Here is a 230686-nt window from a genome sequence, read left to right as displayed (position 1 = left end):
ATCGTAGGCGCGGCTTCGCACCTTCAGCGGATCGCTTTCCAAAAAATCCATATCCTCTTCCAGCGGCGATGTGAAGGGGTGATGCACCGCCACGTAACGTTTCTCGTCCGGATTCCATTCCAGAAGCGGAAAATGGGTAATCCAGCAAAAGCGATATTGCCCTTTGGGAATCAGGTCCAACTGCTGAGCCAAGCGGGTGCGCACATTGCCCAGGGTTTCGTGGACAACCGTGGGGTGATCGGCCATGAAAAACAAAATATCCCCGGGGCGGCCCTGCATCCTGTCTACAATGGCATCTCGGAGTGACGGGTCCAGGAACTTGGCGATGGGCGATTGCCATCCATCCGGCTGCAGCTTGGCCCAGGCCATGCCCTTGGCGCCGAATTCCTGGGCGTAGTGCACCAGGTCATCCAGGTCTTTTCGCGAAAGGCGCGCGCCATCGGCAAGGCGAAGGCTCTTGACCAGGCCTCCCCGCTCCACCGCCTCTCGAAACACGCGGAAGTCGCAACCTTTGACGAGATCCGTCAGGTCTGTCAGCTCAAGTCCGAAACGCAGATCCGGCCGGTCTGTACCGTAACGGTTCAGGGCGTCGCGATAGGAAAGCCGCAAAAACGGGGTGGAAAGTTCCAGCCCCAAAAGATCCTTGAACAAGATGCTTAGCCAGCCCTCGATGAGCTCATAGATGTCTTCCTCCTCGATGAAACTCATCTCCAGATCCAACTGCGTAAATTCCGGCTGCCGATCGGCGCGAAGGTCTTCATCCCGAAAGCACTTCACGATTTGCATGTAGCGCTCCAATCCGGCCACCATGAGCAACTGTTTGAAAAGCTGGGGGGACTGGGGCAGAGCGTAAAACTTGCCGGGATTGACTCGAGACGGCACCAAGTAGTCTCGAGCCCCTTCCGGTGTGCTCTTGGTCAGCACCGGGGTTTCCACTTCGATGAACCCACGTTCGGCAAAATAGTTTCGGGTCAGAAAAGCAGCCCGATGCCTCAGGCGCAGATGGGCCTGCATGACCGGGCGGCGTAAATCCAGATAGCGGTATTTCAGCCGAACACTTTCACTGACTTCCGTGTCGTCTTCGATGAGAAAAGGTGGTGTCTTGGCTACATTGAGAATCTTTAGAGCATACACCAGAACTTCGATGTCTCCCGTTTTCAGTTTGGGATTGGCCATGCCCTCGGGGCGCTGACGCACGGTGCCTTGAACCGCAATGACATATTCGCTACGCAAGGCGTGCGCCGCTTCGTGCGCCGCGGCATCAGCTTGAGGGTCAAATACGATCTGGGTTATCCCTTCACGGTCCCGAAGATCCACAAAAATCAAGCCGCCATGGTCGCGGCGCCGCTGCACCCATCCCATCAAGACGACGTTTTGGCCGGAGTGATCGAGCCGCAGGCTGCCGCAGTCGTGACTGCGGCGCCACCCACTCGGGAATGTCAATTCCACGCTTTGTACTTCCAATGATTTTGCTTGCTGATCCACGGCGCGCTCCTGTTCCTTTTTCATCACAACACCCCTAAAGGGCGAAATTCATAGGGATTCGATTGTGCTCTTCCCCGCAAGAAACGCCGCGACGTCTTCCAAGGGAACTTGCCTTTGCTCTTTACTCACCATGTGCCGCACGACCACAGCACCTTTGGCCAGTTCCTCCTCGCCAACGATCACCACGTGGGCTGCGCCCATTTTGTTCGCACGTCGCATCTGGCTCTTGAGGCTGCCGCCGCCATGGCCCAGCTCCGCGGCCACGCCCTGCGTGCGCAGGTCTTGAGCCAACCGAAAGGCCTGGCCCACGGCCTCGTCGCCAACAACGGCAATGAAAACGTCAGGCTTTTTGGAATCCCATGTTTTTTCTTGCTGCAACAGCAAAATGAGGCGCTCCATGCCGATGGCAAAGCCGATCCCCGGAAGATCCGGGCCTCCAAGGTCGCGCATCAACCCGTCGTAACGCCCTCCACCACCCACGGCGTTTTGCGCTCCCAACCGGTCCGTAATGACCTCAAAGGTAGTGCGCATGTAATAGTCCAACCCTCGCACCATGCGAGAATCCACGTCATACGCCACATGAAGGTGTGAGAGGTATTCCAGAACCTTATCAAAATGCCGCCGGCATGCCTCGCACAAATACTGCCCAAGCTCCGGCGCGTCGTTGAGCGCGTCGCGGCATCGGTCCACCTTGCAATCGAATACCCGCAAAGGATTCACATGACGGCGGCGATCACAATCGGGACAAAGCTGGGAGGCTCGATCCTGAAGAAACGCCTTCAGGTCCTCGCGAAACCGAGGCCGACACGCGGGGCACCCCAAGGAATTGACGTGAAGCCCGGTGTCCCTCAGGCCAAGGCGTTGCAGAAAATCACACAGCGTGACCATGACTTCGGCATCCATCAAAGGATCGTCAATGCCAAATACCTCGGCGTCAATCTGATGAAACTGCCGATACCTTCCCTTTTGAGGCCGCTCATGGCGAAACATGGGCCCGATGGTGTAGAACTTTCGTGCCAGAGGATCCGCATGGAGATTGTGCTCGATAAAGGCACGAACCATCGAAGCGGTGGCTTCCGGCCGCAGGGCCAGCCACTGGCCCTTGCTGTCCGCAAAGGCGTACATTTCCTTTTCCACGATGTCCGTGCTTTCGCCGATGCTTCGCGCGAAAAGTTCCAATTTTTCCACCAGGGGTGTCCGAATTTCCCGGTACCCATAAAGCTCAAGCACTTGCCGCGCCGTTGCTTCTACTTTTTGCCACCAATGCACGGCATCTGGCAAAATGTCGTTCATTCCGCGAACCGCTTGCACCCGTTCCACACCTTACCCCTTCACTTCGTGCTCGGGTTCCCGCGAAATACCTCGAACCCTCGTCCACTGGGCGCCCTTCTTTTTGGGCTGCCGCCGCACGCCACAAAAAGTTTCTTGTACCTAAACTGAACGATTTAAAAGCAGAAAAATCCCACCAATTGGGCTCCTTACGTGGTAAAGTGAGGTCATCACATACCGCGCACCGGCAACCCAAAAGGTGGGAAGATCCCTATGGGATGTACCACAACTGCGACAAAAAAGCAAAGCAACGATTGACGGCATTGACGCGACCAACGATACGCTCACGGGCCGCGGCGGTTTGAGTTTGTTTATGCGCAATCTTCGCACCATCCAGATTTGCTCGCACATCGAGACCTTTTTCGGCTCCAGGCGTCGACGCCGCAAGGGGCAGCCGATCCCCCCAGAGATCACACAGCTCCTGTGTTTTTTCTTCGACGGCACCGACCGGCACCGCGCCACCTTCGACACCCTGTCCATGGACGCCGGCTAAGGCGCCGTCACCGAGACTGAGCCCGAAAGCATGCTGTGCTCCCTCCCCGTCAAACGCTTCTTCTGCTCTTTGTGGTCGTCGCGCATAAAGCTTTTCCGCCACCTTGTGCCGCGGCTGTTTTTGTCGCGCCCTGAAAAGTGATGGCGACAACCTTTGAGGCCCTGCGTTTCGAAAGGATTTGGCAAAAAAAAGCGGGGCGCCGCCCAGATCTTGTTGATCGTGAGAGACGTGCCGCGCCGAAGAGAGAACCTCCAGATGGCGAGGTGCTTCCAAAATCGCTTAAATTTAAAGTTACACGAAACATCTGGGCTCATTCACCGAAAAAATGCACCGTCATCCATAAGAAAATGCCCATCGGCGTGCCAAAACCCTCATCTTCGATGGTTAAGGAAACACTCGGCGGCTTTCTCTTGCACGGCTATCGCTCAAATGAGGAAATAAACCGGACGGCGGTGAAAGCCGAAGAAGGCGAAATTGCCTTAGAAATCAAGGTCAACGACACCGATATGTGGGTCAATCAGGTGGAGAGCTCTTGGGGATTGCAACTCCATGAGGTTGTTCACAGGGATCCCTATCCGACTAAGCCAAGGCAGGTCATGAAGGCTTGCGTGGGGCCGACGGCATTCGTCCTATTTTCCAGCCAAAGGGGGAGATCTAGGGCTCTCTGTTTGAAGCTGTCATAAGAGTGCGCATACGCCCATTCACGCAAGGCGGTTTGTACAAAGCGCTCGATCATGCCATTGGAGCAGGGGCTGTATGGCTTGGTGAACCGGTGTTTCAGGCCTAAGCGTTGGCCCAGAGGTTCAAAGCGTCTCGATCAGTTGCCCGCTCCGTTGTCGGTCGTTACGGGCTTGAAACGATTACCCTGCCAAGCGTGGTAGCGGACTGCGTGGAATATAGAGTACGGAAGGCGCTGCGTGCGAGTATCATTGGGCTGAATGGTCGTAAAGCCGATCCGGGACTGGTCATCAATGGCAACGCCCATGTTGCCAGCCTGCGCCTCATCCATTTTGTTACCGGTTCTCGGTGACTCGATGCCCTGGGCGCTCCAACGACTCTTTTTTCGATATCTTGATGCAGTGGGTTACTCGGGCTTTATGTTCGTAGCGATTGTCCGGTCTAGGCGGCTATAGCGCTGATAGGCGTTCAAGCCCTCCCGCCCAAGAAGGTGAGCGAGAGCGATCTCGCCAATACTGACTCCGTGGGCGATCTGCCTATAGGTTTGCCGTTGACGCCGCCTGGTAAGAATTTCGTCAATCACAGGCTTATACATTGCCGGCGGGCTGAGGTGGGGTTGGGTTGAGCGGGGTTCCAAGCGACTCACTCTTTCTTGGGGTCACGACGTAGCCATTTGTACACGGTTCTCATTCGATACCCATCGCCTGGGCGACTACGGCTGCTCCAAGTCCTTCCTCAAGCACCCTGCGCACGAGCAGGACACGACCATGGACCGTTAGACCCGCATACTTATCGTTGTTTGGAATATTCGATGAAAAGTGATCCATGAGCGGTATGATCTGGCACCTGGCGGAAGAGGCATAGCCCCAGGAAGGTTCTTTAATCTACGTCAGTCGAAGCTCCCACTTGTGGGACGTGGTTCCATGGTAATGACAGCCTTTTTTCGAGAAAACGATCCACGTCCCCGCCTAAACTGCTGAGGCATTCAAAAAAACGTTGGGGGAAAAACGGACTGAATACCTTGATATGATCACCTATTCGTGGCGCAGGTCAGTCCTTAGACCCATATTGTTGATCCTTTCAAAACGCTCTGCTAAAATAAATCTTACTTGTTGCTTATGCCCTTTGCCCGAGCTGGAGGCCGTAATGAGGCAGGTTATTTCCGGTAGAGGAATGGCCCACGATTAAGACCTTCAAACCCCATGCGGAAAGTAAATCCGGATGGACGGAATCCTTTTGTTCTGCCCCGGCACTTCTACACTGACTGTCCCCCTCTGCTCTTCACCAAGGGGTGTCGCGATGGCAACACGCTTTTTGGTATGCAGTCCAAAGGCTATGTGCAACCGGTTAAAAACTAAAACCAAAGGAGGTCAGTCATGATTAGAGCAATGGGGAGAGCATTTGACCAGATGGCACGCAAATGGATGCCGGATCCGATGCTGTTCGCGATCCTACTGACATTCATCACTTACCTGCTTGGAGTGTTTCTCACCAAGTCCGGGCCGTTTCAAATGATTCAACACTGGTATAAGGGGTTTTGGGAGCTCCTGTCCTTTGCGATGCAGATGTGCTTGATTCTTGTCACCGGCCATGCGCTGGCCACCTCGCCGCTGGTCAGGAGAGTCATCCAATACCTTGCCGAAATTCCCAAAAAACAGGCTGGTGCGATCTTTTTGGTAGGCCTAACTGCCGCCATCGCCTCGTGGATCAACTGGGGATTGGGAATTATCGTTGGCGCCCTCATGGCCCGGGAAGTGGGGCGCAGCGCCGAACTTCGTGGTATTCCTGTCCACTATCCGCTGCTTGGCGCAGCCGGGTACGCCGGATTTTTGACCTGGCACGGTGGGCTTTCCGCTTCGGCCCCCCTGCTGGTCGCCACTGAAAATCACTTCCTGGTTAACGAGATCGGGATTATTCCCTCCAGCCAAACGCTCTTCAGCCCCATGAACATCATTATTTCCATCGTGCTGATCCTGCTTGTTCCGCTGATCTGCATACTCATGGCCCCCCGCAATGAAAGTGAAGTGGAACGGATCACGGACATCAGCCCCGATCTCGTTGAAATGAAAATCAGCGAGACCGTGGCCACGGACCAAATGGTCCTGGCCGATAAGATTGAAAACAGCAAGATCATCTCCGGCATAATAGGTCTGGGGGGCATGATTTACGTGGTTTGGTATTTCTTCACGCAAGGATTCAAGCTCGACTTGAATATCGTCAATTTTACCTTTCTTTTTTTGGGGATCCTGTTCCAGCGCACCCCTATTAACTATATCCGTGCCACCAGTGAAGGTGCCAGGGCATGCGCCGGAATCATCGTTCAATTTCCCTTTTACGCCGGAATCATGGGGATGATGAAGTACTCCGGATTGGTAACAATTATCTCCGGCTGGTTCGTGGCCATCTCCAACGAAGTGACTTATCCGGTGTTCGCCTTCCTTAGCGCCGGATTAGTCAACCTTTTCGTGCCTTCCGGTGGTGGACAATGGGCAATACAGGGTCCCATCATGGTGGATGCAGCCAAGGCCATGAACTTCGACATAAACAAAGCCATCATGGCCGTGGCGTATGGCGATGAATGGACCAACATGCTGCAGCCGTTTTGGGCCTTGGCGCTTCTGGGTATTACCAAATTGAAAGCCCGAGAAATCGTGGGTTACACCATGGTGGTCATGGTGGTCAGCGCGGTGGTTTTCATCCTTGGGCTTATCCTTCTGCCCACATAAGGCGAACCCCGAAACTTTTGGATCGGAGTGTTTCCCCCGACCCCACCTTTCAAGGTGAGATCGGGGGAAGCGGTTGCAACGCGGGCGGTTCCATTGGAATTGGGCGTTTCGGACCGGAGGATGAGGATCCTTTCACCGTCACAAAATCGGGAGGTGTCTTTTCAGCTCCCGCTTCAAAATTTTCCCATAGGGCTTTTGATAAATTCTTTTACCACGACGTATTCTTTGGGTACCTTGTAGCCCGAAAGTCAGGCTTTTTTAGAGACTTTGATCGCAACCCCATTGATCATCTTCCCCGGTTTAGGGCCAATTAGCATCGCCACCCTATCCGCCATTCGGGGTTCGGAAGACCGATGACGGCACATGCCTGAACCTCCGGCCGCTGAAAAGTCGCTCTTCAAACTCTTAGTGAAAAACGTTAACCGCGACAAAAAGCAAAGCAACGATTGACGGCGTTGACGTGACCAACGATACACTCACGGGCCGCGGCGGTTTGAGTCTGTTTGTGCGCAATCTTCGCACCATCCAGATTTGCTCGCACATCGATATCTTTTTCGGCTTCATGCGTCGACGCCGCAAGGGGCAGCCGATCCCCCCAGAGATCACACAGCTCCTGTGCTTTTTCTTCGACGGCACCGACCGGCACCGCGCCACCTTCAACACCCTGTCCATGGACGCCGGCTAAGGCGCCGTCACCGAGACTGAGCCCGAAAGCATGCTGTGCTCCCTCCCCGTCAAACGCTTCTTCTGCTCTTTGTGGTCGTCGCGCATAAAGCTTTTCCGCCACCTTGTGCCGCGGCTGTTTTTGTCGCGCCCTGAAAAGTGACGGCGACAACCTTTGAGGCCCTGCGTTTCGAAAGGATTTGGCAAAAAAAAGCGGGGCCCCACCCAGATATTGTTGATCGTAAGAGACGTGCCGCGCCGAACAAATAACCTGCCACCGGCGAGGTGTTTCCAAAACTGCTTAAATCAGATGATACACGAAACATCTGGGTTCATTTGCCGAAAAGATGCACCGAGGGCCGTTAGAAAACGGTCATCGGCGCGCCAAAGTCGACTCTTCGATGGTCAAGGAAACGGTCAGCGGCTCTCTCTTGCGCGGGAATCGCTGAAATGAGGAAATAAAATCCTTTTTGCTTATCTTCTCCTGCCTTTTAACATCACTGCTCTACCAGCTCCACCCTCCTGTTCTTAGCACGGCCATCATCACTCTTGTTGGAGGCAACAGGTGCAAGTGAGCCCACTCCAAAAGCTTTGAGCCTTTGAGCTGAAACCTTGTATTTCGTCACAAGTTCTTTCATCACGGCATCTGCCCTTGCTTTAGAGAGTTTCATATTATATTCAATGTTTCCCACATTGTCTGTATGTCCTACCACATAAAGCTTAAGTTCTGTATTTTCCTGAAGAAGCTTTGCGATTTCTTTGATGGCTGGTTCTGACTCTGGTTTGATCTCAGCCTTATCAAAATCAAAATAGATTCCATAGACTGAGGCACTCCCTTTTGCCTGGATATAACTCATCATGCTCTTCGCATCCGCTACGACTTCCTGCACCATCGCCTCTTTCTCCACGATAGTAATTCCATAGGTTTCACCCTTTCCCCCGCCGTGCCAGGAATCTACATAAACCCAGAAGGTTTTTCCATTTTTATCCAGTTTCAACCATATTTCATAGGACTCTTCCTGATATATCTTGATCCCGCCAATATTCTCGATGGCAGCCTCATAGTTTTTTATGACCTGTAATGAAGATGGTGGGGTAAAGCCTTCCTTTATATTATAATCAAGTCTGTATACTTTTCCCTCGACCCTAATGGTGTTTCCCTCTTCATCCCGGAAATCAACCTCGTCAAATTCTCTCTTCTCGCAGTGATCGATATAGAAATTCTGCATTCGTGTAAGCATAGGATGGTCATGACAGCCTTCTTTATCCTTCTGGGCAAAGGCCGTACCGCTGAATGCAAGGAAAATACCGACGACCAACCAGATTATTTGTCTGCCCCTACTCATAACCTGTCCCTCCTTATTTAATTGAGCCTAAAGCTGCGGATCACGCGGGGCTGTCAGACGCCGCGTCGATCCGCATTTTTGACTCTCTATCTGTACTTCAGGCAGAACGCCTCGGTCACTGACCACAGGTCTGGCGTCAGCAATTCCTTAACCTTGGCTCGGATATGGTGCGGTACGCCACCGTAGAACGCCTCTGCAATCCCACCTGTGACACACCCAAGTGTGTCACTATCGCCCCCGAGCGATATAGCGTTTCGGACAGCATCTTCATAGGACGTGGAATCCAAGAACGCAATGATGGCTTCAGGCACCGTGCCTTGGCAGGAGACATCGAAGGAGTACGTCGGGCGAATGTCTTCCACGGTCCGGTCTAGATCATATTCGAATAGGCTGGCAATCCTTGACCGAATGGATTCTTTGCTGCTCCCCGTTCTGGCAAGGAAGACTGCCAGCGCGGTGGCTTGCGCTCCCTTCACGCCCTCGGGGTGGTTGTGTGTCATCTCGGCCGTCGCTTTCGCCTCAGTGAGGACCTCGTGCTCGGTTGTGAACGCGAAACCCACGGGACTAACGCGCATGGCAGATCCATTGCCCCAGCTAGAGTATGGACCGGCGTCTGGGGAGTTGAGCCAGCGCATGAAGGATCCACCGTAACCGGCGTGGGGGTACTTTCTGGCAATCCGACGCACCGAATCAACGTAGGGCTCCCTCGAAAGTATCGCATTGGCTATCGCCACGGTCAGTACGGTGTCGTCCGTAAAGTGACATCGCGGATCGAACAACGGGAAGTCCTTGGTCTTGATTCGCCGATGCTCGTATACCGAGCCGATGATGTCGCCGGCGATGGCGCCGATCATTCTGTCGTCCTCGTCAGTCCAACCATCAACTAAAGGGGCGCGACGTTTGATGCCGCGTCCCTCATGAGCGTCTTGTGACAGGTCCTTTTCTTCTCTAATATTTGTTTGGTACTTTTCCCACCAGCTTGCTATGTTTCCTAGCTTCCGTCGGTCGGAGATTCCATAAGATCTTGCCGATGCATTATAACCGCTTTTGACTCCAACCTTCTTGACTCACTTTGGATTGTGGACATCAACAATTCCTTCGCGCCACGTAATTTCGGCTACATCGTGGCCCTCAGCTGGACCGAACCAGTCCACAAGCGTTGGATTTGGTCCGCACACGGGGCCATGTGGTGGACACAACACCGGCTCATTTGGTTGGTAGGCAAAGATGGACGGCCAATCGTCAAAGGGAGATCGGGCGGGAGATTCTCAAAGGCCACAAAACCATTGTGGCTATGGCACGCAAGCACGATGTCAACTGGACACCCCCGAAAGCTGCTCTAATGACCGCTAAAATCCACTGGCGACCACCTTGGAACCCGACGATTCATGGAGGATCTGAATAAATGCACCGTCGAAGGGCCGAATGTCCTGGCCATCGGGATGGAGGCCTCGCGTCGGGGCAGGCCCCCGTGCCTGCCCCGATGGGCCGCATGACGGCTCTCATAAAGGGCAGCCACGAGGGCTGCCCCTACATGATCCGGACAGACAAGCCAAGAGCAGCGCCGTCACAATAACCCACATTTTGGTCTTGATTCCTAGGGGTTATTACAGACGCCCTAAAAAATTATTGACAGTTCTGCGCACCTGTGGTGGAGATTATTCGCCAGTTCGAGCTCCGGTTTTCACAAGGAGGCGCCACGACGGCGCGGTGCGCACGCCGGAACTCGGCAGAAGTTAACCGTTTCTGTACACAGCGGATCTAGGCCACGAAGGTCTTTTTCGGATGATCCCGAAAAACTTCGTGGCTTTTTTTGTCCTTTCGAACAGGCCGCGAAGACGGTTCGGTAAGGACGTCCCTGTGCCCTAACCCGAATGGCACGCAATGGGGAGGGTCCCCGTGGTTCCAAAAGAGCCGCAGCCCAGCGGCGAGAAAAAGTACGGGGGAGAGATGGAGCTGCGCATTATTCAAAACAATAGGAAGCAAAGGAGAACAACAAAGAAAAAGGAGCCCACTTTTCCTTTTGGTGGCTTCAAGGGCTCTGCTTTCCGGCGGCACAGTCATGACCCCTGATGAGTGGGTTCTGCCCACCCAGTTCCAGCCGGAAGTGCCGGCTGGCTTCTTTTTGACTTCACCGCCGGGCACAAGGGGGGGAGCTGCCTACCATGTCGAAGAAAATGAAGGCCGAGGACTCTCAGAACCGCCTTGCCATAACAAAAACCAACCGGTCAGAAAGGAGGTCTTGTTAAAACCTGAACCTAGTTACCCGTTCAGCTTCACTCACCCGCCGGGACATATGGACGCGAAGGGTATCGCAAAAGATGCCACGAAGGCACGGCCGCAGTGCTTTTCCCAAATCTTTAAACCAAGCCGCGAAGGCGTTTCCGTCATGAAGGCTTTTCGTTTGCGGGGCTTTTTGCGCACTCAATGGTCCATTAAATGCGGAGGAGGAAAGGCATGAAAAAGTGTGTGGTTTTGTGCGCGGCGTTTTTTGTACTGGCCTTCGCGGGCCTCGGCAGAGCCGATGACGCAGAGCTCAAGAGGGAACTGCAGATGCTTAAGCAGCGGGTGCAGGAACTGGAAGCTAAGTTGAAAGCGCAAGAAGCTATCCAGAGATCCACCGCAGCGGCGCCGGGGGATACTCAAATGGGTGGCGAGGAGCCGACGTCAATCCAGGACATGATCATGGAAAAATTCGGAACGCTCTCCATCCACGGCGGCGTGCTCACGTACTACCAAGGGCGGAACGGGCCTAACATCGACGACATGGACTACTCGGGGACCAGCGGCGCCGGTTACGTGGCTGATCTTGAGCTCTCATTTGAGCCCACCCCCAACGGCGAATTCTTCATGCGCATCCACGCCGGGGAAGGCCAAGGCGCCGACAAGGACCTGGATGACGAAGGGGCACTGTTTGCCAACCTCAATACAATCGCCGATGACAACCCGGAAAATGAAGGCGTAAGCGTGCTGGAAGCCTTTTACACGCATAAATTTTTTGAAGAGCGATTGTTTGTATCCGTAGGTAAATCCGAGCAGGTGGCGTTCATCGATGACAACGAGTTTGCCAATGACGAAGCCACCCAGTTTGTGGGCAAGCCCTTCGTTGTCAGTCCGATGCTTGACAGTGAGGACGAATACGCGCCGATGCTCGCGGTCGGCTTCAGCCCCGTCGACAATCTAGAAATGGTCGTGCTCTACGAGTCCACGTCGCGCCCGTTGCTCAGTGACGAAGACCAGAAAAGTGTGTGGGATGACATTTTCGACAACCCTTTTGTCGCCGCTCAGATGACCTTTTCCCCCGAATTTAACGGTTTGCAGGGCAACTACAGAGTGTACGGCTGGGGAGCCACCTACAAGCACCCGAAAATTGTCGGCGAGGGCACAGATCGCGGCTGGGGCATCGGTTTGAGTCTGGATCAGATGGTTCATGACAAAGTTGGTTTGTTTGCCCGACTCGCGTACAGCAATGACAACGTTTATGAAGTTCCCTGGTTCTGGTCGTTCGGCGCGAATCTAAAGGGCATGATTCCAAACAGGGACGACGATGAAATCGGGCTCGGCGTGGCCGGGCTCAAGGCCAACGACGATCTGGACAATGATGGCACCGAATACCACCTGGAAGCCTATTACCGGATTGTGCTGTCGGAGCACCTGGCCATATCCCCGGACATCCAGTTTGTGATCAACCCGCTCGGCGACACCAACAACGACAATGTGGTGGCTTTCATGATCAGGGGTGAGTTCAATTTTTAACCAAAGCGCCTTGGAAGGGGCATTAAAATGAAGGCTGCATGCTGAGCGGCTGCGACCGACGAATTCCAGCACTCAGCACGCGGCCCATGTGCCCATTGAACGGATCGATGCCGTCACCTTGTCCACATTCCCGACAACAAAGGGGACCCGACAATGATCAGAGCACACAGGTATAAGCCAAAGAAGGAGGAAAGAGACATAAAAGTCCTGACTAGGTAGCTTTATCCTTAGGTTCTGAAGGACAGCGCTCCCAATGGCCGAAAAGATTCATCGAGGGTTTTCGAGTTGCCCCGGTCTGTGCACCGAGTGCTTGAAAAGGGAGCGACCGGCCCGATCCTTGGCGGCAAAGAGCTGGATGTGAACGATTTCATCGGGCACTTTCGCCTAATGTTTGACGTCGACATGACGATAACCCGGCTCGTCACAGGGTTAGGCCTGCCTGACGCCACAATGCTGCGCGAGCTTTCGGCCCTCAGGCCTGTCAACAGGAATGAGGGCCGTCCTATTTGCCGACACGGCCCACTCTCTGACGGGTGGCAAGGCGTCACAGAAGGTAGGTGCGGCCAGCAAGATGAATGTGAGCCAAAGGACCATTTTCATAAGGATTGAGCCTTTTGCTGCGGCAGTTTTTGTGCGGCCGTGAGCGGTAAGGGCTCGATCTGATTGTTTTGCCATCGACACCGTGGTTGTGGACAACGACAAGGCCCGGGTGCGCCACGGTGTCAAGCCCATTTCCATGCATGGAAAGGGATTTGCGCCGCCTCCATCAGAGCTGATCTGCCAAAAAATGCACGATCAGAAGTTGGAAAATGCCCATCCATGTGCCACAATCAAATGACTATTGGTCAGGAAGCCGCTCGCCGCTCTCTTTTGCGCCCAAATGGCTCGAATATCGCTAAATGAGGTATTAAACAAGCCTAGTGGTTGGAGTTTGGTGTGCAGGCGATAGTCGTGACGAAGGGCTTCCCCTCAGCCGCTTCGGGACCCGGCCCATTCAAAGCATTGGCCGGGCAACTCTTAAGAAACAAATGAGCATCGAATGGGATCAACATTGGGATGCAGATCAGGTGCTGAGGCAGAGCTATGAGGGCAGTGCGTTCCCAGACGATATCCCAAAACGAGGAGATCGAGCTGGAGGTTGGCATATGAGTCAATCCGAGTTTCAATCCAATGGGAATGCCGGCGCCATGGTTTTCCTCCTGGCATTATGGATATCGCCGATCCTGCTCTTTGTGGGATGCGCGGGAACCACGCCGTCCGACCCGAACCACCAGCCCGTGCCCATGGTGGATCTGGAACGCTACCAAGGAAAATGGTACGAAATCGCTTCCCTGCCCGCCTGGTTTCAAAAGGGTTGTTTCTGCACCACGGCGGAATACATACTTGAAAAAAACTACGTGCGGGTCATTAACCGGTGCCGTAAAGGCACTCCAGATGGGAAATGGAATGAGGCTGTCGGCAAAGCTCGGCCTGTGGAAGGCAGCAACAATGCACGGCTCAAGGTCAGATTTTTCTGGCCGTTCGACGGCGATTACTGGGTGATTGCTCTAGATCCGCATTATCAGTGGGCCGTGGTCGGGCATCCTAAAAAGCAATATTTATGGATACTCAGCCGCACGCCGAGGATGGACACAGACCTTCTGCAAGATCTTGTGGCCCGCGCCCGGTCCATGGGCTATCCCGTGGATCATTTGAAAAGGACCGACCAGTCGTGCAATGAGGATTTCGGGTTTGGTTTGAAATTTCCTATTGTTTTTTGTATTGATTGATGCATGAAAAACAAGGGCAGCAAACATTATGAAGTGTTCGATCAAATTGACGGCTTGTCGTCGAAGCTCTTCGTTATCCGACCTTCCAGCGAGGCCCATGGCATACTTATTCAGTTAACGTGAACGTGCGGTCATAACCAATGCACGTTCTGCGTTAACTCATCACGGGGCCGCCCACCTCAGGCAGGCTGAACAGATCCATTCCTCCAGGTCTGGTTGCTGTTCTTTGAAATAGCTGTACATGGCGTCCACGATAACATGCATGGACGATCTGCCGTGCAGGCGACAAGTCTGCCGAAGGAAGACGATCCGTGTACGCCTGCAAAAAGAAGGTCACCACCACAGCAGTCACCACAATGTCAATCAACGTAGATCAACGGACGCTTGAACTGAGCGCGAGGATTTTCAGGCCGGCTGATCTTTTCCACTTCCGCCAGCTTGTTGGGACCGACTTCGATGAGTCGCCTTCCGCAGCCTGCGTCAAGCCCTGTTCCGAGGTCTGCAGTTGCGCCAATGCCTGTTTCCCGTCCAGGGCACATGATACGCGGCCCAAGACAGGGTGAATTCACCTTGTTCGGCCCGTTGGATCCGTTTTTCAACCCCTGAATCGAGGTGTTGAGGGAATGGACGTTGATTTCGCTGTCATCGAACAGACCGATGCCCCTTTTTCCGACATCGGGCAGTTTTTTGAATGATGCGGTCGTGTGTCTCCTCTTCTTTGGACAAACCGGCCCAGAAATCCTTGTACTCCGAGAATTGACTGGAAAAAAAGCATAGGGCCGTAAAATCAGCCTTTCCTGAAACATCCATCTGCAATGAGTTCTTCCTGCCTGCAGTCCAAAGCCATCGAATTCTCTCGTCCCCTGGGGTATGCATGTCAGAGAGCATTGTTTTTGAGAAAGCCACCGAGGTAAAGATCTTCCTTTGTGGTGTGATTGGCCAGCCGGTCAACAATAAAAGTGGTGATCCGGAAAAGCAAACAGACCCGGTTTCCGCAGGCTTCCAGGGTCTCCTTTTTGAGCCTGGCGACATCGAAGACGAAATTCGAAAGGTTCCTTATGATGGTCACGGGCGTGATCACCCTCCGCGACGTGATCCCGTTACCGCGCACGCCGCGCAACCTGGCCTTTTAATGCAATTGGGGGCCATATGGCCCCCGCCTGGTTTTGCTTCAGGTCACCGTGATCAGCCCTTTGATTCCGACGCGCCGGTGGCCACGGGGAGTTCGGGCCGCGCGGCCCATTCCGTCCATGAAGCGTCGTACCAGCGGACGTTGGTGTATCCTAACAATCTCTTGAGCACGAACCAGGTCTGGCTGGCCTGATGTCCGGTGCGGCAATGGACGATAACCGGCGTATTCTTGTCGGGAATCAGAGCTTCATAAGCTTTGGCCAGATCAGGCAACGGTTTGAAAAACACCTCCTCACCGTTTTTGACCAAGTCCTCGGTAAATGGCCGGTTCACCGCGCCGGGGATATGCCCGGCGCGGGCTTCGTCGGATTTCGCGCCCGTGTAATAATCCACCGGCCGCACGTCGAGAATCACGGTCCGGCCTTTGTTAAGCTCGGCCAGGATGGTTTGATATTCCACAGTAAATGTATCCGCGTCCGGGTCCACAGGATATTCGGACGGCGTTACCGTCGGAAGTGCCTGATCCCAGGGTCTGCCGTCGCTGTGCCATTTGGCCACGGATGTTTCCATAAGGGCATACCGGGTATGGCCCATACGCTCCAGGGCCATCCCCACCAGCGTGGCGTCTCGAGGCTTGCCGTCCGTGGCCAGCACCACCACGTCATCGGGCTGGAGTCCCATTAGGGAAAATTTCGCCGCCAGTATCTGGACGGGCATGAGTCGGGACGGAACCCCGCCGACCACGCCGCGAAGGCTTTCCAAATCCAGACGCATGGACCCGGGGATATGGCCCCGGTTGTATTCCTCCTGGCCACGCAGGTCAATCACCACCAATCCGGGTCGGCCAAGGTTTTGCTGAACCCAGTCCGCCGACACGATTCCGGGAAGGTTGGTTTCCGGGCTTTCTACCGGTTCAGGAACTGAAGCCGCTACAACGGATGGCCCAAATTGGAAATAATTTCGCCACGCATTGATCTGGGCCACCTTCGCCGCATCCAATGGTTCGGTCCGCAGGGATGCGGGTTTGAGGCACCGCTCCATGAAACCGGTCAGCCCCTCGGACAAAATATACACATTTCGAAAGCCCTGCCGATACAGGGAATCACGAGCCTGGGCCGGGTGGGTCATGCCGTTGGAATACAGCACGATCAGCCCTCGGTTCCGGTACGGAGCCAGTTGGTCGGCCAGTTCGGCCATGCCGATATTCACGGCACCTCGAATGTGGAACGCCTGGTACTCCACCGCAGGACGCACGTCCACCACCAGCAAACCCCTTTCGTTGCCCATGATTCGGTTGGCAAGCTCTTCGGGTTCGATGTGATCGGCGGCCGCTTCGATGGAGGCCATCAGCGCTTTTTCGAATTCGGTCGATACGGCGACCGGCTGTGAGGAATCCGCGGATGTGGCCGAGGAGGGCGGTGTGGAGGGTGTAATGAACAGGCCCACGGCCAGAATGATCAGGGCTGTGCAGAACGAACGGAAAAACCTGGTGTTTTTCAGCACGCCCGGCCTGTGGCCCTTTTCTTCAACTGTTTCGGCCACCCAAAAAGCCATGACCGCCAGAATGCTCAGGACCAAGACGGCCGCGGCCAGGCTGATACCGGCGGATTCGTATATCAGGCGTACTCCGGCGGATCCCCAGTTGTAAAGGAATTCCACGGATGGGTAGAGTTCGTTAAATACGATGCTGCCGAGTATCGCTCCGACAAAGAACACAACGGCGTCCAGCTTGCCGGAGGCCGCACCCACCAGCGACGTTCCGGGGCACCAGCCGCTCAAGGCGAATCCCACGCCGAATATCAGCCCGCCCACGATCTGGGCTCCATACACGGTGGGCATCACATACAGGTTTTCCGGGCCGACCAGGCCCAGAAAGGATGCGTAGGCCAGGCCGATAGCTGCGGTGACCAGAGCCGTGAACATTACTTTGATCACGGCCATATCCGTCAAATAAAACACGCCGGCTATTCGGCGGGAACTGCCGAACCCCGCCCGTTCCAAAACCAGCCCAAAGAGCAGTCCCACGATGAAAGCAGCCAGAAATCCGGGGCCGCTGTGAAGCAAATCCGTCGAAAACAGTGTTTCAATCATGCCACTGCCTCCTTACCAGCCAGGCCGTAAAATAACCGCTCGAAAAGAGGCTGATCAAAAACAGCCAGCTTCCATTGAGGAACAAGGCTCCGCCGGTCATACCCTGTCCAGAAGTGCAGCCTCGAGCCAGGCGGCTGGCAAACCCCACCAACAATCCGCCGACCAGGGCCAGCAGCAGGCGTTTGTTACGAGAAAAGGCTTCGCCCTTTTCCACGGTCCAACCCATCCGCCCGGCCGCCATGGCGGAAAAAAGACCGCCCAGAAACGTGCCGACCATCATGAAGACCAGATAGTAATGAAGCGGCTTGTCGCCCCACGACCCGAAATAGGCGCTGTGGCGCGTATGTTCCGGAGCCACCCATGAGGATATGGCCGCGCCAAGGCGAGCGACTCCGCCCGACGCCCCCAGACCGGTTCCCAGCACTAAGTACGACGCCAGAAGGACCAATCCCAGGAGCACTCCAGCCAGGTAGGGATTCATATATTTGGGTTCGTTCATGTCAGCACCCCGCCGGTTTCTTTTTGGGCTTCTGAGGCGCGGGAGCCGGCGCTGACGGCGCCGGTTCCGGAGCGGGAGCGGCCTTGGGCGCCGGTACGCTCATTGAACCGCCCGGCGACATGCGCATGGTCACGGCGGGCCTGAGTTCCATGTCCCGCCAATAGGCTTCCAACCCGCCATAAAGCACCTTGATGGGCCGCTTGGTTTTTTGCGCAAGAACGCCTCCCACGGCCATAGCCAGAGAGCCGTCCCGGTCCACGAGAATCAAAGGGCCCGATCCAACCAAGTACGCCGGGTTGAACATCACGTCGGCGATATCGGCGTTTACCGACCCGGGCAGGCTGTAATCGGCAAAGGCCGACGCCGGCCGAATATCGACCAAATCAAAGGTTCCGGGCAGATCGACCATCAGGCGTTGGAGCGCTTCCGGCGACATGCGCTCCGGCAGCGGCACGTGCCGCTTGGGCACGGCCGAGGTTGATGCAGCTTTTGCTGCCGAACCATACGTCGGCAAACCGGCATCGATCCAGGCCTGGCTGCCGCCGTCCAGGCTGGCCACTTTGGTGAAGCCTTGCCGTTCCAGCACGCCCACGGCCATGCTGGACCGATACGCGGAATTACACACCACCACGACTTCCTGATCCTTAGCCAGCTTGGAGGATTCCTGAGCCAGATTGTTCAAAGGCAGATTCAATACGGTGCCGATGCGAAGCCCCATCCATTCCGAGGGCAGACGCACGTCCACCACCATCGGCGCGGACCCGCTTTGCATGCGGGCATACAAATCCCTGGGCTTGATCAGAGCGTTGACGTTTGTTTTAAGACCGGCCGTTTTCCACACATTCCACTCCAGGGTCTTGGGGGAATACCCCACGCGAGTCAGCCGCTTTACGGCCTCCTTGAGTTCTTGTTCCGAACCCACCAGCACCAAGTTCGCATCCCAAGGCACCATGATCCCCACCCAGGTTTCAAAACGGCCACGAAGCCCAATGTTCACCGAGTTAGGAACGTGAGCGGCCGCGTAGTCTTTCGCGTCCCGAACGTCCACCACGTAATAGGTGTCCGGCTGGGTCAGGGCCATGGATACCGAATCGAGTGCGGGCAAAGGAGCATCCCAGGCCACGGGATCGGGTCCCTTTTTGTTCATGGCCGCGTTGTGTTTGAAATACTGCGGCGCCTCAGGTAGGCCTTCCAGAATGGCGGCGATAAATTCGCCTCGGGATTTGTGCTGCAAATACACGTTGGACCTTCGTTCCGCACCGATGGTGGAAGTGGGTTCGTCGCTCAAATGCGCCCCGCACAGCGATCCCGCGCCGTGAGCCGGGAACACCACCACCTCGTCGGGCAGTTTGGACAGCTTTTGGGTCCAGGTATCGAACATCATGGAAGCCAAAGTCGCCGCGGCCATCTGGCCGCCCATGAGGTCCGGCCGGCCTACACTGCCCACGAAGAGCGCGTCCCCAGTAAGAATGGCCAATGGTGTGTTGGGGTTTTGTTTGGAATAGATCACGCCGCTGGTGCTTTCCGGAGTATGGCCGGGCGTTTCCAGGATGTGTATTTCGGCGTCGCCCACAGTGATAACCGAGCCTTCACGCAACGGCTCATGAGGAAAGCTTGCACCGCTATGGCTGCCAATATAGATCGGGCAGCCGATCATTTTGGCCACTTCGATGTGCCCGGCCACAAAGTCGGCGTTGTTGTGGGTCAGAAACACGCCCATGATTTTCAAATTGTTTTTTTGAGCGTAATCCAGATACGCAAACACGTCCCGCACAGGGTCCACCAAAAGGGCCTGGCCGTCGCTGACCACCATATACGAATAATGAGACAGCACGGCCAGATGGAACTGGACGACCTCCAAGCCGGGAAATTTATACGCATCCACGACTTGATATTCCGATGCCTCGAAGCCATGGGAAGCGGATTCCGCGTCCTTGATCCCGCCTTCGGCAGCACCGGCGTTCACGGGGACCGACACAAGCGACATGAATAAAAAAAATAAAACCATCGCGCGAATCTTCATTCCAGAACCTCCTTGAAAAGGTATATCATTAAACTTAGAGCTGTAAAATACGTCTTTAATAGATATATGCGGCTCTTCTGAACCTTTTTCCAGGTGCGAGGGATCACAGGGATTCAATTGTTCGCCGGCGTCGTAAGCCGGCACTTTTCACGGCCTTGCCATCATTATGTGAAAAGCAGTCTAACCAACCCGTGGCCGTTGTGTCAATTCCAGCGATCTGGCCCAAATCCGTCAGGTCATCTTCGATCATTGGGATCAGGGCCGGCCGGTTCTCCGCCTTCGGAGCTTTGACAATCGAGATCGTCCGGCGCAGACCGGACAAAGGGTTGTGGGACTTTCCGATCGACCGCCATCTTGATCTGATCCCACCCTGGATCGTCGGTTCCTATCACAAAAACCTGGCCTATCTTGACGATTCGTTGGCGGCCTCCCTGGGCTGGGGCTACGCCGCCTGGAAAGTGGCGGCCCGCGACCAGGTGATCGGCTGGACTCACGAACAGCGAGAGCGGTGCTTCTTTGACCGATCACGAGGGATTTCCTGAAGGAGCTTCACGGCTGACCAGGGACTCAGCACTTCGGATTTTCAACTCAGCGATGCTGACCTGGAGATGCTGCCACCGTCGGCGCTGCGCCGGATTATCAGGTAACTGCCGGCCCATTCGGCCCGGCGCGATCCTTGGAGTGAATGATCCTCCAACAACTCTCCAGGTCCTCGGCGACTTTTTCACAACGGACCTGATGGCCCCGAGCCTCAAGCTCCGTTTTCACCGCCAAGACCAGCTCTCTTCCTCGCTGAAAATAGCTTCGGCCTTTCTAAAACATCGATCTGCAGACCCTGTTCACCGATCTTTTCACGGTGCCGCCTCAGCTCCTGCTGGTGGACCGTTTCCACAGATTTCGAGTATACCTTGAGCGCCTGGGTTCCGAAGGTCATATACCTATGGATCTATTGCTGGATCTCGCCCCGTTTGACATTGTGCTGGCGCGGCACATCCACGATGGTTGGCATTGAGAATCCCCAGCACGAGCTCCCTTTTAGGATTGCCTGCCTACCTTTGCCGTCGAGCTGGTTTAAACGCTCTTTCCCCACCCAAACAGCCCCTTTTGTGGACCGAATCTGCTGCCTCTTGCTGGTCTAGTCCAGTTCGGGGTCAGTAACACGAGCTTGAAGACCCTAACGGCCCTGCTGACGCGAATCCCGCAGGGGGCGCGAGGCAAAAGGAAAATCCTAGTCCATCTGCCGGCTTGTCATTCCCGCATGCTTTTGGCGGCAGTGCAATCCTGCACTGTGTTCGCCGGATTCCCGCCTCCGCGGGAATGACGATCCAGGAATAGGCTTTGATGATTCCTCATTGCCCGACACCTCATGGAAAGCACCGCCCAAATCTGCTAGAAGGCCATTTTAATCATTGCCGAGCTAGTCCCGGAGCAGCCCACGGCGATCACAATGAAGCCCCACACCAACACCCGTGAAAGACAGCCATAGGATCTTTCCCGTTTTCTGAGAATTTTTTCTTTTTTATTTGCTTTCGAACTGCTCCTCCAGACCCGGGCGGGCCCGCCGGCCAAGTTTGCAAGGCATTACCGCCCAAGTGATGACGCTTGCACACTCGAGCGGAAAATCATTGCACACTTTCTGCCAGGGCATGATCCCAGAGCCTCGTCACGGAGACCATAACCTTTCAAATTATCATCATAATTCCGATCGACTTTGGAATTACGAAAAGATGGCATGCATCTTTCTAAGATAGAAAAATATCCGCCTGTTGTTGCCGATGATTTGTCTGGATATCGGGTCGGCTTAGGTAGAGGTAAATCATCAAAAGGGCGGCGAGATTGAGATTATCCCTTTATCAAGAGGAGTCGTTATGCGCGGAAGGATCCTTTTCGTTATAATTGCTATATGGGGGTGTTGGGTAGCGCCGGCCCTGGCGGTACCGACCCTGCAGGTGGGCGTGTCGGACGGGAACGGCGGATATGTGGACTACACGACCATGGGCCCAGACGAGGAGACCGCCTTCACCACGGGAACATCGATTGTGGTGGGCGGGGTCCTGGCGAACAATGAAAATAAGGACTCGTCGCTGTGGCTTGGTGGGAAATACGAAAAAGGACCTGATTGGACAGATATAAATGAACAACTTCCTAATGCTTTTGACTCGCATGGAGCGATCCTGATAGCTTCGGTGCCGGATTCCTCCTACAACTTAGAATTAATTAAAGAAAATTTCACGATCTACATTTACATTGATAACAGCACAAAATCTACCACCGCCTTCCACTACTCAGAGAACAGTTATTTCCCCAACGTTCATTACCCGGTTAAGGACGACGTCGCCGATTTTCTCTATTTTGACATCGGCAATTTCTCGGCGAAGGAGCCAGTCCCCGATTTCACCAAACCCGAGGAGGGGAACGCCTTGGGCGAGATCAAGCACATCACCTTCACCTTCGGAACCCTCAAGTTCGCTTGGGTCCACTTCGACGTGATGGCCATTCAAACCGACGAAAGGGGGAACTCCCAAATCGTCTCCACAATCGCCTCCACACTTATGAACAATCCCGGCTCCCACGACGTGACCTACCACGTTCCCGAACCGGGAACGCTGCTGCTCTTGGGTTCCGGTCTGATCGGTTCCGGCCTCGCCGGCCGGGTGCTGGGGCGCCGGCGTAAGGTCTGATTTGAACTACCTTTTCTTCACGAGGAAAGCCGCAGCGGGGTCTCCATCGTGACCCCTTAATTTAGTTCAACTTGCCGGAAGCAGTGCCGGCGCTTTCGAGCCAACGTTCGAGTTCAAACCCAACGGCCGACTTTTGGCTCTCCTGTCGGTGCCGGGGCCCGGGTTCACCCCCTGAATCTGGGTGCAGCCCTTATGGCGGGCGGCGAGGTTCATGACACCGTCCGAATAATCACCGCTATCGACGCTGAACTGGAGGCGACTTTTCCCCCAACTCGCGTTTTGGCCCTGACCCTCAAGCTCCGTTTTCACTCCCAAGACGAGCTCTCTTCCTCCCTAAGAAGAGCTTCGGCTTTTTTTGAACATCTTTCGATGATCTGCCGAGGATTGAAAAAGACCCGAGCCGTCGGCGGCATTCATGGCGTTGTGCCTTAGGCAGATGTGTTGCCCTACTTGGCTGGTGACCTATTGAGGGATTTCCATATCATGCTGCTATTAAATAGCGCGTTAAATCCAGCCGCGCCGCTTAAAAAATCTCAGCATAAGCAAGGCGACGATCAGCATGAGCCCCAGCATGGCAAAATAGCCGTACTTGAAATGCAGCTCGGGAATATTATCGAAATTGGTGCCGTACACCCCGGCAATAAAGGTCAACGGTATGAATATGGTTGAAAAAATAGTCAGGACCTTCATAATCTCATTCATGCGGTTGCTGATACCCGATAGATAGGTGTCATGCATGCCGCCTACAAGATCTCGAAACGTCTCAGTTATATCGATAACCTGAATAGTGTGGTCATAAAGATCCCGAAGGAACAGTCTGGTTTCCGGGTGGATAAGATGCGATGCGCTTTTTTCGAGAGATCCGATTTCTTCGCGCAGGGGCCATACCGCCTTACGCAAGATCAAAATATTTTTTTTGAGCCGGTGAATTTCCTGAATATCTTCCTGCTTGGGTTCGGCGACGATCCGGTCATCAACCTCCTCAATCCAGTCGCCCATCCGTTCCACGGCCACAAAATAATGATCAACCACCGCATCCATCAAGGCATAGGCGAGGTAATCTGATTTCAGTTTTCGAATTCGGCCTTTTGACGAGCGAAGGCGTTGGCGCACCGGTTCGAACACGTCGCCCTCCTCTTCCTGAAACGATATGACGAAGTTGTCGCCGAGGATCAGGCTGACATGCTCCATTTCGAGATTATTCGTCTCATCATTGTAGGTGCTCATCTTGAGGACGATGAATAAATAGTCAGGGAACTCTTCCATTTTGGGACGCTGGTTTGTGTTCACAATATCCTCTATCGTTAAGGGGTGAAGATTGAAGATACTTCCTATGCCTTCTATGATTCCCGGATCGTGAATACCGATGACGTTGATCCAGGTAACGGTTTGGCCTTTTGCCAGCCGCTCGCATTCCTTTAGATCGGCATCCCGGCATTCTTTTATGCTGTTTTCATTGTAATCGATAATATCAATTCGGATTTTCTCCACTCTTTTTTCGCCAATGAAAACCGGAGATCCAGGAGGAAGCGTCGTTTTGACACTTTGAGACGGTCTGTTTCTTCTCTTTAAGCCGATTGATTTTCTCATTATGAAAGGCTCCTTTCATCTCACATAGTGCTAACATTAGGAAGCGTTCCTGAAACTTCTGGGTTCGCGATATCTTTCCAATCTGTCGCCCCGGGCCAAAATATCCATGCTGGTTTTCGAAGGATTCCTTTCTATCATATCGTCTATTCCAAAACCGAAACAACCTGGCTGTCTTGCGCAAAAGGCTTGCATGCTTGACCTGCAACGGTTCCTCGGCGAATCCTTGGCAAATGTGGTCGCAAGGCCATCATAGGTGACCAGGCACCGAGGTGCTGTGAGTTCATAACCAGGGGGCGAATCATGATCCCCAACCGGGTTGGCGTCCGCATACTTCAGTGGATGACCATGGAGGGGGAGCGACTCTGCCCCATCAGGGGCCTGTTGGACGAAGAGGCCTTCGATCTGGGTCGTTTTGGACAAAGGAAGCCACACTCAAATGGTGCCTTTGAAAGCCGATAAGTGGCAGACTTATGCATTCGATGCCGCTTCAAACCCTGGCGAAAGAGAACGGCTTCTCCATGGCCTGCCTTTTTTCAACAAACTTATGATCGCCTAACTCTCCATTGATGGCCGACTCGCCTTTCGGGCCTAAAGGCCGGGATCACCGGCGGCGTTGACCGTCCGGTGGATGTCTTGATGCGATCATAATTTATTCTAGAGGCCATTTTTCTTTAAAAAAGCGTGAACGTGCATATCCTTATGTCTTTGAGCAACATGGCACCGATTTGTTTTTCAAAGTGCAGAGCACGCCTTTTCGGCAGGCCGATTAGGGTCCGGCCCATTCTGATGACCCAGCTCACGACGGTCCTAGTGCTGATTCCCGTGGCGGTCAACCTGGGTGAAGGCGACGACATGCTCAGGCCCATGGCCATCGCCGAGATTGGCAGGCTGTTTTACTCCCTGACGCTGACCTGCTTTTTTCTGACGACAGCCTATGGGTTGAGCTTCGGCGGCGGAACCTGTCCATCCCCACGGCCCAGATCCTCGGCGGATTGATTTTTCTTGTTCACCGGCGATGACAAGCTGCTTCCTTTCCGTGGGTTTTCGCCCGAGTGATGGCCAGCGACCAGGTGCTGCCGGACAATCTGGTCCATATCATGGCGATCCTGTCGCCCTTATTTTTTTATTGGCTCGAGGCCTTTCAGGTCATAAAAACTTCTCCGGCAGCGTCGCCGCAGTTTGCCTCGACCGGACCGTGCGGCTTCTGTCGTTCACAGAGAAAAGGGAAAGCCCATGAGGAGAATGAAATTTGATCAAAAGCTATGTGTTCTATGTTCTGGCAGCTTTCGCTGAAATCGGCGGCTGCTTTTCGTTCTGGGCCTGGCTTAGACTGCATAAGCCGGCATGGGTGATTTTACCAGGCCTCTTGTCTTTGACCGCCTTCGCCTACTTTTTGACCAAGGTGGAGTCTGATTTCGCCGGACGTGCCTATGCGGCGTATGGAAGCATCTACATTGCCGCTTCACTTGTCTGGCTGTGGCTTGTTGAAAACAAGTTGCCCGATAGATGGGATTCCATAGGGGTGGGAATCTGCCTTTTGGGAGGACTTGTGATCCTCTTCGGCCCCAGGTAACCCCGGTGAGAAAACAAGGGGCAGGACACCACCTAGGAAATTGACATCAGCCGGCAAAGACTTCAGATGTCTGCGCAAGCAAAACCTTTCGGCGATCGCCGGTGGAGTGTCCGTAGAGCGCATTCGGGCTTAGAATCCGTAAGCAACAGATAAGAAAGGGGGCTGAAATCGCAATCGATGGCCGCATTAAAGCGCATCTCATTTATCCCACCGTGATCAAGAAGACGACGGATGAGATGATCGGCGGGCGTGAACAAGTCTTCGACCCGATTGCTTTCACATCCAGCTTTGAAAGCAGAGAAGAGGCCAAGCGCGACCTGCAGGCCCGTGAAATCCACATCACCATGCCGAGGAAGGACACCACATGGGGATTCAGCTGACAACGGCACTCACCATTCGGCAGATAGCCACCGACCATCCCCTGGACAGGGTGGCTGTCGTGCTCCACGTCACTCATTGGACACTATCGCTTTGGGCTGAACTGTTTGGATGGGACCACAGGAGGACATGAACACATGGAGGCAGGCCAAGAAAAAGCCATTTTTGAGGGTGCATGGTATGCCTATCCGCCTGTGCGCAACGCCTTGTTAGCCGGGCTGCTTACCGGTTTTTCCTTTGCCCTCGCCCATGGGGGCTGGCTACCTCGGTCGGCTGAAATCGCCGCGTACCTGGTGGCCATGATTCTTGGCGGCTACCACTGGTCACGGGAAGGCTTTGAGGAACTCTTCCAAGAAAGAGTCATTGGCATTGAAATCCTTATGATGGCCGCTGCCGTCGGCTCAGCTATTTTAGGTATGTGGGATGAGGCGGCCTTCTTGGTCTTCCTTTATGGCACCGCGGAAGGTCTGGAAGAACTCACTTACGCCCGGACCCGTGCGGCCATACGGAAACTCTTTGATTTGGCCCCCCACACCGCCCAGGTTCTGAGGGACGGTCAAGAAGCCACTGTTCCCGCCCAGGACCTGAAGGTGGGCGACCTATTTCTGGTGCGACCAGGCGAGAACATCGCCACTGACGGCATCATTGTGGAAGGCCGCTCCAGCGTCAACGAAGCACCGGTCACGGGGGAATCCATGCCCGTGGCAAAAAAAGAGGGCATGCGGGTTTTTGCAGGAACGTTCAACCAGGAAGGCACGCTCACAGTTCAGGTAACAGCCACCTTTGAAGATAACACCCTCGCCAAGATGATTCACTTGGTCGAGGAAGCGCAAGAGCAAAAGGGAAAGGCGCAGCTTTTTATTGAAAAGTTCGGCAGGATGTATGCGCCTTTTGTGCTGGCCGGCGCGGTGCTCTTGGTAGTTCTTCCGGGCACGCTCGGGCTGCCCCTTAGGGACTGGATGACGAAGGCGGTTGTATTCCTGGTGGCTGCCGCGCCGTGCGCCCTTGTCATGTCCACGCCGGTGGCCATTGCCGCAGGGATCAGCAAAGCTGGTCGCAGCGGCGTGCTCATCAAAGGAGGCGTGCATTTGGAGAACTTGGGGAAAATCAAGGTAGTCGCCTTTGATAAAACGGGTACTCTCACCAGAGGGGAACCCACGGTGACGGATGTTGTGCCCATCCGTGGGGATGCCGCGAGGGTTCTGAGCCTGGCGTACAGCGTGGAAAGGTTTTCTGAACACCCCTTGGCCAAAGCCATTGTCAAAAAGGCCGAAGAGATGGAAGTGCGCCCGGTTGATGTGACGGACTTCAGTTCCCTGGTGGGCTATGGAGCACGAGCGACGGTGGCAGGCCGCACGGTGTATGTGGGCAAGGAGACCTTGTTGGCAAAACTCTCACAGCAAGCGCCGGTGGCGGCCGCCATTGAGGCCCTCAAAAAGGAGGGCAAGACGGTGATCCTTGTGGGTACGGAAGATGCCCTCGAAGGCCTGGTTGCCATCAGGGATGAGCCTCGGCCCGAGGCAAAATCGGCCATTGAGGCGCTTCATCGTCAAGGGTTCAAAGTGGTTATGTTGACCGGCGATACCCAGCTCTCTGCCCGTGCCCTTGCCAAGGAACTGGGCATTGACGAGGTGCGAGCCGACCTCAAGCCGGAAGATAAGGTCTTGGCCGTAAAGGAGCTGGAAAAAACCGACGGGGCAGTGGCCATGGTAGGCGATGGCATCAACGATGCCCCCGCTTTGGCGCAGGCCACGGTGGGGGTTGCCATGGGAACGGCAGGAAGCGATACGGCTATACACGCTGCCGATGTGGCACTCATGGCCGACGATCTCGAGAAGCTCGCCTACGCCACCCAGCTGGGAAGAACCGCTCGGAAGATCGCTCGGCAAAATATCGCTTTTTCCCTTGCGATCTTAGCTGTGCTTATCCCGGCGGCGCTTGCAGGGACCATGAGCGTGGCCCTTGCCGTGTTTGTCCATGAAAGCTCCGAATTGGCGGCGGTGGCAAACGGCCTGCGCGTGGCAAGATCGTAGCGGCGGCAGGAGCGTCGGCCCCGCCGGTGGGGGCGGCCTGTTCGAGCGTGGATTCGGTCAAAAGCGCCAAGGTTCGTCCCGTGGAAGCAATGAATGCATCCCCCAGGCGAAGTGATAACGTTCCAATGCCCATGGCCATGGATTGTTCACAACATCTTCACGTGTGTGAAGCGAGAAGACATCGTTACGGATCGTGTGTTGGTCACAGTTGCGTTGCCATACAGAAACGCCGGGGGTGTTTCGAATGTGGTTCATGTGCCGCACGGAAAACATTTAGAATTGATGCACCATTTCCGGCTACCCGTGTCATTTTTTTGGGTAGGGGCGGGTTCCTAACCCGCCCCTCATCGAGGCCCCGAAATCCCACGGTCACCTTGGCCTGGCGCCAACCCGTGTGGTAGGTCTACCGACCGTAGATGGACGTATCGGCGCGGCGCCACGCGAACCAGGAACACCGCTGCCGGTGGTGTTTGCGTGGAAGCACGCCAGCGACGGCACGAACATGTCTCCGGAATCGCAGCAAAGGCCGTCGACGCGTCCTGGGCTCGGGCGCCTCGGCTAACAGCACAGGGTAAACCACGCCCCAATAATGGCAATCTTTGGGGCCGCGTTCATGCAATTGTTAGGCATCACCTTGTATGCTGATGAAGAAGAACCCTTATGTGGCAGATTCAAAGTCATGCATGACCTTTGGTGAAATATGAGACATCTTCTTCCCAACGAGTGCGTAATAAAACAGGGGACGTCCATCGATAGAAATGCGATGCCTATACCTCTCCAAATGATGAACCTCCAGTGTGTCACTCATCAGAAGGTATTTCGTGAGGCGCGAGAAACCAGTCTCGTCGCTTTCCTGTAAAAACGTCTCCTTGATGTTAAAGGCGATCCAGCCACCAACTTCCACGAAATTGAACGCTGTCATGAACGCGCTGACGGGAATATCTCCAAAACCAAGTGCCGCCACACAGGTTAAACAGTCAATTTGCCAATCCTTCAATTCCTCCTCTATGCTGGCATCCAGGTTAGACATATCAGCGACATAATACGCATCATACACTCCGGGGCGATCACGTTCGCAGGCGAGATACGCCTCCTCAATAATATCAACCCCAATGACGCGCGCCACTTGAAGGAGTTCGCCGACCATTCCATTTCCGGCTCCAAGGTCAAGCACTCGCAACTCGGCCATTTCCACGCCATTCTCTTTCAGGACTTTGCTCAATATCTCAACAACTTTTTGCGGCGATCGGCAGCGGAGGCGTTGATAAAAAAGTTGCTCATACAAGCCAGGGCGTTTGTAAAGCTCGGCATAATCATGAAATCGTAATGTGATTTCTTGATCATTTTCATAGAGATAAAAAAATGACTGATCTTGTTCCAACTGATGAGGTTTTGTCGGTGGAAACTTAATTTGGTATCTTTGACGCTTCATTTAAACCTCCATTTAATGATGCCTAACAATGTGCATAGGGTCTTTTGTTAAAAGTCCCATATCACAATGGTTCTTCGCTAGCCCGTGGCCCTTCGTGCGCATATTCCCCGTCTGTAAATAGACATGCTGTTTTCTGGCAGGGGTGCGGCGAAAGGCAACCCTTTAAATAGATAACGCCTTCTCTCCCTCACAAATCGTCTACAGGATTCCGGACTCCCTTACTGCCCCAGCTGAGGCCATGGCTGCACATCATCGTGGTCTCCACCTCCTTGTGACCAAGAAGTTCCCGCACCACCCTGCTGTCGTTGACAGTTTCCAGCGGCCACGTGACGAACGCATGTGGAAAGGCCTGGCCTATGGGTATCCCGGACGCGCAGGGACCGACATTCTATCTGTCGTCGTCTTGGGCGGCCATGAGCCATTTATCGCCCGTCAAGTTCGCCAGATTGTCTTTCACTTCGTCGCGTGTGTGACGACGGCTAGGCGATAGGGTTTGCAGCCGATCGATCCATCGTGCTATGGCGCCGGTTCAACGACTGTAGGCCGCGTGGTTACCATCCAAATTGTTTCAGGAACGTCGACTCCTGTGTTGACGTACATGAGCACATGTACGCAGATGCCGCCGTCTTGTCAAGTTGCCATGTCGGTTTTTCAGGCCAAATCTCCTGAGCCCATTCGAAGCTTTCCTAAGGGTTGCCGTAGATGTGTCGGAAGGAAGCCTGTCCATTCATCCTGCGGGTTTTTGGGTTTCAATCGGCGGGCGAAAAATGCAACGCGACGCCACCAAACGAATTGTGGCGAAGAAACCTACGAACCGAATGGCACTCTTAAGTCTCGTAACATCCTGAACTGATTTCACAAAAAGTTGAGGTCTTTTTTGTTGCCCGTTTTTCAGTGCCGGAATCTGGGTGATATATTGGATATGTTTCTGTGTGATATCGTAATGATAGGGCCTGCCGCACTGATTCAAAGCTTCTCGTCGTTAAGCTGAGGGAGGAAACCTGGTTTGCCACAAGACCTCTTTGATTCGGCCGTTGAATCATTCCATCGGGTTGGACATCACCCAGAGCCACTTCAGCTGGCCGCGGTTTTTCCAAGTGGTTTTGTCAACAGGGTTCACTTTCATGCTACGGGCTTTGTCTCGAATCGGCCTGTTTGACATCATGCTCGCGAGCCACAACTACGATGGTTTTTTGGCCATTGACAATCTCTGGCACGCTCCAGCTTTGACGACTGGCCGTCCATCTTCCCTTTCGAACTATCAAGACCGCCCTTATTTCATCACACACACCCTTTTCCCTGACCAAACCCAGCCCTTGTAGGTGATCCAATCCCTTTGAGGGCCATTTTAAACTTTGTCATCTTTTTCAGGGCTTCCGGCATGGCGATCCCGCTGGTCGCGGTAGAGGACATCGTCGCCGCCAAAAACAACGATTCGATCGTGGACGCAGGGGCACAAGCGCGCGTGGCGGCCCGCATGTTCAATACCAAGCCACCCCCTCAGGCTCCATGAGCATGAAAATCTCTGGGCCTGGATTACCCAGGGCGGTAGGTCCCGCTGGACCTGCACGCCGTAATTCGATTTCATTCGGTCCACGGTGGAAAATAACGCGATAAACTGGATGACGATAAACCTCAAATTGTTATATTGTCCTGCTGTTTGTTCTCGTTTATTAGTCCGTTAACTTCCAAGAGTGGGACCGTAGGATACCGAACAGCCAAGGGAAAGAGTCGGTTTCAGGCATTCGATGGGGCCGAATGTGACCAGAATGGAATGGTGGTAGACGGATGGCTGCCGACAGGTAAGATGGCTCATCATCTCGTTATTGGCGGCGACATGGTTTAGTGATGGTTGAGTTAACGGCAACTGCCAGGCCACAAGGTCGGCCGGCTTTCCAAGTTCGAGAAGAAAGAAGTGGACGAGTGGGTAAGGCTGGCGGCGCTGGCCTCAAGGCGCATGGATCGAAGGAGGTCGCTCATGGCAGAATCACTCGCCGATCAAATCATAGAAAAAATTGGCCAGGCCGCGGAACTGTATTACAGGCTCGTTTTATTGGTCGCGCCTGCCGGTTCGGGAAAAACTGCCGTGCTGCGAGATGTTCATGAGCGCACGGGGTCACCCCTCATCAACGTCAATCTTGAACTTTCCCGGCGCATGCTCAATCTCACCGAGCGCCAGCGGGTTTTGCAGCTGCCCGGCCTCCTCGCGCAGATCGTGGCCGCATCTGAAGCCGACGTGGTTGCGCCGGAAAGGGAAGCGACGTGCCAGGCAGGCGTGGTTTTGCTGGACAACATTGAGCTGCTCTTTGACGTTTCGCTCAAGCAGGATCCGTTACGACTCCTTCAGGGATTGTCCCGGAACAAAACGGTGGTTGCGGCCTGGAGTGGCGAAATCAGAAACGAGCGACGAGGACTGAGGTCTGAGCTGGGAACACCCGACAACTCATCACGCATCACTCAGTCCTCATCACTCTACTTGGTCTATGCGACGCCGGACCACCCCGAATACCAAAGATATCCCCTACGAGATTTACTGGTCGTGAATCCGAAGGCCGATGCATAAAGGCAAGGAATGAAAGCGCAGGAGGGCCGTCGCAATGAAATACGGAGACCTGATCCAATTTGAGCCTATCGAGTCCGTGGTCCAGCTGCGGGACGCTGACGAGGCCGCTGCTGCCCGAAAGCTAGTCGAGACCTACGTCATCTCCTCAGAGATGGCCGAGAAGTTGGTCAGCTTGGTCTTTCCCCAGCTTCAGTTCGACCAGCCTACGGACAACAAGGGGCTGCTGGTCGTAGGCAACTACGGTACCGGAAAATCGCATCTCATGTCTGTGATCTCCGCCTTGGCCGAAGACACCGATCTAGCGAGGTATCTGAACGACGAAAGCGTGGCCAGCGCCGCGAGGAAAATCAGCGGACGGTTCAAGGTCGTCCGAAGCGAAATCGGTGCTACCCGCATGTCTTTGCGCGACATTATCGTGGCCGAACTGGAGGATCACCTGGCCGCAATGGGGGTGGCCTATTCCTTCCCACCTGCGGATAAGGTGACCAACAACAAGCTGTCCTTTGAAGAGATGATGACCGCCTTCCACCAGAAATATCCCGACCACGGGCTGCTTCTCGTGGTGGACGAACTGCTCGATTACCTCCGCACCCGCAAGGACCAAGATCTCATTCTCGATCTCAACTTCCTGCGCGAAATCGGCGAGGTCTGTAAGGATCTGCGCTTCCGCTTCATCGCCGGGGTCCAGGAAGCCATTTTTGACAGCCCACGTTTCTCCTTCGTTGCTGACAGCATTCGGCGGGTAAAAGACCGCTTCGAGCAAATCCTTATTGCCCGCAAGGATGTAAAGTTCGTGGTGGCCGAACGTCTACTTAAAAAGACCGCCGACCAGCAGGTGAAAATCCGGGAATACCTAACACCTTTCGCCAAGTTCTATGGCCGCATGAACGAGCGCATGGACGAATTCGTGCGGCTTTTTCCCGTGCATCCGGACTACATCGACGTTTTTGAGCAAATTCGAGCTGTCGAGAAACGAGAAGTTCTTAAGACCATCAGCCGAGAAATCAAGAAAATCCTTGAGTTGGAACTTCCAACCATCGACTCAGCATCTAGCGATCAGGCGTCATCATTTCATCCTCCAGGTCTTATTGCTTATGACAGCTACTGGACCACCCTGCGCGATAACGCATCTTTCCGCGCCGTTCCCGACATCAAGGCGGTTATTGATTGCAGCACGGTGCTGGAATCGCGCATTCAGCAGGCCTTTACCCGCCCGACATACAAGCCCATGGCGCTACGCATCATTCATGCGCTATCCGTCCATCGGCTCACGACGGGCAATATTGATGCCCCCCTGGGTGCGACGGCGGAGGAATTACGCGACGGCTTGTGCCTCTTCCAGCCGGGCATTGAGGAACTGGGCGGCGATCCGGCCGATGACCTCCTTTCCCAGGTGGAAACCGTCCTGCGGGAAATCCACAAGACGGTCAGCGGGCAGTTCATCTCGTCCAACCCGAACAACCGCCAGTATTACCTGGACCTCAAGAAGACCGACGATTTCGACGCGCTGATCGAGAAGCGGGCAGAAAGTCTCGACCCCTCACAGCTCGACCGTTACTATTACGAAGCCCTGAAGCGGGTCATGGAGTGCACCGACCAGACCTACGTCAGCGGCTACAAGATCTGGCAGCATGAACTGGAATGGCTGGAACGCAAGGCCGCACGCCAGGGATACCTTTTCTTCGGGGCGCCCAATGAACGCTCCACAGCGGTGCCGCCGCGGGATTTCTACCTCTATTTCATTCAACCCTTTGATGTACCGCATTTCAAGGATGAGAAAAAGGCGGATGAAGTGTTCTTTCGAATCAAGAGTCTTGACGATGAGTTCCGCACCGCGCTTCAAGGCTACGCCGCTGCCATGGAACTTGCATCCGTCGCTTCAGGTCACGCCAAGTCCACCTACGAGTCCAAGGCATCCAGCTTCCTTCGCGAGCTTGTGCAATGGCTCCAGAAGAACATGGCCACGGCCTTCGAGGTGACCTACCAGGGACGCACCAAGTCCCTCACAGAGTGGGCCAAGGGCAAGTCCATCCGGGAGCTTTCCGGCATCGGCCCCCACGAGCGCATCAACTTCCGAGACCTCGTGAACACCATCGCCGGGATTTGTCTCGGTCCGCACTTTGCAAATCAGGCTCCTGACTATCCCGTCTTCTCCATTTTGATCACCAGTGCAAATCGAAAGCAAGCTGCCCAAGATGCCCTCCGAGCCATTGCCAACATCAGCTCCCGCTCTCTCAGTCCTCAGTCCTCATCCGTCATCACGAAACAAGCCACCGCTGTGCTGGATGCCCTGGAGCTTCTCGACGGCGAGCGGCTCGATCCCTACCGGTCCAAGTACGCCAAGTACATTCTCGGTGTCGCCAAGAAAAAGGGCCACGGCCAGGTGGTCAACCGCTCCGAGCTGATCCAGGACGTTTTCGGCGTGGAATACCTCGCGCCGCAATCGCTCCGCCTCGAACTCGAATGGGCCGTGGTGGTGCTGGCCGCGCTGGTCTATGCCGGTGAGGTGGTCCTTTCCATCCCGGGAGAGAAGTTCGATGCCACGGGTCTAGCGCAACTGGCCGAAACCGCCATCGCCAACTTGATCCAGTTCAAACACATCGAGCGGCCCAAGGACTGGAATCTTCCGGCCCTCAAGGCGCTTTTCGAGCTACTTGGGCTTACGCCGGGAATGGCGCAACTGGTCACCCAGGGCAAACACGAGCCGGTTCAGCAGCTGCAGAAGAAAGTTGCCGAGTATGTCGGGGAGATCGTTCGAACGCAGCAGGCATTGAAAGACGGCCTGCCCTTCTGGGGACAGCGGCTTTTCAGTGACTCAGTCCTCAATACTCATCACTCATCGCTGCAAGGCTTGAAGGCGTTTCTTGAAAGCGTTCAAGCGTTCAATTCGCCCGGTAAGCTTAAGAACTTTCCCTATGATGCCTCGAAAGTGACCGCTCAGCGGAGTGGCCTCGAATCCCTTACCGAGATCAAGTCGCTCAAGGAACTGGTGGCGGACCTCGGGTCCACGGCCTTGTACCTATCCACCGCCGAGGCGGTCCTACCCTCCGACCACCAATGGATCCACGACATGAAAAAGGCACGGGACGAGATCCTCGCCCAGATCGGCGACCCGGCCAAACGGAGTGCGCCGGCATTCCGCCAGGAGACCCAGCGTAAGCTTACCGACCTCAAGAAGGCCTACCTGCAGGCTTACCTCTCCATGCACGCCAAAGCGCGTCTCGGCGTCAACGAGGACAAGCGCAAGGCTCAGCTCATGGGCGACAAGCGGCTCAAGGTGCTGCAGAAGCTTGCCACCATCGAGTTGCTGCCCCGCCAGGACCTCTCGGACTTCCAGAATCGGCTGGCCGGTTTGAAGAGCTGCTTCGCACTCACCGAGCAGGAACTGGAGGCATTGCCGGTCTGCCCGCACTGCCACTTCAAGCCGAGTTCGGAACCGTCCACGGCTCCCGCGGCAACGATCCTGGACACCCTGGACGGCGAGCTCGACAAGCTGGTCGACAGCTGGACCCAAACGCTGCTCACCAATCTCGACGACCCAACGACGAGGGAGCGCGTCAAGAGGGTGCTATCGCCTGACCGCAAGAAAATTGTCGAGGACTTTCTCAAGGCACGCTCGTTGCCTGAAGAAATTGATCACGGTTTTCTCGATGCCATCAAAGAAGCTCTTACTGATTTGGTCTTGGTTTCCGTTAAGACGGATGACTTGCGTGCAACCCTCGTCGCCGGGGGCTCACCAGTGACACTTGCGGTACTCAAGAAACGTTTCGAGGCGTTTCTTGAAAACCTGACCAAAGGCAAGGAGCCCGGCAAGGTGCGGATTATGCTGCAATAGGAAAACCCAATGGGTGCAACTGAACTTGAGATGAAAGCTCTTTTGGCCAAAGGAGAAACGATCACGGTCGAATTCAAGAGCGATCTCAAGGTCTTGCCGGATCGGGATCTCCTGGCCGCTGTCGTCGCCATGGCGAACACCAAAGGTGGTAGGGTTCTGCTGGGGGTCGAGGATGACGGCACCGTCACTGGAGTTCACCCGAACCATCAGAATACAGTCGGGCTGGCCGCGTTGATTGCGAATCGGACGAACCCTTCCGTGGCTGTCAAAGGGGAACTCATCGATTGGGGCGACAAGAAGATCCTCTCTATTCATGTGCCTAAATCCCGTTCCATCGTCTCCACGAGCGATGGGCTGGTGTTGCGCCGTCGTCTTCTGGCGTCCGGCAGGCCTGAAGCCGTACCCTTCTATCCCCACGAATTCATTCGACGCCAATCTGCTCTAGGACTCATAGATCCATCCGCCATCGCGCTGGTGGCACTCAGTGCTGAAGATTTGAACCCACTGGAGCGGCAGCGTTTACGCGAGGCTTTACGCCGTTACGGCGGCGATAGGACGCTGCTGCCATTGGCCGATGAGGAACTGGACGCTGCTCTTGGTCTTACAACCACCGTTGACGGGGTGCGACGGCCAACGGTGGCCGGTCTCTTACTCATGGGACGCGAAGAGCTGATCCGACAGCATCTTCCTGCACATGAAGTTGCTTTTCAGGTTCTGGAAGGCACGGACGTCCGTGTCAACGAGTTATTCCGCAAGCCATTCCTGCAAACCTTTAAAGAAGTCGAGGTGCTCTTCAAGGCCAGGGTGGTCGAAGAAGAGATTCAGGTAGGTCTCTTTCGTGTGCCCATTCCCAATTTCGACCGGCGCGCATTCCGGGAGGGATTCATCAACGCGTTGGTCCATTGCGATTATGCTTCCTTGGGAGCCGTACATGTCCGGTTGGATGATGATGGCCTGACTATGATCAATCCGGGTGGATTTGTGGAAGGTGTGACGATCCAGAACCTCTCAACTGTTCCACCCCGTTCTCGGAATCCCCTGCTGGCCGACATTTTCAAGCGAATCGGACTGGCCGAGCGTACCGGCCGCGGCATTGACCGGATTTATGAAGGCATGCTCCGCTACGGCCGACCGGCCCCTGACTACACCCAGTCGACCGCTTCATTGGTGGTGCTGCTATTGAGCCGGGCGGACGCGGACACCGCCTTTCTCAAAATGATTCTTTCCTACGAACAGCGAACCGGCGCTCCCATGCCCATTAACAGCCTGATTGTCCTTTCCCGGCTCCGTCAAGAACCGCGTCTGACGACCACCGACCTGGTCCAATACACCCAAAAATCTGAAATATCGACCCGGGCAACGCTGGAAAAACTGGTGGAGGCAGGGCTCGTGGACGCACAAGGAAGCAGCCGCGGGCGATCTTACATCTTGATCGTCAAAGTGTACAAGAAATCAGGCCAGAAGGCCTCCTATGTCCGCCAGGTGGAGTTCGACCCGATCCAGCAGGAACAGATGGTTCTGACCTACATTGATAAACACGGTTCCATCAAAAGGGCTGATGTCATGGAGTTGTGCAGGCTTTCCGGTCCACAAGCATATCACTTGCTTAACCGGCTGCGAAAACAAGGGAAAATCCTTAAGCACGGGGAAAAACGCCATGCTTTCTATACACGAAAATCGTGAGGCTATGCACATGTGCTATAAACGCTATACACGCGTGCATGCATCATAGGGACTGTGTCTGCGCGTTGGTCGCAAAGACGTGCGTGCTGGCATTTTGCGGGCGGAAAAAGGAGCGGCATGCACTGAGGTGAAGGACTGAGGAGCGAATAGGTCTGTGCCCCTCTCATATTGGGTGCATGATGCATTGGGAAGAGAAGTCAAAGATGCGAAGACAACGAATTCTTTTAACCCTGCACAACATGGTAAGATCTTGGAATTCCTGACAATGAGAAAATCAAAAGACATCGGCACGCAGCAGGAGTTGTTCACGACGGAGCTTATCCCCGGTAAGCCCGGTTCCGAAAACCTTTTTGAAGGGAAGTCCATGGGGGATGAGGGGCCCGTCGAATGCCTCGGCATAACGTTTCCAAACGATGAGGAGCGCCGGAAGCATTTCCTCGGCCTTCTGCGCGAGGCTTTACAGGAACTACGGGAAAAACTGTCTGTTCCCTTCACCGGTGTAGATGATACCTACAAGCGTTTAAAATCCCTTCACCATTGGCCGTTGGGTAACGATGAACAAATCCGAGGGCTTGCCCAGCGCATAGCCCGCGCCGCATCCGAAACCCGAGACTCGGAATCCGCAACCCGCGACCTTCTGGGCCTCTACAAGGACGAAGTCGGATTCCCCATCGGCTCGGACGAGGACATCCTGGCGCTTTCCGACCCGCCGTACTACACCGCGTGCCCGAACCCGTTCATTGCCGATTTCATCAAGCATTACGGCAAGCCCTATGACCCGAGCCAGCCTTACAGCCGCGAACCGTTCGCCGCGGATGTGAGCGAGGGCAAGAACGACCCGATCTACAACGCCCATGCCTACCACACCAAGGTGCCGCACAAGGCCATCATGCGATACATCCTCCATTACACGGAACCGGGGGATGTTGTCTTCGATGGATTCTGCGGAACAGGCATGACCGGCGTAGCGGCCCAGATGTGCGGCGACAGGGCGGCGGTCCAATCCCTCGGCTATAGGGTGGATAATGACGGCACCATCTACCAGCAGGAAACCGATGAAAAAGGCAAGCGTGTCTGGAAGCCCTTTTCCAAGCTCGGTGCCCGCCGCGCAATCCTCAATGACCTATCGCCTGCCGCCACCTTCATCGCCTACAACTACAACACCCCGGTGGATGTGAAGGCCTTTGAGAGAGAAGCCAAACGCATTCTCAAAGAGGTCGAGGACGAATGCGGCTGGATGTATCGGACGATCAGGACCGAGGTTGAAGCAGTGAGGACTGAGTCGCCGGAAACGTGGGCACAGAAAATCCAGGCATGTAGTACCATCGACGAGATCCGTTCCCTGCTCACTCCGCAGTCCTCAGCACGCAGCCCTATTCACTTTGCCCTAGGCAAAATCAACTACACCGTCTGGTCCGATGTCTTTGTCTGCCCCGAATGCATTAAAGAGGTCATCTTCTGGGAGGCGGCGGTGGACAAAAAGGCAGGCAAGGTCCACGATACGTTTTTCTGTCCCCACTGTCACGCCAGCCTCTCAAAGCGCACCATGGACCGCGCTTGGGTGACGAGATACGACAAAGCCATCGGCCAGACCGTTCGACAAGCCAAGCAGGTGCCGGTGCTCATCAACTACAGCGTAGGCAAGCAGCGGTTCCAGAAACTCCCCGACGCCTTTGACCTTGCACTCATCCAGAAGATCGAAGAACTGGACATCCCCTATTGGTTTCCCACAGACCGGATGCCGGATGGCGATGAATCACGTCGAAATGACAGTATCGGCATCACCCATGTGCACCATTTTTATACGAAGCGCAATTTGTGGGTGCTCGATGTTTTCTCACAACATTGTCTTAAAAGGTTATTACATGCCTTATGGGTTGTAACTGCATGCACGGAGGGCTCATCGTTGCTGAATCGTGAGCGCCCATTCGGACTTCCGAGTAAACTATCGGGTACTTTGTATGTAAGCTCTTTGGTAAGAGAAATTAATTCGTTGGCATTTCTGAAACGTAAAATCAAGAAATATACAACCCGCGGTTTAGTTTCGTATGTTGCGATAGCTTCAAGGTCATCGTCCTTTCTTGATGAGTCCGATTCATCTTTTGACTACATATTTACCGACCCCCCTTTCGGTGGGAACCTGATGTATTCGGAGCTTAACTTCATTTGGGAATCTTGGCTCAGGGTCTTTACCAACAACAAGCCCGAAGCTGTGGAGAACAAGGTTCAGGGTAAGGGTTTGGCCGAATACCAGCGCCTGATGACCGAATGCTTTAAGGAATTCTACCGGGTGCTGAAGCCGGGCCGCTGGATGACCGTAGAATTCCACAATTCAAAAAATGCCGTCTGGAACGCCATTCAAGAGGCGCTGCAAACGGCAGGGTTTGTCATTGCGGACGTCCGCACTTTGGATAAACAGCAGGGATCTTTTAAGCAGGTGACTTCGGCATCCGCCGTCAAGCAGGATCTAATCATCTCCTGCTACAAGCCCAACGGAGGGCTTGAGGAGCGGTTTAAACTCAAAGCGGGAACGGAGGAAGGCGTCTGGGACTTCATCCGTAATCATCTCAAGCAGCTCCCGGTGTTCGTCTCCAAGGATGGCAAGGCCGAAGTGGTTGCCGAGCGCCAGAACTATCTGCTTTTCGACCGCATGGTGGCCTTCCACGTTCAGCGCGGCGTCACCGTGCCTATGTCCGCAGCGGAGTTTTATGCCGGGCTTGCCCAGCGCTTTCCGGAACGGGACGGCATGTACTTCCTTCCTGAACAGGTGGCCGAATACGACAAAAAGCGCATGACGGTCCGCGAGGTTTTACAGCTCCAGCTTTTTGTCACGGATGAGTCGTCGGCCATCCAGTGGCTCAAGCAGCAGCTCACCAAGAAGCCCCAAACCTTCCAAGAAATTCACCCGAAGTTCCTAAAGGAAATCGGCGGCTGGCAGAAGCACGAGAAAACGCTGGAGCTTTCGGAACTGTTGCAGCAAAACTTCCTTCGCTATGATGGCAAGGGACCGATCCCCGCCCAGATCCTCTCGTGGATGAAACAGAGTGAGGAGATGCGCAAGCTCATCCAGCAGGAACTTGCAACTGGACGGGCGATGGAGGAAAAGGGCTCACTCAGCACTCAGTCCTCAGTCCTCATCACTCGCGCCAAGGACCGCTGGTACGTGCCCGATCCGAACAAGGCCGGCGACCTGGAGAAACTGCGCGAGCGCTCGTTGATCAAGGAATTTGAGGACTATCGGACGTCCAGCCAGAAGCGCCTAAAGGTGCTCCGTCTCGAGGCGGTTCGGGCTGGATTCAAAAAGGCCTGGCAGGAGCGCGACTACACGACAATTATCGCCGTGGCCCGCAAGATTCCCGACAAAATCCTCCAGGAAGACCCCAAGCTCCTCATGTGGTACGACCAAGCGTTAACCCGCTTGGGGGAGGAGGAGAGCCACAAATGAACACTGATAAACACAGATTAGAACCTGCATACGATTTTTCCAGTGGAGAATCGAGTGTGCTGCTTTATCAAGGCCAAGCAGAAATGCGCATCGAGGGGAATAACTATGCTGGTGATGGAGAGGTTCGTCTAGCCCTCCTGCCACGAGCAAATATCAATATATACGGATATTTCTCTGGTGTCTCTGGTGTGGGGGCAGTAGGTACCATTTTTAACGTAAAGGAAATATCAACATTTTCAATAAACGGCCGCCAGATAGAAGGATTTAGGATAGATAGCGGATTCAAAGTGGCTGAGCAGCAGTATAGAGTCAAATGGAGTCCTAAATTCGAACCGATAACGGGTGTTGGAGACGATTCAACATCAATAACTCGTGTTGTATTTCACCTGTTCAATTTCGTTGATCTGCTTGGAACTCGTAAGTCGACGCAACAGAGTAAAACGGCGATGCATACCATTTACCACGTAGATTTGGATTGCGATGACTGGAATGTTGAACTGAAATCTTTGCTTTCCACTCGCGAGAATTTCAAGAAGCTCAAGCAAGAAGGCGGATACCAACTCACGCATATTGGTGAAATCCAGAAAGCTGATCAAACTCCATTCACCGGTAGAGATGCGGATGGATGTCTGCACGCGTTACGTTTTTTTCTTTCCTTTGCCAAAGGTGGTTGGTGTGAACCAATCTGTGCCGTTGGATTCGATGCCTTTGGAAACCGAGTCTGGGAATCATGGTCGTCGCCGAGACACCCTTGGCAAAATTTTCTGTCATGGTTTAATCCACATCAAGGTTCGCAGTTATCCACGTTGTTTCCTGGTTTTATGAAACGATGGGCAAATGATGACTGGCGTGAAGCCTTACGCGAAGTCATTTATTGGTATTTAAATGCAAATGATTCCTCACGAGGGATAGATGCCGGGATTATTTTGACTCAAGCGGCAATTGAAAGGCTTTCTTATGAATATTCGGTAAAAGAAAAAAAGCTTCTCACCTCGAAGGGGTTCAAAGACCTTTGGGCTTCTGATAAATTTCGTTTGTTGTTCTCTTCCCTGAGAATCCCTCTTGACATACCTCCAGAGACTCCACGTCTGCAGAGCTTGGCTTCTGCGGGCCAAATGAATTGGTTAGATGCGCCTCATGCTCTGACAGAAATTCGAAATTCTCTCGTTCACCCTGAGCATAAGCGCCGATGTCAGCTTGAAACCGTTTACTATGAAGCTTGGAATTTGGGTTTGTGGTATTTAGAGATGAGTATCTTGGCTATTTGTGGTTACTCCGGGACTTATTGGAATAGGCTAAAACAACGCTGGGTCGGACAAACTGAGGTTGTTCCATGGAAGGAATGAATGCGGGGTGGTACTACAGCCCGGACCACGGGCAGGTTTGTCAGGTCATCGAAACCCAGACGCTCTGGGGCGAGACAACCTGCCGCGTCTGGCTGCCCGGCCGCGACTCCGTGGTCCGCATTTCGGCTTCAAGGCTTAAGCCCTTGGAAAACGCAGTCACCGGGTCGCCGAACGATATCGCCTACATCGCTGCTGCCGCACGGGTGGCCGATGTCCTGACCCAGGAGCTGTCTGCGTGCGGCGCACGGGCAGGCGTCTTGCTCGCGCCCATTGAGTCTGCCGTCATCCCGCTGCCGCACCAGATCCGGGCCCTGTCCCGAGCCATGAGCGGCGACCGGGTGCGCTATCTCCTGGCGGACGAGGTCGGCCTGGGTAAGACCATCGAGGCCGGCCTCATTCTGCGGGAACTCAAACTTCGCGGGCTGGTCAAGCGGACGCTGGTCATCGCCCCAAAAGGATTGGTCACCCAGTGGATTGCCGAGATGGCCACTCACTTTGGAGAACAGTTTTACGCCGTTCTTTCTGATGATTATCGGACCCTAAAGCAAATTTCGGCCATCCACCGGACTGAGGGACAAGGACTGAGGACTGACAATGAACGGGGCAACTCAGTTCTCAGCACTCCGTCCATAGCACTTCACCGCGACACAGGAAATCCTTTCCAGATGCTGGACCAAGTCGTGGTTTCCATGGATTCCGTCAAACCGACCACAAGAAGCGGCGGCGCAGCGGCACGCGAACGGTTCGAGGACCTGATCTCCGCCGGCTGGGACTTGGTCATTGTGGACGAAGCACACCGTCTTGGCGGTAGCACCGATCAAGTGGCCCGATTCAAGTTGGGTCAGGGCCTCTCCGAGGCGGCGCCATATTTGTTGCTGCTTTCGGCCACTCCGCACCAGGGTAAAACCGACGCCTTTCATCGGTTGGTTTCCTTGCTCGACGCCCAGGAGTTTCCGGACGTGGCCAGCGTGACACGGGACCGAGTTCAACCCTATGTGATCCGGACTGAAAAACGCCGCGCCATCGATGCCGAAGGAAAGCCTTTGTTCAAACCGAGGCGCACTCAGCTTGCACCGGTCTCCTGGAAAGAGCGGCATCGCTATCAGCAGCTTCTCTACGAAGCGGTCACCGAGTATGTTCGGGAAGGTTACAACCAGGCCATTCGAGAGAAGCGTAGCTACATCGGCTTTCTGATGATCCTGATGCAGCGCCTGGTGGTCTCCAGCACAAGCGCAATCAAGACGGCGCTGGAGCGCCGCCTCGCTGTTCTAAGCAATAAAGACGCAGGACTGAGCCAAAGGTCATGGTTTAACGACGACTCTTTCGGTCAGTCCTCAGCCCTCAGTCCTGAAGACTTCTACGACTTGGACGGCCAGGAGCAAGTCGACGTGCTGCTCCGCACACGCCTGAAGGCGCTCAAGAACGAGCGCGCCGAGGTCAAGCTGCTCTTGGATGCCGCGGCCTTTTGTGAGCAGTGTGGCCCGGATGCCAAAGCCGAGGCGCTGCTCGAGTGGCTCTACCGCCTCCAGTCCGAAGAGAGCGATCCGGAGCTTAAGGTGCTGGTGTTTACCGAGTTTGTTCCCACCCAGGAAATGCTGCGTCAGTTCCTGATCGATCGCGGATTTTCGGTTGTCTGCCTAAACGGATCCATGGACATGGAAGCGCGGAAGCGAGTCCAGGATGCATTCGCCAAGGATGCCCGCATTCTCATCTCCACCGACGCCGGCGGGGAAGGTTTAAACCTCCAGTTCTGTCACGTGGTGATCAACTACGACATTCCCTGGAACCCGATGCGCCTCGAACAGCGGATTGGCCGGGTGGATCGTATTGGCCAGACTCATGAGGTGCGCGCGGTGAACTTCGTCTTCGAGAATTCAGTTGAGCACCGGATCCTTGAGGTACTGGAAGAAAAGCTTGCTGTAATTTTCGAGGAGTTCGGCATTGATAAGACCGGCGACGTCCTCGACTCGGCCCAGGCGGGCCACATGTTCGACGAGATGTACCTAGAGGCGATTCTCAACCCCGAAAAGGTGGAGGAATCTGTGGAGAGCGTGGTTGCCCACTTACAGGAGCAGGCTCGCCAGGCGCGCACGGCCGCATCCATCCTTGGCGCGACCGAGGATTTGCAGCCTGGAGAAGCTCAGCGACTGCTGAGCCACCCCTTGCCCTACTGGATCGAAACCATGACAGTGTCATGGCTTCGATCCAGGGGTGATGCGTTACGAGGCCTGAGGACTGAGTCGGGAAAAGCAAAAACAGGAGCGGAGGTCATCGCAAGAGATGGCAAACACACTATTTGGCGCCTTACCTGGCCTGATGGTCACGTCGCAGAGGGTGCTTTCACTCATCCCTCATCACTCAGTCGTCATGCCTCCATTCTAGGTCTCGATGACCCACGCATTCGCGCTTTGACCATGCGGCTCCCGCGTTTTACGCCGGGGCAGCCCATCCCCGTCGTCTCAATCCCCGGGATTCCTTCAGAAATCACCGGCTACTGGTCGCTCTGGCAGATTTCCATCCTTTATGATTCAGCGCTCCGTTCTCAACACTCAGCACTCACGCGCGAAAGGCGCATGCTGCCTCTCTTCCTGGCCGATAACGGCAGGGTCTACATGCCGACGGCCAGACACATCTGGGATCAACTTTTGGCGGAAAACATAAAGATACGGTCTTTTCTTGACCCTGAGGTATCCCACTCCACTTTCAAAAAACTGCAAAACGCTGCGGAAGAGCACGGGAAGCCCGTTTACGAAGCGCTTGTGCAAGAGTACCTGGGCCGCATTGCACGCGAGCGCGAGAGGGCTGACTATGCCTTTGCCGCGCGCCGCAGGACCGCCCAGCGGATTGGTCTGCCCCAGGTCCGTAATTATCGCTTGAACCTCCTCGCGCAAGAGGAGCGGAGTTTCCACGAGCAGCTCGATCAAAAGGCCCATGCCTTGCCCGAGCTTTCGCCGCTCATTGTCATTCGCGTTGAAAGCTCGGGCTCATATGAGTGATGAAGACTGAGGAATAAGGACTGAGGGATGAGTAACAGAATTGATGAGTCTGGGGATTTGATTGTTTGGGAGAAGGCTAAGGAATTGAGCGGGCCATCTATGAGGCAACGCGGTAGGGTTCGTTTGCCAAAGATTTCGGATTGAGTGGGCAGATGCAACGCGCAGCCGTGTCTATCGTGTCGAACATTTCAAAAGGATTTGAACGAGGTCATCCAAGAGAGCTTCACCATTCGCTTTCTATCGCCAAGGCATCATGCGCAGAAGTGCCATTGCAACGCCGTGTTGCCGTGGATGCTGGATATCTTGACGAAGCCAACTTTCAATCGCTCATGCGGTCGGCCAAGAAAATCGGAAAAATCATTGGCGGTCTGCGGGTGTCCGTCGAACGGAGGCGGAAGGCACCATGAGCTCCGACATCACTCCGTCCTCATCGCCTGCCGCAGAATCATGGCGAAGCCATATTTTACGGGAGTTTACCCCGAAGGTCGCCCGACTCACCCTGGTGGCCGACCCAGACGAATTGTTAACTGAAGAGACAATGTTCGTAACTCTTCGTGAAAGAGGATTCGATCTGATTCGGTTTGAGGATCCCATCGAATTTCGATATGCGTACGAATCACGTTACCGTTCAAAATGGGACCGTTTTTTAGATAGTAGAGATCTTGTTGTCATCCTTAGCACGCAGTCCTCATCACTCATCACTCTTCCTTACGATCTTCTGCAAGCCGGTCGAAAACTCTCCTTTAACCTAGGCGACATCTTCCCTAACCTCAGTTACCCTGTTGTGGCCGTTCTGGACCGAGGGGACCTCGATGTCCTATATGAAGCGCAGAAAAAACATGCCCCTGGCCAGTTGGGCGACAACGCGACCAAGGATTTCGTCCTTCGCCACGTCTTTGAAATCGCGCCCGAGTTGGTCAAACAACCATCGGACCTCTTGCGGGTCCTGCTGCGCCTTCACTACCGCGGACAGAGGATCCCGGCTGGCCTTGTCAAACGATTCATCCAGCTACTGCGACAGAACAATGCCTTCGGCGATTGGCCTCTTGACACGCTCGTTGCAGACCGGGAGGCATTCTTCGCGTTCCTTCAGGAACGCTGGCCGATCTTCCTTGACCGTGTAGCAGCCAAAGAGACATCCGGCCTGCCTTTGAATGCCTCGGCGCAGGGAGGCGTTTGTGAGGACGGCATGCCCTACGGTTTGTCCATTAAGGGCCCCATCGAACTTCCCTTCGACCACCATGACATTCGAGTCTACATAGACAACCTGTTCGTCGAGGGACTTCTGCACTGCGTTCCACACGATCATGCAGACGCCCTTTCCAAAACCTGGGTGGGAATCGGCGTTCGAACTGCCCCAATCCAGGACAGATCTCGTCGCCTGAGCAAGCTCATCGACAGCCTAGAGGCATCTATTCCGGCCGAGGATGCTAAGCACACGGAGTGGTTCCACTTTGCCCGCGGATGGGCAGAACTTAAGGTGATGAGTAGTGACGAGGACTGGGGGCTGAGTGAAGCAGGATTACCAAAGATAAAGGAACTTACCCAAAAGGTCGATGAGCGCTTCATGGCCTGGACTCAAAGACGTTATGCAGGACTCATCCAGTTGCCACCGAACCCACCGGTCATGCTCCACCATGTCCCGCGCTTTCTGGCCAACTCAATATCCAGTCCCCATCACTCATCGCCCGAACCAAAGCTCGCTTTGGTCGTGATCGACGGCCTTGCCATGGACCAATGGCTGGTGGTCCGGGAAGCACTTGCCTCCAAACAGCCCGGACTGCGATTCCGGGAGCAGGCGGTCTTTGCCTGGATTCCTTCGCTCACCTCCGTTTCGCGCCAAGCAACCTTTGCCGGCAAGGCTCCCATCTTTTTCCCGAACAGTATCCACACCACGGACAAGGAACCCGCTCTCTGGGCGCAGTTCTGGGCGGACCAGGGACTTACGGCCAACGAGGTCGTGTATCTCAAGGGCTTGGGCGACGGCAGTTTAGAAGTCGTTTCTGAGGCACTTTCACATCCCAAGGCAAGGGTCGCCGGGCTGGTTGTGGACAAGGTCGACAAAATCCTGCACGGGATGCAAATGGGCACCGCCGGCATGCACAACCAGGTGTCCCAGTGGGCCAAACAGCCGTACCTGAACACACTGCTCAATCTGCTCTTGGATCGAGGCTTCCGTATCTTTCTGACTTCTGATCATGGAAACGTGGAGGCGGAAGGTTGCGGCCGTCCATCTGAAGGGGCTGCGGCGGACCTGCGCGGCGAACGAGTCCGCGTCTATACTGACGCCGCCCTTCGTGGAGAAGTGAAACAAAAATTTCCGGATGCGATGGAATGGAACCCCGTTGGTCTACCGGAGGACTACCTCGCCCTACTGGCTCCTGCTCGAAAAGCGTTCGTTCAAGAAATGCAGCGGACTGTGTGTCACGGCGGCATTTCGGTGGAGGAATTGATCGTGCCTTTGGTTGAGATCGAGAGGAGGACTGAGTGTTGAACGGTGAGGACTCACGGGTGAGAGATAGTGCATGATAGACAGAAGAGAGGTGATCGGATTCAGTCAGCGGGTGCGACTTGAATGGTTTGAGCAGACGGCCAATCTCGTCTTTGCGGGTCATGACAAGGCTGCGATCAACGAAGCCTTGCAAGAGCTGCTGAAGGACAAGGTGTCTGTTGGGGGCAATGCAAAAGGATGCAATCGAAATAAGGTTATCAGTATTTTGCGCAGGGTTTGGGTATCGCCTCCAGATGAAATCATTCCCTTACGTGACGATGGCCTTGCATTTCTATCCACTCAGTGCTCATCGCTTAGCCCTCATCAGCTAAGCGTCGCGCTCCACTGGGGGCTCGTCATGGCCGTCTATCCGTTCTGGTCGAGTGTAGCCACCCAGACCGGCCGTCTCCTGAGACTGCAGGGTTTTGCTGCGGCGGCACAGGTCCAGCGCCGGGTCCGCGAACAATACGGCGAGCGGGAGACCGTTTTCCGAGCAACCCGCCGTGTGCTCCGTTCGTACCTAGACTGGGGCGTGCTTCAGAAGACTGGGACAAAAGGGGTCTACGCCGCCGGGACGACTATTGCCATTGATGATTTTCGACTGGTTGCCTGGCTGGCCGAAGCATCCCTTCACGCCCGACCCAATGGCGCGGCCCCATTGCGAGAATTGATCGACAGCCCGAGCCTCTTCCCGTTTCGGATTAAGCCGGTACAAGCTGAAATCATAGAAGCCGCTTCCACCCGGCTCGACATTTTCCGCCACGGGCTGGATGACGACCTTGTCATGCTGCGGTAACAGACGAGAACTTACGTGCGCCATGACGACAGAAAAAGGTTTTACCGGTGAAAACCGGATGTCCTATTAATGTGTCGTCTGAACCTTCATATAAAGATGCCTAAGTACGCATGCATGGCATTTTCTTCAAAGTCCCATATCCCGGCCATCGCCCACCTCTGGCACTTCGTGCATTTTCCACTTCTGTCAGTTATACTTTTTCTGCCAAGGGCGCGGCGCAATGTAACCTTTTGTCATGACCCTAGGAATCAAGACCAAAATTTGCGCTATGGTGTGCGCGGTGTTCACGGCTTGTCTGTCCGGATCAAGAGCAACGAGGCCATAAGGGCAGGTACGGGGGGCTGCCCCTACGCTAGGCATCCGTGCCGATTGCCAGGAAATCCGGCCGTTCGGCGGCGTCATGACCCCCAAGAATCAAGACGGCGCAGACTCTAAGCACGCGCCAGCTCGAGATAACGTTTGGATGTGAAGACGAGCCCGTTGTCACTCCTCAGGGCAGCCCCCGGGAGGTGGCTTTATTCTGTTAAGGTGGCAAATGAGCGCATTCTCCAAAGCCCCTTTTCGCCACCTTGGCGTTTTGTCGCCGGCTGATACGATAGCCCACAATCTCCCGGTTCCAACAGTCGATCACCGCAAGCACATGACACCACCCGGAATTCAAGCAGAAAAAGTGGGTCATATCCGTTGCCCAACGCTCATGGGGTCCTTCATCCACCGAGGCTTTCTTTTGAACACGAGGCCGCATGCCTCGATGGCGTTGAGACAAGGTCCAACCATTGCGCGGTGTGATTCTTCGATGGGCCTTGTTCTTGTTGACAATCAGGCCCATATGCCAGCGAAGCATCACAGTGATCCTTCGATAGCCATAATGTGGATAACACCGAATAAGCTGATAAGTGGCTTGTTCCGCCTGCCGATCAACCCCGCGGGCTTGCGCCTTCGAGGCTTGCAGAGAAGCGTCGACCAACAAAGACCTAGCCGGTCGGCAACCTTACCCAACCTCACTTTATGCCCCTGGGCTTCTAGCTCCGTTCTCAATCGTAAAACGAGCTCTCTTCCTCGCTGAGAATAGCCTCGGCTTTTTTTAAAACCTCGATCTGAAGCACCAGTTCACCAATCTTTTCACGGTGCCGCTTCAGCTCCTTCTGGTAGACCGCTTCCACGGATTTCGGATTGACCTTGAGAGCCGGCGTCCCGAAGGCAATGAAGGTATCGATCCATTGCTGGATCTCGCCTTCTAGGACATCGTGCTCCCGTGCCATGTCCAGGATGGTTGTGTGGCCTTCGAGAATTTCCGGCACGCTTCCGCTTTGACGATTCGCCATCCACGTTTGGCTTCAAATTGGTTTAACCACTCTTCCATCACACATCTCCTTTTGCTGACCAAAACGACGGCTTATGATCGGTCCAGTTCAGTGCGGGGCGACTATAATCCTGAACTTGCGCGGAGTGTTGGTGTTGACTTTTTACACAGGTTTTTATTTTTAGAGGTACTCACAATTACAAACATAGGAGGAGGCATTTATTTCGAGACAGGATGATGGCGGGAGACCTCCATATTTTGAACTGGGCGGTTCAACAGCTCTTGAAAAGCCATCTGCTTACCTAGAAAACGGTGGTTTCGAGGAAGGCAATCCGGGTGCGGGGAAAGCTTCTGGTGATGGCCGAGTACTTGTCCAACTTGGACAATTCAACCCTGTAGAAGGTTCATATCTAGGGCTTATCTCAACCGGGCTTGGTTACACAGTAAGTTCTGGCTCTATTGAGCAAAAGGTCTGCCTACCACCGGATGCCCAGCAGTTAGAATTTTGCTGGAATTTTAACCCATAAGCATTTATAGAATGGTGTGGTTCATCTATCAGGATAGCTCGCGTGGATGTCATTGTAAATACAAGAGTCCAAACCCTGTTTTTACCGTAGAATTGATGCTCTACGTGGAGCAGTCTTTCCTACATCTCTCTATTTTGATCAGAGGTGGCCTGAATGTATTCCATTTCCTGACGGGGTAGGTTATGGGACTGGCGGTAACGACTGTACCGTATGGAGTACTGGCTGGCAACTGCAGTCTAAAGACATCTATGGTATCGCTGCAGCTAATCAGAATAAACCAGTAACTTTAAGATTCTCGGCAGGTGGTGTTGGGGATAGCATCTTCGATTGAGTTAATCTTCTTGACGAAATCACAATAACCCGGCCTTAGCTGAAAATGCTCGAGGGAAGATGGCAAAACCATATTCCCTATCTTATGGAGGCTGCAAATATGATTAACATAGGTATATATGTGTTGACAATTATTTTGCCATTCTTCAATGTAGCAGAACAGCTAATGGCAGAAGAAAAACCATCAAAATTCAATGAAGTTCAGATTATTCTCTACCAAGAAGGTAGGCAAAATGTCGTAGACCATCAAGACCCTTTTTTTCAGGAACTTCTGCTAGAATGTGAAGAGGTTTTCCTAAAAGCCGATAGTGGTTATAAGGTGGTCGTTCATAAGGACCTGATATCACGGATAAAGAAAAAGTTGGCAATAGAGGTTATTTATTCCATCGTTCATCGTACCGATATCCCTAAGCCTTTGTATTACACAAGATTACTTATCCCGCTTCAAGAAAAAGTTTCCAACGGTACGGTCTTTTTTGCTGGCATATATGAATATGAGTTAAAAAGAGATAAACCTGACTTATTGCCAGAGCAAGACTATACTTACATTGATCAATACCGTGCTCTTAATATAGTTCTTAACACCCAAGGGATACCTAGATTAAAAAAAATTCTTAGAAAGATGTCTATAGAACTGGATTGAAAAATAAATATATAAAACACAAATACGTCAGCCTGACGTTGGACTTGATTGTTGAGTTTTAAACGAAGAATGAATAACAACCGCATCAACTCGAACTGGCAATGCCGCTTCATTTTATTGCCAGCCGGTTATGCTGGACGTTAGCACCAAGAAATAACTCAAATCCCGCTGCTCCTGGCTTCAGGCGATTACCCGATCGCTGGCGGCCACTTTCCAGGCGGCGGAGCGTCAGCCGAGGCGGGCCACCAGACAATCGGCTGGCTTCGGCAGGCCATGTCCTTCAGCCGGCCGTTTGGTTGCTGGCACGGCCAGCACCCACAAAGGATCCGCGAGATCGCCGTCCGCCTTGATCTCAATGATCGCCGATGACCTGACAGATGTCGGCCAGATCGTTGTGATGAAGGCTGTGGCCCCTTATTTGGTCAACTGGTCTTGTTGTGTCCATGACAACACCGAAAAAAAGGCCGGCTCACAACGCCGGCGAAAAAATTTAACCACTGGCATCGCAACCCCCTTTTACCAGAGAACGCCGCATTATCGCGACAACCTTCCATGGATGCGACCCGTGGCTCGTCAAACTCTTGACTACCACGCAAAATTCCTTACACTGCCAAGAGCGGTCTTGCGACAACCCAGCACAGCCCTTGGGGGCAGGGAGCGGCGGATGGAGGCACGGGCACCTCTGAGCGATATTCTCGTGGTGGATGACACTCCGGAAACTCTTCAGTTGATTGTGGAAGGACTCCAAGAAGAAGGCTACCGCGTGGACATGGCATCCAGCGGTGCGGAAGCCGTCCGAAAAGCATCGCAACGCACCTACGACATCGTGCTCACCGATCTGGTCATGCCCGGCATGGACGGCCTGCAAGTGCTGGCGCATTTTGCCGAAAACTTTCCCGAGACGGCCGTCATCGTTCTGACCGGCTATGCCACCATCCAAACCGCCGTCGAAGCCATGAAGCGCGGCGCTTTTGACTATCTCACCAAACCCGCCAAGCTCGATGAAATCCTCGTGGTTTTGGAACGCGCGAGAGAATTCCTCGCGCTGAGGTCGGAAAACGACCTTCTGAAATCCCAACTGCAGGCTCGATACGGCTTTGACAAGATTATCGGCCAAAGTTCGGCCATGCAATCCATCTATCGCATCATCGAGCGGGTCGCGCGAACCGACACCACGGTGCTCATCACAGGAGAGAGCGGCACAGGCAAGGAACTCATCGCCAACGCCGTTCATTACAACAGTGAACGGCGCGACAAGCCCTTGGTGCCTATCAACTGCGGGGCAATACCGGAAGAACTCTTGGAAAGCGAACTCTTCGGCCATGAAAAGGGGGCGTTTACAGGAGCGTTGAGGGATCGAAAAGGGCGGTTTGAGCTGGCCCATCAGGGCACGGTGTTTTTGGATGAAATCGGGGATATGAGCCCCAAGCTACAGGTAAAGTTGCTGAGGTTTTTGCAGGAGCGCAAGTTCGAGAGAGTCGGAGGATCCAGAACCATCGAGGTGGATGTGCGCATCATTGCCGCCACCAACAAGGATTTGGAGGATGCCGTCAAGAACGGGACCTTTCGAGAAGACCTGTACTTTCGACTGAACGTCATTCCCATTCACGTGCCGCCTCTGCGCCAGCGCGAAGGAGATATTCCCATCCTGGTGCAGCATTTCCTTCGGCTTCATTGCCAGAAAAAGGGTCTCGCCTTGAAAAGAATGGCCAAAGATGCCCTCGCCTGCATGGAATCCTACGAATGGCCGGGAAACGTGCGAGAATTGGAAAACCTTATTGAACGACTGGTAATCCTGACGGAAGGGGACATCATTCAAGTGAAGGATTTGCCAGATCGCCTGCGCAAGGTTGCGCCGAAACCGGAGACCCCGTCCATTGAAATCGGCGAGGAGGGCATCGACTTGAAGCAAGTTTTGGAAGATTTGGAAAATAAGCTGATCTTGGATGCTCTGAAAAAAGCCGGCGGCGTCAAGAACCAAGCGGCTAAGCTATTGGGTCTGAACCGCACGACCCTCATTGAAAAGCTCAAGAAAAAACAGCTGGAAATCCGCGTCTGAGCCCACACTCGAGCTAGGGTCTCCGCCTCGGATTCCTTCCAACGCAACCCGGCATTCAGAACTTCTTTAAAATAGGCAGAGCCTGCCGAAACTGAGGGGTTCCCGCTCGGTTCAGCCATTCAAAGGTGACCATTTCTGTGCTCGTGATCACGGCTCCTGCACGGTCCAAGCGCTGCAGGCCGATGGAGCGGTTGTGCTCGCTGCGGCTGGTGACGGCGTCACTGACCACGTGCACCGTATAGCCCAGGCGCACGGCATGGGCCCCCGTGTGAAAGATGCACACATGGGTTTCGATGCCGGCTAGAATCAAAGTGTTGCGGCCCGATGCGGAAACCGCTCGAGCGATGGCGTCGTTTTCAAAACAGCTGAATTCCACCTTGTCCAGGATCACGGGGTCGGCCACCTTGGCAGTGAGCTCCGGAAGGAAAGGCCCAAGCTTTTCGGCATTGTGCTGGGAAAAGAGTACGGGAACATGGAGCACGGCGGCCATGTCCAGCAGGGCCATCACATGGCGAACCACTTCGTCTTTGTGAACACAAAGATCCAACATAACTTTTTGCAAATCCACCAGAAACAAAAGGCTCTCTTCGGGACGAACGAATCGGGCATGGATGTTTTCACTCATGGCTTCTCCTGAAATGAGCGGTTGGTGGAGCGCCGCACGGCGCCACTGGGTTTCGCGGCTCGCGGCGCTCCGGGAAGCTCATGCGTTTGGTGCTTTCTAAAACTTGTACGAAACGCTAACTCCGATCAAATGGGCATCCCCGTTGTCAAACTTCGATTCGTACACGCCGTCTGCAATGCGCGGGGCCACTTTGCGGTCTTCGATCATGAGATAGGTATAGGAAAGGTCCAGCGTCCAGGCGTTCCAGCGAAAGCCGGTACCAAACCCAAGCAGGTGGCGGTCGTTGGCCGGCACCAGGTAGTCCACGGTAGAGTCGGGAATGGGGGATTCATCAAAGATGTAGCTCGCCCTGAGATCCATCCAGTCCGTTACTTGGTATTCGGCTCCGACGCTTAGGCGCCACACGTCGTTCCAGTTCTTGTCCTTGGTGACACGGGCAACGCCCGGCAATATGGCTTTGTCATAGTTGATGGTCAGTTCCCGATAACTGCTCCAGCCCGTCCAGATGGCACCCAGCTCCACGCGCAGCCGCTCCATGGGACGAAGACCCACGCCCAAAAAGAGCATGTCCGGAAGGGTGACGCTGCCCTCAGCGCCCGTGTTGTTGAACCATGTAGCAGAAGCAGGAGCAAGTGGCCCGGACGTGAGAGCCGCAGGTTTGGAAAATTTGGCATCACCGTCCAAGTGTTGCTTGACATTGCTGTGATAGGACACGCCCAAGGACAGCCAATCCGTGGGTTTCATGTGAAGCCCCAGGGTAAAGCCGTAGCCAAAGGTATCGCCCTTGAGTTTGCTGTTCACATCAAGAGCACTGGTGGTGGGGTCGTTAATGTTGGTGGAAAAGCCCAAGGCAGCCAGAGTGGATCCGAAACCGCCCAGGACAAACGGTGCCGTGGCGTCAATCTTTTGCTCCAAGGTGAGATCGAACCACATGACTTCAACGCCCGCGGCGACGGACACCTTGTCATTGAGCTTGACGGCCACATTGGGATTGAACGATAGGGTCTTAATCACGGCGTTATAGCTATTGTACCGACCCCACCAATTTTTGTCGAATTCCGTGCCGAGGCCGAATCGGGAGTAGAGGCCGAAGCCAAGCCAAAGATTCTCCGAACTCTGATACGTGGCGTAAAAATGGGGCGGAATCCACACATTGCTTTCCGCAGATTTCGTGTGGCTTTGCCCGGAATAAGGGTTGACCGTGGTGACATCAGTCATGGGCGAGATGAACGTGGCCCCCGCCATCAATTGGACGCCGGGTAACTGTGTGATGCCGGCCGGATTATAAAAAACCGCCGACGGATCATCGGCGCTCCCTGCAAGGTTGGCCCCTAGAGCGTTGGCTCGAGCGCCGCCTTCATAGAGTGCAAAACCCGCCGCTTCCACCTGAGCGGCCGCCATGATAACCATTGCTGCCATAGCCACAACAATCCATAAGCCATGCTTTGCCCGCATCTCTTCCTCCTCACATTCCTAGACTCACCCCGAGAAAATCTCAGCCCCTTCAACCTCTTTAGATGAAACACTCGGACCGGTGGTTCCCCGCATCCCCCCTTTCATCGCCCGGCGTTTGTTGCTTCTGCGCCTTCCTGGGCTTTATGCGTCCTCTGTCAACTCGATCCTCGACCCGCCCAGCCGCATCAAAGACCCTGGCCCCTTCTCATGGCCTTCTCAGGCCACCCACACCGCAGACTGCACGGAGTCATGCCCAAAACGCTTTTTTTATGAGAACGGATGCCCCACACCATTTTCGCCCGCAGTCACCGCGTTTTTGCCGTCGCACCATGACAGACGCCTTTGTGGCCATCTCTTCAGGTGCCCAAAGCCTTCTTCCAAACCGCACACCGTGGTCCCCTCCATAAGCGATCTTCATGGCAAGGGCAGAGCCCAAAATGGATTCAAGTGAACTCACGAACAGGCGGCCACAAAGCCGACTCAACCTACCGAAGCCGCTGGAGATGGTCAACGAGAAAGTGATATAAAGAACGAGTTCCCTGTCCGATGTGGGCATAAAAGAAAGGAGATTCCATGACAGCGTTAGAACATCTTCCGGGTGCAAGGCCCTATCGGCTGCACAATCTCGTTCAGCACTACGAATGGGGGGAACGAGGACCGTCGGCTTTTATTGCCACGCTGCTTGGCGTGACAGATTCCAATCCTCGCCCTTACGCCGAACTCTGGGTGGGAGCCCACCCCTCCGCTCCGTCCCTGATGGAATTTCCCGATGGGTCAAAGCGTCCGCTGCCCGAAGCGGTGAAGCAGTGGCCGCAGGAAATTTTGGGTTCTTCGGTGATGCAATCCTTTGGCAGCTCATGGCCCTTTCTTTTCAAGATTCTTTCCGCTGCGGAGCCTCTGTCCATTCAGGCGCACCCCGATGCCGATCAGGCTCGGCGCCTTCACCAACAGGATCCACGCCACTACCCGGACCCCAACCCCAAACCGGAAATTGCCGTGGCGCTCACGCCCTTTCGCGCCCTGGTGGGATTTAAACCCGTAGCGGCTTGGCGGGAGATCTTTCACAGCTTTCCGGAAATCGCGTCCCTCATGGACGCCGAGGTTCTTTGCGCGGCCTCACAGGCGGATTTCATTAAAAATGCCTTTCGGCGCCTACTTACGAAAGCCCAACAAAGCCCGGAATTGCTCGCTCAAACCGTGGAAGCCGTCGCCAATCGCATTCACGAGGCCCCTTCACCCCTGGCCTCCATGGCCCATGTCTTTCACCAGCTCAAGGCCAAATACGGCCCTACGGACATGGGGCTTCTCGTGCTTTTTTTCCTCAACCCCGTGGAACTTTCCCCAGGTCAGGCTGTGTTTCTCGCTCCCGGCCTTCCGCACGCCTACCTCCAAGGAAACATCGTCGAATGCATGACCAACTCAGATAATGTGATCCGCTTGGGGTTGACGGCCAAACACAAGGATCTGGAAGCCATGGCAATGGTGCTGGACTTTGAACCTCGAAAAGTTTCCGTGATGACGCCGACGCAGGGCATGCACACGGTCTATTCGGTTCCGTGCGACGCCTTTGAAGTGCATCGCTGGGTCTTGGCGTCGCGCACAGAGGTTTCCGTTGAACGGCCGGGCGGCCCGGAAATCCTTTTCATCCTTCAAGGAGGCGGCCGCCTGGCGTGGCGTGAAGAGCATGGCTGGGCCTTTGTGTCTTACACCGCGGGACAGTCTTTTCTCTTCCCGGCTCACCTGCCCGCCTATAGGCTGGTCGCGGAAACGGAAACCCTTGCCTTTACGGCACGCGTCCCTGGAAATGCTCTTGGCCCGAAATAGGGCGTCCCGAAAGACGTGTCATGACCCGCAGGAATCAAGACCAAAATGTGCGTTATGGTGACCGCGCTGTCTTGGCTTGACTGTCCGGATCATGTAGGGGCAGCCCTTGTGGCTGCCCCTAATTAGGGCCGGTATGCGGGCCATCGGGGCAGGGACCGGGACCTGCCCCTACGCGAGGCATCCATGCCGATGGCCAGGAAATCCGGCCGTTCGACGCTGCATTCATTCGAATGCGCCATAGATCGTCGGGTACCAATGTGATCGCCGGTGGATTTTCGCGGTCAATAGACCCGCGTTGGGTGTTGTCCCGTTGACATCGTGCTCGCGTGCCACATGCGCGATGTTTTTTTGCCTTTGAGAATCTTCAGCACGATCTCCCTTTGACGATTGGCCGTCCGTCTTTGCCTTCGAACTGGCTTAACCACGCTTTCTTCCATCCCACACCCCCTTTTGCAAACCAAATCGAGGCTTATGGCTGGTCCAGTCCGGTGCCACGTCACTACAGACGGGTTCGTGCAGCTTTGCTGCGTGGGTCCGTCTTTGATGGAGAGGTTGGCACTGCCCGAAGGTGCTGGGCTGTGTGTCGCCCAGCCGTCAGCGGGCGAGCATGCCGTGAAGGAAAAGATCCGCAATTTCTTGGGCCACATCTTCCAAAGATAAGGGGCCTTTGGGGTTGTACCAAAAGTACAGCCAGTGCAGGGAACTGATCAGGGAAAAGGTCATGACGGTGGGGTTGATGCGCCGAATGGCCCCTTGATCCATCAAGGAAATGAGAAACGCCCGAAGTTGATGAACGTTTTCCTTTTCCTTGTCCAAAATGATCCGCCTCTTGTCCTCCGGCAGGTATTCCATGTCATGGAACAAGATTTTGTTGAAGTTCTCGTTCTTGAGGTAGGTTCTCAGGTATTCGATGAGAATGTCGGTGAGTTGTTCTTTCAAGGGTTTGCCCGAAGCCACATTGCGGGCGATGGCTCGGCGCATGTTGTCCACCAGCTCGTCGGCGGCTTCCAGGCAAATGCGAAAGAGGATTTCCTCCTTGTTTCGAAAGTGATGATACAAGGCGGCCTTGCTGATACCGACGCGCGCGGAAATTTCCCGGGTGCTGGCCGCCTCGTAGCTTTTTTCGTAAAAGAGTTGTCGGGCGGCCTTAAGGATCTCGGCCGCCGTGTTTTTTCTATCTTCCTTCACGCAACGCCTTTCTTAAAGGAAATTTTTAGCCCTTCGCGTATTCCTTGAGCACAAGTTTAGCGATGGTCATCTTTTCCGCCTCTTTCGTGCCCTCGTAGATGTCCAGAATCTTGGCGTCGCGGTAAAAGCGCTGCACATCATATTCATCGATGTAGCCATAACCTCCATGAAGTTGCAACGCCTTGTCGGCCACCCACACGGCGGTTTCTCCGGCATAGTACTTAGCCATGGCGCTCAGCTTGGGATCTATTCGACCTTGGTCCACCATCCAGGCGGCTTTGTAGGTCAATTGCCGAGCCAATTCGATACGGGTGGCCATTTCAGCCAGCTGGAACTGCACACCTTGAAAATTGGCCACAGGTTGTCCAAAGGCCGTACGTTCTTGCACGTATTGGGCCGCCTTGTCCAGAGCCCCTTGAGCGAGCCCGACGCCCTGGCCGGCGACCATGGCCCGCGTGACGTTGAAGAAGTTCATGAGCTGGTAGAAACCATGGCCTTCCTGACCCACCAGGTTTTCCACGGGAACCTTGACGTCTTCAAAACTGATTTCCGCCGTGTCACTGGCGCGAATGCCCATCTTGCCGCAAATCTTGTTGCGCGTGATGCCGGGTGAGGTGGCATCCACGATGAGCAAACTGAACCGTTTATGGCGCTCAGCATCAGGGTTGGTCACACAAAAGACGCAAAAGTAATCACAGACGGTTCCGTTGGTGATAAACATCTTTTGCCCGTTGAGGATGTAGTGGTCCCCTTCTTTAACCGCTCGAGTGCGTATGCCCGCCACATCTGTTCCCGCATTGGGTTCGGTGTACGCCCCGGCAAAAATGATCTCCCCGGACGCTAACTTGGGCAAGTAGGTCTTTTTCTGCTCTTCGGAACCATAGAGGTAGATGTTTTCGGATCCGAAAGGAGCGGCGGTAATCAGGCCAATGCCCATATCGATGCGACTGAATTGTTCCGTGATGATGGTGTTGGCCAAAAATCCCGCTCCCGAACCGCCGTATTCTTCCGGTATCCAGGCTCCGATAAATCCATACTCACAAGCCTTTTTCCAAACATTCCGAGGATATTTTTCTTCACGGTCGCACTCTTTGGACACGGGAGTAAATTCGCGCACCGCAAACTTGTAGGCTTCTTCCTTTAAGATCTTGAGTTCTTCTGGCAAATCAAAATTCATGGTCCCCTCCTTTGGTTTTTCACATGAGCTGCATTCGCTTGGCGACAATGAGTTTCATGATTTCGGTCGTTCCTGCAAAAATGGGAATCGGCCGAACGTCTCGGTAAAAGCGGCTGATGGGATATTCCTCCATGTACCCGTACCCGCCGTGAAGCTGCACACATCGATAGGCCACGCGGTTCGCCATCTCTCCAATCCACGCCTTGGCCATGGACACGTCCGTGACGATGTCCTTTCCGGCCATGTGATCAGCGATGAGGCGTTCCAGGAAGGTGCGACCCAGCTTCACCTCCGTGGCCATGTCCACAATGGTGAAGGCGTTGTGTTGAAAGGAAGCGATGGGTTGGCCGAAGGCCGTGCGCCCTCGAGCGTACTCGATCGTCATGTCCAGCATGGCTTCCGCCATGGCCTGGCCCATGATGCAGGCCATAAGGCGTTCCTGTTGCAAATGGTCCATCATGTGGTAAAAGCCGCGGTTCAAGGTTCCTAGAAGATTTTCAGCAGGGACGCGGCAGTCCTCGAAAATCAATTCCGCCGTATCTTGGGCGTGCAGCCCCATTTTCTTGAGGTTTCGGCCACGATGAAATCCGGGGGCGCCTCGTTCAACGACGATCAAACTGATCCCCTTGGCTCCCGATTCCACGGTGCCGGTGCGGCAGGCCACCACCACGAGGTCCGCCAAAATGCCGTTGGAAATAAAAGTCTTTTGGCCGTTGATGACCCATGCCTCGCCTTCTCTCACGGCCCGCGTGCGTAGAGCAGCCAGGTCGGATCCCGTGTTGGGTTCCGTCATGGCCAGGGCCAAGACCACTTCACCTCGAGCGGCAGCCGGAAGCCACCGCCTCTTTTGGTCTTCCGTACCCAGGGCGGCGATGTAAGGGGCCACAATGTCGCTGTGCAGGGGCGCCATGAAACTCACCGCACCCGCCTTGGCCAACTCCTCGGTGATGATCACCGAGTAGAGAAAATCAGCGCCGCTCCCCCCATATTCTTCAGAAAGCCATGGGCACAAGAAGCCCGCTTCCCCCATGGCCCGCCACACATCCCGAGAAACCACCCCCTCGTCTTCCCATCGTTCCATGTGCGGGGCCACTTCCCGCTCCACAAATCTTCGAAACGCGTCGCGAAAGATGTGGTGCTCTTCGCGATACAATCCCTCCATGCCTACCCCCTTTTGATGCCCATGCCGAAGGGGCGTTCCCGGCTGAGCCCTCCGCGCCTCTTATGCCGCACCCAAAGCGCCTTCGTCAACGCGCGAATCCTCAAGGGCTTCACAGCACCACGTGAAGGATCTGGAAGATGCGTCACCGCGCGCTGCTCCGTTTCGTTAGCCCACCTCGGCCAACGCATGGGACAACACCACAGCACGTTCCGTCGCCGCTTCAATGACATAACGGCCGTTGCCCACGGACCATCCACGCGTCGTGATGGTTTCGCCGGGATAGACCACGTCGGCAAACCGAACCTGAAAACCTTTGAAACGTCCCACGTCCCCTGCACAGGCGCCGGCAAGGATAGCTCGAGTCGCAAAGCCGAAGGTGCACAGGCCGTGAAGAATGGGTTTGGGAAAGCCCGCCGCTTTCGCCGCTTGTGGATCGATGTGCAAGGGATTGACGTCGCCGGAAAGGCGATAAATGGCCGCCTGATCCGGCGAGGTCTTGTAGGCGATCTCGAAATCCGGCGCTTTGTCTCGAGGCACGTGAACGGCTTCGGCCTTGGGCCCCGAGTCGCCTCCCCAGCCCCCGAGTCCCCGGCAGAACAGGCTCATACGCGTCTCGTTGACCACATCGCCCTGTTCATCCTTGGTTTCCGTTTCCAGGACCACCAAGGCCGCTTTTTTCTTGTCATAGATGCCGGCCACTTTGACGGTGCTCATGAGTTTTCCCGACGACGGCAGGGGCCGGTGCAGCCGAATGGCCTGTTCCCCGTGAAGCACCGTTGAAAGATCGATTTTCAACCGATCCAAGATTTCAAAAAACGGCTGAAAAACCGGAATAACCGCATAGGATGGACACACCTTGAGGCCGCCTTGGGCACGTTCATACACATAGTCCAAATCAGAGGCGCCAAAGCCGATCCCCAAATGGTAGAGAATAATGTTGCGCCAATGCATTGGATACTCAAAGGGGCCGATGGTAAGCCCCACCTGCTGGACGTCAATCATGGAAAGCCTCCTTTCTTTTTGCACCACACCCCTCCCAACCCCCAACCCCCCATTCCCGATTCCCGATTCACGATTCACGATTCACGATTCACGATTTACGATTCACGATTTACGATTCCCGATTCACGATTCACGATTCACGATTCACGATTTACGATTCACGATTTACGATTCCCGATTCACGATTCCCGATTCCCGATTCACGATTCACGATTCACGCCGCCCGACAACCAGCTTTCTCACCAGCCTCCCGTCACCTTGATCACCTGCCCGGACACATAATCGGACAGGGGTGAAGCCAAAAACAGCATGACTCGAGCGGCTTCCTCGGGCGTTCCCGGCCGTCCTAGGGGAATCATCATGCGAAAGGCCTCCAGCTGGTTCTTGGGGACGCCGATGGCGATCTTTTGGCCGTCCTTTTCCAGAAACGTGTCTTCGGCCTTGGGCTGGGTGAGTCGCGTTTGAATCCATCCGTAGGCCACGGCGTTGACGTTCACGTTAAACCGGCCCCATTCCTTGGCCAGGGTCTTGGTAAAGCCCAGAATACCCGATTTGGCCGTGGAATAGTTGGCTTGTCCGGCGTTGCCGTCCGTTCCGGCCACGGAACTCACATTGATGATCTTCCGCATGACCACACGGCCCTGCTCCGCTTCCTTTTTGGCATTTTCCCGAATATAGGGTGCCGCGGCCCTCACGATCCGAAAAGGTGCCGTGCAGTGGACCTTCAGCATGGCTTCCCATTGATCATCGGTCATTTTGTGGACCACGGCGTCCCATGTGTATCCTGCGTTGTTGACGATCACATGAAGATCCGGTCCAAAAGCGTCCACGGCGGCCTGGACGAATTCCTCCGCAAAGCCATTCGCGGTCACATCCCCGACCACGGCTACAGCTTCCCCGCCTTGGCGGCGAATCTCATCCACTACCTCCTGTGCTGGCCCCGCATCCAGATCGCTCAGCACCACCTTGGCCCCTTCCGACGCAAAAAGCAACGCCGCCGCTCGGCCAATGCCTCGACCGGCTCCCGTGATCAAACTGACGCGTCCTTCCAGCATCCTCTCCATAATTTTTTACCTCCTTGAGATGTGCCTGTTTTTTGTCTTTATGGCGTGGCTTTGCCGCGTGTCATTGAACATGCCTTCCGGATTTGTTTTCTCATCAATGTCACCCGGGCGTTGCTCTCTTCAAAGAAAACCGCCTCCGGAAGGTTTAAAAAACCTTCGCTTTTCCCTTAGGGGCCCTTCCCTTTATTGTCATTCCCGCGAAGGCGGAAATCCAAATTCTTCACCCTCCATGGACTTCTGCGTGCGCGGGAGCGACCATGGGGGCGCGGGAGTGAGTGTTGTCACCCGGAAGTGACGGCCGGGTCCCGGCACCGACATTAGGGATCCGTTAGTAACATTGGGCATCCGGCAGACCCAAGGTCCCAGGGTGCCTCGTCCTCCCGCACCCACGGCTAGGAATCCGGCAGTAACGACCAAGACCCTGACGTGACCGTTTAAGGCCGCGAGTGCCCAATGATTTTCGCCCTCTGTCATTCCCGCGAAGGCGGAAATCCAAATTCTTCACCCTCCATGGACTTCTGCGTGCGCGGGAGCGACCATGGGGGCGCGGGAGCGACGGTTGGCACCCGGAAGTGACGGTCGGGTCCCGGCGCGACCGTTGGCGCGCGGGCGTGCCGGTCTGCACAGTTCGCCCACCATCCGCACTCAAGCCTGCCCGGGCATCACACTACGGAAAGCAAAGTTCGCCTCTGGACACTTCCTGCCATCTTGCGAGCGCGGCCGAGATGGGCTCAAGGGCTTCCGCGCATGCCTTTCGAACGCCCTCCACCTAAGAGCCCATTTTCTTTCGAATATCCTGTCGCAGTTCCTTTTTGAGGATCTTGCCCACGGGATTTCGAGGAATGGCTTCTACCCGTTCCAAACGCTCAGGCAACTTGTAGGTGGCCACGCCCTGTCCTTTCATGTACCGGATCAGGTCCTCCAGGGTGACGTTTTGGCCCGGTTTGGGAACCACGTAGACACAGGTCCTTTCCCCGAGATTTTCATCGGGCATGCCCACAGCCGCCACATCTTGAACGGCCGGATGGCCCAGCAGCACGTTTTCCACTTCTTGAGCGCTAATGTTGTAGCCCCCTCGAATGATGATGTCCTTGGCGCGTTCAAAAAATTTCAAGTACCGGCCTTGAGCGATTTGAAAGAGGTCTCCGGTGCGAAAATAGCCTTCGGCATCAAAGGCCTGCGCGTTCAAGTCCGGCCGCTTGAAATAGCCCGGAATGACGTTGGGACCACGGTAGAGCAGTTCCCCGACAGCGCCATCTTCGGTCAGTTCTGTTCCATCGGGACCCACCACCTTGGTTTGGACGAATCGGGCCATGGGCGTCGCCCACTCCACCCCCGGCGCTCCGTAACGCGGAAGATGGTCCACGCGAAGGGCCATGTCCGGCACTTCCTGTACGCCGGAAACCAGTGCTGTGCCTTCGTTTTGGCCCCAGATGTTGCCGATGTCCACATTCCAGCGCCTCTTGAATTCTTGCATGGACCACAGGGACGGCGGTGCTGACCCCACTGTGATCACGCGCACGGCGCTCAGATCCACCCCTTGCGCCGCCGGATGTTTCAAAATCAGATTCACCACGGCCGGAACCAGCAGCGTGTACTGAATGCGCTCCTGGACCATTTGTTTCAGCAGCAATTGGGGATCAAAGGGATGATGCAACACCACGGTGCCGCCAAAGCGCAGCCACGGCACGTAGACGGTTCCCACGGAGGCCATGTTGACCAGGGGGCCGGCCGTGAGCATGACATCGCCCGGCTGCATGCCGCTGGCCAAGGCGATGGCCGCCTGGCATCGCCAGTTGTTGTGGCTCAGCGGACATCCTTTGGGTTGCGCTTCGGTGCCGGAAGTCCAGCAAATGGTGAAGATGTCGTCGGCATCGATGCGAATGCGCTCGAGGGCCGGGTCTGGCTTTTCCTCCATCATGCGGCGCACGTCTTCGTAGGTAAAGATTTTTTTTAGGCTCGGCACCTTCTGGCGCACCTCTTCGGCCATGGCCTGATGGGCAAAGCCGTGAAACTCTTTCACGGTGATCATGGCCTTGGCTTGTGTGATTTCGGCCACGTAGGTGATCTCCTTGGAACGCCACTGCATGGGCATGGGAGAAATGACGCCGCCGGCGCGAGCGATGGCGAGATAGAGCATGGCCAGTTCCCAGCAGTTGGGTAGCTGCACCATAATGATGTCGTCTTTTTGTAGGCCTTCGGCGCGAAGCGCGGAGGCCGTCGCCTCCACCGCCCGATCGAAATCGGCGTAGCGCACCCTTTCGGGCTTCGTGCCCATGAGGGCTTCCTTGTTGATGGGGTCGACGATGGCCGTGGCGTCGGGCCTGTTGCGCACATGCTGCTTGAAATCATCCAGAAGCGTACGGCTGCCCCAGCAGCCCTTGTTGGTGTATTCCGTGATACGGTCCGGTGCAGCGAGAATCATAGGGTTCTCCTTTGGGCTCGGGGGCTAAAGGCCGAAAATGCCAACACTGCAGACACTGAACGATGGAATGCCACCCAGATTGTGGGTCAGACCCAGTCTAGGATCGGGAATCTGACGGGGCCCTGCGCGATGCAACAGTTGGTTGTAGACTTCATAGATCATGCGAATGCCGGAAGCCCCGATGGGATGCCCGAAGCACTTAAGGCCTCCGTCAGACTGGCATGGAATCTTTCCATCCAGTTCAAAAAAACCCTCGTTGATGTCTCGAATGGCGCGACCCCGCTCGGAAATCTGCAGGTCTTCGTAGGTCACGAGTTCGGTGATGGAAAAGCAGTCGTGGACTTCCAGAACACTCAGTTCTTCTCGCGGCCGCGTGATACCCGCTTCCGCATAGGCCCGTTTGGCCGCTTCGGTGGTTGTTTTCAAATAGGTGCCATCCCACCGGGTCGTCAGCATCTCTTCGCCGGACGTGGCGGCGATTTGCAGCGCCTTGACCATCACCGGGGTTTTGCCCAAGCCGCGCGCCACATCAGGTGTGGTCACGATGGCGGCCGCCGCTCCGTCACTCACCCCGCAGCAGTCAAACAAGCCCAGCGGCCAGGCGATGATGGGCGCTTTGAGCACCTGTTCCGGAGAAACTTCCTTGCGCAGGTGTGCTTTGGGATTCAAGGCCCCACAGCGATGGCTTTTGGAAGAGATCTTGGCCAGAGCCATTTTGCCTTCTTCGGGAGAAATGCCGTACTTGGCAAAGTAGCGGGTGGCCATAAGGGCAAACCCCCCCGGAGCCGTGAAATTGGGAAGGATGAATCGGTTGAGGGTTCCCATGGCCGTGTCGAAGCCGGGAAGCCCCCCGTAGCCGGTGTCTTTGAGTTTTTCCACGCCGAGAGCCAGAGCGATGCGGCACGCGCCCGAAGCCACGGCATAACAGGCGCCTCGAAAGGCTTCCGTGCCCGTGGCGCAGAAGTTTTCCACGCGCGTCACGGGAATGCTGGGAAGTTTCAAGGCCTGCGCTAAAGGAATGGCGCTCTTGCCCACATTGACTTCATCAAAACAGGTGCCCAGCCAGGCCGCATCGATCTCTTTTTTTTCGATCCCGGCATCCTGCAGGGCTTCCACGAAGGCTTCCACCATAAGGTCTTCGGCACCGTCGGTCCACCGTTCCCCAAACCGGGTGCATCCCATGCCGATGATCGCCACCTTGTCTTTGATTCCCGTCGCCATGGTCGTCACCTCCTTAGGCTTGCGCCGAAACAATGGGCACGGCCTTCCAAAAATAGGTGTGCACGCCCCGTTGACCGTCATGGTATTTGCGGCGCAGATGCAGCTCCACCGGCTGATTCACGCTCAGGGATTCCAGGTCGCAATCGGTAAAATCCAGCATCATGCGCCCTCCCCCATCAAAGTCCACAATGCCGTAGATCTGCGGAGGATCCAGGCAGAACGCCAGGTTGTCCCCCGTGTAGCTGAAGATGCGCGCCGGCTTGTCGGAAAAGAGATACGGTTCCATCTCGTCCACCGCCTGGCATTCGCCCATGGCGCAGATGCGCTGCGGAGGAAACTGAGGCGTGCCGCACCGGCGACACCGGGATCCTTCCAAGCCCAAAATGGCCCGCCGATACCGCCATTGCACCGACAAGGGCGTTTCTGCCTGAAACTCGCCCCGAAGCCCCGTTTCCACGGGGACCAGTTCTCGAAAAGCTGCGGCTTTTTCGTATGGCGTGAGCGGGGCTTTGCGCGCCAGCAGAGCGTCAAAGCTCCAGGCAGGCTTGAAAGAGGCGGCGGCTTCTGTGACGCGAAAATGCAAAACGTCCACACCGCTTCCGTATCCCACCACAAGAATGTGGTCGCCCGGGGACGCCGATTCCAAGACATGACAGAGCATGAGCAGGGGATGGGGTGCTCCGGTATCCCCAACCAGGGCCGCCATAGGGTCGGCCACCTTGTCTGCGGAAAAGCCTAATTTGGTGGCAATGAGGCCGTGTTCTCTGGGATAAGGACAGGGATAGATGAGTGCGGAAAAAAGATCCGCCGTAATCTTTTCCCGACTGAGGTAGCCATGGATGGCCTTGGGAATGAGTGAAACATAGCCTTCGTCACGCACCCAGCGCTCCTCCCAGGAACGCCCCAGCCTCTTTTCGTTTTCTCGAAGGGGTCCGGGAAAGTCGGCGCTCATGGAAAAGGTTCCCACAAGTTCGGCGAGAACCCCTTCGGACCCCAATACCAGCGCCGCGCCGCCATCGCCGAAAAGGAGTTCTTCCGTGCTTCCCATTTTGGTGCGCCGCGCATCCGCCACCACCACCATGGCCCGCTTCGATGCCCCGCCGGCCACTTGGGCCGCCGCCGCAAGAATCGCCGCCGTGCCCGCGCGGGTCGAACCGGTCACATCCACCGCCGCCGCCTCCTCGGGTAGGCTCAGGGCCTCTCGAATCATGGCGGCGTTTTGGCGTTCCGCGTACGGAAACGTGGTCGAAGCGGCAAAGAGGGCTTCACAGGCGGCATCGCGTTGAAAACGGCACGCGTTTCGCGCCGCCGCGACAGCCAAGGTGATGGCGTCTTCATCCGCCCCCGCCACGGTCTTTTCTCCGCCCGCAAGGCCCCACACAGCGGGATTAATCCAGGCCATAGCCTTGGCCACAGTTTTTCGTTCCAACCGATATCTCGGCAGATACGCTCCATAGGCAAGGATGCCGACCATGAACTCCTCCTTGGTTTAAGGTGATGGAAAGATGGGAATTGCCAAATCTAACCGACCGCTCGTTCAGTTCCTGGCAGACCCTCTTCCCCATGTCAAGCTTAAAGATGGCTCTAGGGAAAGGCGCCGGATCCTATTATAATGTTCTGCAATGTGCCATCGCCAATGAACGTCCAAGGGATTTTCATGGGATGGCATTCTGGGGTTGATCCGGTCCAGGCATGGAACAGGTTCCTTATTGGGAGGGAATTGAGGTGGAGTTGATGAAGCAGCTCAACGCTGCTGCGCCTAAGGAACGCGCGCACCATGTGCTGCAGGCCTGTCGCCTTCACGACGCTTTGGGGGCGGAAATCCTTGCCGACCCTAAAATCGCCCTTTCCTTGAAAGCTTACAGAGCGGCCATTGAGAAAACGCGCACGGCTTTTGCCAAAGCCGGAATCTTTGAAGCGTGCAGCGCCTGTGCCGCCCACGTCTTTGGGGGATGTTGTTTTCCCGACATGGAATGGAACTATACTGTCACTCATTTGCTCATCAATCGTCTGCTGGATTGCCCCTTGCCCACACGACACGCTTACGAGGATCAATGCCTTTTTCTGGGCGACACGGGGTGCCTCCTTACGGCAAAGAATCATTTTTGCCTCAACTATTTCTGCCAAGACATTCAAAGAAAGCTCGGGCCCGCATCCATGAAAGCGCTCCTTCAGGTGGTCGGCGAAGAAATCATGGCAGGCTGGCAAGTGGAACTTCTTCTCATTCACAAGTACCGCTCGGATCTTTTCCTTTAGTCGGCCTGCGCCAGGTTCCATGGAAATCATGGATTTTTTCTTCAAGTTTTGTGGCACTTCTACCGTTCACTCAGAAGAAACGACAGCCCACATTCAAAGGATTTCTCGTGGGAACAGACAATGTGGTTTTCTTGGAGGCTATCGAGTGGTTTGACACGTCCGGCAAAGACATGCTTTATCGCATACCAGAGGATGGATCCGGAGAAATCAAGTACGGAGCCCAACTCACCGTGCGGGAAAGCCAGGCGGCGGTCCTGTTTTACCAAGGCAGGGCCGTGGCGGCCTTTGACCCGGGCCGCCACACACTCAAGACGGCTAACATGCCCATCTAGACCAAGCTTCAGAGTTTTCCCTGAGCCTTTACCAGCCCGCTTCGAGCAGAAGTCTATTTCGTCAACACCCAGGTCTTTGCCAACCTCAAATGGGCACACGGGATCCTGTCGCCTTTCGAGACGCCTCGCTGGGCCTCATTCGCGTTCGAGCCCACGGCGTGGTGAACGTGCGCATTGTTCAGCCGGTCTTGTTCATCAACCGCCTGGTGGGCACCTTGGGACATTTCACCACGCAAGAGGTTAAGGTTTTGTTTTGGAAACCGTCGAAGAATTTCGCACGCTAACTCGAGCCGCCCTCGTGGGCCTGACGCTGCGGGCCCATCGGCCGTTTCACTTCTGGGTGCCTGCTTTTAAAGTGGCGCCCAGGTATTTCCTTCGAATGGCCCGAACTGCCACAGTCGCGCAGCTTGAAATGGAGGTGGCCGAACCGGCTCCCTTTTCCAAAAACCTCTATCCCGTCACGCTGCCTTCTGTGGAAGCCTTTCAGGCCTGCCCGATCCTTTTGGGCGCGTCCAGCCCTGCCAAGGAAGAACTTCTTTCCAAACTCCGCAAAGGTCGACTTGCCTTTCGTGGCAAAAGGCTGGCGTATTTGCCGCTTAGGCGCCTGAGTTCCGAATGGCTTCTGCAACCCTTTGGCCTCGCCTTTCCTTTGCATGCCCTGCGCTGGGGCCGCGCCTTGTAACTTAGTTTTCTCAAGAGAAGAGATTTTGGTAATGGCGGCGCAAATCCCGTTTGAGGATCTTTCCCGTCGGCGTTTTGGGAAGCGCCTCCACGATCACCACCGCTTTGGGCACCTTGAAAGCCGCCAGCTCGTTTTTGCACAGGGCCACGATTTCTTCTTCCGAAATGGTTTGCCCGGCCTTGGGCACTACAATGGCCGTGACGGCTTCTATCCATTTGGGGTGCGGCACACCGATGACGGCCACTTCCGAAACTCTGGGGTCCGTGTAAATAACTTCTTCCACTTCCCGCGTGGAAACGTTCTCGCCGCCGGTCTTCACCATGTCCTTCTTGCGGTCCACCACGGTGATGTAACGGTCCTCATCGTAGACGCCCACGTCGCCCGAATGAAACCATCCGCCGGCCATGGCTTCTTCGGTCTTTTCAGCATCCTTGAAATACATGAGCATGACGTGAGGTCCCCGACCGCAGATCTCCCCTGGAATGCCAGGGCCTTGGACCGGTCGGCACAAATCGTCCAGCAGCGCCGTTTCCATGTTCAGGCCGCCCATGCCGGCAGATCCCGGTTTGGTCAATTGATCGGCAGGTTTGAGGATGGTGTGGTAGGGTGAGAGTTCTGTTTGCCCATAATAGTTGAAAAGCCTTTGACACGAGGGAAGCCTTCGTTGAATTTCCTTCAAAACCTCCACGGGCATAATGGAGGCGCCATAATAGCCCTTTTGCACGGAAGATAGATCCCGCTTGTCAAAATCCGGATGCCGCAACAGCCCGATCCACACGGTGGGCGGAGCAAAAAAGACCGTGGCGCGATGCTCTTCAATCTTTTGCAAAATGGTGGGCACATCGGCCGTGGGAAGCAACACGTTGGTGGCCCCAAGCCAGAAAAAGGGCGTCAGAAACACGTCTCGTTGAGCGCAGTGAAAGATGGGCAAAGCATTAAGGTTCACGTCCTGCGGATGGTATTCACCATCCACGATGCAGCCCATGTACTGGGCCATGAGGGACTGGTTGGTGAGCACCACGCCCTTGGGCAGGGATTCGGTGCCGCTGGTGTAGGTCATTTGCACAGGATCCTCGATATGCAACTCCACATCAGGCTCTTCGCTCGACTGGGCATTGGCCCACACGTCAAAATCGAGCCAACCTTCCGGGGCCGGGCGCCCTGCTCCCTGGTTGGACCAGAGCCGATGGCTCACCGTGGGCATCTCCCCCAAAACACCTTCGACCAGTTCGAAGAGAGCGTCTTCCACGATGAAAAACCGAGCTTCCGAGTGGTTGATACAGTAGGCAATGTCCTTGCCGCGAAGCAGGTAATTGATGGCCAGATAAATGCCTCCGGCCTTGGCCGTTCCCAGCCAGGTGAGCACATGGTGAATGGTGTTGTGGGCCAAAATGGCCACACGGTCAAAACGCTTCAGACCCAAAGCCAAAAGCCCTTGGGCCACGCGGTTTGTGGCTTCGTCGAGCTCCGCATAGGTGAGGGTCTGGTTGCCGAAAATCAAGGCGGGCTTTTCCGGGTATCGATAGGCGCTGCGCCGCACGATGTCCGCAATCACCCAGCGGGTGATGCGGTTGTAGCGGGAACGCAAGAACGCGATGCTTTCTCGGTCGAAACGCTCATAATGCCGCCGAAGCTCCTCTGGAAGGGATGTGCTCTTTACCATGGGATCTCTCCTTTTTTCTGGATGTGTATCCCGAAGTCGTCAAAGGACCATGTCAGGTCGCCCCCATCCCCCTAACGCCAGTCTCTACCGAGGGCGAAAAGGCACTCGGCACGATGATGGAATTCTGGATTCCCGGGTTCGCGGGAATGACCCATCGCCTCCATGGATGATCGCCTCTTAAGGTTTAAAAATTCGTGTGCGCGGGCATGGCGGTGGTGCCATGAACAAGGCGTTGTGGCCGTTTTCAGGAAACCGCTGCCAGCAAGTCGAAAAGCCCCAGGCGCCGCCCACCTGCGCCGATTCCCATAGTCGACGCTTCAACTCCTCTTAGATAAACTGAGGCGGTCTCTTTTCCACAAAAGCTTGAAGCCCTTCTCGGCCGTCTGCATGACGGGCGCACGCCACCAAAGAGCGGCGCTCCCATTCCGCCTGTTCTTCAAAAGACCTTTGAAACGATCCGTTGAGAAGTTCCTTGGTACAACGAAATGCATGCAAGGATCGCCGGGCCAGATCTTGCAGCATTTTCAGCGCTTCTTCATGTGCTGTGCCATCAGGCACAAGGCGCGTCGCCAATCCCCACTCCAGGGCCTTTGGCGCCGAAATTCGCTCGTCAAAGGCAGCAATTTCCATGGCACGAGCCAAGCCCACCAAGCGAGGCAGGGAAAAGGTTCCCCCTCCGTCAATGCACAGCCCATTGGAGGTATAGGCTTGCTGAAAGAACGCCGATTGTTCCATGATGCGAAAATCGCAGGCCAAAGCCAGCATAAACCCGGCGCCGGCTGCGGCCCCCTGCACGGCAGCCACCACGGGCTTGGGCATGGAACGTATTTGAACGGCCAAACGATTGAGCTGCCCCGCCAGGACATGAAGCGAGATGCCGGGATCGCTGGCATAATCCAAAGCCCACTTCAAGTCTCCGCCGGCACAAAAGGCCCGTCCGCGCCCGGAAAAGAGCACGCCGCGCACGGACGGATCCACCGCCGCAGCCGTCATGGCATCGGCCAGTTCGCTCATGAGCTCCAGGTTCAAAGCGTTCAGGTTCCGGGGGCGGTTCATGGTCACTTCCCGAATCGGTCCATGATTCGTCACGACCACACAGTCAGGCATAAGGCCTCCTCAAACCATCGATTGTTAGCCCAGAATCCTCATTGTGTCGCAGCGGTGAGCGCTGGTTGCGTGGGTGCATCCCTGTCACGTTGCTATCCCATTATGAATCCAGGCGCTTACGCTCCATAGTGCCCCGCGTACTGTTGTCGCGCAACCCTTTTGGCGAATTTGCCCACACTCGTCTTGGGAATGGCCTCCACAAAAAGCACATCGTCGGGCAGTTGCCATTTGGCAAAATGAGGCCGAATGAAATCCAGGATAGCTTCCTTGTTCACTCGGCCTTTGGCCGCCTCTTTCAGCACCACCAACGCCAGGGGACGTTCCTCCCATTTGGGATGGGCAATACCGATCACCGCCGCCTCAAGAACGTCGGGATGGGCCATGATGGCATTTTCCAAATCGATGGACGAAATCCATTCACCACCGCTCTTGATGAGGTCCTTGAAACGGTCGGTAATTTTAAGGTAGCCATTGGGATCGAGGGTTCCCGCATCGCCGCTGCGCCAGTAGCCGTCTTCGGTAAAGGATTCGTCACTGCGCGGATCGTTGTGGTAACGGCGCGTGACCCAGGGGCCTCGAATGAGAACTTCACCCACGCTTTTGCCATCCCGAGGAACCGGTGTCCCGTCGGGGCCCTCGATCATCACGTCCAGCCCCACTACGGGAAGCCCTTGTTTTTTTCGAAGTTCCCACCGATCGGCCTCCGACAATCCCCGTAGGGAAGGCTTCAGGTGATTGACGGTCACCAAGGGCGCCGTTTCCGTGGCACCGTAGGCGTGAATAACCTGCGCTCCGCCCAGCTCGTCATAGCCTTTCATCAGGGCTAAAGGTGGTTCCGTGGCTCCGCTGATCATGCGCAATCCGCGAAAGTCCGGCTTGGTGGGAAGGTTCTTGATGTGGTGTAACATGGGCAGAAAGATGGCCGGCGCTCCACAAGTCACGGTGACCTTTTCCTTCACAAGCAAGTCCACTAAAGGCGATGGGTCTTCCATGGTGTAGCGACCTGGAAACACGAGCTTAGCACCGAGCATGGGCCCGCAAAAGAACATGCCCCAACCTTGAGCGTGAAACATGGGCACGATTTGCATAATGACGTCATCTTGGGTCATGTGCAGCGCCTGGGCGATGGCCAAGGTGTGCAGGTACATGGCCCGATGGGAATTGTAGACACCCTTGGGTTTTCCCGTGGTGCCCGACGTGTAGCAGGCTGTGCAAGCCGATGTTTCTTCGATCCACGGAAATTCAAAGTCTTCGTCCGCCTCGGCAAGGAGTGCCTCATAGTCGTAGGCGGCGGGAAAGGCGCTCTCTCCCACCCCCGTACCCAGATCGTCCAAAACGATCAAGCCCTGCACTGTGGGGCATTCTCCGGCCAAAGGCTCCATGAGGGGCCTCAGCGACGCGGCAACCGCCACGAACCGGGCTTCGCTGTGGTTGATCACATAAGCGCGCTCGGCGGCTGAAATGCGCGGATTTAATTCCAAAAGTACCGCTCCAATACCCGAAACGGCAAAATATAGTTCCATGAACCGATGCGTGTTCCAGTCCAAGGCGCCCACACGATCTCCCGGCGCAACCCCAAGCTTTGTGAGGGCTTTGGCCAGTCGGCGCACACGCCGTTCCACTTCCCCATACGTGCTTCGATACAGCGAGCCGTCCAGGTTTCTGGAAACAACCTCCGCTTCAGGATAATTCCTCGCAGCATGCTTTAAAAAGGTGATCATGTTTAATGGGTAGGCGTCGTTGGACGTTGCCGGAAAACCTCGAACGATTCTCTGGGCCATGAGCGCACCTCCGATGGTTTTGCAGGCAGGAGTTTCTTCATTTCTTTGGCTTCACTCGGCGTTCCGTGTCGTCGTGCCTATCACCTCCTCACGTTCCAGATGTGCCCTCAAGGGGGACCCATATTCCTTTTCAAAATCTTTTCGGCGGACCCCTTGGGGAGTTCAGAGCGGAACAGAATCGTTTTGGATCACTTGGACGCCGCCAGATGCTGGCGGCATGGAGCAATGAGAATGTCCTCGGAAAGGGTTATCCCCTGGTTTGGGCACAACAACGGCCGTCGCCTTCTCGTCGCCCCAACACTTTCCTGAAAGCCCCACCATGGGCATCCCAAAAACGCTGGGATGCCATTCACGGCCTTCTTCCTCCTACCGTGAATACCCGTTGCCACCGCCGGCGACCATCATGGTCTTCTTGCAATCCGCCCCGTAGATGAACCCGTACTTATCCTTCGCGCCCACGTCGTCCTTGTGATGGGAATGATGTCTTGCGGCCACGACCGTTGCCTGAAGGTTCTTCCGGCATCCCTTCATGATTTGGCCCTGGTTGACCGTCACGTCCCCGACGCCCTGCGACCGCTCTTGCCCTATGTCTATCTGACATCGTGGCGGCTCTGTGGCGCTTGGACCGAAGGGAGCGTGCGCAGCACGTCTTCGAAAAGGGCCCATCGGTGCGGGAAGAAACAAACTGGGCGCTCGTTTAATGCCATGCCTGAAAAGCACGGCCTCGTCAAGGGGAAAGCCCCAGACGGTTCAAACGGTTCCCGGCTTCACGGTCCGGGGAACACGATCGCCACCTCCCAAAAATCTTAGCGTCACACAGATCCAGAGGTTACGAGGGTTCCGGCTAGTGTTAGGTGTAAGGAAACCCATTGGGCGAAAACCGCAAGAAAACCAAACATGAGTTCAGCATTTTGGAACTGGCCGCGCACGATGAATTCTCTAGCGGCTCCGTCGCCCAGCTGTTTCACACAACGCATGAGCGCAGCTTCGCAGACGCCGCAGTGTCGTGTCGCCACGTGAATCCTTTGAAATACACTCTGCCTCGGGTGCTGCATGACGTGGTCGCACAAAATCTTGGCGTTCGGCGTGAGCGGGTCGCGGGCGTTGCGAAGTCTGTGAAACAAGGAGCTTTCCGTGACAACTTCCATGATGGGCAGTTTTCATTCTCCTTCATCAGGTGTCCTTGATGAAGAGAGGTGTGTCATCCGTCGGTCCATGGTCGCCGCCGAATGTTTCAAGGTGAATGCAGCGACGCCCATAGACAAGTTGGAATCTATGCACCCATCTTTTGAAAGCCGAACGACTTTTCCGATTGGTTAAAAACCCTTCACACGGAAGAGTTCCCTTTCGTTTGAGCGCCTAGGAACGGTTCCGACGCATTGTTTCCCGGGTGGGGACAACGACGGGCGATTTTTCGAAAACTTTTCGAGCTGAATTTGACAATGCCACAGCATCCACACAAACGCCCATAGGCGACTTCAGCCCGTGGTCCACACACAGGGCAGGCCTCGCCTGGGGTTGACACCTTTTGTCACCGATTGCTATGTATGATCCAGAAAAATAGCGAACCCAACGGGGATGCCCGCAATTTCTCTCAGTTTATGTGCTGTGTTTCGTTTTGAGATGGCGTCCCCACCTAAAGGAGTCGGGATGTTTTTTGGGCCCAGGCGGTTCTGGGGTGACAATCCTTTCAAGTCCTCCTACGAAGCCGTGATCATCGGTGGCGGCGTTCACGGTCTGGCAACAGCCTATTATCTGGCCCGGGACCATGGCTTGACCGATGTGGCGGTCATCGAACGCCGCTACATCGGCTATGGCGGAGCGGGCCGCAACACGGCCATCGTCCGTGCCAACCAACGGACGCCAGAAAACGTGCGCCTCTACAGCGAGGGCCTGAAGCTCTGGCCCGAGCTCATCGACGAACTCGATTTCAACTTGATGTTCTTTGATTGTGGGAACCTGAATCTGGCCCACAGTGAAGCCGGCATGGGCGCGTTTCGGCTTCAAGTGGCAACGGCCCAGTTCATGGGTGTGCGCAGTGAACTGCTGGACGCCAAGCAGTGCCAGGAGCTGGTCCCGCTGCTCGATATTTCCGATCGTCCCAAGTACCCGATCCTCGGGGGAATGTATCATCCACCTGGCGGCACGGTGCGTCACGACGCGGTGGTTTGGGGATTGGCCCGTGGGGCGTGGGCTCGAGGTGTCCACATTCATCAACAGACCGAGGTGACAGGGATCGACACGGCAGACGGACGGGTCACGGGAGTGCGCACCACGCGAGGGAACATTCGGACGCCCAAGGTGCTCATCGCCACGGGAGCCTACGGTGCGCAAACGGCCCGTCTGGTCGGAATCCGGCTTCCCATCCAGGTCCTCACCATCCAGGCCATGGTGAGCCAGCCCCTCAAGCCTTTTCTGCACCATGTGGTTTCTTCGGGAACCTACCACTGCTACTGCCATCAGAGCCTCAAGGGGGAACTGGTCACGGGGGCGCACATGGACCCCTGGCCCAACTACACCACGCAGGTGACGGCCGAGTACCTCAAGCACCAGGCCGAAGCCCTCACCGACCTCATGCCGGCCCTCAAGAGCTTAAAGTTCATGCGCATATGGTCTGGGCTCGCCGACATGACCCCTGACATGGCCCCCATCATCGATGGAAACGACCCTGTCGAAGGGCTCTACCTGGACTGCGGCTGGGGTTATTTCGGCTTTAAGTCCGGCCCGATCACGGGCCGCTACCTTGCCCGGTTCATGGTCGAAGAGTGCTGCCCCGACATCTTGCAGCCTTTTTCGCTCAAACGGTACCGAGAAAACCGTCTCATGGGTGAAATTTCGACCCCACCCAATTATGGGCCCTGGAACTAGCAGGAGGGAATCCGCGTCATGTCTTTTACGATCACTTGTCCCATCTGCGGCAAACGGAATCTGTATGAGTTCCGGTTCGGGGGCGAGGACCGTGGGCCGCGGCCCGAGGAGACCGACCTCACGCCCGAGACGTGGGCCCAGTGGGCGATGATGAATGACAATGTGAGCGGTATTCAGAAGGAATGGTGGTACCACCGGGACGGCTGTGGCGCTTGGTTCACCGTCCTTCGGGATACCTGTACCAACCGGGAAATGGAAAACGGGACGCGGCCTCATGACGCGGAGAATCCAGCTTCCAACGGTCAAGGTCGACCCTACCCGCCCTTTGTTGATCGCTTATAATGGCCGACCACTGACCGGCTGCGCCGGGGACACGGTGGCGACGGCGCTTTATGCACACGGGGTCCGTATATTTTCCAGGAGCCTGAAATACCACCGGCCGCGGGGACTCTACAGTTTGGACGGGGAATCGGCCAACACCTACGTCACGGTGAACGGAATTCCCAACGTGTGTGCCGAAACCACGCTGCTTCGCAGAGGCATGGCCGTGGAATCCCAAAACGTGCTGGGATCCCCGGAATGGGACCTCTTGGGTTTTCTTGACAGGGTTCATTGGGCCATGCCGGCAGGGTTCTACTACCGAGTCTTCCACAAGCCTTACCGCCTTTGGCCGTTTTTTCGGGATCAGATTCGAAAGATGGCCGGTCTCGGACGGCTGCGCCTCGAAAAACAGCCTGTTTCATCGGACGAGGTTCACCTGAACGCGGACGTGTGCGTGTTGGGAGGCGGCCCGGCCGGAATGCGGGCGGCGATTCGCGCGGCTCGATGTGGCCTTCGCGTGGTCCTTTTAGAACGTCGACCGTGGCTTGGCGGTTTTTTCGACTGGCGCGTGCGCAAAGGTCCGGATGGTGAGCCGCTATACCGACGGGCGCAACGTTGGGCCCATGAAGTGGCCAACCTTGCCAACGTTCGCATCTTTTGCCGGACCTTCGTCAATGGCCTCTGGGGCGACAATCTGGTGACGGCCTTTCAGGTCTCAGACGTCGATGAGCCGGACCGGGAGTGCTATCTCCAGATTCGATCCCGCTCGGTCGTGGTGGCCACGGGTTGTGGCGAACGCCCTCTTATCTTTGAAAACAACGAACGCCCTGGCGTCATGCAGCCCAGTGCGGCCCACCGCCTTCTTCGAACCTATGGTCTTTTCCCGGGCCATGAGGCGGTCTTCAGCGTGGCCGACGATTTGGGGCTTGAAGCGGCCCTCGATCTTTCCGAGCTGGGCGTCGAGGTGCGCGCCGTGGCCGACGCTCGAACGGACGCTCAGGATTCCGAACTCACCAGAGCCCTGGCGGAACGAAAAATCCCGTATTTTTCGGGATGGGCGGCGCGGCGCGCCCGTGGCACAAAGACCATAAAGGGGGTCGAACTGGCGAGCCTTTACGGGCCCGGTGAAAGGCGCTTTGCCTGTGACCTTCTTGCGGTTTCTGCAGGAATCACGGCGAACAGCGGGCCGCTTTTTGTGGCTCAGGCCCAAATGGCCTATGATCCCCGAATGAACCTCTTTGTTCCGAAAGCCCTTCCACCTCGCGTGCATGCCGCCGGGCGGCTTCTGGGATACGATCGGCCCGAACGGATCGAGCTCTCAGGGGAATTGGCGGGGCTTCAGGCGGCGGCCGATTGTGGCTGCGATGTGGCCTCGGACCTCACAGAGCTTAAAGCACTCCTGGCCGAATCGGCGGAATCGAAACCGGCGAGTCCACTCGTGAGTGTGCCGGGAATCCGGCGCGGGCGAAGCTTTGTCTGTTTCGACGAAGACGTAACGTTGAGGAACATCGAACAGGCACACTGTTTGGGTTTCGATAATCCGGAGTTGGCCAAACGGTTTACGGCGGCGGGAACGGGACCCGGCCAGGGGGGCATCCCCGGCCACAATCTGCCTCTTGTCATGGCCGAGCTTCGAAATTCCGATCCACGCGAAATTGTCCCAACGACGGTGCGGCCGCCTCTGGTTCCGACGCTGTTGGCCACCTTGGCGGGGCCGAAGCACGACGTGTTCAAACGAACGCCCCTTCACGAGGAACAGGTGAAGGCGGGGGCGGTCTTTCGACGGGTCGGCGTCTGGAAACGGGCACGCTATTTTTCTGAAGATTTAACCTCCCGAGACGAAATCCTAAACGTCCGGAAAAACGTGGGCTTGATGGATGTGTCAACTCTCGGGAAATTCCGTATTTTCGGACCGGACGCCGAAAACGCGCTCAACCGAGTGTATGTGAGCGACATGACGCGGGTACCCCAAGGTCAGGTCAAGTATTCAGCCATGGTGAACGAAAACGGTTGCCTCGTGGATGACGGTGTCATCACCAAGGTGGGCGAAAATGACTTCTACTTCACCACGTCCACGGCGCGGGCCGGCATGACGGTGGAATGGATCCGCTATCACTGCCGCTACGAAGACTGGACATTTCACCTGGTGAACCTGACCGACTCGCTGGGTGCGATCAACCTGGCCGGTCCCAAGGCCCGGGACATCCTGCGGAAACTTACCGACGCCGACCTTTCAAACGACGCATTTCCATTCATGGGCTATCGGGAAGTCTTACTCATGGGGACGGTACCGGCCAGGATCCTACGGCTCGGTTTCGTCGGGGAATTGTCCTACGAGATTCATGTTCCGGCCTCTGACGCCCGCAGTGTCTGGCGGGCGCTCATGGACGCAGGCCGGGGATTGGGTATTCGGCCTTTCGGCCTGGAGGCTCAAAACGTGCTTCGGCTGGAAAAGGGTCACGTCATCATCGGCCAAGAGACGGAAATCCGGACCACGTTGCACGACCTGGGCTTGGGGTTTCTGTGGGACCGGAACAAGCCGGAGGCCAAAATGGTCGGCGGACCGGCTCTTCGGTTTACGGAAAACCAGGATGGGCGGTGGAAACTGGTGGGCATCACCATGGAAGACCCTTCTCAGACACCAGGAGACGGGGCCCTCATCGTGGACGATGCCATTCGGGGCTACGTGTGCACGGCCCGCATGAGCCCCACCCTCGGCCGGTCCATTGGACTGGCTTTGGTGGATGCCCCCTTGGCTGCCATCGGAACGCCGCTTGAGATTTTTCAAGAAGGCATGGGAAGTTCGCGATGGCGGGCGGAGGTGGTGCCCACGCCGTTTTATGACCCGGAAGGCAAGCGACTGAGGATGTGAAGCGAACCATGGCATGGAGACGGCAACGGGTTTCTCCAGTTGATTTCGCGGTGCGCCCTGCGGAGACGGTGACGCGGGACGGCTGGACGGTGGTGGTGCGTTTTGAAAAGGAAGCGCAAGGACCGTGGATTATCGATTTGAGCCACCGGCCTAAATGGGACCTTCAGAGCGCCGCCATCGATGAACAAAATCCGTGGGGACTTCAGATCCCGAAGGCTCCCGGCGATTGCGTCGTGGAAAACGGATTGGTCGTATGCCGTATGAACCCAATGCAGGCCTTTTTGTGGGACCTGGGGCACAAGGCCTCGGGCCACCCTTCGGTAGACGGGGTGACGGAGCTAACCGACGGGCTATGTCTTCTGGGGTTTCTTGGGCACGGCATCCAAAAGATCATGGAAAAACTCTCTCCGCTCGATCTTCAAGCTCCATCGAAAAGTGGGCCTTATCTCATTCAGGGTCCTGTGGGATCCGTTCCGTGTCAGGTTGTCGTGTTTCAGCAATTTGACCCCATGGTGGCGGCCGTTGCGTTTTCGAGAGGCTACGGCCAATCCATGGCGGAAGCCTTTTTGGCTGCGGGACGGGAAATCGGGCTGCGGCCCGGCGGTGAACTCCGGTTTCTCAACTGGCTAAACGGTGCCGCCGGCCGGAATGAGACCGCCTCGCGGTATCGACAGAGCTCGATGTTTGCGCATTGAAATGAGCAGGAAAGGGACCGGTTGAGCTGGAGTTGGGTGAACGAGTTAACGCGCCCTCAGCCCTTCCCCCTTTTGGGGGTGTCTTGGTCGAGCTTAAATCATTGGATAGGAGGAGACGCCCTTGCCAACCATTCAATTCATGATCGATAACGCTTCGGAGTTGTGGCAACTGTTCGTGGAGCACGCCTATGTGGTGGGGATCGCGCTTTTGATCGCCATCGCCACAGGGGTTCCCTTGGGGATAGCCATCACCTTCAACAGGAAGGCCGCGGAATATGTCCTCTATATTGCCGGTATCATTATGACCATCCCGTCGGTAGCATTATTCGGTCTGATGATACCGATCTTGGCCGTTTGGAATCTAGGCATCGGAAAGGTGCCCGCCATTATCGCCCTGGTGCTCTACAGCCAACTGCCCATCGTTCGAAACACCTACGCGGCCATCAAGAACATTGATCCCTCCATCGTGGACGCGGCTCGCGGCATGGGGATGACCCGGGCACAAATCATGTGGAAAGTGCAGTTGCCGTTGGCTTTGGGGGTCATTTCGGCAGGGGTTCGCGTGGCCGTGGTGATGTCCATCGGCATTGCGGCCATTGCCGCCTATATCGGTGCCGGGGGGTTGGGGACTTACATCTTTCAGGGTATTTCCACCACCTACGATGAAATGCTCTTTGCGGGGGCGATCGCGGTGTCCCTGATGGCGATCGTGGCGGATCTGGTTTTCGGCCGCCTGGAAAATGCCCTCATGCCCAAGGGCCTGAGAAAGTAAGGAGTTGCATCGGTGATTGAATTACAGCGGGTAACCAAGATCTATCCAGGTTCGAATCACCCCGCCGTGGACGGCGTCACGTGTACCATTCCGGAAGGCGAGATCTGCATCTTCATCGGCCCGTCCGGGTGCGGTAAGACCACGCTGATGCGGATGATCAACCGCCTGGTGCCGATCACGTCGGGCAAGATCCTTGTTGGCGGCAAAGATATCTATACCATGGATCCGGTTTCTTTACGGCGTCGTATCGGTTATGTGATTCAGGAGATTGGACTCTTTCCCAACATGACCGTCCGCGACAACATTGCGGTGGTGCCAAAGCTTCTAGGCTGGCCCAAACAGAAAATCGACGATCGAGTGGATGAGTTGCTCAACTTGGTGAATATGCCGCCGGATTTATTTCGGTTTCGCTATCCCCGGGAACTTTCTGGCGGCCAAGCTCAACGCGTGGGAGTTGCCCGGGCCATGGCGGCGGACCCTCCGTATATGTTGATGGACGAACCGTTCGGGGCCATTGACCCCATCAATCGGGCGGTGCTTCAGGACGAGTTTTTAAAGATCCAGGAGAAGCTTAAGAAAACCATTATCTTCGTGACGCACGACATTGACGAAGCCATCAAGATGGGCGATCGGATCTGCCTTCTTCGGGACGGTCGATTGGAACAGTACGGAACACCGGACGAGCTCTTGTCAAACCCCAAGAACGATTTCGTCAAGAACTTTGTGGGCACGGATCGAGCCTTGAAGCGTCTAAATCTGCTCAAGGTGGAAGAGGCTATGCTTCGGGATCCCATCCGTTGCCATGTCAACGACAAGACGACAGATATCCTTCGCTACATGGAACGCGAAAAGCTCAACTATGTGATCATCACCGACGAGAACGACGTGCTTCGAGGATACGTAAGCCGCCGCGACGTGGCCGATTATCAAGGCCCCGTCGAAAAGGTGGTGCGGCCCATGTCCCTGACCGTCCCTCCCAGCTGCAACCTTAAGGACGCCCTGTCAAAGATGCTTCAGAACGATTTGGGCATCCTGTGCGTTGTCGACGAGAAGAAACGTCTTCTTGGCGTGCTTGATCCCAAGACGCTCTTCCAGACGATGGATAACACTTACGACGAAAAGGGCGGCGATGAGGACCGCTTTGCGACGGAGGACCGGTGGCATGAACGAATCGGTTGAAGTCAAAGAAGACCGTTTGGGGCGTTTATGGATGGCGATGGGCTTAGGGTTCGCGTTTGTGGCGGGAGCCTGGTGCCAGCAGCAAGGTTTCTTTGAATTTGCGCTCACCCACCCCGGAGACGTCTTACGTCTGACCAAGCAACACATCGAGATGGTTGTGACAGCAGGGGCTATCGCCATCGGCCTTGGCGTTCCTGTAGGGATTTTGGTGACCCGAGGGTTCATGCGTCGTTATAAGGAGATTACCCTGAACCTGCTAGGGATCTGCCAGACGATCCCGTCGCTCGCTATCATCGCCATCGCCATGGGATTCTTGGGGATCGGAGTTCAAACGGCTATTTTCGGTCTGGTGATCTATTCGATTTTTCCGATCATTCGGAACACAGCGGCAGGCTTGGCCGATGTGGACCCCGTGTTGCTGGACGCGGGCCGAGGAATGGGCATGACCCCATGGCAGGTGATGGTTCGAGTGGAAATTCCCAATGCCATTTATATTATTCTTGCTGGAATCCGCACATCGCTCGTGGTCATGGTGGGAACCGCCGCGGTGGCGTTTCTCATCGGCGGTGGCGGCTTAGGCGATCTGATCTTCACCGGCATCGCCCTTGTGGACCCGGGCCTCATGCTGGCGGGTGCCGTTCCTACGGCGCTTTTAGCCATCTTAACGAACTGGCTCTTGAGCAAATTGGAAAAAGTCATCGTCAGTAAGGGATTGATCAAAACGTAGGTCATGTCCTGGGATAAGGGAGCTCTGATCGAAGCCCGGAAGACGTCGCCGTCGGCATGATAGAAGCCGGCGTCGCGCGATGTCCCGGGTCGGCATAGGGAGGGCAAGGTGATGTGTCCAACTTAGCATAGGAGGTTGTTATGAAAAGATTGGTCTTATCCTTAATTGCTGTGAGTTTACTGGCCGTCCCCGCTTTCAGCGGTGCGGCGGAAAAGAAGCTCATCGTCGGGTCCAAGGAATTTACCGAGCAGCGTATTCTCGGGCAGATGATGATTGCCCTTTTGGAAGCCAATGGTTTCAAATGTGAAGACAGCACCGGTCTTGGTGGAACCATGGTGGCCCGAAGGGCATTGGAGTCCGGCCAAATCGACATCTACATGGAATACACGGGAACGGCACTTCTTACTCTACTCAAGCACAAGCAACCCATCACGGACCCCGCACAGTGCTATGACGTGGTGAAGAAAGAGGATCTGGAAAAGAACGGTCTGGTGTGGCTGCCGATGATGAATTTTAACAACACGTACTGCATCATGATGCGCCGCGCAGATGCCGAAGCCAAAGGCATCAAGACCATTTCTGATCTTGCGGCCTATGTGAAGGCGCATCCGGATGAGGTGACTTTCGGTCTGAACGCTGAATTTTACGCCCGTCCCGACGGCTACCGGCCTCTACAGAAAAAATACGATTTTCGTTTTCCCCCCGACAAGATCATAAAGATGGATAGCGGATTGGTCTACAAGGCCCTTCGTGACGGAAAAGTGAATGTGTCCATGGGATTTTCCACAGACGGCCGTATCGCAGGCTTTGACTTCGTCGTTTTGGAAGACGATCTGAACTACTTTCCCGTCTATAACCCGGCGCCTGTGGTGCGAAAGGAAACGGCGCAAAAGTATCCGGAACTGGAAAACATTTTCGCCAAACTGGCTGAGAAGTTGAACACGGAAGAAATGACCAAGCTCAACTATCGGGTGGATGTGGAGCATGTCGACGCGATGGTTGCCGCAAAGGAGTGGCTCAAGGCCCAAGGGCTGATCTAAGCCGAAACCGATGGCCGGTTGTCACCCATGCTTTGCGTGGTTTTTTCGGGGTGCCCCAGGATCGGTCAATGAAATGGTCTAGGCTCTCTTTTCTGGACCGGCGCGACGGTGGTCGCGGACTTCCGGTTCAAGTCAAAGACAACGCACAGCATATCGGAAAGTTATCCAGTGTGCGGCATTGTGTGTTATTTCGGTAGAGCCGAAAACAGCTTGACCCGAATCCTGGCCGGCATGTCGGCCATTATTTACCGGGCACCCGACAGTACCGGTGTCGGTGTGTTCGGCAACGACCGCGAATCGATGGTCGCGGTGAAGTCCGTGGGCGATCTTACGGCATTGATAAATGCTTTGGTGGAGCGGCCACTCCGGTCCAATCCGGCTGAAATCGTCCTACATGACCTTTTGCCTTGTCCTCCCGAAAGCCCCATGCCCTATCGCGAATTTCAGCGTCGGCTTCTCGCTTTCGAAGCCCTGCCCGTAGATCCGTTGAGCGCTTCAGAGGAAGGCGATCGAAAACCGCCGACATTTCGAGAACTGTTGCAGCACTCGATAGATTTTTTGCAGCCCGGCCTTGTGGGGCGGCCCGGCCCGCCGCCGGTTTGGCCGGTTCGAGGACGCCGGGGACTTGTGGCCCTGGTTGAGACACTCCTTCGGGACTTTGATCTCTCGACGACAGCATGCAAGATCCTTATTGCGCGGTCGATCGAACGAGAATACCGGCGAAGTGCCGATCAAGATTCACCGGCTCCGTTGGCGCCGCTTTCCGAAATCCTCGAAAGTTTCGACACGCTCTTCGAACGGGTCATCAGGGACCGAATCCTGGGCGGGACAGGGGCTCTTCGACCTCCGGCCCAAATGTTCCAATACCAGGCGCACAAGAGTCTGTGGAGGTTGCTGTCCCGAATCACGGTAGAATTGCCGCCTGACTGCGATCAAGACGGCGTTCGATGCCTTTTTTGGTTTTTGGACGCCGCCGTCATGGCTCGGTTCAGGACAACACCGGGCATGGACGCCAGAATCCAAAAGCTCATTGGGACTCATTGGCCTTCCGCTCCGTGGCCGGAAAGGTTATCATGGAAGGACCTCTATTGGGCGGAGAAGACGTTAAACGTGTACGGGCGGGCGGCCGCGGCCGTTTTTGCCTACGCCTGCGAAGAATTCAGCGATTTAATCGATCTCAAGGACCCGGGATCCACCGCCGGCCCAGAAAAGCCGAAGCGGATAGAAGACGTTTTCGCTTGCCTGGCCACGCCCGTGATCGCTCACGGACGATGGGCCCTGCAATCGCCGATCACCCTGGAGAACGCTCATCCGTTCTTCGATACCCGCAAGCATCGGGCAGTGGTGCTCAACGGTCAATTCGACGGGGCGGTCGAAGCGCGCCTCTTGCGCTATCTCACTCATTTGGGATTGCCCCGTCGCAGTGCCAATTCAGCGGAATATCTGCCGTTGCTTTGGGAACATTACTACGATGTGCTCTCGCGTGAAAAGGTCCGCTGTGAAACCATGCGGCGCCACATAGAGGCGGGACTGGAGGATCTGGATCTGCGGAGCCAGTCACTGGATTACCGCATTTTCAAGCGGATCCATGGCAAGAGTCCGCAAGAATTGGACGAGATGGCCTTTCGCGAGGCGGTGGGCCGGATGGTGTCCTCCGGTGGACAGCTGGCGGTGGCGGCCCTGAGCGTGGTCGCCCCTCATCGGCTCTATGTGGCCAGTCACGATCGTCCGCTTTTCATCATGCAACGGCCCGATACCGGCGAAGTCATGGTCGTGTCCGACGTCAACGCCGGACTGGGTCTTTTCCCCCAGTGGTTGATCCTCGAAAGAAGCCGGGAGTTGGCGCGCCTAAACAAAATTCGCAAAAGACAGCTCGCCCCTGCGGACGCCGAGTCCAAATCGGTTGTCCAAGACATGGAAGCGGAGAAAAAACGCCTGGACGACGAAGAGGATCGGATTCGAGAGACTTTCCGAGTTCGGGTGATTCCTCTGGAAGGCGAGGAACTGGTGGCGACCATTGACCGGGTCGTCAAATTCGGACAGCCGGATTGGGTGGTCCGAATAACGGATCTTGCTGGAAAAGCGCGCCCGGAGGTAGAGCCCTTTGACATGCGGCTGGATCCGATCCAGACTCGCCGTGAAATTCATCGGGTGTTTTATGAAACGCACCTCAACGAAATCCCGGATCGGTTAGAAGCCGCCCTAAAGCAGTATCTTCCCGAGCCCGATCTCGCACCGGTTTTCCACCTTCACGAACGCTCACTTCGCCGCCGGTTCGGCCGGCGAATGGAAGGGCTCCGACGCATTGTGCTGGCCGGCATGGGCAGTTCCTACAACGCCGGACACATGGTGCGACCGGTTTTTGAATCACTGATTCCCGGTATTCCGGTGGATGTTGTGAGACCTGTGGAAGTGGAAAATGTGGCCCAGTTCGTGGACCACGAAAAGGACTTGGTGTGTCTGCTCAGCGTGACGGGGACCAGCGCGGACATGGTGCACTTCGCAAAGGAACTGGCGCGGCACCAAGTGAGCATGATCGGGGTGACGGAAAAACCTTATGCCGACATGGCGCTCATTGCTCGAAAGAGCGGTGGGGTCATCCCCATTCTAAGCGGCGAGGAGGTGACCTACAGCGCCCTCAAAAGCACCGTTTCTGTCATGTTTGCGTGCCATCTGATAGCGCTTTGGCTGGCTCACAAGAGCGGGCTTCAATCCGGCGATCGGCTCTCGGCGGTGGCAAAGGGTTTGGTCGACCTTCCCGATACACTTCGCCGAGTGTTGAACAATGGGGAAATCGAAGAGTTTTCCAGGCGGGTTTCGGAAAGGAGTGTGGGTTGCCAGGCTGCCGTGGTTTTTGATGACATGGAAACGTCGGGGGTCGGGCGCGAAGCGGCGATGAAACTCGAAGAAAACAGCTGGTCGGCTTCCGGAAAGGCTCTGGACTATCGGGACATATCGACGGTGGGCTTGGAACCCGATCCGGGTACCCATTGTGTTTTGGTCTATGGAACCCGCAACCGGCGACGGGCGGATGTGATGGAAACCATGGCCCTTCTTCATTTGGCGGGTATTCCCTTCGGCGCCGTGACACACGAGCAGGCTGACATCGAACCGTTCCGGTTTTACAGTCAAGGAGCGTTCGTGGCGTTGCCTTCCGTGGATGACGAGCTGCAGCCGTTTGTGGATGTCGTCTTCACGTATCGATTCGCCTACGCCTTCGGTGTGGCTCACGGGCACCGGGACGCGGGATTTCCACGGAATCGAGCCAAGTCCGTCACCGTAGCCCGCAGCCGCCCGGCCCGCGTCCCCAGCCCCGCAAGCGAACGATTGGCATTGGAAGCCTACACCACCGTGTGCGCTCCCGTGCTTCTTCCCGACGAAGATGAAGAAAGTGCCTGGGAAAGGCGAGCGGCAACCACCGAAGAAGCTCAGACCTACAAAGAACTTCGCCGTCTCGCCGCGTGCATCTGCCAATCGGACCCGCTTTCGGAACTGGTGACGAGCCCGGAAGCACCTTGTCGGCTGCTCGAGCAGTTGTTCGAAGACATGTCTGAAGGCGGTGAAGTGGTGCTGGTGCCCTTGGATCGGGCGGCCGAAGCGGTTCTTCGGGACGTCGCGGCCAACTGGAATCGGCTGAGCCAGGGAGTGTTTCGCGTGGCCCATGGTCACCTTCAGGTCCCGAGCGACGTGGAGGATCAGGTGCTGATCGTTTGCACCACAGAAAACCCGGATCCTGAAAACCTGCCGGAAACCCTCCGAAACGTGGAATCTGCGGCTCTCTGGATCGGCCCTCGCGGTTCGGCAGGTACCGAGTTGCCGTTCAACCCCGCTTTCGGACGTTGGCATTTGTGCGCCGAATGGGATGCGGCCGCCCCTGAGGTCCTCTACGTGGTGCTGAATCAAATCCTCATCACGGCCTGGAAAAGGCGCTGGCACGATGCCGCACGAGTCCTGGAGCAGACGTTTAGGCTTGCATCCAAAGTCATCTCAGACGTGTTGAACGCGTCCGACCTTCGCGATGACATCGAACACTGTGTACGTGAAAACGCCGCCTTTCAAACGGCCCTTTTTGTGGGGTCCCACGGGGGCGTGGGTTTAGATTGGGCTGGGCGTCTGGATCGATCCGGCCGGGTGCTTGCCACTTCCTGCGTCTACGGCGAAAGCGCCCACGGTCCCATCGTGACGGTGGATCCCGACCCCGAAAGCAAGTTCGTTCGACTGCAGCCCCGTTCGGAGATGTTTTCTCTCTACGGCGCCGAACGGGTAAGGCAGTGGGAGGCGGCGTATCTCAACGGAACCACGGTGGATCAATTCCTTGAACGCGCCGATCCCGAAAAGAAACCGAAGTCGATCGGTCCGTTCTTTTCCGAAGGGAACTGGTATCTGCCCGTCCTGCGAAAAGATTATGATCCGACCAAAGACAACTTGATCTTCCTTGATGCTTCAGACGGAAGGGATTTGCCCAAAGCTCTGGACGAGTTGGCGCTGTATGGTTGCCGTTATGCTCGCGTTGTTTTGATCTCCCAGGCAGCGTTTCGTGATTTCCCGGAGATGGCGGATTGTTTTAGCTATCCGGTTGGTCACGTTCTATGGCTGCCGCCTTTGGAAGGGGAAGGGCTGCTTCAGGCCATTCCCGGACTGTTGCTTCCGTTGGCCATGCGGATCGTGGCCACAGCGGTGAGCGCCTGTTTTGCCAGGGTGGCCCCGGTCACAGCGGTCATTCCACAGCATGATACGGTCTTTCAAAAGGCCTTTGGCCCGCTGGGCGACCTTATGCGGTCCCAGAACATTCGCCTTCGCGCTTTGCCGCATACTTTGGTGGAAGGCCTTGTGAACCTAGCTCCCTTGGTCCATCGTGTTGAAGGAGTCTCCTGGTACAACGTGGCGCGGGTGGAAAACCTCGAGGAACTGGAGGCTTTGGCCGAAGAAGGCCAACTGTGCGGAGCCGAACGCGCGGTGGTTTCCTTCAGGGAATTGGAAGCGAAAGGATATCCCTTTTTTCTCGTTCGCCCGGAACGCGAAAACTTCCAAGGGGTGGCAGCCACCATCGCTCGGGAAACCTTTTCGGAAACGTACTGGGGGCTTTGGTACGAAGTCTACGGAAGCAGCTGGCGTTGCCTTTATCAGAAAGCATTGGTCACCGGTGAAGGTCCATACGGCGAACCCCGAATCGAGCTACCCCTTTTAGAGATCGGAGCACGTTCGGGACGCCTGTATCACTTCTACGTCCAGTACCGGCCTTGGAATTCGGCGGAATCCTTCGAAGAGCAAATAGCCCTGACGGTGAGGGCTTTAGGGAAACACGCCACCCGCATCAACCAGGTGGGCTCACGCTACGAAAAGATTGTCAGCCGCTTCAACCAGGCCGTGGTGGCCGACGGGTTGCTCTGGACCGACGCGCTGTTGATTCTTGTTCCCAGAGCTTTCGCGCTGTGCAAACCAAGCAAGGACGTCGCATGGCTATTGACCGACAGGACCTTGGAACTGCTCTCAGCGATACCGAACCAGAATGCTGATGAGCGCATGGCCGCCCTCGAACGTATCTTGGCAAGGGTATGGGAATGCCCGGAAGTCTCCATAGAAGACGACCAACAACGTTGGCCGGTTTTGAAGTCCACGCTGTTTCGCCTCTTGGAGCGACCGTCGCCGATGGACGGTTGACGTAAAGATAGCCCAAAGCCCTCGCTTTCCCGAATGCCTAAAACCCTTAGGAGGCCACAATGAACGTCAAACAAGTGGAAGCGTCCAAAGCGCTTTTGGGTGAGCGGACCGTCGACATGTTGTTGCAGGTCCATAAGGACGCGCTGTGGATTTTGGAAAATATTGGTGTCGAGTGCAAGCAGCCGGAAATTCTTGAAGTCTTTCGGAACCATGAATCGAGCGGGGAAGCGGTTCTTTACGACGGCCGGATCTATGTGATGAATACGCTGGTGGAGCGGTGCCTGAAGACTGTTCCGGGAATTGACGATTTCTTCGTGCCTCGAAACAGTTTCTTCGTGGGCGGGACCGCTCCTTACATTTACGACGACCAAAAGGGTCAAGGAGGTTTAACTCCCACCCCCGATCACGTGCGTCGTATCGCCGAGATCGTCGAAGCCAGCGACGTGGTGGCCGGGATGGGCCGCGGCGTGAAACTTAAGAACGAAGTCGAGCAAATGAACATCATGGCCCGATATTGCAGCAAGCCGCTTTATTTTGCGGTCACCACAGACGATTCTCTAGAGCGGGCCAGGACACTCTATGCTCAGCGCGGAAACATCATGGTGGTGTTCTGCCTCACCCGCCCGCCCCTGGCAGTGAACGAGAATTTCTCGGAGCATTTCGTGAAAGTGGTTCGCGCAGGGCTTCCTGTCTTCATTTCCGCCATGCCGCTTGCGGGTATCAGTGCACCTTTCTCTTATAATGGTGTGCTGGCCATGACCCACGCGGAAGTGCTTTTCGGGATTTGCACGGCTCAGCTTTTGAACCCCGGCACGATCTGCATCCACGCCGGCTACCCTACCATCGCCGACCCGCGGCTGGACTACAACCCCAATTACGGGCTCACCTCACATAACCTGCTCAACATCCTCATGGCCCATCTCAACATGATGCTCGACCTGCCCACGTGTCAAAGCGCCGGCACGACTCATGAGGAGCACCCAACGGAAAAAGCATTGCAGGACGCCAAGAGGGGGCAGGCGCTTTGCAAAAAATACGGGTTCCACATGATCCGGCACTCCTTTGGGTTTCTGCGGTATCTCATCGACTTTTCCATCGCGAAACTGGAAAGGGCCATAGAAATCTGCAGGGAAACGACCCCGGCCGACGCTCCCGACGTGGAAATGCCCGACTACCAGGAACTCGGCATGGCATCGATCAAGAATATCGGTTTGGGCATGTACCGAGATGACCCACTCACCACGGCCAATTTCGGAAGGCTCTTCGTGGAATGACCCAAAAAATTCATGGCAGCGAGGAGTCGTCCGGAGATTGAAGGTCGAGCCATATCAACGCCATGATGGCGTGAACCCGCCATGCCCCGGCGGACCGTGAGTCTTTTCCCAATCGGCACGATCCGGTTCTTGCCAGCGGCGATCCATCAAATGACGCCATCGATTCGCGGCCCAAGCGAGCGGCACCGAACCTTTGCATCCGTTGAATGCAAAACAATAATACATGAGTTAAAGGAAGCCCCTCAATATTTCCGTGGGATTATTTTATAACCCAACGATATGCGTATCTATTTACGATGACGGAATCACGTTGTCTTTTGATTTGGGCGACGTTTTCGTTACAAAACACTTGGTTCTAAAAAAATTTGAATTCTCGTCTTGACAAAGCATCCACGCCTGGTATTTTTAGGAAAATTCGTGGCGAATGAAAGCAGTTCACACGTCATTTTCTGACTGCCGAATCTATCAACCCATTTTACGCTCAAGGCAGTCCAAGATGTGGAAAGGAGGGCATCATGACTCAAGAGCCATTCCGTATCATCTTACCGGATTTCGAAAGCCAAGTGGATCAAGACGAAGAATGGATCTACGTCGAAAAGAACGGACGCCGACTAAAGCTCAGGCTCCATGACTACGGTAAACTTTATAAGATCCCCGGCCTCTACGAGCAAATTTACTACGAGAAACTCAAGTGTAACTCCCACAACGTGGTCTGCAGTTTGCTCGGTGAAGCGCTCCAAGAAACGGCCGACGACGAGGACCAACTGCGTGTGCTCGATTTCGGGGCCGGAAATGGCATGGTCGGCGAAAAGGTGAGAGACATGGGGTGTGATCTGCTGGTCGGTGTGGACATTCTGCCCGAAGCGAAAGAAGCCGCCGAACGTGACCGCCCCGGCGTCTATGATCGGTATTACGTCCTGAACCTGGCAGACTTGGAAGAAAACATTCGAGCGCGCCTCGAAGCTTATCACTTCAACACGCTGGTGACCGTTTCGGCCCTCGGCTTCAACGACATCCCAATCAAAGGGTTCCTCAACGCCTTTAATCTGCTTGAAGACGGAGCCTGGGTGGCCTTTAATATCAGGGACCGCTTTCTTTCCGATGACGATCAATCCGGCTACAGGCAGGCACTCGAGAGCATGATCCAGAACAACTTCGAGATCGCCAAGGAAACCCCCTACTGCCACCGACTTTCAATCACAGGCGACGAGCTTTGCTATCACGCCATTGTTGGCCGGAAAACCGGCGATGTGGACGTCGAATCCCTCGTTTCTCAATAATTCGCCATGATGTCAACAAACGCAATAGGGAGCCGGAAAAGATTCCCAAAGCGTTTGGACGAACCACCATGACCATGCGTTGTCCCTCAACAAAATGAAGCGACAAGGGAGCACGAACGAAGAAAAATCTCTTTTTACACCGAAATCCGTCGACGCATGGCATTGGGAAACAGTCGGCGCCAAGATATTCGATTCCGTATGGGACGCCACCATGGCCGAAGACCAAGGGCCAAGTCGCCTGGCAAACCACAGTGACGCATGGCCATGGTGGTGGCGGCGTCACAACCGACGACCGAGTGGACCTTCCCCACATTCCACGGAAGATTCTTGTGAATATCAACGACGAGCATTGCGGCATGGTATGACCGGCCCTTTCGTGATGGGCGATTGCGGGCTCACCGATTGCCAGATCGTTCTGACACTGGCGACGGCCAAGGACCCCGCGGGGGTGGCCGTTTTCCTGCATAAGCCGTTACGTGGCGAAAAACATCGTGTGGACCGGTCCTGAAGGCAAGGGCGAGGTGCCGCTTGCTGACGTCGTCGGCGTGGCCGAGCCCGCAAGCGTCATGGTGGACATCTTCGAAACCGGAAGAATCAAGGAGAGCTGGATCACCCCATTCGTGCGAAAAACCTTCAACTTTCGCCCGTACTTGAGGATCTCCAAGCTAAAGTTGCTTCGCCCCATCTTTATGGAAACGGCTGCAAGCGGCCTCTTTGGCCACACCAACTCGACCTTCACTTAGGAAAAGACCTACAGAGTGGAAACACCTGCAGACCTGGCCGACATCGGCGAACCCACCCTCCCGAACGAAAAAGAATCCCTTAAGGACCAAGCGACGCAAAAAGGTGACCGTTATTCGCTGACGGTGAGTTGATTCACCGGCTTTGAAAAATTAGCGAAACAACGGGGGCTTCCAGCTTGACGGAGAAACACAGGGGATTATCTAGGATTTCCATGCTCGCCACGTGAAGCCTCGCATGGCGGCGGCCGCTGGCATCATTCTCAAGGTGAGGTCGCAGCTTGAGCATGCTCGCGGCCGCCACCATAGGAAAGAAGTTCAGGGTCCAGAACGGTTGCATCGTGGTGTCGGATGCGGCAAAAAGGTCGAATGGAATAAGCTGGGACCATTGATCATGATCGTTTGTGGGAATTTTATCCTTCCACGAGCGTCAAAACATGGCCGATGTGGTCCAACCGAAAACTTTACTCTAAAGATCTTGACATCTCACGGCTTGACAGGTGACTATAATTTCAGTTAACGTAAAGTGCGAAGAAAGGAAGTCCAATGGGCAAAAACCGTAAGAAAACCGAACATGTGTTCAGCATTTCCGAATTGGCGGCTCAGCTGGACATCAGCCCTCGAACCATTCGATTCTATGAGGAAAAAGGCCTTATCACGCCGCGGCGCACGGCGGGCAATCAGCGTGTCTACACACCCAAGGATCGGGCACGATTGAAGCTTATACTTCGAGGCAAGCGATTCGGCTTTTCCCTGGATGAGATTGCCGAAATGATTGGCATGGCCGACACGGACATGGACGAAGTGGATCAGATTCGCAAGAGCCTCGATTACGGTCGCAAGAAACTCCAGGAGATTCGCGATCGCATGAAGGACCTCGTTATCCTGGAACAGGACCTCTTGGCCGTCCAAAAGAAGCTGCAAAAGCGCTTGCAAGAACTGACCAAGGAGGAGATTCCATGAATCTTGTGGAAATGTTGGATCGCCAAGCTCGAAAATTCGCCGCCAAGGAGGCGTTGCGCGCCCAAGGCTACACCGTCACCTTTGCCGAACTCAAGGACATCGCTGAACGCATGGCCGCCGTATTACAGGCTCAGGGCATTGGCCCAGGGGACACGGTGGCGCTCATGAGCCAGAACACGCCGGACTTTGTCTTCGCCTTTTTTGGGGCGCAAAAAGCCGGAGCTGCCGTGGTTCCGGTGAACCACAAACTGGCACCGCCTGAGGTGGACTACATCTTGAACCACAGTAACGCCCGCATTTTTCTCTTTGATGCTTCCTTGGCCTCGGTGGCTGAGGCCTTGTCTTCATCCGTGCCCATGGTGTCCATGGATGCCGCCGTCCCGAATCGGCCCTTTTGGAGAGATTTGGTCAGCGCAGCTCCAAACTTCACACCCGTTTCTGTCGAAGACGAGGCCACGGCGGAAATCCTCTACACCAGCGGCACCACAGGCAAACCCAAAGGATGCGTGCTCACGCACCGAAGCGTTGTCATGGCCGCCATAACGGGCGCTCTCGCCTTGAAGATGGACGAAAATGACCGGCTTCTCATGGCCATGCCCATTTGGCATTCTTCGCCGCTTAACAACTGGTTTCTTGGCGCTTTTTATGTGGGAGCCACAACGATTCTTCTTCGGGAATATCACCCGCTCCATTTTCTGCAAACCGTGCAGCAGGAGCGTTGCACGGTCTACTTTGGAGCCCCCGTGTCCTATCTACTTCCCCTTCAAATGATACCCAACTTTGACGATTTTGACCTCTCGTCTATGCGCGCGTGGATTTACGGGGGAGGCCCCATTGCACCGGAGACCGTGCGTCTGCTGCAAGAGCGGTACAAGAGCGACCGCTTCTACCAGGTCTACGGCATGACGGAAGCGGGCCCCACGGGCACGATGCTTCCTCCGGAGGCCCACGCCCTCAAGGCAGGATCCATCGGCAACAAAAGCCTGCCCGGAACGGACCTTGTGGTGATGAAGTCGGAAACGGAGCAGGCGGGACCCGGGGAAGCGGGCGAAATCTGGCTCAAGGCCGATTCCATGATGCGGGGTTATCTGAACGACCCAGAAGCCACGCAAAAGGCGTTTTACAACGGTTGGTACCGCACGGGTGATGTGGCTCGCATTGACGACGACGGATACCTTTTCATTGTGGACCGGCTCAAGGACATGATCATCACGGGAGGCGAAAACGTCTATTCCAAGGAAGTGGAGGACGCTTTGGCCGAACATCCCCATGTGGCCCAGGCGGCGGTTATCGGCACAGCACACCCTGACTGGGGAGAAACGGTGACGGCAATCATCGTTCCCGCGAAGGGGACTACGCCCACTGCCGCAGACCTCACCGCGTTTCTGCAGACTCGATTGGCAAAGTACAAGATTCCACGAATCTATCATTTCGTCGATGCGCTGCCGCACACGCCTACGGGCAAGGTCATGAAGTACAAACTTCGAGAGATGTTTTCGCTGCGGAAGGAGAATTCATGTTCGAATGGTTGATGGACGACAGGACGCGGCAATGGCGGGACGAAGTGCGGGATTTCGTGAAATCCGTTCCTCGCCAAATGATCCTGGACATGGATGCGGACAGGATTCGTTTCCCCAAGGAGTTTCTGCAGGAAGCTGGCCGAAGAAACCTTTTGGGATGCCGCTACCCCAAACAATGGGGCGGGCGCGACATGGATTGGGTTAGCACCTGCGTGGCCATGGAAGAGGTGGGCACGCTGGGCTACATTTTCGCCTGCACCTTTGGCGTGGGTGCGGAACTGGTCTGTGATGCCATTGTGTTGCATGGCACGGACGCCCAAAAGGAACGTTACGTGGTCCCGCTGCTCAAGGGGGAAATCTTCGCGGCTGAATGCTTGACCGAACCCCGGGGCGGATCCGACTTTTTCGGCACCACCACGACGGCCGTGGACAAAGGCGATCACTTCCTTCTCAACGGCCAAAAACGCTTCATTGTAGGCGGTGAAGGTGCCGATTATTTCCTCGTGTATGCGCGCACCGATCCCAAAGCCAAACCCCACGAAGGCATCACCTGTTTCATCGTGGACCGAGGCCCCGGCGTGGAAACCGCCTATCACTATGGTCTGATGGGGTGCCGAGGCGGCGGGACCAGCCGCTTGGTTTTCAAGGACGTGAAGGTGCCCAAGGAAAATGTTTTGGGTCGAATTCACGGCGGCTTTGAGGTCTTCAAGACCATGATGATTCCCGAGCGATTGGGCACAGCCGCCATGACCATCGGAGCCGCCCGCCCGGCTTTGGAAATCGCCACGGGGTATTCGACGCGCCGAAAGGCTTTTGGAAAACCCATTCAAGAATTTCAGGGCGTGAGCTTTCAGGTGGCCGAAGCCGCCATGCTCCTGGACGCCTCTCGCGCCATGGTGCACGCTACGGCCCAAGCCGTGGATCGCAAGGCGCCCGCAGCCACGGTGCGGCGCATGATTTCGGAAACGAAGAAATTCGTTACCGAATCTTGCCAAAAAGTGGTCCATCACGCCATGCAAGTCATGGGAGGAATCGGCTACACGACCATTTTCCCCGTGGAACGGATCTATCGAGACCTGCGCCTGGCTTCCATCTGGACCGGCACCAACGAAATCATGGCCACCATCATCGCCCATGAATGGTACAAGGAATACTGGGCCATGAAAGAGGCGCGCCTCACGCGAGATGTGGAACAGGACGCTGCCGGCGCCGACGATGTGGAAGAAAAGGTGTATGAATAAAATCCCGGCCGAGCCATCGATGGGGATGAGGACGGCCGCCTTGCAACCCCTTTGGCACGCCCTCGGCACCAACGTCTTCGCCCTGGACGGCCGACGCGTCGATTTCACAACTTCATAAAAGGCCGATCCGAGTCCAATAACGGCCCCGGTGTGCCTCCACTTCGATAGGGATGTCAAAGGCTGTGGAGAGCACCGGGGCAGTCAGCACGTGCTCCTTGAGACCGCTCGCCACACAGCGGCCTTGTCGCAGAACCAGCACGTGGGAAAAAACGGGCACAATGTCTTCCAGATGATGGGTCACCAAAACGAGAGCGGGCCCGTTGTCCTTTCGGCCCATGCGCTCCAAGGTTTCCAGAAGCTGTTCGCGGGCAACCACATCCAGCCCCGAACACGGTTCATCCAAGATCAAAAGCCTGGGCTCGGCCATGAGGGCCCGGGCAATGAGCACCCTTTGTTTTTCTCCCTGAGACAGTACGCCGTAGGGGTTGTTCAAAACGGCGGCGCATCCCATGGTTTCGGCCAGCCTTTCGGCCATGCGCATGTCATGCTTTGAAGGTTTCTCGTCGACGCCGATGGAAGCGAACTTTCCGCCCACAATGAGGTCCAAAGGCTTTTGGTGGGCCGGCACGTGTTCTTGCAGAAAGGATCCCACCCAACCGATCTTTTTGCGCACTTCTCGAAGATCCACGGTACCGAAACGCTGCCCCAGCACGGTGATCGAACCCTGCGTCGGCCACAAATAGCCGGCAAGCAGTAGAAGAAGCGTGGTTTTGCCTGAACCGTTGGCGCCCAGCACCACCCAGTGTTCCCCCGCTCGCAAGCGCCAAGTGATGTCGGTAAGAATGGGGCGGCGAGACCTCACGAAATGAACCTTTTCCAGGGCGGCAATCCAGGCGCTTCCCTGGCCGTCCTGGCCGCCGTTTCCCCCGCCCTGTGTTTTGAAATCAACGCCTGAGCTGTTCACTCTTTCCATCGCACCACCACTTTGCCGAAGTGTTGGCTGTTCCGAACATAGAGATGGGCCGCTTCCACGTCCTGCACGGCAAAGATTCGATCCACCACGGGGCGCACCGTTCCCTTTTCCAAGAGCGGCAGCACGTGCGCGCGGCACTGTTGAAGAATCGCCGTCTTTTCGGCATCGGATCGGCTGCGCAGCACGGAACCGATGATGCGGATTCTTTTCGTGAGCACGGGAGCCAGGGAGCACGCAGCCTGGTGTCCGCCCATGAGGCCGATGAGCACGAGGCGGCCTTTGGAAGCCAGAATCTTCAGGTGCTTTTCAAGGTAAGGCGCTCCAATGAAGTCCACGATCACGTCCACGCCTCGGCCCTCGGTCCAGGACAACAGGGCCTCGGCGAAATCTTCGCGTTTGTACGGCACCACCAGGTCCGCTCCCAAGGCGCGGCATTTTTCGACCTTCCAGTCACTTCCACAGGTGGTGGCCACCCTGAGCCCTCGAACTTTCGCCAGTTGAATGGCCGCCGTGCCCACGCCGCTTCCACCACCATGGATCAGGAGCGTCTCGCCGGGCTCGGCTCGCCCTTCTTCAAACAGGGTGGTGTAGGCCACGACAAACACTTCGGCAGCCGCCGCCGCTTCCACAAACGACAGATTTTCGGGAATAGGCAGCAGGTGTTCCGCGCTCACCACCGCATACCGCCCATAGCCCCCTCCAGCCACAATGCCGAAAACGCGATCCCCTTCGCTCCATGGCACATCGGGGGAACCCCTCTCCACCACGTACCCTGCCACGTCCAGACCGAGAAGGGTCGAGGCGCCCGGCGGAGGCGGATACAATCCGCGGCGCTGCAGCAAATCGGCGCGATTCACCGAAAAGGCTTCTACCTGCACCAGCACTTCCCCGCTTTTGGGCCTAGGGACGGGCACATGGCCCAAAGTCAAGGTGTTCCAGCCCCCGGATTCTGCCGTTTCTTGAACGAGCACGGCGGGCATCATCCTTTCCATCAATCCATCTCCCCTTTTTCCGCAAAGGAATAGTATCGGTCCCCCGCCAGAATAATGTGATCGTGGACGGCAATGTCCAGTTCCTGGAGTAATCGTTTGAGCTTACGCGTCAATTGCCGATCGGCGGTGGAAGGCTCCGGATCCCCACTAGGATGATTGTGAGCCAGAATCAACGCTGTGGCGCGGTGCTTCAAGGCCGCTTCCACCACCAGTCTTGGAAAAACCGCCGTGCGGTTCACGGTACCTTCCTGAAGGCGCTCCATGGCAATGAGGCCGTTCTGACTGTTGAGGGCCAGCACGCAAAAAACTTCGATGCGTTCCGCACCCAAATGCCCCTTGAGGTAATCCACCGCCTCTCGGGGCGTACTTAAGGTCTCGACCGAACGCCACCGATCCTTGTAGTACCGCTCCAAGAGCCGTGGAATGAGAGCCAGCAGCATGGCCGAATGGACGCCGATGCCCGAAACCGCCTGCAGTTCTTTCGGCGAGGCGTCTAAGACGGCCGAAAGGGAGTGAAAATGTTCCAGAAGAGCTTTGGCAAAGGGTTTGACATCGCGCCGAGGAATGGCAAAAGTCAGAAGAAGTTCCAGCACTTCATGGTCATGAAAGGCGTCCAGACCACCGGCTAAGAAACGTTCTCGCAGACGTCGTCGATGGCCTTCAGCTCCCAAGGCGGTCATTCTTTTCCAACTCCGCCACCTTTTGTCTGAGTCTTTCGAGAAAATCGTCGACGGATCGGTTTACGAGGAGGCTGTCGAACTGAGACCGGTAATTGTTCACGTAACTGATCCCTTCAATGACCACATCGTAGACCATCCATCGACCACCACTTTGCAGCATTCGGTACTCCACGGCCACATCCTGGTTTTGATAGCGCACGCTCGTCTTGACCAAGGCATAACGGCCTTGGACGCGTTCTCCTTCATAGTGGATCTGTTCTTCCTCACCGCACGTGTAGCTGTCCAGCTTGCCGATGTAGGTAAAATACAAAAGGTCTTTAAACAAACGCACGAATTCCGAACGCTGTTCCGGACTCATTCTTCTCCAGTGCCGACCCATGGTGCGTTTGGCCGCCTCTTCAAAATCCACATATTCCAAGGCGAGGGCTCGAACGGCTTCGCGCCTAGCTTTGATGTCTTCGGGCGCATTCCCTGCACAATCGTGAACTAACTGAAGCGCCCGCGCCGTCACGTCCTTGATCACCTCCGTGGGCGTGGCGTGAGTTGATTGGGCGACCGCGTGCCCCTGCGTCCAACAAAGTCCCAGCGCGAAAATGGCTGAAACCCAGAAGGTTTTTGTAATCGAAGTTTTCATGCCTTTTCCTCCCCTGTGTGATACCCTTGCCTCTGCGCATTGTTAGTCCACTTGAAGCCCCGTTGTAAAGGTTTACGCCCTTTTCAGCGCACCTCAAGAAAAGCACATTTCAGGTAGCGCGTCTCCGGCATGGCCAAGAGTGCGGGATGGTCCAGAGCCTGACCGCGCGCCTCCAAGAGCCGCAGCGATCGCCCCGCGGCCTGGCCCGCTCGCACCAACATTTTGTAAAAGGCTTCTTCTCCAAGATGATAGGAGCAGGAGCATGTCACGAGAAGACCGCCTCGGCGCAGAACCAACATGGCTCGGCGATTGAGGTCAGTGTAACCTTTGAGGGCGTTGGGCAACGCGCTTTTGGTTTTGGCCAACGCGGGCGGATCCATGATGATCACATCATAGCTTTCCCGCGGCGTGCGTTTCAAGAATTGCAGAACGTCTTGCACTTGAAAAGCACATCGGTCTTTGAGGCCGTTGGCCTGGGCATCTGCTTCGGCTCGCCGTACCGCCTCTCGAGACGCATCCACGCCAAGCACTCGTGCCGCGCCCGCTCGAGCCGCCACGAGACTCCACAGGCCCTGGTAGCAAAACAAATCCAGCACCTCGGCACCCACAACATGCCGGCGCAGCGCCTCGCGATTGTCTCTTTGGTCCAAAAAAAGCCCCGTTTTTTGCCCTTCCCAAATATCCACTCGTACCTTTAACCCGTGCAGGTCCACCAGCAAGGGTTCTGGAACGGTGCCGTGAAGCAACTGCTTTTCCAGTGGCAAGCCTTCCAAAGCGCGAGCGGAGACGTCGTTTCGAGCCACCACGGCAGCGGGGTTAAACAGCCGCACCAGAGCTTCACAAATCTTTGAGGTCATGGGGGCCATGCCGGCAGTGGTGATTTGCATCACCCATGCCGAATCGTAGCGGTCCAGCACAAGGCCCGGCAGCCCATCCGATTCTCCGTAGACCGCACGGTACGTCCGTTCACCTGGGTAGAGCCTCTCGCGAAAAGCCAGTGCCTCTCGCAACCTCTGTTCAAAAAATTCCAGAGTCGGTTCCGTGTTTTGAGAACCCACCAGGCGGCAAGCAATGAGGCTGTGGGGGTTCACGTAGCCCGTACCCCACCGCCTGCCCGACGTGGAGACCACCTGAACCCATTCCCCCGGTGCAAACATTTTGAGCGGGCTTTCCACTTCGTTGCTGAACACCCAGCGGTGCCCTTGTAAAAGCCGCCGTTCGCAGCTTCTCTTCACAACCAAGGTTTGCATGAGGCCCACTCCCGTGCCCACACATTGTGGAATTCAGACAAATAAAAAAAGCGCTCTCAAGGAGCGCCCGCAGGACGTTACGCTGTGCCACCCCTTAGCCCGCGTCGGACCGTACAGACTCCAATAGGATGCGATAATCTTCGTAAATCCGCGCATCGCTTTCGATGACCTCGTAAAGATCATCCAAATCCATGGCGATCACGGCATCCTTGTCGGGCGCTTCTTCCTTCAATTCAATCCAAATCCAGTCCAGAAGCATCTCTTCCGGGTCGCTATAGCCCTCTTCGTTCTTATCCAAAACGCCGTCCGCAAGCTTGCGGTTGACCTTTTTCAAGGCCGCCTTAACAAACTCTCTCATCTCCATCGCGCATCGCCTCCACATGCCTCAATAAGAAAAAAACCTTTTCGTTTTCATCATCCCGGTGCGAGCCCTGCAGGAGTGCATAGGCAGCACACACGGCTTGATAGCGGATTTGGCAGACCATTTCAACACACAAACGCGAATGTCTCGAGAAAAAAGCCACGTTTTTCATTTTCGAACCAAAAAAGGTTATGCTATATTTTAATGGTTTTTTTTTCTAAAAATATCTTCCCGTGCAAAGGAGCCGTCAGCAACCATGAAAGAGCGTCAATACATCATCGATGCCATGACCATTCAGGACTCCTGGCGCCTTTTTAAGATTTTAGCGGAATTTGTGGAAGGCTTTGAAGTTTTAATGGATATTTACCCGGCCGTGTCCATCTTTGGATCCGCGCGCGTGCGCCCCGGCGATGCCACCTACGAATTGACGGTGGAGATTGCCAAGAAACTGGCGCAAAACGGATTCAACATCATCACGGGGGGTGGACCTGGCGTGATGGAAGCGGGAAACAAGGGTGCTAAGGAAGGCGGCGCTCGATCCGTAGGGCTCAACATCGCATTGCCTATGGAGCAGGAATCGAACCCTTACGCCGATGTGAAGATCCATTTCAAATACTTTTTCGTTCGCAAGGTCATGTTCGTCAAATACGCTCAGGCCTACGTGGCCATGCCCGGAGGCTTCGGCACCCTGGACGAAGTTTTTGAGGCGCTCACGCTGATGCAGACGCGGCGTATCAAACCTTTTCCCATTATTCTTGTGGGCAGCGACTACTGGAGTCCCCTGATCCATTGGATGCGCCACACCCTGTTGCCTCAAGGCCTCATTTCCGAGGAAGATCCCGACTTGATCATGATGGCCGATGATGCCGATCAGGTGGTCAAGATCATCAAAAAATACGTCATTGTGTAGGCGAGGTGGCTTCGGCGCTCACGCATTCCAGATGACCTTCGTGCGGGGCCAGATGGGGGGACGCTTCAATGATGATGTCTTTTTGAAACTGTTCCTCTAGGGCCATGAGGTCTTTTCTCTTGCGGTTGAGCAGGTAATGGGCGACGTCCGCCGCCAGGTGCGCGCGCACGGCGACGACGTCCTCCTTGAGCAGAGCGTTCCAGATTTTACGAAGGTACCAAACCGCCGAGGTTTCAGTGGAGCGGACCATGCCGGTTCCTGAGCACAGAGGGCAGGCTCGGTAGGAGCTGAGCTGAATACTCAAGCCCAAGTGTTCCCGTGAAATTTCCAGAAGCCCAAAGGAGGAAATCTTCCCCACCTTCACTTTGGCTTTGTCTTTTTTCACTTCTTCACGCACTCGGCGCTCCACGTTGCGAATGTGCTGCGCCTGACGCATGTCGATGAAATCCACTACCACCAGTCCGCCCAAATCCCTCAAGCGCAATTGCCGAGGAATCTCTTCGGCCGCCTCCATGTTGACCTTGTAAATGTTGTCTTCTTGCACCTTTTCCCGGGTGGCCTTGCCGGAATTGACATCGATGGCCACCAGGGCTTCCGTGCTGTCGATGACCAGGTAGCCCCCAGATTTCAAGGGCACTCTCTTTTGAAACAGCTGATCGATCTGTTCTTCCAGATGAAATTTGTTGAAAAGGGGGGCATCCCCTTTGTCGAGCTTGACCAGGCGCTGGTGTCGTGGACTAATGATGCGAACAAATTCCTTGACCTGCCGATACACTTCGGGATGATCCACCAAGATAGACTTGATGGCCGGATGAAAATAATCGCGCACCACGCGAATGGCCAGATCCCTTTCGCGATAGATCAAAGCCGGCGCCGGGGTTTCCTGCACCTTTTTGAAAATGCCTTCCCAGATACGAATGAGGTAGCGCAGATCTTTTTGAATTTCCCGCTTGGTGCGGTTTTCGGCCGCCGTGCGCACAATGATGCCCATCTGTTCGGGAACTTCCAATTCCTGGGCCATCTGTTTGAGGCGTTCCCTTTGGGCTTCGTCTTCGATCTTTCGGGACACACCACGTTGGTTCTGGCCCGGCGTCAGCACGAGGTAGCGGCCGGCCAGAGACACGTAGGTGGTCAGTGCTGCACCCTTGCTTCCCACCTCCTCCTTGGTCACCTGCACCAGCACTTCCTGACCTGGGCGAATCACCTCTTGAATCTTGGGAGGCCCCTCGACCTCGACGGCGTAATAGTCCGGGTGGATTTCGCTGAGAGGCAAAAAACCGTTGCGTTCTCCACCGTAATCCACAAAAGCCGCCTGTAACGACGGCTGCACATTCACCACAGTGCCTTTGTAGATGTTGCCCACCACCTTGCCTCGGGTGGCCGTTTCAATGAAAAAACCTTCCAGGGATTGGCCTTCGACCAAGGCCACGCGCAATTCTTCCGGGTCGTGGGCATTGATGAGCAGATGCTGTGCGGTCATGAGTTCTCGGTATGGTGGGCGCGCGCCTTTTGATGCTGCTGGGCTTGATAGAGAAAAGTTTTTAAGATCACATCCCGGTTCGGCTGCGATGTCCCGTCATAGGGAGCGTCCACGTATGGAATGCGCCGTTCCAGGAGCAAGGGTTTGAGAACGGCGGAACACACGGTGCTGGGCATACAGCTGAAGGGAAACACGTTGACGATGCCGTCAAAACCTTCGTGAATGTAAGCCAAAGCCCCCCCAATGCTCAAGGCGGCTTCCGTGCCGATATCAAAACTGAAATGACGGTCATGGTCCAGAAAATGTTCAATATGGCGCACACTGTGATCCGGCTGAATGTCCAGATGGCGCAGCACCCGCCCATAGACTTGATGCTGGCGCCAAGACTGGTAGCCGTTTTCCAGACGCTGATGGACCACTGCCTTGGCGGCCCGCAGTGCCTCCGCCTTATGGCCGCGACGCCATGCCTGCGCACACTGTTCTTGGGCCTTGCGCAGCCGTTCGTAGCTCACATAATTGAGCCATTCCGCAATGGACGCATCCACCACTTCGCCGCCATAGGCTTCGATCTGCCGAATGATGTTCTGATTTGAGTCGGGGTGACTTCTCAGGTAGATCTCCCCGACAATGCCGATTTTCGGTCGCCGTGGTTTTCTGGGATCCATGAAGGTCGCCGCCGTCTTGGCTATATCTTCCACCAGATCGTACAAGCGGCTAAAATCCCTTGTGGGACCAAAGGCCACCAGAGCCTTTTCCATGGCCTGCAGGGCTTCTTCCATGAAAGCATCCGTCAGACCCGGGCGCATTTCATAGGGGCGCACCCGCCACACGATCCGGTCCATCACATCGGCGATGACCGCCGCCACATAGGCCACGCGGCGAAAGTAACGCGCTTTTTTCTTAGGCAGCAACCCGGCCACTGAATAGGCATCCTCTGAGGACAGATAGGTGATGGGTATGGCGCGGTATTCCGGAAACCGATCCAGAACAATTCGCTGCAACTTGTTGTACATGCCGAAACGACACGGACCGTCCGACTCCGGCAGAAAATAGACATAGCGCTGCGGATCGAAGTCTTTGCCCAACCGGCGCTTTTCTTCTTTAAGAAAATAAAGGATATCCCCAAGGGTCACCTGGCAGGGAAAGCATTCCTTACCCGAAGTGAATTCCTTACCCAGGGCCAACCCCTTGTAGGTTTCCAAAACCCTGGCCGGCACGCCAAAAGCGCGAAAGCTTGCCACCAAAAGCCGCGTGCCAAAGGGGGGCATTTGCGGCACAAGAAGAATGCGCCCGGTGACATCAAAGCGATCCACTCCTCGACGCAATCGATCCAAAGCTTTGTGCGATGCCTGCATAGAACCTTTCAAACCCAGTCCTTCAGTTGCTCAACTTGGCCGCCAGATGATTCCAGTCCGCCGAACCAAGGGAGGCTTCATGAACGTTTTTAACCACATTGCGAAAAGCTTCCACTCGGGTCAACAAACCGGCTACGGCACTGTGTTCATCCAGTTCTAATATCAACGCCGGTTTCGATTCCAAAAGATGCCGATAGAAATGTTCTATAAAGGAATCCGGGCCACAACTGAAATTACTCAGGTGCACACCAAACCAGTGGGGCGTGCGAGCAATACGCTTGGCACTTTTCAAAATTCGTGTGCCAAGACCCCAGTACATGCGTGGAAAATCGCTTAAATCCTCGCCATCCACGTCCAGCACATCGGCCGGCATGGCCCAGATGCCCAGCCTGGCCAAATGCCGTCCCAATTTAAGGTTCAAGCGTTCGTCGTAAAGGTTGTAGGGGCGGCCTGTGACGATCCACACCGGATCCAGCGCGGGAACCCGTGAGAGAAGCGCACGCCCAAGCTCCTGGACTCGGTTGCGAAACCATTGCTGGTACCCCCAGGCGGCACGCACCGCCGCCGCCACGCGGCTTCGGCTCATTCTCCAGGATTTGGGAAGAGCCTCAAACACCGCGGCACTCACGGCTTCAGGCCCCTGCTTGAGGGAGAGAGTGGGACGCAGCACCCGGTCGTCGGAAATATTCAGGGCCGCCCGCACCATGTACTGGGAACTTTGCACCATCGGACAGAACATTCCTGCTTCCTGAGGCGCCGGAACGGGCATGGTGATGACGTTGGGCAAGAAAATATAGTCCACATGGTCCAAAAGGGTTTGCACGTGTCCGTGAAAAACCTTGACGGGAAAACAGGTTTCTGCGGTCATGGATTCGACGCCCTTGAGGGCGATGCGGTTGTCGGTCGAAGGGCTGACCAACACCCGACACCCCAAAGCCGCCAAAAGTCGAACCCAGAAAGGTGCCCATTCCAAGGCATGAAGCCCCATGGGAACACCCACCACAGGCCCCCCCTTGTCCGGCGATGAGGCGCTGGTGGGTTCCCCCAACACGTGGGCGTGTTCGCGCACCATTTCCCAAAAGAGACGCTGCCGGGCTTCAAAGACGTTTTCCGCAGACGGCCCTCGGTAATGACTCACCTCAAACCGACCACAGTCCCCACCCCAAATGCTCTTTCGCCCGGCAAAATCGTAGATCTTGAGCTTGCACTCGTTATGGCAGTGTTTGTCCGCACGACACAAAGATTCCGTAAATTGCACCGTTGCCTGGGCAAGGGCCTGAAAATCCCGCCGCTTTTCCGAAACCTCGCCCCGCTCCCACGCCTCCTTCACCGCCAAGGCCGCTCCGTAGGCGCCCATGACCTCTCGATGCGGTGGCACCACCAAAGGCCGTTGCAAAACCCGTTCAAAAGCCGCCACCACCGCCTTGTTTAGGGAAGGGCCTCCGAGAAACATGACTTTCTTGCCGACGGGCCTCTTGCCCACCACGCGGTTGAGATAATTGTGCACCACGGCGTAGCACAGTCCGGCAATGAGGTCTTCACGGCGCGCACCCTTCTGAAGATAACTGAACAGGTCCGATTCCATGAACACCGTGCAGCGTTCTGCCAAACTGACCGGATTTTGGGACGCCAAAGCCAGTTCCTGAAATTCTCCGACGATGTTGATCTTCAGCTTGTTGGCCAGTTCATGAAGGAAACTGCCGGTTCCCGCCGCGCACACCTTGTTCATATCAAAGTCCAAAGGATGCGTGGCTTCAAGCCGTATATACTTGGAATCTTGGCCTCCAATTTCAAAGACGGTGTCTACGGTCGCATCCACCGCCACCGCCCCTTTGGCGTGCGCCGTAATCTCGTCCAGAATGAGATCCGCTTGAAGGAAATCCCCCACCACATTGCGGCCCGATCCCGTGGTGGCCACGGCTTTGATACGCACGACCGCGCCCAGCTCCTCCAGTAAAGTGCGCAAAAGTTTCTGCGTGACCTCTATGGGTTTCCCCTGTGTTTGCACGTAACACTTGTGGCGCAAGGTGCCGCTTTCATCGATCAAAGCATATTTCGTGGTGGTCGATCCGATATCCACTCCAAGATAGACGGGCACGGGAACCCTTTTGTCCCGGCCTTCCCAGGACGGCACCTCATTGTGCTGGTCAAAAACTGTCCAGCGCAGTTCCAAACGAGGGGCTCGCGGAAACGCTTCCTCGACAACATTCAGACCTTCAGAGAGTCTTTCCAGGTCCACAGTGTTGCATCGTCCTGCGCGATGACTCAGCAAGGCCGCTCCCAAAGCGCCCAAGGATGTGTGGTGTGGAGGCACTTCAAGAGACGGATAATACTGACGAAACGCTTCCACCTGCAAAGGGTTGGAAGCTACGCCTCCAATGAACACCACCGGCTCTTCCAACCGGCGGGCAGCCACAATGGTGCTCACATAATTGGCGGCATTGCCGTAATGAAGGCCCGCGATAATATTGGGAAGCGGTTCTCCCTTGTTCTGCAAGTGGATCATGTCAGATTTGGTAAAAACCGTGCATCGACAGGCTACGGGGGCGGGTGAACTGTGTTGCAACCCCAAAGCGATGAAATCCTCCAAGGTTTTTTGTACCTTTTCATGGCTCATCTCGAAATCGGCCCCATAGATGGATGAAGCCAGGCGCGCGCTTTGTTGATCTATGAAAGAGCCTGTTCCCGAAGCGCACGGGCCGTTCATGTTGAAAGCATCCAGGTGCCAGGACCCATCGGTATAACTCAGTTGGAAAAGGCAGGCGTCTTGCCCTCCAATACTCACAATGCTGCGCACTCCCGGCGCCACATGCACGGTCCCTGTGACCTGAGCAATGGTTTCCACTTCAAAGGGAGCGCCGAGAAGGCCGGCTATCCGCTCCCCATGAATGCCCGTAAAAGTCACAGAACGCACATGCGCCGCCCCAAACCGGGTCAACACCTCTTCCAAGGCTCGTCGCACCTCGATCATCACCTGGCCAAAATGCCTCACATAAGGCGCCTCCCAAACGATCCTTTGCTCCTCATCGATGACGACCACGTTGACGCTGACCGATCCCACATCCACACCGACATTGAACGCCATGACGACACCCTCCATCACGGCCTGAGATCCTGGGCTTCACGATTGCTCGGGTAAGATACTCGAAGACGCCTCGAGAAAAAAGCCTTTCGGCTACAAGGTCATCACAGCGCCTCGTCGGCCTGGGCCGGCACCACAAAGGGACGCCCGTCAAAGCACCGAACATCAAGAAGGCCGCTTTGGCACAACCTCTCCACAGCCTGCCTCACCACCTCCACCGCCACGCCCAGAGCGTCCGCCATCTCCACTACGGAACACGGCCTGCGCCGCACCAGTTTCACGACACGTTCGTCTAGGCTGCCCTCTTCCCTAACCCTCACCGCCCCTTTGGTTTCATAGCTTCCCACAACATCCACAGGGCACGAGGTAAAAAAAACGGTAGCCCGGTGCATGGCTTCAGCCGTCAATCCCTCCGTGCCCGAAAAGGCCGGAGGTCGAACCACCGTGTTTAATTCTACGCGATCTGGGCCGATCCGCCGCACCAAAGCCGCCAAGTCCCGCAAATGCGCGGCGCTGTCATTGATTCCCTTGACCAAAAGGATTTCCAAATGATAGGCGCCTCGATACTCCCGACGAAACGCCTTAAGACCTTCCACAACCTCATGGAAATCCAAACGCGGATGCGGCCGATTGAGCCGCGCAAAAACCTCAGGGTGCGCAGCATCCAAAGAGGGCACCACGCGGTCTGCGCCCATCAGAGCTCGGCGCACCGCTGCGTCCCACAATAAGGTTCCGTTGGTTAGGACCACCACAGGAATGGAACGGCACAGAGCTTTGATGGCCGGAATAAGGTCACCGAGAGGTTCGTACAGCGTGGGTTCCCCGGCGGAAGAAAACGTGAGCGCATCCACTGAATTGGAAGACCTTTTCAAGAAATCCTGCAACTCCACCAGCACGCCATCCGGTGGGACAAAGGCCTTGCGGTGCAGCTTCAGATGCGTCGTGGGGCCAGACTCGCAATAAAGGCAATCCAAGGTGCACGTCTTAGGGGGAATGACATCGATGCCCAAGGAACGCCCGAGCCGACGGGACGGCACCGGCCCAAAGAGCGTGCTGGTCACGGAAGAGGCACTCATGCTGTGGAGTCCTGGACCTTTTCTTCCATGCAGCGCTGCATCATCACATGGTTCTTTTTCTTGAGATAGACCTCACATTCGGTGCACACGAGCCCTTTTTCTTTGCAGGCACGAGGTACCAAATCCCAGCAGGGCACGGGAAAATTCAAAATCGCCGGACAGCTCTTGCGCACAAACTCCTCACAACCTCGAATCTCCCAGCATGGAGCCACGGTCAAGAGCTTTTTGACTCCGGCAATGTTCAGTCCATCTTCATTGAGCAGGCGGCGCAGACACTTGAGCCACTGCAGGTCATTATTGGAGTAAAAGCGTTTGCCGCCACGGCGGGCCGGCTTGATCAGACCTTCCTGCTCGTAAATGCGCAACGTTCTTGGATGAATGTTGAGTAGCTCGGCCACGATCCCTATGGGATACAGGGCTTTTGTGTTTTCGACCTCCACGACACCTTCCTCCTTCGTGGGTGGGCTGGACAAAGTGACTTGGCAATGCATCTGATATATGATCATGAAGCATTTTGTCAAGCCATCGTCGCAGGACTTTTACCTTTCCCATGAACACTTGCAACCAGTTCCGTCATAGCCGCATGGAAAGCGCCATTCCCGGTCTTTTCCCTTTTAGGAGCAGTAGGCTGTGCCATAAAGGTTCCGTAGACTTCTTTGAACCACGCGCGGCGCCAGCTTCCCACGGCTCCCGCGGTCGAAAGAAACCACTCGGCTATGGGCACGAAAAACCCGTTTTGGCGCGATGCATCAAGGCTTCGGAGGGATTGCCTTTCCAGGCGCAGCGGGCCGTAAGATGCTTGTCGTACCAAGCTTTGGCTGGAACCACCGAGGCTACGGTTTTAAGAAAGGTCACGCCCACGAGGGGAACCCGAATTTCAACGTTGCAAGCCGTCTTGGCCCAATCCCTGTCTCTCGAAGAAGCATCTTGCGCACGGTCTAAATGACTTCCAGCGCGGAGACGGCGCACAAAGGATCGACCTCGTCCTGGACGGTTCGATTCAGAGCTTTCGCGGTTTCAAGCCTTTCCCATCCTTGCTGCGCCTGTCCGAATCCTTGAGCCGAGGCCGTTCCCAGGGCCTAAAGACGGCGCGCCACAGTCTGTACGCCGCTCCAAAACTTTCACCATATCTTAAAATTCCCGCGTATTTGGGTGACGCCACCTGGCGAAGCGCGCGTTCCCCTAGGCCCGCGCCAGGGATTCAATGGCCGTAAAGGGTTTGGCCACCTGGACGATCCTGGGCACATGGCGAAAAGAAGGGTCGCTTTCAAAGATTTCCTCACCGGCACGACCCGAATTGGCCACCTTGAGGCCTCTTCCCGCCGCACTTTTGCTCACCAAAAAAGACGCCTTAGCGCCGTCAGTGGAAGGCTGATCCATGGCATTCAATGCGCGCCGCAGATGGGCGCAGTGCGAAGATCTTTGTGAGTGCTGTTTCGTCATGATTTTAAAAAAGTCGAGTGGGGTCGGACGCCTTTTCCCTTGCCAAATCCTGAAGGGCTACAGTAACCTTTTCAGCCCATCATCTGCCACTGAAACGGAATGGATTTGTGCGCATGCCATGCGCCGCACCGGACGGCCAATGCGCAAAGAGCCTGATGCCCAGAGAGGAGAAACCACGATGCGCAGCGACCTCATGAAAAAAGGCCCCGAAAAAGCTCCTCATCGGTCCCTTTTTAAAGCCATGGGTTACACGCGAGAAGAAATTGAGCGGCCTCTCATCGGGATTGTCAATTCGTTCAATGAAATCATTCCGGGCCACATTCATCTGGACAAGATAACACAAGCCGTGAAGGCTGGCGTGCGCATGGCCGGAGGCACACCTATTGAGTTTTCCACCATCGGGATCTGCGACGGCATTGCCATGAATCATGACGGCATGCGCTACAGCCTGGCGAGCCGGGAACTCATCGCCGATTCCGTGGAAGTCATGGCCATGGCCCATCCCTTTGACGGGCTGGTGTTCATTCCCAATTGCGACAAGATCATTCCCGGCATGATTATGGCCGCGTTTCGTTTAAACCTTCCGTGCATTGTGGTCAGCGGCGGGCCCATGTTGGCGGGCCGAGTCGGCCAGCGTCCCGTCGATTTAATTTCAGTTTTTGAAGGTGTCGGTGCGCTGAAGGCAGGAATCATTGGCGAGCAGGATTTGGAGGAACTGGAGGACTACGCCTGTCCCGGCTGTGGTTCCTGTGCCGGTATGTTCACCGCCAACTCCATGAACTGTTTGAGTGAGGCTTTGGGTCTGGCCCTTCCTGGAAACGGCACCATTCCCGCCGTATCCGCCGCCCGTTATCGCTTGGCCAAAACGGCGGGTATGCGCATTATGGACCTGGTGCGCCACAGCATACGACCACGAGACATGATCACCATGGCCTCCTTTGAAAACGCCATTGCCGTGGATATGGCTCTGGGGTGCTCCACTAATACGGTGCTGCATGTTCCGGCCATTGCCCATGAAGCTGGCTTCACACTGGACCTGGACTTGTTCAACACCATCAGTGCCAAGACACCGCACCTGTGTTCCCTGCGCCCTGGCGGTCCCCATTTTCTGGAGGATCTGAACGCTGCGGGCGGCGTTCAGGGGGTCATGAAAGAACTGGCCAAGATCGGCGCCATCCATTTGGATGCGCAAACCGTGACGGGTTTCTCTGTGGGCAAGAATCTGGAATCCGTCAAGCAGGTGGACCACAATGTCATTCGGCCCGTGGACAATCCTTACCACGCTCAGGGAGGTATCGCCATTCTGTACGGCAACTTGGCCCCTCAAGGTGCCGTGGTCAAGCAAAGTGCCGTGGCTCCGGAAATGCTGCAGCGAACCGGACGGGCGCGGGTTTTTGAAAGCGAACAGGACGCGGCTAATGCCATTCTTTCCGGGGCCATTCAGCCCGGAGACGTGGTGGTCATACGTTACGAAGGCCCCAAGGGAGGTCCCGGCATGCAGGAAATGCTCACCCCCACGGCGGCCATCATCGGCATGAACCTAGGCAAAGACGTGGCGCTCATCACCGATGGCCGGTTCAGCGGCGGCACGCAAGGAGCTGCCATCGGCCACGTCAGTCCGGAAGCGGCGGCGGGAGGGCCCATCGCTTTAGTGGAAGAAGGCGATCGCATTGCCATCGATATTCCGGCCAAGAAATTGGAGCTTCTCGTGGACGAGGCCACGCTAAAGGCGCGCCGAGCGGCGTGGCGCCCAATGCCGCCGCGCATTCAACATGGATATTTGGCGCGTTACGCCAAAATGGTCACCAGTGGCGCCACAGGGGCGATATTGTCCCATTAGGGAGGGTTCATGGGATACATCTTTCGTCTGGAAGATGCCCAGAGGATGGAGCAGTGGGCCATGACAGAACCCGGGCGCACGGTCCTGCGCCTAGAACGTCATCTGCTCCAACGCCTCTGGAACCCACCTGGCCCTCAGCGGGTTCTGGACGTCGGATGCGCCACGGGATTGACACTTCGTTGGCTCGCGCACCTCGGGCATGCGGTCACCGGTGTGGAGCCTTCTTGGGAGCTGGTGCGCCACGCCCAGAGAAATCTGCCGGAACGCATCGAAGTCCATCACGGATTTGCCGAAGATCTGCCATTCAGCGACAACGAATTTGATACCGTCACTTTGATCACCACGCTGGAATTCGTGGAAAACCCCCGGGCCGCCCTGGCCGAGGCGTGCCGCGTGGCGCGCCGCCACGTTCTCATCGGCACCCTCAACAAATGGTCCCTCACCGGCTGTTACCGCCGCATGGAATTCCTGTGGAAGCCCTCTGTGTACCGCCATGCGGCTTTTCTTTCAGTGCTTTCTCTCAAACGCCTGCTCCAAGACGTCCTCTACGGTTCACCGGTGTGCCACTGGAGAACGTGTCTCGTCTTCCCTTTGTGGCTCACAAGACAGGTGGAGATGCTGGAAGACCATCCTTTGTTTCAGTACCAGCCCTTTGGGCATTTCTTGGCCATGCGCGTGGATCTTCGATCCGTGCACAGGCCGGTTCAGGAACCGCTCATGGAGCCTGTGGTGGGAATCGGCCCTTCGGGCACAGCTCGATCCTGCTGGCGTCTTCACGGCCAAGGCGGTCGTTCCACTCCATCTGATGCTCCAGGCCTAGGCTGCGCCGGGCACGTCACCCATACCTCGCCGGGAATAGGTCAATAGGATGAGGTAAGCGGCTATGCATGAAGCGCGCTTTTACACTTCGGAAGAAGCCAAGGCCGTACGATGCTCTCTGTGCGCGCACCGATGCCTGATCAAGCCGGACAAAACCGGCATGTGCGGCGTGCGCCACAACCACGATGGCCGCCTTTACTCCTTAGTCTATGGAAAACTGATCGCCACCAATGTGGACCCCATCGAGAAGAAACCCCTTTTTCATTTTCATCCTGGGAGTCTGAGCTATTCCATTGCCACAGTGGGGTGCAACTTTCGATGCCTGTTTTGCCAAAATGCGGACATCTCCCAGGCCCCTCGAGATCAAGGAGCCATCCTGGGCCGGGATCTTTCGGTGCACGCCGTGGTGCAGGACGCTTTAAAAACACGATGCACCAGTATCAGCTATACCTATACGGAACCCACCATCTTTATGGAATTCGCCATGGATGTGGGGATCGAAGCAAGGAAAAAGGGGTTGAAGAATGTCTTCGTTTCCAACGGTTACATGACGCCGGAGGTGCTACAGAAAGCGGCCGAAACCTTTCTCGATGCCGCCAATGTGGATTTGAAAGCCTTTCGCGATCGGTTCTACAAGGAGCAGTGCGGTGCGCGCCTAGAACCGGTCTTGGAGACACTGCGAGGCATGAAACGCTTGGGCATCTGGCTCGAAGTGACCACGCTGCTCATTCCCGGCCTCAACGATGACCCGAAAGAACTCAAGGAACTCGCCGAGTTTCTTGTTGACCTGGGACCGGAAACGCCTTGGCACGTGAGCCGATTTCATCCCACCTATCGGTTGACCGACCGGCCATCCACACCCCTGACCACGCTGCGCCAAGCTCGAGAGATCGGCCTCAAAGCGGGCCTGCACTATGTGTACACGGGTAACGTGCCGGGGGATGAAGGCGAAAACACCTACTGCCCTCAATGCGGCGCTCTGCTTATGAAGCGTTACGGCTTTTCCACTAAGCCTCAGGGAATCCTCAAAGGAGCCTGCTCGGCATGCGGGGCGTCCATTCATGGAGTGAACTTGCCGTAATGAGGCCACAGCCTGCCCTTATCTTGCGCCGTCTCTTTGAAACCCTTCTCGCCGCCTTTGGTCCTCAAGGCTGGTGGCCTGCCGACACGGCCTTTGAAGTCATCGTGGGCGCCATTCTTACGCAAAACACCGCGTGGAACAATGTGACCCTCGCCATCGAACGCCTCAAAGCCAAGGACCTTCTCAACCCTCAAAAGATCCTCTCCACAGACCCAGAAAACCTGCGCGAGTGCTTGAGACCCTCGGGCTTCTTTAATCAAAAGGCCCGTTACCTGCTGGCCTTTTGCCGACATCTTCAATCGCATCACGCAGGAAACCTCTCGGCCTTTCTCGCTCAGGACATGGCTGCGTTGAGGCAAGAACTTCTCGGTATTCCCGGAATTGGCCCTGAAACTGCCGACAGCATCATTCTCTACGCCGCCCACCAACCGAGCTTTGTCGTGGATGCCTATACTCGGCGCATCCTCGCCAACCACGGCCTGGTGCCCTCCACCATCGGCTACGAAGCGCTACGGCACTATTTTATGGACGCTCTGCCTGCCGATGTGTATCTTTTCCAAGAATTTCACGCTCTGCTCGTGCGTGTCGGGCATCTTTATTGCCGAAAAAAACCACGTTGCGAGCCATGCCCCGTGAACGCCGCGTGGCTTGACGAACCAATGGAAACGAGGAGTCTGCCATGATTCAACTGAAGAAAATTCTGGTTCCCGTGGACTTTTCCGAATTTTCCCAAAAAGCGATTCGCTACGGAGTGGAAATCGCTCGGGACAGACAAGCTTCCTTGACCATCATGCACGTGATCAATCAAAGGATCATCGATGCCGTCCACGAGCTGAGCGTGAAGGGGTACAAGGGGGATTTCGTGGAGGCCATGCGCAAGATGATCCAGGATCGAGAACAAGAACTTCATCAACTGCTGCCTATGGAATGGCAGGAAGGGGTTCCCGAAATTCACTTTGAAATCCGCAAAGGCCGTCCTTCAGAAGAAGTCATTAATTATGCTAAGGAAAACACCATCGATCTCATCATAGTGGGCACGCACGGTCGTTCCGCCCTCATGAGCACTGTGATCGGCAGTGTGGCCAACACCGTGGTGCTGAAGGCTCCGTGCCCCGTTTTGGTGGTTCGAGAACTTGAGCATGATTTTGTGACATAACAGAATGAGCTTGCCCTCTACCTTTCGGTCGCCGTGGGCTGTCGTGGCCGACGCCCACTGGCGGGGATTTTTCCAATACCTGGACGCCCATCTTCAGGCCAAAGCCTTCGCGGAACTTCGATCCTTGGCTCATCGGGCGCTTCAAGCCATTGAAGCCCTGGATGCCTTCATGTCCCGCTACTGTGCCCAGACGTGCTCGCATTGCGCCGATGTGTGCTGCACGGCCTTGCGTGTCGCCTACAACGTCACGGATCTGCTTTTCCTTTGGGGTTTGCACGACGCTCTGCCTTTGGGGCAAACCCGCCGCCACGACGGGGATCCGTGCCGATACCTCACTGCCATGGGCTGCGCCCTACCTCGGTATCTTCGACCCTATGTGTGCACATGGTTTTTCTGTGAAGCTCACATGCAGCTCTTTTCCATGGAACCTCCTCGGTTTCAACGGCGTATCTTGACCGTTCTTCAGGACATGCGACAGCTTCGCTGGGCCATGTACGAAACCGTTCAACCGTTCCCTTTGGCTCACGACATCAAGGAATTACCATGACCATCGGCAACCCTCATGGCGGCTCGATGCTGGGTCGTGTGCCCGGTGAATCGTCATGCTATGCCCCCAACCTCGTGCTCATCGGTATGCCCGGTGTGGGCAAGAGCACTCTGGGTGTCCTGGCGGCCAAGCAGTTGGCTGCCCCTTTCGTGGATACGGATCTCATCATTCAAGCCGCTCACGGAAAACGCCTCCAGGAAATCATTCGCGAAAAAGGCCTGGCGGGCTTTCGAGCCATTGAAGAAGCCGCCGTGTGTTCCCTCACCGTCTTCGGCACCGTTATCGCCACGGGAGGCAGTGTGGTTTACAGCGCAAAAGCCATGGAACACCTTCGCGCCCGTGGATTCATCGTATGGCTTGACCTGTCCTTGCCTTTTCTGGAACAGCGCTTGGGGGATCTGGACGCTCGGGGAGTGGTTCGAGCCCCAGGCCAGTCGCTTCAAGGACTTTACGAAGAGCGCCAGCCCCTCTATGCGCTCCACGCTCAGGCTCACCTTCTCCTGGACGGCCTCAACCACGAGGACGCCTTGCAGGCGCTTTTGCATGTCCTTCAAACTCAAAAATTTTCCATGGGCCCATGAAAATTTTGTGGCGGATTTTTCACGAAAAGGTCCGGTCAAAAAGTTCTACCTAGACTTCGGCAAGGCGTGCTTTGTGCGCACTGAGGACGATGGCCTTGTTTTGCAGCACTCAATGGTCGTCCTCTCGAAGGAGCACAACCGGGCTGTCACGAAAAGCCAAGCGCTGTGCCGGCACGGTGGCCACGAGCGACGCCGCCGCAATGAGGGGCAAAGCCACCCCGAGTTGGTTCCAGGCCACGTGGTATAGAAAGGTCCAGCCGAAGGACTGGGCGTTGATCACCTCAATGAGAATCGTGGACAGGACAAACCCGCAGGCAACGCCCAAAACGAGCCCCGCCACGGCCATGAACAGGGCTTCCCAAAGCAGCATGCGGCGCACCTGGCCCGGGGAGGATCCGACGGCGATGAGGGTGTTCAAGAACACCGAGCGTTCCAGGACCATGATGGTCAAGGTAGTCATCATGCCCAGGCTGGCCACCATGAGGGCCATGACCAAAAGGACCGTGGTCACGGCAAAAGTTTGGTCAAAAACCTGAAGGATGTCTCGCCGAAGGCTTTTTCCCACCATGACGTCCGGGGCGTCACGGGCACCGAAACGCGTAAGGATTTCGTCCCGAATTTCGAGAGCACGCTGGACTTTGGCCTCTTCCGATCCGGGGAAAAACAGCCGCGCGCCGCTCCATGCCCTGTCCTTCGTTCGATTGTGCAGCACCCTGAGGTCCGTGTAGATGACGGCGCTTTGGGTTCGGTAGTCCCGGTACACGCCGACCACGCGGAATTCCATGGGAACACCCAGAACGCTCAATGCCATGCGATCACCTACGCCAAATCCCGTTCGATTGGAAAAGACTTCACTCACTATCACGCCATCTCCGGCCTTCATGGCGTCGTAGGCGTCCTGAGGATTCCCTTTGAGAAAAAGAAACCCTCCATGGCGCTGCAGCCGATCCAAGTCGATCCCTTCCAGGGCGCAGTCCACACCACGGTAACTCATGGCGATTCTTCGATAGGCCACCACATCGACATCGGGAATGTTTCGAAGAAAATGAACCAGGTGCGCCGGCAGCGGATCCCTATAGCCGTTCATGTCGGCCATCATGGGACGCACAAAAAGATCCCCGCTCACCGTCTGATACACCCAGGCTTCCACCGTCTTTCGAAAGCTGGAAATCATGATGACCAGAGCCGTAAAAAGTCCTACGGCGGTGATGAGGGCGCCGACGGAGAGGGCCACGCGCGCGCCGGCCCTTTCCAGCTGCCTGAGTGCCAGCACGCACGGCTCACCGCCCAGGCGCCGCACGAGAGGGGAAGGCAGCTTGGAAAGGCGCTTGAGCACTCCTGGAGCGAGAAGGGAAAAGCCGCAAAAGAGAAAAAAAACCGCCGCATACCCCGCCACGGGAACCCCCTGTAGGGGCGGCATCATGCAAAGAGGCAAGACCGTGGCGAGCAGACCAAGGCCCGCCATGGTCAGGCGTCGAACTTTTGTTTCCGATTCCGCTCCCGCACTGCGAGGGCGAATGGCTTCCTGTGGAGGCACCCTCATCATGGAGTGAGCCGGCTGCCAAGCTGCCAAGGCCGCAACCCCGGTGGTGAGCACCACGGAGACCGCCACGTCCCAGAAGTTTAAAGACACCGTGCTGACGTCCACGCGCGCAAAAAGCAGGGTGACCGTCGCGCTTACCGCTTGCAGCAAGTCCCTGGAAAAGGCCAAGCTCACCGGAATCCCTATGGCCCAGCCCAGCAGGCCTAAGACCAGCCCATCCAAGATAAAGACAAAAAAAACGAAACGGGCCGACGCGCCCAGTGATCGCATCACGGCCACTTCGCGTCGTCGAGAAACACTGTTGAAAGCCGTGAGGCTGTAGACCAGAAACATGCCCACAAAAAGGGACACAAAACTGAGGACCGAGAGGTTTTGTTCGTAGGCCGCCACCATGGACCGCGATGATCGTGTCCGATCCACGACCCGATCCAAGGCGTAGCTCGAACCTAAAAGGTTTTCCAGTTCCTGGTACCCCGTTTCGCTTCCACCTTCGACAAAAACTCCTTCCACACGATCCACGCGTTCAAACTGCCCGAGGAATTCCTGAACCGTCGCCACATCCGAAATCAGCATGAGGCCCCCATGAGCCAATCCCAGGCCTTCATCCTTGAGAATCCCCAAGACCTTGAGGGTCCTGCGGCGGTCCTGATAGTGGACCGTGATGGCCGATCCGGCCTCTAGGCGTAAGGCGCGAGCCAGGGTCGATCCGACAAAAACCGTATCGGGATCGCTCATGAGGCGCATCCACCTCTGCGTCTCTTCCGGCTTTTCGAGACGCTGCACCGCCCAGGGCCTCAAGGGGCGATCCAAAATGGGGTCTAGACCCACCCAGCGCGCCACGGCGGCGCCCTCGGCCCCTCGATGTGTCGACTGGACGCGAACCATAAGAGATAGAATGGGAGAGGCGGTTTCGATGTGCCGCATTGACAACAGGTCGCGCACCAGGTGAGACGGGACGCCTTCCCCCGGGCGGGTCACCACAAAGTCAGCCCTTCCCGACACGGCGCCCATGCTTCGTTCAAAAGAACGCACCGACGTGGTCGTGGCAAAGCGCACCGCCACAAAGATGCCGGCCCCTAGACTCAGACCCACAATCACCGCCGCAGTGCGCCACAGATGCCGCCGAGCGTAGCGCAGAGAAAACCAGCCGTAAATGCGCAATCCTAGGAAGAAAGACATTGATCGTTCACGATGGTCCCATCTTGTAGACACAGTTGCCGCGTGGCCACATCATCGGCGATGGAGCTGTGCGTGGCCATGATAATGGTGCGGCCGTGATCGCGATGCAATGAACCCAAAATATCCACGACGCGAGCCCCGTTGCGACTATCCAGATTGCCTGTGGGTTCATCGGCGAGAATCACGAAAGGATCATTGATAAGGGCGCGAGCAATGGCCGTGCGTTGCGCCTCACCCCCCGAAAGTTCCCCGGGCAGGTGATGCAGCCGATCCTGCATGTCCAGCCATTGAAGCCAATGCAGGGCCTTGGCCCGGGTGGCCTCGTAGGAGGCTCCGGCAAGGAGCGCCGGCAGACAGACGTTTTCCAAAACCGTCAAGGTGGGTAACAGATGAAAACTCTGGAACACAATTCCCACCACTCGGCGCCGATATTGGGTGAGTCCCCGTTCACTCAAAGCCACCACATCAATCCCGGCCACATGAAGCTGTCCAGACGTGGGCCGATCCAAGCCACCTAACAGGGCCAAAAGGGTGCTCTTACCGGAGCCGCTGTTGCCCTTGAGGAGCACAAATTCACCGGAAGATACCGTAAAGGTCACGTCCTTGAGTGCCACGACGCCCACAGGGCCCAAAGGATAAACCCGTGTAAGGTTTTTGGCTTCAATGATGGAGGAGAGGTTCATGAAAGGGTCAGCGGTTCAGGTTTCACGTCTTTTCGGCGTTCAGGCTTCGTCTCAAAAACGCGTTGACGAGGAAGAGACTTGCCCCAGAATTTTTTCAATGAGCCCCGACGTGGAATAGCCTTTCAGGACAGGAATGCGCACCACCGAGCCTCCCCGGCGCATGACCCAATCGGCCCCCACGATGCGATCCACCGGCCAGTCCGCTCCCTTGACCAGCACATGGGGGTTGAGGGTCTGAATCACGGCCAGAGGATCCGGAGCATCAAAGAGCACCACGCAGTCCACGCAGTGCAAGCCCGCCACCAGTTCCGATCGCGCCTTTTCGTCTACCACGGGCCGATGAGGTCCTTTGATGCACCGCACGGACGCGTCACTGTTCACGGCGACCACCAGATAATCGCCCAGGGCGCGAGCTTCTTCCAGGTAGCGAAGATGTCCTATATGAAGCAGATCAAAGCATCCGTTGGTGAAAACGACTCGCAGGCCTTGATCCCTAAGGTTTCGGCACTTTTCAGCGGCTACCTTTAGCGGTATGACTTTTTCCCTCGCCCGCATTTTTGGCATTGTCCTGAATCGCGTTGGAATTCCGCGTCATCTCGCGCAACAGCCGCTCCGCTTCTTCTCGAGGTGACTCGGACGTCAGGCTCACGTGTTCACTTTCCAAAGCGTTAATAATGCCCTCCAGATACATCTTGATCCAGAAAGGTAGACTGGCCTGGTCTGCATTGGTCACCCTAATGACGCGCCCGGGGTCTTCCACGAACACCTCGCCGCCAAAAATCCTCTTCAGAGACAACAGCGCCTGTCGCCCTTTGCCGCGTCGTTTTGGGCCTTCCACTTCCAGATGGTAAATAGTGATCTCTTTGGTGCCGCGAGAGGACAAGGATACACTCAACTCTCCCCAAAAGGCTCCAGGTTTGCGAAACCGAAGCACTTCCAGGGGACCGTGCCCCTTGAGAATGGTCAGGAGATCCTTAATGGTCAGATCACCATGAGCAGCTCTCCAAATGATGCCTTTCCATTCGATTTCCGCCACTTTCTTTTACTCCAGATGTTCGACACAGTCGCAGGGATGAAGTGGAGGTGGGCGTGGGTTTGCCTTCGCCCAGCTTCCTTTCCGCTTCTCGAATGGCACGCCTGAGGTCGCGCTCCCACATGGACGTATTGTGAGCGGAAGATTTGGCAATGACGAAAGAACTTAAAGGAGGATCTTTTTTCGAGCAGTCCCTGCTCTCAAAAAAAACCACTCAGTAATGGGTCCCTCGGCCCACCACCACGGTATAAAGGGCCATTTCCTCGATTTCAGGACACAGTTCGATCATTTTCACCACAAGGCTTTCTCTGGGCAGCATCTCCATGGAATCCCTTTGCTTTACGGTCTGACGACCGCGTTCCGGGTGAGAGACCCAATTATAGGGATAGCGCCGCCTGTGGCCGACTTGGCGCCAGCTGTCCTTTGATTTGTCTTCGTGCTTCAAAGAGCGCGATGCCCACCGCCGTGGCAAGATTGAGGCTGCGCACATGGGCACTATCCATGGGAATCCTCAGCGCCCTGTCGGCATGGGCTTCAAGAAGCCACGCCGGTAAACCTTGCGTTTCGGAACCGAACACAAGACAATCCCCTGGCATATAGACGAATGCATCGTAGTCCAGGGATGCCTTTTTGGAAAAGAAAAGAAGCCTTCGCCCCTCCATGTGGCGAAGGAAATGCTGCAGCGAACGGTGAACGGTCACGTTCACGTAGGGCCAATAGTCGAGTCCCGCTCTTTTCAAATATCGGTCGGTGAGGCGAAAACCCAAAGGTTCCACCAGATGAAGGGGCACATGGACGGCGGCACACGTGCGCGCCACATTGCCGGTGTTGGGAGGTATTTCCGGCTCCACCAAGGCCACCTCCAAAGGCGCTTGGATCGCCTGAACCGACGGTCCCTTCGTGCCGCCAAAGCCCGAAGCATCTCGTGAACTCACGCCCCTTGTGCACTCCCGCTACGGCCTGAGGGTTAAAACGCCCCTGATGAAAAAAGTCTACTGCCTTTGCCCCCGAACGGCTCGAACAAAATGGTTGGCGTATTTTTGTTCCACCACATAGAAATCGCCGTAATAAAAATCGGCATAAACCGACTTATGGTGGCCCACCTCCGTGCAGCTCCACACGCAGCGCTGATCTCCAAAGACGGGGTCGATGTAGAGACCAGTGGAGGGATTTTCCTCTGCCATTAGCAACGTGGCCAATTCCTCTTGCGTTGGATATCGCCAGTCGTCAAATCCACCCCACCCGCTTCGGTTGAGCTGTTCAATGTAGGCAAATCCTTCAGGCCACATGAGCCGGTCGAGGGACGCTTCCCGTTGCCACATGAGCCCTGTGTGACGATCCATAACGATCACGTCTTTGAGCAGGGTGAACCGTGCCGTCATAGGCCTCTCCTCATCGTGAAAACCGAATGAATGGGTTGCCTGAAACCGCAAAACATGGGAAAAGCAGTCGGTCTGCAGCCCGTCGTTCATGGTGCCCCCAACCATTGTAGGTGCATCGGATCGTTCCAAAATGGAGCTTTCATACACTAAAGCGCCTCAAGTGCGCAAACGGCAAATGAAACTCCGAGAGATGTTGAAAGGTTAGCGCAAAGGAAAGGAGACGCCACCATGCCCCTGCTCAACACCCCTTCCGTGCAACTTTACTACGAAGTCCATGGAAACGGTCCGAACCTTCTTTTCGTAAGCGGCCTCGGCGGCGGCACCTGGTCCTGGTATGGACAGATTCCTTACTTTCGTCGCCATTACCGCACCATCGTCTTTGACAATCGAGGCGCCGGCCGCTCCTCCATGCCCCCAGGGCCCTATGCCATGAAAGACTTCGCCCATGACACCCTCGCCCTGCTGGATCATCTGGGCATCGACCGATGCTTTATGGTCGGCCTTTCCATGGGGGGCATGATTGCGCAGGAAACAGCCCTGGCAGCTCCAGAACGCTTTGAAGCGCTGGTCCTGGGCTGCACGCACCCCGGAGGCCCGCGCAAAGTCTCTCCGTCTTCTCAGGTTCTTGAACGCTTCACGGACAACCAGGGGCTCAGCCAGGAAGAGATCGTGACCAAAAACCTTCCCTTTTTCTTCAGTCCTGAGGCCTTGCAGCATTGTCAAGAGGCCGTTGAGACCTACAAAGCTGTGCAAACACAGGCGCCTTGGCAGCCTCAAGAGGCCTTTTCCAGCCAACTGGCCGCCATTCAACACTTCGACGCCTCCCATCGGCTGCCGGACCTTTTCATTCCCACCCTTGTGGTGACGGGCACAGAAGACGTTCTGGTCCCCCCGGCCAATGCGCATCTTCTGTCGACGCTACTCCCCAACGCTCTTCTCGTGGAACTGGAAGGGGCGGGTCACGCCATTCACGCCGAATGTCCTGCCACCCTGAACGCCCTCATTCACGGGTTCCTTGCCGATCCCGTGAGAGAGTCCAGAAAAAGTCCCAGACACCGACGTATTTCCTGTTCTCGACCCCAATAAAAGTGGTCGGCGTTGGGGCACAGGTCCACATGAACGGAGTTTCCTTGCGCTCTGTGGGCATGCGCCCACGCGTCAACGCGGTGCGCTTCTGCAAAAGCATCTGTATCTCCGACCATGACCCAGGTGGGACACGAGGGGATCGAAAGGTCGGTAAAATCCAAAAAATTGATCGGGGGAGACACGAGAGCAAGACTGTGCGGCGTCATACCCAGGCGGCAGGCCTTTAGCGCCACCCATGCGCCAAAGGAATACCCGGCCAGGTGAACACTTTGAACGCCAAGATCCTTGAGCCATTGCTGGACACACACCATGTCCTTTGCTTCTCCGTCCCCATGTCCGTAAGTGCCCGTGCTCGCCCCTACGCCGCGGAAATTGAACCGCACGGTCGTCCATTCCCGATCCCGGTAGGCTGCTTCCAAGGCCAAGACCACATTGTTGTCCATGGAGCCGCCGTACAACGGGTGAGGGTGGCCGATGAGAGCCCCGTCTTTTGAGGATCCCCATTGCACCACGGCTTCCAGCCGATGCGTTTCACAGTCGATGCGAACGTGCTCCATCGAAGCCATCACCACGCAATCTCCTTGCGCACGAGCCCTTTTTCAAGGCATATCTTCTTGGCACCAGAGCCCGAAAGGGCCACAACCGAGCCGCGCTACGCATGAAGGAGGGATTATGACATGCTGAAAACCGCTTTGGTCCTCAGCGGAGGAGCCGCCAGGGGCATTGCACACCTTGGTGTTCTTCGCCACCTGGACGGCGAAACCTTCCCCGTCCACATGATCCTCGGCACCAGCATGGGCGCCATCATCGGCGCCCTCTACGCCCATCACGGCTCGGTGGCCATCGTCGAGGAAAAAATCCACACTTTCGTCCACAGTGCTATCTTTCGCGAGACCCTATCTTTGGCTGTGGATGAAAACAGCGCCCTGCCCTCCGCCTCGTCGCTCTTTGACCGATTTGCCCAGCAGCTTCGAAAGAGTTATCTTTACACGCGCCTCGTGACGCGATCCAGCCTCATTCCTGAAGACGATTATTGGAAACTCCTTACGGGCCTCGTTCCGGACATCCGCATCGAGGACCTTCCCACACCCTTCGGCGCCGTGACGCTGGACATCCTCACGGGCGACGAAGTGGTTTTGACAAGCGGATCCCTCATCAAAGCCCTCGGGGCCAGCGCTTCCATTCCCGGCATGGGTCCGCCTGTGCGCTACCGCGGCCGACTGCTCGTGGACGGCGGCTGGATCGACAACGTGCCATGCCTTCCCGCACGGCGCCTCGGGGCTCACTTCGTGCTTGCCGTGGACACGTCCTCGGAAGTGGCCGACATGCACCCCCTGCCCAGCTGCGCTCTCGAATATGCTCTGCGAAGCAGCGAGGCGTCCCGCATGGCCTTGAACAAGCTGCGCTTACAGCATGCCGATACGGTCGTTCGGCCTCACGTATCCCATATTCGCTGGTCCGACTTTCATCTGTTCGAACAAATCCTTCAAGCGGGCCACGAGGCCTGGGTGGCCGCAGCTTCGTTCATTAAGAAAACCTACCGAAGCTACCGCATCAATCCGTTGCGGCGCCTGCGTGCCGCGCTGCGCGCCCGCTTTCTCCCTTACGGCCTTCCACTGGTGTTTGTGTGAACCCTCTGCTAAGATTCCGCCCGCTCCACAACCCTTTCCACTAGAAGACGATCTTCACCACGCTACCGAATACAAAAAAATGGGGGCCTTTCGCAGCCCCCCTTTTCTTCGCTCTCGCCACCACTCCTCGTGCATCAAAGCCCTCATGGCCCGGCAGACTCGGGTGTCCTTTGCAGAGCTTCCAGTTGGGTGAGGTAGTTGTTCACCAGTGCGCGCTGGTCCTTTTTGGTGATTTTTTTGCGAATGCGTTCTTCGGCTAAGGCGACCGCTTTTTCCACCACCTCGGCACGAAACTTCTTTTTTGCCTCTTCAAATTCCCGCGCCGCCGTCTGCTGGGCCTCTTCAAGAATCTGTCGTCGAAGGCGTTCGGCTTGGGCGAGGATCTTCTCTTTTTCTTCCTGGCCGATCTCGTGGTAGTAAGCCTTGATGCTCTCGATCTTTTCGTCCAACTGGGCCAGGAGCTCTTCCTGTTCGCGGCGGCGGCGATCCAGGGACTCCTCTTTTTCTTTCAGCTGGTCAAAAACGCCGGCAATGGCGTCGCGGCGTTCCTTGACGAAGTTGACCAACGGCCCTTTCAGGTACTTCATGAGAAAGAAGACCAGAATGCCGAAATTGATCCATCGCCATGATAAATCCCATAGGGCTCTGTCTATCCCGAAAATGGTCGATGAGGCCGCGTAGGCTTGTTCGGCCCACACCACAGCGATCACCGTCAAGCCCCACCATCTTGTCCAGGCTCGCACCATGCTCAGACTCCAAGCCCTCTAGATTTTCCGTCCAACGACTTTGGTGGAAATCTCGTAAGAGAGCACTTGCGCAAGTTTTTTCAGCCCTTTTCGAGCCTTGACCAGCTCTTCTTCCACATCGGCCCGCACCTTTTGGCGCAGTGCCACGATCTCTTCCTGGGTCGCCATGAGGGTTCGATGGGCTTCTTCCGCGGCTCTGGCCCTTAACGCGGCACGTGCGCTTTGGGCTTCCTGTTCCGCGGTGCGAAGCCTCTTTTTGTATGCCTCAAGCATCTCTTCCAGGTCCCGCGCCGCAGCATCCAGCGCTCGTTCCTTCTCCTCAATGACCCGCTCCCGTTCCAGAATAAGCCGATGGATTGGCTGAATCATGAGGCGGTTCAAGACGAACAGCAGCACGAGAAACAAGGTCACTTGGACGATAATCGTTGCATTTAAGCTGATCATGGCTGACTCGTTGTTCGGGCTGGGGCGCGTTTACTTCACCACAAACAAAAGCAGCAGCGCGATAACCAAAGAGTAAATCCCGGTCGATTCGGACACGGCCTGGCCCACCAACATGGTCCGCGTCAAAAGCCCCGCCTCTTCGGGACGGCGCCCGATCGCTTCGCAGGCTTTTCCTGCGGCAAAACCTTCTCCAATTCCCGGACCAATGGCACCCAAACCCATGGCAAGACCGGCGCCAAGAAAGGCCATTCCTCGAATGAAATCAACTCCCGAAATTTCCATGTCTCTCTACACCTCCTCCCAATTAGACCATCATAATCAACAACAATGACACCACCAAAGAATAGACGCCGGTGGACTCCGCTACACCTTGTCCAACAAGCATGATTCGCATCAGGATGGTCGCGTTCTCGGGATTGCGGGCGATTTGATACGCCGCTGTCTCGGCCGCGAAACCCTTTCCCAGGCCCGGCCCGTTACCTCCAAACCCCACGGCCAAACCGGCACCCAAAAGAGCGCAAATGTGAGGGAACGTGGCCACCTCCGGCAACCGCTTGTAAAGCAATAGCTGCGCAATAAGTAAACCATAAATGACTGTAGACTGAGCAACTCCAGAGCCCACAAGCATCAAGGTCGTTATGGGGCCCGAAGCCTCCGGCTGCCGACCTATGCCCAAACAGGCCCCTCCAGCCGGCATGCCCGCCCCTATGCCGCAGCCGATCGCCGACAAGCCAATCGCCAAACCAGCACCCAAATAAGCCCATGCCGTTAGTATCGGCTTGCCGGATACGGAGCTGAAAAGCATGAGCATGGCAACCACTAATCCGAAAATGCCCGCGGTTTCGGCGATAGCCTGGCCGACCAGCATGGTTTTCAAGATCTTGTCGGCTAGCCTAGGTCGGTACGAAAGTATTTCGCTGGCTTTACCCGCGGCATATCCTTCCCCAAGGGCAGCCCCGATTGCCGAAAACCCAATAGAAATTCCTGCCCCAAGGCCAGCGGCCGCTCGGATCCAATCCACCTGTTCCCATGCCATGATCACTTTACCTGCACCGAGATGTAGACAAGAGTCAGCATCGTGAACACGAACGCTTGAACTGTTCCGACAAAAAGCCCAAAAAACGCATATAGGAAAGGAGGAATCAGTAAACCGTAGACTAAGTGTGTGACGACAAGGATAATGATAGATCCTCCCATGATATTTCCGTAAAGACGAAAAGAGATAGATACCACCTTCGCCAACTCACCGATCACATTGAGTGGCATCATGAAGAAAACGGGTTGAAAATACTCTTTGGCGTAGTTTACGAAACCTTTTGTTTTAATTCCGGCGTAGTGGGCTAAACAAAAACCCATAATACCCAACCCAAGCGGTGTGTTCAAATCCTTCGTTGGCTCGTTCATATGCGGGACGACACCAATCCAGTTGGAGAGCAGAAGGAACATAAAAAGTGAACAGATAAGCGGGAAATATTTTTTGGCAAGCTCTTCATCCAGAGCTTCCTTCGTCAGTTCCCAAAACGACTGGACAAAAATTTCAGCCACCATTTGGCAAGGATTGGGTATATATTGTGTCTTACGTCTGGCGAATAAAGCGAAAAGGATCAAAATACCCATAATAATGAGGGTCATAACGATCGTCATGGCATTGAACACCAGACGATAACCTGCCAGCTCCAGAGTCCATTGCCATATGTGGGTGAGTTCTTCCATACTTGACTCCGATTAACCTCCCAGGCCCTCTAGCGCTACAAACCCAATCCTGCCGGACAACGACAAAGCACGGAACGTGCAGCATCACGGCGCACTCGGTACGTCTTCACCACTCCACAACTCATGGGCCACGGCTGTCGCAGGGCGGTCGGACACAAGAGCATTTTGGCAGCCGGCTAGGTGGACCGCAGCCCAAGGCAGTGCTTCAACAGGACATGATCAATGAAGATGGCCACCTGGACAGTGAGAAGTCCCAAAACAACCGCCCAAAACTGAAACTGCTGATTCCTTAATGCTACAAACAATGGAATGGCAAAGAGGCCCATGCGCAACACAAAGGACAACATCGCCACAGATGTGGCCTTTTTTCTCGTCCCGCCGGCCCTTATTTGATAAGGCAAAACGCGGGACATGATCACAAAATTCACGACACTAAACAGAGACCCTAAAACCAACCCCTTGGCTACGGCCACATACCCCAGACCATACAGTCCCACGGCCACCGCGACCGCCCCGGTAAAAGTCACGCGCGTCAGGCGCCTTTGGTAGTCATAATACGTCCTAAGGTCGCTACTTCGCGGGTCCACATTCATTTCTTCGGAAGCCCCATAATCTGACGGTATACCGTTACCGCCCCACCAACGATCCCCAGGACAATAAAAATGACGAGAAAAATGTATCGCGTGCCCAACCACTTATCCAAGTAGTAGCCGACCAGGAGGCAAAACAGAATGCTGCCCGCCATGGTCAACCCCACCTGGGTGACCAAGACTAATGACTCCAGGGTGTCCCGCTTCTTGTGAAAATCCTTCACAACACCTCTGCCGGTCCCTTTCCGCTTGAAGACCTTGGCCATAGCCACGTATTCTCTTAGCAGATGTCCATCAGATTGTGAAATGTTTTTTTTTGTATCGGCCTGGGCAGTTTTGTCCCCTTCGACGCCACGATCCTCTCTTGGCAGAAGGCCCACGATCGTGTCAAATAGGCACAGTAACCTGTTCGGCTTTTTGCGAAACACTCAAATCCGGGAGCGTGCCTGCAGTGATCATGTTGAAAGGGTTCGCACAAAATCGGTTTCATCAAATTCTTTCCCTGGCCCTGGTGATCCTTTGCGGCGCTATTGTCTGGAACAGCCCGCGGGCTCACGCAGAAGAGTCTACGGTGGAAGGGGCCTTGGAGCTCATTTTGAGCCACCCCGAAGCGGATGGCACCCTTTATGCCGCCTGCCAAAAGCTTCCTTCGGCCCGAGAGCTGGTCGATTTTTATCGGAACCGCCGGTATGCGCCGGCGTGGCTGGACGGCTCAAAGCCATCTCCGTGGGCCAAGGACCTGGTGCGTTTTCTTCGAGAGGAAGCCCCCAACCATGGCCTCAATGCCGAAGACTACCACCTGGCGTGCCTTTCCGCCCTCCTTTCGATTCTGGACGCCGCACGGGAAGCCCAACGCCCCGTTTCACCCACCCTTTTGGCGCACCTGGATCTGGTTCTCACCGACGCCTTTCTGATTCTGTTCTCTCACCTGTCATCGGGTCGCGTGGATCCGTCGGCACTGGACCCTCTGTGGGTGTCTCAGGCCCACCGGGCGGATCTTCGCGCCGGGTTGGAAGAATTTCTCATCCATCATGATCTTCGTCGCACCCTGCGCCGTTTTGCGCCGCCGGACGAAGACTACTGGCGCCTTGTGGCCGCGGTCGCTGCGCAGCGAAAAATGGCTTCCATGAAAGAGCCCTGGCCTGTTGTGCCTGAGGGCCCCAGCCTTCGACCCGGCCAGAGGGATTCTCGAGTGCCCCTCATACGCCGTCAATTGTATCGTCTTGGAGATTATGACAACCAGTCCGACAAGAGCTCCGACACCTATGACGCGAAACTGCTCGCGGCCGTTCGGCGATTTCAAAAACGCCACGGGCTTGCCGTGGACGGTGTGGTAGGCAAGCAAACGACAAAAGCCCTCAACGTGTCCCCTCGGGACCGCCTTTTGCAAATGCTGGCAAATCTGGAACGCCTTCGCTGGCTTCCCCGCTCCTGGGGGGACCGTTACCTTGTGGTCAACACGGCGGACTATTCGCTGACGGCCTACGAGCATGGGGCCAGCGTGTTGAAAATGCGGGTCATTGTGGGAGGAAGCGCCACTTCCACGCCCGTGTTCAGCGAAGTCATACGTTACGTGGAACTGAATCCTTACTGGAATGTGCCTCAAAGTATTGTAGGGAAAGAATTGCTGCCAAAAATTCGTAAGGATCCGACCTTTCTGGAGCGTCATCATTATGAATTGCTGGCCACTTTTGGGGATCAAACCCTCGGCGTGGATCCCAGGGTCATCGATTGGCAGCGCGTACGGCCGGAAAACTTTCCGTGGCGGATCAGACAGTTGCCGGGTCCATGGAACGCTCTAGGCCGCATCAAGTTTGTGCTGCCCAACCGATTCAATGTCTATCTCCACGACACGCCGGACCGGCATCTTTTTCAGCGACCGCACCGCGCTTTAAGTCACGGGTGCATTCGACTGGAAAAGCCGCTGGACCTGGCCCTGTTCGTTCTTCAAGACGATCCCAAATGGACCCGGGAATCCTTGGAAAAGCACATTGCCTCTGGCAAGCGTCACATCATTGCACTGCTCAGGCCCTGTACGGTCCATCTGCTTTATATCACGGCCTGGGTCAGTGAAGACGGCACCGTCCACTTCCGGCGGGACATTTACGACCGGGACAAGCTTTTGGTGAAGGCTTTAAAGCTGGAACCGTTCACTTCGGAAGCTACCAATACCGTACGGGCCCCACATCCAGGTGGATGAAATCCCTGTAGGTCCCCACACCGCCGGCTTTGAAGTCGGCAGCGGCGGATCCCAGAGCATCTAGGGAAACCCCTTCGATGAAGACATCCGCGGCCTTGGCTTTCATGTGGTAGCTTTTTTTTGCCACCCCCCGGCCCTGACGGCGAAGATGTTCATTGTAGGTCGGGGATCGGTACCCGGAAACCAAAAGATAAGGCCGCCCAGTGGCTCCAAGACGCTGGCGCACCGCATCCAACAAAAGGTAAAGGTGACGGTCTACAGGGCGCACGGTGTTGGTAAAATGGCACCGAAAAAGGTAATCCAGACGGCGCAGGGCTCGGTGATCCAGCCGCCCGCTTTGGCTCATGTAGCGCACTGTGAGCCGTTCGTGGGTGTGAAGGTTGTAGAAGCTGAGAACACCGGAACACCTTTGAATGAGCGGCGCGGCGAGAACGGAATTGACGCACAGAAGGCCCATGCTCGAACTGAGGCCCGCTCCGAGGATACCCTTAAAAAACTCTCGTCGCGTCATCTTCAGCTCCCTCAGGTCAACCATCGCCCTCGCCTGCGCTCACAACCCCGGGCAGTCTGGGCGTCAACGTTTTTTCATGACAACACCAGATTCGCGTCCTCCCTAGCAAAGCACGGCAGGCCTGTCAATCCAAGAGCATGCTGTGATGTTTCCTGGAACGACACGAATCCCGAAAGGCACCATCAGCCTCGCTGAGCCTCCATAGCCGCGCCGTGTTCCAGAAGCGCTTGGGCGGTGTATTCGGCCACATCCGCCAGGGCATCGAGAGGCATGTAGGACGCAGCTCCACCCCCGAAGAGACATGTTACCGCTGCAGGAAATTCGTCGTCCGCCTCGTGAACGATGTAGTACAGAGGAAGGCGCGGCAGAGGATACAGGGTAAAGGAAAAATCGCCTGATGGAGCATCTGTGTTTCGGTGTCCTGAAAAAATGTGAAGAAGGTTATCCAAGTGCCTTTTGATCATTGGCACATGCGGCACCAAGACCTGTTCGGCATGGACCGCAAATGCCGCTTGATAAGGGCCGCTGTTGGGAATTTCCTTGAAGGCCTTTAGCGGATGCAGCGCCGCAGCCTGTTCGGGCACATGGGCCATGTAAATGGCGGTAAGAACCGCCCTGGGCCCCACATCCGCGATGCCGTCAAAGAAGACGCGTTCCCGTTCGACGGTACATCGCCGCCCAAAGGCCTGAAAGCTCAAAGCGCCCGAAGCCTTCGAGACAGCGGGCACGGCTCTTTGAAGCACATGTTCCGATCGCGCCCATGCCTTGTCCAAGTACCCTCGAATGATCTCTTCATAGCCATTCATGCCGCGCGCCTCTTTTCCATGATGTGAGCTCTGATTTCCCACAGCCCCGTTCATACTGAAAAAAATCGCTCCCTACAAGCTCTTCCACGCCCCTTTGCCGCTTGACGGCGCTCATCAACTCGCTTATAAAACAGTACTGTCGATGACAAGCGATGTTGAATGTATTTCCCGCTCCAGCGCTCACGGCGCATTTTGCAGTGAGGGGGCGAAAAGGGTTCGACGGAGGTCATGAAGCTTAAGAAGCATGCCGGGGGTCCTGGCCGCCCGTATTCAGGTCGGGGTTAAAGCAAACGCAGACGACTATGCGTACGCTGCAGCCGCTTAAGCCGGCTGCCGTTCCTTCGGTCTAAGCCTGTACGACCGAAAGGAGCGTCGACTCTTCAGGCTGGTTTTCGAGGCTTCGCCCTAAGCCGAGAAAACGAGAACCGTCAGGGCTAGCTTTCAGAGGATCCGGCACACGGGGAGCCCGCGAAAGCGAATGTTAAAACCGTGGCTAAGCATGTAGAAGCTTAAGCGGAAGGCCTTCGGACGCGGGTTCGATTCCCGCCGCCTCCACCATTTAGAAAAGACAAACCCCCGTCTCTCTCGGGTCATTCTCCGGGGATGACGGGTTTTCTTTATCCCCTTGCTGCTAAAGGATTTTCGCCCTTTTTAACATCTTTCCAAAGCATCTCTTTGCACCATTGATTTTCCTCATGTTCCCGCCTTCTTTCTTTGCTTGGTCCCTGATTCTTTGTTTTCTCCGGACCAAGTTCGAAGTTCGTCCGGAAAGCCACATCCTTGATGATATGGGTTTGCGGCTGATTGCCATTTTGGGCGGTTGTCATGTGTCATCGTTCGATGCCGCAATCGGACGTTTTTTTCGAAATCGACCGTTTCGGCCGTGAAAAGAAACGCCGTCAAATCCGCCTTTCTGCCTCCCAAAGAAAAAAAATCAACGCCGATGGTCGGCTCTCTGGAGTGGTCTCCGGTCCGGTCGCCAGTCGGTGGCAAAGCCAACCGGCGGCGCGGCTCGGCCCAGTTCTCAAAAAAGGTCTGGGGCAGCGTGGCCGGTGATTGCCCGTTGGGTTCCTCGCCGTTAATGAGAGCTTCAACGATGTCCGAAGGCAGGGTCGTGAGTTTGAGGATGTGGGCCACATACGAGCCATCGACGTCAAGGATACTGGCAAGCTCGCTGATGGAATTGATCTGGCCGGATTCGTGAATGTCGGCCCAGGAAAAGGCCCTACCCATTGTCTGCAGGTCGCCAGACGGCACCGGTTCCTGCGCTCCTGTGATTTCTCCATCCAGGGTCCGGGAAGCGATGACCGTGTGGCGGCCGCGCATGCGCCGGATCCGTATTGGCATATGGATCTGCAGGTTGCCGTTGTCGGCAACGGTAAGGGTCAGCTTCATTTTCATCGACTACTCCCCCGATCCGTGCTTTCGCATGCCAAACCGGCCAGCTCGGCCATGAGCTTTCCCAGTCCGCAGGTAGCAAGCTCCATGTCGATAGCGCATCGGTCTGTCCGTGCTTATCACCTATCGTTTTGCAAAACCATAGCGGGCAAATGCCTGTGTGCTGTATTCTGAACATGAGGGATACATGGGACATTCACCACGACGGATCGCTTGAAGTTGATTCAGCAGCCCCTTTAAAAGCTTATTACCCCTTCATAGAGAGATACACCGCTTGTCTTCGATTCTACGTGACACTGTGCGGTGTGGGCGCAAGCATACACGGCGGTTACACAAAGTAACAGAAGCAGTCCTGATTTCACGATTGACTTGGTTTTTCGCTGCTCGGCGTGTGTGTCACCCCGAATTGAATCTATCTCAGGTCGAGAGCGCCACCGCCTCCGAAAAAAATCCGGTTACGGCTGCTAAAACCCAGCTACAACTTCCATGCCTGCAGCTCCCAACGGGCAGGTGAGCTGACCGCACCACGGGCAATTTGAAGCGCTGACGAAAAAAACCCAATATGCCGTTTTTAAAACGGTCATGCGCCAAAACATGAACGTCCTTAAGTCGACGCTGGACGTTGACCAGTGATTATTTTAGGATCATCCATTCAACTCACTAGTGCAACAGTTGGGTTGATGCCGAAAAAATACCTGGTTGGGTGTTTTCATGCCATGGCATTTCCTGGGTTGGTTATTGCGTTTTTTCATAACGCGCTCTATGTCCTCGTCGGTGATCGTGGTGAAGTCACCGCTCTTGGTGAAGTCCCGGTGAATGAGCTCGTTCGTGTTCTCGCTCGCTCCCGCGAGGCACAGGGGTGAGCGAAACCGCAGTCGATAGCGAGTGCCTGGGCCATGGCTTCATGGCGTGCAAACTCTTTACCGTTATCCGAGGTGATGGTGTGGACGTGGGCGGACGATGGCGAGAGCATTTTGTGCACAGCGTCTTTCACGCCCTCGGCTCACCTGGTCGGCACTTTGGCGATGAGCACCAGACGTGTTGTGCGCTCGGTCAGGGAGACGATAACTTGCTCATGTCCATTAACGATGATGGCCTCAAGATTCCCATCACCGATACGCCGCGACGCGCCACGATGACCGGACGCTCATCGATGGACACGCGATTGAGAAGCCAACCTCGCCGGTCGTAAAGGCCACAACGCATTTTGCGCGCCTACTAACAGCGCAGATGACGGGGCTGGTCGCCGCTACGCCGCTTGTCCTTAGCACATATTTACAGATCCATCCGTGGCTGATGGATAAAGGTCCCGCCTGAGCAGGCCACACGTTGATTTGTTCGGCGCTTCAGTCGTCGCGTATCAGCCGTCCGGCCAAGCGCCTGTCGCCACGGCTCATGCGTCCAGGTCTTCTGGCATGACGGCGTCTGCGTGCGACCTTTTGATTCGACTTAGGCCGATCACATCGCAGACCACGGTGACGCCGCAACTCCCGGCGTATTGTGGACGTGTGGACACCGTTGATGGCGGCGATCTTGGATTGGTTACGCCCGGCTATCATCAGGGCGTGGTTTTGGTGCCATTGTTCTTAGGTAAGTTGTGTGTCGCCTCTCATGCGTGCTTCCAACGGTTTTTGAAAAGAAGGGCCAGAATGCTCATTCAGCTTGGAGACCCCTATTCCAAAATGTTCAGTTTCACTGACGGAGTGGAATCCGCCCCAAAAAGGATAATGCATTGTCATGTCGATGCGAACATTCCACCTAGCCTGCTCTTACTTATAACGATCCCTCTTCCTTGATGACCGCGTCGCTTTCCCTTGAAAAGCCGCAGGTTGCAATCGATTTCGTCGCCCTCCCCTTTCAATACCTTGCTGCGCGCCAGATGGCCGACTTTTCAGTCGACAGGATCGAATTCACAGCCCCGTTCGAGGACCGCATCGACACGCTGCCTCTGATTCCCCCACCTGGACACACCCGAAAAGGCTGACGAACTGCCTCCTCTGGTCGAGCACAACCCGGACATGGATAGCGCCAGCCCAAGGGTCCTTGTTGTCGGGCAACCCTTAATTCGTGACTTTGCACAATTCCACCATAGCTATCTGGAGATCCTCGTCCGCGTGGGTGTGATCGGCACGACTTTTCCTTGTCGCAGCCTTTTGGGTCTTTCAAGCGGCACGCCATGCCTTAAAAATCAGCTGCATTTCCACATTCTCATTTGTCTTCCTTCTGGACGTACTGGTCATTCTCTTGCCAAAAAACGGGTCGATCCGCACCGTCTCCTTTCAACATGGGTGGCCTTACCTGGTTTTGTTTGGAGGGATTGCCTATGGCTCTCGATGGACGGCATGTGCGTACCTTCAAACGATAACCCGCCAACGCGGGCTACCGATCATGCGCTGGCGTGTTCCCCTGCCACCGCTCCACCTGCGCGGGAGCGTTCACCTGCATGCGCGAGATCACCTTGGACGAGGTGCAGGTGTGAGCCCAAGACGCCCTTTGGGAGACATCCCGTGGAAAGTTTTGCACATCGAGGCCGGCCGCCACCTTTACGGCGACTCCCGTCAGGTGCTCGGCCCGTCAGGTGCTCGAGCTGCTCGAGGGCCTGGCCGCCCGCGGCATTGAAAACATCCTCGCTTGTACTAAGGGGAGCGACATCGCGCGCGAGGCGAAGCTATGGGTTCGAGTCGTCGAGATGCGCATGGAGGAGGTGCTCGACCTCATGTTCACCCAACGCCTGCGCCAACTGATGGACGAGATTCGTCCCGATCTTGTGCATGAACACAGCCGCCGCGGCGTGGATGAATAGGTGGGATTGCCGCCCGCCGCGCGGGCATTTCCACCGCACTTCCACGCCGGGGGGACGACTCAGAACCACGTTGGTTCGCATACCACTAATATGGCCTCTCTGCCAAGATCATCATGATTTGTGAGGGCAATGGTCAGATTTTTTCTGCAGGAAGGCATTCCCCCCGAGCACGTCGTGAGCGGACGTAGCGCCGTGAATGCATCCCCCTTTCTCTACGCCTGCGAATGCGATGCCTTTTGAGAGTCCTTCGGACTGCCTGAGCACCCCCCTCACCCACGGCATGATCGCTCAGCTCATTCCGCGCAAGGGGCACCGCCACCTGCAGACCATCCTGCCCCAGATGGTACATAGGCATCCCGATGCGCGAGTTGTGTCCTTTGGCAAGGAGCCTCATGGCGCAGCACTTGAACGACACGTCAGACAAGAAGGACTCGCGAGCTATGTTCTGTTCGCGGGTTTTCGCGAGGATTTGGCCCGCTGGCTTCCTTGTTTGGACATCAACGTCCATTTAGCGTATATGAAAGGATTGTGGATATCGCTGGTACATGGCGCAGCAGCCCGCGTGCCTATTGTTGCCACGTGCGTTGGTGGCATCCCCGAGGCCGTCGAAGAGGGTTGTACCGGCATGTTCATTAAGCCCAAAATCTTAAGGGGCTTAACGAGGGCACTGTCTTTTTGCCGGCGGATCCTGACAAACGGCGAGCCATGGGCGAAGCGGGTCGGGCGATGGTGCTGCGCGAATTCTCGATCGAGGCAAGGTGCGGCGGCAGCCTCGTCATCTACCACAAGGTTTTGGATAACGAGCGATGAAATCCCTGCACATGATCGGTAGCCCGCGGATGGGCGGTGCCGAGCGCTGGTTTGTACGGTTTATTAACGCCATGCTGCGCCACGGCGAAGAGGTTGAGGTGGCGGTGCGACGCGGTTCTGAACTCGCCCGGCATCATTTTGCCGGCAGGGCCCACTATGAGCTGCCGTACAGCACGGTGTGGGATCCTTTTTCGCGTTATGCCGTCTCGAGGCTCATTGCCCGCAGTGAAGCGCCCATCGTACAAACCTATATGGGGCGCGCGACCCGACTGACCCGCATACAACCCGGTCGCGGTAAGGTCCATGTGGCGCGCTTAGGTGGCTATTACAAGCTCGATGCCTTCAGGCATGCTCATGCCTGGATCGGCAATACCAAGGGGCTGTGCGACTGGATGATCCGGGGCGGTTTGCCCGCCAAGCGGGTGTTTCACATCACCAATTTTGCTGAACCACCCCGCGCGGTGGCGGCAGAAGCGCTGGCGGCGCTGCGCCGGCGTATCGCTGTGCGGCCGGAGGACTGGACCATTCTGGCTCCCGGGCGGTTGATCGACGTTAAGGGGCACCGCTACCTGATCGATGCGCTCCGTCGCCTGCCTGCCGAAATTAATGGCCGACGCTTGCGTCTGGTGGTGTTGGGGGATGGGGAATTGGCCGGTCCGCTGAAAGAGCAGGCGCGCCAAGCGGGTGTGGCCGAGCGCATTCTATGGGCGGGGTGGCAGCACGATCCAGCCCCCTGGTTCCATATGGCCAATATGGTGGTGTTCCCTTCGCGCGAGGCCGAAACTCTGGGTAACGTCATCCTCGAAGCGTGGGCCTACGGCAAGCCGTTGGTTGTCACTGCCTTTCGTGGCGCACGCGAGATCACCCGCCCCGGTGAAGATGCCTGGGTCGTTCCATGTGACGATGGTGCTGCGCTGGCGGCCGGTATGGAACACGTCATCCGCAATCCTGACCTTCAAAAACACATGGTGACCAACGGCCTTGTTCGTATTGAGCGCGACTTTTCCGAAGCTGCCATTATTGCGCAATATCGTGGGCTCTACGCAAAGTTGCTGGACCATTGGATATGAGTCGGGGAATCAACATCCTCATGTATCACCAGGTGGGTGAATTTGCGCCGATGAAGGCGCATCGCTCAACCTATTGTGATCATCGCCGCTTTGCCGGCCAGATGGCCTATCTGGCGCGCTTTGGTTACACCGTCCTGTCGATGGATCAAGTCTTGGCTTGCCTGCGGGGTGAGGCAGAGATCCCGCCGCGTGCGGTGGCGCTAACGTTTGACGACGGCTATGAAAACTTTTACGAGTACGCCTTTCCGGTGCTGAAACGGTATGGTTTTCCGGCCATGGTGTATTTGATTTCAGGCTTCCTCGGTCGGCGAGCAAGCTGGTTTGCTATGGATGGCCGCGACACGCCACCGCTGATGAGTGCCGAGCGTCTTCGCCAATTGCATCGTGAAGGTATCGACTTTGGTTCGCATTCGGTCACGCACGTCAGGCTGGCCAATGAGAAGACACAGCGCATCCGCGAAGAAGTTACCCGCTCCAAGCACAAGCTGGAAGATGTGCTTGGTGTGCCAATCATGCACTTTTGCTATCCCTACGGCAGTCACGACCGGCGCGTTGTGGAAGCCGTGGCTGAAGCCGGTTACCAGAGCGCAACCACCTGTGTGCGTGCGCCCGCGACCATCGCTGATGATCCGCTGACGCTGCCGCGGAAGGCGGTGTCTTGGGGTGATAGCCTCATTGGCCTATTTTGGCGCCTCCACGTGAAGAACACCCCTAAAGAGGCGCCAATTCGCCGTCCGGGGCACACCTTTGCGGATCAGCGCTGAGCGGACGGTTCTTCAGCCTCATCCATCATCGCTTCCAGTCGCGCCTCGCTAGGACATGTGACCAAGCGCTTGCTTCAGCGTGCTGGGGTACTCTTTTGGTCCGTCAGGGGGCACGGCACGCGCAGCCATCAGAGGTCTTTGCGCAAAGAAAATGCGGATGATGCCGGCACCACCTGTGAGGCAAAACGGCTCCATCAGCACCGATAAAGCGCAATAACATCAACCCGTTTGGCCCGCATCTTCAGTCTTAGCAGCAGCCGAACCGGGTATTCCGCCTGCGAAATTGGCTCGCGGTTTCAACGTGCTCGTGCAACGGGTGGGTCAGTGTCGAAACAGACCTGGTTGGGTGTTTTCATGCCAAGGCATTTCCGGGGTCGGTTGTTGCGTTTGTCCACAACGCGCTGAATGTCCTCGTCGATGATCCCAGCGATCTTGAGCTGGTTATGTCCGGCTTTCATCAGGGCGTGGATTTGGTCTCGTTGCTCTTGGGTAAGTTGTGCGCAGCGTCTCGTATGTGCTTCCCGTGCTTGTTGGAAAGAAGGGTCACGATGCCAGCTCAGCTTGCCCCCCTATTCCAAACTGTTGCGTTGCACTTACGAGTTGAATCCGCCGCACATGTTCGGTGAAAAATATATGAGTCCCGGCCTTGTCGATCTTGATCTCAAGTTCCGTCGTGTTGCGGGTGTTATCGAATCGCAGGAGATGCAGCTCACCGGAGCGCAGACGGCCGCCATGTTTGAGGGGCTGTCCGTTTTGTTCGAAGATGTCCATGACCTTTTCTTCCACATGTTCGATGGATCCCCAGGTTGCAGATGACATGTAGATCATTTTCATGGCCGCATCGGCGTATTTCCCGTCGACCTTGGGGAATGACCACTTATAGAGGCCGGGATCGATCTTGAATGCTTCTGCCCATTCAAAGGGGTGCTCTTATTGAAGGATCACTGTCATGCTTCGCCGGCTTATGGGCTTGATTGTGAACAAGAAAAAGGCCCATCGAATCATGCCGCGCCATGGTTGGACCTTGTCTCAATGTCATCGAGGCATGCGGCTTCGTGTTCAAAAGAAAGCCTCGGTGGCGGAAGGTCCCCGTGAGCGTTGGGCAACGGATATGACCCACTTTTTCTACTCGAATTCCTGCCGGTGTCATGGGGTTGCGCTGATCGATTTTTGGTACCGGGAGGTTATGGGTTATCGCATGAGCCGGCCATATAACGCCAAGGTGGCGAAAAGGGGCTTTGGAAGATGCGCTCATTCGCCGCCTTAACAGAATAAAGCCGCCTCCCGGGGGCTTGCCCTGAGAAGTGACAACGGGCTCGTCTTCACGTCGAAACGTTATCTCGAGCTGGTGCGTGCTTTGGGTCTTCGCCCTGAAGACATCACCCCTGGAATGATCGAGCGGTTCATGAGAAGGCTTAAAGAGGAATGTATCCGGCTCAACCTGTTTTTGTCCTTTCATGAGGGCAAGGAGAGCATCGAGGGGTGGATTCAAGTGGACAACCCCGAGAGGCCGCCCCAAGAGTTGGTTAGGTGAGCCCGGTTGCGTGTCGTCATGAACTCGCCGCTTAGCCGGCGAGCCGAACGTGGTGGGTCTATCGCTTTTTCCTTAGGAAACCGCCCCAGTAAAGGCATTGGCCGGAGCGCAACGGCCTGGACAACCCAAAGGGCGTGCCAGCTCTCGGTCTGATATAGAGGAAAAAAGACAAGGGCTAAAACCCAACGCCTTTTCCTCAGGGCAACCGCCAAAACCGCCTTCCACTCTTCAGGCCCAAAGCCGTTTGTCAAGGCCTGGAGCGGATGCTGAAGGGTAACCACTCGTTGCTCTTGATGCGGACAGACAAGCCAAGAGCACCGCGTACACAATAACGCACATTTTGGCCTTGATTCCTAGGGGTCGTTACATGTGTGCCGGGCGTTCGAATGAGTATTGGAACGCTCGATACACTGTTGTTTCATGCATCTATATTTCCTATTCGTTATTAAGGCTGTCGTTGAAGTAGTCTGAAAAGTTGAGGACGTCAGACGATGCAAGATGTATGATGATCCATGATATGGTTTTAGCTTGAGAAATTTATGTTTATCGAGTGGATGGACGTTTCGACTTTGTCATAGGCCAAGTTTACGATGGCGTATCGGGGGACAGAGGATTTATTCGAGTAAGGATCAAAAAAATCATTTTTCTATCCCTGGTCGCCTTGATCTCTGGAGAATGTGTCGTGTTCGCGATGAAAGACGGCGCGAGCATGGATTCGATCAAAGCCATGCTTTTTGTGGAGACCTCGTGGCTTACGCAGAACTTATGCAAGGTGATTGTGGTCGATGCGCGTCCCGAGAAACATTATAACAACGGACATCTACCCGGGGCGGCGTCTGTTCCTTGGCAATCTTTTGCCGATATGCGCGGCAAGCCGAGACACCCTCGATGGGGCGTGCTGCTGCCCCAAGAGCAACTGTCGCCGAAGTTGGGAGCCTTGGGTATCGATGGTGAAACACCCCTGGTGGTCTATGCCCAGCCCTCGGGGTGGGGCGAAGACGGACGTTTTGCATGGATGGCCCTGAAGGCAGGAATCCGCAACGTCAAAATCCTCGATGGCGGATACAAAGCGTGGAAAGATGTTTCAAGCGGCTGGTTTGAAGCCGGAAGATGACATTGTGGTCTATTGGACAGGCGGCATTCGATCAGCCTAAATGGCTCTCGTCCTAAGGATGGTGGGCTTTGAAAAGGCGCGCAACGACGGCGCATCCTTTTATGAGTGGCCGGAAATGAAGCAAGTACCCCTGGAATAAAGGATCAGTGTGAAACGCCGAAAGAGGTTAAAAAGCCCATGACGAACAACAGAGGCCCGCCACGGTCGAAACGGCATCCGAAGCACGGTAGCCGAAGGGTCCTTTCGCACCATTTGCGCTAAAACCTCGAAAGCAGCGTGTTTTTTCAGTAAACCATGATTCACATGAGGAGATAAGCCTTGAAAAAGAAGCTTTTCATTCTTTCTATTGTTTTCTTGGCCGGTGTTGTCGGTATCGGTCTGGCGCATGCTTCCGGACAATACAACTATATCTCGGCCGAAGATCTCAATGCGCGTCTTGCGGCCGGGTCTCCAATGATTATCGTGGACATTTGCCCGGCCGAACAGTACGCCAAGGGCCATATTAAAGGGGCGATCGAAACCAACGCGTATCCGGTCAAAACGGAGGCAGAAAAAGCGCGCTTGGCGGAACTTTTGCCCAAGATTCAATCCTCTACAGAGGACATTATCATCGTTTGTCCCAGAGGTGGTGGTGGGGCCAAAAAGACCGTGGATTTCTACAAATCAAAAGGGGTTGAGGAAAGCCGGTTGCTCATCCTAGAAAAAGGTATGGATGCATGGCCCTATGAGACGGAAAAGAAGTAGATGCTAAAATCTAAACGATTTCTTCTGGTGGTGGGGATGGCCATCCTGGTCGTTCTGTTTTTCACCACCGGGCTTCATCGGCAGTTCACACTGGAAAGTGTGAAAGCGCATCAAGGGCGCCTACAGGATGCCTACCATGAACATCCGTTGAGGGCGGTTGCCGCCTTTTCGGCCGTCTATATTCCGGTGATCGCCCTTAACCTGCCGGGTGCCGTTGTGCTGGGACTTGCCGCGGGGGCGATTTTCGGCACCCTGGCAGGCATCCTTGTTGTGTCCTTCGCCAGCAGTATCGGAGCCACCCTGGCCTGCCTGCTTTCCCGGTACCTGCTGCGGGATTGGGTCCATCGCCGGTTCGGCGACAAGCTGAAACGGGTCGACGCCGGCATTCAGGAAGAAGGTGCTTTTTATCTGTTCGCCCTCCGCCTGATGCCGATCATTCCGTTTTTCGTCATCAACATGGTCATGGGGCTCACTCCCATGCGCCTGCGGACGTTCTACTGGGTCTCCCAGTTAGGGATGCTGCCGGGCACGGCGGTATTCGTCAATGCCGGCAGCCAACTCGGCCAAATCGAATCGCCAGGCCAAATCCTCTCGCCGAGGCTCCTCTTGTCCCTGGCGCTGCTGGGGATTTTTCCCCTGCTGACGCGCCGGGCGCTGAACTTTTGCCGCAATCGGTTGCGCAAACCCACAACGGTCGACCCATTGCCTGTCCAAGTCGGCGATGATGAAGGCACGTCCCCGAAGATCGAACCCTACGTGCGCGACATCCGCGAACGGTGCACGGAATGCGGCGCTTGCGTCAAACAGTGCGCTTTTCTATCGCACTACGGCACACCCAAGGCCATTGCGGCCCTGAATTTCAATTCCCCCCGGCACCAAGCGATGGCCTACGAGTGCAGTCTGTGCGGTTTGTGCCGCGCCGTCTGCCCTGAAAAACTTGATCCGTTTGAGCTGTTTTTGGAAATTCGGCGCCGGTATGTCACCGACGGGCACTTCGATGCGTCCGTTTACAGGCCGATTTTGAACTATGAGAAAATCGGCATCTCACCGGCCTTTTCATGGTACGGGTTGCCCGAGGGCTGCGACACGGTGTTTTTCCCGGGGTGTGCCCTGCCGGGCACCCGGCCGGAAGTGACCGTGCGCCTGTTTCAGGATCTCCAAAAGGACATCCCGACGCTGGGGGTTGTTCTCGACTGCTGCACGAAGCCGTCGCATGACCTGGGGCGGCAGGCCTACTTCGACCACGTGTTCGGAGAAATGATCGGCTATTTGTCGAATCACGGTGTTCGGCGGGTGCTGGTGGCGTGCCCCAACTGTTACAAGATTTTCAGCCATTACGGCAACGGAATCTGCGTGGAAACGGTCTATGAATTCATCCACACCCATGGGTTTAGGCCAACCCCGCACCACAACGGTCTGGAAGTCAGCGTCCACGATCCGTGCTCGCTGCGCGAGGAGGCGGCGACGCACCAGGCGGTGCGTGGCTTGTTATCCGACACGGGAGTCAAAGTCGTTGAAATGAAACACCGAGGGCGGCGCGCAATCTGCTGCGGGGAGGGCGGCATGGTCGGCTTTGTGAAACCCCAGTGGGCTCAAGGCTGGGCTGAGATCCGCCATCGCGAAGCCTCCGGCCGAACCATCGTCACGTACTGCGCCGGATGCACCGGATTTTTAAGTCGCAAGGGGCCGGCCATCCACATCACCGATCTCCTGTATCAACCGGAGAGGGCGCTGAACGGCAAGGTGAAGGTGGCCCGGCCACCCTTTACCTATCTCAACCGGCTGCTTTTGAAACGGCGTTTTAAAAAAGAACTGAACGCCAAGACCAGCCGGGTGAGACCTCGGCAAAGGTTTGGCGAACACGGCTCATAAAAACATGCAACCCAATGAGACAACCCATCCGGCGGATGATCAGCGCAAGCGTTCAAAGCTTCTGGACCACCCGCTTGGGGCAACCAATCCCTTTAGGGCGATAAGCTGAAAACAGATGTGCTCTATGGGATGACACAGCCACGGATTGCCATCTTCTTGCTGTTGGCTTTCAACTCTGAGTCCAAGTATGGGCCTCTGGTGCGGCCTGCGCCTGAAATGCCGGTGTGAAATAGGCCTGGCGCTTCAGCGGCCATTTCCGGACCGTTTTGTTTCGGATTAACGGTTTGATCCTTCAGGCACCTTTTTCATCACGAGGAGGTGGTGCCAATGACGTTGGATCCAACGCCCCATCGTCGCCGCTTTCTGCGGCCGAAGGGGTACAACTACCGGCAGGTAGGGGCATGTTTCGTGACCATCTGAACACGGGGCCGCGCGTGTTTGTTTGGGGATGTGGTGGGTAGGGAGATGCGGTTGAATCCATTGGGTGATTTAGTACGGGCAACGTGGCGCGATCCACCACAGCATGTGAACCACCTCCGATTGGATGCGTTTTGGTCATGCCTAACCTGTTCATGAACTTATGGATCGTCGATGACATGTCTGTAGGGGCGGGTTCTGAACCCGCCCCGACAAAACCCGCCCCGACCACCCCTTGGAAACGACATGGATTGGCGGAAATCATACGACAATTCAAAACATTTTCGCCTGGCGCATAAACCAAATACGAAACACCCCCGGTATTCCTGTATGGCAACGTAATTTTTATGAACATATTATCCGTGACGAATCGTCTTCAAACCGCATTCGTTAACACATTGAGGAAAACCCCGTGCATTGGCACTGGGATCGGAAAAATCGCGATGCCCTTGGGACCGATCTTTCGTGGAACGATGAAAATAGTGGCGGCACGCGGAGCTGGACCAACTGAGCAACATCATCAAGGTGTTCAATGAGCCGTTCGGCAACATCCGGTGAAAAGGCCACGATAAAATTCGCCACGTCATTGCCGAAGAGATCCCAAACAAAGTGGCGGCGGACCCAGCCGACTAAAACGCCATGAAAAACAACGACCAGAAAAACACCCGGGGCTTGACCCCTAGGACTCAAAACCACAATGTTCGTTATCGTGACCGCGCTGCTCTGGGCTTGTCTGTCCGGATCATGTGGGGGCAGGCCCTTGTGGCTGCCCCTTATTAGGGCAGGCACAGGGGCCTGCCCCTACGTGGTGCCCCGGTATCAATGGGCGCGCGCAAAAGGCAGGCACGAGGTGGTGGGGGGGGAAACATCGGGGCAGGCGACATTTTCACCCCCTGCCCATACCCACGGGTTGTGACCGTTATAAACCTCTGCACCGCATCCGGCAGCGACATCTGCAGCCCATCCGGCAACTACATTTGGACGACATTCCGAAACAACATATGAACCCTACATCCGGCCGGCCCCTACCCGAGGCAACCATGCCGATTGCCAGGAAGTTCGGCCGTTCGACGCTGCATTCATTCAGATGCGCCATAGATCCTCGGGTTCCAATGTGGTTGCCGGTGGATTTTCGCGGTCATTAGACCCGCGTTGGGGTTTGTCCAGATGACATCGTGCTCGCGTGCCACATTCGCGATGGTTTTGTGACCCTTGAGAATCTCCAGCACCATCTCTCTTTGACGATTGGCCCTCCATCTTTGCCTTCGAACTGATTTAACGACTCCTTCTTCCCTCACACACCCTCTTTTGCTGACCAAATCGACGGCCTATGGCTGGTCCATTCCAGTGCGGGGTTACTACTGTTTCCTTTTTCGTTAGGGATTTTTATCCTGCTCGCCAGCTAAACTAGGGCCACCATGAGCGCGAAATGTGGTCTTCAAGAGCGGGCGTGTGAAAAGGTGTCAAGAAATCAGGGGGAGAAAATCGTTTCTCTGATCGGGTTGTCAGGAAACTATTGTGTGTGATGTCTTCGGCATTTATAGTGTAAGGAACGGAGCGCGGGCAGTGACATTGACTCATGGGATGGCATCGTTTACCAGAGGATTCTTACGAGGCGATGCGCTGCTCGGCCAAAGAATGCATTGCGGCCCAGGGCGCTCCTATGTAAAATGCTCTCACGCGCTGCCCGTCGGGTCGTCAAAGCCAGGCACACGTGGCGAATGCGGGTCGAACCTGCGCAGCCGCACTGAAGTGTGGGGGTCTAGCAATGGATCAAAAAAGAGAGTTGACGTTTTCGGACTACATTCATCTTCAATTGCAGGAGATCCTTAAGCACAAATGGATCGAAAGCGAGAAAGCCGGAAGAGATTTGGGCCAGGAAGCGGTCTTTGACTGGATTGAGAAATACGCCGAAGGGTTTCGTCGTCATTACGAGCCTCTGCTCAAGGATGACTGATCCGACTGTATCCCTTGCCCTTTTGTGCCCGCGGCCGATCCTTCGCCCTTCTCCCTGTCAGAACCCGCTACGCACTTCCTCTGATAATTCAGATCCTTCGCGACCAGCCCTGTGTTTTGTGAGACGTCTTGGTTGATGTCGATGTGCATAGACTCGAGCCTTGTCGGAACTTTTTATGCGGACTCCGTTGACAGAACCTTTCGGCGAACTGATTTTACGAAAAAGGCATGTCCAGCGGGCGAGGCCGAATCAAAAAACCAGTAGATGGCAGGGAGGATGAAGATCATGGCTCGACCGGAAGACTGTTATCGGTGTGGAGGTCCCACGTGTGGATACGTGTATGATCCCGATCGCGGAGACAAGCGAGGTAAGATACCCCAGGGCACTCCCTTTTCGGACCTTCCCGACGATTGGAAATGTCCTGTATGCGGTGCCGGCAAAAAGAGTTTTTGCTGCTCGGCGGAATCAAATCCTTCTGGGTGATTGGACATAATCGATCCGAATTAGTGAACAGACCAAAAGATGAAAGGAGAGGGTAAACCCATGGCTGTGTTTCAATGCACCAAATGTGGTTTTGAAAAGGAAGGTCGTTGTAAGCCACAGAAGTGCCCTCAATGTGGTGAAAAGAAAACCTTTGAAAAGAAATCCGAAGGAGGGAAAGCCTGATGAAAGTGCTCATCGCGTATGTGAGTCGAACGGGTCACACGGAAAAGATGGCCAACTATATCGCAGAGGGTGTGCGGTTTGCCGGCCATGAACCGGTGCTCAAGAAAGTTTCCGACATCAAGAAAGCTGAAGAGCTTCAAGGCTATGACGCTTACGTCTTTGGATGCCCCACGTATCACCGGGACATGACCCAGAGCATGAAAACCTTTCTTTTCATGGCTCAAGAAGCCGGCTTGGAGGGCAAGGTCGGCGGCGCTTTCGGATCCTACACTCATAGCGGTGATGCACCCAAGTACATCTATGACACAATGGAACACGTCTTCAAGATGCGTATGACGAGTCTGGGTTCCTTTAACCTGTTGGAACATAAGGTGAACACCCCCGAAGGCATGAGGGCATGTCAGGACTACGGTCGAGTTCTGGCGGAAATGCTCAATTAGCGCCTTCTCAAGCACACTTCGCTCCTGATGAGGGAATGACCAAATGCCTTCACTTCGTGCCCTGAACCGTTCATGCAAAAGGGAGTTGACAGGGGCGGGCATCGGCTGCTATAGGAACGCGCACACGTCGCTGGGGCTGTAGCTCAGTTGGGAGAGCGCTTGAATGGCATTCAAGAGGTCAGGGGTTCGACTCCCCTCAGCTCCACCAGGAATGATAAGGGTTAGCTCAACGAGCTAACCCTTTGTTTTGGAGAATGTCGGCCTAAGCGTTTGTCGGCCGGCCCATGAAGGCTGCAAAAGAGGGCGAAACAAGGGAGAACGTCATGCCGTCCAAGACCTATAAGACCCGGCTCATTCGGAAAAGAAAGGACAAGCCCAACAAGGAAAACCGCAAGGCCGATCAGAAGCGGATGCAGAAAAATCTGGAAATCCTCGCCAAAGTGACGCAGGCCTGAAAAATATTAGGTTTCCTGCCCATTGGCCTGAGCACCGCCTGTTCTTTCGGGGGCGCGTTTCCTTTGCGGCAAGGAAATCCGCCCCTTTTTTGTTGGCTCGTCGTCTTGGTTGCTCATGCCCTACGTCATTTTGTCCAAACCGTCCCCTACAGCTCGATGACTTTGACCATGTTGGTGGTGCCGCTTTGCCCCACAGGCACGCCGGCCGTTAAGACCAGGACGTCTCCACGGCGAGCCACACCGTGGTCCATGGCCCATTGCCTGGCCATGGCAAACAGAGTGTCCGTGTCATCGCATCGAGGCACCAACACGGGATACACACCCCAGGAAAGGCACAGTTGGCGCACGGTGGCCGGTGCATGTGTAAAGCCCACAATGGGCGTTCGAGGCCGAAGGCGACTGACCAACCGAGCTGTTTGTCCGGAAGCGGTGGAGGCAATGATGGCGGCCGTGGGTAGCGCATTGGCGAGGCTCAAAACGGCTTCGCTGATGGCGGCGGACATGCCCGGCAAGGCCGCCGACGTCAGGCCAATGTGATGGGTGGTATCAAACATATATTTTTCTGCAGTCACGGCAATGCGATCCAGCATGCGTACGGCTTCCACGGGGTAGGAACCCATGGCCGTTTCTTCCGATAGCATGACCGCATCGGTGCCGTCCAAAACGGCGTTGGCCACGTCGGTGGTTTCCGCTCGCGTGGGCCGAGGGCTGGAAATCATGGAACGTAGCATCTGAGTGGCGGTGATCACGGGCTTGGCGCGATCTCGGGCGGCTTGGATGATCTTTTTTTGAATGACCGGCACTTCGTACAACGGGGTTTCCACCCCCAGGTCCCCTCGAGCCACCATGACGCCATCGACACTGTCTAGAATCGCATCCAGGCGATCCAAGGCCTGCGGTTTTTCAATCTTGGCGATGACCATGGGTTTGGGGTCGACGGTCTGCAGCATCTCCCGAACAGGCGCCACATCCCTTTCATGCCGAATGAAGGAAAGGCCGACGAAGTCCACGCCATGTTCCAGACCGAACAATAGGTCTTGTCTGTCCTTTTCCGTAAAGGAGGGAATGCGCAGACTGCTGGACGGCAAATTGACCCCCTTGTGGGAATGGATCACCCCGCCTACCACCACTCGGCACTGAAGAGCATCGCGGTCCTTGGCCGTGACCTGCAGTTCCACCAACCCATCGGCCAGAAGGATTCGCTCGCCCACGGCAACATCTTCCAGGAGGTACGGATACTGCACGGCCAGGTCCGCGCCGCTCCCGATCTGTCCGGGAATCAGCCGAACCACCTCACCCACCGCCAAAACCCTTTCCCCTTCAGGCACTTGTCCCAGCCGAATCTTTGGACCGCCAAGATCCTGAAGAATACCGATGTCCTTACCTTCCTCTGCCGCCACATCCCTAAGGGCTCGAATGGTCAGGGCATGGCTTTCATGGTCTCCGTGGGACAGGTTGATGCGAGCCACATCCATTCCGGCGCGCACGAGCTCTCGAAGCACATCCTTGCTTTGGCTCGCCGGTCCGATGGTACAGACGATCTTGGTCCGTCTTTGTCTCATCATGCAATCAGCACTCCAATCAAGTCCATGACATTGGTGCGCGTGGGGCCGGTTATGACAAGATCTCCCAGGGCCTCGAAGAGCGGATAGGCATTGTGGCCGTCGAGGGTATCCTGAACCTTCCATCCCAGGCCGGCTGAACGCACCACTGTGGTCCCATCCGCAAAGGCTCCCGCCGCATCCGTGGGACCGTCCGTGCCGTCCGTGCCCGCGCTCAACACGGTCACTTGAGGCCACCCGTCCAGGGCCAGGGCGGCGGCCAAAGCAAGTTCTTGGTTGCGTCCTCCCTTTCCCGGTGAAGGGCCAAGGGTGACGGTGGTTTCTCCACCTAAAAGAAGGCATGCCGGCAAAGGAACGGGCCTTCCAGAGACGACGACTTCCTTAGCGACGGCCGCAATGACTTTGGCCACTTCTCGAGCTTCCCCTTCAAGGCATGAGGTAAGCACCAGCACGTGGTACCCTCGTTGCCGTGCTTCCTGAGCCGCCGCCGTCATCGCCGTCGCATTGTTGGCTACGAGAACGTGCGAAACCCTGCGAAACACGGCATCCTCAGATTTAGGTGTTTCCGGGCGACGGCCTTCAAGCCCTTCGCGGAGGACCTGGATAACGCAGGCGGGGATTTTGTCCTGAAGATGGTAGCGTTCAATGACGTTCATGGCATCGCGGTAGGTCGAAGAATCCGGCGCCGTCGGTCCGGATGCGATGACATCCAAAGGATCGCCGATGACATCGGAAACGATGAGCGTCACCACCTGAGCGGGGGCCGCAGCACGGGCGAGGCCCCCGCCCTTGAACTGTGACAAATGCTTGCGCACGGCGTTGATTTCCTGAATGGTGGCTCCTACGCTCAACAAAAGCTCTGTGGTCTTCTGCTTGTGTTCCAGAGTGAGCGGCGCTACGGGGGCCGGCGTCAGGGCACTACCGCCTCCCGAGACGGCCACCAGAACCAGGTCCCTTTCTCCAGCGTGATCGGCCAGGCGCAGCAATTCCTTGGTGGCCTCCACGCCCTGTGCATCGGGCACGGGATGGGCCGCTTCCAACACCCGCACCTTTTGAAGGGGCAAGCCGTGGCCCGTTTTGACCACGATGGCGCCTTCGCTCAGAAAATCGCCCAGCACCTCTTCCAACGCCTTGGCCATGGGGGCCGTGCCTTTGCCGGCTCCCAACACGAAAACCTTGTCAAACCGTGATAAATCCAAGACCAGGTCCCCGATGATAAGGTCCGTTCCGGACCGGCGCACATGGCGCCGCACGGCCTCTTCCGGGTCGACGGCGGCCAACGCGGCACGAAAGATGCCCAACAAATCTTCTCGAGCCCTGGAATCCATTGTTGCCTCCGCAATCAAAAACGATTAGGAACAGTCATGGTCAGCGGATGCTTTCGTGTGCATCAACTCTTTTGCCCACAGCAAGGAGGTCCTCCCCGTGGAACTGGCTCCCGAAATGTTCAAGCGCTTTTTCCCGCTTCCCGTCACGGTGGTGACCACCGTGGACAAGAACGGCACCCCCAACGCAGCACCATACAGTTGTGTGATGCCCATTCTTCGGCCTTTGCCTTTGATTGCCGTGGCTTCTGCATTGCCTCGAGACACTTTGCGCAACATTCGAGAAACCAGCCAGTTTGTCGTGAACGTCATCGGCAGGCCGTCCTTTCGAGAAGCCATGCGAACGGCTCGACCTTATCCTCCCGGCGTGAACGAACTGGACAAAGTGGGCCTTGAAACTACGCCGGCCAAACGGGTGGCCCCGCCGCGCGTGGCGGCGGCCATCGGGTGGATCGAAGCGACACTGGAACGGGAACTTGCCGACGAGCGCTACGTGCTGCTTGTCGGGCGCATTTTATGCTCGGAAATCAACGACCGCTACATTGCCGCCGACGGAAAGCTCACGGAACACCCCCTGACCCTTCTCATGCCCCATTTTCGAACCCTCGGCGATGTGGTGCTCAACCGTGACGCTTTGGAAAAGGACCTCTCGCTCTCATGACTCACATCCTATTGAAACCCATTGGGATCGTGCGCACCGAAGCGGCGACCGTGCCGCGTCACTGGACTGTCTCCGATGTGGAAGGAACACTCGTCATCGACGAGGCTTACCGCGACGGCCTCAAGGACATTCGACCCGGCCAGAAAATTATTGTTCTTTTTCACTTTCATAAAAGTCAACCCTTTTCGCCCCACGACCTGATTCAAAAACCGCCACATCGAAATGAACATTTGGGCGTCTTCAGCATCTGCTCGCCTCGACGCCCCAATCCCATCGGGCTTTCTGTGGTGGAGGTGCTGGATGTTCAGGGATGCACGCTGCGGGTCAAGGGCATCGACATGTTCGACGGAACACCCATCCTGGACCTTAAACCCTGGATCACTCCAGATTCATGAAGTCGCTTTCATGGCTAAGAGCGTCACTCGGATAGACCCCGCCACCCTCTCGAACCTTCTTGAGGGGGTGCCTATGCTTCCGGACACGGCCTTTCGCGTCATGGACATGATGCACAAGCCCGACACGGACCCCAAGGCGTTGGCCCGCGCGGTCGCCGAAGATCCGGGACTTGGAGCCCAGACCCTGCATCTGTGCAATTCCCCCTATTATTCCCTTCCCGTGGAAGTGACGTCCATCGAACACGCAGTGCGCCTGTTGGGATGGCCCACGGTATGCGGGATTGTCATGGCCGCTTACCTTTACAGGCTCATGGCCCGTTTTTCCGGCGACGGCGCCAGGCTGTGGCTCAGAGGAGCCCGTCGGCACGTGCTCCACGTGGCGGACTGCGCCCAACACCTGGCCGTTCATGCGGTTCTGGGACTGGACAGGAGCGAGGCCTGGACGCTTGGACTGCTCCACGATATCGGCAAGCTCGTCCTGGCTCAACTGGACGCGGAAGCGGCTCGGGCCGTGGAAGACCGCCTGGCCGTTTCGAACATGACTCTGGTGGACACCGAATGGGAGGTGTTGGGAGCGGATCACGCCGAGGTGGGATCCCTTCTTGCCGAGCGGTGGGAACTTCCCGACATGATTGTGGATACGATTCGATGGCACCACCGGCCGGAGAAAAGTGAGGGGCCGACGGCGGGGCTCGTCTTTGCGGCCGACACTTTGGCCCGAGTGGCCGAAGGCCTGGAATCATGGTCGGCTTTTATGGAAGATGAGCCACGACTGAGCCTTGTGCTTGAACGGCTTGGAATGGACCGTGATGGCTTCATTTCTGTGGCACGCCTATGGCTGGAAAGCGCCAAAGGTCGTTGAAAACTTCTTCATGATCGACTATGTGAAAGCCTGAGATTGTTTTCATTCACTGTCCATTTTCTTAAGGGATAGGCGAACATGGCGGAAAACACAGAATCAAGCAAGCAACGCAAAACTAAGGCATCGCAGGCGGTGCAGGAGCCCACGACAGCAAAGCCTCAGGAACTCGAAGCCTCCGAGGTGGCAACGTCCGAAGCTGAGGAGCGGGAAAAGCCCAAGCGGTTTTTTGATATCGCCATTTTTTTGGGCTGGTGCAAAGGATGCGGCATCTGCGCCGCATTTTGTCCTCGAGAATGCATCGCCATGGGTGAAGACGGCTATCCCGCGGTCAAGGACTCGGACCGGTGCACGGGATGCGGTTTTTGCGAAATTCATTGCCCGGACTTTGCCATCAGTGTGCGGGCCCGTAAGAAGGTTTCAAGCCACGAAGACTAGGGGGACGAGAATTGTGAGTGGTCCAAGTTTTTGGGGAAAACAGGTGCTGCTGCAGGGCAACGAAGCCATGGTAGAAGGCGCTCTGGCTGCCGGCTGCACCTTCTTTGCCGGCTATCCCATTACGCCGGCGACGGAAATCAGTGAAGTCATGTCCGTGAAACTCCCGGCCGTGGGCGGCACTTTCATTCAGATGGAAGACGAAATCGCCAGCATGGGGGCCATCATCGGTGCGTCCCTGGCGGGAGCCAAATCTATGACGGCCACAAGCGGCCCCGGATTTTCACTGATGCAGGAAAACCTGGGTTTTGCCTGCGTGGCCGAAGTACCCTGTGTTGTGGTGAATGTCATGCGAGGTGGTCCCAGCACGGGTCTTCCCACCAATGTGGCGCAGGGAGATGTGATGCAAGCGCGTTGGGGCACCCACGGGGATCATCCCATCATCGTGTTGGCCGTTTCCAGCACCGCGGATTGTTTCGACATCACCGTGAAGGCTTTTAATCTGGCGGAAAAATATCGCACGCCGGTTATCATTCTTTCCGACGAAGTGGTGGGGCACACGCGGGAAAAAATCCGTATTCCACACCCGGAAGAAATCGAAGTGGTGGACCGCATCCGCCCTAACATGCCTCCGGAATGGTACATCCCCTACGAAGACAATAGCCGCGGCGTGCCGCCCATGGGCATCTTTGGCGACGGGTATCGGTATCACGTGACCGGATTGATTCACGATGTGCGGGGCTTTCCCACGCAAAGGGCCGATGAAATCGTGCCTTTTTTGACCCGCATTCATCGAAAGATTTCCCAGAATTTTTTTGACATTCTCATGGTGGACACGGAACTGGCCGACGATGCCGAGCTCCTCGTCATTGCCTACGGCTCCGTGGCCCGTTCGGCTCGGCGCGCCGTGCGAGAGGCGCGGGAGCGCGGCGTGCGTGCGGGGCTGCTGCAGCTTATCACCCTGTGGCCCTTTCCCCGGCAGATACTGGAACCCTATCTCAAGAAGGTCAGAGCCGTGCTGGTGCCGGAAATGAACATGGGCCAGGTGTCCCGGGAACTTAAACGCATTAATCAGGGCATGACGCGCGTGGAAACCTTAAACCGCATCGACGGCAACCTCATCACCCCCGCCGAAATTCTGGTGCGGCTGCTGAAGATGTGAATCGAGGCGAAAAACGGCCACTGCATACATGAGAGGCGTTCCATGGCAGAAGTCACAAAACTCATTCATAAGTATCTGCGCCACGACAAAAAATTCCCCCACGTATGGTGTCCGGGATGCGGCAACGGCATTCTCTTGGGAGCCCTCATTCGCGCCATCGATCGCACGGGATTCGAAAAGGACGACATCGTGCTCGTCTCCGGCATTGGCTGTGCGGGAAGGCTTCCGGTCTACGTGGATTTCAATACCTTGCACACCACCCACGGTCGAGCCCTCACTTTTGCCACGGGTGTCAAACTGGCCAACCCTCGGTTGCAGGTCATCGTCATCATGGGAGACGGTGATGCGATGGCCATTGGAGGAAATCATTTCATCCATGCCGCACGCCGCAATCTGAATCTTACGGCCATCATCGTCAACAACAACATCTATGGCATGACCGGCGGGCAATATTCCCCCACCACACCCTATGGGGCTCTGGCCACCACGGCGGTCTACAGAAATATCGAACATGCCTTTTCCATCGCCGAACTGGCCGTCACGGCCGGAGCCAGCCTGGTGGCACGAGGCACCGTCTATCACGCCACCATGCTGGACCGCCTCATCGAACAGGCCATTCGCAAGCGTGGGTTTTCCGTGTTGGAAGTTATCAGCCATTGCCACACCCAGTTCGGACGGCGAAACAAGATGGGAGGCGCCGTGGACATGCTGCGCTGGCAAAAGGAAAACGCCGTGCGTGTTGAAAAAGCGGCGGAAATGAGCGAAGAGGAGATGGCCGGCAAATTCACCATCGGTGTCCTGGTGGATCGGGATTTGCCCATTTACACGGAAGAATATCGAAAGATTCGCGAAGCCGCGCGACGCCGGCTGGGTGCCGTCAAGTAGGATCGCGCAACGAAGAGGCGAGAGGAACGTCCATGGGTTATCGATACGAAGTTCGATTGAGCGGATCCGGAGGCCAGGGACTCATCATGGCCGGCATCATTTTAGCCGAGGCCGCCGGCATTCACGACGGCAAATACGTGTGCCAGACTCAAAGCTACGGCCCGGAAGCGCGAGGCGGGGCCAGTAAATCCGAAGTGGTCATTAGCGATGAAGAAATCGATTACCCCAAGGCTATCCAGCCCGACGTGCTTCTGGCCATGAATCAGAAATCCTGTGATGCGTACTTTTTTGATCTGAAACCCGAAGGAATGCTTATTGTGGACAGCACTTTTGTCAAACAGGTGCCGACGACGCGGGCCGTGGCCATTCCCTTTACCCAGATCGCCCGATCGGAATTGAAAAAGGAAATGACCGCCAATATCGTCGCTCTCGGAGCCTTGGCCCTGTTGACCCGATGCGTGTCCTTGAGTTCGCTGGAAACGGCGGTCTTGAATCGCGTCCCTCCGGACACGGTGGAACTCAACAAGAAAGCGCTGGAAGCCGGAATCAGCGCGGCCAAGAGTCATTTGAAAGGAACCTGAAAGACCCATGCGCATTCTCCTGACCAACGACGACGGCATCTTCGCCAAGGGCATTGAAGCCTTGCACGAAGCCCTTAGCCGTTATCACGACGTGGTGGTCATCGCTCCCGAAACGGAACGCAGTGCCGTCGGCCATGCCATCACCTTTCTCGATCCCCTCATGGTCAAGCCCGTCAAGCGCAACGGCGCCTTTTTCGGTTACGCCTGCACGGGCACACCAGCTGACTGCGTGAAGCTAGGCATTAGTGAACTGGTACGTCCTCTGCCCGACGTGGTCGTTTCCGGTATCAATTTAGGCGCCAATGTGGGCATCAACGTGCTCTACTCCGGGACCGTGTCGGCGGCCACCGAAGGGGCCATTCTGGGTTTTCCGGCCGTGGCGGTGTCCTTGGATGCCTTTGAAGCGCAGGATTTTTCTGGAGCCACCTGGGCGGTGCTTCATCTTCTTGACCTGATCGAAACACGGGGCTTGCCCCGAGGCGTATGCCTCAACGTGAATGTGCCGAATCGTCCTCGAGAAGAAATCCGCGGCATACGCATCACGCGCCAAGGCCACCTTACGTACCAGGAAAACTACGAACGCCGCATGGACCCTCGAAACCGTGTCTACTACTGGCTTACCGGCTCGGTCGGCGAAGCGGAAAACGATCCCGATGCGGATGTGCAAGCCTTGGCCGACGGCTACATTTCCATCACGCCTATTCAGCATGACCTCACCCATCACGCCATGCTGGAAGAACTCAGACGCTGGGGCTTGGACCAACAACCCTCAAGGGGCCTACAACTGGCGGCATGCCGAAAATGATGCCGGGATTTTTCCCTTGCCCCGCAGAGCCCATAGTGGTATGTAGCCGTCGTTTGGCAACCACGCGCCCGTAGCTCAGCTGGATAGAGTGCCGGACTACGAATCCGTAGGTCGCAGGTTCGAATCCTGCCGGGCGCACCAGTAAAATTAAGGGGTTACACCCAGGTCGGTGTAACCCCTTTTTATTTTCGTACCTCGAGTCCATCTTTGGAGCATCAAAGCGATCACTGTCCAGATCAGGCAACTGGGATAGGGCTTATCAGCTTCATCTTCTTTTATCGCTTCACCATGGAAGAGACGAAAGAAGTCGTCGCCGAAAGACAGATGATCCGCTTGTGTCTCTTGGTCGGCGTGATCGGTGATGTGGAGGCAATCCTAACGGATGGCATCCCTACTGTCTTGAAAATCCTCAAGACAATGTCAATCCTTTTCACCAGAAAAAAAGTTCCCGCGCAACCCTTTTTGCCTTGAGCCCGAAAACGGTCCGGATGGCTTTCAAAAGGGCGGCCTGCATGGCCGGGGGACCGCAGAGGTAAAAAGCGTGGTCCGAGCGAAGGTAGCGGCGAAGAATCTCGGCCGTGATATGGCCTTGTTCGTAGGACACATTGAGGCCGTCCTGGGAAGGGTCGCCCAAAAACTTTTCGCGACTTAAAACGTGAACCACTCGAAGGGGCATGGTGCGGCTCATGGCCGTCAGTTCTTCCCGGCCGATGATGTCCGCAGAAGTCTTGTTGGCCCAGAGCAACACGGTGGGCACAACCAGTCCCGTGGCCTTCATGTGCCGCAGTAGGCTAAAAAAGGGCGTGATTCCCACGCCTCCCGCAATTAAGGCCAGCGAGGATCGACCGAGTGCGTCGGCGCAGAAAACCCCGTAGGGCCCTTGGCATAAGACTCGGTCTCCGGCGGAAAGACCGTGGATTTTTGAAGTGAACCGTCCACTGCGTTTGATGGTAAACCGCAGGGTCTTGTCTTCAGGAGCGTTCGAAATGGTGAAGGGATGGGGTTCACTGTACCCTCGGCCTTCGGGAAGGCGCAAAAGGGCAAACTGTCCTGGCCGCCGCTTAGCCAAACGCCCTGCCCCCTTGACCATCTCAAGGAACACCGAGACCGTATCGTGGGTCTCGGAAACGACCCGCTCCACTCGGCACAGCACCCGATCCCGGCCTCCAAGTACCGAAGCGAGCCGCATAAAACCGGCTCCCGTGAACGCCATCGCGACGATTCCCCACACGACAACCTGCGGCATGTCGGCCATGGTGGTTCCCCGAACCAAGGCATGAACCAGACCCAAGGGCACGGCCGCATAGGTCAAGAGATGCACAGGCTTCCAGAAGCGAAAAGGGACTCGACCGGAGCGACCCACAACAGCTGAAGCCGCCGCCAAAAAAAGGAGCAGCAGGGCCAGGCGCCCCATCGTCATTTCCCAGAGCTCCGCTGAGAGCAGCGCGGAAGCCACCATCGATGCGCCGCCTAAGCTGTAAAAGCGAATCGCCTGCAGCCCCACATGAACCAAGAGACAACAGAGAGTGACGGCCGCCAAAGGCCTGTGGGCTCGACTCATGCGGTCCAGCCCCACAACACGCTCCACAGGTCGAGCTCGGCTTCCAAGGATGACCAAAATAGCCAAAAAGACCAAGGCGTTCTGGGCAAAAAGAGAGCTGACGGCTGCGGCCGCACTCGCCACACCAAAATCCTTGAGGCCCGGCAGGGTGCGCCACGCCCACCCTGCCGTCAACACCGCGGGACCCAAGCCCGAGAGAAAAAGCAGAACTTTTGAGGCACGTCCGTGCATCGCCTGCGCGTCAGTGAGGAAACCGATCTGAAAGGGGTCTCATGACTTCCGCGCAAAGAAGTTGTCCAGTCATTTCTTAAAGGTCCTTACCAGACTTGAGGGATGTCAGGTAGTCGACGATGATTTGCTTTTCGGTGTCGGTCACACGAGCCCCGTTCTTTTGCATGCGCGACACGTAATCATACCAGGCTTTCTGATCGTTCTTGCCGATGTAATTTCTGACCCGCGTCAAATTATGGCAAACCGTGCACCGGTTCTGAACCAAAGACCGTGCTTCCGAGTTCCCTTGGGCTTTCGCAGGGGTCCATATCATGGCCAAACCCAAGACTGCCACACATCCCATCACCGCCAGCGCGCTCTTCATCATGGAAGCTCCTTTTCTGTAATGAAGGGCTGAAAACCGAAGTGGGGCCGCCGATTTTTGAAGAGCTTGTCGAAAATGCCTAAAAGTGTCAACAAAAATGGGAGCCCCTCGATGCGCTTCGACTTGACGATTCCACGGCTTAACGGAAACGCCACGGTTCACGAGCTCTCAGGCTTAAAATCACCTTTGGCTAGAGGGCCAAGCAACCCGAAGAACATCGACAAAACAGTCGCCCCATAACGCGCGAACGGGCCATGTGTGATCCCCGCCACAACGGGCCCCATGTGCAAAAACCGACACCCTAGCCGCATGCTCAAGGAATGGTTCATCCCCGCGAAAGCGGGAATCCATTTCCCGCACCCCAATAAGTTCACTTCAAATGCTCGATAAAGAACTCCCTCATCCCCGCGAAAGCGGGGATGCGTTCCCGACGCCCTTTCAATGCAGGTTCGAGGAGGCTTTGCAGCCGCTTCCTTCTTGTTTTTCACAGGCCTCCATTCACCTTCTCAAGAACTTCCCAGACCTTTTTGACCTCGGGGGCCAAGTGCCATTCTTCCGGGCGGGTGACGTAGTCCAGGGCCCTCTTGGTCAATCGATAAAAGTGGACCGTGCAGCCCCGGTATTCTTCGTTGTCGCCGTTCCAGCGCACGAAGTTTCCGGGAAAGATTCCCGCAATCTTCCAGCCCCCCTTGAGGCACCAGGTCTGCGTGATGTCATGCCAGGTTTCGCAGAATGTGGTGAAGTATTCAGCGTTGGAGCCTTCGGCGACTTTTCGAACAAAGCGCCGCAGTTCATGTGTAAGCCTTTTCCTACGAAAATGCGGAAGGGTCGCCACCAACGAAAATTCCACCTGAAGATTTCGTTCGAACTTGGTGAGCACCGAGCCGGAAAGGACCTGTCCCGTCTGCACCTCTTCCAGCACCGCCATACAATAGACCTTGGATCGCGCATCTTCGTCCCACCGATCCCACAGGGCAACCCATTGTTCGTATTGTTCTGGATCCAGCAAAAATTCATGGGGCGACCCGTAGAGTTCGGGGTATCCCAGGCGCCAAAGGCGCGCGGCCGATTCCACAAGGTCTTGGCGCAGAAGGCCCACGCGGTATTGGCCGTCTTCCAAAAGGACGGGTTCCACTCGGGGCCAGATGATTTTCTTTTCGGTCACGGAACGCGTGCGGCAGGTGGACCCCATTTTCCGATAAGGTCGGCTCTCCTTCATGGAAACGCTCATACGCCCCTCCTCCAAGCCTTGGGCTCAGATCATGTCTTATGCCACAGGGGTCACATCTTAACCTTTCAGATAGCGTGCAGGCATTTTGTTCGAAAAGTCCCTTGATGGAAACGGGACGAGCCGCCGCGCCTTCTCACGCCTTACGGCGCCCCGCCACAATCCCATGGGGCAAACTGACCGTGCGACGCCCTTATGCTGAAGAACCCCAGGGGATCATTGGGCCTCTTCTTGGAGTGCGGCGTAGACGATCTTTGCGAGCTTTTCCATAGTGTAGGGCTTGGCCATGAAGTGGGAAATACCCAAGGCTTCCGCTGCCGCCAGCCGATCTTTGGAAACATCTCCGGAGACAATGATAGCTTTCTGGTCCGCACGGCGCTTCAGAAACTCTTGGTACACCTGAAGACCATCCAAGTCATCCTCAAGCCTCATGTCCAGAACGAGAAGGTCGAATTGTTGATCGGCTGCCAAGCGGATCGCTTGAACTCCACTGGAGGCACACGTGACCTCGTAGCCGAGATCGGTGAGCAGAGTCTTCACCAAGTCTCGCTGGTCATCCATGTCTTCAACCACAAGGACCTTCTCCCCTGAACCTCTGGGTAACACCGCCGGCATTGGCGAGCGGGCGGTCTCTGCCGGAGGTTCGGCTTCGGGCAGATACAGACGAACGCTCGTGCCCTCGCCCGGCATGCTGACCACGTCTACAAAACCACCCATGTCCTTCACCGCATGCCAGACAATGGTCATGCCCAGTCCTGTGCCACTGCCGCCCATCTTCTTCTTCGTGTAAAACGGCTCGAAAATATGGGGAAGGTCCTCTTGGGAAATGCCGCTTCCCGTGTCTTCAACAGAAAGGCAAATCCAGCGCCCTGGCGGGATCGTCTCAAAACCAGTGTAAGGTTCATTTAATTGGACCACCTGAAGTCCCACAGTGACGGTGCCCGTGTCGGCGATGGCTTCAGCAGCGTTGCGCACGAGGTTAGCCAAAGCCTTTTCCAAATGAGGCCTGGATCCCCGGCAACACAATCGGCGGCCTTCTACCTTCGTTTTAAACCGAACGCGCACATGGGTGCGGCAAAGGGCGGCATATTCAGCGGATGACAGAAATTCACGGACGACATCGCCCACATCAATGTCTTCCATAGATTTGACTCCGCGGCGTGCCAAGGTGAGAAGATCCTGAACAATGGCGCTCGCCTTTAGACCTGCGTCACGGATGCGGTTCAAGGGTTGGTAGAGGGCATGGTCGGGTGGCAGGCGGCGCAAGAGCATGTCCGGGTAACCGACCAGTGATGTAAGCAGATTGTTAAGGTCGTGGGCAACGCCTCCCGCGACCAGCCCGACCGTCTCCAGCTTCTTGGCCCGATCCAATTGGGCTTCTAAAGCCTTTTGTTGCCGAAGGTCCGTGACCACTTCCAACAGATGAGGACGCTGTTTGAAGGTCACTAATGTAATGCTCCGAAGCACCGGAACCCCCCGACCGTCGCGCGTGGGCATGACGCATTCGACATCGCAAACCTCTCGCCCATGATCCAAAACAGGGCATTCTCTCTCTTGAGACGGACAGACTACGTCTTTGCACGGTACATGGCGCACCTCGTCCAAGGATCGCCCTATCAGTTCCAGGGCTTTTTTGTTGACCCAGGAGACCGTCCTTTTTTCCGCATCGATCAAGATCATGCCCGTCGGGTGGTTTTCGAGAATCTTTTGGGTCTCCTGCAGATACCGGTGATTGTCATCTATGGACCGTTGTAAGGCATGAACTAACCCGTCGATGGACCTATCCAGAGCGACGATCTCGTCTGAACCTCTCTCTTCCGGCATACCTTCTGATGATATGGGCAGTCGCCGAACCTTAAGAAGGAGGTCGCTGATTCTTCCAAGCACGCGCCGGTCCATGAAAAACCACAACAAACCCATAGCAAATACAGCCAAAAGCGCCAGAGCCGAAGAGAACACAAGGAAAGAACGAACGCCTTCGCGCCGAATGGATCGTTCCAGCGTCGTTTCCACGACGAGTCCTACACGCTCGCTGAGATCCGGCACAAGGAACCTTCCGAGGACACGATCGGGGAAAAACACCACCGTGGGTTCGAAAACAGAGGCCGACCCCCTTTGTAAAGGAACCATTTCGAAACGAACAGGATGGCTGGCGGCCTGTTGAAGAAACTTTGTCATTTCTTCGCCCAGCTCCCGAAGCACCACCAAGGTTCCTTGCCTTGGGCCCTCGTATTTACTGGTAAGGATTGGGCACGCCGCCGAAAACATCACACGATCACCATGAACGAGCATCCCGGAGAGGCATTCCGGATCGTCGTCGGCCAAAAATATCGATGGTGTCGATGAAATTCGATCGAGGAAGTCACCGGGCAAGGGATCAGGTTCACCGGTTTCGAGGTCATAGGCCGCCTGATATCGTAAATGGCGTTTGGTATCGTAGAAAAGCATGGCTCTGACATGCAGGTTTATAAAGGTTTCCTTGTTGAGGTTTCCGTCGATGTATGCTTCATTCAGGTCATCGACAAACCGGTAGGTGTCGTCCCAGAAGGCCCAATTTTCCGCCGTGCGCCGGAGTTTCAACAGTTCGGCGTCGATGGTCCTTTGAATAGCCTGCATGGCGCTATGGACTGACCGGTGCTCGAGCCCCTCTAGGGCCCTCATTAGCGTATAGCGCGCCACGAGAAATGGTGACCCCATAATGAAGAGCACAACGCCAACGAAAATCAGGAAACTTCGGCTTCGAAGCATGCAATACCTTTCTTATTTCATGTGCAACTCAGAGTGCCCATGGCACACCACGTTAATCCAACGGCAATCGCTCTCTTGTATCGGCAAAAACTCGCGGTCTCATCAGCTCATTATTTGGGCTCAGATCATGTCTTATGCCACAGGGGTCACATCTTAACCTTTCAGATAGCGTGCAGGCATTTTGTTCGAAAAGTCCCTTGATGGAAACCGGACGAGCCGCCGCGCCTTTTCAGGCCTTGCGGTACTCCGAGAGCATGACGCCTTCAGGGGCATTCCGAAACGCTCCGCTGTAACTCATCTACGATGGATGAAGTCCCAAAAACACGGCCCTTTTGTCGCCGTTCTTGCCGGGTTCATGGCTTTCGGCTCGTGGCGTCCTTCTTTTGCCAAAGCCTTCCGCAGTTCGGGCATTGCCCGCTTTCTTGCCCCTGGATCACCGGGAATGGAGCACCGCAGTGCGCGCCGTGGCGGCTGACCTTGGGTTTGTCTTTCTTTTGTGGTCGCAAGAGAAGGATCAAGCTGCTGAGAGGTCCCGCCATAAAAGCCTCACGACGTGTGGGTCAGCAGCGCATGCACCTGCCGCAGTTGCTCGCTGGTGCCCATGAGCACGGCCTGATCACCGGGCTTCATAACCTCTTCGGGGCCCGGATTGGGCACGAGTACACCGTGACGTCCCAAGGCTAAAACGGTCACGCCCATGTTCTTTCGAAGACCCAACGCCCCGATGGTTTTGCCGGCTACCGATGATTCCGGGGACACGCGAAAGGCTCGAATTTCCACACCGGGCAAGGCCGCCGCAATGTCGCACCAGCTGAGCGGCGGCACAACCGTATTACTTAGAGCCTTATACCCTTCCGCACGAATCTCTTCCACCACTTGTTCCACGTCTTCTTTGGGTATCAAATACTTGCTTAAAACGCGGCTGAAAATCTCAATGGACGTCTCCAATTCCTCCGGCACCACCTCATCCGCCCCCAACCGCACCAAACGATCCATATCCGACACAAACCGCGTGCGCGCGATGAGGTGCACCGCGGGAGCCTGGGCCTTAACCGCCGCCGTGATGCGCCGCACCGTGGACGAATCCGCCAGGGAAATCACCACGACTCGAGCCGAATGCACGTTGGCGTGTTCCAAAATACTGGGCTGTGAGGCATCGCCAAAAATGATATTCTCACCTTTCTTTTTCTCGGCGGCAATCGTGCTGGGGTTCATCTCCACAATGCAGTAGGGAATCTGGCCGATGCGAGCGGCACGGGCCAAATTGCGGCCCACCGGTCCGTAACCCACAATGATGAGATGATCGGTCAGAGTCGTTTTCTCTTTTTGGGTCGGTTTGGCCGAGTCGGCAAGCAAGCCCTGACGAATTCTTTGGGGCCATGGCAACGCTTCCGCCTTGTCCGCCCACGCCGGCGCTCGAGCGATCAGAAAAGGGGCCGCGAGCATACTCACCGTGGAAATGGTCAAAAAGAGCTGAGCCTGAGCGCCGACGAGCACGCTGTTGACCATGCACACGGTACAGAGCACAAAGGAAAATTCCCCAATTTGCGCGAGAACAAGACCGCAGGCCACGGCCACGCGGATCGGATACCCCATAAGAAGCACCACCACAGCGCACACGATCCCTTTAAAGATCATGGTTGCCAGAGTCAGTAGGGTCACGAGCCCGATGTTTTTTGCAATGAAAGAGACGTCCAAAACCATGCCGATGGAAATGAAGAAAAGACTCGTGAACAGGTCCTTAAAGGGAAGCATGCTGGCCAGGGACTGATGACTGTATTCGGACTCCGAAAGCATGAGCCCGGCGAGAAAGGCGCCAAGGGATAAAGAGAGGCCGGCCATGGAGGTGGCCCACGCCACACCGAAACAAATGAGCATGGAGGTGAGAAGAAAAATTTCGCGACTGCGCGTCATGACCACGCGATGAAGCACTCGAGGAAGCAGCCACCGCTGGCCGGCAAACACCAAGAGCAAAATGCCCGCGGACTTCAGCACCAGTATGCCGCCTTCCTGCAGCATACTGTCCCCGCGCCCCGCAAGCAGAGGAATAAGAAGCATCATCGGCACCACGGCCATGTCCTGAAACAGCAATATACCGAGGCTTATTTGGCCGTGGACGCCCTCCAGCTCCATTCTGTCCTGAAGGATTTTCAAAACAATGGCCGTGCTGCTAAGAGCCACCAGAAAACCCAAAGCCAGGGCCAACTGTTCATTGGCAACGATCCGGCGAAAGACGGCCCAAACGCCAAAGATGGTTAAGCCCACCTGCAGTCCGCCGCCCAGCAGGACAATGCGCTTGATGCGCATCAATTCAGAAAGAGAAAATTCCAGCCCAATGGAAAACAGCAACAACACCACACCCAGTTCGGCGAGAAACTCTACTTGTTCGCTGGAAGGGATTAAACTCAGCCCGTGAGGGCCCGCCAGCGTACCTGTGAGAATGAAGCCCACCACACTGGGAAGTTTTAGGCGGTGACAGAGAAGGCTCACCGCGACGGCCAGCCCAAACACCACTAAGAGATCATGTAAAACATGCATAGACATTTCCCCCAAATTTTTCTTCCGTACGAAATAAGCGGGCACGACGCCCGTGTTCCCACAAAAGCGCTCGTTCACACGGCCCTGCGTGTTGCCGCTTGTTCGACTATCGCCTTGCGGCGCCACTCTGCGGGAACGCCCTCGTCACGGGATCCACGGAGTTTGCATCGCTTGCGCCGGCACTCACCTTGCCAAGCTCTTTTTTGTGGGAGCGCCGTCAGGTTCCCTTCCACCTTTGTTGGGTGGGTCGTCGGGCTGTGGTCCATGTGGTGTTAAGCGGCGGAGAAACCCTCGCCCTTTTCCCGCGCTTTGACGGGTTTCTTTTCAGGGCAGGGATTTGAGACATTCGTAACCGTTGCACAATGAAGCATCCTTTTGCTTCACGCCCGCGCACGACGCCCCATTACCGATAGGTGAATGGAAACCACCGAGTGGGTTCACGCATCACGCTTTCCAGGACGGATGACCATGAAGGTTGGGCCAAAAGAGACGCAAAATGTCTCTCGGAAAGACGACTCCCCTTCACATCTGTGAAGACCCTATCCACCTCACCTTCCAGGAAGGTGAAGGACTCTAGGTTTTCCCTAAATAACCACGCCGCATGGAGCAAGGCCATGGGCCGGGCCGTCACCCCCAACTGGGCGCAGAGCTCAAGACCCCGGCGCCATGCCTTGGCTTTTTCTTCCTTTCTTGAAACCCATCGCCCTACGTTCCACAGCCAGAGCTGCCATGGGTGCTCCGTCGGCGTCCCATCCAGCTTTCCGCGGCACCACGTCTCGTAGTTGGAATGCACTAAACCTGTTTCGGCCAAAAACCGGGCCAGCGCCGCATGCTGGTAAGAACTTAGGCAGTCCGGCACCACCGCCTGCAAAGGCCCTCCAAGATACCTTTCCAACGCCTCATGGGCCTTGTGCACATCCCCTGCATCCAAATACGCACACACCAGATAATGGTACTGGCGAAGGCGTTCATTGGCCAATTCGGGCACCTTGTCCCCGCCAAAGGCATCCCAGGCCCGCGATACGGCGGCAACGCAGTCGTTCAGATATGCAGGGCCGCAAAAGCCATAGTTCTGCGCAATGGTCCCGTAGAGTTTTCCCAAACTCGGCATGGCTGGCTTGAGCCCATCCACGGCCTGGGCTTCTCGAAGGGATTCCAACCGGTCACGAATGGCCGTGACCCATTTCGGAAGGTCCGGCTCAAATCGATACAGACTGTGATACTCCATGATGAAGCGCCGATTGAGACGATCTGCGATGCGGTAAATGCCGTCGGGATACACCGCAAGGCTTTTAGAGGAATAGTTGCGGCAACAATGATCCCAGCAACGGGCTTGCTCCACATCACCTCGCTGCATCGCAACGGTCCAGTGCAGATAAGCCAGCCGGTAAGATGCGAGGTAGCTCGTTTTGGCAAGTTGCTGCACCGCCCTTTTATCGATGGGAGCCAGCAGGGTCTGCAACCAGCCCACATCCTTCGAGGCATCGGAAAAAAGCTGCTCCAAGGCGTCGACGAAGTTTTCCGCATCATGAGGGTCATGCAAAACCTTTTGGACCGTCTGGGCATAGGTGGCGGCAAAGCCGCTCCAACCACGAATGCGCGGGTCCAAGGAACGAAGACCTGACACCAGTTCCTTGGGCGAGCGCAGCCGGTTGAGGTCCTTCATGGAGGCCTTTGCCGCTCCCAAGGCTTCCATTTCCCAAATGTATTCGGCAGCCTGCACGTCCCTAACGTCGATCAGGTGTAGTCCATCAAAAGAACGAGACGCTTCCTGGGAACCGCAAGCACACAAAAGCCCAAAGAAACCGGCCTTAGCCGCTGCTTTGGCCTTATTCTTGACAGAACCTACGGGGAGAATTTGCCCCTGGCGGTCGATATCGCCTGTGGCTACAAGGTGACCGCTTTGCCGCCGTTCCGAAGGGTTCAAATGAGCCTCCCAGGCTCCAAGATAGGCCGGCAGGGCCCAGGACGGGCCTCGAATCCAACGGTTGGGCATAGCCGAGGGAATCAGGGGTAGAAAGATCATAGCTTGGCTTGTCTTCAGCAGGAAAATGTCATGGGCCCTTTTCAAGGCTTCCTGTGCCTGGGTGTCCATCATTGGCCAAAGCCACGAGGGCCCCTGGAGTGTTGTCTCTCCTGGAATGGATCCCACAAGAGCCCATAAAATCGTGGCTTTGGGACCCTGAACCGTGGGCAGGGCCACAAGAGCCCAACCGGCCTGTCGCATGGCACGCCAATCCATGGTCAAACCTAGATCGCTCGGTGTTCCAAACCGCTCCACAAGGACCATCAGATCCCGAGCCTTCTCTTCCCACGACCGGCCCAAGGCGGCCGCCACACAGGCCGTCAGCAGAGAGCGCCACACGGGTGGGCTCAGTTCCCTCTGCAACACCGTCAAAGCCTTTTCTGCAGCACCCGAATTTTCAGGCCAGCGGAAAGCCCACGGGTTCTGCCAGTGTGCCCTTCGCTCCTCAAGGCAACCCCATTCGAGCCAGACCCTCATCTCTTCCAAGGACCAAGAAAAGGCAAACTTCATTGGTCCACCACCATGATGCGAAGAGTCTTCGGCGAAGCCGAAGGTTTTGGAACTCTCGGGAAAACCAGCCGAAAGTATCCCGTGTCGGCGTCCAAGTCGACATGATCGGGCCATAAGCTCTCTCGGCTTGAAACCAGCCACACGGCATGCATTTCAGCCGCTTGAGAGAGTTTGCTGAGCACCCTTCCGCCCACGAGAAATCCATCGCGTGTCGGTTGGCACACGGAGAGTTCACCGGTTGCGACTTCCAAGACGGGCACGGATTCCCGAAGGCGCACGATCCTCACGGCCAGCGTCTCTTGAGCCGGGGCGGCCGCCATGGGAAGGCTCTCATCGGCCCACGGCGCCGTAAGCAATGTTTTGAGAGAAGGCTCGGCCTGCGCGTCCAATCGAAGCCATGGGCTAAAGGCCGTTCGAAAGGCTTGAGGATCTGTCAACACAGATTCCAAAGCTGCCGTGACGGGGTTTTCTTGAAAGACCATGAGGTCTTCCAGAATGCGCTGCGCAAAAAAGGAGGCCACTTCGATTTCCAGGCGGCGAAACGCCGAAAGAAAGGCCTGTTGAGGATTGTTCGGGAAGGTGTCTTCAGCGTGAAGGCTCTCGCAGGGGGGTTGGGCTCGCTGCTGCACCTCGTGCAGAACAGAAGCGGGTACGCTGAGAACTGGGCACTCCCCATGCACATTCCGGCAGGCAAAGGTGTTCCAGGGTTCGGCAAAGATGCCGGGAGCCACCGCCACGTCCAAAGGACCCGCAAGATCGGGAAAATCATGCACCAGAGCCACTCGAAAAACGGATGGGAGTTCCGGCAGGGATTCCAAAACCAGCACCAAAGGCGCGTTATAGTACCGATTTTTAGGTCCCCAATCCGAAAGGCTGCAGGCCAGTCGCACCACGTCACCTTCCTTGACCTCGTGACCCGAAGCCCTAGAGGATGTATGGCCACAAATTTCTTGAAGCTTCGGCATGGATGTACCGAAAGCTTTGAGATCCTCTCGGTCGCTTTCGCACCACGGGCACGAGTTCAGATGGCCTTGAAGGGTGTCTGAAATGGGGTCGGCACAGAGGACGTTTCGGGGCGGACAGCCTCGCACCCTGAGAGCTTCCTCCCATGCTACGCGCAGCCTTACCGCATCGTCGAAATCTTGGACCATGGGAACTTACCTTATCGAAGGCGCCTTGAATTCACCCTATGCGTTCACTTACCTCTACGGCTTTCCCAAGCGGATTTACAGACGTTCAGGACTTCTTCCAAAAAGTCCTGAAGCAGCTCGCGGTCTTCGTCAAAAGAAGACAGTCCCGACCAAAGTAGACAGAAATCCTGAACGCGCCGCGTGAGCTGTTGGAGAAGGTATTGAGCTCCCGACGGGCCTCGATGCGTAGAAATTTTGGCAATATCGGTCAGATTCCACCCTAGGGCATATTTGGCATAAAAAACCGCGCGCTCGCGTTCATCCCAACCGGCCACCAGTTTTTGGGCAAGCCGTGGCACGTTTTGGCGCAAAAGGGCTCGTTCCTGGTCGGCTCTCACCGGTATCTGTGCTTCCAGGTTCCGGTCTTCCTCGTCTTCAAGGCTTAGTTCACAAAAGAGCACTTCCCGTTGTGATGGCGCCACCGGCACGTGCGTTAAAAGATATCGCGTCAGTTCGCGCACCGGCACCCAGCACGGTTTTCCCAAACGCCGAACGACCTCCCGCCAAAAATGGCATGCGACACTTACGGCCTCTTCCCGACTCAAACCATAGGGGCTGCCGGGAAAAGACGGCGGCGCAGGCCACTGGCTGTAGCTTTCGGCAGGCACCCACGTCTCGTCCACCTTCATATCATCCACAGGATGGCCACGGGCGCATGCATAGACGGCGTAGCGGCCTATGAGGCGATAGGTCACGGCATTGTGGTTCTGCAGGCACTGGCGAAGACGCCGATAGAGGGCCTTGGCAGGGCTTACCTCCTGGGTTCTGGCCCGGTCCAAAAGATGCCGGATGTAACGTGAGGCCACAAACATTGCAAGGCGTTCCTCACCCTGCGCACACAGGGCGGCAAAGGCATGGTGCTGTTCCCAGTCGGAAGCCTTTTCCATGGCATAAAGCCACAGCGTGTTCACCATGGCCTGGATCGAACTCGCCCTGGCCTCGCTCAAACCTCGAGGCGGCGTGCCGTTCGGCTCCGGAAGCAACTTCTGCGGAATACCATATCGCTCCGCCTGCTTTCGGGCCATTTGAGCCGCCCGTTCGAAGACGGCATGGCAGCCGGGTGATGCGAGCCAATCCTTCCAATTCATGGAGCCGACACAGATTCAAGACACGTTTCGGGCACCTTGCCCCAAAAACGGAGCGGTTTCCAAAAAGCAGGATCCTGAGGAAGCAAAAAGCGAAAGGCTTCGATGAGGTAACTGCGTCGATTCAAAACCTTTCCCGTGCCTTCAAGGCGACATCCCTGCCGAATGAAGCGGACCGCCATGCGCCCTTTGGTCGAGCACGGGCAGACTTCAATGCCGTCCGAGCCTGTGATCCTGAGCACATAAATAGGGTGCGTCCCCAAAGAATGACGCCGTCGCTCGGGGAAAAACGACGTTTGCCGAAGGAGTTCCCGGTCCGAGGCGCCACCGAACATCATGCGCTCTTCCCAGTAGGATGGGGGCACTTTGCGCACCGCCTCCCCCAGGATGTCCCACAAGCTGGTCGGCTGTTTCACGGCGCCCTTCTTGGTTTCGGCTGCTCCCATGACGCTCCTTTCGGCCCCAATTGGTCTAAACAACATGCTCAAACCGGCGCGGGCATTTTATCGGTTCAGAAGACGTTTTGGAACTATTCTTTCAACCTCGCGTGATGTGGCTGAAATCCAAGCCGTAGATGCTCTGCGGCAAGGTCACCGCCAATAGAACCTTTTGAAAGCCCTTCAGTTTTTCTTCAATTCTTTTGAAGTCCTGTCTCTCCTGCTTCTCGTAAGCAAACAGGCACAATACATTCACCTCCTTTTGAAACCATCCGCCAAGGCATCTTAGCGAAGCCAGGAGGCTCGTCGGGGCCGCTCAGCCCGTGTTCACAGCAGCTTAAGGAAAAGCTTTTTGCCAATATTTGATCAGATGTTTACCGACCGAGGATGCTTCTATCGTTTCCATTTCTTGGCGCATTTTTTAAAAACGCCCATTCTCCGGGGGTAGAGCTGAAAAAACCATCTCCATTCGAGACGCGCCGACGCAGGTAAGGAAAAAAGGGGGAGGAAGAGAGCCCATGGATTGACAGCATTGCTCTCACACACGAAAGTAAGCATCGTCTTGTGCATTGAGTGGAGAAGTGCCTCAGTGGGCGCACAATGTCCATCCGAAAACTTAAAGGTCCGAAAGGGAAACCATGGTGACAGCCTTGCCGCCAAGCTCTTTTCTCTATTGGGCCGGTCCAGGTTTAGGCTACGACGGCGTCGTTTTGGTGCGCACAGATGACGGTTACTACGGAAGCGGTGTGCTCCTTTATGATGGTGGCGCCGTCCTGACGGCGGCCCATCTGGTTGCTCGGAATGGGCTTCCGGGAGCCGTGGTGGACCAGGCCGAGGTGGTGTTCCAAACGACTGACGGCGAATATTCCTACATCAGCCAAGAAATCAGCGTGCCAACAAGCTATGACCCCGAAAACCTTAACGGCGATCTGGCTCTGATCTGGTTGCCGTCAACGGCACCCGTTTCCGCTGAACGCTACGAGCTCTACCGCTCTCACGACGAGATTGGTCGGGTCATGACCTTGGTAGGCTATGGTGTACCAGGTGATGGGTTCTATGGAATGTATGAAAACTGGTCGGGGCCGCCTCTTCGTCTGAGGGCCTGGAACCGCGCCGATGCCGACGCCGGCACCGTCAAGGAGGGTTTGGGCTACGTCATGGATTGGGACCCGAAAGAGGACTCGCAGCTGGTCGCAGATTTTGACGACGGCACCATGGTGCACGATGCGATGGGGTCGCTGCTCGGTGTTTGGGACCTGGGTTTGGGTTACTATGAGGGAATGATTAGCTCCGGGGACAGCGGGGGTCCGGCCTTTATTGAAGGGAAAGTGGCCGGGATCGCCACCGCACACGCCTCACTCGGTTTCTGGAACATTTGGCCCGATGTGGACATTTTCAAGAACTCCAGTTTTGGTGAGATGGGTTTTTGGCAACGAGTCAGTTCATATCAAGAATGGATCGATCGAAGCCTTCGATCTCACTATCCTAACGCCCCAAGCCGCCCGGAAGACGTGCAAAAGCGTGTCACCGAGGGTGACGCCGGGACCACCTACGCTTATTTTTTGCTGCAGTTCAACGGCGTGCGTTCCGACCCCAACGCCTGGGTAAGCGTGGACTACGAAACGCGCGACGGAACTGCCACGGCCGGTTTGGATTATGTTCCGGCCAGCGGCACCCTGATTCTCTATCCGGGAGAAGATTACGCCGTCATACCTGTGGAAATCATCGGTGACACCGTGCCCGAACCCGACGAAACATTCTTTCTCGATGTTTTTAATCCTGTGGGCGGGAGTTTCGGCGAAGGCGTCACAAAGCTCACGGCTATGCGAACGATCGTTGACGACGACGTAAGCTTTTGGGCCTAGGACACCTTGCAGCCTCGGACGCCGAGCAAGGGCAGTCCCCTCGGCGCCTCAAAAGGGGACTACCGCCGAAAAGAATATCGACATCGATTTATAAAAAATGGCGTCGCATGTGATGGGCCAGACTTTCCGGACGCATGATCATGATCTCGTTTTTGAGAAGCTTTTGAAAGTAATAGTCGTCTGTGCGGTAGTGGGGCGCCACATTTTGACGGTTCACGATGCGAAAAACACAGGCAAAGGATCCGTCGTTTTCTCCCAACGGGCCGCTGTAACAGGAAAAGTTAAACGTGGAAAAGCCTAGGGTGTGGTAGCCGGCAAGCACGCTGTGCAGCCCTCGGGCCGCCGACTGCGTGTCCTCGTCCGTCCATTGCAAGAAAGAGGGCAGGCCGGAAAAAACGGCTAGGATTTCGTTCACACCCATGGGCGAAAAGGAAGCCAACCAATGGCTGCGGCCGACTTCGGCGATGTGGCGTTCACCCGCTTGTTGCTCCGCTTTCACCAGATCGTCCCAGTAGCACCGTCCCGTGCGCTCAAAGTAAGCTCGAGACGCGTCCAGAAGGAGCCCATGATGGGTTCCCGGCTCCACGCTACCCAGGATTTGCAAATGGGGGTGAATGACGCTGGCCCCTGCAGGAAAGAGATAGTTGGCATTGATGGTGAAGTAGCGAATGTCGGGAGTCTTTTCAAAACAGGCCCGCACAAAATCCACGGCGACTCCCAAAGCATCCGCCAAAAGATCTTCTGGAAAGTCATTGAGATGCCGATGATGACGTTCCCCCACCATGACCACGCCATGGTAGGCCGAAAGCGGAAAGAGGTTGGGAAAGAGCACCACATCGCCCCTGACGATGCGCCCGCCCGGAAGAAGATTTTCCGGATAAGTCGGGGTCATGGTTTGCCACTTTCCGTCGCACAAAAAGCAGGTCTCCCGGGACGCGGCGATTCGCTCTTCCAGGTAGGCCGCATCCGTCGGGGGAAAGAGGATCGTCGTTTTGCCTTCCAGCGCCGCATTGTAGATGCTCTGATGGCCTGTGAGCGGGTCACGGCGCACCTCGATCACCTGCTCGTCCAAAGCCCCGTTTCGCAACGGGCTATGAAACCGTGCCGTCTCGGTCCAGGACTTCCACTCCAGCATACCCGCACGCTCCTTTTCCGACGTTTAACCCATGCAGAAAACAGCTTTGACCATTTTCGACCGCCCTCTTAATCTCCACAGGTTCATTCCCATGGGTGAAACCTCAGCAGGCGGCCTGGACGGATCAACGGCGCCCCTTGGCTGAAAGTTGAGACCCTGGGATTCAATTTTCATTTTACGCCTAATTTGCCAGAAGGCCCTGATTTTTAAGGAGCTCTACAACGTCCTCCAGATCCTTGAGAAACCGGAATGATTTCTCGGCCACATCCTCTGGGGTGTCACCTTTTTTAGTCCAGGCATGATCCATTCCGTTTCTATAATTGAGGAGTTGGTGCAAAAAGGCTTTGATGCGGTCCACAGCCCCGATGTTTTTCAACTCCTGGTAATACGGCATTAACTTATCACGAATCCGCTCGTCGTCCCCGGTAAAGCAATGTTTCTTTTCTTCAAACAGTAGCATCCGGATAAACACCTCGGCTTTGTGGCGCTGGCTCCTACCCCTGCTCGTGTGAACGGTCGCTTCAGAAACCTTGATCAATCCAAAAGAACCGATCAACTCCCGCATGGCCGTCAAGGCTTGCATATAGAGCTGATGTTCCAAAAGAAGACGAATGATTTTGATCTGCCCGTCAAAGTAGGAGCGATCATATTTTTCTTTTTTGTCTAAAGGGGCCGCCAAGTCATCAAACTTGCTCAGGAGAAGGTCGAGCAAGTCTTGCTCTACGGGTAACGCTTTATCCTGAATTTTCTTAACGGCCTGCACGAGGTCATACGCCGCGGCCTTCATACGGTGTACATCCACATTGCGGATTTTTTCCGTCAGCTTTTTCGCCACCTTCGAAAGCTCGTTGTCTCTGAGAACTTCAAAGGACACCTTGTGGCTTTTTTGCGCCAAATCCACAAGCTTTCGAGCGTCGGCATCTTCCACAAGACGATTCACTCCATCGGCCCATTCGTGGATAATGAAAAAATCCTTCAAGTCCACGATGGGAGGGGCGTTGGGATCCCTTTCATAAGCCCCGTAGTACACCCCTTCCAACACCACTTGGCGCACCCTTTGGACAAAGTTGATGGCGTTGGTAAAAACGATGCTAAAGGCCCGGTACCCGTGGGTCACGTCTACCGTCAACAAATCGCCTTGGCCGATATGTTGGACAATTTTCTGAAACCATTCCCATTGGCTCTGGGGGGTAAAATCATCCTTTATTTCGATTGGTTGAACATCCCTTAAACCTTGGGCTGCCATCTCCGCCCTCAGCGCGTCGAAGTGACGCTTGCGGGACTCCTCGGTCACGACCACCAGGCCGCGGTCGAATGTCTTGGGCTTCAAGAGCTCAATTTCTGCTGCCTGAACGTATTTGGTCGGTTGGGATTTTTTTCCGTTAAACACGTAGGTGGCAGGGTTGTAGTCGTAGTCTTTTATGTGCGCCTGCCAAGACCCTTTTCCCAGAAAACTCAGGTAAAGCACTGCCACGGCGTTTCCTTTTGACCCTGTATTCATTTCCTCAAAGCGTCCACCGCTGAGCGACGTTTTTTCTCCTGTTTTTCCCTCTTTTTCTTGTTCACGCCGGGATCAGCCCACCCCACTTGCTCATAAACTCCTACAATAAAATCGGCCAGCTTCGCTCGAACATGGCTATCCTGAATTTGCTGTGCCGCTTCTATGGCTCGGTTCAGGTCCCTGTTGAGGGCTTCGCGCTCCTTTTTTCTTTCCGAGTCGCCGAGCTTACCGTAGCGCTCAGCGGCTTCTTGAAGCTTCCGCTTGATCTTTTCATCTTCCGGCAAAGCGTCCCACTGGGCTTGACGTCGAGCCCGTTCGGCGTCCTCCGCTTCTTTGCACCGCCGCTCCTCCTCTTCACGTTCTCGTTTCCGTTGCTCTTCGGCTTCCCGCTGCGCTCTCTCTTTTTCTTCCTTTTCCTTCTGCTTCTCCAGCTCTCGATCAGGCCCCAGGACCCCGTAGCCCACAGAAGTCTTGGCGCCAAAACCGAGCCAGGCCTCAGCATAATCAAAGGCTGCATTCAGAAGTTTTCTCCAATTCCCCACGTCCTTCCACAAGTCGCCTATGGATGGTGACGGCTCGACCCGAAACACGAATTTGGTGCCGGGGGCCAACACCAGAAAGAAAACCGGCACGGGTTGTTCGGCATCATGTGGGCTTTCCTCACCACTTCCCTGGAAGTAGTCTTTATGGTGAGGGTTAAGAATATCCACCGCCATATTGCACCCTGGCTGAGGATAGGCGTCGAGAAACCTGAGAAGACCCTGAAAATGTATGGCGCGCCGAACGGTTACAGATTCCCTAAGCTTTTGGAGAAAGTCCGCTTGATTTTTCGGACGCCTTTCCGGATCAACCCAGATTTTGATTAATTTTTGCAACAAGGGATCCGGTGTGTGCTGAACGGTTTGCACCACCTGATCATACGCTTGGGACCACTCCCCGGCGTCATTTTTGGTAAAGTAGGTACTCTTTTCGTCGAAGCCGAAAAGTGCCCATACTAGGGGAAGTGTCCACCCGTGGGTGTCGTCGCACAGGAGGGCAAGTTCCTCGGCGGCTCGGCGCAGCACGCCCTTGATTCCCGAACCTGCCAGGTATGGAACACCGTAGGGTGAAAGAAACGCGAAACCATTTTCCACGGGATGGGGGTTGCCCGAACCGGTAAACAGGGGAGCATACAGCTCTGCAGGCCGTTGCCAGCCCCGATCGCAAAACACCTCAGCTTGCCGGGTCGTGAGGGCTTTTAGAACTTCCTGAGCGGCCTTTCCCACCGTGGCGACCGCCTTCAACGCCTCAATTTTCTGGGTTTTCAGAGGTTGCCATGGATCGTTGTCCACTCCCTCCAGGGCTTGAAAATACAGCAAGAAACGGTGCCCTGGCGGAATGGAGTCGGCAACTTTTTCCGACCTTCGGAAATCCGCACTCCGACCATCTAAAAACTTGGTCACATACGCCGGCACAGCCCGTCGCAGTCTTTGATTAGGTGGTGCCATCGTCCCTTCCCCTTCAAGAGCTTTCCTTTTCCACGGCCTTTGAATGACTGTGTCAGCCACCTGATCGGCATCAAGCCACCGCATTGGCCAGGTAACGAATCCATTTCAGAACCGCCAAGGCCTCTTCCGTGGCCCGCTGGTAAAGTAGACTGTCACAGCCAGATAAGGCTTTCATGGCGTTTGCAAAATTTTCACTATCTTTGGCGCGCAGCACGTGCGCTTCCGGACGACCTAGCCAATCCAAAAGATGCCCGAGCAGTTTTTCGTGCTCATTGATCTCACGGTTCTTGTCCTCTTTTTTTCCGGCCTTACCCTGCAGAAAGGCCAACGTCTGCATGAGGCCGTTGCTCATCACCAATGCCGGCAGGCCCTTGGCCAGGTTTTTGTACTTTTCGTCCACACCCTGCACGCACGCCCACGCGTACTCAGCTCGAATCTGATCCAGCGTCTTCATGACGTCCCCTCCTTGAAACGCACCAGCACCTGCCCTCGGCCCGTGGTCGCATCCCCGCCGATCTGAAGACAGGACGCGTCAAAAGTGTTTCGCACCTTGTCCATAACCTGTTCGGCGCTGAGACGGTCGTTAGGGTTGCTTCCGTTTTTCAACCGTTCGTCGGACGCCATGGCAAGGCTCACCATAATTGCTTCGGGTGGAAGGTTTTCCGTGAAAAAAAGCCCACCCTCATCGGCCGTCCCCGATTCGTCGTTGATGCGCACATGGGGTTCCACCACCGTGGCATTTCTGGCAAAAAACGTGAGTTGTGTGTCGGACAACAGCACCAGATCTGTCGCCAGTTTGTTTCGAAAGTATGCGTACCCCTCCCCTGAGGGCAAGGCGTTTTCCGATAGCCATTGCGCCAATTCCTTTAGAGCACCGGAATTGTCCGTCACCGGCTTGAACGCGTAAGATTCCAGGATCAGCCGACGCTCATCTTGGGCACGACACAGTAAACCTTCGTTCAGCACCACGACTTCATCTTCTTGAAGCAAAGGACACGCACAGATGGGCATGGGCACCCCTGCCACGGTCGCCAATCGGGCCAGTCGCTGCAGGGCCAACGGAGACGTGGCGTAAACGTAGACCCCTTTCAAGCTTCGAACCGGAAAAGCCACCAACTGAGCGTCGGCAAAACTGATGGCCCCCGCGTGATCCGAAGCGTCCTGTTCCGGACCGAAAATTCGATCCAGAATGCCTTCTTCCTGGGCCCAAAGCCCTCGAGCTGCATGGCGAAAGGCGCCCTTGATGCCGGAAGCTGCAAAGGACGGGTGTTCTGTGTGGCGCTCCCGTTGAATGGGATTGTCGATAACCCCCAGAGCCTGCCCGGCCCCCATGTGAACCGGTGTGATGGCGTAGAAGAAAGTGAGGCACTTACAGGTAAACATGGCTTGACTCCTCCTTAGACCCACTGCCCAAACCACACATGGTTCCAGCCCTCGCGTTGTCGTCGACGGGCCGGATGCTCCGCTTCCATAAGATCCCACAAACCTCTCTCGTAAAGTGGTTCAAGGGCGGCCGAGTCGCCCTCTTCCACTTCAAACCAGTAGCAGGCTCCCGCAGGCACCACAGTCTGGGCCGGTTTGGGCGCCTGCTTGGCCAAATCCCATCCGGAAATGACCTGGGGACGAGGGACGACGGCCGCCAGAAGCTTTGCCTGCAACCCGTTCAGCCGCAGCCTGTGTGGCGCGCGCTCATCCACGCCCGGAGGAAGCCAGCCCGAGGGGAACAGGCCCGGTGTCGCCAGGATCATTCGAAAACGCCTCCAGCCCGGCTGAGGACGCCCAAAACCTTCCAGCTTTTCCATAATGTGCGTGTGGGCCTCACGAATTTCTGCCGCTCTGCCGTCCCCTCCCAACCGCACCAGACCTTCGGTGGGTATGTTGCTTCCGGAAAAGACAGCAACGAGATGCGTGTCCGCCTTTAGGGCCACCGCATCGGTGGTGTAGATAGCTCCCTTTATCACCGTACGCGATCGACCATCCAGAGCGATCCCCAGCCGATGATCTACAGCCCAGAGCTGACGTGCTGTGGTCACGTGGACACTTTGAGGGACTTTGCCTTGCAGGTGCTCTTTCCATCCTTCCAGTTGGAGCCAGACGGATCCGGCGAGCTTTTTTCGTTCTTTGATCTCCAAGATGGGCAGCATCTCAAGGGGATAACTGCTGCATAATCCCTCAGGAACCTTGCGGGGTTTCAACGGAAGCACTTCGGGACCCGCCTCTTCGTCTCCTGTGATGACCAGGTCTGCCGGCGCCGGGCAATAGAGCCTGTTACGGCTTAGGATCCATAGGCTTCGCAAATGAAAGTCCCTTCCCAGGGCTTGTTGAACGAGGCGCTCCGCTTGGTCAGGGGCCGCCGTCACCCGGCCCACCAGGTTTTGATCCACCAGAGCCCTGGAAACCACCGCCCCGGTGACGACCGAGGGCCAGGGAGGCATTGGAGCCTCTCCGTGCACAGCGCCTCCGAACAGGCGATTGCCCCGGAACATGAGCACGTCCACTGGAGTGATGGACAGGACCGTCATGGGACCTCCTCCGCTTTTTCCATTTGTTGTCCTACACGCCCTTCCCGAGCCAGGAACTCGGCCGTCAGCACCATGTCCCGAAGAAAGCGGTTGGGCTGAGCCCATTCGCCGGATCGGGAAATCTCCACACCATTGCGGGAAACCGCGCGGCGAGCAAGCCGCTCTGCCAAGTCCCGAGCTTCCGTTCCGGACACCTTGGCCTTGCGTCTGAACTGGTAGTCCATCACCGCCGCCAAGGCCTTTTCATCCGGTGGCACATCTCGAAAAACCTCGCTCAATTCGTAGGCCGTCCGGCGCGACACGTCATAGGCCAGAAGATGACGAAGGTCCAAAAGGAGCCCCATGTCGCCGTCACGCCAGCCGCCCGTTAGGTTCCATTTCCCCACCAGGTGCTCCGTACCGCCGGAACGCTTACATACGGTGAGGCAAAAGGCGTCTCGTTTCCCCTCTTTTTTAGCCCTTTGTTCCGCCGCTCGTAGCTCTGTCAAAACCCGAGGAAGTGGCGCTTGATGGTGTGCGATGACGGCACCCATGGAAGCGGAGGCGGTCTCTCCCATAAGCCGATAAAGTTGTCGGTCGCCAGACGAATCGACCAATCCGTAGCCGAAATGAAACTTCACGGTTCCGTCATCCGTACCCAGCTTGCGCCAAAAGCTCTGGTTGTCCTCCCCGGCGGGAAGCTGTCCGGAAAAAGCGCATCTCAAGGCGAACATTAAGGCCGGCAGATCGTGCACAGCCACCATAGCCATGAGGTCATCCCCGCCGGCGTATATGAGTTTGCCCATGAAGAGGTCTTCCACAATTCGGCGGCTCACGTGAATGGAAAAGGCATTAAGCGCCGAGGAAATGGACTGGTGCCAGGCGGGAGACGCCGGTCGGCGGGCATTCAGATAAGCCCTGAGCGCTTCCACGCTCCTGAGATCTTCCAGACATTCCGAATGAAACCTCTGCTCAAGCTTGGGGGTCTTCCCAGTTGCAGAAAGCCATTGCCCCATCCGGTCTCCGTCCATGAGCACCAGGGCATAGTAGGTCTCCGGCGCCGTCCCAAAACACCGTTTAAAGGCCCGGACGGCTTGCCGCTGCTTATCCTCACTGTCCAGAGCATCCAACAACGCAGGAATGCGCTTCAATTCCCGGATTGTGTCCGAAGGCCAGCCTTTGCGTTTTAGTTTCCGATGCAACTTGGCGGGTAACAGCACAGGGCGCGTGTCCTGCGCCTGGCCGGCCAGGCGTTGCAGTTCTTGGCTCAAGCTCTTTAATGCCCGGGTGACCTCCGGGCTCAAGATGTTGTTGGGCTGGCTCTCGGCCCAACGCCACAACGACGTAGCCACCGCCATGCCGTGGGTGGAAAGAACCAAGCGGTCGGGTTTCTCCGTGCCCAGCGCACGACCGACCTCTTCGGTAAAGAGCCTGGGCCAGGTGCGCTTCAACGCGCACCAGCCGCACAGATGCTCGCCATCTTTGGCCAGCGCTTGACTCTCGGAGGAAACCCTTTTCCACAGGGTGTCATGGCGCCTGCCCGGAGGGCTAAAGATGCCGGAAGGGCCGGTTGGTTCTCCTCGACGATGGGCAAGCCATTCCCTCTCGCCGCAGAGGCTGCATCGATAGCCTTCTTCCACGTCTCCGGACATGGCCCGTGCACCTTTGGCCGCGGCATGCAACCTTTCCAGCGCTTCAATAAGCCCGGGATAGGCGACACCCGGGTTGGGCCGGTAAAAGGTAACCCCGTCCAGGACAAGCGGGTTTTTCAGCACCGATTCCAGCGCATCGTCCAGGTAGGATGGGCTTGCCCCCAGAACTTGCAGGGCTTCTCTTAATCGCTGATCATCTAGACGGGTTTCCCCGGCCAAAATCCAGGGAACCACGGCCCAGTAAATTTCTGGAAAGTTCTTCAATTGCCGATCCAGCTGCGCGTGAGCATCGAGCGCATCCTGAATGCCCGCCACTCGAAGCAACTCTTCAAGGCCCTCAAAGGCCTTGTTCCTGACCCACCGCCGCACTTTTTCCGCGATATCTTTTGCGAGCTCTTCGGCTTCTTGGGCCGGCACCAAAGCCACAAAGCGGTTGGGAAGAGCGGCCACAAAAAGCGGATTCGCGTCCGTTTCTCGACTCATCCATTCGGGATCCCGAATCTTTCCCTTGAATGCATCAAATATCTCCCTCCAAACTGGGCCCAAGGTCTCGTAAAGCCACAGGTCCACCTGCGGCACCCCGTGCAGGTTAGGGAATAGGACGGCGTCCGGGCCGTAACGATCGCACACCTCTTTCATGGCGACCCACGCCAGGCGAGACAGTAAATGGGATCCGGCCCAGAGGTCGGAAACGCTGCGCGCTTGGGCGATAAAACCCTGAACGGGGCCAAAGCTCATGAGAAGCAACGCCGGACCGTGGGTTTCACCCGCTGCCAAAGCGCCGGCAAAGGCCGAGGTGAGGGAAAGGTGTTCCCAAATGGAGTGGTCAGGGCTGCGCGTGTCGGCGGGCAATTGCGACCACAACGCCCCCAAAGCCTTCGTCGGCGCGCAAGGTGCAAAGCGCCAAAGTGAAAGAAACGTTTTTTTCCAATCCAAGCGACCGTTTTCTTGGACGATGAACTTGTCGTAATGGGCGAAACTGTCCGCTTCCAGATCTTTCGGGGGCAAATCCAGTTCCAGGCTTTGCAACCGGACTTTCTCTCCCGACAAGGGATGGATCAACTCTGGATTCTTATCAAAGTTCACTCGCCTCCCTTGTTCCTTAGGAAGGGAGGGTCGATCGGCTGCGGAAGCCCACCAATCTCCCTTACGGACGAACGCTTCCAGCTCTTTCGCATCCTCATCCGGTAGGTCATGCGCTGCCTTTTTTAAACGCTCTTTCAACATGGCGACAGTACCCGCCTCGTGCCCCTTGCCGCGAAAGAGGATCAGGGACTTTTCAGCGGGATCGTGGATGAATGCGAAGACTTTGGCCTGCCAATGCTTAGTGGTGCTCATCATCCTCACCTCATGTCACGGCTCATGACCGTTTTTCAACACGCCACCCGGTTCAAAAAACAGCATTTTTACGGCAGGCGGACGACGCGCACTTTGGAACCGCTATCCAGGTATGCATGCACCTTGGACCACACGGTTTGTTCCATCTGTTTCAGCTCACGAGCGGCCGCCTGCTGTTTCACAGCTTTTTTCCTCAAGGGTTCGGGTATGGCATGGGGCAGATGAACGATGATCCCCTGATAACCGTCCGAGACTTTGAGAACCTTAAAAAGCAGCTGGTTTGCCGAACGCGCCTTGTCGCCCCATTTGCCAAACGGATGATTGGTCACGGGATAGGCAAGAATGTGGCGATGATAAAGCTTCGTAAGCGGCCCGGCTGCCTTGAACTGAAACTGCGTGCGGAACCCAATTTTTATTTTGGCCAATTCTTCCATGACCTGGTGCCATCCTTTTTTCGGCTCGGTTCGCCATAACAACAGCCCTGTATCGTCACACCCCACAGCATGGCACCAGTCCAGCTCCAGAGCATCGGTCCACTTCACGGCCACTTCGTGCAGCCATTTCCTGGCGTCTCGGTTCCCTTCATCCAGAACCGCTTCGTCAAACAGGGGCTGAGGGGCTTCATGGTCGCTGACCAGCTGAATCTGCAGGGATCCCCATCCGTTTCGGCTCCTGCCGCCCAGGCAACCGCAGAAAGCCATAAGCATCATGGCCCGTTGAATCTGCCTGTCCATTTCACCTTGCGGATAGAACAGTTTGAGTTCGCGGGAATCATCGCAGCGTAAAGCCGATTCCCTTTGAAGTTGTGCGCTTCCTGAATATTTGTTCCAGTTTATGAGACCATTCCCCAGGTACAGGAAGGCTCTGACCCGCTTTTGAACCTCTAGATCACGAACTGGGGGGAGCTGAGTTTGATTGAATTCACCACGTGGTAACTTTCCACCGCGCCAGTCATGGATTCGAAGGCGAAGGCGACTGGCCCCCGTACCCTTGTCGGCCGAAGTGCCAAACCATGCATTTTCTTGGTTGCGAAGAGCCTCGACGGACCTCGAACTCTTGGGCTGCTCATTCCACCAGACAATGCGCCACCACTTTCTAAGCAGCGCCTTGAACGGGGGGACGCGCCACTGGGCCGACTGGTCGGCTCCTCGCAGGAACGCAGGAGTCACAAAACTCACTTTGTAGGTACGTTGGCATAAATTGCGTCTCATGGGTTCATTCTCCTCACATGCCTTTCGTCCACCAACAGCCGTAGCCTTGAACAGCGCTGCGCAAGCCACTGGAAGCCTTCAGGCTGTCTACCCAGCCCTACGGCACTGGAATAGAAATTTTCAAAAAACGTTTCGTGTTGTGAGTTTTTTCACCTAATCCATAGCCAAGCGTCGAGGCTTTTGGAAAACCTCCGCGTGACGTGGCTCGCCTTGGGTCGCGCAAAGATTTTCTGTCAAGGTCCCGCTACAGGGGCAGTATTTCGTAAACGCTTGTTGGCATCATATTCGAATGTCGGCGAAAAGGGCGGGTGGGCTCTATGAGTCGATCCTCACCGATTGAACGGACAGCGCAAAGGACGGATTGCCCTGGGGTTAGGTACAAAAGGTCGCACAAGTAAGGGGAGGTGCTTACCCGTCGGTGCCCACGTGGAGCGCCTCAGGGCGGCACCTTGATATAACGATCCTATTCGTCCACTGTGACCAGTTCAATGGGAATGGGCGAGTGCAAAATTTCTCTCATGACGGAAGGCGGAACGTAGATGGCGGCGAGCATGATGCGGGGAACGGTGCCCGTTTGAGCTCGATAGTCTTCGGCAGAACGGTGGAAAAGGGCCACATCGGTCTTTTTCACCCTTGACGTTATTTCCAGAAGAATATGTTCGCCATCCCGAATGACCACATCCACTTCCCTGTCGCCGTAGTAGCCTTTGGAGACGACGTAGCCCGCTTTGTCCATGAAATTCTTGACGGTCTCGCGAAACACCTCTTCCGTTTGCAGGCCCCATCGGCTCCCAAGGGCAGCGATCAAGTCTCGCAGTTCCTTGAATCCGCGGAGCATCGTCTCCTCGGTTCGCTTCTGCGCCTCCGCAAGCTCTTCAACGCGCTGTTCGGTTCGCTTCTGCGCCTCGGCGAGCTCTTCCACACGCTGCTCGGTCCGCCTTTGGGCCTCGGCAAGCCGTGTCAGTTCCTCCTGCATCCGCGCCTGAGCCTGCGCCAGTTGATCAACGCGCTCCTCAGTTCGCTTCTGCGCCTGCGCGAGCTCCTCAACACGCTGTTCGGTGCGCTTTTGCGCCTCCGCAAGTTCTTCCACACGCTCCTCGGTCCGCCGCTGCGCCTCGGCAAGGCGTGTCAACTCCTCCTGCATCCGCGCCTGAGCCTGCGCCAGTTGATCAACGCGCTGCTCGGTTCGCTTCTGCGCCTCGGCGAGCTCTTCCACACGCTGCTCGGTCCGCCTTTGGGCCTCGGCAAGGCGTGTCAACTCCTCCTGCATCCGCGCCTGAGCCTGCGCCAGTTGATCAACGCGCTCTTCAGTTCGCTTTTGCGCCTCCGCCAACTCCTCCACGCGCTCTTCAGTTCGTTTCTGCGCCTCCGCGAGCTCCTCCACGCGTTGTTCGGTGCGCTTTTGCGCCTCCGCGAGCTCCTCCACACGCTCTTCGGTCCGCCGCTGCGCCTCGGCAAGGCCTGCCAAGGCCTCTTGCAAGCGATTTTGCCCCTGCGCAAGCTCGGCCACCGCACCGGTCAAATTGACAAAATCATCCCTTCTCACCACTTCGCCCAGGCTTTTGTCCAAAACCTTAAGGACCTTGATAAAGGCCTGCCGCAGAGAGGGATCAAGCTCATCCAGAGTCTCTATCAAATCCACGTTGAGCATGTTCTTGCCTTTGGTCTGTTTATGGATTTGTCTCCCGTGCTGACCGTTCCGTGGAGATTTCTTAGATATGGCAACGTTAACAAAGGCCTTGGCCTCCGTCAAACCTTTCGAAAAGTCGTAAAGATTTCTGCCGCAGTATCGGGTACCTCACCTCGTACCTTGTCATGAACCCAGTGCAAGCCAAGGCTCGATTCTTGCGAGCCATCGGCACCTTTTGTTTTGTTGGCTTGTATTCCCCGAAAAAGCCGCACGCACAAGGCCATCGTCACACATCGTGTCGTGAAACGATCCGTTTATATGATTCGGAAAATCCCCTCGAAATTTGCGAAGATCTGATCCATGCATAACAAAGTTCAAGGGCCGTCCTGTGAGAAGAGCACAATTCAAGATGTGACCCCATGATTTTTGCGCATCAAATTTTGTAAAAAGGGCAGGTTGGGGCCGTAGGGCACCATAGATCGGGTTGGGTGGGTTGGGTTTGAAGCTTCCAGGATTTTGTGATTTTGTCGATATCAAAGGAAGCGGCATGTGTAGGTCAAACTAACCGTGCGAAAGGAGAAACACGGCTATGGCCAGGGTTTTTTTAAGTCCACTGGGAACCAACAAGTATGTGGAATGTTATTACGTGGTGGACGGGACGCGGTCGGAAAAGCCTGTTGTCTTCGTGCAGGAGGCTCTCTTGGGCGCTATCTGCCGGGACTGGACACCCCAAGACCGAATTCTTATCGCCTGCACTAAGGAAGCCGAAGAGAAAAACTGGATTGACGGTGCCAATTTCCCGCAGGGTTTGGAAACAAGAATCCGTCAACTCGGCCTGAAGGTCCCTTGTCACAAGGTCCCCCTTCCAAAGGGGCAGGACGAAAAGGAAATCATGGATATTTTCATGATCCTCATGGAGGCCCTTGGGGAAGGCGACCAACTCTATTTGGACATTACCCATTCCTTTCGGTCCCTGCCGCTTTTGCAGACCGTAATCATCAATTACGCCAAGGTCCTGAAAAACATCGAGGTTCAGCGGATCTTTTACGGTGCCTTTGAAACACTGGGACCCATTCAGCACGTTAAAGAGATGCCGCTGGAACGGCGGGTGGCTCCCGTATTTGATTTAACCCCCTATGATACCCTGCTCGACTGGGCCAGAGCCGTGGATATCTTTCAAAAGGCCGGGCGGCCGCAAGAGATCAAACGCTTGGTCGGCCGGAACGTGGGTCCCATTTTTGGCAAGAAAGACAGCAAGGATAACGTAGCTTTGGCCAGGGCCCTTTCCGAGCTGAGCAACCAACTGAATGCGCTGTGCTCAAATTTGGCCGCGGTTCGAGGCCCAAAGATTGCCGTAGCTACGGGTTTGGACGAAGCCATCGACGCGGTGGAAAACCAGCGGCTGATTCCTCCCATGCAACCTCTTTTAGAAATCGTTCGACGTAAGCTTCAAGGATTCAACGCAGCAGATCCTGAAGCCAAGGGGTTTGCCGCGGCGGCTTGGTGTTTGGACCATGAGCTGGTCCCTCAGGCGTATGTCTTCCTTCGAGAAACGGTGCTCAGCGGGCTATGCCGGGCCGCAGGTCATGATCCTTATGATGAAAATGTGCGCGAAAACTTCTGGTGCGCCCTGCTTCACCTGTTGGCCACCAAAATACCGGAAAGCGAATGGGACGGTCTCCTTGCGCACAAGCGCGCGGAAGCCCGGGCCCTCATTGAGGCCGGAGGCAACACTTTGATCTCTCTAGCCTGTGCCTTTGAACCCTTACGGAAACGGCGCAATGATCTTCTGCATGGAGGTTGGAAAAAAGACGCGACATCAGCCAAACGATTGATGGACTTTCTACGTCGAGAAGGCCTGAAGAAACTTCAAAAGGCCTGGGAATCGTACCGAAACGGGCGGGAAAATTCCCCTGTGGGCGCGCCGGGGGAAAGCCCCGGCCCTCGCCGAGCCTTTTTGTTGCTGTCGCACAGCCTGACTTCGGCCCAGGAAGAAGAGCTCTTTAAGGCATGGCACGTACAGTCGGTGGTGGGCTTGCCCGAGCCGCTATTTTCACTATGGGGTCAAGTGCCGAGCGAGGCATCGTCGGTGCAATCGCACCTTGAGCCGATCCTGACGTGGTTGGAGGAGGAATCGGCGCCGGGGGACGTGGTCGTGGTTCAAGGAGAGTTTGGAGCAACATTCTATATCGCTTCGTGGGCTTTAGGGCGAGGCCTTCAGCCGGTTTACGCGACCACGGAAAGAATCTTGGAAGAGAAGGTTCAGCCCGACGGCACGGTTTTGCTCAGTCGCGTCTTTCGCCACGTTCGTTTTCGGCCCTACGAACCTTTCCCGGGGTAAGGGCACAAAGTGGGTTCTTCCGCCGGCCCCCTGAGGCCCATCTACGATGGACACGTAAGGGAAAGCGGTTTTTTGGACTCAGTGAACTAGAGAACACACCGGTCACTTTTCTATCACAAAAGCCTTAGGGCCTGGCGAGATCAGAGCTTCGGTGGGCGCCGAATCGTTTGGTAAGGGGGTTGTCCAGCGAAATTGGTGCAGTTCTGCACCGGCGCGCACCGCTTTGGGCCGGGAAAGTACCGTGCGAAAGGCACAACCCGGCTGCACGGGGACCATCGAGGATGCTTCTTTAATGATGGTGCCATCAAACGGAGTATGGAGCAGCGGGGGTTTTTATCCCGAGAAAATTTGTGGTCGCCCCACAAGGCGTCTCAACGCCGCTGCGATGTGATGCCCCTCATGGGCGCATTGGTGCGGGGACTTAGGCCGTTTTTAGGGTCGTCCTTGAGCGGGCAGGAACCCTGCCGGCCCTTCACGACGGGTTTCAGGGGATCGTGAAAGGCCGTGGCAAGGGCCGCCAAAAGTCTCAAATGCCCCGTTCGCTGAATTGCCATAACGCCTCGTTCCGGCCCACCAAATGGGCCAGGGCGCGGCACCCCAAAAGGGTGGCCGGTACTTGCATGTGAGGGCTCATGGTCCTTTGGCTTTCGTTAACGGACAAGACAAGCGACTTTTAGGGTTTGCTCGCTTAGATCTGCGAAAACCATTCTGGTGGATGGCTTATCACATTCGGCGGCATTGGCCCAGGGGGCTAAAGTTCCGAATCCGCCGCACGCGGACCTCACGACTCCGAATGTGGTCTGCTTCCTACGGGGCTTCGCCGAGCATGCAGAAGGTCAAGATCCTGTTCAATGTGCGGCCCGTCTATGGCAATCACCTAGAAAGAGGCTCGCTGGGCTTCACACCGTGCGTGGCGAAAAGGCTAGGTAACGCTGTGCGGTTTTGAACGGTGGCTAAAAGAATCCACCAGCTCCGAGGTGGTCCATCGAAAGATTACCGGAACGATTTCCCCGTTTCGACCCGGTGAGGTGATCAACACGCGGGCCAGGGTTCTCTTTGTCGCCTAGGGCTACCGACCCGCGCTCAATGAATTTGGGAATGGAACCGCTTTGCAGGTCAAAATGGTGGCCACGATTGGAATGGGTATCTTCTCCCTTCGGCCGACGCTGCTTAACTTTGGCGAAGGGTTGTCGTGGGGCCAATTAAAGGATGTGCATGTAACCAAACCGTTCGCAGCTTCGCGGAACGTATTGACCTGAAAGTTCTACGCCAAAGCCGCCTTTGGACGATAAATCAGGACACGCCGTGCCGGCGTTTTTTGGAGCCAGCGAATTAAGCGTGCTCGCCCTGGGAACGAGATTCCACAGGCTTTCATGTGGCACCGTTCGTCTCTCCAAGTTTCTCATGCTCCTTGGCCAGACGATCCACACCCGCCTTTTTGTAGGTTGCCGCGAGCTTTTTGTGTACGACAAGTTTAGCCTTTTCGTCCGGCGCCACGTCCAAGGCTTTGAGCCAGAATCGTCGTGCTTCGGACAGTCGCTCGGCATGGAAGGCCAGTGTGCCCAAGGCCATGCGTTCGTCGAAGCTCAGGCGCTCGATCAGCGTCCGATTACGCTCGAAATCCACGGCTATGGCCACGCACACATCGAGATACTTGGGATGCTTGGGATACCGTTGAAGTCCTTCAACGAGACCTCCCAGGGGGGTATAGGGGCTCGCCTTATTACCCTCCCCTTCAGCCACCCACCTGCGATGGGCCTGACGAAGGTTGCGCACGGCATCGTCCACGTTCCCCTTGCTGAAACTTGCCTTTCCGGCGGCGACAAGCCACGCCGACGGCAGCGTGATGTATTGGTGTAGGTGATTCACGAGGGGCTCCATGGCCTGGTAATCGCCCTGTTTGAAGTAGATTGCGCACAGCCGTTCCTGGGCACGAAGATTCATGCGGAACCGCGCTGCACGCGTGTAGTACTGGACAGCCGATTCCAAATCGCCTTGCATTTCGGCTCCCAGTCCGCAGTAGTAGAGCGCGGAGGTCGCGTCCGGCTTCATGGCAAGGGCTTCGGCGAAGTACTCTTGAGCCTTTAATGGGTCGCCTGCCCGCAGGGCTTTTTTTCCCAGAGCCAGCATTTGTTCGTAAGGTGACGGCGACTTCCGTCTGCCGATGATGGCCCGAAGACGATGGGCAAGCTTTTCCGGGACGATAGGTGTGAGCATGCAATCGTCAGCATCCCGCTCCATGGCGGCGAGGACATCATTGGCCGTTGTCTCGGGTGTGACGACCACCACGGGAAGCGTTTCGATTTCCGGTGTGCTGCGTATTCGATCGAGGAGGTTCAATGCGTGCGGGCCGTCGTGGTAGAGGAGGACGGCATCGGGCATCGGTTCGTCAGCACTGAGCGTCAGCCGTCGCCATAGGTTTCGGAAGTCGTGGGATTCCACATGACGGACATAACCTGTTAATTTCACGGTGGTCGAGAGCATACGCCGTGACGAAGAGGTCTCAGAAGCCACACATACAACCTGTAAAGAACTTGCCATTCGTTGATCCTTTTAAACCATGGGCTTTTTCGGAAGCCGGCCGCAAGAACGGTATCTCGCCGGCCGCCATAATCCGCAACGCGTTGAAACGACCCTTGTTGGCGACCCATGACCAGGGGTAGGCACCAGACAGGACCTTTTTCTTGCCGCTCGTGTCCTGCGCTGTCGACCCGCTTAAGCAAGGGCAACGATCCCTTCGCCCTGACCGACGGATTCCTCTTGCATCGGCGCCTACCTGCGAACTTTTTAAGCGCATCGGCTTTTTGTCGATGCGCTCTGGTCTCAATCCCCTCAAATCGGGGCCTGCCTTCGAACCACAAAAGAGCTCGAACCACCCGGTGTTCCAATGAGTCTCAATCCCCTCCAATCGGGGCCTACCTTCGAACTACTCGAGAGAATATATAGCCCGGATGCATCGGGGTCTCAATCCCCTCGAATCGGGGCCTGCCTTCGAACGAATACAACGGGGCTTTTTGAGACCAGTAAACACAAATAGACCAACACAATAGTCCGGGAGGCACGATAGTGCCTCCCTTCTTTTCATATTGTTCTATCCTTTATAGGTGGACTCAATACCGATGAAGTAGAATATCCAGAACATACTGAAGAACACAGCAAGATTTATCATAGCTACACCTCCCCATCATCCTCATCAAGAACATAATAACTAATACCTGTCTTTAAATCCTCGATTTTCTTTTTATAGTATTTTAGAATTTGTTTGCCATGGTACCTCCCGGCTAAGTACCCGAGTACCATTCCAGCAATACCGGCAACGTAAGGAAATTCTGTTACATATTGTTTTATCATACTTTTTCCTCCTTAATAAGTCCTACAAAATGGTTAAAGTCTCAATCCCCTCGAATCGGGGCCTGCCTTCGAACTCAAAGTCATCCCTGACGATCTGGTGGAATATTTTCGTCTCAATCCCCTCGAATCGGGGCCTGCCTTCGAACCGAACCTAGGATCCTATTGTTTAGATCGGGGCACCATGTCTCAATCCCCTCGAATCGGGGCCTACCTTCGAACCAATCTAGAAGGGGCGGATTTCTCAAAAATCCGCTCCGTCTCAATCCCCTCGAATCGGGGCCTACCTTCGAACGCGTTCACGAGATACCTAACGGCGATGAAATCGCGTCTCAATCCCCTCGAATCGGGGCCTACCTTCGAACTAAAAAGATTTTTCAGACTGCATTTGGCAGCAAGCCGTGTCTCAATCCCCTCGAATCGGGGCCTGCCTTCGAACAGGGCGTGCGATTTCCCATCGCTCAGCGCTTCTGGTCTCAATCCCCTCGAATCGAGGCCTGCCTTCGAACCCAAGGCCAAGGCCAAGGCCAAGGCCAAGGCGTCTCAATCCCCTCGAATCGGGGCCTGCCTTCGAACAGGCCTTGTGGTCTTTTGGGCTTTTTTGTTGACCGGTCTCAATCCCCTCGAATCGGGGCCTGCCTTCGAACACATAGGGGGGGCACCATGAAGATCGAAGTCACAATGTCTCAATCCCCTCGAATCGGGGCCTGCCTTCGAACCGTGGCGAATGGGAATAAAGGACGAAAGGCACAACGTCTCAATCCCCTCGAATCGGGGCCTGCCTTCGAACCGATCATCATCAAAGATCGAGGTGGCGTTAACTTGATTGTCTCAATCCCCTCGAATCGGGGCCTACCTTCGAACAGGAACAACAAGTTTAGCTTTCGGCTCAACGACAAGACGTCTCAATCCCCTCGAATCGGGGCCTACCTTCGAACCGAACGGCTTCATGTGCCGTTCTGTCTCCCTTTTTTGTCTCAATCCCCTCGAATCGGGGCCTACCTTCGAACAAAAGACGTGGGCGGTTTGGTTCGACGAACCGCCCAGTCTCAATCCCCTCGAATCGGGGCCTACCTTCGAACGGAAGGGTTCTTGGATACAACTTGTTGGTGAATATTCGTCTCAATCCCCTCGAATCGGGGCCTACCTTCGAACATTATCGTAACAGAAGGTGTGGCAAGGAAGGAAAAAGTCTCAATCCCCTCGAATCGGGGCCTACCTTCGAACTGCATTACGAATGAAGTTTTTTGGCGCACCTACGTTGGTCTCAATCCCCTCGAATCGGGGCCTACCTTCGAACAGATCGGCAGGTTTTTCTGTCGATATTGCGGCGTAAGGGTCTCAATCCCCTCGAATCGGGGCCTACCTTCGAACCTTTTGAGTATTGGAAAGACTTCATAGCGAGGCAAGTCTCAATCCCCTCGAATCGGGGCCTACCTTCGAACGCACAAGCTTTCAACTATTTCATACGGCAACAAGGTGTCTCAATCCCCTCGAATCGGGGCCTACCTTCGAACGGAGAACGAGCCTGAGAATCATTCGGCATGGTGCCGAGTCTCAATCCCCTCGAATCGGGGCCTACCTTCGAACTTATCAAGTGGCAAAATGGGTTCGGTAGGAAAAATTGTCTCAATCCCCTCGAATCGGGGCCTACCTTCGAACTGAAATTACGATAGGTCATCCATTAAAAAAGATAATAGTCTCAATCCCCTCGAATCGGGGCCTACCTTCGAACTTATAAAGACGGCAGCGCGTTTCGACGGGGTTATGTCTCAATCCCCTCGAATCGGGGCCTACCTTCGAACAGCAAAGGGAGATTGCCATGAGGAAAAAAGTTGTTGGTCTCAATCCCCTCGAATCGGGGCCTACCTTCGAACTTTATGTAGGAGATTTGCATGAATATGCTGGATTTCACGTCTCAATCCCCTCGAATCGGGGCCTACCTTCGAACCACGGCTCGGGCAAAGGGTTTGAAACCTTACTTTGTCTCAATCCCCTCGAATCGGGGCCTACCTTCGAACACGGGAGCGAACGAGATTGAATTGAGACCAAATCAAGTCTCAATCCCCTCGAATCGGGGCCTACCTTCGAACTTCTGTGCGGGTTGAGTGCGTGCGGAGAACCGTTGAGTCTCAATCCCCTCGAATCGGGGCCTACCTTCGAACTGATTCGAAAGGTGGCCATTGCTCAGGCATTCCGTCTGGTCTCAATCCCCTCGAATCGGGGCCTACCTTCGAACTTCACAGTTTCGTACAACGGGAAGCACGTTGATGTTGTCTCAATCCCCTCGAATCGGGGCCTACCTTCGAACCCGGTGCGGCTTACTTATCCTGGATCCCGGTGCCGGGTCTCAATCCCCTCGAATCGGGGCCTACCTTCGAACCGGCCTAGACCGCAAAGACGTTGATGAAGTTGAACTGTCTCAATCCCCTCGAATCGGGGCCTACCTTCGAACCGTATGGGTCAAAAACCCATACGACGATGAGGAAGTTGTCTCAATCCCCTCGAATCGGGGCCTACCTTCGAACCGGATTGCTAGAAGTTATCCCGCACCAGTAAGTTTTTGTCTCAATCCCCTCGAATCGGGGCCTACCTTCGAACTTTAGCGTTTCACTTTACGGGAATGTGTTAACGAGTCTCAATCCCCTCGAATCGGGGCCTACCTTCGAACTCAAAGTACGAGCAGCACCACGTGGAGAAGGCGGAGAGTCTCAATCCCCTCGAATCGGGGCCTACCTTCGAACTGGAAAACGTTTACAGGGAGAACAGTTTCTGTCGAAAGTCTCAATCCCCTCGAATCGGGGCCTACCTTCGAACGTATCCTGGCGCACCTACGTTGTGTAGGTGCGCTTTTGTCTCAATCCCCTCGAATCGGGGCCTACCTTCGAACAACATCCTAGCAACTGTCTTTCACTCAAAGACAGGGTCTCAATCCCCTCGAATCGGGGCCTACCTTCGAACACAGAATGCGAATGCGATCTCATGCACTACAAAGGAGTCTCAATCCCCTCGAATCGGGGCCTACCTTCGAACTATAAGACGCAACGGCGTAGTGCCGTTGCGCCTTTTGTCTCAATCCCCTCGAATCGGGGCCTACCTTCGAACTCAAGTTAATCGCAAAGCCGATAGTTTTCTTATCGGGTCTCAATCCCCTCGAATCGGGGCCTACCTTCGAACCACGTTGTGGCTGGTGACAGCCACGTCAGGATTTACGTCTCAATCCCCTCGAATCGGGGCCTACCTTCGAACTATTTCCTAGCAATAATGCCGTATCCATCATTCATGTCTCAATCCCCTCGAATCGGGGCCTACCTTCGAACTGGCTTACTGCCAAGTGCAAATCTATAAAACCGTGTCTCAATCCCCTCGAATCGGGGCCTACCTTCGAACTGGCAAAGAAAGAGGGAAACACCCTATGGCTTCATAGTCTCAATCCCCTCGAATCGGGGCCTACCTTCGAACTCAACAAACAACTTAACCCTTACGGTCTCAAGGCCGTGTCTCAATCCCCTCGAATCGGGGCCTACCTTCGAACAAAAGGGGAGGTGGGGTTATGATTAGATTACGCCCAGTCTCAATCCCCTCGAATCGGGGCCTACCTTCGAACGCGTATATCCCGCCAGAAAAAATCACCATTGCATTTGTCTCAATCCCCTCGAATCGGGGCCTACCTTCGAACAAAAATTAAGCTTTCCAAGTACCAGAGATGTTCTGTGTCTCAATCCCCTCGAATCGGGGCCTACCTTCGAACCTCAATACTGAGCACGTGATTATTCATGACAACATCATGTCTCAATCCCCTCGAATCGGGGCCTACCTTCGAACCGGGTACAGCGAAGATGTGGGCGCTTGGTCGCCATAGTCTCAATCCCCTCGAATCGGGGCCTACCTTCGAACCACATGGTGCGAAGTCGTCGTGTGGGTGCGCAACCCAGTCTCAATCCCCTCGAATCGGGGCCTACCTTCGAACATGAACGGCCAAAAATTGTCGTGCTTAACGTGGAACAGTCTCAATCCCCTCGAATCGGGGCCTACCTTCGAACTTTGCTGGGGGTTTGTCGAACAGAGCGAAACACGGGTCTCAATCCCCTCGAATCGGGGCCTACCTTCGAACCTCACGTTGTGTGAGTGCGCTTTTTTGTTCACCACAGTCTCAATCCCCTCGAATCGGGGCCTACCTTCGAACCCACACAACGTAGGTGCGCCTATCTTTTAACCCCAAGGTCTCAATCCCCTCGAATCGGGGCCTACCTTCGAACGTTGTGTGGGTGCGCTTTTTTTGTTCACTCTGACAAGTCTCAATCCCCTCGAATCGGGGCCTACCTTCGAACATCCCCAGAGTATTTACTGGGGATTTGTCGGCATTGTCTCAATCCCCTCGAATCGGGGCCTACCTTCGAACCCTATAATGTCATGGTCATGCCATGGCCGCAATGTGAGTCTCAATCCCCTCGAATCGGGGCCTACCTTCGAACCTATGAATATACCGAGCGAGGCGGCGAAAGAATCAGGTCTCAATCCCCTCGAATCGGGGCCTACCTTCGAACCAATGGGCCGAAAGTCTGGTAGAGTTGGGGCCGAATCGTCTCAATCCCCTCGAATCGGGGCCTACCTTCGAACCGAATGGGAATGATCCAGAGCTTAGGGCAAGGCTTCGGGTCTCAATCCCCTCGAATCGGGGCCTACCTTCGAACGCGAAACCACGTGGGATGTGATAGTGCATAACTACAACGTCTCAATCCCCTCGAATCGGGGCCTACCTTCGAACTGTCGAACAGAGCGAAACACGGGTTTGGCCGTCTATGTCTCAATCCCCTCGAATCGGGGCCTACCTTCGAACCAGGACGGGCTGATGACATGGCGGGATAATCCAGTGTCTCAATCCCCTCGAATCGGGGCCTACCTTCGAACTCAAAACTCACGGCGGGCCGCATCGCGCCGGCATTGCGTCTCAATCCCCTCGAATCGGGGCCTACCTTCGAACGGCTATCGAGAGCCTAAACGAAGGCTCTCGGCAAAGGTCTCAATCCCCTCGAATCGGGGCCTACCTTCGAACCGTGTCTTGTCGAGGTTCCGGAAACCGAAAACCTCGAGTCTCAATCCCCTCGAATCGGGGCCTACCTTCGAACTCTTGATGCCTATTACGATGCGGTTTTGATCATCAAGTCTCAATCCCCTCGAATCGGGGCCTACCTTCGAACCTCACGTTGTGTGAGTGCGCTTTTTTGTTCACCACAGTCTCAATCCCCTCGAATCGGGGCCTACCTTCGAACCTTATCATGAATCCTAAAACGGGATTCCGAGTGAGAGTCTCAATCCCCTCGAATCGGGGCCTACCTTCGAACAAATCGCGGGGACTGCTAGTCTCTCTGAGCACTCGAGTCTCAATCCCCTCGAATCGGGGCCTACCTTCGAACTATGGTTTGATGATCCCCCAGAAGATCTCTTAGGGGTCTCAATCCCCTCGAATCGGGGCCTACCTTCGAACTTCTTGTCAGTAGGCAAAATCCGGCTAACGCCTTCGGTCTCAATCCCCTCGAATCGGGGCCTACCTTCGAACCGTCAAACCGCCATGTCTTATTGAGTACTCCGAGGGTCTCAATCCCCTCGAATCGGGGCCTACCTTCGAACGGTGACTTACACGAGCATTGTGGGTTTCATTATCATGTCTCAATCCCCTCGAATCGGGGCCTACCTTCGAACCGAATACATTCTAGAGTTTGTGTTTTATCAAGAGTGCCAGTCTCAATCCCCTCGAATCGGGGCCTACCTTCGAACATTTTTCTCTGATTTCACAAGATGGGGATGTTCAGTTTGTCTCAATCCCCTCGAATCGGGGCCTACCTTCGAACAAGAAAGTCGTTGAATTCTACGTAGGTGACTTACACGGTCTCAATCCCCTCGAATCGGGGCCTACCTTCGAACCGAAATCGGCAGGTTTACCTGCCGATACTGCGGCGTGAGTCTCAATCCCCTCGAATCGGGGCCTACCTTCGAACCCGTGGAAGGACAAGCAAAAAAAGAAGGTGCTACAGTGTCTCAATCCCCTCGAATCGGGGCCTACCTTCGAACCAATGGCGCACCTACGTAGTGTAGGTGCGCCTTTTTTGTCTCAATCCCCTCGAATCGGGGCCTACCTTCGAACCTAGCACAGGAGGAAGTTACCATGTGGATCAGCGTAATAGTCTCAATCCCCTCGAATCGGGGCCTACCTTCGAACAATTGGGGAGGTGGGTAGAAATCGAGATGCATGATTGGTCTCAATCCCCTCGAATCGGGGCCTACCTTCGAACCTATACCGTTGACCCTGATGAACAATGGTTCATTAGGTCTCAATCCCCTCGAATCGGGGCCTACCTTCGAACTTACAAATCATGACGGACTTCGATAGGGTTACGCATGGTCTCAATCCCCTCGAATCGGGGCCTACCTTCGAACCATTTGACGAGCAAGACGCACCGGAAGGAATAACGGTCTCAATCCCCTCGAATCGGGGCCTACCTTCGAACCATGTTTCAAGTGATGACGTTCTCCTATCAAGTCTCAGTCTCAATCCCCTCGAATCGGGGCCTACCTTCGAACGACGCTATGGGCGTCTCTATGGAGATCCCAAAGAAGTCTCAATCCCCTCGAATCGGGGCCTACCTTCGAACCCATTGAGGTAATTCACGATTATGCCGCTTGGGCAAGTCTCAATCCCCTCGAATCGGGGCCTACCTTCGAACCGAAGTTGTCGACTGGGAACGTTTCGAATTTCCGTTGTGTCTCAATCCCCTCGAATCGGGGCCTACCTTCGAACTGAAATCCGCAATTACGAAGATGGTGCATGGTCCATCGTCTCAATCCCCTCGAATCGGGGCCTACCTTCGAACAGAAAGAGAACGACATCATCATAAAGGAAGGGATAGCGTCTCAATCCCCTCGAATCGGGGCCTACCTTCGAACATTATGAAGGGAAATCGTTAACTTTTGTGCACGAAGAGTCTCAATCCCCTCGAATCGGGGCCTACCTTCGAACGCGAACACTGTGTCGTTAGGATAAAACACGCGACGTTTGTGTCTCAATCCCCTCGAATCGGGGCCTACCTTCGAACGACAAGCCATGGTCCATAAAAACAAGATGGACCGAAGGTCTCAATCCCCTCGAATCGGGGCCTACCTTCGAACAGAATTTCATTTTATCAAAACGGAGCAAGCGTCGAAAGTCTCAATCCCCTCGAATCGGGGCCTACCTTCGAACCCCTTGCGGTAGACCACAACCTAAATGAGGATGTTGAGGTCTCAATCCCCTCGAATCGGGGCCTACCTTCGAACTAAAAATGGAGATCAGAATTTCATTTTATCAAAAAGTCTCAATCCCCTCGAATCGGGGCCTACCTTCGAACTATAAGGATGGGATTTCATTCGCGCCGAATGGCGCAAAGTCTCAATCCCCTCGAATCGGGGCCTACCTTCGAACCTACACATTCGAATATTGGAAAACCGTTACAGGGAGGTCTCAATCCCCTCGAATCGGGGCCTACCTTCGAACTGATAATTATTGGGCAAAACTTAAAGAAAATGAATGGTCTCAATCCCCTCGAATCGGGGCCTACCTTCGAACACATGAGGATAGGAGGAGTAAAAATGGATATCAGAAGTCTCAATCCCCTCGAATCGGGGCCTACCTTCGAACAGTGCCGTTGCGTCTTTTTTTTGTCCATCAAAAGCGTCTCAATCCCCTCGAATCGGGGCCTACCTTCGAACCATAATCGTGAATCACCTCAATGGAATCTTTACCAGGTCTCAATCCCCTCGAATCGGGGCCTACCTTCGAACAGACGTGCGGGTTGTTGCCCTTGGTCATCGTGCCGAGTCTCAATCCCCTCGAATCGGGGCCTACCTTCGAACAGACGGTTCGGCCGCTTGTATGGCGAGCCGGATCGTGTCTCAATCCCCTCGAATCGGGGCCTACCTTCGAACATTTTCAAGTGGGCACTGAACCCAAAAGGGTAGCTGTTGTCTCAATCCCCTCGAATCGGGGCCTACCTTCGAACGTGGGCTTCGAGCAAGACGAGAATGGCTTTACCTCGGTCTCAATCCCCTCGAATCGGGGCCTACCTTCGAACTGTTTCCCAGCGTTTCTGGGATAGCTTGTCGGAATCGTCTCAATCCCCTCGAATCGGGGCCTACCTTCGAACAGTATCATTAAAACAAAAAAAGGAACGCTTCTTACTGGTCTCAATCCCCTCGAATCGGGGCCTACCTTCGAACCTTCTGCCTATCAAGTTTCAGTTCAGCTTAACCTTATTGGTCTCAATCCCCTCGAATCGGGGCCTACCTTCGAACCAATCGGCTTTTGTCCGCGTGAAACACGAAAAACAAGTCTCAATCCCCTCGAATCGGGGCCTACCTTCGAACCGTGTGTTGAAATTTATTTCTGAAACACACAAGTATGAGTCTCAATCCCCTCGAATCGGGGCCTACCTTCGAACTTTAATCATGGAACCAGGAAGCGGGTTCCGGATTAAGTCTCAATCCCCTCGAATCGGGGCCTACCTTCGAACTTAGTTGAGCTTAGGCCGAATCAATCGGCCTTTGTCTATGTCTCAATCCCCTCGAATCGGGGCCTACCTTCGAACCAGGCAAAATGATAGATATCATAGGGCCTGCATATCAGTCTCAATCCCCTCGAATCGGGGCCTACCTTCGAACTTACTCGTCCTGGATCCCGGGGCTGGGATCCGGGTAAGTCTCAATCCCCTCGAATCGGGGCCTACCTTCGAACACATCGCGCAAGACACTTGAGCAAAGGGGGAAGAAAGTCTCAATCCCCTCGAATCGGGGCCTACCTTCGAACTTCAACTGCCAGGGGGTTTGCGATCTATACCGCAAATCGTCTCAATCCCCTCGAATCGGGGCCTACCTTCGAACTTATCATGTGGATCAGCGTAACAAAAGAAAAACGATGTCTCAATCCCCTCGAATCGGGGCCTACCTTCGAACACGGCCGGCGGGAGACCGTCGGCGAGGGGGTGCGAGTCTCAATCCCCTCGAATCGGGGCCTACCTTCGAACAGCGCCATGAGAATCAGTATTGAATTAGAAAAGGAGTCTCAATCCCCTCGAATCGGGGCCTACCTTCGAACTGTCTATCATTGACCATGGGTTTAGTGAAGACGCATGGGGTCTCAATCCCCTCGAATCGGGGCCTACCTTCGAACGGAAGTGTTAGGGTTGAGTGTTCATGTAAAGTGCTGGTCTCAATCCCCTCGAATCGGGGCCTACCTTCGAACTTTGTGATTACAAGCTAATCACAAAAGACGGCCAAGTGTCTCAATCCCCTCGAATCGGGGCCTACCTTCGAACCTGCATATCGAAACCAGGAAAGGATCAAGCTTGGTTGTCTCAATCCCCTCGAATCGGGGCCTACCTTCGAACCAGACAAGATCAACATCGTCTTCACAGGCTGTCATTGTCTCAATCCCCTCGAATCGGGGCCTACCTTCGAACAACGCTTTGAGTTCCCATTGTGCGAGAAAGTGCATGTCTCAATCCCCTCGAATCGGGGCCTACCTTCGAACTCTACGGCCTCAAGGCCGTGAAAGACGAGCTGGAATAGTCTCAATCCCCTCGAATCGGGGCCTACCTTCGAACTCGGACAACCTTCGTTTTCCATGGTGAAATGGAAAGCGGTCTCAATCCCCTCGAATCGGGGCCTACCTTCGAACCAATCATTCTGTATGATTGTGGCGGAGTCAATGTGCTTTGGTCTCAATCCCCTCGAATCGGGGCCTACCTTCGAACTCAATGGGCTGTTTGGTTCGATGAAGAACCAAACAGCGTCTCAATCCCCTCGAATCGGGGCCTACCTTCGAACCGTGGCAAGGTGGAAAGCGGCATTGTCGGGGCTCTTGTCTCAATCCCCTCGAATCGGGGCCTACCTTCGAACTACTGGGTCAACGGGCGGATTGATGCCTCAACAGTCTCAATCCCCTCGAATCGGGGCCTACCTTCGAACCCAACGGACCATTGGTCCGTTGTGGTCAATCGGACAAGTCTCAATCCCCTCGAATCGGGGCCTACCTTCGAACATGAGGTTCCCCGCCGGTGATACGAGCCGGATTCGCGGTCTCAATCCCCTCGAATCGGGGCCTACCTTCGAACTATAGATTCTGGAGACCAGGAGCAATCCTGGTCGCAGGTCTCAATCCCCTCGAATCGGGGCCTACCTTCGAACAGAAAAATGGAGATTATGGTCCAGTTCTATAGCAAGTCTCAATCCCCTCGAATCGGGGCCTACCTTCGAACCTTACGGCCAAGTGTAAATCTCTGAAGCCGTATTTTTGTCTCAATCCCCTCGAATCGGGGCCTACCTTCGAACTCATGAAGCATAGGCCTTGTGACATGGATGCTTTAGGTCTCAATCCCCTCGAATCGGGGCCTACCTTCGAACTTCAAAACCTAGGCTAAACTTTGGCGCACTCACACACGTCTCAATCCCCTCGAATCGGGGCCTACCTTCGAACGCTTTTTGTTCACCACAAGCAATGGAGGCCAAAATGGTCTCAATCCCCTCGAATCGGGGCCTACCTTCGAACGCAGTTTTCAGTTGGGCAATTCGGTCTCGCGCTTTCGTCTCAATCCCCTCGAATCGGGGCCTACCTTCGAACTCACACAACGTGAGTGCGCCTTTTTTTGTTAACCCCTGTCTCAATCCCCTCGAATCGGGGCCTACCTTCGAACAATTCGGTCTCGCGCTTTCATGGGGTGATACCGAATTGTCTCAATCCCCTCGAATCGGGGCCTACCTTCGAACAACTCACCATGAATGGTGGAGGGGTTTGGGCGATTGTCTCAATCCCCTCGAATCGGGGCCTACCTTCGAACGCCGCTCTGTCTCCCCTTTTTTGTTTGCCCCGCTTCAGTCTCAATCCCCTCGAATCGGGGCCTACCTTCGAACATTGCGGGAGCTAGAGTAACCTAAGGGGAGCAGAGCGGGTCTCAATCCCCTCGAATCGGGGCCTACCTTCGAACTGGATTTGCCCCAAGATGTTGATCTTGGGGACATTAACTCGTCTCAATCCCCTCGAATCGGGGCCTACCTTCGAACAATGGAAGACAAGGCAAGAGAATGGCTGAGCTATTGTCTCAATCCCCTCGAATCGGGGCCTACCTTCGAACCGGGTATGAGCAAGGTGTTGGCTCCTGGTCTCCATATGTCTCAATCCCCTCGAATCGGGGCCTACCTTCGAACCGAAGTAGACGGAGTGTTCCCAAATAAAGATTCTGTCTCAATCCCCTCGAATCGGGGCCTACCTTCGAACAGTGCCATTGCGTCTTTTTTTTGTTCACTCGAAAAAGTCTCAATCCCCTCGAATCGGGGCCTACCTTCGAACTCTTTTTTTTGTTCACTCGAAAAATGGGAGGTAAAGTCTCAATCCCCTCGAATCGGGGCCTACCTTCGAACTGAGGAAGTTGGGGCATCGGTTGAAGGCGGATGATTTGTCTCAATCCCCTCGAATCGGGGCCTACCTTCGAACGCACCTGGACGTTTCCAGGTGGATCATGGACCAGGGCGTCTCAATCCCCTCGAATCGGGGCCTACCTTCGAACCATGCATGAATCGTGAAATAGAGTTCTATTATTTTGTCTCAATCCCCTCGAATCGGGGCCTACCTTCGAACGTGGCGCACTCACAACGTGAGTGCGCCTTTTTTTTGTGTCTCAATCCCCTCGAATCGGGGCCTACCTTCGAACGCGGTAGAGGCCTTGCAATCTATACGGTTGACCCAGTCTCAATCCCCTCGAATCGGGGCCTACCTTCGAACTGTTAGGCCGCCGAGCCGCGTCCTGTCAAGGTTTTTGGGTCGCAATTGGGAGCACCTCTCTTTAAGGGGGACCTTGTGAGGGGTTCATGCGGGCGCTGAAGTGGCATCGACCATCGTAACATGTTGTCATTGCTTTGTTATCACGGTTCGGAGCACCGTTTGGAAGTGGGTTGAGTGTTTTCAAAGAGTTAGACATTCTCGGTCCAAATGGGCAAAGGACCTCCCAAAACTTGGCACTTTCGCCCGCATATCCTGAACTTAAGCCGTTTGGTCATGCCTTGGCCTCAAACAGGCCCGTTCGAAGTGCCGTCCCCATACCTGCCAGGCCACTCCTTCCAAACTGCGATCGGTCACTTTACACCGCCCCGTAGCTTTGTCTTTCCGGCGTCAGGCCCAGACCTACGTGCTCAAAGGACTTAAGGCACGCTTCACACTGACGGTAAAAGCGCACCGTGTCCGTTGTGTGGTCAATGAGCCGGTCTACACGGTCCATGAGCGTCAGCAGCTTCTTTTCGGTCAGCCGTGGGCACTCAAAAACGGACTTTTGCACTCGATAACCATAGCCCTTCAGGACCTTAGCGACGCGATAGCGCGTACGATCGTCACTGATGTCAAAACACACCACATAGAACATGGACATGACTCACACCTCGTGGCCCACCCAATCCGCCCAAGGTCGCCCGATACGTCCCACGCAGAAAACGCCGGGTACCCTCACGGCCCCTTCCGCCCTTTGAGCCTTCCCCGCTGGCACAAGTTCTTCCCAAAAAGCATGCCGTAGAGCGTGCGGCCCAGGCGCCACTAAAGCGTCCACCAAGGAAAAGGTTCGTATGTGGGCGCCTCCCCCATGAGAAAGCGAAGAAACCGACGGGCCTGATCCCGAATAAGACCCCGATAGGTGCTCATGGTGCCCGCAAAAGGACATTGAATCGATGTCCCCATCCATCGCTCATAGGCATCCACAAAGGCCCGGGCAATCTTGGGCTTCATTTCCACCGGCCGATGGGCTCGAAGATCCTCTTCATCCACACCATCCGCAGCCGTTACCGCTCGCTCCACAAAATCTTCCGGGGTCACCACACGCCGGTTAATGAGGCCCAAAACCAAGCGGTCCCCTAAATGGGTGCGCCACTCTTCCACCAGGTCGCAGGCCAAAGACGGCCTGCCGTATTCTTCCGTGTGCAAAGTTCCCAAATAGGGATCCAAGCCAACGATCTTCACCGCCGTCAGAACTTCGTTGGTAAGTAAGGTGTAGACAAAAGATAAAAGCGCATTGATGGGATCGCGCGGCGGCCTCTTGGTCCTCCCCGAAAAATGGAAGCCCGGAGCGCGCACCAAATCCTTGAAAACCTCAAAGTAAAGATGCGCCCCACGACCTTCCAGGCCGCGCACCATTTCCATGTTTTCCTCCACCGCCACCATGCGGGCCAGCCCCATCATTTGGGCCGCCGTCTTTCGCAAAGCCATGAGACCGTATTCGCCGGCCCTTCGAGAAAGAAATCGAGCGCCGCTTTTCAGCTTGGCCTGCACAATGCGTCGAGCAATGTGAACCGCCTGCCTAGGGTCACTGAAGGCCAAGTATTGGGCCTTGCGCCGCGCCACGTGCTTGTGCTCGTCCACCACCAAGCGCCCGCGAAACTGGCCCCAAGGACTCAAGAGCACCGTTTCCACTCGGCGCCGCACCAGTTCCTGCACCACCGCGCCGCTTAAAGACGAACCCACCAGCACCAATTGCTCCAGCCCCTCAAGCGGCACGCGGCCCACGGCTTCGTTTCCGCGCATGACGAGAAGACTCTCCCCGTCCTTTCTCAGGTACGTCCCCGGTTCCAGAACATAGTAGCGTTCCACGGCCCCATTCCCCCGCTCAGTCCACTCGCTTCAAGGGTGCCCCCCTGTCCAAAAAGCGCTCCACCAGGCGAAGGGCTTCCTTCAGTCCATCCAAGGCATCCCTCAGGTTTTCAACCCGTTCCGCCTTGGCCGCCCCCGCGGGCTCCTGCCATTGAGGGCAATGCAGCAGGGGATGCGCATAGCGAATGTCCGTGTCAAAAGCACACCAGGGCACTTCCAACCCCAAAAGCCGGTGAATCTTCCGGCACCCCAGTGGGGTTCCTCGAACCTTTGATAATTGAAAATCCACCCAGTGAGGGTTGTACTCCGGAAGAGCCTTCAGCACATGATGCAGCAAGACCTTGGCTCGAGGCAAAAACCCCAAGGTGCCGTAAAGAATCTTTTCCGCTCGAACGGTCAAGGTGTGGTGATTCCGACATTCCACAAGAATCTGCCCCAGGGCCGCACAGCGATCCTCAAGGACCGCCAATTCCGGATAATCCGCCGCCCACTTTTCCCGCCTCGGATGCACCAACACCGAAGCCCCGTCCCCGCCGGCACCGGCTTTCTGAAAAACCGCCCTCGGTATGCGATGCACCTTTTCCAAAAGGGCCAGCTGCGCATCCATGGATCGATCCTTGATGTGAACGAAATAGGACGGCCGCCCCGTCAAGCGATGCGTTCCCAGCGGCAGCTTGACCAAGTTCCCCAGTCCCTTGCCTTCCAAACGGTCCTGTTTGGGAAAAACTTCCAACTGAAAGACCGATAAATCCGGCTGCAACCGCGCCACCAAGCGCTGCAGCACCGAACGCACCCATCCCGCCGGTAAGGGTTCTTCCAAAAAGAACCAGAAATGAAAGCCTTTGCCGCCACTGAATTCCACCAGACACGGTAGCCCTCTTTCACGGCCCAATTCCACAAGACGCGTCAAAAGGTACCGCTGCTCACGGCGCACCAGATCCCGCTTCTGCTTCAAGGCTTCCGAAGAACGCAATCCCATGGCCAGATCTGCGTCGATCACGCCCAGACGCACACGGCTGTCCTGCTGTAGAAGATAGATGCCGTAGGTCTTTCGGCCCTGAAGATGTTCCAACACGTCCCCGGCCTCCATGGGCCGCCGCACCGGCACATAGCCCTGGCTTCCCTTGGCCCGGTCCACCCACTGGCGCGCAAAACAGTCTTCACGACCTCGAAATAATTCCAGGTAACGCGCGATGGCCGCTTCGCGACGCCGCCATTCCCAAAACGGGCCCTCCACTCGCGAAAAATCCTCATCTTCGCCCAAACCCGTAACCTTGGGCTCTTCGTTTACCGGCTGTGGTTCGTCCCAAGGAACATCGGGCACCGTCTCGGGCTCGGCGCTCGAACCCTGAGTTGCCGACACGTTTGACGTGGAGGCCAAAGGTGGTTTTTTCCTGCCCAGGATTTCCAACAGCGCCACTCTTTCCCGCCAGGCTTCCACAAAGTCCGGAACCTCGGTGGTGAGCCATTCCAAAACGGCCAGCGCCGCGGCCATATCACCGGCCGCCTGGGCCAGCCTCGCGCACCGCAAGGCGTCTTCAGGGCCGAGACGTCGCCAGAATTCCGGCCGGCGTACCCGGCGCAGCACCGATTCGGGATCACGATTTTCGGCAATGTGTTTTTCCAGCGTGCGCAGCACCAGAGCGTAATCCACCTTGGTATGGACGTCGGTGCGCGGCGAGCTTTTCCCTTCCTTCATGATCGCCTCCTAACGAGCATTCAGAGCTTGGGCGATTTTCTTTTTCAGTTCGGCAAGGTGAGGATAACGCGGCCGATAAATTCCAAGCTCCGACACCGCTTCCCACGCTTCCTTCATGCGGCCCAGGCGGTAGTAGGCCGCCGCTTCCCAAAAGAGCGCTTCGTCGTGAGGGTTTTGGTAGTTTTCGCGGCAAAAGGCGTTGGCCTCTTGAGCCCACTGCAGGCACTTTTCTATGGCGTTTTCCCGAAAGGCAATCTTGGCCAACCGCACCAAAGACTTGTGGCGCCCTCGGCGATCCTTTTCCGCTGCCTTTTTCAACACGCCTTTGGCCTGTTCCAGCCGGCCCTGAGCTGCCAACACATCGGCCTCCGTCCACAACACGTAGGGACGGCGCCGAGCCATAGGAATGCGCGCCAAAGCCTGTTCCGCCTCGTCGAGTCGCCTTTGCGCCAAGGCGATGCGAGCTCTCAGTTCAAACACATAGTCGTGCTCCGCTCCGTCGGCCTGCGTTGCTGCAAAATCCAAAGCCTGAGCCGCCTCGGTGTAGTTATCCAGGGCAAAATGCACCTTGCCCAAGGCAAAGTACTTATGCACCATGGACACGTACTGCGAGGTATGGTCTTCTTCCACACAACGCGTGAGCACCGCCAGCGCTTCCTTTGGGTTTCCCAAAGCCAAGAGACAGGAAGCCCACTGGTACAGCGCCTTGACCACGTTTTTGCGCTCTTGATGCCGCACCTTCTTTTGCCCCTCGTCCAAAGCATCCCAGTTCTTCACCGCCGTTTGAAAAAGCGGCAAAGCACGATCCGGCTTGTTCTGCAAGGCCTTGTAGAGCATGCCCTGGCGGTAGAACTGGGTCACATTGTCCGGACGCAGCGCCTGAGCCGTGGCCAAGTGCTTGTGGGCCAGTTCCAGCCGAGCCTTGCGTTCTTCCGGGTGCAAAAGGATTTCACGGTTCCGGGCCGCATAGAGGCTATCATAGGCCACATAGCCAAGCCGCGCATGGGCATGGTAGTCGTCGGGACATTCCTGAACGCATCGACGCGCCAGGTCTAAAGCTGCGTCGTAGCGCTTGAGATGAGACAAGGCAAAGGAGACTTCGCCCCAAAGGGCCGGTCCCAAACCCGCCTCCACAAACTCCGGAAAACGTTCCTCCACCGGATGCAGTAGATCCACCATTTCCTGCCAACGGGCTTCTGCGCGCAGGCCTTCCACTTCCGCCCATAGGCGCTGAAAGGCCTTTTGCAACCCTTGCACACGGTGTCCCTGCACCGCTAGATCATCCAAAAAAGCGACGTCATGTTCCGTTGCGGCCACATTCGGCGCGCCCTGCTCCTCGGCGCTCACGGCCGCCCCTCTCGCCACCAATGAAAGGACTTTTTCCGCCATGGTCGATCCCCTTTCCCCAAAGTTTCAATGCCCTCGATGACCTTGCCCGCATCCATAAAACCCCTACGGCCATCACCGAGCTTTTTTCAAAAAGACGCCTCTTGACAGGTGTCCCCTGAATGAGCGAAACATTTCACAATTCCCGGTTTGAAAAATGGATCCGCAAGGCCGCATGGAAAGGTCGAGGGGAACTGAAGTTCTCCCGCCTTCAGGTTAAAGGCACCACATGCCGGTGGCTTATGAAATGGAGAAACGCTTTAAAATTTTTCCGTCTGTGCGATGACGACGACCTTTTTCGGCATGTTCCGCGTAGGAAAGCCGCACGGGGTGATTTCAGATTGAGGCTTTCCCTGCTTCGACAAGGATTCGGAAAAAGGTCCGTTCCTTCGCTAAAATGGGACAGACTCCTTCACTTTGGTCGAAAGATCCTGGACCAAACACCGTGGGAGTGCGGAAATGGAAAACGGGTTGCGGCCACTGCATTGCGTGCGCCTACGCGTGGACATTCAAGCGCGGAAACCCATCGAACTTCCAGCTTATAAAGGAAGCACGCTGCGCGGCGCCTTGGGTACGGCGCTCAAACACAGCTGCTGTGCGGCACGGCGGCGTTCCTGTGACACCTGTCTTTTGCGATTTTCCTGCCTTTACGTTTATCTCTTTGAAACGCCCCTTCTTCGCGAATCGCCGGAAGACCTTCGATACCGCAATGCTCCTCACCCATTCGTGTTGCAGCTGCGCATGGACGGTCCGATGCGGTTGGAAACCGGCGCCCTGTGGTCCTTTGACATGACCGTAATCGGTCGGGCCATTCAATGGACTCCTTATCTGGTCCTGGCGGCACAACGCATGGGGGACTTGGGCATCGGCAAGGGGCGAGGCACCTTTGACGTGAAGCGGGTCCTTTCCCTCGACGCCCAGGGTAACCCGTGGGAAGAGCTCTACAGCGACGGAACGCTTCGACTTCCCGAAAAAAAGCTGTCTTTGACCCTAAACCACGACCAGGCGTCGGTCTTGGCTCAGGGTCGCGCGAGGTTCCGCTTCTTGACTCCGGTTCGCCTGGTGTCTCAAGGTGAACCTGTGCGCCGTCCCGATTTTTATGTGCTCATGGCCACGCTGCTCAGGCGTTTGGCAAATCTTTACAAGTTTCACGCGGAATCGGAAACCCATAAGGACCTAGACTTGCCGGTTCCTGCCTTGCTGGAACAGGCCCGGTCGGTTCGCGTCGCAGAAAACCGCACGCGATGGTTTGACTGGGAGCGGTATTCCCATCGGCAAGGGCGCAGGATGCGGCTAGGGGGTCTGGTGGGTGACGTTATTTTTGAAGGAGATTTAAAAACCTTTGGCCCCTATCTCAGTGCCGGCCGATGGATTCACGTGGGCAAAGGCACCAGCTTCGGCCTTGGTCGATACGACTTCGAAGACGATACAGAGGGGGAATGATCCATGGGTTCCCATGTCACTCCACGCACGCGGTGCCTGGCAGGTCTTTTGCACGACTTAGGAAAATTCAAACAGCGGGCTCAGTTGCCCCAGGACCAAGGGTTGACGCATGGAAAGATCGGCCATGAATGGCTTCAACTCCACTATGATGATGCCCTCGTGGCCGAAGGCGCTCGAAGCCATCATGGCTCCGACGAGCTGGTCTGGAAAAGCAATGACTTGATGGTCCTTTACGAAGCCGACAATTGTTCGGCATCGGAGCGGCGTACCACGCGTGCTTCGGTTAAGGAAACCTCGGCCACTTGGCAGCGCAGTGTGCCCCTGGCCTGTGTATTTTCCAGGGTGCACAACCCGCACGAGGATCCACCCACAAGTGCGCCCCCGCCGGCCTACTGGACCTTGCCGCTGAAAAACGGAATTCCGGCACCATGGCACCCCCCGACGAGACGAGAAGGGGAAAACTCTGAGGCCGCGTACCGGCAGCTCTGGGAGGCTTTTGAACGCGACTTTGAAAAAATCAAAAGTCATGGGAACCATCAAAACGTGGACGTTCTTTTACACCTTCTTGAAAAATACACCGGTGCCATTCCTTCCATGACGCTGCGGTTCAAAGAAAATGACAACGAGGCAGCGTATCGCAAACATCCCGATATTTCCCTTTACGATCACCTGAAGACCACGGCAGCCTTTTCCGTGTGTCTTGCCGATTACTACCTGCACAAATACGAAGACGTGTGGGATAAAAAACTGCTTCGGGAAGAAATCACCGGAGAAGCCTCATGGAGCCACGATGCGGACTGCCCTTTTTTCCTTGTGGGCGGTGACCTGTCGGGTGTTCAACGCTTCATCTACACCATTTCGTCTAAAGGCGCCCTAAAATCCCTCAAGGGCCGATCTTTTTTCCTGGAGCTCTTCCTGGAACACGCCGTCGACACTCTTCTGGAAGCTTTGGGGCTCTTTCGATGCAACGTCATCTTCACCGGCGGCGGCCATTTCTACCTGGTGGCGCCCAACCTGCCCCGCGTGGAAAGCACCCTTCAAACAGAGGCGCAGCGGCTGAACGAGTATCTCTTTCGCGACTTTAACGGCACCTTAGAGCTGTTTGTTCGCTGGGTTCCCTTTCGCAAGGCAGACCTGAGGGACGTCAGCGGCGTGTGGCAACAATTGGCGGCAGCTTTGGAAGAGGCCAAGAAAAGAAAGGGTGAGGCGTTCTTGAAGGAACTCCTTGCCGAGCCCAAGGAGCCGAACCCCGATTGCTATGTGGACAAATGCCAGGTGTGCGGTCGTGAGGACTTGCCCCTGAAGCAGTTGACCATTCGGGAAGCGGCCCTTCCCGTCTGTGAGCCATGTCGCGACCAATATGTTCTTGGCGATTTGCTGCAACGGGCCTCACGGCGCGGCGCACATCAGGTGATCCACCGCTGGCGCACGGAGCCGAAGGGCCTGGAAAGAGACCGTTACGTGAAAATCGACAACCGATACTATCAACCTGCAGCGGTGCGTTCCGGCGAGCTGCGCCCCCACCTGGAGTCCCAACCCGATGCGGTCTATCACCTGAACGACTGGGACCTCGCCCATTACACGCACCCCGGAAGCCGCCCTCTTTTTGCCGGCATTTACCTTCCGCCTGAAAACGCGCCTCAGGATCTGGAATCCATGGCTCAGAAAGGCTTTGGCATGGAACGGATCGCCGTGCTGCGCATGGACGTGGATCGGCTGGGCCGCATCTTTTCCCAAGCGCTTCCTCACGGGGAACGCACCTTTTCTCTCACCGCGGCGCTATCTCGGCAATTCAGCCTCTTTTTCAAACACCACATCAACGCCATTCTGGAAGGCGCAGACGGCTATCCGGCCAAGACGCGACTGGCCCAGCGCCCCGATGGGCCTCGGCTTCTGAGCCTCGTTTATTCGGGCGGAGACGATCTGTTTCTCATTGGCCACTGGCTGGACATTTTAGAAGCGGCACTGGACATTCAAAGTGCCTTCTCCCAGTTCACGGCCAACCCGTTCATCACCGTGTCGGCGGGCATGGCCGTGGGCAGCGCTCATGAACCCGTCTATCGATTGGCCGATGCGGCCGGCTTCGCCGAAGAGCAGGCCAAGAGCCCTCGGCGCGAGGGCGGCCAAGAGGTTTCGGGTCGAAGGGCATTTACCCTTCTGGGATCCCACACTTTTCCCTGGAAGGACGACAAGAGCCCAGACGTCACCAACGTTCTGAAAGCATTGCAGGTGCTTCAACCTTTCGTGGAAATCGACTCCGATCATCTGCGCCCTCGAGCCCACGGGCTTTCCAAGGGATTTTTTTACCGGCTTTTGCAGCTCGTGCGCCTGCAGCGCCGTCAAGGCGTCTGGGCTCTTCCCAAGTTGGCTTACCTTTTTGGAAGAACCCGTGTGGCAGAATCTTTGGAAAAGGAGTGGATGGCCCTCAAAAATTACATGTTTTCCAGCAAGGCCGATGGGTGGCGCCACGTTGAGGCGGCGCTTCTCATTCTCTTAATGATGATGCGCAAGGAGGAGACAAAGGATGAGCGGGGGAACGGATCAGACGAACATTAAGCAATTCAGGGCTGAACTCGCCGACCTGAAAAAACTCAGCATGGACCGACTGGTGGACATTGCGGACGCCGTGGGCAAGGCCGTCGCGAGACAGGTGAAGATGAATCAGATTCGCCGGTTTCTCGACGGAGCGCGCAAGGTGGAGGCCCAACTGAAAAATCCCGAAGACTTTGACAAGGTCAAAGACCAGATTGTCCTGCTTCGGCCCAAACTGGCCTACGCCGCCGGGCGTCACAGAGATGTAAAAGATTTGGCGGAACTACTGGATCCGGCGGTCAAATCCGCCGCGCAAACCCATGACAATTTCATGAAGTTTTTGCGTTTCATGGAGAGCATTATTGCGTACCACCGCTACCACGGCGGCAAAGACTAAAGGGAGGAAACGAGCATGGCACCCGAGACGTATCGCAAGTTTTTGGGCAAGATCATTCTGAAAGGGGTCATGGAATGCCTAAGCGGGCTTCATATTGGAGCGTCCAAAGAAAACCTGGAAATCGGATCCTTGGACAGCCCCGTGGTGCGCGATCCCATTACCTCGGAACCCTATGTTCCCGGCAGTTCGCTCAAAGGAAAACTTCGGTCCCTCATGGAAAAAGCTCACCCCAACCTGCTGCCCAACCGGGACGGGGGCAGTGGCATCAGCCGCCATGAATGCAACGACTGGAATCCTGGCGAGAACAAAAATAGGAACTACAAAAACGCCGAATTTTCGTATCCCGGAGCGCTCCACTGCCCCGTGTGTCGCCTGTTCGGATCCACAGGTCCCGGCGAAAATAACCGAAACTTTCCGGCTCGCCTCAAGGTGCGCGACATGCGGCTCACGAAAGAGAGTCGCCAGGAACTGGAAGCCATTGATACGGGACTTCTTTTTACGGAGTGGAAATTTGAAAACGGCATCGATCGGGTAACCTCGGCGGCCAATCCCAGAAACCTGGAGCGGGTGCCTCGAGGAACCAAGTTCGACTTCTCATTGGTCTATGATGTCGAGGATTTGGAAACACTGGCTGAAGACCTTCGCAACCTCCAATTGTCTCTGGCTCTGCTTGAGGACGATGCGCTGGGCGGGCACGGATCTCGAGGTTACGGGCACGTGCGTTTTGAGTTCGAAGCGATCGAAGCCCGAAAGGTGGACTATTATCGAGGAAAAGCTGACCAGAAAACAACGGTGACCAAGTTGGAAGACCTGGCCATATTGGCAGACTTTTTCCGAAACGGCGCGAAAGACTGAACCCGAGAGGGATTCCATGAAAACGTATCTGTATCATCTTGAATTCCCCCTGGGGGCCCATTTCGGACGCCAGGGCATTGGGCTAGAGGAAACACAGGAGTCTCTGCCGTCGGATTCCCTGACATCGGCCCTGCTTAATGCGTTTGCCCTTATGGGTGAAGTCTCCGAAGCGCTGATGGCGCTTCAAGAAGAAAATCCGCCGTTTGTGTTGAGTTCTCTGTTTCCCTACGGGCCGGACCCCAACAATGGCGCGCGCCGCCTTTACGCTCTACCACGGCCTATGACGTCCCCTTTGATGACTAAAACCGAGGATCTGCAAAGGGCGGGAAAAGAACTTAAAAAAATTCGTTACTTGGACCCTCGCCATGTTCTGTCTTGGTTGGGAAACCGGCCCATGACGAGCGAGGCGCTGGAAGAGATACAAAAAAGCGCCCGCCGACTGGCTCGCCCTTGGAATGCCGACACGGGTGAAGGATGGTTTTCCACATGTCTTCGCCCCCGCGTCGCCCTGGACCGTTCATCGCAAAACAGTGTCCTCTGGTGGTGCGGGGTGATCCATTTTCGACCGGGCGCGGGCCTTTACGGGCTGGTACGATTTAGGGACGAGTCTTGGAAGTCGCGGCTTCATGCCGCCTTTGCCCTTCTCGAGGATATGGGCCTTGGAGGGGAACGAACCTACGGACTGGGCACCTTTCGGTTTCATGGGTTTGTGCCGCTGGAGGAAGCCTGGCCGAACGTGCCTGTGACTCACGAAAGCGCGCAGTTTGTGCTTCTTTCCCGATACGCGCCGGCCGCCCACGAAGTACCCGAACTTTCCGCGGTTCTCAAAGCCTGGGACTTCGAAGAAAGCCGAGGGTTTGTGGTCACGGGACGCTATGCCACCACTTTGAAACGCAAGCGAGTCCATTTCCTTAAAGAAGGCACGGTGGCAACTCGCTCCCTGCTGGGCCGGTTGGTGGATGTCACACCTGACCAAGGGCCGGACTTGGGGCTTTCCCACCGCGTGTATCGCAGCGGTATGGGGTTTTGGTTTCCTTAAGCGCATGGTATCGGAGGCGTTTCATGATAGGTCAGGCGGCACCGTCGTGGGAGGCGGCTGAACCCTTGGAAAAGCTTGTCGTGCACCTCATGGTGGTTTCACCGATTCATATCGGAACGCGAGAAGGTGCCCTGTTGCCCATGGAATACCTTTTTGACGGACACAGGGTTCATGTGGTGGATGAATCGAAACTGGGCCGATTTCTGATGCAAAGGAACCTCATGGATCGTTTCGTTTTCGAATCCTTTTCCGGGAACCTGAGACGCGTTGGATTGAGCGGGTTTTTGAAACAGCATGCCCGGGGTGTCGAGGAGCGACAGATCGGACCCGAAGTAGCCGCCTATTCCGTTCCCGGAGGCGGCCCAGACATGGCGGAATTTCGTCCTTTTACACGAGACGGCTTCGGCCGAGTGTACCTTCCTGCCACATCCATTAAGGGCGTGCTGCGCACTGCTTTTCTCTACGCGAGCTTGAAAAGCCAAGCCGCCCACGCTCAAGGCAAAAACCATCCTCTCGAAACACAGGTCAAGGGCTGGATTCAGAAACTCAGGGGAGAAAGAAGTCGAGAGCGCGCCAAAAAGTTCTTATCGGCCGATCTTCAGAGAGAAGTCCTTCAGTCGTGGAACCTTAAAGGAAAACCTCACGATCAAAACAAGGATATTCTGCGATGCCTTAAGGTGCGCGACGCCTATCCACTGAACGGGAAAGTGCAGACCCGGGTCATCCCCATACGGTTCCTTTCCAAAAGAGGCGACGGAACACACTATTGGAGCCAAAAACCGAAGGGCGGCGGCGACTTGGTCATTTGGGTGGAAGCAGTCGTGGGGGGCACTTTTGTCACGGAAATCTCTTGGGATCACCAGCTGTTTGAAATGTTTCAAAAGGAAAATCCGAAGAAGACCTTGCCGCTTTCTGGAAAACCGTCACCTAAGCAGGTACTGCTCTTGGCAAGGCGCATGAATCAGGACGTTTTGGGGCACGAAACGGCATTTCTCACGGATAAAGGCGTCTCTGAAGCTCGCCAGCTTCGCTCGTGGTACCAGAATATTCGGGAGCGAACTAAGGGATCCCTCTTCCGCATCGGGTTTGGAAGCGGCATGTTGTCCACCACCGTCAATCTGTTGTGGAGCGATGGGCTTCGCCAAGATATTCGAAACGTCTGCGGGCATGATCGGGGTCAAGAGCCCGCGCCCAAGTCCCGAAGGGTCTGGGTCAAGAGTGAGACCCAATGCCTCCCCATGGGGTGGGCGGCGATCATGATTCCCGGTGCGGCACCTTCCCAACCTTCAACACCCAAGCCCGGAACCGGCAAAGCTTCGGGCCCGGGGAATGAAACCGAACCCGGCATGCCGACATCCATGCCGCCAAAGCCCGCATTCACGCCAAAGACCGAGAGGCCAACCGAGGTGCCCGGTGGCCGCGGTCATGGGCCGGGGCCGACCGCTTCGCCTGTTTCTCAACCCAAACCGTCGCCGCCGCCAGGCCTTTTGGGGAAGGCTCAGTCGGTGCATTTGACGGATAAATTGGCCATGGAACGACTACTGGAACAAATGGAAGAAGCCGACGACGCCACGGCAAAACAAGCGGCCCGGGCGCTCAAAGAACGGCTGCAACGGGAAGGCTTGTGGAAAAGCACGCCGTTTCGCGTAGACATTGAAGCTTTCCTGCAAGACGAATAACATTAGCGGGCCTGTCCACAGACGAGTGGGAGGGCCTTTTCAAAACCCCTTGGGCGGCCCGTGTGGCCGCCCGGCGTTTTTCGAGCTCGAAGACGTTATAACCCGGCAGCAGGCGGCGGCCCCTCTCTTTCGAGAAGGCAGGCCCCTGTGGTCGATCGCGGGGCTATTTTTGAACTTTAAGCAGGCTCTTGACCGATTTGATGCCCTTGATCTTTTCGATCTTGCTCACGATGCGCTCCTGGACCGCCCTGTCAAAGATAAAGCCCATGAGAACCACATCACCTTTGGTGGTCGCCACATTGATTTTGAAGGTCGTGCGCGGCCAAATCCTTGACGATGATGGCTTGAGCTTCCGTCGTGATGGTGGCATCGTCGATGAATTCCCCGGCAGTTTTTCTCCTGTAAGCGAACTGCAGCCCAAGAGAACTACCCCACTCAAAGCGCCTACCACCAAAGCCAGCTTAAGTATCTTATCTCTTTATTCTGCTTAGGCTCGTGAGGCCTCGGAGACGCCTTTCTTTTTGAATGCCTTTCGACCCTGGCCTACGGTTCAAAGCGAACGGTGGCGGTCACCGTGCGGCCGTCCCGTTCAAGAGTGAAAACCAGCTCGGGCACTCGTTGCTGAACCATTTGATGCAACATATTTAGTTCGGAAACGGGTTGGCCGTCCACGGCGACAATTCGATCGCCAGGGCGAAACCCCGCCTGCTCCGCGCGACTCCCCGGAACCACGTCCAGCACGCGCACCCCGGCCCCGTCCGTATTTCTTTCCAGTCGCACGCCCAGCCGCAGCCCATGGCCGGGAAACGGCTTCTCTTCAGGCGTCACCACGAGGAAATCGCCCACCGCCGGCGTGAGGCGTTCCGGACCTTCATTCACCGCCTCGGGCACCACCACAGCATAGCGATGTTCCACGCGACGGCGCACGCGCTCGGGAATGCCAAACCGCTGATTGACGTGTCCTTTGCCCGCCAAGACCACCACGTGATCCAAGGGGTTCTGCACCAACCAGACGGCCAAACTTTCGGCCATGGTTTCGTCCCAGACCAACTGGGCTTCGTAGAAACTCTCCAGATCGCGAATCCCGCCCGGCACATGGGCCTTGTATTCTTCTTCAATAAAGGCTCGATGGGCTGCATCCTCGGTGAAGAAGTGTCGAGCGATGTCTTGGCGTTCGTCGTCGCTCAAGGACGCCAGACCCTGCCGGGACACCTTGCGCACCACAGCCGGCGGTGCATTGAGAGCTCGCAGGGGAATGCGTTGTTCCCGAGCAAAGACGAACAGAGGGCGATAAAGGGCAAACGGAAAACCCCAGTATTCGTTCCAATGCACGGCCTCTAGAAAGGCCGTCTCCTCCAGCTCCCCCTGCACCCAACGATCCACTTCCCTTTGCGTGCCTCGAGGAAGCATTTCCAAGCCCACACCGATTTTTTTGCCACGGCGCCAAAGGCCTTCCACGATGCGCCGCTGGACTTCATGGTCCGCTTGACGCGAATGGACCTCGCCCACATAAATCACGCGAGCCTTTTCCAGTTCCGAGAGAAGCTCGTTAAAATCGAGTTTCCTTCCCGTGTGGAGATCCACGATGTCGTTGACCGCAGGTTTGAATTCCATCATCCCCTTGGGCATGGCAAGCCGTTCTTTTTCAAGGCCGGCGCAGCCCCAAAGAGTCGAAAAAGCCGCCGCCAGTAGCATTAGGGTGAACCGTTTCAAGCTTTTCAAAGTCATGGTTAAACCTTTCCTGAAGGTAGCTGCGCACGATATCTTGCGCGGGTTGTGAAGGCTTTTGACGCACAAGGGGCCACAGTCTCTCGCAATCTTTCCACGAAAGGCAGCGCGTCCATCGATCAGCTTGTGCTTCGTCGTCCAGGTGCGGAAACGATCCCTGAGAAGGGCTCATTTCCTCTTTATGCACCAGTTTGATGAAAATGAGGCTCTGGGCCGCCAACAGGGACAGCAAAGGTGTGCGTAAATTTTCACGAAAGACCAGGCGCAGCGTGAGCCGATCCCCCGGGCCCAGGACCTGTTTTTTGCCGATGCGACGACGCGCCTCTTGATCTAGCAGAAAGAGCGGCCGTAGCCTCGTCCGTCTTCCCAAAAGCCGCTGCAGATGTCGAAACAGACTCCAATGAATGTAGCCGCATTCGACGTAGAGGCTTTCAGAGCCCTCGGCCACGACTGTCAGCGCTTCCGCCCTCATGCGATCCCTCAAGCCAATGCGGGCAGCGTCCGCTCTGGCAAAGGCCACCACGGACGCCACCACGTCTGAGAACGGCGCGCTCACGGATTTGGCATAAAAATCCAAAAGGGTCGCCGTCGCCCTTCTTTCGGCATGATAGACCTCATAGGCCGCGTCTTTAGGGTCAAGGGCATGAGCGTCCCCGCCATCGGCAAAAAAGTCGTGCAGTCGGTTCAGGTGTTCCAAGTAGGGGTCCACCTGCAGCAGGTGTTTTCCCTGAGCGTGAAGTCTGCGGTAAAGAAGGCAGGAAGCGCGGGCGAACCGGGGAAATTCGTAATCGGATTTTTCCAGATATTCTTGAATAGACATGTGCCCTTCGAGCATGGCGTAAAAATTCGGGTGAGGCGGCTCTTCCAGCGCGACCGTGTCGTGGGTGCGCATGATCGTCTCCGCTTTCTTAAGCACTTCCAGCCGATGCGTGGAAAAGGCCACGGTGATCACCGCCGCTCCTCCCCTGCCGACTGCAAGAGGCGAATCAGGCGCCGATTGGCCGAAGGAAAGGCGTAGCCGTCCAGCGCGTCCACAGGGACCCAGCGTCCTTCCGTGGCGACGCGCAGCCTGATGGATTGCTCGGGCGGATTCAGTACACAGCGAAAGGCGTGCAGGTGCAGGCGAAACCGGGTGATGGCATGGCGAATTTCCGTGATCTTTTCCGTGATGCTCACCGTCACCCCCAGCTCCTCGGCCAATTCGCGCCGAAGCGCCCCTTCCGGTGTCTCGCCCTTCTGAGCCTTGCCTCCCGGGAATTCCCACAGACCAGCCATGAGTCCTTCGGGAGGCCTTTTTTGAATAAAAACCTTGCCGTTATCACACAACACACCCACCGCCACCGTCACGGCCTCGGTCAACGGGCGGCCGGACATAACGGGCCGAGAAGCCACCGTTTTCGCAGCGTAGGCTCGGCACCATGCGCATACCGGGCATTGCACACAGCGAGGATTTCTGGGCGTGCAGATCAAGGCCCCCAATTCCATGACCGCCTGATTGAATTCTCGAGCGTGGCCGGAGGGCATCCAGTGTTCCAAAGCTTGACGCAGAACCTTAAGGCTGCGGGCCTCCTTCACGGGCGCCGGCCAGTCCAGCAGTCGAGCGCTCACGCGTTGCGCATTGCCATCTAGCACAACCACGGGGCGGCCAAAGGCCAGGCTGGCCACGGCGGCCGCCGTGTAAGGGCCAATGCCGGGAAGTCGTCGCAGGGACGCCTCATCGAAAGGCAGCTTGCCGCCATGCTGCGCCATGATCTGCTGGGCGGCGGCCTTGAGGTGGTGAACGCGCCGGTAATAGCCGAGCCCTTCCCAAGCCTGCAGCAGAGCGTCCAGGGGAGCTTCTGCCACAGCCTGCACATTGGGAAACCGTTTCATCCAGCGCTCAAAATAAGGCACGACCTTGGACATCTGGGTCTGCTGCAGCATGATTTCCGAAATCCAAACGGCGTAGGGATCGTAGTGGCGCCGCCAGGGCAGCGGTCTTTGGTGGCCAAGGAACCAGGTCACAAGCGCGGGGCCGATGCAGGCGTTTCGGGAATCCTGAGGATCAAAGGTACCGGTGTCAGAAGCCTTGGGCATGGGTTTTTCATCCTCCGCAAAGAGGTTAAGCATCCTCCATCTTCTAGAAAAGATCTGGGCATGGACCGTCCTGGAAAGGCCATGCGTTGACTTTTGCCGCCAACCGTGTTGTAGCATCACTGGATCCCTCATGAGGCCTATTGGAATCCGGCTCGAACGCACAACCTTGTGCGAACTCATTCCTGTGAACACATATTTCGGAGAAAGACTTACCCATGATACTGAAGAAACCCCTCTGGTTTTGGGCCTTGACGCGCTGCCGAGGCCTTCAGGTGGTGCTTTTGGTAGCCATCGTCTTGACCGTGTTTTTGCGAGTGTTTCCCCTAGAAATGCAAAAACGCATTGTCAACGAAGCGATTCGTTTCGGCAAGATTCACACCCTTTTCCTTTACTGCGGTCTCTACATGGGCGCGGTCCTGTTGGCGGGCCTTTTAAAATATTTCATCAACGTGCTTCAGGGCTACATTGGCCAAAAAATTCTTTATGAACTGCGCATAGGTCTTTATCGGCACCTTATTCGATTGCCCATTCCGTTTTATCGCCGCACGTCGCCGGGCCTGGTCATTTCCTCCGTCACCGGAGAACTCGCTTCCGTGGGGGATTTTCTTGGAGGGGCCATTGCCGTTCCGGCCGTCAATGTGCTGACTTTGGTCACCTTTGGGGTGTACATGTTTACTCTGAACCCTATTCTGACCGCTCTGAGCCTGGCCGTGTATCCCATAGAAATTTTGATTATCCCCAGGCTTCAAAACCGGTTCAATCGAATTAACAGCGACCGAGTGACCACCACGCGCAAACTCAGCAGTGTTGTCGGCGAAGCCATCAGCGGCATTCAAGAGATTCATGCCAATGCGGGCTATGATCTGGAAAGTCGAAAAGTGGAACAACTTTCCCAAAAGCTGCTTCAATTGCGGCATCGCATGAACCTGTACCGGTACGGGATCAAGTTTACCAATAATTTCTTTCAAAGCCTCGGCCCTTTTCTGCTCTTCCTTTTGGGAGGTTATTTCAGCATCACGGGACGCTTCAGCCTGGGTGCTCTGGTGGCTTTTCTTTCCGCCTACGAAAAGCTTTACGACCCGTGGAAGGAACTTATGGAATTCTATCAGGGCTACCAAGACGCCCGCGTGGCCTATCGGCGGATTCAAGAAGCCTTTGACGTGGAACCGGAATTTCCTTTGCAGCCCGAGGACCGGCCTCCGGTGCACCTGGGCGGTGCTGTGGCCGTGGAGGATCTGGTGTTTGAAGTGGAAGACCGCGTGCGCCTGCTGGATCAGGTGAGCCTGCGCGTGGCGCCGGGAGAACGGTTAGCTTTGGTGGGGTTGTCAGGAAGCGGCAAGAGCACGCTGGCCATGGTGATGGCGCAGCTTTACCGTTACAATCAAGGCCACGTATACGTGGATCAGTGGGAACTCAAAGACTTGACCAAGGCCGACGTGAGCCCGCATCTGGGTTTTGTGTCCCAGTACCCCTTCATCTTTGACGGCACGCTCAAGGACAACATCCTGTACGGAAAACGCGCACTTCAGCTCAACACCGTCCCTGCAGCGGATCATGAACCGAACCTCCCGGCACTGGAAGACATTCTTCACGCGGTCGACGCAGTGGGGCTTACGGAAGACGTCTTGCGCTTCGGGCTCAATTCCGTGCTAGACCAGGCCAAGGAACACCTTTGGGGAGAAAAGATCGTCGCCTTGCGTCATCAGTTTCGATCCCGATGGAGCGATGCGCTGCAGGATACCGTAGAATTTTTCGATATGAACCTTTACTTGGACTACAGCTCCGTGGCGGTGAACATCATCTTCGGCTACCCCGTGGAAGACGGCCGCCCTTGCGAAGTGCTGCCGGCTCGACCTCGTTTTCGGCAATTTCTTGAAGAGGTGGGCTTGGATGAGCCACTGGTGAGCCTGGGCTTGGATGTGGTCAACCGCACCGTGCCCCTTTTGAGGGACTTGCGGAACGATCCCTTTTTCTTTCGGCATTCTCCCATTGCCTTGGAAGAGATGGACCAATTCGTCGATATCTTCGAACAGTACGGAACGGCTCGCCCGGAACGCCTGCCGCCATCCATTCGAGAAGCCCTGCTAGCGCTGGCGCTGCGCGTCATTCCCGGCGTGCACAAGATGATCGTGGTTCCCAAGGAACTTCGCGAAGCCATTCTCGCATCCCGATCACAGTTCAAGACGTACTGCACACAAAGGGATCCCGGCCTCTTTGTCTGTTACTCGGAAACGGAGTATCTCAGGGGCCGAACCCTGCTGGAAAACATTCTCTTTGGCCGCCTCAAGGAAGAAACGTCCTGGGCATGGACTCGGATCACCGAAGCGGTCGTGGATCTGCTAAAGCAGGAAAAGCTCTACGACGCGGTGCTGGAAATTGGGCTGGATTTTGAAGTGGGCAGCAAGGGGGATCGCCTTTCCGGTGGGCAGAAGCAAAAGGTGGGCATCGCGCGAGCTCTTTTGAAAAAACCCCGCATTCTCATCATGGACGAAGCCACGGCGAGCCTGGACATGGCTTCCCAAACCCGTATTCAGCAGCTTCTGGACCATGAATTGCGAGGGAAGGCCACGGTGATTTCCGTGGCCCATCGGCTGGAAACGATCCGCGACTATGACCAGATTGCGGTCATGAAATCGGGTCGCATCGTAGAACTGGGACAATACGACGAACTTTTGGAAAAGAAAGGGCTCTTTTATGAACTGGTCAGCGGACACGGATGATCGATCCATGCAGACGTCGCAGCCAAAGCCCGCCGAAACCCTAACCTGTGAACTGGATGACAACCTGGAATGGCTTCGCCGCACCGATGTGTTTTCGTCCATTCCCTTGGAACGTCTTCGGGTTTATGCGCTCATGTGCCATAGGCGCCGTTTTCGGCGCGGCGAATTCCTGTTTCGACAAGGCCAGCCCGATGACAAAGGCTACATTCTCGTGGCGGGTACGGTGCAGATGGTTCGCCAGTATGAAAACCACTCCGTCATCGTTCACGACCTGGAGCCGGGCGCGTTCTTCGGAGGGCTGGCTCTGTTGGCGAACATTCAAAGGCTATTTGGAGCTCGAGCCGCTACGGACGTGGACGTGCTCTATATCGATCGGGAAACTTTTCGAAAGATTTTGCACCAGTTTCCGGACCTGATGGAAAAAATCCTCGATGTCATGATCCGCCGCATTGTGCTCATGGAAGAAAAAATCCTTGAACGCCATCTGCACGAATGCGTGTTGGTTTGAAAAACGACCGCGATCGCAAAGGAGAAGGCGCCATGCCACAAAAGTCCGGGACCGCTCAGGCCGTGGAAAGCCTGTTTATCGACGAATTGGAAACCTACCGCGCGCAGCACAGGGAAAAGGACTATGAACTCATCGACGTGAGGGAACCCGCGGAATACGCTGCGGGCCACATTCCCGGAGCGCGACTGATGCCCTTAAGCCGTTTTGAAAAGCTCATGCGAGAACTGGATCCCAGCAAAGAACTGCTTTTCTATTGCGCCAGTGGAGGCCGCTCCATGGCTGCCGCCTTGATGGCCGCCGAAAGTGACCTGAAGCCGGCTCGCGTGATCAACCTCCAAGGGGGCTACATGGCCTGGGATGGGAAGGAGCTGTTGGATTTTCCCAAAGTGCGCCTTCTGGCCGACAAGGCCTCCCTGGCCGATATGCTCCAGGAAGCCATGAATCTGGAAAAAGGCGCTTTTCGCTTTTACACGCTGTCTTCAGCTCAGGAATTCGCGTGGGCCGATACGGCACAAAAACTCGTTGAGTGGGAACGCCGCCATGCGCAGGCCGTGTACCGCCTTCTGGAAGCATCCCCTCGCCACGAGCCCTTGGCCCCTTTTGACGACCTTTTTGCGTCCCTTTCTGGAACCATTCTGGAAGGGGGAGAATCGTTGGAGGAAGCCGTCAAGAAGATGCAAAGCCTTCCCGTGTCTTCGTGCTATGCCTTTGCCGAACTGGCTCTGGACATTGAATACCGAGCTTACGACCTGTACCGCAATGCCGCAGCCACCGCCAAGGATGCGGCCGCATCGGAAATCCTTCGGGATCTTGCGGAACAGGAAAAGGCTCATCTAAGCTTCATCGCCAAGGTATTTGCGGCCTGCTCGGGTGAGGCCTCTTGATTGGGCGGCTGAATTTTGTTCCATTTAGAGCAGGCGTGATGAAGAAATGCCCGAAAACGGAGATTGCCATGACCGCACGGCCTCCCAAAATGATCAGGCGACGCCCTGAAAAGTGCCCTTCACGGGGTTCTTTTCAGGGCATTTCGTCGCACTGATGGTCGGTGTTTTCGGCGTGCAGAGCCTGACGTCGAGGCATGAAGGCTTCAATGAAGGCGCCGAAACCTGGCCGACGTTCATGGAGAAAGGAGGAAGGGTCATGTTTATTCAGCAATCGGATCTCTTTCGTGACATGGAGCATGATCTCATCAAGGCTTTCATGGAGATCAGCGAAAAAGAGGACGTCGCGCCGGGGCGAACATTGTTTCGAGAAGGGGACCCGGCGACCCATTTTTATGTGATGCTCAAAGGCAATGTGAAGCTTTCGTTTAAAGAAGGCACCTATGTGGCTTATCTGGTGAGCCGTCCCGGGGAAGTGTTCGGCTGGTCCAGCCTTTTTGATCGGGACACGTATTCGGCCACGGCAGAAGCCCTGACCGAAACGCGCCTGGTTAAAATGCCCGGGGATCGGGTCAAGGCCATTCTGGAAAAGCATCCGGAAAGTGCCATGCGTTTCTACCGAAGGCTGTGCAAGACGCTGGGAAACCGGTTGATCAAGAGCTATGAAGCCATCACGTCCGTTTCTCACGCCATGACGGCAGAATCTCACGGCACCGGGCAGATCCTCAGCATGGGAACGCCGCGTTGACGCCCAAGCCTGCGGCGACGGGCCGACCGCCTGCCCAAAAGGCCCCTCGCCGCGCGGAAGAAAGGGCTTGTGGTCCGTGGGAGCGCCGCAAAGCATGGTCGTCTTTCCGTGCCGAAGCTCGTTGGCAATGCCATTGGTCAAGGCTCCAACGTGTTCCGCTATTCTCATGATAGGTAAAGGTCCCTTGCTAAATGCTGGACGATGAGGATCGAAAACGCCCTATGGCTTCGATGCTTTCCCACGAAGAAGACCGACGTAAGGCGCGCCGCTTGCAACGCCTCGTGGATTTCGCTTTGGCCGTTATACGCCAGGGCAATCTTTCCCTTGAAGAAGTCCACCGGTTAGTGGAAGGGGTCCGTCAATACGCCTACCGCGAATATCCCGACAAGAAAGAGACCTATGAACTTCTCTACACGCCACGATTTCGACGAGCCGTTGTGGAAAAATATGGCATGCAATGACACGCTCTCAAACGACACCCTGACGGCCGTGGGACGTCTCAGGGTCGGCCATGCGGAAGTGCCCGGCGGAACATCAGGCTGCACGGTAATTCTTCCCGAAGGAGGCGCCGTGGCCGGCGTGGACATACGAGGCGGCGCTCCCGGCACCTGTGGCACCGATAGCCTGCATCCCGTGCATTTGGTGGATCGCGTGCACGGCGTGGTCCTGACCGGAGGTAGTGCGTTTGGGTTGGCCACCTTCGACGGCGTGCGCCGTTACCTTAAAGAACGGGGTGTGGGGTTTACCACCGAATACGGCGTGGTACCCACGGTGACCGGAGCCGTTATTTTTGATTTGGGCATCAACAAAGGCGGCCCAACACCCGATGCCGCGCTGGGTATGGAAGCGTGCCTCAAGGCGCAGGCGGGACCGGTTCCCCAGGGATCCGTGGGGGCCGGGTGCGGGGCCACCGTCGGAAAGCTTGAGGGGCTTGCCCGCGCCACCAAAGGTGGACTGGGATCCTTTTTTACGGAAACGCCTCGCGGCGTGCGTGTTGGCGCCCTGGTGGTGGTCAATCCCTTCGGGGATGTGGTGGCACCACAAGGAGGACGCATTCTTGCCGGATGCCGAGAGAATCCGGAATCCCATCGATTTGTGGATACGGCCCGGGCCATGGCCCATCGAGAACGGCTGCGGGACTTTTCCGCATCCGACCACACCGTGCTGGCCGTGGTCGCCACCAATGCGCGCCTCACCAAAACGGAACTCACCAAGGTCGCCCAGATGGCTCACGATGGGCTGGCCCGCGTCATCGTTCCCTGCCACACGCAAGTGGATGGCGACACGATTTTTGCCCTGAGCACCGAAGAACGGGACCCGGTGGATGTGAGCATCGTGGGGATGCTGGCCGCCCAGGTCGTGGAAAAGGCCATCGTGCGAGCGGTCCTTCTGGCGCAGTCTCGAGGCGGCCTTCCCGCCGCACAGGACCTCCTGCACGAGCGATTGTAGCAGTGCCGCGCGGCACCATCATCACCACCCCCGCATCCCCTTCGCTCCTCGCCTACCTATCATCGCGGCTTGCCCCGCTCCTTCAGGGTCCGTCACAAGGGGCTTGTGTCATGACCCTTAGGAATCATGACCAAAATGCGCGCTACGGTGACCGCGCTGCTTTTGGCTTGTCTGTCCGCATTACGTAGGGGCAGAGCCAACAGGGCAGCCACAAGGGATGCCCCTACACGGTGTCCCGGTATCGATGGGCGTGCCCAAAAGGCAGGCACGGGGTGGAGGGCCTGCAGGGCAGGCGACATTTTCGCCCGGTGCCCATACCGACGGGTTGTGATCGTCTTAAACCGCTGCACCCCATCTGATGGCCACCGCTGCACCCCATCCGGCGACAACATGTGGACGACATGCCGCACCAACATTGGAACCTCGCATCCCGCCACCTCAACGTAGGGGCAGCCCTTGTGGCTGCCCCGGATTGGCGCAGGCACAGGGGCCATCGGGGCAGGCACGGGGGCCTGCCCCTACGCGAGGTATCCATGCCGATTGCCAGGAAATCCGGCCGTTCGACGGTGTCTTGATCCCTAGGAATCATGACCAAAATGTGCGTTATACGGTGTACGCGGTGCTTTTGGCTTGCCTGTCCGCATCAAGAGCAACCAGTAGTGACCCTTCAGCCTTCGCTCCAGGCCTTGACAACCGGCTTTAAGGCCAGATGAGCAAAAGGCGGTTTTGGTGGTTGCCCCGAAGAAAATCTGTGTTGTCCACTTGGTTCCAGCCCTCGGTGATCCCCCTGGCCTCATGAAAAGACGAAAACAGGTTGAGCCGGATGTAAGCCTTCTCATGAACCGCTCGATCATTCCAGGGGTGATGTCATCAGGGCGCAGACCCCAAGCACCCACCGGCTTGAGATAGCGTTTGGACGTGAAGACAAGCCCGTTGTCACTTCTCAGGGCAAGTCCTCGGAAGGCGGCTTTATTGTGTCCAAATCGGCGAATGAGCGCATCTTCCAAAGCCCCTTTTCGCCACCTTGGCGTTTTGTCGCCGGCTGATGCGATAAACCACAATCTCCCGGTTCCAACAGATGATCACCGCAACCACATGACACCACCCGGAATTCAAGCAGAAAAAGTGGGTCAAATCCGTTGCCAACGCTCATGGGGACCTTCTGCCACCGAGGGTTTCTTTTGAGCACGAGGCCGCATGCCTCCTCCATTACGTTGAAACACGGTCCAACCATGGCGCCCAATGATTCGCTGGGCCTTTTTCTTGTTGACCATCAAGCCCATAAGCCGACAAAGCATGATGGTGATCTTTCGAAAACCATAACGGGGATAACGCCGAATAGGCTGATCGATGGCCTGTTCCACCTGCCGATCAACCCCAGCCGGCTTGCACCTTCGGGGTCTGTCGTTCACCGTCGACCCACAAACCCCACCCATTCAGCGACCTTGCGCCAACTCACTTTATGGCCCTGGGCTTCTAGCACCGTTTTCCATCGTAAAACGAGCTCTCTTTCTGGCTGTGAGCAGCCTCGGCTTTTTTTTAAAACCTCGATTTTCAGCACCCATTCGCCAATCTTTTCACGGTGCCGCTTCAGCTCCCTCTGCTCGGCCGCTTCCACGGATTTCGAAAAGACTCTTGAGCCTGCGTCCCGAAAGCATTTAATGTATCGACCGATTGCTGAATCTCGCTCTGTTTGACATCGTGCTCGCGTGCCCCATCCACGATGGTTTTGTGGTCCTTGAGAATGTCCGGCACGATCTCGCTTTGACCATTGGCCTTTTATCGCTTTCTTCGAGCTGGCTTAACCGCTCTTTTTTTCCATCACACAACCTTTTGCTAACCAAATCCAACGCGTATGGTTGGTCCAGTCCAGTGCGAGGTCACAATACTTGCACGGAGGTTTTCTCTAGTGGGCAGGCTGCTTTATCACGAGTGCCCACAAGGAGTTTTCCCCGGAGGCGGGGGCCCCTAGCACGCGGAGCCGGCGGGCGGGACGACCGTTCTCCCATCAAGGATCCCGTGGACTGATGATTCCAGACGCGCTGACGAAAGGGGGCTCCAAGGGCAAGCACATGAGCGACCGCAAGGGCCTACCCTCTTGAAGGTGAGAGGAAGCCTCTAAGAAGCGAAACGGCATCAATGAACGATGTCAGAGCCAGCGTTACGGCGGCCAACAAACCTAGGGACAACCGTTCCTCTTCACAAAAACGGTCTGGCGGTGCTTCGCGTGGTCCTGATTGCTCAGGTTTTCTCGAGACCCTTGGCGCGCAATTCTCGATCGATCTGCAAAATGCGCTTGGCCAAGTATTCTCGCACGCGCTTATCCATTCCTGAAAACTGCACGGCCACTTCCTGAGCCGCCCGCACACTGCCTCGAGACTCGGGCTCACGAGTTCGAACCACAAAGGCATGGAACGCGTGGGACGTGTCGTCCAGATGCAACACGATTTCCACACGCTGGCGATATTGCAAGGGGGGCCTTACCGAGGAAAGAAAGCGGGCTCCTCCCGTGGAAATATCCAAGATGCTGACTCTCTCCCCGTTCACTTCAAGGGCAATGCCGCTGGTAATGGGGGGCCGCACGCGGTAGGCCATGCGCAGATTGAAGGGCTCCACGCTTCCCAAAACCTTCAAAATCATGGCCTGTACTGAGGCACCTTTGCGAATAGTATAATTATCCTTTAGCTCGACGATTTTGGCAGGCACACCGTAGCGGTTCTTGAATTCATTTTCGCGAACGACAAAGGTGACCGTGCACCGCCGGCCCACATGATCCGGTTTCACATCGGGCGTGGGGCGGGACACCACTAGGGTGGTGCCCTCCACGTCATAGATCATGGCACGACGCACGTCCATGACTTCCCGATAGAAATCGACTCTGAGCACAATGTCGACGGCGGCCCCGGGCCTCAAACTCTTCGCTGGAGATGTCACTGCCGCCACGTCCTGCTTCACTCCTTGGGGAACGCTCCATGAAAGCCGGCTGCACGCCTCGGGCCGCTTTGACCCTCATGGCACCGCGGAAAGGTTTCCATAAAAGATTCGGCACGAGCAAGGAATTCCTTAAAGGAAAATGGGCGCCTCAGCCATTCCTTGTGGCAAAGTCCTTCATGAATTCCACCAGGGCGCGAACCCCTTGTATCGGCATGGCGTTGTAGATGGACGCTCGGCACCCACCCACGGACCGATGCCCTTTGAGCCCCCCCAGGCCGGCCTTTTGCGCTTCGTCGATGAACTTCTTCTCCAGGTCGGCCGAAGGCAACCGAAAGGTCACGTTCATCCACGAACGGGAATCTGGCCGTGCCGTGCCTCGATAGAAATCTTGACTGTCCATGTAATCGTAAAGTAGGGCAGCTTTTTCTCGGTTGATGGCTTCCATTTTGGCAAGGCCGCCAATGTCTTCTTCCAACCACTTAAGCATCAGGTCCACCATGTAAATGGCAAAGCAGGGTGGTGTGTTGTAGAGGGAATTCTTTTCCGCATGTGTGGTGTACTTTAACATGGTCGGCAGATTCGCCGGAGTGCGTTCCAGCATGTCCTTTCGCACGATGACCAGCGTCACCCCCGCAGGGCCCACGTTCTTTTGAGCTCCGGCATAGATCAGCCCAAACGGCGCGGGGTCAAAAACGCG

The 230686-nt window shown here is 55.8% G+C and carries 182 protein-coding genes, 2 tRNA genes, 1 other RNA gene, 3 pseudogenes and 1 CRISPR repeat array (2 of these 189 only partly in view); of the genes and pseudogenes, 91 read left to right on the top strand and 97 right to left on the bottom strand.

Features of this window, described 5'->3' with window-relative positions; translation table 11 throughout:
* The 3 genes from aspS to EDC27_RS09470 form a co-directional block, all read right to left on the bottom strand.
* Positions 1-1509: the 5' portion of an aspartate--tRNA ligase gene (gene aspS, locus EDC27_RS09480; protein ID WP_123290373.1), read on the bottom strand. The gene continues 342 nt to the left of window position 1, outside the view; 1509 of the gene's 1851 nt are visible here — the first part of the coding sequence; it begins with the start codon at positions 1507-1509; its stop codon lies beyond the left edge, outside the window.
* 24 nt (positions 1510-1533) lie between these two features.
* On the bottom strand, positions 1534-2805 hold the full coding sequence (hisS, locus tag EDC27_RS09475) for a histidine--tRNA ligase (protein WP_123290372.1): 1272 nt from the start codon (positions 2803-2805) through the stop codon (positions 1534-1536).
* A gap of 220 nt (positions 2806-3025) precedes the next feature.
* Positions 3026-3409, bottom strand: coding sequence for a hypothetical protein (locus tag EDC27_RS09470; RefSeq protein ID WP_148045727.1), 384 nt, complete (start codon positions 3407-3409; stop codon positions 3026-3028).
* Positions 3410-3447: 38 nt separating this feature from the next.
* Between EDC27_RS09470 and EDC27_RS15805 the strand changes: the two genes are divergently transcribed.
* Both EDC27_RS15805 and EDC27_RS09445 read left to right on the top strand, forming a co-directional pair.
* Positions 3448-3990, top strand: a complete 543-nt coding sequence (locus EDC27_RS15805; protein WP_148045726.1) for a hypothetical protein — start codon at positions 3448-3450, stop codon at positions 3988-3990.
* Positions 3991-5361: 1371 nt separating this feature from the next.
* Positions 5362-6711, top strand: coding sequence for a short-chain fatty acid transporter (locus EDC27_RS09445; protein ID WP_123290366.1), 1350 nt, complete (start codon positions 5362-5364; stop codon positions 6709-6711).
* A 418-nt stretch (positions 6712-7129) separates the two neighbouring features.
* Here the strand turns inward: EDC27_RS09445 and EDC27_RS09435 are convergent, their stop codons facing one another.
* The 3 genes from EDC27_RS09435 to EDC27_RS09425 form a co-directional block, all read right to left on the bottom strand.
* A complete protein-coding gene (locus EDC27_RS09435; protein WP_148045725.1) occupies positions 7130-7498 on the bottom strand; it encodes a hypothetical protein in 369 nt (122 codons plus the stop codon).
* 373 nt (positions 7499-7871) lie between these two features.
* On the bottom strand, positions 7872-8720 hold the full coding sequence (locus tag EDC27_RS09430) for an OmpA family protein (protein WP_123290363.1): 849 nt from the start codon (positions 8718-8720) through the stop codon (positions 7872-7874).
* 86 nt (positions 8721-8806) lie between these two features.
* The gene (locus EDC27_RS09425) at positions 8807-9574 is read right to left on the bottom strand and encodes an ADP-ribosylglycohydrolase family protein (protein ID WP_123290362.1); all 768 of its coding nucleotides are present in this window, start codon (positions 9572-9574) and stop codon (positions 8807-8809) included.
* 1603 nt (positions 9575-11177) lie between these two features.
* Here EDC27_RS09425 and EDC27_RS09410 point away from each other — a divergent pair.
* Together EDC27_RS09410 and EDC27_RS09400 are read left to right on the top strand one after the other, a co-directional pair.
* Entirely contained in the window at positions 11178-12476 is a 1299-nt protein-coding gene (locus EDC27_RS09410; RefSeq protein ID WP_170161730.1) for a carbohydrate porin, read from the top strand.
* Positions 12477-13621: 1145 nt separating this feature from the next.
* Entirely contained in the window at positions 13622-14245 is a 624-nt protein-coding gene (locus EDC27_RS09400) for a lipocalin family protein (protein ID WP_211334848.1), read from the top strand.
* Positions 14246-14604: 359 nt separating this feature from the next.
* Here the strand turns inward: EDC27_RS09400 and EDC27_RS09395 are convergent, their stop codons facing one another.
* The 4 genes from EDC27_RS09395 to EDC27_RS09380 form a co-directional block, all read right to left on the bottom strand.
* A complete protein-coding gene (locus tag EDC27_RS09395) occupies positions 14605-15051 on the bottom strand; it encodes a hypothetical protein (protein ID WP_123290357.1) in 447 nt (148 codons plus the stop codon).
* A gap of 379 nt (positions 15052-15430) precedes the next feature.
* Positions 15431-17467, bottom strand: coding sequence for a DUF6691 family protein (locus tag EDC27_RS09390; protein ID WP_123290356.1), 2037 nt, complete (start codon positions 17465-17467; stop codon positions 15431-15433).
* Entirely contained in the window at positions 17460-17966 is a 507-nt protein-coding gene (locus tag EDC27_RS09385; protein WP_123290355.1) for a YeeE/YedE thiosulfate transporter family protein, read from the bottom strand. Before EDC27_RS09385 ends, EDC27_RS09390 begins: the two co-directional genes overlap by 8 nt.
* Position 17967: 1 nt before the next feature.
* Positions 17968-19989 (bottom strand): MBL fold metallo-hydrolase, encoded by a 2022-nt coding sequence (locus EDC27_RS09380; protein ID WP_245994423.1) that lies wholly within the window; start codon positions 19987-19989, stop codon positions 17968-17970.
* 191 nt (positions 19990-20180) lie between these two features.
* On the opposite strand from EDC27_RS09380, the gene EDC27_RS09375 reads away from it, so the two are divergent.
* Positions 20181-20531 (top strand): Druantia anti-phage system protein DruA, encoded by a 351-nt coding sequence (locus EDC27_RS09375; RefSeq protein ID WP_170161729.1) that lies wholly within the window; start codon positions 20181-20183, stop codon positions 20529-20531.
* A 1326-nt stretch (positions 20532-21857) separates the two neighbouring features.
* Complete coding sequence (locus tag EDC27_RS09365; protein ID WP_123290352.1) at positions 21858-22670, top strand: choice-of-anchor N protein; 813 nt, start codon at positions 21858-21860, stop codon at positions 22668-22670.
* A 504-nt stretch (positions 22671-23174) separates the two neighbouring features.
* On the opposite strand, the gene corA is transcribed toward EDC27_RS09365, so the two are convergent.
* Positions 23175-24260: a magnesium/cobalt transporter CorA gene (gene corA, locus EDC27_RS09355; RefSeq protein WP_123290350.1), complete on the bottom strand. Its 1086-nt coding sequence runs from the start codon at positions 24258-24260 to the stop codon at positions 23175-23177.
* 699 nt (positions 24261-24959) lie between these two features.
* On the opposite strand from corA, the gene EDC27_RS09350 reads away from it, so the two are divergent.
* From EDC27_RS09350 to EDC27_RS09340, 4 genes are all read left to right on the top strand, one after another.
* Positions 24960-25256 carry an efflux RND transporter permease subunit gene (locus EDC27_RS09350; protein WP_123290349.1) on the top strand — a complete coding sequence of 99 codons (297 nt, stop codon included), beginning with the start codon at positions 24960-24962 and terminating at the stop codon, positions 25254-25256.
* Between the two features lie 256 nt (positions 25257-25512).
* Positions 25513-25833, top strand: a complete 321-nt coding sequence (locus EDC27_RS09345; RefSeq protein ID WP_123290546.1) for a YnfA family protein — start codon at positions 25513-25515, stop codon at positions 25831-25833.
* A 236-nt stretch (positions 25834-26069) separates the two neighbouring features.
* Positions 26070-26213 (top strand): hypothetical protein, encoded by a 144-nt coding sequence (locus EDC27_RS16015; protein ID WP_170161728.1) that lies wholly within the window; start codon positions 26070-26072, stop codon positions 26211-26213.
* A gap of 135 nt (positions 26214-26348) precedes the next feature.
* The gene (locus EDC27_RS09340; RefSeq protein ID WP_123290348.1) at positions 26349-28244 is read left to right on the top strand and encodes a heavy metal translocating P-type ATPase; all 1896 of its coding nucleotides are present in this window, start codon (positions 26349-26351) and stop codon (positions 28242-28244) included.
* Between the two features lie 658 nt (positions 28245-28902).
* Here the strand turns inward: EDC27_RS09340 and EDC27_RS09335 are convergent.
* Complete coding sequence (locus tag EDC27_RS09335) at positions 28903-29676, bottom strand: class I SAM-dependent DNA methyltransferase (RefSeq protein ID WP_123290347.1); 774 nt, start codon at positions 29674-29676, stop codon at positions 28903-28905.
* A 1381-nt stretch (positions 29677-31057) separates the two neighbouring features.
* On the opposite strand from EDC27_RS09335, the gene EDC27_RS16780 reads away from it, so the two are divergent.
* The 10 genes from EDC27_RS16780 (at position 31058) to EDC27_RS09280 (ending at position 48831) form a co-directional block, all read left to right on the top strand.
* A complete protein-coding gene (locus tag EDC27_RS16780) occupies positions 31058-31189 on the top strand; it encodes a hypothetical protein (RefSeq protein ID WP_281273138.1) in 132 nt (43 codons plus the stop codon).
* Between the two features lie 465 nt (positions 31190-31654).
* Positions 31655-32239, top strand: coding sequence for a BREX-3 system P-loop-containing protein BrxF (gene brxF, locus EDC27_RS09320; protein WP_123290545.1), 585 nt, complete (start codon positions 31655-31657; stop codon positions 32237-32239).
* Positions 32240-32273: 34 nt separating this feature from the next.
* A complete protein-coding gene (locus EDC27_RS09315) occupies positions 32274-36074 on the top strand; it encodes a DUF6079 family protein (RefSeq protein WP_123290345.1) in 3801 nt (1266 codons plus the stop codon).
* Positions 36075-36083: 9 nt separating this feature from the next.
* The gene (locus EDC27_RS09310; protein ID WP_123290344.1) at positions 36084-37757 is read left to right on the top strand and encodes an ATP-binding protein; all 1674 of its coding nucleotides are present in this window, start codon (positions 36084-36086) and stop codon (positions 37755-37757) included.
* A gap of 364 nt (positions 37758-38121) precedes the next feature.
* A complete protein-coding gene (locus EDC27_RS09305; RefSeq protein ID WP_123290544.1) occupies positions 38122-41202 on the top strand; it encodes a DNA methyltransferase in 3081 nt (1026 codons plus the stop codon).
* On the top strand, positions 41199-42548 hold the full coding sequence (locus EDC27_RS09300; RefSeq protein WP_123290343.1) for a hypothetical protein: 1350 nt from the start codon (positions 41199-41201) through the stop codon (positions 42546-42548). The genes EDC27_RS09305 and EDC27_RS09300 overlap by 4 nt, the downstream gene beginning before the upstream one ends.
* Positions 42536-45544 (top strand): DEAD/DEAH box helicase, encoded by a 3009-nt coding sequence (locus EDC27_RS09295; RefSeq protein ID WP_123290342.1) that lies wholly within the window; start codon positions 42536-42538, stop codon positions 45542-45544. The genes EDC27_RS09300 and EDC27_RS09295 overlap by 13 nt, the downstream gene beginning before the upstream one ends.
* A gap of 152 nt (positions 45545-45696) precedes the next feature.
* Entirely contained in the window at positions 45697-45951 is a 255-nt protein-coding gene (locus EDC27_RS16905; protein WP_342778646.1) for a four helix bundle protein, read from the top strand.
* Positions 45948-48038 carry a BREX-3 system phosphatase PglZ gene (gene pglZ, locus EDC27_RS09285; RefSeq protein ID WP_123290341.1) on the top strand — a complete coding sequence of 697 codons (2091 nt, stop codon included), beginning with the start codon at positions 45948-45950 and terminating at the stop codon, positions 48036-48038. The genes EDC27_RS16905 and pglZ overlap by 4 nt, the downstream gene beginning before the upstream one ends.
* 31 nt (positions 48039-48069) lie before the next feature.
* Entirely contained in the window at positions 48070-48831 is a 762-nt protein-coding gene (locus EDC27_RS09280) for a hypothetical protein (protein WP_123290340.1), read from the top strand.
* 523 nt (positions 48832-49354) lie between these two features.
* Here the strand turns inward: EDC27_RS09280 and EDC27_RS09275 are convergent.
* Together EDC27_RS09275 and EDC27_RS09270 are read right to left on the bottom strand one after the other, a co-directional pair.
* Positions 49355-49675 carry a DDE-type integrase/transposase/recombinase gene (locus tag EDC27_RS09275; protein WP_123290339.1) on the bottom strand — a complete coding sequence of 107 codons (321 nt, stop codon included), beginning with the start codon at positions 49673-49675 and terminating at the stop codon, positions 49355-49357.
* A gap of 190 nt (positions 49676-49865) precedes the next feature.
* Positions 49866-50132, bottom strand: a complete 267-nt coding sequence (locus tag EDC27_RS09270; RefSeq protein ID WP_148045724.1) for a hypothetical protein — start codon at positions 50130-50132, stop codon at positions 49866-49868.
* A 959-nt stretch (positions 50133-51091) separates the two neighbouring features.
* Between EDC27_RS09270 and EDC27_RS09265 the strand changes: the two genes are divergently transcribed.
* On the top strand, positions 51092-51634 hold the full coding sequence (locus tag EDC27_RS09265; RefSeq protein WP_123290337.1) for a hypothetical protein: 543 nt from the start codon (positions 51092-51094) through the stop codon (positions 51632-51634).
* A gap of 664 nt (positions 51635-52298) precedes the next feature.
* A complete protein-coding gene (locus EDC27_RS09260) occupies positions 52299-53693 on the top strand; it encodes a sigma-54-dependent transcriptional regulator (protein WP_123290543.1) in 1395 nt (464 codons plus the stop codon).
* A 55-nt stretch (positions 53694-53748) separates the two neighbouring features.
* Here EDC27_RS09260 and EDC27_RS09255 read toward each other — a convergent pair whose 3' ends face one another.
* Together EDC27_RS09255 and EDC27_RS09250 are read right to left on the bottom strand one after the other, a co-directional pair.
* A complete protein-coding gene (locus tag EDC27_RS09255; RefSeq protein ID WP_123290336.1) occupies positions 53749-54318 on the bottom strand; it encodes an isochorismatase family protein in 570 nt (189 codons plus the stop codon).
* Between the two features lie 96 nt (positions 54319-54414).
* Positions 54415-55773, bottom strand: a complete 1359-nt coding sequence (locus tag EDC27_RS09250) for an OmpP1/FadL family transporter (RefSeq protein WP_211334844.1) — start codon at positions 55771-55773, stop codon at positions 54415-54417.
* 573 nt (positions 55774-56346) lie between these two features.
* Here EDC27_RS09250 and manA point away from each other — a divergent pair.
* Positions 56347-57597 carry a mannose-6-phosphate isomerase, class I gene (gene manA, locus EDC27_RS09240; protein ID WP_123290334.1) on the top strand — a complete coding sequence of 417 codons (1251 nt, stop codon included), beginning with the start codon at positions 56347-56349 and terminating at the stop codon, positions 57595-57597.
* A gap of 594 nt (positions 57598-58191) precedes the next feature.
* On the opposite strand, the gene EDC27_RS09235 is transcribed toward manA, so the two are convergent.
* The 8 genes from EDC27_RS09235 to EDC27_RS09200 all read right to left on the bottom strand — a co-directional run bounded on the left by EDC27_RS09235 (position 58192) and on the right by EDC27_RS09200 (position 68310).
* Complete coding sequence (locus EDC27_RS09235; RefSeq protein WP_123290333.1) at positions 58192-58785, bottom strand: TetR/AcrR family transcriptional regulator; 594 nt, start codon at positions 58783-58785, stop codon at positions 58192-58194.
* Positions 58786-58810: 25 nt separating this feature from the next.
* On the bottom strand, positions 58811-59962 hold the full coding sequence (locus EDC27_RS09230; protein WP_123290332.1) for an acyl-CoA dehydrogenase family protein: 1152 nt from the start codon (positions 59960-59962) through the stop codon (positions 58811-58813).
* A 19-nt stretch (positions 59963-59981) separates the two neighbouring features.
* Positions 59982-61124 (bottom strand): acyl-CoA dehydrogenase family protein, encoded by a 1143-nt coding sequence (locus EDC27_RS09225; protein WP_123290331.1) that lies wholly within the window; start codon positions 61122-61124, stop codon positions 59982-59984.
* A 165-nt stretch (positions 61125-61289) separates the two neighbouring features.
* Positions 61290-62126 (bottom strand): MaoC/PaaZ C-terminal domain-containing protein, encoded by an 837-nt coding sequence (locus EDC27_RS09220; protein ID WP_123290330.1) that lies wholly within the window; start codon positions 62124-62126, stop codon positions 61290-61292.
* A 239-nt stretch (positions 62127-62365) separates the two neighbouring features.
* On the bottom strand, positions 62366-63190 hold the full coding sequence (locus EDC27_RS09215; protein WP_123290329.1) for an SDR family NAD(P)-dependent oxidoreductase: 825 nt from the start codon (positions 63188-63190) through the stop codon (positions 62366-62368).
* Positions 63191-63959: 769 nt separating this feature from the next.
* Positions 63960-65615, bottom strand: a complete 1656-nt coding sequence (locus EDC27_RS09210; RefSeq protein WP_123290328.1) for a class I adenylate-forming enzyme family protein — start codon at positions 65613-65615, stop codon at positions 63960-63962.
* A 24-nt stretch (positions 65616-65639) separates the two neighbouring features.
* Positions 65640-66836 carry an acetyl-CoA acetyltransferase gene (locus EDC27_RS09205; protein WP_123290327.1) on the bottom strand — a complete coding sequence of 399 codons (1197 nt, stop codon included), beginning with the start codon at positions 66834-66836 and terminating at the stop codon, positions 65640-65642.
* Positions 66837-66849: 13 nt separating this feature from the next.
* Positions 66850-68310, bottom strand: coding sequence for an OB-fold domain-containing protein (locus EDC27_RS09200; RefSeq protein ID WP_123290326.1), 1461 nt, complete (start codon positions 68308-68310; stop codon positions 66850-66852).
* Positions 68311-68570: 260 nt separating this feature from the next.
* Between EDC27_RS09200 and EDC27_RS09195 the strand changes: the two genes are divergently transcribed.
* The 3 genes and pseudogenes from EDC27_RS09195 (at position 68571) to EDC27_RS09185 (ending at position 70106) form a co-directional block, all read left to right on the top strand.
* Positions 68571-69092 (top strand): hypothetical protein, encoded by a 522-nt coding sequence (locus EDC27_RS09195; protein ID WP_148045723.1) that lies wholly within the window; start codon positions 68571-68573, stop codon positions 69090-69092.
* Between the two features lie 107 nt (positions 69093-69199).
* Positions 69200-69666, top strand: a pseudogene (locus tag EDC27_RS16900) (SPFH domain-containing protein); the annotation flags it as partial.
* A gap of 11 nt (positions 69667-69677) precedes the next feature.
* Entirely contained in the window at positions 69678-70106 is a 429-nt protein-coding gene (locus EDC27_RS09185; protein ID WP_123290324.1) for a hypothetical protein, read from the top strand.
* Between the two features lie 10 nt (positions 70107-70116).
* Here the strand turns inward: EDC27_RS09185 and EDC27_RS09180 are convergent, their stop codons facing one another.
* The 5 genes from EDC27_RS09180 to EDC27_RS09160 form a co-directional block, all read right to left on the bottom strand.
* Positions 70117-71769, bottom strand: a complete 1653-nt coding sequence (locus tag EDC27_RS09180; protein ID WP_123290323.1) for an acyl-CoA synthetase — start codon at positions 71767-71769, stop codon at positions 70117-70119.
* Positions 71770-72096: 327 nt separating this feature from the next.
* Positions 72097-72876 (bottom strand): enoyl-CoA hydratase/isomerase family protein, encoded by a 780-nt coding sequence (locus EDC27_RS09175; RefSeq protein ID WP_123290322.1) that lies wholly within the window; start codon positions 72874-72876, stop codon positions 72097-72099.
* Positions 72877-72992: 116 nt separating this feature from the next.
* Positions 72993-74657: a long-chain fatty acid--CoA ligase gene (locus tag EDC27_RS09170; RefSeq protein WP_123290321.1), complete on the bottom strand. Its 1665-nt coding sequence runs from the start codon at positions 74655-74657 to the stop codon at positions 72993-72995.
* Between the two features lie 366 nt (positions 74658-75023).
* Positions 75024-75212, bottom strand: coding sequence for a hypothetical protein (locus EDC27_RS09165; RefSeq protein ID WP_123290320.1), 189 nt, complete (start codon positions 75210-75212; stop codon positions 75024-75026).
* Between the two features lie 257 nt (positions 75213-75469).
* Complete coding sequence (locus EDC27_RS09160) at positions 75470-75805, bottom strand: hypothetical protein (protein WP_123290319.1); 336 nt, start codon at positions 75803-75805, stop codon at positions 75470-75472.
* A 502-nt stretch (positions 75806-76307) separates the two neighbouring features.
* Here EDC27_RS09160 and EDC27_RS09155 point away from each other — a divergent pair.
* From EDC27_RS09155 to EDC27_RS09085, 15 genes are all read left to right on the top strand, one after another.
* Complete coding sequence (locus EDC27_RS09155; RefSeq protein WP_123290318.1) at positions 76308-77525, top strand: FAD-dependent oxidoreductase; 1218 nt, start codon at positions 76308-76310, stop codon at positions 77523-77525.
* Positions 77526-77543: 18 nt separating this feature from the next.
* Complete coding sequence (locus EDC27_RS09150) at positions 77544-77867, top strand: sarcosine oxidase subunit delta (RefSeq protein ID WP_123290317.1); 324 nt, start codon at positions 77544-77546, stop codon at positions 77865-77867.
* Positions 77800-80718, top strand: a complete 2919-nt coding sequence (locus EDC27_RS09145; protein ID WP_123290316.1) for a 2Fe-2S iron-sulfur cluster-binding protein — start codon at positions 77800-77802, stop codon at positions 80716-80718. The genes EDC27_RS09150 and EDC27_RS09145 overlap by 68 nt, the downstream gene beginning before the upstream one ends.
* A gap of 8 nt (positions 80719-80726) precedes the next feature.
* Positions 80727-81413 carry a sarcosine oxidase subunit gamma SoxG gene (locus EDC27_RS09140; protein ID WP_148045722.1) on the top strand — a complete coding sequence of 229 codons (687 nt, stop codon included), beginning with the start codon at positions 80727-80729 and terminating at the stop codon, positions 81411-81413.
* Positions 81414-81534: 121 nt separating this feature from the next.
* Positions 81535-82185 (top strand): ABC transporter permease, encoded by a 651-nt coding sequence (locus EDC27_RS09135; protein ID WP_211334841.1) that lies wholly within the window; start codon positions 81535-81537, stop codon positions 82183-82185.
* A 12-nt stretch (positions 82186-82197) separates the two neighbouring features.
* Positions 82198-83364 carry a betaine/proline/choline family ABC transporter ATP-binding protein gene (locus EDC27_RS09130; RefSeq protein ID WP_123290313.1) on the top strand — a complete coding sequence of 389 codons (1167 nt, stop codon included), beginning with the start codon at positions 82198-82200 and terminating at the stop codon, positions 83362-83364.
* Positions 83348-84091 (top strand): ABC transporter permease, encoded by a 744-nt coding sequence (locus EDC27_RS09125; RefSeq protein WP_211334840.1) that lies wholly within the window; start codon positions 83348-83350, stop codon positions 84089-84091. The genes EDC27_RS09130 and EDC27_RS09125 overlap by 17 nt, the downstream gene beginning before the upstream one ends.
* 140 nt (positions 84092-84231) lie before the next feature.
* On the top strand, positions 84232-85131 hold the full coding sequence (locus EDC27_RS09120; protein ID WP_123290312.1) for an ABC transporter substrate-binding protein: 900 nt from the start codon (positions 84232-84234) through the stop codon (positions 85129-85131).
* A 210-nt stretch (positions 85132-85341) separates the two neighbouring features.
* Entirely contained in the window at positions 85342-90792 is a 5451-nt protein-coding gene (locus tag EDC27_RS09115; protein WP_148045721.1) for an SIS domain-containing protein, read from the top strand.
* A 59-nt stretch (positions 90793-90851) separates the two neighbouring features.
* A complete protein-coding gene (locus EDC27_RS09110) occupies positions 90852-92066 on the top strand; it encodes a trimethylamine methyltransferase family protein (protein WP_123290310.1) in 1215 nt (404 codons plus the stop codon).
* A 563-nt stretch (positions 92067-92629) separates the two neighbouring features.
* Positions 92630-93346, top strand: coding sequence for a methyltransferase domain-containing protein (locus EDC27_RS09105; protein WP_170161727.1), 717 nt, complete (start codon positions 92630-92632; stop codon positions 93344-93346).
* A 476-nt stretch (positions 93347-93822) separates the two neighbouring features.
* Positions 93823-94089 carry a methionine adenosyltransferase domain-containing protein gene (locus tag EDC27_RS09100; protein WP_170161726.1) on the top strand — a complete coding sequence of 89 codons (267 nt, stop codon included), beginning with the start codon at positions 93823-93825 and terminating at the stop codon, positions 94087-94089.
* A gap of 543 nt (positions 94090-94632) precedes the next feature.
* Positions 94633-95049 carry a MerR family transcriptional regulator gene (locus EDC27_RS09095; RefSeq protein WP_123290307.1) on the top strand — a complete coding sequence of 139 codons (417 nt, stop codon included), beginning with the start codon at positions 94633-94635 and terminating at the stop codon, positions 95047-95049.
* Complete coding sequence (locus EDC27_RS09090; protein ID WP_123290306.1) at positions 95046-96581, top strand: class I adenylate-forming enzyme family protein; 1536 nt, start codon at positions 95046-95048, stop codon at positions 96579-96581. The genes EDC27_RS09095 and EDC27_RS09090 overlap by 4 nt, the downstream gene beginning before the upstream one ends.
* Complete coding sequence (locus tag EDC27_RS09085; protein WP_123290305.1) at positions 96566-97810, top strand: acyl-CoA dehydrogenase family protein; 1245 nt, start codon at positions 96566-96568, stop codon at positions 97808-97810. The genes EDC27_RS09090 and EDC27_RS09085 overlap by 16 nt, the downstream gene beginning before the upstream one ends.
* 112 nt (positions 97811-97922) lie before the next feature.
* Here the strand turns inward: EDC27_RS09085 and EDC27_RS09080 are convergent, their stop codons facing one another.
* From EDC27_RS09080 to EDC27_RS09055, 6 genes are all read right to left on the bottom strand, one after another.
* Entirely contained in the window at positions 97923-98783 is an 861-nt protein-coding gene (locus EDC27_RS09080; protein WP_123290304.1) for an ABC transporter ATP-binding protein, read from the bottom strand.
* Positions 98771-99775, bottom strand: coding sequence for an NAD(P)H-quinone oxidoreductase (locus EDC27_RS09075; RefSeq protein WP_211334839.1), 1005 nt, complete (start codon positions 99773-99775; stop codon positions 98771-98773). The genes EDC27_RS09080 and EDC27_RS09075 overlap by 13 nt, the downstream gene beginning before the upstream one ends.
* Positions 99775-100455 carry a RadC family protein gene (gene radC / locus EDC27_RS09070; protein WP_123290303.1) on the bottom strand — a complete coding sequence of 227 codons (681 nt, stop codon included), beginning with the start codon at positions 100453-100455 and terminating at the stop codon, positions 99775-99777. Before radC ends, EDC27_RS09075 begins: the two co-directional genes overlap by 1 nt.
* Positions 100436-101089, bottom strand: coding sequence for an MlaC/ttg2D family ABC transporter substrate-binding protein (locus EDC27_RS09065; RefSeq protein WP_123290302.1), 654 nt, complete (start codon positions 101087-101089; stop codon positions 100436-100438). Before EDC27_RS09065 ends, radC begins: the two co-directional genes overlap by 20 nt.
* Before the next feature lie 83 nt (positions 101090-101172).
* Positions 101173-102339: a class I SAM-dependent rRNA methyltransferase gene (locus tag EDC27_RS09060; protein WP_123290301.1), complete on the bottom strand. Its 1167-nt coding sequence runs from the start codon at positions 102337-102339 to the stop codon at positions 101173-101175.
* A gap of 94 nt (positions 102340-102433) precedes the next feature.
* Positions 102434-102703: a hypothetical protein gene (locus tag EDC27_RS09055; protein ID WP_123290300.1), complete on the bottom strand. Its 270-nt coding sequence runs from the start codon at positions 102701-102703 to the stop codon at positions 102434-102436.
* A 253-nt stretch (positions 102704-102956) separates the two neighbouring features.
* Here EDC27_RS09055 and EDC27_RS09050 point away from each other — a divergent pair, with 253 nt between their 5' ends.
* Entirely contained in the window at positions 102957-103610 is a 654-nt protein-coding gene (locus EDC27_RS09050; protein WP_123290299.1) for an LOG family protein, read from the top strand.
* Here the strand turns inward: EDC27_RS09050 and EDC27_RS09045 are convergent.
* The 6 genes from EDC27_RS09045 to EDC27_RS16010 all read right to left on the bottom strand — a co-directional run bounded on the left by EDC27_RS09045 (position 103600) and on the right by EDC27_RS16010 (position 111944).
* Positions 103600-105090: an Rne/Rng family ribonuclease gene (locus EDC27_RS09045; protein WP_123290298.1), complete on the bottom strand. Its 1491-nt coding sequence runs from the start codon at positions 105088-105090 to the stop codon at positions 103600-103602. The two genes, EDC27_RS09050 and EDC27_RS09045, sit on opposite strands and share 11 nt — an antisense overlap.
* On the bottom strand, positions 105087-106457 hold the full coding sequence (locus EDC27_RS09040; protein WP_245994412.1) for a CoA activase: 1371 nt from the start codon (positions 106455-106457) through the stop codon (positions 105087-105089). The genes EDC27_RS09045 and EDC27_RS09040 overlap by 4 nt, the downstream gene beginning before the upstream one ends.
* A 10-nt stretch (positions 106458-106467) precedes the next feature.
* Positions 106468-109530 carry an acyl-CoA dehydratase activase gene (locus EDC27_RS09035; protein ID WP_123290296.1) on the bottom strand — a complete coding sequence of 1021 codons (3063 nt, stop codon included), beginning with the start codon at positions 109528-109530 and terminating at the stop codon, positions 106468-106470.
* Between the two features lie 101 nt (positions 109531-109631).
* A complete protein-coding gene (locus EDC27_RS09030; RefSeq protein WP_123290295.1) occupies positions 109632-110603 on the bottom strand; it encodes a radical SAM protein in 972 nt (323 codons plus the stop codon).
* Positions 110600-111043 (bottom strand): MerR family transcriptional regulator, encoded by a 444-nt coding sequence (locus EDC27_RS09025; RefSeq protein WP_211334838.1) that lies wholly within the window; start codon positions 111041-111043, stop codon positions 110600-110602. Before EDC27_RS09025 ends, EDC27_RS09030 begins: the two co-directional genes overlap by 4 nt.
* A gap of 742 nt (positions 111044-111785) precedes the next feature.
* Positions 111786-111944: a hypothetical protein gene (locus EDC27_RS16010; protein ID WP_170161725.1), complete on the bottom strand. Its 159-nt coding sequence runs from the start codon at positions 111942-111944 to the stop codon at positions 111786-111788.
* A gap of 280 nt (positions 111945-112224) precedes the next feature.
* Between EDC27_RS16010 and ilvD the strand changes: the two genes are divergently transcribed.
* The 7 genes from ilvD to EDC27_RS08980 are packed head-to-tail and all read left to right on the top strand — an operon-like array spanning position 112225 to position 118070.
* Positions 112225-113886 carry a dihydroxy-acid dehydratase gene (gene ilvD, locus EDC27_RS09010; RefSeq protein ID WP_123290292.1) on the top strand — a complete coding sequence of 554 codons (1662 nt, stop codon included), beginning with the start codon at positions 112225-112227 and terminating at the stop codon, positions 113884-113886.
* Positions 113887-113895: 9 nt separating this feature from the next.
* Positions 113896-114753: a class I SAM-dependent methyltransferase gene (locus EDC27_RS09005; RefSeq protein ID WP_123290291.1), complete on the top strand. Its 858-nt coding sequence runs from the start codon at positions 113896-113898 to the stop codon at positions 114751-114753.
* Positions 114754-114769: 16 nt separating this feature from the next.
* Positions 114770-115786, top strand: a complete 1017-nt coding sequence (gene amrS, locus EDC27_RS09000; RefSeq protein WP_123290290.1) for an AmmeMemoRadiSam system radical SAM enzyme — start codon at positions 114770-114772, stop codon at positions 115784-115786.
* A complete protein-coding gene (locus EDC27_RS08995; protein ID WP_123290289.1) occupies positions 115786-116469 on the top strand; it encodes an endonuclease III domain-containing protein in 684 nt (227 codons plus the stop codon). Before amrS ends, EDC27_RS08995 begins: the two co-directional genes overlap by 1 nt.
* Entirely contained in the window at positions 116466-116942 is a 477-nt protein-coding gene (locus tag EDC27_RS08990; RefSeq protein WP_123290288.1) for a universal stress protein, read from the top strand. Before EDC27_RS08995 ends, EDC27_RS08990 begins: the two co-directional genes overlap by 4 nt.
* Before the next feature lie 10 nt (positions 116943-116952).
* Positions 116953-117489 (top strand): hypothetical protein, encoded by a 537-nt coding sequence (locus EDC27_RS08985; RefSeq protein WP_148045720.1) that lies wholly within the window; start codon positions 116953-116955, stop codon positions 117487-117489.
* Positions 117486-118070 (top strand): shikimate kinase, encoded by a 585-nt coding sequence (locus tag EDC27_RS08980; RefSeq protein WP_211334837.1) that lies wholly within the window; start codon positions 117486-117488, stop codon positions 118068-118070. Before EDC27_RS08985 ends, EDC27_RS08980 begins: the two co-directional genes overlap by 4 nt.
* A 109-nt stretch (positions 118071-118179) precedes the next feature.
* Here the strand turns inward: EDC27_RS08980 and EDC27_RS08975 are convergent, their stop codons facing one another.
* The 6 genes from EDC27_RS08975 to EDC27_RS08950 form a co-directional block, all read right to left on the bottom strand.
* A complete protein-coding gene (locus EDC27_RS08975; RefSeq protein WP_123290286.1) occupies positions 118180-120792 on the bottom strand; it encodes an FtsX-like permease family protein in 2613 nt (870 codons plus the stop codon).
* Positions 120777-121475, bottom strand: coding sequence for an ABC transporter ATP-binding protein (locus EDC27_RS08970; protein WP_123290285.1), 699 nt, complete (start codon positions 121473-121475; stop codon positions 120777-120779). Before EDC27_RS08970 ends, EDC27_RS08975 begins: the two co-directional genes overlap by 16 nt.
* Positions 121476-121526: 51 nt before the next feature.
* Positions 121527-122030, bottom strand: coding sequence for an adenylyltransferase/cytidyltransferase family protein (locus EDC27_RS08965; RefSeq protein WP_123290284.1), 504 nt, complete (start codon positions 122028-122030; stop codon positions 121527-121529).
* On the bottom strand, positions 121987-122511 hold the full coding sequence (locus EDC27_RS08960; protein ID WP_123290283.1) for a hypothetical protein: 525 nt from the start codon (positions 122509-122511) through the stop codon (positions 121987-121989). The genes EDC27_RS08965 and EDC27_RS08960 overlap by 44 nt, the downstream gene beginning before the upstream one ends.
* A 374-nt stretch (positions 122512-122885) precedes the next feature.
* The gene (locus EDC27_RS08955; RefSeq protein ID WP_245994410.1) at positions 122886-123443 is read right to left on the bottom strand and encodes a tRNA (cytidine(34)-2'-O)-methyltransferase; all 558 of its coding nucleotides are present in this window, start codon (positions 123441-123443) and stop codon (positions 122886-122888) included.
* A gap of 57 nt (positions 123444-123500) precedes the next feature.
* The gene (locus EDC27_RS08950; RefSeq protein ID WP_170161724.1) at positions 123501-123890 is read right to left on the bottom strand and encodes an Lcl C-terminal domain-containing protein; all 390 of its coding nucleotides are present in this window, start codon (positions 123888-123890) and stop codon (positions 123501-123503) included.
* Positions 123891-124118: 228 nt separating this feature from the next.
* Between EDC27_RS08950 and EDC27_RS08945 the strand changes: the two genes are divergently transcribed.
* Entirely contained in the window at positions 124119-124976 is an 858-nt protein-coding gene (locus EDC27_RS08945; protein ID WP_123290281.1) for an alpha/beta fold hydrolase, read from the top strand.
* Here EDC27_RS08945 and EDC27_RS08940 read toward each other — a convergent pair.
* Entirely contained in the window at positions 124895-125542 is a 648-nt protein-coding gene (locus EDC27_RS08940; RefSeq protein ID WP_123290280.1) for an alpha/beta hydrolase, read from the bottom strand. The two genes, EDC27_RS08945 and EDC27_RS08940, sit on opposite strands and share 82 nt — an antisense overlap.
* A gap of 111 nt (positions 125543-125653) precedes the next feature.
* Here EDC27_RS08940 and EDC27_RS08935 point away from each other — a divergent pair, with 111 nt between their 5' ends.
* The gene (locus tag EDC27_RS08935; protein WP_123290279.1) at positions 125654-126607 is read left to right on the top strand and encodes a patatin-like phospholipase family protein; all 954 of its coding nucleotides are present in this window, start codon (positions 125654-125656) and stop codon (positions 126605-126607) included.
* A gap of 143 nt (positions 126608-126750) precedes the next feature.
* Here EDC27_RS08935 and atpF read toward each other — a convergent pair whose 3' ends face one another.
* From atpF to EDC27_RS08900, 7 genes are all read right to left on the bottom strand, one after another.
* The gene (gene atpF, locus EDC27_RS08930; RefSeq protein WP_123290278.1) at positions 126751-127353 is read right to left on the bottom strand and encodes a F0F1 ATP synthase subunit B; all 603 of its coding nucleotides are present in this window, start codon (positions 127351-127353) and stop codon (positions 126751-126753) included.
* Positions 127354-127371: 18 nt separating this feature from the next.
* The gene (locus tag EDC27_RS08925) at positions 127372-127797 is read right to left on the bottom strand and encodes a F0F1 ATP synthase subunit B family protein (RefSeq protein ID WP_123290277.1); all 426 of its coding nucleotides are present in this window, start codon (positions 127795-127797) and stop codon (positions 127372-127374) included.
* Positions 127798-127827: 30 nt separating this feature from the next.
* Positions 127828-128079 (bottom strand): ATP synthase F0 subunit C, encoded by a 252-nt coding sequence (atpE, locus tag EDC27_RS08920; RefSeq protein WP_123290276.1) that lies wholly within the window; start codon positions 128077-128079, stop codon positions 127828-127830.
* Between the two features lie 22 nt (positions 128080-128101).
* The gene (locus EDC27_RS08915) at positions 128102-128833 is read right to left on the bottom strand and encodes an ATP synthase F0 subunit C (protein ID WP_123290275.1); all 732 of its coding nucleotides are present in this window, start codon (positions 128831-128833) and stop codon (positions 128102-128104) included.
* A 2-nt stretch (positions 128834-128835) separates the two neighbouring features.
* Positions 128836-129510, bottom strand: a complete 675-nt coding sequence (gene atpB / locus EDC27_RS08910; RefSeq protein ID WP_123290274.1) for a F0F1 ATP synthase subunit A — start codon at positions 129508-129510, stop codon at positions 128836-128838.
* Between the two features lie 176 nt (positions 129511-129686).
* Positions 129687-130097 (bottom strand): ATP synthase subunit I, encoded by a 411-nt coding sequence (locus tag EDC27_RS08905; RefSeq protein ID WP_170161723.1) that lies wholly within the window; start codon positions 130095-130097, stop codon positions 129687-129689.
* A 2-nt stretch (positions 130098-130099) separates the two neighbouring features.
* Entirely contained in the window at positions 130100-130366 is a 267-nt protein-coding gene (locus EDC27_RS08900) for an AtpZ/AtpI family protein (protein WP_123290536.1), read from the bottom strand.
* 191 nt (positions 130367-130557) lie between these two features.
* On the opposite strand from EDC27_RS08900, the gene EDC27_RS08895 reads away from it, so the two are divergent.
* Positions 130558-132300: a L,D-transpeptidase family protein gene (locus EDC27_RS08895; RefSeq protein WP_245994440.1), complete on the top strand. Its 1743-nt coding sequence runs from the start codon at positions 130558-130560 to the stop codon at positions 132298-132300.
* Here EDC27_RS08895 and EDC27_RS08890 read toward each other — a convergent pair.
* Positions 132263-132811 carry a YcbK family protein gene (locus EDC27_RS08890; protein WP_170161722.1) on the bottom strand — a complete coding sequence of 183 codons (549 nt, stop codon included), beginning with the start codon at positions 132809-132811 and terminating at the stop codon, positions 132263-132265. The two genes, EDC27_RS08895 and EDC27_RS08890, sit on opposite strands and share 38 nt — an antisense overlap.
* A gap of 182 nt (positions 132812-132993) precedes the next feature.
* Positions 132994-133617 (bottom strand): DUF3786 domain-containing protein, encoded by a 624-nt coding sequence (locus EDC27_RS08885; protein ID WP_170161721.1) that lies wholly within the window; start codon positions 133615-133617, stop codon positions 132994-132996.
* Positions 133618-133818: 201 nt separating this feature from the next.
* On the opposite strand from EDC27_RS08885, the gene ssrA reads away from it, so the two are divergent.
* Positions 133819-134175: a transfer-messenger RNA gene (gene ssrA, locus EDC27_RS08880) on the top strand.
* 135 nt (positions 134176-134310) lie between these two features.
* On the opposite strand, the gene EDC27_RS16525 is transcribed toward ssrA, so the two are convergent.
* From EDC27_RS16525 to EDC27_RS17155, 3 genes and pseudogenes are all read right to left on the bottom strand, one after another.
* Complete coding sequence (locus EDC27_RS16525; RefSeq protein WP_245994408.1) at positions 134311-135018, bottom strand: hypothetical protein; 708 nt, start codon at positions 135016-135018, stop codon at positions 134311-134313.
* A gap of 120 nt (positions 135019-135138) precedes the next feature.
* Positions 135139-135225 carry a membrane protein insertion efficiency factor YidD gene (yidD, locus tag EDC27_RS17060; protein WP_407923348.1) on the bottom strand — a complete coding sequence of 29 codons (87 nt, stop codon included), beginning with the start codon at positions 135223-135225 and terminating at the stop codon, positions 135139-135141.
* A 442-nt stretch (positions 135226-135667) separates the two neighbouring features.
* Positions 135668-136574: pseudogene (locus EDC27_RS17155) on the bottom strand (IS30 family transposase).
* A gap of 1019 nt (positions 136575-137593) precedes the next feature.
* Between EDC27_RS17155 and EDC27_RS08855 the strand changes: the two are divergent.
* The 4 genes from EDC27_RS08855 to EDC27_RS08840 all read left to right on the top strand — a co-directional run bounded on the left by EDC27_RS08855 (position 137594) and on the right by EDC27_RS08840 (position 140462).
* On the top strand, positions 137594-137818 hold the full coding sequence (locus EDC27_RS08855; protein ID WP_123290267.1) for a glycosyltransferase family 4 protein: 225 nt from the start codon (positions 137594-137596) through the stop codon (positions 137816-137818).
* 196 nt (positions 137819-138014) lie between these two features.
* The gene (locus tag EDC27_RS17055; RefSeq protein ID WP_123290266.1) at positions 138015-138650 is read left to right on the top strand and encodes a glycosyltransferase; all 636 of its coding nucleotides are present in this window, start codon (positions 138015-138017) and stop codon (positions 138648-138650) included.
* The gene (locus EDC27_RS08845; protein ID WP_123290265.1) at positions 138625-139698 is read left to right on the top strand and encodes a glycosyltransferase; all 1074 of its coding nucleotides are present in this window, start codon (positions 138625-138627) and stop codon (positions 139696-139698) included. The genes EDC27_RS17055 and EDC27_RS08845 overlap by 26 nt, the downstream gene beginning before the upstream one ends.
* Entirely contained in the window at positions 139695-140462 is a 768-nt protein-coding gene (locus EDC27_RS08840; protein ID WP_123290264.1) for a polysaccharide deacetylase family protein, read from the top strand. Before EDC27_RS08845 ends, EDC27_RS08840 begins: the two co-directional genes overlap by 4 nt.
* Positions 140463-140758: 296 nt before the next feature.
* Here the strand turns inward: EDC27_RS08840 and EDC27_RS17150 are convergent.
* Both EDC27_RS17150 and EDC27_RS08835 read right to left on the bottom strand, forming a co-directional pair.
* Positions 140759-140884, bottom strand: a pseudogene (locus tag EDC27_RS17150) (IS30 family transposase); the annotation flags it as partial.
* A 121-nt stretch (positions 140885-141005) separates the two neighbouring features.
* Positions 141006-141296, bottom strand: coding sequence for a hypothetical protein (locus EDC27_RS08835; protein WP_148045718.1), 291 nt, complete (start codon positions 141294-141296; stop codon positions 141006-141008).
* A gap of 556 nt (positions 141297-141852) precedes the next feature.
* Here EDC27_RS08835 and EDC27_RS17050 point away from each other — a divergent pair.
* The 10 genes from EDC27_RS17050 (at position 141853) to EDC27_RS16765 (ending at position 149661) form a co-directional block, all read left to right on the top strand.
* Complete coding sequence (locus tag EDC27_RS17050) at positions 141853-141996, top strand: integrase core domain-containing protein (RefSeq protein ID WP_123290261.1); 144 nt, start codon at positions 141853-141855, stop codon at positions 141994-141996.
* Between the two features lie 550 nt (positions 141997-142546).
* Positions 142547-143110 (top strand): rhodanese-like domain-containing protein, encoded by a 564-nt coding sequence (locus tag EDC27_RS08820; protein WP_123290260.1) that lies wholly within the window; start codon positions 142547-142549, stop codon positions 143108-143110.
* A gap of 318 nt (positions 143111-143428) precedes the next feature.
* Positions 143429-143854 (top strand): rhodanese-like domain-containing protein, encoded by a 426-nt coding sequence (locus EDC27_RS08815; protein WP_123290259.1) that lies wholly within the window; start codon positions 143429-143431, stop codon positions 143852-143854.
* On the top strand, positions 143855-145726 hold the full coding sequence (locus EDC27_RS08810; protein WP_123290258.1) for a VTT domain-containing protein: 1872 nt from the start codon (positions 143855-143857) through the stop codon (positions 145724-145726).
* A 2185-nt stretch (positions 145727-147911) separates the two neighbouring features.
* The gene (locus EDC27_RS08795) at positions 147912-148100 is read left to right on the top strand and encodes a hypothetical protein (RefSeq protein WP_123290257.1); all 189 of its coding nucleotides are present in this window, start codon (positions 147912-147914) and stop codon (positions 148098-148100) included.
* A 285-nt stretch (positions 148101-148385) separates the two neighbouring features.
* The gene (locus EDC27_RS08790; RefSeq protein WP_123290534.1) at positions 148386-148583 is read left to right on the top strand and encodes a rubredoxin; all 198 of its coding nucleotides are present in this window, start codon (positions 148386-148388) and stop codon (positions 148581-148583) included.
* Positions 148584-148643: 60 nt separating this feature from the next.
* Complete coding sequence (locus tag EDC27_RS16895) at positions 148644-148766, top strand: RCKP-type rubredoxin-like domain-containing protein (RefSeq protein WP_123290256.1); 123 nt, start codon at positions 148644-148646, stop codon at positions 148764-148766.
* Positions 148766-149206, top strand: a complete 441-nt coding sequence (locus EDC27_RS08780) for a flavodoxin domain-containing protein (RefSeq protein WP_211334835.1) — start codon at positions 148766-148768, stop codon at positions 149204-149206. Before EDC27_RS16895 ends, EDC27_RS08780 begins: the two co-directional genes overlap by 1 nt.
* A gap of 132 nt (positions 149207-149338) precedes the next feature.
* Positions 149339-149414, top strand: a tRNA-Ala gene (locus tag EDC27_RS08775).
* 115 nt (positions 149415-149529) lie between these two features.
* Positions 149530-149661: a hypothetical protein gene (locus tag EDC27_RS16765; protein ID WP_281273137.1), complete on the top strand. Its 132-nt coding sequence runs from the start codon at positions 149530-149532 to the stop codon at positions 149659-149661.
* Positions 149662-149807: 146 nt separating this feature from the next.
* Here the strand turns inward: EDC27_RS16765 and pyk are convergent, their stop codons facing one another.
* Positions 149808-151226, bottom strand: coding sequence for a pyruvate kinase (gene pyk, locus EDC27_RS08770; protein WP_211334834.1), 1419 nt, complete (start codon positions 151224-151226; stop codon positions 149808-149810).
* The gene (locus tag EDC27_RS08765; protein WP_123290254.1) at positions 151223-152551 is read right to left on the bottom strand and encodes a glycerate kinase type-2 family protein; all 1329 of its coding nucleotides are present in this window, start codon (positions 152549-152551) and stop codon (positions 151223-151225) included. The genes pyk and EDC27_RS08765 overlap by 4 nt, the downstream gene beginning before the upstream one ends.
* Before the next feature lie 97 nt (positions 152552-152648).
* Here EDC27_RS08765 and EDC27_RS08760 point away from each other — a divergent pair, with 97 nt between their 5' ends.
* The 9 genes from EDC27_RS08760 (at position 152649) to EDC27_RS08720 (ending at position 158472) form a co-directional block, all read left to right on the top strand.
* Complete coding sequence (locus EDC27_RS08760) at positions 152649-153209, top strand: flavin reductase family protein (protein ID WP_123290253.1); 561 nt, start codon at positions 152649-152651, stop codon at positions 153207-153209.
* A complete protein-coding gene (gene tsaA / locus EDC27_RS08755) occupies positions 153206-153604 on the top strand; it encodes a tRNA (N6-threonylcarbamoyladenosine(37)-N6)-methyltransferase TrmO (RefSeq protein WP_123290252.1) in 399 nt (132 codons plus the stop codon). Before EDC27_RS08760 ends, tsaA begins: the two co-directional genes overlap by 4 nt.
* Positions 153605-153677: 73 nt before the next feature.
* A complete protein-coding gene (locus EDC27_RS08750; RefSeq protein ID WP_170161718.1) occupies positions 153678-154466 on the top strand; it encodes an HDOD domain-containing protein in 789 nt (262 codons plus the stop codon).
* 78 nt (positions 154467-154544) lie between these two features.
* Entirely contained in the window at positions 154545-154901 is a 357-nt protein-coding gene (locus tag EDC27_RS08745) for a 4Fe-4S dicluster domain-containing protein (RefSeq protein WP_123290250.1), read from the top strand.
* A gap of 10 nt (positions 154902-154911) precedes the next feature.
* The gene (locus tag EDC27_RS08740; RefSeq protein ID WP_407923347.1) at positions 154912-156060 is read left to right on the top strand and encodes a 2-oxoacid:acceptor oxidoreductase subunit alpha; all 1149 of its coding nucleotides are present in this window, start codon (positions 154912-154914) and stop codon (positions 156058-156060) included.
* Positions 156061-156102: 42 nt separating this feature from the next.
* A complete protein-coding gene (locus EDC27_RS08735) occupies positions 156103-156945 on the top strand; it encodes a 2-oxoacid:ferredoxin oxidoreductase subunit beta (RefSeq protein ID WP_123290249.1) in 843 nt (280 codons plus the stop codon).
* A 32-nt stretch (positions 156946-156977) separates the two neighbouring features.
* Entirely contained in the window at positions 156978-157526 is a 549-nt protein-coding gene (locus EDC27_RS08730) for a 2-oxoacid:acceptor oxidoreductase family protein (RefSeq protein ID WP_123290248.1), read from the top strand.
* Positions 157527-157533: 7 nt separating this feature from the next.
* Positions 157534-158331: a 5'/3'-nucleotidase SurE gene (gene surE, locus EDC27_RS08725; protein ID WP_123290247.1), complete on the top strand. Its 798-nt coding sequence runs from the start codon at positions 157534-157536 to the stop codon at positions 158329-158331.
* Positions 158332-158395: 64 nt separating this feature from the next.
* Positions 158396-158472 (top strand) — tRNA-Arg (locus EDC27_RS08720).
* 289 nt (positions 158473-158761) lie between these two features.
* Here the strand turns inward: EDC27_RS08720 and EDC27_RS08715 are convergent.
* The 10 genes from EDC27_RS08715 to EDC27_RS16005 all read right to left on the bottom strand — a co-directional run bounded on the left by EDC27_RS08715 (position 158762) and on the right by EDC27_RS16005 (position 172505).
* Positions 158762-160123: a ferredoxin reductase family protein gene (locus EDC27_RS08715; protein WP_123290246.1), complete on the bottom strand. Its 1362-nt coding sequence runs from the start codon at positions 160121-160123 to the stop codon at positions 158762-158764.
* Between the two features lie 76 nt (positions 160124-160199).
* Positions 160200-160490: a hypothetical protein gene (locus tag EDC27_RS15800; protein ID WP_148045716.1), complete on the bottom strand. Its 291-nt coding sequence runs from the start codon at positions 160488-160490 to the stop codon at positions 160200-160202.
* 481 nt (positions 160491-160971) lie between these two features.
* Entirely contained in the window at positions 160972-161718 is a 747-nt protein-coding gene (locus EDC27_RS08700; RefSeq protein WP_123290243.1) for a hypothetical protein, read from the bottom strand.
* A 213-nt stretch (positions 161719-161931) separates the two neighbouring features.
* Positions 161932-164463, bottom strand: a complete 2532-nt coding sequence (locus EDC27_RS08695) for a CHASE4 domain-containing protein (protein WP_123290242.1) — start codon at positions 164461-164463, stop codon at positions 161932-161934.
* A 546-nt stretch (positions 164464-165009) separates the two neighbouring features.
* A complete protein-coding gene (locus tag EDC27_RS08690) occupies positions 165010-167001 on the bottom strand; it encodes a cation:proton antiporter (protein ID WP_170161717.1) in 1992 nt (663 codons plus the stop codon).
* A 403-nt stretch (positions 167002-167404) separates the two neighbouring features.
* Positions 167405-169537: a hypothetical protein gene (locus EDC27_RS08685; protein ID WP_123290240.1), complete on the bottom strand. Its 2133-nt coding sequence runs from the start codon at positions 169535-169537 to the stop codon at positions 167405-167407.
* A complete protein-coding gene (locus tag EDC27_RS08680; RefSeq protein ID WP_148045714.1) occupies positions 169534-170430 on the bottom strand; it encodes a hypothetical protein in 897 nt (298 codons plus the stop codon). Before EDC27_RS08680 ends, EDC27_RS08685 begins: the two co-directional genes overlap by 4 nt.
* Positions 170431-170732: 302 nt before the next feature.
* Positions 170733-171752 (bottom strand): hypothetical protein, encoded by a 1020-nt coding sequence (locus EDC27_RS08675; RefSeq protein WP_148045713.1) that lies wholly within the window; start codon positions 171750-171752, stop codon positions 170733-170735.
* Between the two features lie 59 nt (positions 171753-171811).
* Positions 171812-172258, bottom strand: coding sequence for a hypothetical protein (locus tag EDC27_RS08670; RefSeq protein WP_123290237.1), 447 nt, complete (start codon positions 172256-172258; stop codon positions 171812-171814).
* A gap of 91 nt (positions 172259-172349) precedes the next feature.
* Entirely contained in the window at positions 172350-172505 is a 156-nt protein-coding gene (locus EDC27_RS16005) for a hypothetical protein (protein ID WP_170161716.1), read from the bottom strand.
* 382 nt (positions 172506-172887) lie between these two features.
* On the opposite strand from EDC27_RS16005, the gene EDC27_RS08665 reads away from it, so the two are divergent.
* A complete protein-coding gene (locus EDC27_RS08665; protein ID WP_123290236.1) occupies positions 172888-174114 on the top strand; it encodes a Calx-beta domain-containing protein in 1227 nt (408 codons plus the stop codon).
* An 88-nt stretch (positions 174115-174202) separates the two neighbouring features.
* On the opposite strand, the gene EDC27_RS08660 is transcribed toward EDC27_RS08665, so the two are convergent.
* From EDC27_RS08660 to EDC27_RS08620, 9 genes are all read right to left on the bottom strand, one after another.
* Complete coding sequence (locus EDC27_RS08660; protein ID WP_123290235.1) at positions 174203-175249, bottom strand: hypothetical protein; 1047 nt, start codon at positions 175247-175249, stop codon at positions 174203-174205.
* 181 nt (positions 175250-175430) lie between these two features.
* Positions 175431-176723, bottom strand: coding sequence for a TIGR02221 family CRISPR-associated protein (csx2, locus tag EDC27_RS08655; RefSeq protein ID WP_170161715.1), 1293 nt, complete (start codon positions 176721-176723; stop codon positions 175431-175433).
* A gap of 23 nt (positions 176724-176746) precedes the next feature.
* The gene (gene cmr6 / locus EDC27_RS08650) at positions 176747-178237 is read right to left on the bottom strand and encodes a type III-B CRISPR module RAMP protein Cmr6 (protein ID WP_170161714.1); all 1491 of its coding nucleotides are present in this window, start codon (positions 178235-178237) and stop codon (positions 176747-176749) included.
* A 70-nt stretch (positions 178238-178307) separates the two neighbouring features.
* Positions 178308-178691: a type III-B CRISPR module-associated protein Cmr5 gene (gene cmr5 / locus EDC27_RS08645; protein WP_123290232.1), complete on the bottom strand. Its 384-nt coding sequence runs from the start codon at positions 178689-178691 to the stop codon at positions 178308-178310.
* Complete coding sequence (gene cmr4 / locus EDC27_RS08640; protein WP_123290231.1) at positions 178688-179620, bottom strand: type III-B CRISPR module RAMP protein Cmr4; 933 nt, start codon at positions 179618-179620, stop codon at positions 178688-178690. Before cmr4 ends, cmr5 begins: the two co-directional genes overlap by 4 nt.
* A 14-nt stretch (positions 179621-179634) precedes the next feature.
* A complete protein-coding gene (locus EDC27_RS08635) occupies positions 179635-180759 on the bottom strand; it encodes a type III-B CRISPR module-associated Cmr3 family protein (RefSeq protein WP_170161713.1) in 1125 nt (374 codons plus the stop codon).
* A complete protein-coding gene (gene cas10, locus EDC27_RS08630; protein ID WP_170161712.1) occupies positions 180756-183476 on the bottom strand; it encodes a type III-B CRISPR-associated protein Cas10/Cmr2 in 2721 nt (906 codons plus the stop codon). Before cas10 (EDC27_RS08630) ends, EDC27_RS08635 begins: the two co-directional genes overlap by 4 nt.
* Positions 183477-183796: 320 nt before the next feature.
* The gene (locus tag EDC27_RS08625; RefSeq protein ID WP_123290229.1) at positions 183797-184939 is read right to left on the bottom strand and encodes a hypothetical protein; all 1143 of its coding nucleotides are present in this window, start codon (positions 184937-184939) and stop codon (positions 183797-183799) included.
* A 463-nt stretch (positions 184940-185402) separates the two neighbouring features.
* Complete coding sequence (locus EDC27_RS08620; protein WP_123290228.1) at positions 185403-186590, bottom strand: DUF3782 domain-containing protein; 1188 nt, start codon at positions 186588-186590, stop codon at positions 185403-185405.
* Between the two features lie 568 nt (positions 186591-187158).
* Here EDC27_RS08620 and csx20 point away from each other — a divergent pair.
* Positions 187159-188910, top strand: a complete 1752-nt coding sequence (gene csx20, locus EDC27_RS08615) for a CRISPR-associated protein Csx20 (RefSeq protein WP_123290227.1) — start codon at positions 187159-187161, stop codon at positions 188908-188910.
* Between the two features lie 371 nt (positions 188911-189281).
* Here csx20 and EDC27_RS08610 read toward each other — a convergent pair whose 3' ends face one another.
* From EDC27_RS08610 to EDC27_RS08580, 7 genes are all read right to left on the bottom strand, one after another.
* On the bottom strand, positions 189282-189464 hold the full coding sequence (locus tag EDC27_RS08610; protein WP_123290226.1) for a hypothetical protein: 183 nt from the start codon (positions 189462-189464) through the stop codon (positions 189282-189284).
* A gap of 817 nt (positions 189465-190281) precedes the next feature.
* Entirely contained in the window at positions 190282-191451 is a 1170-nt protein-coding gene (locus EDC27_RS08605; RefSeq protein WP_123290225.1) for a tetratricopeptide repeat protein, read from the bottom strand.
* Between the two features lie 630 nt (positions 191452-192081).
* Entirely contained in the window at positions 192082-192261 is a 180-nt protein-coding gene (locus EDC27_RS08600) for a hypothetical protein (RefSeq protein ID WP_123290224.1), read from the bottom strand.
* A 38-nt stretch (positions 192262-192299) separates the two neighbouring features.
* A CRISPR array of direct repeats spans positions 192300-204067; the repeat unit is 36 nt; unit sequence GTCTCAATCCCCTCGAATCGGGGCCTACCTTCGAAC.
* A 355-nt stretch (positions 204068-204422) separates the two neighbouring features.
* Positions 204423-204707 carry a CRISPR-associated endonuclease Cas2 gene (gene cas2 / locus EDC27_RS08595; RefSeq protein ID WP_245994400.1) on the bottom strand — a complete coding sequence of 95 codons (285 nt, stop codon included), beginning with the start codon at positions 204705-204707 and terminating at the stop codon, positions 204423-204425.
* A gap of 161 nt (positions 204708-204868) precedes the next feature.
* The gene (gene cas1 / locus EDC27_RS08590; RefSeq protein WP_123290223.1) at positions 204869-205915 is read right to left on the bottom strand and encodes a CRISPR-associated endonuclease Cas1; all 1047 of its coding nucleotides are present in this window, start codon (positions 205913-205915) and stop codon (positions 204869-204871) included.
* Between the two features lie 16 nt (positions 205916-205931).
* The gene (locus EDC27_RS08585; protein ID WP_123290222.1) at positions 205932-207614 is read right to left on the bottom strand and encodes a CRISPR-associated primase-polymerase type A1; all 1683 of its coding nucleotides are present in this window, start codon (positions 207612-207614) and stop codon (positions 205932-205934) included.
* A 9-nt stretch (positions 207615-207623) separates the two neighbouring features.
* Positions 207624-209003: a tetratricopeptide repeat protein gene (locus EDC27_RS08580; protein WP_123290221.1), complete on the bottom strand. Its 1380-nt coding sequence runs from the start codon at positions 209001-209003 to the stop codon at positions 207624-207626.
* 456 nt (positions 209004-209459) lie between these two features.
* Here EDC27_RS08580 and cas6 point away from each other — a divergent pair, with 456 nt between their 5' ends.
* From cas6 to csm5, 6 genes are all read left to right on the top strand, one after another.
* A complete protein-coding gene (gene cas6 / locus EDC27_RS08575; protein WP_123290220.1) occupies positions 209460-210443 on the top strand; it encodes a CRISPR system precrRNA processing endoribonuclease RAMP protein Cas6 in 984 nt (327 codons plus the stop codon).
* A 3-nt stretch (positions 210444-210446) separates the two neighbouring features.
* Complete coding sequence (cas10, locus tag EDC27_RS08570; protein WP_123290219.1) at positions 210447-212999, top strand: type III-A CRISPR-associated protein Cas10/Csm1; 2553 nt, start codon at positions 210447-210449, stop codon at positions 212997-212999.
* Positions 212968-213372: a type III-A CRISPR-associated protein Csm2 gene (gene csm2, locus EDC27_RS08565; protein WP_123290218.1), complete on the top strand. Its 405-nt coding sequence runs from the start codon at positions 212968-212970 to the stop codon at positions 213370-213372. The genes cas10 (EDC27_RS08570) and csm2 overlap by 32 nt, the downstream gene beginning before the upstream one ends.
* A gap of 15 nt (positions 213373-213387) precedes the next feature.
* Complete coding sequence (gene csm3 / locus EDC27_RS08560) at positions 213388-214227, top strand: type III-A CRISPR-associated RAMP protein Csm3 (RefSeq protein ID WP_123290217.1); 840 nt, start codon at positions 213388-213390, stop codon at positions 214225-214227.
* A gap of 16 nt (positions 214228-214243) precedes the next feature.
* Entirely contained in the window at positions 214244-215266 is a 1023-nt protein-coding gene (csm4, locus tag EDC27_RS08555; RefSeq protein ID WP_123290216.1) for a type III-A CRISPR-associated RAMP protein Csm4, read from the top strand.
* A 65-nt stretch (positions 215267-215331) separates the two neighbouring features.
* Positions 215332-216945, top strand: a complete 1614-nt coding sequence (gene csm5, locus EDC27_RS08550) for a type III-A CRISPR-associated RAMP protein Csm5 (RefSeq protein WP_170161711.1) — start codon at positions 215332-215334, stop codon at positions 216943-216945.
* Positions 216946-217108: 163 nt separating this feature from the next.
* On the opposite strand, the gene EDC27_RS16000 is transcribed toward csm5, so the two are convergent.
* The gene (locus tag EDC27_RS16000) at positions 217109-217213 is read right to left on the bottom strand and encodes a hypothetical protein (RefSeq protein ID WP_245994397.1); all 105 of its coding nucleotides are present in this window, start codon (positions 217211-217213) and stop codon (positions 217109-217111) included.
* On the opposite strand from EDC27_RS16000, the gene EDC27_RS15995 reads away from it, so the two are divergent.
* A complete protein-coding gene (locus EDC27_RS15995; protein ID WP_170161709.1) occupies positions 217212-217436 on the top strand; it encodes a hypothetical protein in 225 nt (74 codons plus the stop codon). The two genes, EDC27_RS16000 and EDC27_RS15995, sit on opposite strands and share 2 nt — an antisense overlap.
* 52 nt (positions 217437-217488) lie before the next feature.
* Here EDC27_RS15995 and EDC27_RS08540 read toward each other — a convergent pair whose 3' ends face one another.
* From EDC27_RS08540 to mutY, 3 genes are read right to left on the bottom strand one after another with little or no spacing between them, the layout of a single operon-like run.
* A complete protein-coding gene (locus EDC27_RS08540) occupies positions 217489-218673 on the bottom strand; it encodes a ChaN family lipoprotein (protein ID WP_123290213.1) in 1185 nt (394 codons plus the stop codon).
* Positions 218591-219625, bottom strand: a complete 1035-nt coding sequence (locus EDC27_RS08535) for a hypothetical protein (RefSeq protein WP_123290212.1) — start codon at positions 219623-219625, stop codon at positions 218591-218593. Before EDC27_RS08535 ends, EDC27_RS08540 begins: the two co-directional genes overlap by 83 nt.
* Positions 219622-220749, bottom strand: coding sequence for an A/G-specific adenine glycosylase (gene mutY, locus EDC27_RS08530; protein ID WP_123290529.1), 1128 nt, complete (start codon positions 220747-220749; stop codon positions 219622-219624). The genes EDC27_RS08535 and mutY overlap by 4 nt, the downstream gene beginning before the upstream one ends.
* Before the next feature lie 215 nt (positions 220750-220964).
* Here mutY and EDC27_RS08525 point away from each other — a divergent pair, with 215 nt between their 5' ends.
* The 6 genes from EDC27_RS08525 (at position 220965) to EDC27_RS08500 (ending at position 227055) form a co-directional block, all read left to right on the top strand.
* Positions 220965-223469 (top strand): ABC transporter transmembrane domain-containing protein, encoded by a 2505-nt coding sequence (locus tag EDC27_RS08525; RefSeq protein WP_123290211.1) that lies wholly within the window; start codon positions 220965-220967, stop codon positions 223467-223469.
* Positions 223470-223476: 7 nt separating this feature from the next.
* Positions 223477-223977 (top strand): Crp/Fnr family transcriptional regulator, encoded by a 501-nt coding sequence (locus EDC27_RS08520; RefSeq protein WP_170161708.1) that lies wholly within the window; start codon positions 223477-223479, stop codon positions 223975-223977.
* A 32-nt stretch (positions 223978-224009) separates the two neighbouring features.
* Positions 224010-224861, top strand: a complete 852-nt coding sequence (locus EDC27_RS08515; protein WP_170161707.1) for a rhodanese-like domain-containing protein — start codon at positions 224010-224012, stop codon at positions 224859-224861.
* A gap of 256 nt (positions 224862-225117) precedes the next feature.
* Positions 225118-225606 (top strand): Crp/Fnr family transcriptional regulator, encoded by a 489-nt coding sequence (locus EDC27_RS08510; RefSeq protein ID WP_170161706.1) that lies wholly within the window; start codon positions 225118-225120, stop codon positions 225604-225606.
* Between the two features lie 191 nt (positions 225607-225797).
* The gene (locus tag EDC27_RS08505; RefSeq protein ID WP_123290207.1) at positions 225798-226067 is read left to right on the top strand and encodes a cation diffusion facilitator family transporter; all 270 of its coding nucleotides are present in this window, start codon (positions 225798-225800) and stop codon (positions 226065-226067) included.
* Entirely contained in the window at positions 226054-227055 is a 1002-nt protein-coding gene (locus EDC27_RS08500; protein ID WP_123290206.1) for a P1 family peptidase, read from the top strand. Before EDC27_RS08505 ends, EDC27_RS08500 begins: the two co-directional genes overlap by 14 nt.
* Before the next feature lie 1130 nt (positions 227056-228185).
* On the opposite strand, the gene EDC27_RS08495 is transcribed toward EDC27_RS08500, so the two are convergent.
* The 3 genes from EDC27_RS08495 to serC form a co-directional block, all read right to left on the bottom strand.
* Positions 228186-228467 carry an IS3 family transposase gene (locus EDC27_RS08495; protein ID WP_170161705.1) on the bottom strand — a complete coding sequence of 94 codons (282 nt, stop codon included), beginning with the start codon at positions 228465-228467 and terminating at the stop codon, positions 228186-228188.
* Positions 228468-229296: 829 nt separating this feature from the next.
* Complete coding sequence (locus EDC27_RS08485) at positions 229297-229998, bottom strand: PilZ domain-containing protein (RefSeq protein WP_148045711.1); 702 nt, start codon at positions 229996-229998, stop codon at positions 229297-229299.
* 139 nt (positions 229999-230137) lie between these two features.
* A protein-coding gene (gene serC, locus EDC27_RS08480; protein WP_123290202.1) for a 3-phosphoserine/phosphohydroxythreonine transaminase crosses the window boundary here: on the bottom strand, positions 230138-230686 show its 3' portion. The gene runs 537 nt beyond the window's last position; 549 of the gene's 1086 nt are visible here — the last part of the coding sequence; its start codon lies beyond the right edge, outside the window; it ends in the stop codon at positions 230138-230140.

Origin of the sequence: Desulfosoma caldarium (assembly GCF_003751385.1) — a bacterium.
GTDB classification, from domain to species: Bacteria; Desulfobacterota; Syntrophobacteria; order Syntrophobacterales; family DSM-9756; genus Desulfosoma; species Desulfosoma caldarium.
This window is presented reverse-complemented; position numbering and strand designations above follow the sequence as displayed.

Coding starts and splice junctions, on each gene's coding strand:
- EDC27_RS08795 (WP_123290257.1), top strand. CDS start 147,912: ATGGATCAAAAAAGAGAGTTGACGTTTTCGGACTACATTCATCTTCAA.
- EDC27_RS08750 (WP_170161718.1), top strand. CDS start 153,678: ATGCTTCCGGACACGGCCTTTCGCGTCATGGACATGATGCACAAGCCC.
- EDC27_RS16905 (WP_342778646.1), top strand. CDS start 45,697: ATGCAACGCGCAGCCGTGTCTATCGTGTCGAACATTTCAAAAGGATTT.
- EDC27_RS09255 (WP_123290336.1), bottom strand. CDS start 54,318: ATGAGTGAAAACATCCATGCCCGATTCGTTCGTCCCGAAGAGAGCCTT.
- radC (WP_123290303.1), bottom strand. CDS start 100,455: ATGACCGCCTTGGGAGCTGAAGGCCATCGACGACGTCTGCGAGAACGT.
- EDC27_RS08515 (WP_170161707.1), top strand. CDS start 224,010: ATGCCACAAAAGTCCGGGACCGCTCAGGCCGTGGAAAGCCTGTTTATC.
- EDC27_RS09075 (WP_211334839.1), bottom strand. CDS start 99,775: ATGGAAAGGATGATGCCCGCCGTGCTCGTTCAAGAAACGGCAGAATCC.
- EDC27_RS08945 (WP_123290281.1), top strand. CDS start 124,119: ATGCCCCTGCTCAACACCCCTTCCGTGCAACTTTACTACGAAGTCCAT.
- EDC27_RS09215 (WP_123290329.1), bottom strand. CDS start 63,190: ATGGAGAGGATGCTGGAAGGACGCGTCAGTTTGATCACGGGAGCCGGT.
- EDC27_RS09090 (WP_123290306.1), top strand. CDS start 95,046: ATGAATCTTGTGGAAATGTTGGATCGCCAAGCTCGAAAATTCGCCGCC.
- EDC27_RS09400 (WP_211334848.1), top strand. CDS start 13,622: ATGAGTCAATCCGAGTTTCAATCCAATGGGAATGCCGGCGCCATGGTT.
- EDC27_RS08845 (WP_123290265.1), top strand. CDS start 138,625: ATGAAATCCCTGCACATGATCGGTAGCCCGCGGATGGGCGGTGCCGAG.
- EDC27_RS09030 (WP_123290295.1), bottom strand. CDS start 110,603: ATGAGTGCCTCTTCCGTGACCAGCACGCTCTTTGGGCCGGTGCCGTCC.
- manA (WP_123290334.1), top strand. CDS start 56,347: ATGACAGCGTTAGAACATCTTCCGGGTGCAAGGCCCTATCGGCTGCAC.
- EDC27_RS09410 (WP_170161730.1), top strand. CDS start 11,178: ATGAAAAAGTGTGTGGTTTTGTGCGCGGCGTTTTTTGTACTGGCCTTC.
- EDC27_RS08670 (WP_123290237.1), bottom strand. CDS start 172,258: ATGGGAGCAGCCGAAACCAAGAAGGGCGCCGTGAAACAGCCGACCAGC.
- csm4 (WP_123290216.1), top strand. CDS start 214,244: ATGAAAACGTATCTGTATCATCTTGAATTCCCCCTGGGGGCCCATTTC.
- EDC27_RS16015 (WP_170161728.1), top strand. CDS start 26,070: ATGATCGGCGGGCGTGAACAAGTCTTCGACCCGATTGCTTTCACATCC.
- EDC27_RS09220 (WP_123290330.1), bottom strand. CDS start 62,126: ATGATTGACGTCCAGCAGGTGGGGCTTACCATCGGCCCCTTTGAGTAT.
- ilvD (WP_123290292.1), top strand. CDS start 112,225: ATGCGCAGCGACCTCATGAAAAAAGGCCCCGAAAAAGCTCCTCATCGG.
- EDC27_RS09395 (WP_123290357.1), bottom strand. CDS start 15,051: ATGTTTCAGGAAAGGCTGATTTTACGGCCCTATGCTTTTTTTCCAGTC.
- atpF (WP_123290278.1), bottom strand. CDS start 127,353: ATGGTGCGAGCCTGGACAAGATGGTGGGGCTTGACGGTGATCGCTGTG.
- EDC27_RS17050 (WP_123290261.1), top strand. CDS start 141,853: ATGATCGAGCGGTTCATGAGAAGGCTTAAAGAGGAATGTATCCGGCTC.
- EDC27_RS09430 (WP_123290363.1), bottom strand. CDS start 8,720: ATGAGTAGGGGCAGACAAATAATCTGGTTGGTCGTCGGTATTTTCCTT.
- EDC27_RS08605 (WP_123290225.1), bottom strand. CDS start 191,451: ATGGCAAGTTCTTTACAGGTTGTATGTGTGGCTTCTGAGACCTCTTCG.
- EDC27_RS09425 (WP_123290362.1), bottom strand. CDS start 9,574: ATGATCGGCGCCATCGCCGGCGACATCATCGGCTCGGTATACGAGCAT.
- EDC27_RS08950 (WP_170161724.1), bottom strand. CDS start 123,890: ATGACGGCACGGTTCACCCTGCTCAAAGACGTGATCGTTATGGATCGT.
- EDC27_RS08685 (WP_123290240.1), bottom strand. CDS start 169,537: ATGAAGTTTGCCTTTTCTTGGTCCTTGGAAGAGATGAGGGTCTGGCTC.
- EDC27_RS09385 (WP_123290355.1), bottom strand. CDS start 17,966: ATGAACGAACCCAAATATATGAATCCCTACCTGGCTGGAGTGCTCCTG.
- EDC27_RS09140 (WP_148045722.1), top strand. CDS start 80,727: ATGGCATGGAGACGGCAACGGGTTTCTCCAGTTGATTTCGCGGTGCGC.
- EDC27_RS09265 (WP_123290337.1), top strand. CDS start 51,092: ATGATTAACATAGGTATATATGTGTTGACAATTATTTTGCCATTCTTC.
- EDC27_RS15805 (WP_148045726.1), top strand. CDS start 3,448: ATGGCGACAACCTTTGAGGCCCTGCGTTTCGAAAGGATTTGGCAAAAA.
- EDC27_RS09250 (WP_211334844.1), bottom strand. CDS start 55,773: ATGCGGGCAAAGCATGGCTTATGGATTGTTGTGGCTATGGCAGCAATG.
- EDC27_RS08510 (WP_170161706.1), top strand. CDS start 225,118: ATGTTTATTCAGCAATCGGATCTCTTTCGTGACATGGAGCATGATCTC.
- EDC27_RS08735 (WP_123290249.1), top strand. CDS start 156,103: ATGGCAGAAGTCACAAAACTCATTCATAAGTATCTGCGCCACGACAAA.
- EDC27_RS08995 (WP_123290289.1), top strand. CDS start 115,786: ATGAGGCCACAGCCTGCCCTTATCTTGCGCCGTCTCTTTGAAACCCTT.
- EDC27_RS08940 (WP_123290280.1), bottom strand. CDS start 125,542: ATGGCTTCGATGGAGCACGTTCGCATCGACTGTGAAACGCATCGGCTG.
- pyk (WP_211334834.1), bottom strand. CDS start 151,226: ATGATGAGACAAAGACGGACCAAGATCGTCTGTACCATCGGACCGGCG.
- EDC27_RS09175 (WP_123290322.1), bottom strand. CDS start 72,876: ATGCCTGACTGTGTGGTCGTGACGAATCATGGACCGATTCGGGAAGTG.
- EDC27_RS09300 (WP_123290343.1), top strand. CDS start 41,199: ATGAACACTGATAAACACAGATTAGAACCTGCATACGATTTTTCCAGT.
- corA (WP_123290350.1), bottom strand. CDS start 24,260: ATGAGAAAATCAATCGGCTTAAAGAGAAGAAACAGACCGTCTCAAAGT.
- EDC27_RS08765 (WP_123290254.1), bottom strand. CDS start 152,551: ATGGATTCCAGGGCTCGAGAAGATTTGTTGGGCATCTTTCGTGCCGCG.
- EDC27_RS08915 (WP_123290275.1), bottom strand. CDS start 128,833: ATGGCATGGGAACAGGTGGATTGGATCCGAGCGGCCGCTGGCCTTGGG.
- EDC27_RS08885 (WP_170161721.1), bottom strand. CDS start 133,617: ATGAATGGCTATGAAGAGATCATTCGAGGGTACTTGGACAAGGCATGG.
- EDC27_RS09120 (WP_123290312.1), top strand. CDS start 84,232: ATGAAAAGATTGGTCTTATCCTTAATTGCTGTGAGTTTACTGGCCGTC.
- EDC27_RS15800 (WP_148045716.1), bottom strand. CDS start 160,490: ATGATGAAGAGCGCGCTGGCGGTGATGGGATGTGTGGCAGTCTTGGGT.
- cmr4 (WP_123290231.1), bottom strand. CDS start 179,620: ATGTTTACCTGTAAGTGCCTCACTTTCTTCTACGCCATCACACCGGTT.
- EDC27_RS09310 (WP_123290344.1), top strand. CDS start 36,084: ATGGGTGCAACTGAACTTGAGATGAAAGCTCTTTTGGCCAAAGGAGAA.
- EDC27_RS09150 (WP_123290317.1), top strand. CDS start 77,544: ATGTCTTTTACGATCACTTGTCCCATCTGCGGCAAACGGAATCTGTAT.
- EDC27_RS08585 (WP_123290222.1), bottom strand. CDS start 207,614: ATGAAGGAAGGGAAAAGCTCGCCGCGCACCGACGTCCATACCAAGGTG.
- EDC27_RS09155 (WP_123290318.1), top strand. CDS start 76,308: ATGTTTTTTGGGCCCAGGCGGTTCTGGGGTGACAATCCTTTCAAGTCC.
- EDC27_RS08660 (WP_123290235.1), bottom strand. CDS start 175,249: ATGCTGGAGTGGAAGTCCTGGACCGAGACGGCACGGTTTCATAGCCCG.
- EDC27_RS09230 (WP_123290332.1), bottom strand. CDS start 59,962: ATGAATTTTGATTTGCCAGAAGAACTCAAGATCTTAAAGGAAGAAGCC.
- EDC27_RS09050 (WP_123290299.1), top strand. CDS start 102,957: ATGAAAGAGCGTCAATACATCATCGATGCCATGACCATTCAGGACTCC.
- EDC27_RS08620 (WP_123290228.1), bottom strand. CDS start 186,590: ATGCTCAACGTGGATTTGATAGAGACTCTGGATGAGCTTGATCCCTCT.
- EDC27_RS08745 (WP_123290250.1), top strand. CDS start 154,545: ATGGCGGAAAACACAGAATCAAGCAAGCAACGCAAAACTAAGGCATCG.
- cas10 (WP_123290219.1), top strand. CDS start 210,447: ATGGGTTCCCATGTCACTCCACGCACGCGGTGCCTGGCAGGTCTTTTG.
- EDC27_RS08730 (WP_123290248.1), top strand. CDS start 156,978: ATGGGTTATCGATACGAAGTTCGATTGAGCGGATCCGGAGGCCAGGGA.
- cmr6 (WP_170161714.1), bottom strand. CDS start 178,237: ATGGCACCACCTAATCAAAGACTGCGACGGGCTGTGCCGGCGTATGTG.
- EDC27_RS08840 (WP_123290264.1), top strand. CDS start 139,695: ATGAGTCGGGGAATCAACATCCTCATGTATCACCAGGTGGGTGAATTT.
- EDC27_RS08900 (WP_123290536.1), bottom strand. CDS start 130,366: ATGGCCAAGGTCTTCAAGCGGAAAGGGACCGGCAGAGGTGTTGTGAAG.
- EDC27_RS08810 (WP_123290258.1), top strand. CDS start 143,855: ATGCTAAAATCTAAACGATTTCTTCTGGTGGTGGGGATGGCCATCCTG.
- EDC27_RS08500 (WP_123290206.1), top strand. CDS start 226,054: ATGGCATGCAATGACACGCTCTCAAACGACACCCTGACGGCCGTGGGA.
- EDC27_RS15995 (WP_170161709.1), top strand. CDS start 217,212: ATGAGAACCACATCACCTTTGGTGGTCGCCACATTGATTTTGAAGGTC.
- EDC27_RS09275 (WP_123290339.1), bottom strand. CDS start 49,675: ATGCTTCGCTGGCATATGGGCCTGATTGTCAACAAGAACAAGGCCCAT.
- EDC27_RS16000 (WP_245994397.1), bottom strand. CDS start 217,213: ATGGGCTTTATCTTTGACAGGGCGGTCCAGGAGCGCATCGTGAGCAAG.
- EDC27_RS08600 (WP_123290224.1), bottom strand. CDS start 192,261: ATGATAAAACAATATGTAACAGAATTTCCTTACGTTGCCGGTATTGCT.
- EDC27_RS08975 (WP_123290286.1), bottom strand. CDS start 120,792: ATGTCTTTCTTCCTAGGATTGCGCATTTACGGCTGGTTTTCTCTGCGC.
- atpE (WP_123290276.1), bottom strand. CDS start 128,079: ATGGAAATTTCGGGAGTTGATTTCATTCGAGGAATGGCCTTTCTTGGC.
- EDC27_RS09210 (WP_123290328.1), bottom strand. CDS start 65,615: ATGATTCTCGCTGCACCGGACCGTATCACGGAATACACCAACAAGGGC.
- EDC27_RS08540 (WP_123290213.1), bottom strand. CDS start 218,673: ATGACTTTGAAAAGCTTGAAACGGTTCACCCTAATGCTACTGGCGGCG.
- EDC27_RS08625 (WP_123290229.1), bottom strand. CDS start 184,939: ATGAGACGCAATTTATGCCAACGTACCTACAAAGTGAGTTTTGTGACT.
- EDC27_RS08635 (WP_170161713.1), bottom strand. CDS start 180,759: ATGACGGTCCTGTCCATCACTCCAGTGGACGTGCTCATGTTCCGGGGC.
- EDC27_RS08970 (WP_123290285.1), bottom strand. CDS start 121,475: ATGAACCTCTCCTCCATCATTGAAGCCAAAAACCTTACACGGGTTTAT.
- EDC27_RS09065 (WP_123290302.1), bottom strand. CDS start 101,089: ATGAAAACTTCGATTACAAAAACCTTCTGGGTTTCAGCCATTTTCGCG.
- EDC27_RS08520 (WP_170161708.1), top strand. CDS start 223,477: ATGCAGACGTCGCAGCCAAAGCCCGCCGAAACCCTAACCTGTGAACTG.
- EDC27_RS08715 (WP_123290246.1), bottom strand. CDS start 160,123: ATGCACGGACGTGCCTCAAAAGTTCTGCTTTTTCTCTCGGGCTTGGGT.
- EDC27_RS08505 (WP_123290207.1), top strand. CDS start 225,798: ATGCTGGACGATGAGGATCGAAAACGCCCTATGGCTTCGATGCTTTCC.
- EDC27_RS09200 (WP_123290326.1), bottom strand. CDS start 68,310: ATGGTCGGCATCCTTGCCTATGGAGCGTATCTGCCGAGATATCGGTTG.
- EDC27_RS09295 (WP_123290342.1), top strand. CDS start 42,536: ATGGAAGGAATGAATGCGGGGTGGTACTACAGCCCGGACCACGGGCAG.
- EDC27_RS08665 (WP_123290236.1), top strand. CDS start 172,888: ATGGTGACAGCCTTGCCGCCAAGCTCTTTTCTCTATTGGGCCGGTCCA.
- EDC27_RS08925 (WP_123290277.1), bottom strand. CDS start 127,797: ATGATCAGCTTAAATGCAACGATTATCGTCCAAGTGACCTTGTTTCTC.
- cmr5 (WP_123290232.1), bottom strand. CDS start 178,691: ATGAAGACGCTGGATCAGATTCGAGCTGAGTACGCGTGGGCGTGCGTG.
- EDC27_RS09380 (WP_245994423.1), bottom strand. CDS start 19,989: ATGAAGATTCGCGCGATGGTTTTATTTTTTTTATTCATGTCGCTTGTG.
- EDC27_RS08675 (WP_148045713.1), bottom strand. CDS start 171,752: ATGGCCCGAAAGCAGGCGGAGCGATATGGTATTCCGCAGAAGTTGCTT.
- EDC27_RS09340 (WP_123290348.1), top strand. CDS start 26,349: ATGGAGGCAGGCCAAGAAAAAGCCATTTTTGAGGGTGCATGGTATGCC.
- EDC27_RS09365 (WP_123290352.1), top strand. CDS start 21,858: ATGCGCGGAAGGATCCTTTTCGTTATAATTGCTATATGGGGGTGTTGG.
- amrS (WP_123290290.1), top strand. CDS start 114,770: ATGCATGAAGCGCGCTTTTACACTTCGGAAGAAGCCAAGGCCGTACGA.
- EDC27_RS08525 (WP_123290211.1), top strand. CDS start 220,965: ATGATACTGAAGAAACCCCTCTGGTTTTGGGCCTTGACGCGCTGCCGA.
- EDC27_RS09095 (WP_123290307.1), top strand. CDS start 94,633: ATGGGCAAAAACCGTAAGAAAACCGAACATGTGTTCAGCATTTCCGAA.
- EDC27_RS16780 (WP_281273138.1), top strand. CDS start 31,058: ATGGCGATCCCGCTGGTCGCGGTAGAGGACATCGTCGCCGCCAAAAAC.
- EDC27_RS09080 (WP_123290304.1), bottom strand. CDS start 98,783: ATGGAAAGAGTGAACAGCTCAGGCGTTGATTTCAAAACACAGGGCGGG.
- EDC27_RS09195 (WP_148045723.1), top strand. CDS start 68,571: ATGAAGCAGCTCAACGCTGCTGCGCCTAAGGAACGCGCGCACCATGTG.
- cas6 (WP_123290220.1), top strand. CDS start 209,460: ATGGAAAACGGGTTGCGGCCACTGCATTGCGTGCGCCTACGCGTGGAC.
- EDC27_RS09445 (WP_123290366.1), top strand. CDS start 5,362: ATGATTAGAGCAATGGGGAGAGCATTTGACCAGATGGCACGCAAATGG.
- EDC27_RS09305 (WP_123290544.1), top strand. CDS start 38,122: ATGGGGGATGAGGGGCCCGTCGAATGCCTCGGCATAACGTTTCCAAAC.
- brxF (WP_123290545.1), top strand. CDS start 31,655: ATGGCAGAATCACTCGCCGATCAAATCATAGAAAAAATTGGCCAGGCC.
- csx20 (WP_123290227.1), top strand. CDS start 187,159: ATGGCCAGGGTTTTTTTAAGTCCACTGGGAACCAACAAGTATGTGGAA.
- EDC27_RS08890 (WP_170161722.1), bottom strand. CDS start 132,811: ATGACGCGACGAGAGTTTTTTAAGGGTATCCTCGGAGCGGGCCTCAGT.
- mutY (WP_123290529.1), bottom strand. CDS start 220,749: ATGCCCAAGGCTTCTGACACCGGTACCTTTGATCCTCAGGATTCCCGA.
- EDC27_RS09170 (WP_123290321.1), bottom strand. CDS start 74,657: ATGGCCCAGAGAATCGTTCGAGGTTTTCCGGCAACGTCCAACGACGCC.
- EDC27_RS09055 (WP_123290300.1), bottom strand. CDS start 102,703: ATGGAGATGAGAGAGTTTGTTAAGGCGGCCTTGAAAAAGGTCAACCGC.
- EDC27_RS09390 (WP_123290356.1), bottom strand. CDS start 17,467: ATGATTGAAACACTGTTTTCGACGGATTTGCTTCACAGCGGCCCCGGA.
- EDC27_RS09335 (WP_123290347.1), bottom strand. CDS start 29,676: ATGAAGCGTCAAAGATACCAAATTAAGTTTCCACCGACAAAACCTCAT.
- EDC27_RS09350 (WP_123290349.1), top strand. CDS start 24,960: ATGTCTTTGAGCAACATGGCACCGATTTGTTTTTCAAAGTGCAGAGCA.
- EDC27_RS09125 (WP_211334840.1), top strand. CDS start 83,348: ATGAACGAATCGGTTGAAGTCAAAGAAGACCGTTTGGGGCGTTTATGG.
- EDC27_RS08695 (WP_123290242.1), bottom strand. CDS start 164,463: ATGCTTCGAAGCCGAAGTTTCCTGATTTTCGTTGGCGTTGTGCTCTTC.
- EDC27_RS16525 (WP_245994408.1), bottom strand. CDS start 135,018: ATGAAAATGAAGCTGACCCTTACCGTTGCCGACAACGGCAACCTGCAG.
- EDC27_RS08935 (WP_123290279.1), top strand. CDS start 125,654: ATGCTGAAAACCGCTTTGGTCCTCAGCGGAGGAGCCGCCAGGGGCATT.
- EDC27_RS09225 (WP_123290331.1), bottom strand. CDS start 61,124: ATGGAGGGATTGTATCGCGAAGAGCACCACATCTTTCGCGACGCGTTT.
- EDC27_RS09145 (WP_123290316.1), top strand. CDS start 77,800: ATGACGCGGAGAATCCAGCTTCCAACGGTCAAGGTCGACCCTACCCGC.
- EDC27_RS08580 (WP_123290221.1), bottom strand. CDS start 209,003: ATGGCGGAAAAAGTCCTTTCATTGGTGGCGAGAGGGGCGGCCGTGAGC.
- EDC27_RS09180 (WP_123290323.1), bottom strand. CDS start 71,769: ATGGTAAAGAGCACATCCCTTCCAGAGGAGCTTCGGCGGCATTATGAG.
- EDC27_RS08780 (WP_211334835.1), top strand. CDS start 148,766: ATGAAAGTGCTCATCGCGTATGTGAGTCGAACGGGTCACACGGAAAAG.
- EDC27_RS09045 (WP_123290298.1), bottom strand. CDS start 105,090: ATGACCGCACAGCATCTGCTCATCAATGCCCACGACCCGGAAGAATTG.
- csm3 (WP_123290217.1), top strand. CDS start 213,388: ATGGCACCCGAGACGTATCGCAAGTTTTTGGGCAAGATCATTCTGAAA.
- EDC27_RS08990 (WP_123290288.1), top strand. CDS start 116,466: ATGATTCAACTGAAGAAAATTCTGGTTCCCGTGGACTTTTCCGAATTT.
- EDC27_RS09085 (WP_123290305.1), top strand. CDS start 96,566: ATGTTCGAATGGTTGATGGACGACAGGACGCGGCAATGGCGGGACGAA.
- atpB (WP_123290274.1), bottom strand. CDS start 129,510: ATGGAAGAACTCACCCACATATGGCAATGGACTCTGGAGCTGGCAGGT.
- EDC27_RS08965 (WP_123290284.1), bottom strand. CDS start 122,030: ATGCGGGCGAGGGAAAAAGTCATACCGCTAAAGGTAGCCGCTGAAAAG.
- EDC27_RS08610 (WP_123290226.1), bottom strand. CDS start 189,464: ATGGCAATTCAGCGAACGGGGCATTTGAGACTTTTGGCGGCCCTTGCC.
- tsaA (WP_123290252.1), top strand. CDS start 153,206: ATGACTCACATCCTATTGAAACCCATTGGGATCGTGCGCACCGAAGCG.
- EDC27_RS16765 (WP_281273137.1), top strand. CDS start 149,530: ATGCCGTCCAAGACCTATAAGACCCGGCTCATTCGGAAAAGAAAGGAC.
- EDC27_RS08700 (WP_123290243.1), bottom strand. CDS start 161,718: ATGAGCGTTTCCATGAAGGAGAGCCGACCTTATCGGAAAATGGGGTCC.
- EDC27_RS09060 (WP_123290301.1), bottom strand. CDS start 102,339: ATGCAAACCTTGGTTGTGAAGAGAAGCTGCGAACGGCGGCTTTTACAA.
- EDC27_RS17055 (WP_123290266.1), top strand. CDS start 138,015: ATGCATCCCCCTTTCTCTACGCCTGCGAATGCGATGCCTTTTGAGAGT.
- EDC27_RS09110 (WP_123290310.1), top strand. CDS start 90,852: ATGAACGTCAAACAAGTGGAAGCGTCCAAAGCGCTTTTGGGTGAGCGG.
- EDC27_RS08790 (WP_123290534.1), top strand. CDS start 148,386: ATGGCTCGACCGGAAGACTGTTATCGGTGTGGAGGTCCCACGTGTGGA.
- csm2 (WP_123290218.1), top strand. CDS start 212,968: ATGAGCGGGGGAACGGATCAGACGAACATTAAGCAATTCAGGGCTGAA.
- EDC27_RS09035 (WP_123290296.1), bottom strand. CDS start 109,530: ATGGCGTTCAATGTCGGTGTGGATGTGGGATCGGTCAGCGTCAACGTG.
- cas2 (WP_245994400.1), bottom strand. CDS start 204,707: ATGTCCATGTTCTATGTGGTGTGTTTTGACATCAGTGACGATCGTACG.
- EDC27_RS09160 (WP_123290319.1), bottom strand. CDS start 75,805: ATGGAAGTTGTCACGGAAAGCTCCTTGTTTCACAGACTTCGCAACGCC.
- EDC27_RS08980 (WP_211334837.1), top strand. CDS start 117,486: ATGACCATCGGCAACCCTCATGGCGGCTCGATGCTGGGTCGTGTGCCC.
- EDC27_RS09205 (WP_123290327.1), bottom strand. CDS start 66,836: ATGGCGACGGGAATCAAAGACAAGGTGGCGATCATCGGCATGGGATGC.
- EDC27_RS09280 (WP_123290340.1), top strand. CDS start 48,070: ATGATAGACAGAAGAGAGGTGATCGGATTCAGTCAGCGGGTGCGACTT.
- EDC27_RS16895 (WP_123290256.1), top strand. CDS start 148,644: ATGGCTGTGTTTCAATGCACCAAATGTGGTTTTGAAAAGGAAGGTCGT.
- surE (WP_123290247.1), top strand. CDS start 157,534: ATGCGCATTCTCCTGACCAACGACGACGGCATCTTCGCCAAGGGCATT.
- EDC27_RS08690 (WP_170161717.1), bottom strand. CDS start 167,001: ATGCATGTTTTACATGATCTCTTAGTGGTGTTTGGGCTGGCCGTCGCG.
- pglZ (WP_123290341.1), top strand. CDS start 45,948: ATGAGCTCCGACATCACTCCGTCCTCATCGCCTGCCGCAGAATCATGG.
- EDC27_RS09260 (WP_123290543.1), top strand. CDS start 52,299: ATGGAGGCACGGGCACCTCTGAGCGATATTCTCGTGGTGGATGACACT.
- EDC27_RS09005 (WP_123290291.1), top strand. CDS start 113,896: ATGGGATACATCTTTCGTCTGGAAGATGCCCAGAGGATGGAGCAGTGG.
- EDC27_RS08895 (WP_245994440.1), top strand. CDS start 130,558: ATGTTGAAAGGGTTCGCACAAAATCGGTTTCATCAAATTCTTTCCCTG.
- EDC27_RS08835 (WP_148045718.1), bottom strand. CDS start 141,296: ATGAAAATGATCTACATGTCATCTGCAACCTGGGGATCCATCGAACAT.
- EDC27_RS09315 (WP_123290345.1), top strand. CDS start 32,274: ATGAAATACGGAGACCTGATCCAATTTGAGCCTATCGAGTCCGTGGTC.